We start from the raw sequence: 230686 nt of genomic DNA on the forward strand, positions 1-230686 counted from the left end.
GGTGGCGGAACGCGGCGCGGGCCCCGGCCAGTTCACCGCCGGTGATCTTCTTCGGCACCACCCCGACACCGGTCCAGGCCACCTGCACCCGGTCGTCCAGCTCGGCCGCGAGCGCGGTGCGGTAGTCGGTGGCCCCGTCCTGGTAGAACTCCGTCGGCAGCACCGACAGGGGGGCCGCGTCCGGGTGCCGTTCCTCCAGATGCCGGGCGAGGGCGCCCGCGACCCGGGCCTGCGCCCGGGCCGCCGCCTTCGGCCCGCTGCCGAAGGTCTCCGCGTCCAGGTCGCAGTGCCACTCGCTGTAGCTGACGTCCTGGAACTGGAGCTGGAAGACCCGGATGCCCAGCGCCCACATGGCGTCGATCTTCTTCGTCAGCGCCCGGACGTCCCTCTCCGAGGCCATGCACATCGCCTGACCGGGAGAGACCGCCCAGCCGAGCGTGACGTGCTCGGCGCGCGCCCGCTCGGCGAGCGCCCGGAAGTCGGCCCGCCGGTCGGCCGGGTACGGCTCGCGCCAGCGCGCCAGCCGGTAGGGGTCGTCACCCGCCGCGTAGAGAAAGCGGTTCTGCTTGGTCCGGCCCATGAAGGAGATCTGGGCGAGCCGCTCCTCGCGTGTCCACGGCTCTCCGTAGAACCCCTCGGCCATGCCGCGTACGGCGGTTCCCGGCCAGTCCCGTACCGTCACGCCGGCCACCGAGCCGTCGGCGATCAACTGGCGCAGGGTCTGGACGGCGTGGAAGAGGCCGTCCGCGCCGAGCCCGTCCAGCGCCACGGTGGCGCGTCCGGAGACCTGGCCCACCGCGAGCCGGTAGCCGCCCGACGGCAGATCGGCCCGGTCGGGAGCGCGCAGCGCCCGCAGTGCCTCGGCGGCACCGCCGCCCCCGACGCGCACCACGGGCCCGCCGCCCGGCAGGCTCTCGTGCAGGGTCCGGACGCCCGCCCCGCGCAGCAGGGTGCGCGCCTGTTCGACGGCGTACGGATCGGCGTCCGGCGCGGCGACGAGCGTGGCCTCGGAGCCCAGCGGCACGGCGGGCCCGGTGGTCTTCAGGCTCTGCGGCCGGGGCCAGACGGACGGGGTCCGCGCGCTGTCGGCGCGGTCGGCGGTGCCGACCGCAGGCCTGCCGGGATCGACGGGAGCGGCCGTCGCGGCCGGAGCGACGGAGACGGATCCGAGGAGTCCGCCGATCACGGCGGCGGCCACGGCCGTTGCCTGCCTTCTGCGCCCGATCCGCACGTCGCGCTCCCCTTCGTAACGACCGACTGCCGGCGATGGACCGCCGTGCCGATTCCCTCGGACCGCAGGCGGTGGGCCCCGGCGGGCTCCGAGCCCACCACCCGGGCGCGAGGGTGTCAATGCGCATGGCCGTTCTGCCGTATTTGCCGGGAATAGCGACGCCTTCGAGCCCTCTGGGGCTGGTGTGGCGGGCGGGAGTGGCTGAAAACGGCCCATACCTGCCGTTCGGGGGAACGGAGTGTGACCCGGAGCACGTTGAGCTCGTTGTTCGTAACGCCTGCATCACGTCCACGTCTGCCACGGCGAGGCCTGGGTAGGTCTGCTGTGTCCTGTTCTCCACGGCCAGGAGGCCACCATGCCCGCTGCCGCGCAGCTTCTGCTCTCCGCCCTCTCCAAACAGGTACCCACCCACTCCGAGTCCGCGCCGCTGACCAGCGAACTCCCCCTTGCCGACGTCGCCCACCTGATCAGCGGGCCGCCGCTCGCCGATGTCTCCCTCCTGCTCGGCGAATCCTCCTTCGCCGATTCCGCGCCGCTGACCAGCGAGCCGCCGCTCGCCGATGCCACCCCTCTCACGAGCGAGCCGCCGCTCGCCGCCGTCGCCCCTCTGACCAGCGAGCCGACCGCACCCGGCACCGCAGGGGGCATGGAGTTCCCAGGAGTCTGAATGGGCTTGTCCCGGCTCGCCGCACTGCACGGTGTCGCCACCTCCTACTCCCCGTCGCCGGATGTCACGGTGTCCGTCCCCGACGACACGGTCATCGCCGTGCTCGCCGCGCTGGGCGTCGACGCCGGCACTCCGGCGGACGTACGGAAGTGCCTCGTCGCCGCCGAGTCCCGCTCGCGCCTGCTGCCGCCGACCGTGGTGGTCTGGGTCGGCGAGCCCCTGCCGCCCGCCCTCGCCGAACTGCCCCCCGGCTCGACCGTCACGGTCGAGCCGGAGCCGGCCGTGACCCCGGGCCCCCTCTCGGGCCGCCCGCCCGCCCCGCTGAGCATGCGGACCCGGGCGACGGCTCCCGCCCCGCCGGTGCCGCTGGGGCCTCCGGGGGGCGTCGCCGGGGCCGCTGTCCCGCTCGGGCCGCCGCCGGGCGCGGCTGCCGCGCCGCTGATGCCCCCGGCGGATGTCGCCGGTGACGGCACCCCGCCGCCGGTCGCGCCCGGGGCCGCCGTCCCGCCCGCGCCGCCGCCGGGTGCGGCTGCCGCGCCGCTGACGCCTCCGGAGGGCGCCGCCGCGCCGCCCGGCGCCCCCGACGCCGCCGCCCCACCCGTCGCCACCGCCACCCCGCCGCCCGTCGGCCCCGGTGCCACCGTGCCGCCCGTGCCGCCTCCGGGGGGCGCGGACCCCGCCCCCTCCGTGACGCCTCCCGCGGGTACCGCCGGCGCCTTCGCGTCCGCCGTCGCCTCCGCGCCGCACCCGCAGCGCGCCGACGGGGAGCCCGGCGCTCCGGCCGCCGTCCCCGCCTGGTGGATCCCGCCGCCCCCCGGCGTCCACCGCGTCCACGTCCGTACGCCGGACCACCTCCGCGCCACGGCGACCCTCGTCGTCGCCCCGGCCCGCGTCCCGCAGCCGCCCGAGCGCTCCCACGGCTTCCTGGTCCAGCTCTACTCCCTGCTCTCCGCCCGGTCCTGGGGCATGGGCGACCTCGGTGACCTGGCCGACCTGGCCGCCTGGTCAGGGAGGACCCTCGGCTCCGGGTTCGTCCAGGTCAACCCGTTGCACGCGGCCGTCCCCGGGCACCCCACCGACCCGTCCCCCTACCGCCCCTCCTCGCGCCGCTTCCCCGACCCGGTGCACCTGCGCGTCGAGTCGATCCCCGAATACGGCCACGTCCGCGACCGGGCCGCCCTGGACGACCTCCGGCAGGACGCCGCCGCCCTCAGCGAGGCCGTGCTGAACAAGGGCGCGCTGATCGACCGGGACGCCGTCTGGGAGCTGAAGCGCCAAGCCCTGGAGCTGGTCGTCGAGGTGCCGCTCACCCCCGGCCGCCGCGCCGCCTACTGCGACTTCCTGGCCGAGCAGGGCCGGGCGCTGGAGGACCACGCCCTGTGGTGCGCGCTCGCCGAGGTGCACGGCCCCGACTGGCACACCTGGCCCGAGGCCCTGCGCGACCCCCGCTCCCCGGGAACCGCCCGTGCCCGGACCGAGCTGCTGGACCGGGTCGACTTCCATTGCCGCCTCGCCTGGCTGACCGCCACCCAGCTCGCCGACGCCCAGCGGGCCGCCGAGGACGCCGGGATGGGCGTCGGGATCGTCCACGACCTCGCCGTCGGCGTGCACCCGGCCGGCGCCGACACCTGGGCCCAGCAGGAGGCCTTCGCCCACGGCATGTCCGTCGGCGCGCCCCCCGACGCCTTCAACGCGCGCGGCCAGGACTGGGGCCTGCCGCCCTGGCGCCCCGACGTCCTCGCCGCCACCGGCTACGCCGCCTACCGGGGCCTGCTGCGCGGCCTGCTGGCCCACGCCGGAGCCCTGCGCATCGATCACGTCATGGGCCTGTTCCGGCTCTGGTGGGTGCCCGAGGGCAGCCCGCCCACCGACGGTACGTACGTCGCCCAGGACGCCGAGGCGATGCTCGCCGTCCTCGTCCTGGAGGCCCACCGGGCCGGCGCCGTCGTCGTCGGCGAGGACCTCGGCACCGTCGAGCCCGGGGTCCGCGAGGCGCTCGCCCGGCGCGGCGTGCTCGGCACCTCGGTGCTCTGGTTCGAACGCGACTGGGACGGCGACGGACGGCCGCTCGCCCCGGAGCGGTGGCGCCGGGACTGCCTGGCCACCGCCACCACCCATGACCTGCCCTCCACCGCCGCCCGGCTGACCGGCGACCATGTGACGCTGCGTCACCGCCTCGGTCTGCTCACCCGCTCCCTGGAGGAGGAGCTGACCGAGGACGCCACCGACACCGCCGAGTGGCTGGCCCTCCTCGCCCGGCTGCGGATGCTCCCCGAGGGCGACGGCGACGAGGAGGCCGCCGTCCGGGCCGTCCACCGCTTCCTGCTGCGCACCCCCGCCCGGATGACCGGCGTCTGGCTCCCCGACACCGTCGGCGACCGCCGCCCGCAGAATCTCCCCGGCACCTGGGACCAGTACCCCAACTGGCGCCTCCCGATCGCCGACGCCGAGGGGCATCCGGTCACCCTGGAGGAGATCACCGCCTCGCCCCGGCTGCACGCGCTGATGGACGTCCTGCGGCCCCGAAAGCCTCGTACGGCACCCCCGGGCGAGCGCCGTCCCCAGCCGTTCGCTACGTTGGCACCGTGGAAAAGATGAACGCTATGCGCGCCGGCGTCGTTGCGGCCGGGACGACGCTGATGATGCTGCTCATGTCGAGCCCGGCGCTCGCGCTCACGCCCGACGACGGTGACGACCCGGCTCCGCGCCTGAGCGCGGTCGAGACCATCGGTCTCTACGTCGTCGCGCCCATCGCCCTGTTCGTGGTGATCACGGGCCTGGTCATGGTCCTGGACAAGTCCAAGAAGCAGGTCTGACCCGCACACGTACGCCCTGCGCGAAGGATGCGCCGCCGATGGGAACCACCGCGCGGCGCATCCGTGCGTCCGGCCCCGGACGCCGACGCGTGCACGGCCCGGGGGCGGGAACACGGCCCGTGCCGGGCCGGTAGGTTGCGTCCATGACCGAGTGGGACGTCAAGAAGCTCCGCATCCTGCGCACCCTGCGCGACCGGGGCACGGTGACGGCGAGCGCCGAGGCGCTCCTGATGACCCCCTCCGCCGTCTCCCAGCAGCTCACCAACCTGGCCAAGCAGCTCGGCGTGGAGCTCCTGGAGGCCCAGGGCCGCCGCGTCCGTCTCACCGACGCCGCCCACCTCGTCCTGCGCCACGCGGAGGCGGTCTTCGCCCAGCTGGAGCGGGCCGAGGCCGAACTGACCGGCTATCTGCGCGGCGAGGCGGGCGAGGTCAGGGTGGCCGCGTTCTCCACCGCCGTGCCCGCCCTCGTCGTCCCCGCCGTCCGGCTGCTGCGCGCCGAGGACCGCCCGGGGCCCGACGTACGCGTACGGGAGGCCGAGGCAGCCCGGGCCTACGAGCTGCTCACCGCGGGCGAGGTGGACCTGGCCCTGTCGCTGGCCGCCCACGCGCCCACCGCCCGCGACCCCCGCTTCAGCCTCTTCCCGCTGCTCGCCGACCCGCTGGACGTGGCGCTCCCCGCCGACCATCCGCTGGCCGACGCACCCGCGCCGCGCCTCGCGGACCTCGCCGCCGACCGCTGGATCTTCGGCGGCTCGGGACCCTGGTCCGAGATCACCACCGCCGCCTGCGCGGCAGCGGGCTTCGTCCCCGAGCAGGCCCACAGCGCCGCCGGATGGACCGCGATCCTCGCCCTGGTCGAGGCGGGCATGGGCGTCGCGCTGGTCCCCCGGATGGCCGCCCGGGAGCGCCGGGAGGGCGTGGTGATGAGAGTGCTGGAGGCGGACCGGCCGCGCCGCCACGTGGTGGCGGCGGTCCGGCACGGGGCGGAGAGCGGACCGGCGGTGGACCGGGTCCTCGCGGCACTCACCCGCGTAGCCGCATCATTCAGCTGAACTGAAAGATATCTGCGAAAACTTTCGATGGACCTGATGGGTTCGGGGGCGCGAAGGTAGGAGCCATGACCTTCGACGCGAGCGAGACCACATTCCAGGACCCCGACACCGACCCCCACGCCAATGACGCCGCGCCCTACGGCGGCGGCGACCCCTACGCCGACTACCGCGAAGCGGGAGACCTCCCCTTCACCGAGCTGGTCGACCTCGCCGACCGCCGCCTCGGCGCGGGCGTGATCGCCGCCAACGACGAGTTCTTCGCCGAGCGCGAGAACCTCCTGATCCGTGAGCGCGCCGTCTTCGACCCCGAGCACTTCGGGCACAAGGGCAAGATCATGGACGGCTGGGAGACCCGCCGCCGCAGGGGCGCGGACGCCGCGACCCCCTTCCCGGCCCCCGAGGACCACGACTGGGCCATCGTCCGCCTCGGCGCGCCCGGCATCGTCCGCGGCCTGATCGTCGACACCGCCCACTTCCGCGGCAACTACCCGCAGCGCGTATCCGTGCAGGCCGCCTCCGTCGAGGGCGCCCCGGGCCCCGAGCAGCTGCTCGCCGACGACGTGAAGTGGGAGGAGATCCTCCCGCCCACCCCCGTACGCGGCCACGCGGCCAACGCCTTCGAGATCACCGGGGGCCGCCGCTACACCCACCTGCGCCTCTGCCAGCACCCCGACGGCGGCATCGCCCGCCTCCGCGTGCACGGCGAGGTCGTCCCGGACCCGGCCTGGCTCGCCGCGCTCGGCACCATCGACCTGATCTCGGTGCTCAACGGCGGTACCTACGAGGACGCCTCCGACCGCTTCTACTCCTCGCCCACCCAGATCATCCTGCCGGGCACCTCCCGCAAGATGGACGACGGCTGGGAGAACCGCCGCCGCCGGGTCCGCGACACCAACGACTGGGTCCGCTTCCGCCTTCCCGCCCAGGGCGCGGTCCGTGCGATCGAGATCGACACCGCCTACCTCAAGGGCAACTCCGCCGGCTGGATCGCCCTCCAGGGCCGCAACGGCGACACCGGCGAGTGGTTCGAGATCCTCCCGCGCACCCGCCTCCAGCCCGACACCCTGCACCGCTTCGTGCTGCGCGCCCAGGCCGTCGTCACCCACGTCCGCCTCGACGCCTTCCCCGACGGCGGCGTGGCCCGGATGCGTCTGCACGGCACGCTCACGGAGTCCGGCGCGGCCGAGCTGACCCGCCGTTACGAGGAGTCGGGCGCGTGACCCCGTAACCCCCGGGCCGGCGCGCCCCAGTTCCCGCCCGGCGGACGGTTGCGCTCCTGCGCCCGCCCGCCGGGCGGTTTCCACACCGGGCGGCGGCCCAGGCAGTGGTCGGGCAGCTGTTCCCGGACGTCGTCCGCGCCGGTGAACGGATGCGGCCCGAGGCCGTAGCCGTACGAGTAGAGGCCGTAGCAGCCCGCCGGACCCGCCCGGCAGTCCGGCCGGCCGCCACCGGGGCGGCGGGGCCCGTCAGCAGACCCGCGCACAGCGCCCGCGCGACCGGCACAGGGGCGGAGCCGGGCATCCGAACCCTCCCGTGGCCTGCGACCGAAGCTTCCTGCGACGACCCTTCGGACCGTGGGCCGCGGGAGCCCCCACCGCGCGCCGACGGCAGCCGAACGCGCGAGGGCCGAACGGGCGGCGCACACGGCACGGGCTGATCTGCGGACGTTCGCGCCCGAAACCGCACTCCCCGGGGGGACGATCAGATGGCAGAGGCCGTGCTGTGCGACGCACTGGATCCGGACGATCCGGACGCCGTGACGGTCGTCGTGATCGTCTCGGACGTCGCCGACCATCACGAGCGCGCCGTGGCCCGGCTCGGGTCGTACGGGTACGAGGGGGAGAACTGCCTCTACCTGGTGCGGACGGACGGCTGGGCCGAACGGCGGCTGGACGGTGAGCTGCTGACCGTGGACATCGTCGCCCACCCCGCCCTGCTCAGGGGGCTGGAGGTGGACCGGGAGCGGTTCACCGAACGCTCCTCGGGCGACCCGGCGGCGTTGCGGCTGCTGCGGGTGGCGGCGCGCGTCGACCCCGGGGCGTACGGCCGGGCCTCGGAGGCCACCCTCGTCCTCACCGTGCCCGCCGGGACCCCGGCCGAGCAGGCCGTGGAGCGGGTCCGGACCGGCGAGGACTGGCCGCTCGTCCTCACGCCGCGGCCGGAGTAGCGGGCCGCCCGGGTCAGGGCGTCGCCGTGGTGACGCCGCCCCGGGAGTCGTCGCCGGAGTCCGGGGCGAAGGGACGGATCCGGCCCCCGTCGAGGACCACGATCCGGTCCGCGGCGGCGAGCCCCGCCTGCTCGTGGGTGACCAGCAGCGTGGTGCGGCCGCGGGTGGCGTCGAGGACGTCGGCGAGCACGGCGGCGGCGGTCTCCGGGTCGAGCCCCTCGGTCGGCTCGTCCAGGACGAGCACCGGTGGGTCGGCGAGCAGGGCGCGGGCCAGGAGGAGACGTTGGCGCTGACCGCCCGACACGGTGGAGCCGTCCCCGCCGAGCAGGGTGTTCCAGCGGTCGGGCAGCGACTCGATCCAGTCCAGGAGCCGGGCCCTGCGGGCCGCTCCACGCAGCTCGGCGTCGGTGGCGCCGGGGCGGGCGAGGAGCAGGTTGGCGCGGATCGTGGTGTGGAAGACGTGCGCGTCCTGGGTCATGCCGGTGATCGCACGGCGTACGTCGGCGCCCGAGCGGTCGCGCAGTTCGCGTCCGCCGACGCGGATGCTCCCGGCCTCGTACGGCACGAACCGCATGAGCGCCGCGATCAGCGTCGACTTGCCGGACCCGCTGGCGCCGAGGAGCACGGTCCGGCGGCCGGGCGACAGTCGCAGGTTCACCCCGTCCAGCGCCGGCGGGCCCTCGGGGCGGTGGCGCACCCGCAGGCCGGTGATGTCCACGCCGAGCGGTTCGCCGGTGGCGAGCGGGACGGGCGCGGGCGGATCGGCGACCGGCGGCGGAGTGTCGAAGAGATCCGCCAGCCGGCGCGCGGAGGACCGCACGCCGACGAGAGAGCGGGCGGCGGCCGGCAGGGGCGTCAGGGCCTCGAAGGAGACCAGGGCGAGGACCGCGACGACGGTGAGGTGGACGGCCGGCAGCGTCCCCGCCGTGTGGGCGCCCAGCGCGACCCAGGTGACGCCGACCGCCGCCCCGCCCTGGAGCAGCAGCACCACGGCCGAGGCGAGCGAGGTGGTCAGGGCCCGCCGGCGCTCCAAAGCGGCGATCCGGGCGGAGGCGTCGCGGACCAGCCCGTGGGCGCGGCCCCGGGCACCGTACGCGGCGAGATCCGCCGCGCCCCGGGTCACGTCCACGGTGAGCGCCGCGAGTTCGGCGCGCGCAGCCTTCTCCGCGCGGCCGGCCCGGCCGGACACCACGAGCACCAGTGCGGGGACGAGGAACCCCGCCACCGCCAGGAGCAGCCCGAGCAGGATCCCCGCCTGCGGCAGGAGCACCGTGGCCGTCGCGGTGGCGGCCAGCGCGACCGCGGCGGCGGCCGCGACCGGGATCAGCACCCGCAGCAAGAGGTCCTGGGCGGCGTCGACGTCGTCGACGAGGCGGGTCAGCAGATCCCCGCTGCGAAAGGCCGGGGTGCCCGCGGGGGCGAGCGGCACGAGTGCCTCGTACACCCGGGTGCGGAAGCCCGCGACGGCCCGCAGCACACCGTCGTGGCCGAGGAGCCGGTCGGCGTAGCGCAGCGCCCCGCGTCCCAGGGCCAGGGCGCGCACGGCGACGATCGCGAGGCTCACGGAGGCGAGCGGCGGCTGTTCGGCGGCGCGGGTGATCAGCCAGGCGGCGGTGGCCATCAAGGTGGCGGCGGCGAGCTCGCTGCCGGCGGCGGCGAGGGCGGCCGGCAGCAGCCTGCGCCAGTACGGCAGGAGGTGGCGCAGCAGCCGGACGGTGGGGCGGGGGCCGTGCGCACGGGCGCGGGCGACGGTCCCGACGGGGGAGGTCATGGGGCCGGGGCTCCTTCTGCCGGGGCCGGCCGGGCCGGCGCGAGGCTGCCCGCCCGTACCGTCACGATCCGGTCGGCGTGGGGCAGCAGACCGGTGCGGTGGGCGACCACGATCGAGGTCCGGCCGCGCATCAGGCGGGCCGTGGCCCGGGCGACGGCGGCCTCGCTCGCGGAGTCCAGGTGGGCCGTCGGTTCGTCGAGGAGCAGCACGGGGGCGTCCTTGAGGAACGCGCGGGCCAGGGCGATCCGTTGGCGCTGGCCCGCCGAGAGCCCGGCGCCGTGCTCGCCCAGCGGCGTGTCGTACCCCAGCGGCAGTCCTTCCACGAAGAGGTCGGCCGACGCGGCGCGGGCCGCCCGTCGTACCTCGGCGTCGCTCGCGTCCGGGCGCCCGAGGCGGATGTTCTCCGCGACGGACGCCGCGAACAGGTGAGGTCGCTGAGGCACCCAGGCCACCTGGGCGTGCCAGCTGTCGGGGTCGAGGTCCGCGAGGTCGGCGCCGTCGACGGTCACCCGGCCCGAGTCGGGGCGCACGAAACCCAGGAACAGGGCCAGGAGCGTGGACTTTCCGGCGCCGCTGGGGCCCACGAGGGCCACGTGTTCGCCCGGGCGCACGGAGAGGGACAGGTCCCGGAGGGCGGGTTCGGCGCGGTCCGCGTAGTGGACCGTGACCCGGTCGAGGCGCAGCCGCGCCGCGCGGGCGCCGGGGGCCGGGACCCGCGCGGCGGAGCGCGGCGGACGCGCCCCACGCAGGTGCGCCGCGCGGGCGCCGGGGGCCGGGACTCGCGCGGCGGAGCGCGGCGGACGCGCCCCACGCAGCTGCGCCGCGCCGGCGCCGGGGGCCGCGACTCGCACGGCCGTGCGCGCCGGACGCGCTCCGTCCTCGTCGAGGATCGCGAACACCCGCCCGGCCACCGTGATGCCCTCGGCGCTGTCGTGGAAGGCCGCGCCCGCCGCCCGCAGCGGGAGGTACGCCTCGGGGGCGAGGAACAGGACGATCAGCGCCGTACGGAGGTCCGTTCCGCCGCCCAGCAGCCGCAGGCCGACCGGGACCGCCACCATGGCCACCGAGAGCGTCGCGACCGTCTCCAGCACGAGCGAGGAGAGGAACGCCACGCGCAGCGTGCGCATGGTGGCCCGCCGGTGGGCGTCCGCCATCTCGCCCACGACCCGGGCCTGATGCCGCTCGCGGCCGAACGCGCGCAGCGTCGGCAGCCCCGCCACCACGTCCAGGAAGTGGCCGCCCAGGGTGGCCAGCAACCGCCATTGCCGGGCGGTGCGCCGGGCGGTGTGCATGCCGACCAGCGCGCCGAACACGGGGATCAGCGGCAGCGTCACGATGATGATCAGCGCCGAGGACCAGTCGGTCCACAGCAGCCAGCCGACGACCGCCAGGGGCACCACCGCGACCGCCGCCTTCGTGGGCAGATAGCCGACGACATACGGGTCCAGGGCGTCGAGACCGCGTGTGAGCAGGGTGACCGTCTCGCCGTGGCGGCGGTCCGCGAGATCCTGCGGGCCGGTCTGCCGCAGCCGTTCGGTGATCCGGTCCCGCAGCGTGCGCTTGGCATCGGCCGCGGCGAGCTGGGCGAGCGCTCCGCGGGCCCAGGCCAGCAGTGCGCGCCCTGCCATGACCGCGCCGAGGGCGATCAGTGACGCACTCCGGAACGGACGCCCGGCGAAGCCGTCCGCGAGAACCGTCGCCAGCAGGACCGCCTGGGCCACGACGGCTCCGGCGCTCAGCAGCGACAGTGCCGTGGAGTACGTCATATGGCGCCGCAGTACGGGAAGTTCGCGCATCAGGCGACGTTCCAAGGGCTTCATCGGGTGTCCCTCTCCTCGCTCCCGCGGCTCAGAAGTAGCTGGGGTGACGGCGGCCCGTCCGCCCCCGGAAGGCCCACCAGCTCCACGTCTGATACGCGAGGATCACCGGGATGAGCACGACCCCGAACGCGATCAGGATCTTCAACGACGCGCTGTCCGCGCCAGCCTGCTGGAGGGTCATCCCGGGCCCGGACGAGCTGATCAGGACGTACGGGTAGTGGCCCGCCCCCACGAGGACCACGGGCAGCACGGTAGCGGCGCAGGTCGCGGCGAACGCCCGGCGGTGGCGCCCGTGGGAGAGATGCCACCAGGCAGCGGCGAGCGCCGCCGCGAACAGGGCGACGATGATCGCCGAGGTCGCACGGTTCCCCATCGAGGCGCCCGCGCCGAAGAGCGTCAGCAGCAGCGGAAGGGCGCCGGCGGCGCCGGCCGCCCGCAGCAGGGCCGTACCCAGCCGCCGCGCTTCGGAGGCGACCCCCGGCGCCGATCGCAGCGCGACGAAGGCGGCCCCGTGCGCCGCGAAGAGCAGCGCGGCGGTCACACCGCAGGCCAGTACGAACGGCGAGAACACGTCACCGAACCCGATGTGGAAGCTCCCGTCGGCCCGCCGGGGCACTCCGTGCAGCAGCAGGCCCACGACGAGCCCCCAGCACACGGCGGGCACCACGCCGCCGAACACGATCAGGGCGTTCCACCGCCGGCGCCCGCGGGCGCTCCGGGCCCGGCCGCCCAGCTGGACCGCGGCGTTGCCGACGACCAGGCCGACGAGGATCGCCACGATCAGTGGGTACAGGCCGGACAGCAGGCTGCCTTCCAGGTGCGGGAAGGCCCCGAACAGGACACCGGCGAAGGCGACCAGCCAGACCTCGTTGCCGAGGAAGAAGGGCGCTATGGCGTCGAGGGCGGCGTTTTCGCCGGCGCGCCCGGCCTCCTGACCGTCCTGGCCGTCCCGGCCGTCCCGGCCGCCGAGCAGGGGGTGCAGCATCTGTGCGCCGTAGTCGTAGCCGCCGAGCACGAAGTACCCGGCGAGAAGCAGGCCCAGCAGGACCAGCCAGACGGTCTCCAGACTCATCTCTCTCTACTTTCCCTTGGTCCGGATCAGAAGGCCGGACTCGTCTGTCTGTCCGGGGCGCCGCCCCCGGGCACGTCGTCGTCCAGCGGTTTGTCCAGCGGTTCGGTGGCGCCGAGCTGCGTGGCGTCCGGACCACGGAGGGCGAAGCGGGTGATCAGGGTCCAGTTCGTCACCGCCAGCGCGAGGAAGACGGCGACGAACACGACGCAGGAGACGATCAGTGAGGTCCGGCTCACCGAGGAGAGGGCGTCCTCGACCTTCAACTGGCCGTAGACGATCCAGGGCTGACGCCCGACCTCCCGCAGGACCCAGCCGCTCACGGAGGCGATGAACGGGAACGGGATCATCGCGGTCATCAGGTAGGCGAAGGGGCGCCAGCGGATCAGCCGGTCCTTCCACAGCAGGATGACGGCGATGATGGTGACCGTGGAGACGCTGTAGCCGATGATCGTCATGAGATCCATCGACAAGCGCAGCCACTCGTCCGGCGGTGTGTAGTCGCCGGGCCCGTACCGCTCGACGAGCCGCGCCTGGACCCGGTCGATGTCGCCGTTCTCCAGGATCGCCGCCTTCATGGGCTGGGACCGCTCGATCTGGGGCAGCTGCATCTCGCCCACGGTGGCGACGAACCAGCTGGTGGGCGTGGCCACCAGGAGCGCCAGGCGCAGGGAGCCCCGGAACAGCCCGGTCTCCTCGGTGCCCCGGGCGAGGTGGTACGCGCTGATGCCGAGGACGAACACGCTGCCCGTCATCAGCGCGGCGAGCGTGACATGGGCGAGCGCCATCAGGGCGCTGGAGTTGGTGAGCAGCGCTGGGAAGTCGGTGAGGTAGGCGGCGCCGTCGCGCACCTCGAAGCCGACGGGGTTCTGCATGAAGCCGTTGGCGATCAGGATCCAGTACGCGGAGGCGTACGCGGTCAGGGCGACCAACCAGATGAGTGTGACGTGCACACCTCTGCGCAGCCGGCCCCAGCCGAAGATCCACATACCGAGGAAGGTGGACTCGGCGAAGAAGGCGATGAGGGTTTCGAGGGCCAGCGGGACGCCGAAGACGTTGCCCGCGAACTTGCTGAGGCCGCTCCAGCTGAGCCCGAACTGGAACTCCATGACCAGGCCGGTGACGATGCCGACCGCGTAGTTGATGACGTAGAGCTGTCCCCAGAAGCGCGTCATGCGCTCCCGGACGGCTCGTTCGGCGGGATCACGGGTGAACGCGGCCCGGGTGTGCATGATCGCGACCAGCGGGACGACGCCCATGGTGAGGATCACGAACAGCCAGTGGATGCCGGTCGTGGCCGCGAACTGGAGGCGTGCCAGATCCGCAGCGCTCATGAGCGTCCTTCCTGGGGGATGGCGGGGGACCTGTGAGGTGCCCCTGCCGAAGACCGTAGGAAGAATTGCTTATGTACTCCAAGACCGATTTCGTCATGTGAACATAGCCGTGGAGCTATGAGTAGAGGTGGAGTGTGGATCTTCTGCAGTTGCGCTACTTCCAGGTCGTCGCCCGTTACGAGCACATGAGCCGCGCCGCGGAGGAGCTGCGCGTCGCCCAGCCCTCGCTCAGCCGCACCATCGCGCGCCTGGAGACCGAGCTGGGCTCCCCGCTCTTCGACCGTCACGGCCGCCGCATCCGGCTCAACCAGTACGGGGCGATGTTCCTCCGCCACGTCGACCGCGCCCTGAGCGAGCTCGCCGACGGCAGCAGGGCCGTTCGTGAGGCCCGCGACACGGGGCTCGGCCGGGTCGGCGTCGCCTCCGAGACCCTGCTGACGATCACTCCGCTGCTCGGCAGCTTCCGCGTCACGCACCCGCGCGCGGACGTCCGGCTGTTCCAGTCGGACGCGGACGGGATGAGCCGCCGGCTGCGCTCCGGCGAGGTCGACTTCTGCGTGGCCTCACAGCCGCTGGCCGGTACGAACCTCGCATCGGTCGAGCTGGCCCGCGAGGAGGTGCTGCTCGCCGTTCCCCCCGGCCACCGGCTCGACGGGCGGGAGAGTGTGACGATTCCCGAGATCGCCGACGAGCCCTTCGTCACCACGCGCGTGGGCAACTGGCAACGTGCGCTTCTCGACCGGCTGTTCGCAGCCGAACGGCTGACGCCACTGCTGTCCTGCGAGGGCGACGAGCCGGGCGCCAGCCAGGACATGATCAGCGCCGGCCTCGGCATCGGCCTCATCCCGGCGACGTCCCGCCAGGTCGGCACGCACGCCCCGGTCGCCTGGGTGCGCATGGACGCGCCCGACTGCCACCGGGTGCTCACCCTGGTGTGGAACCGCGGCGCCTACTTCTCCGAAGCCGCCCTGCGTCTGAAGGAGTTCATCACCAGCAGACCCTTCATGACGCATCACCTTCCCGACCCGCGCCGAGAGCACGGCGGCCCTTACCCGCGCCGAGAGCACGGCCGCGACACGCACTGACGGGCGCGCGTGCCCCGACGCGGCCGCACGGCAAAGGGGACGCCCCTCCGCCGCGACGGAGAGACGCCCCCAGGGCCGTACGTGCCGCTACGCGGTGGCCGCCGCCGCGTCCGCCGCCCGGGCCTTCAGAGCGCGCTCCACACCGGACCGCGACTCCGACATCAGCCGGCGCAGGGCCGCGCTCGGCTCGGCCGAGGCCAGCCAGGCGTCCGTGGCGTCCAGCGTCTCCTGGGAGACCTGGAGGGCCGGGTAGAGGCCCACGATGATCTGCTGGGCCATCTCGTGGCTGCGCGACTCCGAGATGTCCTTCACCGAGGCGAAGTACTTCTCCGTGTACGGGGCCAGCAGCTCGCGCTGGTCCGTCTGGACGAAGCCGCTGATGACCGCTTCCTGGAGCGAGTTGGGCAGCTCGCCGGAGTCCACGACCGAGGCCCACGCCTCAGCCTTGGCCTCCTCCGAGGGCTGGGCCGCCCGCGCGGAGGCCGCGTGGCGCTCGCCCGCCGCCGTCCTGTCACGCTCGTACTCGGCGGCGATCTCCTCCTCGTCCAGCAGCCCGGTGGCGGCCAGCCGCTGCACGAACGCCCACCGCAGCTCGGTGTCGACGGCCAGGCCCTCGATGGTCGCCGTGCCGTCCAGCAGCGACTGGAGCAGGTCCAGCTGCTGCGGGTTGCGGGCGGTGGCGGCGAAGGCGCGGGCCCAGGCCAGCTGGTGGTCGCTGCCCGGCTCCGCCGCGCGCAGGTGCGCCAGCGTCGCTTCGGTCCACTGGATCAGCGCGGCCTCACGCGCCTCCGGCGCCGCGTACAGGTCGAGTGCCAGCTTCACCTGGCGGTGCAGCGACTGCACGACGCCGATGTCCGACTCCTTGCCGATGCCCGAGAGCACCAGGGCGAGGTAGTCGCGGGTGGCCAGCTCGCCGTCGCGCGTCATGTCCCAGGCCGAGGCCCAGCTCAGGGCGCGCGGCAGCGACTCGGTGAAGTCGCCCAGGTGCTCGGTGACGACCCGCAGCGACTCGGCGTCGAGGCGGACCTTCGCGTACGAGAGGTCGTCGTCGTTGAGCAGGACGACCGCCGGGCGGGCCTTGCCCACCAGGGCGGGCACGTCGGTCCGCTCGCCGTCGACGTCCAGCTCGATCCGGTCGGTGCGCACCAGCTTGCCGGCCGCGTCGAGGTCGTAGGCGCCGATGGCGATGCGGTGCGGGCGCAGCGTCGGCTCGCCCTTCGCGCCGGCGGGCAGCGCGGGGGCCTCCTGGAGAACGGCGAACGAGGTGACGCGGCCTTCGGCGTCGGTCTCGATCTCCGGGCGCAGGATGTTGATGCCCGCCGTCTCCAGCCACGCCTTCGACCAGGTCCTCAGATCACGGCCGGAGGTCTTCTCCAGGGCGCCCAGCAGGTCGGAGAGGCGGGTGTTGCCGTAGGCGTGCGCCTTGAAGTACGCCTGGACGCCCTGGAAGAACGCGTCCTTGCCGACGTACGCCACGAGCTGCTTGAGCACGGACGCGCCCTTGGCGTACGTGATCCCGTCGAAGTTGACGAGGACGTCCTCCAGGTCCTGGATGTCCGCCATGATCGGGTGCGTGGAGGGCAGCTGGTCCTGCCGGTACGCCCAGGTCTTCATGGAGTTGGCGAACGTGGTCCAGGAGTGCGGCCACTTCGAGCCCGCCGCGTCAGCCTGGCAGGCGATCGAGGTGTAGGTGGCGAACGACTCGTTCAGCCAGAGGTCGTTCCACCACTCCATCGTCACGAGGTCGCCGAACCACATGTGGGCCAGCTCGTGCAGGATGGTCTCGGCCCGCACCTCGTAGGCCGCGTCCGTCACCTTGGAGCGGAAGACGTACTGGTCGCGGATGGTGACCGCGCCCGCGTTCTCCATCGCGCCCGCGTTGAACTCGGGGACGAAGAGCTGGTCGTACTTGGCGAACGGGTACGGGTAGTCGAACTTCTCCTGGAACCACTCGAAGCCCTGCCGGGTGACGGCGAAGATGTCCTCCGCGTCCAGGTACTCCGCGAGGGAGGGGCGGCAGTAGATGCCGAGCGGGACGGACTGGCCGTCCTTCTCGTAGCTGCTGTGCACCGCGTGGTACGGGCCCGCGATGAGGGCCGTGATGTACGTGGAGATGCGCGGCGTCGGCTCGAAGGTCCAGACGTCGCCCGCAGGCTCCGGCGTCGGGGAGTTCGAGATGACCGTCCAGCCGGACGGGGCCTTCACGGTGAACGCGAAGGTCGCCTTCAGGTCGGGCTGCTCGAACGAGGCGAAGACGCGGCGCGCGTCCGGGACCTCGAACTGCGTGTACAGATAGGCCTGCTCGTCGACCGGGTCGACGAACCGGTGCAGGCCCTCACCGGTGTTGGTGTACGAGCAGTCGGCGACGACCTTCAGCTCGTTGGCCCCCTCCCGCAGATGCGGCAGGGCGATCCGCGCGTCGCGGAACACGGCGGCCACGTCCAGGTCCTTGCCGTTGAGCACCACGTCGTGGACGGCCGGGGCGACCAGGTCGATGAAGGACTCCGCACCCGCCTCCGCGCAGTCGAAGCGCACGGTGGTCACGGACCGGTAGGCGCCGCCCTCCTGCGCTCCGGAGAGGTCGAGATCGATCTCGTACGCGTCCACGGTCAGCAGGCGCGCCCGCTCCTGTGCCTCTTCGCGGGTCAGATTCGTGCCAGGCACGCGGTCATCTCCTTCGATGGTGACGTTTCGGATCATCCTTCCATGTCCGGCCTTGCCCGACGATAGGTAGCACTCTTCTTCCTACTCCGGTAGCATAGGTAGTATGAAGATTAGCGTGAGTCTGCCGCAGGAGGATGTCGCCTTCGTCGACGAGTACGCGACGAAGACCGAAGCGGATTCCCGGTCCGCCGTCATACACGCCGCCATCGAGCTGTTGCGAGCCTCGAATCTCGAGGCCGACTATGCGGCGGCTTTCGCCGAATGGGATGAGAGCGAGGACGCCGCGTTCTGGGACAAGTTCTCGGGGGACGGGATCGTCGATGAGGCGCGGTGACATCTATCTGGTCGACTACGAACCGGTGCGGGGCAGCGCTGCCAACAAGGCGCGTCCCTCGATCATCGTCTCCAACGATGGTGCGAACGCCGCGGTGGACCGGGCGGGACGCGGCGTGGTCACCGTGGTGCCGCTGACGTCGAACACCTCACGCCTCTACCCCTTCCAGGTGCTTCTCCAGGCGGGCGACTCCGGCCTGGCGAAGGACTCCAAGGTGCAGTGCGAGCAGGTGCGAGCGATGGCTCAGGAGCGGTTCGTGCGGCAGATCGGCAGGGTCCCCCGCCAGCGCATGGCCGAGATCGACGCGGCCCTCCGCCGCCATCTCGCGCTCTGAGCCCGCGCAGGCCAAGGGGCGGCCACCTATCACCGGTGGCCGCCCCTTTCCCGTACGTGTGACGCCGCGGGTCAGCCCTTCAGCTCGGCCGCCACCAGCTCCGCGATCTGTACGGCGTTCAGCGCCGCGCCCTTGCGGAGGTTGTCGTTGGAGACGAACAGCGCGAGACCGTGCTCGACCGTCTCGTCGACCCGGACGCGGCCCACGAAGGAGGCGTCCTTGCCGGCCGCCTGGAGCGGGGTCGGGATCTCCGAGAGCTCGACGCCCTCGGCGTCCTTCAGCAGCTCCAGGGCGCGCTCGACGCCGATCGGACGGGCGAAGCGGGCGTTGATCTGGAGCGAGTGGCCGGAGAAGACCGGGACCCGGACGCAGGTGCCGGACACCTTCAGCTCCGGGATCTCCAGGATCTTGCGGGACTCGTTGCGGAGCTTCTGCTCCTCGTCCGTCTCGAACGAACCGTCGTCCACGATGGAGCCCGCCAGCGGCAGCACGTTGAAGGCGATGGGGCGCTTGTAGACGGCCGGCTCGGGGAAGTCCACGGCCTCGCCGTCGTGGGCCAGCTTCTCGGCCTCGGCGACGACCTTGGTCGCCTGGCCGTGCAGCTCGGCCACACCGGCGACGCCGGAGCCGGACACGGCCTGGTAGGTGGCGACGGTCAGCGCTTCGAGGCCGGCCTCGTCGTGCAGCGGGCGCAGCACGGGCATCGCGGCCATCGTCGTGCAGTTCGGGTTGGCGATGATCCCCTTCGGGCGGACCCGGGCCGCGTGCGGGTTGACCTCGGAGACGACGAGGGGGACCTCGGGGTCCTTGCGCCAGGCGGAGGAGTTGTCGATCACCACGGCGCCCTGGGCGGCGACCTTCTCGGCCAGCGCCTTCGAGGTCGCGCCGCCGGCGGAGAACAGCACGATGTCCAGGCCCGTGTAGTCGGCCGCGGAGGCGTCCTCGACGGTGACGCCGGAGCCCTTGAAGTCGATCGTGGAGCCCGCGGACCGGGCCGAGGCGAACAGCCGCAGCTCGTCGACCGGGAAGTCCCGCTCGGCCAGGATCCTGAGCATGACTGTGCCGACCTGACCGGTGGCGCCGACGATTCCGACCTTCACGAGGACTCCTCTGTTCTGCACGTCCGGCGGCTGCCCGCCCGTGCGGCTGTGCGGCCCGTTTGCCGCTCCATGATGCGTATGTCCTTGCCCGCCTTGTCCAATCCATTGTCCGACCTGCGGACTCTTCGCGCGAGGACCGCAGATTCTGCGACGTCCGTGCGTACGGGGGGAAACATCTGCGGCGGGCCGCCGGAGGTGTGACGAGGAACACGCGCAGCGGGGCGGGTGCTCGTGAGAGCGCCCGCCCCGCCGCCGTGCCGATGGGGTCGGTCAGGGTCCCGGGGGACCCGTTGCCGACTCCGTTACGGCGTGACCTTCTCGATCACGACGCTGCCGGTGCCCGCGGCGGTACCGCGCGAGTTGACCAGCCTGACCTCGCCGAAGAACTGACGGCCCTCGGGAGCCGCCCCGGCGACCACGACCTCGGCGCCGACCTGGGCCGACGCGCCGTTGGCCAGGTTCACCGCCTTGGTGGAGTCGACCTTGATCGTGCCGAGCGACGCCGAGTAGTACACGTCGCGGTAGTCGTACGTGGTCGACCCGGCCGGGACCGAGTAGCCGTCGATGAGGACGGTGTACGTCCCCGCGGCGGGCTTCACCAGGCTGACCGCCTCCTCGGAACCGGCGGTGGTCGCGCTGCCGACCTGCGTGGCGCCCCGGAAGACGTACAGGTCGAGGTCGGCGTTGGCGTCCGACGTGCCGCCGATGGCGATGTCGAGCTTCTCGACGCCCGCGCCGATGGTGACCGTGGTCTCACGGGTCTGGCCCGTCGAGATCGACGGCTTGGCCACCTTGGCCGAGCCCAGCGAACCGCCCTGGAGCTTGCCCTGGAGGTCGGCGGCGCCGTTGGTGACCGTCCAGTTCACCGCGGCGGGAGCGCCGATCTTCGCCTCGGCGATGGTCTGCACCGCCGGGTCGAAGGTCGCGCCGAGCAGCGAGACGTCCAGCTTGTACGGGTTGTCCAGCAGCGGCGACGTACGACGCGCCTCGACCTCGATCTCCCACACGCCGGGCTGCGGGTCCTTGTAGGAACGCGCGTCCGGGCGGCAGGTGTTGGCCGGGTTCTCGTAGTTCGGGTAGCAGTTGATCGTGGAGGTCGGGTCGACCGGCGTCCCGTACGGGTGCAGGGAGACGAACCGGGTCTGACTGCCCGAGCGCAGGGCGCTGAGGGCGACCTCGAGGGTCTTCGCGCCCTCCGGCACGTTGACGAAGTACGACGTGGTGCCGTTGCGCTGGACCGAGCCGGACGCCTTGTAGGCGTAACCGGGCTGCTGGAGCTCGTGGGCGACGACGACCGTGGTCATGATCTGGTGGTCCACGCCGGAGGTCTTCTTGTCGTCGACCCGCAGGATGGCGCTGTGGACGCCGGCGGACTTCGCCTTCGCCCTGACCTTGAGCTTGACCGGCGTGTCGAGCGGCAGCGAGACGTACTGGGGGCTGCTGAGCTCGAAGGTGCCGTCGTTGTTCTTCCAGGACAGCTTGTGCTGGACGCCTCGGTCCAGGCCCGTGGTACGGGTGACGACGACGTCGTAGACCTTGGTCTCGCCGGCCTTCAGACCGCCCTCGCGGTCGTAGAGGCCGGTGCCGAAGCCCGGGTCCTTGAGCGCGAAGTCGATCGCGGTGTCGACCGGGGCCTTCACCGAGAACTCGTGGGCGGGCTTGCCCTGCTTGGCGATCTGCTTCCACGCCTTGACGATGTTGATCAGACCGGAGCCCTGGACGTGCGCGGGCACGTCCTCGATGTGGCCCGCGGTGCTGGTCAGCGCCGAGCGCAGGTCGGCCGGGGGAAGCTCGATGTTCTTCTGCTTCGCGGCCGACAGCAGCAGCGCGGCGGCGCCCGCCGCCTGCGGGGAGGCCATCGAGGTGCCCTGGAGCATGGAGTAGCCGGCGGGCAGGTCGTAACCCGCCTCCTTGACCGGACCGCCCGGCGCCCAGGTCTGGGTGGTGTTGATGGAGGCGCCCGGCGCCGAGATGATCGGCGTGAAGCCGCCGTCCTCACGCGGACCGCGCGAGGAGAAGGGCAGCATGTCGTACTTCTTGGTGACGTTGGAGCCGTAGTTGGCCGCCCACGTCTCCTTGGAGATCGACGCGCCGACCGAGATCACGTGGTCGGCGAGCGAGGGGTCACCGATGGTGTTGAGCCCCGGGCCGCTGTTGCCGGCCGAGATGACCAGCTGGACGCCGTAGATGTCGACGAGCCGCTTGTACAGCTCGGCGCGCGCGTTGTTGCCGTCGTTCAGCGGCGGCAGGCCGCCGATCGACATGTTGACGATGTCGACGCCGCGGTTGACGACGAGGTCGATCATGCCCTCGGTCAGCGCGATGTTGGTGCAGCCGCCGGACCAGGTGCAGGCACGCGAAGAGACGATCTTGGCGCCGGGGGCGGCACCGTTCATCTCGCCGCCGAACAGCCCGTTGGCCGCGGTGATGCCCGCGACGTGCGTGCCGTGCGAGCCCTCGATGACGCCGATGTTGACGAAGTCGGCCTTCGCGCCCGAGGAGTCCAGGACGACGTTTTTACGGGTCTCGACGACGAACGGGATGCGCTCGACGACCTGGGTGCGCGGGTCGTCCTCACCGAAGTAGGAGACCTGGAACTTCTCCTTGTACGGCTTGAGGACCTTGTCGTCGGAGAAGTCCGCGTTGTCGTTCAGGTCGACCCGGGTGGTGCCGGTGACCGGGTCGTACAGCACGCCCCAGACGTCGGTGGTGTCACCGTCGCGGTTGAGGTCGCCCGCCATCTCGCCGCCGGTGGTGGCCGCCTCGGCGAACGTGGCGAACTTGTAGCTGCCCGCCGGCGCCGAGTAGGTCTTCCCGCCGGACGTGAACGTCGGGCCGGCCACCGACCCGGACATCTCCAGCCAGGTGCCGTCGCCGTCGCTCACCGGGTCGGTCGCGGTCACCCAGTCGACGATCTTGCGCTCGCCGGTGGTGGTCTTCTTCAGGGCCGGGTGACCGAGGTCGACGCCGGAGTCCAGGACGCCGATGGTGATCCCGCGGCCGTCGGCCGTCGGGTGCTTCTCGACGAAGTCGACCGCGCCCGTCTCGAACGACGGGTTGTACGGGTTCTTCGCCGGGGTCTTCTTGTCCGGCGCCGCGTAACTGCCCGTGGCCTTCGGCTGCTTCGCTCCGGCGGCCCGGTCGCCCTTGGGCGTCGGGTCGTCCAGCTTGATCTCCTGCTTGAGATCGATGCCGAGGACGGAGGAGAGCTTGGAGGCCGCCTTGATGGTGGACTCGGCGCGGCCGGTCGGGACCGTCGCCCGGACGTAGCCGAGCTTGTCGTAGGTCCGGCCGAGCACGGAGCCCTCGACGGCGTCCAGCTGCTTGCTGACCTGCTCGGTCGCCCCCGGGGTGGTGGCGACCATCATGGTGACGCTCTTCTCGCCCTTGGCCTCGGCCTTCGCCAGGACATCGGCGTCGGCCTTGCCGAGCTTGTCGCCCCGGTCGCTCGTGGCGGCCGGTTTGACGGGTGCCGGTGCCGGGTCCTCGGCGGCGAACGCCGGAGCGGCGCCGGAGGCGGCGAGTGCGGCCGCCAGTCCGGCAGCGGCCGCGATACGCGCCGCGCGTCTGGCCCCGGGTATGGAGCTGGGGGATTCCTTGGTCATCAGCATCCCTGTAATTGAAAGAGAGAGTCCGGAATTCGGTACCGGATGACCGCTCAGCCTGTCGTAAATGACAGGGGTTTGTGGAGAGTTGACGGAGGCGAGTCAGGGACATGGCATAGATCCGCCACGGGGCGCGATGTGCCACACGGGATGAATGAGGCCAAACGGTGCGTCCGTGACGCCTGGCGACGCGGGTGGCGGCGACTGTGGTCCGTACCAGGCCCGTCCGTGGCCGAGACAGGGTGCGTCGGTGGCCGAGGCGGGGTGGGTCGGTGGCCGACGGCGGACGGGCCGGTGGCCGAGGCGGGGCAGTTCGGTGGCCGACGGTGGACGGTCGGTGGCCGACGACGGATGGGTCGGTGGCAGGGAACAGCCGCGGGCCAGGGGTCCTCTCTCAGCGCGGCAGCACCATCACGTACGCCGCCGGCTCCCGGTCCGCCGCCGCCATCAGCGCCGTCCGCACCACCGTCGCCTGCTGGTCCGCCGCCTCGCGCAGCTTCCTCGGTGTGACGTGGACGACCGTGACCCCGAGCCGTTCCAGATGCTCCCGCTTCGCGGCGTAAGCGGACCACTGCGGGTCCGCCTCCGCCCGGCCCCACCGACCCGGCACGCCGTACCGGGGCGCCCGGGCGTCCAGCTCCACCGCCACGGCCTGGTCGGGCCAGTAGGCGTCGACCCCGCCGAGCCGGGGCCCGCCCGGCAGCCGCAGCTCCACGTTCCACAGCGGCTCCGGCAGCCCGTGCTCGCGCACCATCGCGTACAGCCGCGCCTCCGCCACCGCCCGCCCCTCGGCCAGCAGCGCATCGACCGCGCCCACCACGGCGGGCCGCCCCAGCAGCTTCGCCTCGCTCAATTCCCGTACCACGGAAGCCGGTTCGCAGTGTCCGTCGCGTACCGCCTCGGTCAGCAGCCGCCGGACGACCGCCGCGTCGGCCGTGCCCGCGACCGCGTCCGCCAGGGCCCGCTCCACCGGGGCGACGGGGACCTCGTCCACCCGCACCGGGTCCGGCATCGACGCGGTCCGCAGCACCTCCACGAACCGGGTGGACCGCAGCCGCCGGGTGCGCGGGACCAGCACGTCGATCCGGTGCAGCGCCTCCACGTCCCCGGCCGCCGCGAAGCCGTGCAGCGCGAGCGCGGCCACCCCGGTGAGCATCGACTCGCCGTACCCCGTGTCCGCGGGGCCCGCCGGAGCACGCCGCGCGGAGGCCGGCGGACGCCCCGCGTAGAGCAGCGCCCCGCGCAGCCGCTCCCGGCCGGTGGGCGGGCCCGGGTGCAACAGACAGACCCCCGGCAGCAGGTGCTGCCAGGGGCCACCGGGCAGGCACTGCGCGGACGTCTGCGCGGCGGACACACCCCGCGCCCTCAACTGGGCGGCGGACAGGACACGCTGCGTGACGTCCTCGGGGTGGAGGGGGAGGCCGGGGAGACGGGGGGAGAGCGGGGTGTTCTGGGTCATGTCCCGGGGTTTCCCGCCCGCGGAGGGTGCCCTAACCCCTGTTACACGCCCGTCGACAATCCCGGACAACGCCGTCCTAAAGCACGGACGTTCGACAACCGAAAAGGGCCGTCGCGCCGGGAATCGGGGGAGGGGTGTCTCGGTCGGGTGTACGAGCGCCGCTTTCACGCCGCCCGCACGCCCCGCCCGAGCGCCCCCTCATCCGTACCGACTCAGGCGGCGGCCCGGTCGCACTCCTGGCCGCGCAGCGCCCGCGCGAGATCGTCCCGGGCCTCCAGCACCAGCCGCCGCAGCGCCGGGGCGGCGTCCTCGTGCTCACCCAGCCAGGCGTCGGTCGCCGCGAGGGTCGCGGGGCTGTCCTGGAGGCCGGGGAACATCCCCCGCACCACGTGCATGCCGATCTGGATCGACCGCTCCGCCCAGATCCGCTCGATCACCTCGAAGTAGCGGTTCGCGTACGGGGCGAGCAGCTCCCGCTGGGAGGGCTGCCCGAAGCCGGTGATCGTCGCCTCGACCAGCGCGTTGGACAGCTTGTCCGACTCCACGACCGCCGCCCACGCCTGCGCCTTGACCGCCTCCGAGGGGCGCGAGGCCAGGCACCGTACGTGGTGGCGCTTGCCGGAGGCCGTGTCGTCGCGGGCCAGCTCGGCGTCGATCGCCGCCTCGTTCGCCACCCCGTGCGAGGCCAGCGGGGAGAGGAAGGACCAGCGCAGCTCCTGGTCGACGTCGAGACCGTCGATCCGCGCCGTGCCCTCCAGCAGCCCGCCCAGCAGCAGGAAGTCCTCCTCGGACGAGGCGACCGCCGCGAAGAACCGGGCCCAGGTCAGCTGGTGCTGGCTGCCCGGCTCGGCGGTCCGCAGCTCGCGCAGCGCGCCGTCGGCCAGCGCCCGGCCGCCCTCCTCGCGCCAGTCGGGGGCCGCGTAGTTGACCAGCGCGGACTGCGCCCAGGCGTGCAGCATCTGGAGGACGCCGATGTCGCTCTCCGGCCCGGCGAACGCCAGCACCAGCGCGACGAAGTCGCGGGCCGGCAGAATCGCGTCCCGGGTCAGGTTCCACAGGGCCGACCAGCACAGGGCACGGGCCAGCGGGTCCGTGATCTCGCCCAGGTGGTCGCGGAGCGTGGCCAGCGAACCCTCGTCGAAGCGAACCTTGCAGTACGTGAGGTCGTCGTCGTTGACCAGGATCAGGTCGGGCCGCTCGGAGCCGGCCAGGGCCTCCACCACGCTCCGCTCACCGGCCACGTCCACCTCGGCGCGCGCGTAACGCGTCAGCTCGCCCTGGGGCGTACGCCGGTACAGGCCGACCGCGACGCGGTGCGGGCGCAGCTCCGGGTGCGAGGCGGCGGCCTCCTGCACGACGGCCAGCTCGGCCAGCTTCCCCTCCGCGTCGTACGTCGGCACGGGCGTGAGCACGTTGACGCCCGCCGTCTGGAGCCAGGAGCGCGACCAGGCCGTCATGTCGCGGCCGGACGTCTCGGCCAGCACCGACAGCAGGTCGCCCAGGCGCGTGTTGCCGTAGGCGTGGCTCTTGAAGTAGCGCCGGGCGCCTTCGAGGAACGCGTCGCGCCCCACGTACGCCACCAGCTGCTTGAGCACGGAGGCGCCCTTGGCGTACGTGATCCCGTCGAAGTTCAGCTTGGCGTCCTCCAGGTCACGGATGTCCGCCGTGATGGGGTGCGTGGAGGGCAGCTGGTCGGCGCGGTAGGCCCATGCCTTGCGGTTGTTGGCGAAGGTGATCCAGCCGTTGGTGAAGCGGGTCGCCTCGACCATCGAGAAGGAGCCCATGAAGTCCGCGAAGGACTCCTTCAGCCACAGGTCGTCCCACCACTCCATGGTGACCAGGTCGCCGAACCACATGTGGGCCATCTCGTGCAGGATGACGTTGGCACGCCGCTCGTAGGCGGCCGAGGTGACCTTGCCGCGGTAGATGTACTCCTCGCGGAAGGTGACCATGCCCGGGTTCTCCATGGCCCCGAGGTTGTACTCGGGCACGAACGCCTGGTCGTACTTCCCGAAGGGGTACGGGTAGTCGAAGTGGTCGTGGAAGAAGTCGAGGCCCTGCTTGGTGATCAGGAAGACGTCGTCCGCGTCGAAGTGCTTCGCGAGCCCCTTGCGGCACATCGCGCCGAGCGGGATCTCCAGCGTGGTGCCGTCGTCGAACGTACGGCTGTAGTGATCGCTGACGTAGTGGTACGGGCCGGCGACGACGGCCGTGATGTACGTGGAGATCGGCTTCGTCTCGGCGAAGGTCCACACCCCGTCCTGCCGCGACTCCTCGGCCCCGTTGGACCAGACCCGCCAGCCGGCGGGGGCGGCCACCCGGAAGCGGTAGGGGGCCTTGAGGTCGGGCTGCTCGAAGTTGGCGAAGACCCGGCGGGCGTCGGCCGGCTCGTACTGCGTGTAGAGGTAGACCTCGCCGTCCTCCGGGTCGACGAAGCGGTGCATGCCTTCGCCGGTCCTGCTGTACGCGCAGCGGGCGTCGACCACGAGGACGTTCTCGCCCTCGACGAGCCCGTCCAGCGCCACCCGCGTCCCGTCGAACACGACGGCCGGGTCGAGGGCCGTCCCGTTCAGCGTCACCGCGTCCACACCCGGGGCCACCAGGTCGGCGAAGGTCGAGGCGCCCGCACGGGCGGAGCGGAACCGGATCGTGGTGAGCGACCGGAACGTCCGCGGACCGGACTCCCCGTCGCCCCCGTCGGCCCCCTCGGGCTCGCCGACGGCGGACCGCAGGTCGAGCTCGACCTCGTATCCGTCGACGGTCAGCAGCTCGGCCCTCTTCTGGGCCTCGTCGCGGGACAGGTTTTCACCGGGCACGGGCACTCCTTCGTGACGCGCGTCATGTGTCGTGTTCGAACCCATTGATCCTTGCACGCGCCTCCGCGGGGCGGCATTCAGGGAATGGCCGCCCGTCCGGAGGCGTTCTCGCCCGCAGGTGTCACACGCCCTTCTGAGGAGAGACATGTCCGAGAACACCCCGGCCAACGTCAAGACCCCGGTCGATTTCTGGTTCGATCCGCTCTGCCCCTGGGCGTGGATGACCTCGCGCTGGATGCTGGAAGTGGAGAAGGTCCGCGACGTGGAGGTCCGCTGGCACGTGATGAGCCTGGCCGTCCTGAACGAGGACAAGCTGGACGAACTGCCGGAGGAGTACCGCGACCTCCTGGAGAACAAGGCCTGGGGCCCGGTCCGGGTCGTCGCCGCGGCCCAGCAGCTCCACGGCGACGCGGTCGTCGGCCCCCTCTACACCGCACTCGGCACCCGCTTCCACAACAACGGCGAGGGCCCCACCCGCGAGGCGGTGGCCGCCGCGCTGAAGGACGCCGGCCTGCCCGCCGACCTCGCGGAGTACGCCGACTCCGACCGGTACGACACCGAGCTGCGCGCCTCCCACAAGGAGGGCATCGACAAGGTCGGCCAGGAGGTCGGCACCCCGGTCATCGCCGTTCCCGGTGCGGACGGCGAGCAGGTCGCCTTCTTCGGCCCGGTCGTCACCCCCGCCCCCAGGGGCGAGGAGGCGGCGAAGCTCTGGGACGGCACGCTGCTGGTCGCCTCCATCCCGGGCTTCTACGAGATCAAGCGGACCCGGACGCAGGGCCCGATCTTCGACTGACGTCGGCCGACTCGGTCGCCGCGCGAGTGCCCAACCGCGCAAGCGGGCATCCGCGCAAGTCCGTGGCCGCGCGTGTCCGCACGGGGGACGATGACCCCATGCGGATACGCGCGGGCGAGGCGGCCGAAGCCGCCGCACTGACCGAACTGGCCCTCCGGTCGAAGGGGCACTGGGGATACGACGCGGAGTTCCTGGCCGCCTGCCGCGAGGAGTTGACCGTCCGCCCCGCGGACGTGGCGGCCCGGCGGACGGCGGTCGCCGAGGAGGACGGCCGGATCCTGGGCTTCACCACCCTGGACGGGGAGCCGCCGAGGGGCGCGCTCGGCATGATGTTCGTCGAACCCGACACCATCGGCAGGGGGGTCGGGCGACGGCTGTTCGCCCACACCATGGACGAGGCCCGCCGCCTCGGCTTCACCCGCCTCACCATCGACGCCGACCCGAACGCGGAGCGCTTCTACCGGGCCATGGGCGCGGTCCGGATCGGCGTCACCCCGTCCGGCTCCATCCCTGGCCGCGAACTCCCGCTGCTGGAGATCGCGCCGGCCTGAGGGGCCGACAACGGGCCGGGCGGACTTCCGGCCCGTTGTCAGTGGTGCGCCGTACGGTGAGGGGCATGCGCATCTCACCGGAAATGATCACGATCGACTGTGCCGACCCCCAGGCCCTGGCCGCCTGGTGGGCCGAGGCGCTGGGCGTCGAGGAGCCGCCGCAGGACTACGACGCGTTCGTCGTCCTCGCGGCGACCCCGCTGGTCCTCGGCTTCCAGCGGGTGCCCGAGCCCAGGGCCGCCAAGAACCGGGTCCACGTCGACTTCTCCTCGCCCGACCGCCCGGCCGACGTGGAGCGCTTGGCGAAGCTGGGCGCGACCGTCGTCGGCGAGCAGTCGATGCAAGGGATGTCCTGGACCGTCCTCAGGGATCCGGAGGGCAATGAGTTCTGCCTCTCCGACGCCGGAAGCCACTGATCCGGAAGCCACTGATCCGGAAGCCACTGACCCGGAAGCCACTGACGGGAGCCACCGCTCTCGGCGGCTTCGCTACTTGAGGCCGAGGATCTGCTCCAGCGGGTCGATGATGAAGTAGACCAGGAAGAGCGCGGCGGTGCCCCACAGCAGCCAGTGGACTTCGCGCGCCCTGCCCAGGCACGCCTTGATGACCACGTAGGCGACGAAGCCGGCGCCGATGCCGTTGGTGATGGAGTAGGTGAACGGCATGACGACGATGGTGAGGAAGGCCGGGATGGCGACGTCGTAGCGGTCCCAGTCGATGTGCTTGACCTGGGTCATCATCAGGAACCCGACCACGACGAGCGCGGGCGCCGCCGCCTGGAGCGGCACGATCGTCAGGACGGGCGTGAGGAAGAGGGCGAGCGCGAACAGGCCGCCGGTCACCATGTTGGCGAAGCCGGTGCGGGCTCCTTCGCCGACACCCGCCGCGGATTCGATGTAGGTGGTGGCCGACGACGCGGACGCGGCGCCACCGGCGACGGCGGCCACACCGTCGATGAGCAGGACGCGGCCGAGGCCGGGCACCTGGCCCCGCTCGTCCAGGAGCCCGGCCTCCGCGGTGACACCGACGACCGTGCCCATCGTGTCGAAGAAGTCGGACAGGATGAGGGTGAAGACGAGCAGGACGACCGTCAACACGCTGACCTGGCCGAACGATCCGAACAGGTCGAACTGGCCCAGCAGCCCGAAGTCGGGTGCGGCGACCGGGTTGTCGGGGATCGAGGGCGAGGTGAGCCCCCAGGACTTGATGCCGGCGATCTCGTTGATGACGATGGCGACGACGGTCATCAGGACGATGCTGATGAGGATCGCGCCCTTGACCTTCCGGGCGACCAGCACGATCGTCAGGAGCACGCCGAGGCAGAAGACGAGCATCGGCCAGCCGGTGAGCGTGCCGGTGCCGAGCTGGACGGGCACGGTGGAGTTCGCGGCGTCGGGGATGCGGGTGACGAACCCGGCGTCCACGAAGCCGATGAAGGCGATGAACAGGCCGATGCCGACGCTGATGGCCTGTTTGAGGGGCTGCGGAATGGCGTGCATGATCGCCTCGCGCAGCCCGGTCATCACCAGAACGCAGATCAGCAGCCCTTCGAGCACGATGAGACCCATCGCGTCGTCCCAGCTCATCAGGGGAGCGATCTGGTAGGCGACGACGGCGTTGATGCCCAGCCCCGCCGCCAGGGCCAGCGGCAGATTGCCGCCCACACCCATGATCAGCGTCATCACCGCGGCGACCAGAGCGGTGGCGGTGACCAGCTGCACGTTGTCCAGCTGCTTGCCGAACTTGTCCTCGGCCCCGCCGAGGATGATCGGGTTGAGCACCAGGATGTATGCCATCGTGAAGAACGTGGCGAATCCGCCGCGTATCTCCTGGAGGTAGGTCGACCCGCGCTCGCTGATGCGGAAGAACCGGTCGACGGCGCGCCCCGATCCGTCTGGTTTCGCGTCGGGCGGCGGGCTGGTCGTACTGGGGTGCATGACGGAGTCTCCTGAGCCTGCGAATGATGGGGAAGGGGGGTTTCGCCGGTGCTGCCCGATGTGAGTGGCAGGCGCTGTGCGAACGCACATGCGGCACCTTGCGAGCGGATCATACGCGGCAGCCGTGGGACCGCAACTACCCGCGTAGAGCGTGCAGTTGGTCCCCTTTCGGCCCTGTGGCTTCCTACGGAATCAGTGGCGACCTTTGCCGCCAAACCGGCAGGCAGCCGACAGCGGGTATGGAATTGACGGTGACAGCTCCCCTACGCTCCGTATGTGCACCCACCACTCCCTTTCAACGCGCGGGCAGCGCGCGCCCTGCGCGAGAAACTCGGGATGGCACCCGGTCATGTCGCCTACGGCATGCGCGCGTCCTTCGGCACGTCACACGTCGGGCCCGAGCACGTGATCGCGTGGGAGCGCGGAACCCATGTGCCGGACGCGACGGAGTTCACCGCCCTGGCAGGCGCGTTGTGGTGCCGTCCCGGTGAACTCATGGGCCATCCGCGGACCTTGCTCGAACACCGCATAGCGCGCGGCGTCTCGGCCGAGGAGGTCGCGCGCGCCACCGGTCTCACCCTCGACGCGTATCTGTCCATGGAGGAGGCCGGTCTGTGGGCCGGCGACAAACGGCAGTCCGTCAAGCTCGGCGAGGTCCTCGCCCTTCCCCCGCGCGACTTCATCGCCATCACCCGGCTGGAGGAGGAGTTGGCCCGCCTCCTCACCGAGGCGGTCTCCACGCGCTGGCAGGCGCACATCCGCGACATCGCCAAGCTGGTCTCCATGGAGCGCCGCGACCTGAAGAGCCCCCTGTCCACCATGCACCAGGAGTACCAGGGCCTCTTGGCGGCGACCCTGAGCCGGGCCGGCGGCACCACGGCATCCGGCGAGGACGGGCGCCGCTACGTCGAGAACATCGTCGACCACTTCTGGACCCGGCTGCCGGCGTCCTCCCCGGACTGACCCGGCGGGGCTCGTACGACCCGCCGGGCCCCACCGCCGCTACCGCGCGCCCGACTCCGCCGCCTTCTTGAACACCTCGAAAACGGCCAGGTAGTTCGACCCGCCGTGGCCGTCCTCGATGGCCTGTGCCGCGATCTCCCGCATCAGCCGCGGCTGCCCCGCGTGCACGCCCTGCTCCTCGCAGGTCAGGGCGATGTGCTCCAGCGCGTTCAGGTTCATGTGCAGGGTGCCGAGGTCGCCCGGGTAGTGGCCCGCGTCCAGATCCGGCGCCTGCTCGACGAGGGTCGCGTCCACCACCGTGGGCAGGAACCAGTTCACCGCGAGATCGGCGAACTCCGCGGCCCGTACGCCCGCCGAGCCGACGAGCGCGGTGGCGTGCAGGAAGCCGTTCATCGTCGCGTACATCAGGCCGAGCAGCGCCGCGTTGTGGAGCACCGCGAGCCCGGGGTCGGAGCCGAGGTACCGGGGGCCGCCCAGGCTCGCCAGCGTGGCCCGGTGGGCGTCGAAGACCTCGCGCGCACCGCTGAAGAGAAAGACGGATGCGGGGTCCCCGACGAGGGGCGGCGGGACCATGACCGCCCCGTCCAGGTAGGTGACACCCCGTTCGGCCGCCCAGGCGGCCGCCCCGTGCGCCTCGTTCGGCGTACCGGAGTTGAGGTTGACCAGGGTCCGGCCCGCCGCCGCGTCGCCGGCGGGGTCGAGCACCTCGTACAGCGTCGCGTAGTCCTTGAGACAGACGACGGTGAGAGGGCCGGCGGCCACGGCGTCGGCCACGGACGCCGCAAGCCGCGCGCCCCGGGCGACGAGATCCTCGGCCTTCTCCGGGGTGCGGTTCCAGACGGTGGTGGGATGGCCGTTCTTCAGAAGGGCTCCGGCGAGGGCGAGCCCCATGGGGCCGAGGCCGACGACGGTGACGGGGTTGTCCTGCGGGCGCGTTGAAGGCTGATGTGTCATGCGCCTTAGGCTGCTGTCTCACACCGGTGTGAGAGTCAACCGAATGTGGTGGTCGTCATATGCGCATGGGGGAGTTCTCCCGACGGACGGGCGTCAGTCAGCGTTTGCTGCGCTACTACGAGGAGCAGGGCCTGCTGCGCCCGGCCCGCCGACCGAGCGGCTACCGCGAGTACGAGGAAGCGGACGTCGTGACCGTACGGGGCATCCGCATGCTGCTGGCCGCCGGTCTCAACACGGCTGTCATCGCCGAGCTGCTGCCCTGCATGGTCGATGAGGGCCGCATCCTGGAGCCCGCCTGCTCCAGCATGCTCCCCGACCTGCACCGCGAACGCGCCCGCATCGACGAGGCAGCCGCCGCCCTCCTGGCCGCCCGCGACCGGCTGGACGCGCTGATCGAGCTGACGGCCGAGTCGGGCGTGACCGACGAGGAGGCCTGCGTGGCGGTCGGGCGCGGGCAGAGCGGTGATCACCCGGCCGTCGGCGGTCCGAGGTAGGTGCCCCCGGAGACGTCGATGGTCTGGCCGGTTATCCAGCGCCCCCGCGGCCCCGCCAGGAACCCCACCACGTCGGCGACGTCCTCCGGCAGGCCCATGCGCCCGAGCGCGGTGATCGACTCCAGCGCGGCCACCGCTTCGGGAACGTCGGCGTAGGCGCCGATCATGTCGGTCAGCACCACGCCGGGCTCGACCGTGTTCACGGTGATCCCCCGTTGCCCCAGTTCGTTGGCGAGCGACGGTCCGAGGGCCGCCAGCGCCGCTTTGCTGACGGTGTAGGCGATCTGCTGGGGATTCGCGATCCGGGTGGCCGCCGAGCCGATGTTGACGATCCGCCCGCCGTCCCGCAGCAGCGGCAGCGCCCGCTGGACGACGAAGACCGGCGTGCTCACGTTGATCGCCAGTACCCGCACGAACTCCTCCTCGGTGAGCTGCCCGATCGACGTGGCCGAGTGAACGCCCGCGTTGTTGACCAGGATGTCCAGGCCGTCCACGCCGTGGACCTTGAACCCGGTGGTCAGCCCCTCGAACAGCCGGTCCACCGCCCCGCTCCCGCCGAACAGGGCCCGCACGGCGAAGGCCCTGCCACCGGCCTCGACGATCCGCCCCACGGTCTCGGCGGCTGCCGCTTCGTTGCCGCCGTAGTGGACCGCGACCAGAGCCCCCTCGGCGGCGAGCCGCAGGGCGACGGCACGCCCGATGCCCCGCGAGGCGCCCGTCACCAGCGCGGTCCTGCCGTCCAGCTCCCCCATGATCGCCCCTCCGCTCGCGAAGACCGGGCTCCTGGTCGGACCCGGGAACGGTTCAGCCTAGGGGGCGTCGGTGGAGCGTGGTGCTTCCAGGGGTTGCCGGAGCTTGACGCCGTAGCGGCAGAACGCGTCCCACGACGGGTCCCCCAGTGCCCGGCCCGGTGGGGAAGCGACTGCTTGCCCCGGTCAGGGCTCGAAGGCCGATGACCTGATGAGCCATCCGGCGAGGGTGACGCGCAGCCCGACGGCCGGGTCGACCACGGTGACCAGCGCGGGTAGCCCGGACCTCAGTACGCGTATGACGTCGTCCTGGCACTCGTCATCACAGGCCCATGCCCGGAGAAGGACCCGGCCGCCGGGCTTCAGTTCTACGGCCCCGGCCACTGGGCCGCGTTCATCGACGGCGTGAAGGCAGGCACCTTCGGCGGCTGACGGCTCAACCTGGAGACGGGGGCCGGGTCAGCGTGCTCGGACGTGCCGTGACGTCCGGTGCGGCGGCACGAGGGGCACCTCGCCGCACAGAGTCTGGCAGAATCTCCGCGTGATGCAGAAGGAACTCGACGAGCTCTCGCAGATAGTGGCCGAGTGCAGGGCCATGCCGTTTCCCCGGGGGTTCCGCGGCTTGGACGTCGAGGACCAGGACATGGTGATGCTCGACGCGGACACCGCCGGCTACGTCTCCCGCGTTCTCGTAGGCCCGCTCCCCGTACCGGCCCGAGAAGGCTTGATCAGGTTGGTGGGGGTGTTCGAGAAGGTTCTTCCGGCGATCAGCGACGAGTATGCGAGGAAGTACTACACGCGTGCACGCGACGCGGCCGCGCTGGCCGCCGAGATCGAAGCCATGCGCGACGAGTAGTCCCCTGACGGGAGACGTTCGCCGGGCCGACGGTCGTGGCGGTAGGAGGCCCGGTGACGTCCGGTCCGAGCGCCGCCCCGAACAACCCGGCGAACCTGCGCTCTCGGAGCACTGGGCGTTCGTGGTGCCGTGTCGTCGCGGGGCGCGAGCCCTCGCCGTCTTCCCCCGCGCGGCGGAGGCGGATCATCACGCGGTAGGACGTGCCGGGCCGTGCGGCGCGCGAGATTCGGGGCATGACGACGACGGATCCCGCCCCGCCGCAAGCCCGCGTGCCACCACCGGCCCGGCCGCCCCCGCGCTGGGCGGTCCGCGCCGCCCAGGTCGCGGCGTGGTCGACGGTCCCCTCCGGGGTGTGGCGCGTCGCGCTCGTGCTCGGGGTGCCGGTCGGGGTGATGAAGCGCGAGGAGTTCCTCGCCGGGTTCCCGGACAACTCCCCGCTGCTCGCCCTCGCTTACGTCCTGCTGCTCGGCACGGTCGCCGAGGCCGCCTCGTACCTCACGCTAGGTCTGGTGAGGCCCTGGGGGGAAGTGGTGCCGCGCTGGATTCCGCTGCTCGGCGGGTGCCCGGTCAACGCCGGGATCGCGGTTCTCGCCGCTTCGCTGGGAGCCCTCACGGTCACCTTTCTGTGGTGGGTCCTCTTCTTCGGCGGACTCCTGACCGCCGACAGCCCGGACCCCGGCATCTCGGCCGGCGAGGCCCTCTTCGTAGCCGCCTACGCGCCGCTCCTGCTGTGGGGTCCGCTCCTGGCGGCGGTGACCTGGTCATACCACCGCCGCTTCCGCCCTGTGCGGACCGCGGTGGAGCCCCGCCGGTAGTCCTGCACCTGTGTGGTCGACCCGGAACCGTTCAGGCCCGAGGCGTCCCCGGCGCCGCCGCCTCCAGTTCCGCCACCGTGCCCGACATCACCGTACGGATGTGGCGCGTCAGGTGGTCCGCCGGCCAGTCCCACCAGGCCACCGCCAGCAGGCGCGCGACGTCCGCCTCCGCGTACCGGGTGCGGATCAGGCGGGCCGGGTTGCCGCCGACGATGCCGTACTCCGGGACGTCCGAGACCACCACGGACCGCGAGCTGATGATCGCGCCGTGCCCGATGCGGACGCCCGGCATGATCACGGCCTCGTAGCCGATCCAGACGTCGTTGCCGATCACGGTGTCTCCCCGGTTGGGCAGGCCCGTCAACAGGTCGAAGTGGTCGGACCAGGAACCGCCGAGCGTCGGGAACGGGAACGTGGACGGCCCGTCCATACGGTGGTTGGAGCCGTTCATGATGAACCGCACCCCGGTGCCGAAGGCGCAGAACTTTCCGATCACCAGGCGCTCCGGCCCGTAGTGGTAGAGCACGTTGCGGGTCTCGAACTCCGTCGCGTGCTGGGGATCGTCGTAGTACGAGTAATCCCCGGCCTCGATCAGCGCTGAGGTGACCAGGGGCTTCAGCTGCACCACGCGTGGTTGGCCGGGCATCGGGTGCAGGACGGAGGGGTCGGCCGGGACGGGCGCGGAGGCAGAAGTCATGAGGTCGCTTCCGGGGAGGGGAGGGGAGGGGAGCGGGTGCGGGTGGGCGTGCGTCGATCATCGTGGCATCAGGGCCCGGCGGGGCGCGGGCATTTTCCCGCCCGGCCGAGGTGGGACGATGCGGTGGTGCTGGAACTGCTGGAAGCGATCGAGGCGGTGGACTGGGACCGGCTGCCGGGCCCCGCCGATCTGTACGAGCCCGCCCGCGCCGCCGCCGGCCTGTGCGCGCTCGCCACGGCGGCGGGCCTCGTCCGGGCGGCCGACGCCGGCTCGCTCCTGGCCGGCGGCGGACTCGTGCACGATCACTGCGGGGCGGTGTTCCCCGCCGCCGTCGCCGCTGCTCCCCTCCTCCTCGCCATCGCACGCCACGGGCACCCGGAGGCAGGGGCGACCGCGCTGGGGCTGCTCGACGACGCCCTGGCGTTCGCCACCCGCGACCGGTACACCCGGGTGGCGACCCCCTACGCCGAGGCCGTCCCGATCTGCTGCGCCCTCGCGGACCACCTCAGAGGCGGCGCACGCCTCCTCTCCGCCCGTGGGCGCGAAGGCAAGCGGCTGCTTGCCGACGCCGCCGAGCACTGGCGGTTCGATGCCCAGGAGATCATCGCCGAGGGGGACGGCATCGCGGTTTTCGGGGTTCTCGCGGGGCACTTCCCCGACGGGCCGCAGGCGGCGGCAATCCACCGGGCCGACCGTGTCACCGTGCGCGAACGGGTCGTCCTCGCCTACCCGCCGGAGGCGGCAGGCAGCACCGACGCGTGCCTGCGCGTCGACGGCATACGCCCCGACGAACTCGACCCGCCCGCCGTCCTGTTCCCGGCCCGGTGCGATCCCGGGCCCACGGGCGGATGACCGCCCTGAGCGGCCACCGCCCCCACCCTCGGTAGGCGGCTCAGCCCGCCCCCGCTCCGCACCCCACCCGGAACGGCTCCCCCTGCGACCAGTCCGCCGCCACTCCCCGCATCACCAGCGCGCTGTCCAGCACCGCGCTGCCCGGCGGGAAGCGGTCCGGGTCCTCGAAGAACGAGGAGCGTACGGAACGGGGCCGGCCCGCCGTCACCTTCCAGGCGTCCGTGGACAGTTCGAGGACGTCCAGGTGGCCCCCGCCGGTGCTGGGGGAGAGGCCCCGCCGGCCGAGGCGGAAGAACTCCGACGCCTCCGCCAGGTCCGTGAACAGCCCGCTGCCGCGCAGTTCGTCGGCGGGCTCCACGGTCGCGTCCACCTCCACCTCGCCGTCCCGGGTCGCGAAGGCCACCCGTACGGAGTCGGCGTCCTCCCGCATCGTGAAGTCCGCGCGGCCGTGCTCGCCCGGGTAGATCCGCCCGCCCGCGAAGGCGTTGAAGCGGGAGGCGGTGTCGCGGCGCGGGATGTAGACGCCGCGCTCGACGCCGTCCGGCCCGTCCCACTCCACGGAGATCCGGTGCGCCGCGTTCTCGCTGGTCAGCCCGGTCGCGGCGGGGGCCCAGGCGGGGCGGACGCCACCGATCCGCAGCAGGCAGATCCCGGCCACCGCCTGACCGCGCACCAGTTGGGGCCGCAGCGGCACGGGCAGCAGGGCCGCCGCGACGTGACGGTCGACCCGGTAGTTCACCAGGAGGCGGCGTTCGATGACACTGGAGAGCCGGGGCCGGATCATGAGGCGTCGCCTTCCGGCGCGGAGCGCCACTTGGTGTTGCGGAGCACGATCTGCTCGGGGCACACGGCGCTGAGGAAGCGCCCCACGCACAGGGCGAGCCGTTCCTCGGCGAGGGAGTAGAGGATGCGGTTGGCGTCGCGGCGCTCCGTGACGAGCCCGGCGCCCTTGAGCACGCCCAGGTGGCGCGAGACGGACGGGGCGCTGATCGGGAACCGGTTCGCGATCTCGCCGGCGGCCAGCTCGCCGCCCCGCAGATCCTCCAGGATCTGGCGGCGGGTGGGGTCGGCGAGCGCGCGGAAGGCGCTCGCCTCTTCGTCGGCCGGAATGGCGGGTGATTCCATGTGTGCATGTTTAGCACATGGGCTAACTAGCTAAATAGCTAAATAGCCGTCATGGGGGAGCCCCCGCGAGCCATGTCCTCGCGGGGGCTCCCCGTTCATCCGCCTGCCGTGGTGAAGGTTGAGAAGACGATCACGAGGCAGGACGTCCGTGGTGGTGCGGTGCGCCGGCCTCCGGTCAGGGGGCGAGCAGCAGCACGTCCGCACGCTCCTTGGCGGCCGCGTAGCGCTTGGCCACGTCCTGCCAGTTGACGACCCGCCACATCGCCTCGATGAAGTCCACCTTCTGGTTCTTGTACTGCAGGTAGAAGGCGTGCTCCCAGGCGTCGAAGACGAGGACCGGGACCGAGCCCTGGCCGACGTTGCCCTGGTGGTCGTAGACCTGCTCGACGATCAGCTTCCCGCTCACGGGCTCGTAAGCGAGCACGCCCCAGCCGGAACCCTGGGTGGTCGCCGCCGCCTTCGTCAGCTGGGACTTGAAGCCCGCGTAGGAGCCGAAGGACTCGGTGATCGCGTCGGCGAGGTCGCCCACGCCGTCCGCCGCGAGGGGCTCGCCGCCGCCGTCGCCGGTCATGTTGTGCCAGTAGATCGAGTGCAGGATGTGGCCGGAGAGGTGAAACGCGAGGTTCTTCTGAAGGCCGTTGATCGCGCCCCAGGCCTCCTTGTCGCGGGCCTCTTCCAGCTGCTCCAGGGTGTCGTTCGCGCCCTTGACGTACGCGGCGTGGTGCTTGTCGTGGTGCAGCTCGACGATCTGCGGGTTGATGACCGGTTCGAGCGCCGCGTAGTCGTACGGGAGTTCCGGGAGCGTGTACGTGGCCATGATGCGAGCCCTCCGACTGCTGGGAATGCCGTCCAGTTGTTATTGCAAGCTATATGCAAGAGCAGGCTAACAGCAGGAGTGCTCCGAAGTGATCAGCCCTTCGGCCTAGGACTCACGGCGCTGACCGCCCCATCCCGCCCTCTTCCTCCTGTTTGACCGCCAAAGGTGATTTGCTCCTTATTCCGTGCTGCGCCCACCGTCGCGCGTTTGGTCCCGTCGTTCCGGGGGACCCGGCCCAACAGCCGGGCGGCCCGGGGCCGGGACCACGGTCGCGCCGTCCGCTGCCCGCCCGCCCCGCTGATCAGGAGGACTTGATGGCACCCGCCGAAACGCCGAACGGCCCCAACGACGGTCGCGATCCGCGCCTTGCCCCGCCCCTCGCCGACGCGGCGGGCTGGGGGCCGCTCGACGTCCGCGCCGTCGACACCGTGCGGGTCCTGGCGGCCGACGCGGTGCAGAAGGCGGGCCACGGTCACCCCGGCACCGCGATGAGCCTGGCCCCGCTGGCGTACCTGCTGTTCCAGCAGGTGATGCGGCACGACCCGGCCGACGACCAGTGGCTCGGCCGGGACCGCTTCGTGCTGTCCTGCGGCCACTCCAGCCTCACCCTCTACATCCAGCTGTACCTGAGCGGCTACGGCATGGAGCTGACGGACCTGGAGGCGCTGCGCACCTGGGGTTCCGCCACGCCCGGCCACCCGGAGTACCGGCACACCCGGGGCGTCGAGATCACCACCGGACCGCTCGGGCAGGGGCTGGCCTCGGCCGTCGGCATGGCCATGGCGGCCCGCCGCGAGCGCGGCCTCCTCGACCCCGACGCCCCGGCCGGCACGAGCCCCTTCGACCACCACGTGTACGTCGTCGCCTCCGACGGCGACCTGATGGAGGGCGTGACCTCCGAGGCCAGTTCCCTGGCGGGACACCAGGAGCTCGGCAACCTGATCGTCTTCTACGACTCCAACCACATCTCCATCGAGGACGACACCGACATCTCCTTCAGCGAGGACGTCACCGCCCGCTACGCCGCGTACGGCTGGCAGGTCCAGACGGTCGACTTCACCCGGACCGGCGACTACGTCGAGGACGTCGACGCCCTGCTCGCCGCAGTCGAAGCCGCGAAGAGCGAGCGCGGCCGGCCCTCCCTGATCCTGCTGCGCACGATCATCGGCTGGCCCGCGCCCACCAAGCAGAACACCGGCAAGGCCCACGGCTCGGCGCTCGGTGACGACGAGGTCGCCGCCACCAAGAAGCTGCTCGGCTTCGACCCGGACGCCGACTTCGCCGTCGAGGACGACGTACGGGAACACGCCCGGGCGGTCGTCGAGCGCGGGGCCGATGCCCACCGCGCCTGGGAGCCCGGCTACCAGGAGTGGCGCTCCGCCCACCCCGAGCGCGCCGAACTCCTCGACCGGCTGCGGGAGCAGAAGTTCCCCGAGGGCTGGGCCGACAGCCTCCCCGTCTTCGAGGCCGACCCCAAGGGCATCGCCACCCGCAAGGCGTCCGGCGACGTGCTCACCGCGCTGGCACCCGTGCTGCCCGAGCTGTGGGGTGGCTCGGCCGACCTCGCGGGGAGCAACAACACCACCATGGAGGGCGAGCCGTCCTTCGTGCCGGAGTCCAAGCAGACCGGTGAGTTCCCCGGCAACCCCTACGGCCGCACGCTCCACTTCGGCATCCGCGAGCACGCCATGGGCGCGATCCTCAACGGCGTCGCGCTCCAGAGCCTCACCCGCCCCTACGGCGGTACGTTCCTGATCTTCAGCGACTACATGCGCCCGGCCGTCCGGCTCGCCGCCCTGATGAAGCTCCCGGTCACCTACGTCTGGACCCACGACTCCATCGGCCTGGGCGAGGACGGCCCCACCCACCAGCCCGTCGAGCAGCTCGCCGCCCTCCGCGCGATCCCCGGACTCGACGTCGTACGGCCCGCCGACGCGAACGAGACGGCCGTGTGCTGGCGCACCGTCCTGGAGCACCACGACCGGCCCGCCGGTCTCGCCCTGACCCGGCAGCCGCTGCCCGTCCTGGAGCGGGGGGACGACGCGTACGCCTCCGCCGAGGGGGCAGCCCGGGGCGGCTACGTACTCGCCGACAGCCGGGGCGGGACGCCCGACGTCATCCTCGTCGCGACAGGATCCGAGGTCCACATCGCCCTGGAAGCAAGGGAGTTGCTGGCCGCCGACGGGCACGACGCGCGCGTGGTCTCCCTGCCCTGCCGCGAGTGGTTCGCCGAGCAGTCGTACGCCTACCAGGACGCCGTCCTGCCGCCCGAGGTCCGGGCCCGGGTCAGCGTCGAGGCGGCCGTCGCCCAGGGCTGGCGGGACATCGTGGGCGACGCGGGCCGCATGGTGAGCCTGGAGCACTTCGGAGCGTCCGCCGCCTACGAGCGCCTGTACGAGGAGTTCGGCATCACGCCCCGCGCGGTCGCCGACGCCGCACGGGAGAGCATCCGCGCGGCGGCCGGACCCGTCCGGCCCGGCGGGGAGCGCCCCGGCGCGGCCCCGACCGAGGGCGGCACCGGAGACGTCGGCTAGGCGCCCTCACGCCCCCCGACCGAGGGCGGCACCGGAGACGTCGGCCAGACGCCCTCACGTACCCCACTACCACCACCCATCACCACCACCACCGCCGTTGATCATCCGCAAAGGAGCCCCATGTCCCCCGCACGCACCCCCCGCTACACCGTTCCCGGCCTCGGCGTCGACGAGGGCCGACAGGTCATCGACCTCCTGACGCTGCGCCTGCACGCGCTCAACGACCTCGCGCTCACGCTCAAGCACATCCACTGGAACGTCGTCGGGCCGCACTTCATCGCCGTCCACGAGATGCTCGACCCCCAGACCACCGCCGTACGCGACATGGCCGACGCCGCCGCCGAGCGCATCTCCGCCCTCGGCGGCGAGCCGAACGGCACCCCGGGCGCCCTGGTCAGGGAGCGCACGTGGGACGACTACAGCGTCGGGCGTGCCGACGCCATCGCCCACCTCGGCGCCCTGGACCTCGTCTACACGGGCGTGATCGAGAGCCATCGTGAGGCGGTCGAGAAGGTCGGCGAGATCGACCCCGTGACCGAGGATCTGCTCATCGAGCACCTGCGTGGCCTGGAGCAGTTCCAGTGGTTCGTCCGGGCCCACCTGGAGTCCGGCTCCGGCACCCTGTCGAACGCCGACGCCGACACCGAGGAGGAGGCGGCCGAGGCCGCGTCGCCGAAGCGGGCCGCCGCCAAGCGCACCCCCGCCAAGAAGACGGCGCTGCCCGCCCCGGCGAAGAAGACCGCCAAGAAGGCGGTCAAGAAGTCCACGGCGAGCAGGCGCACCACCCGCTGAGGAGACCCGCGGGCCCTGGACGGGAGCGTTCAGGGCCTGCGGCCGCGGAAGGTGCGGCGCAGGTCGCTCACCCACGCTTCGGGGTTCTCCCAGGGGATGAAGTGACCCCCGCGGTCATGGGCGTTGACGTTGACGTGGTTGAACCACTCCGCCTGCGGGCCGCTCTCGAACGCCCGGACGCGCTCGGCCGCGGTGTGGACGCCGGGCGGGTTCTCGTAGGTGACGAAGGTGAGGCCGACCGGGGCCCGCACGACCGGGGTGCGGTCGTGGGACGGGGCCCAGGGGTAGCGGTTGGCGTTGGCGTAGTAACGCATCGACGTGGCGATGGAGTTGTTGACCCAGTAGATCGTGGCGTGGGTCAGCAGGTCGTCCCTGCTGAAGACGGATGAGAGGTCTCCGCCGTTGTCGCTCCAGGCGTTCCAGCGCTCCAGCAGCCAGGCGAGCAGCCCGGCGGGGGAGTCGCTGAGCCCGTGGGCCAGGGTGGCGCCGTCGAGCATGTGCACGGCGAGGTGCGGCGCCCAGCGGCGGTCCTGCTCGACGATGCGGGCGCGGACGTCGGCGGGCTGGTCATCGGTGAGGGGCCGGTTCCGGGCGAAGTCCCAGGCTCGGGGGCCGGTGAAGAAGTCGAGCGGCAGCCCCGAGCCGATGTGGATGCCGTACAGCTCGTCGGCGTACTTGTGGCCGAGCTGGCTGGATACGATCCCGCCGATGTCGCAGCCACCGGCGGCGTACTTCTCGTATCCCAGCGTCTCGGTCATCAGGGTGTGCCAGAGGTCGGCCACCTTCCAGAAGTTGACGTCCGGAAAGCCGGTGAGCGGGCCGGGGAAACCGAAACCCGGCAGGGACGGCACGATGACGTCGAACGCGTCGGCCGGGTCACCGCCGTGGGCCGCCGGGTCGGCGAGGGGGCCGATCACCTTCGACCAGTGCCAGAACGTCCACGGCCAGCCGTGGGTGAGAATCAGCGGGACCGGGCGGGGGCCCCGGCCGGGCTCGCGCATGAAGTGCACGGGGACGCCGTCGACGCTCACCCGGTACTGCTCGTGGGCGTTGATGGCGGCCTCGGCGGCGCGCCAGTCGTAGCCGTCCCGCCAGTGGGCGACCAGCTCACGCAGATAGCCGTCCGGAACGCCGTAGGACCAGTCCTCGTTCCCCTCGTCCAGGGGCGGTCGGGTCCGTGCGAGACGGGCGCGCAGGTCGTCGAGGACCCGGTCGGCCACCTGGATCGGGGTGGGCTCCAGGGGGAAGGCGTGCGGGGCGGTCATGGCGTGGTCCCTTCCGGGAAGCGGGAAGCGCTGTCGCCGGAACGTTTCCACATCCGCCCCCCCGGCCCGGCCGGAGTCACGCCCGCAGGTCGTCCCTGGCCTGCGCCGCGAGGTCCGGGAAGTCCGTCACCACCGCGTCCACGCCCTGCCCGTAGTGGAAGGCGTACTCGGCGAACGCGTCACCGAAGGCGGTGGGCGCACTGCCCCGGCGGTACGCGGCAGGGAGGTACTGGTTCTCCGCGCGGAAGGTGTACGCGCCGACCTTCAGGCCCGCCGCGTGCGCGTCCGCCAGCAGGGTGCTCGGCGGCACGAGCGAGGACTTGTCCGGGCCGATCCACTCCGCGTACGAAGCGATCTCGCGGAGCCCGGCCGGGGTCATCATGTCCCGGTAGGCGACCCCGTGCCCGTACGGGCCGCCGCTCGTGCCCAGTGCCTGCCACAGCGGGAGGCCGAGGCGGGCCGCGGCGACCCGGCGCAGGCTCGCGGGCTCGAAGGACTGGACGACGCAGTCCCGGGCGGTCAGCCGGTTCCGGCGGATCACCCGGATCAGCTCCTCCTCCAGCGGCAGCCCGATGGAGCGGAAGTACGTCGGGTGCTTCGTCTCCGGGAACACCGCGATCCGCCGGCCCGACTCCCGGGACAGCCGCCGGGCCAGGTCGATCACCTCCTGGAAGGTCATCACCGAGCCCCGCCCGTCGAAGACCGTGTTGCGGTCGCGGACCAGCGGGAGCCGTTCCACCGTGCGCAGCGTCCGCAGCTCGCGCAGGTGGAAGTCCTCGGTGAACCAGCCGGTCACCGCCTTGCCGTCGACGGTCTTCGTGGTGCGGCGGTCCGCGAACTCGGGGCGGTCGGCGACGTCCGTCGTCCCGCCGATCTCGTTCTCGTGCCGCACGACCAGGACGTGGTCCTTCGTCGGCACGAGGTCCGGCTCGATCCAGTCGGCCCCGGCCCGTACGGCATGGGTGTACGCGTCGGCGGTGTGCTCGGGCCGCCAGCCCGCCGCCCCCCGATGCCCGATGACCAGGGGGCCCGACGGACGGTGGAGGCCCCGGCCGGCGGGGGCGGCGACGGCCGGGGCGGTGGCCGCGGCGGTGACGGCGGCGGTGGCCAGGAGGATCGAACGACGCCTGGGGGCAACGGACATGACGGCTCCTCGGGTGGGTGGAGCCACCACGGAAGCGAGGGCGGATGACGGCCCGGCGTACGGTACCCGGCCCCGCGATGTCCTGTTGGTCACGGGTGCACGCAGCGCCGGAACCACACACCGGAACGCCGGACGCCGAAACGCCGGGCTCCGCCCCGATCGTACGAGGAGGAGCCCGGCGTTCGTAGAGGTCGTGCGCGAGCGGCGGCCGAAAGGCCTGCGGGTGGCGGCACCGCGAGGCGTGCGGGAGACGGCCGCGAGGCGTGCGGAGCTACTTCTGCCGCGCCGGGACCTCGGCCGTGCCGTCGCCGCCGTCGCCGCTCGCACTGTCGCCGCCCCGCCGCCGCTGACGTACGAGGCCGATGCCGATCAGCACCACGGTCAGCGCCCCCGTGGCCAGCAGCTGGTCCCGGGTGTCCGGCTGGCGCAGCATCAGCAGGAAGATGCCCGCCATGGCCGCCAGGGCGACGATCGTGCCGACGGGGAAGAACCACATCCGCACGACCAGCTTCTCGGGCGCCTCCCGCTCGGTGCGACCGCGCAGGATCAGCTGGGAGGCGGCGATGAAGATCCACACCACCAGGATCACCGCGCCGATCATGTTCAGCAGCCACGGGAAGACGTCGTCCGGCCGCCAGTAGCTGAGCAGCACGCACGCGAAGCCGAAGACCGAGGAGAACAGCACGGCGTTGCGCGGCACCCCGGAGGAGATCTTCCCGAGGACGGCCGGGCCCTGGCCCCGGGCGACCAGCGACCGGGCCATGCGGGACGCGCCGTAGATGTTGGCGTTCATCGCGGAGAGCAGGGCGACGAGGATGACCACGTTCATGATCTGCGCGGCGGACCCGATGCCCAGGTGGTCGAGCATCGCGTAGAACGGGCCGACCTCGGCGACCTTCGGGTCGTCCCAGGGGACCAGCGTGACGATGACCGCCATCGAGCCGATGTAGAACACCGCGATGCGCCACATCGCCGTACGGACCGCCTTCGCGACGCCCTGCACCGGGTTCTCCGACTCCGCCGCCGCGATGGTGACGGTCTCCAGACCGCCGTACGCGAAGACGGAGGCGAGGAGCCCGATGATGAACCCGTCCATGCCCTTGGGGAGGAAGCCGCCGTCCCCCGCGAGGTTGGACAGGCCGGGCGCCTCCGTGTCGGGCAGCACGCCGAGGATCGCCAGCAGGCCGAGCACCAGGAACAGCGTGATCGCGATGACCTTGAGCGCGGCGAACCAGAACTCGAACTCGCCGAAGTTCTTCACGGCGGCCAGGTTCGTCCCGAGGAAGATCACCATGAACAGGGCCACCCACGCCCACTCCGGTGTCCCCGGCAGCCAGCCGCTGACGATCTGAGCGGCCCCGATGCCCTCCAGTCCCACGGCGACGCAGAGCAGGAACCAGAAGGACCAGCCCGCGGTGAACCCGGCCCAGGGGCCGATCGCCCGCTCGGCGTGCACGGAGAAGGAACCGGACGCGGGATTGGCGGCCGACATCTCGCCGAGCATGCGCATCACCATCATGACGAGCAGCCCGGAGATGGCGTACGCGACGATGATCGAGGGCCCCGCGGCGGCGATCCCGGCGCCCGAGCCGACGAACAGCCCGGCGCCGATCACCCCGCCGAGGGCGATCATCGAGAGGTGACGCTGTTTGAGTCCGTGGGTGAGCGCGGAGTTCGCCGAGGGGCCGGCGGGGGCCGCGGAGTCAGCGGTGGGGGGAGACGCGGAGGTCCGAGGCATGGACGGGCTCTGTTCGGTAGCTGAGACGGGGGACGAGCCCACAGTCTGAGCATCCCCACCGCTCACAGGGAACAGGTGTCCGCTATACGGTCACCGGACTCACACAAGGTGCACACCCGCTTACCGGTCGGTAGCGGTCGGCTTCCCGCGCTGCTCCCGTCGCTGCCGTCCCACCGCCACCAGCAGCACCAACGCGGTCGCCCCGGCCGACCACAACACCTGCGGGCGCGCCGCCTCGTCGGTCAGCATCAGCACCAGCACCCCGAACAGCCCGGCCAGCGTCACCCAGGTCAGATACGGGAAGCACCACATCCGCAGCGCGAGCGCCTCGGGAGCCTCCTGCTCCAGCCGGGCCCGCAGCCGCAGCTGGGAGGCGGCGATCAGCGCCCACACGAACAGCAGCACCGCGCCGACCGAGTTGAGCATGTAGAGGAACACCGTGTCCGGCCACAGCAGGTTGAGCAGTACGGAGACGAAGCCGAAGGCCACCGAGGCCAGCACCGCCCGGCGCGGCACACCGCCCGCCGATCCCCGCGAGCCCCCGCCCGCCCCGGGGGCGCCCGAGACCTTCAGCAGCCCGCGCGGGGCCTCCCCGCGCTCCGCCAGCGAGAAGATCATGCGGGAGGAGCCGTACAGATTGGCGTTGAGCGCCGAGAGCAGCGCCACGAACACCACGATGTTCATGATCTGCCCGGCCGACGGCACCCCGATCGCGTCCAGCACCTTCACATACGGGCTCAAGCCCGCCTGCTGCGCGGTCCACGGCAGCACGGTCACGATCACCAGCATCGAGCCGACGTAGAAGAAGAGGATGCGCACCACCGCACTGCGCACCGCACGCCCCACGGCGCGCGCCGGGTCGTCCGTCTCGGCGGCGGCGATGGTGACGACCTCAAGACCGCCGAAGGCGAAGACCACGGTCAGCACGCCGGAGACGACCCCGCCCCAGCCGTTGGGCAGGAAGCCGCCCTGGCCGGTCAGGTTGGTCATCCCGACCGGATCGGTGTCCGGGAGCCATCCGAGGACGGCCAGCAGCCCGAGCACCAGGAAGACCACGATCGCGCCGACCTTCAGGGAGGCGAACCAGAACTCGAACTCGCCGAAGTTCTTCACCGCCGTCAGGTTCGCCGCGGTGAACACCACCATGAACAGCAGCACCCACGCCCACGGTTCGACGCCCGGCACCCAGCCGTGGGCGATCTGCGCGGCCGCCGTCGCCTCCACGGCGAGGACCACCACCAGCAGGAACCAGTACAGCCAGCCGACACTGAACCCGGCCCACCGCCCGAGCGCCCGTTCCGCGTGCACGGAGAAGGAACCGGAGGCGGGCATCGCGGCGGACATCTCGCCCAGCATCCGCATCACCAGCATCGCGAGCGCCCCCGCGATCAGATACGAGACGACGATCGCGGGCCCCGCCACCGCGATCCCCGCGCCGGAGCCCACGAACAGCCCTGCCCCGATCACCCCACCGAGCCCCAGCATCGTCAGATGACGCTGCTTGAGCCCGTGCGACAGCGGCTCGGCCGGAACGGCGGTGGACGCGGGAGTGGAAGCCGGGGTGGGGGGAGGAGCCTCGTGCATGGGGGGAGGGGTCACTCTCGGATCAGCGAGCCGTGGCGGGTCGTGGCGGGGCAGGTCGTGGCGGGGGAGCGGCAGGTCGTGGGACGTCGTTCGGGGGCCGATCAGAGCGAGCTGATCGTTTATGGGGAAGCTACAGTCTCGCCGATCGCCGCCCGTCCCGCCAAAATGCGCCGAAGCGCCCCTCACCTCCGTGACGAGCGTCACGCGGGAGAGTGATTACGGCCCGGTCTTTGTGCGAATCCCACCAAGCCATCAACCGTCGCTTTGTGGGCGGCTGATGGTGATCGAGCGTTAACCCGTGGGCTAACGTCGGCGGGAGCCCGACCCCACCCTGCCCGGCGGGGGCCGTCCCGGCCCACCTGCCCTCACCCCCGGAGTCCCGATGAGCACTGCTGCCGCCCCCGTCCGCTCCGGAACGGTCCTCGCCGACCTGCTGCCCGCGGCCCGGCACCGCTACGCCGTGGACGCGGCCCTCGTCCTCGGCGGCGCCGCCCTGACCGGCATCGCGGCCCAGATCGCCGTCCCGGTCCCCGGCTCCCCGGTCCCCGTCACCGGCCAGACCTTCGCCGCGCTCCTCATCGGCACCGCGCTGGGCGCCCGCCGCGGCTTCCTCTCCCTCGCGCTGTACGCGCTCGTCGGCATGGCCGGCATGCCGTGGTTCGCCGAGGCCTCCTCGGGCTGGTCGATACCGTCCCTGGGCTACGTCTTCGGCATGCTCCTGGCCGCCACCGTCGTCGGCGCCCTCGCCCGGCGCGGTGGCGACCGTTCCGTGCTGCGCACCGCGGGCACGATGGTCCTCGGCTCCGCGATCATCTACGCCATCGGCGTGCCCTACCTCGCGCTGTCCACCGGGATGTCGCTGAGCGCCGCCGTCGCCGCCGGCCTGGTCCCCTTCCTGATCGGCGACGCCCTCAAGGCGGCGCTGGCCATGGGCCTCCTGCCGACCACCTGGAAGCTGCTCGGCCACCGCGGCTGACCCCTGCTCAGCCCTCGTAAGGCCCCCCGAAGAGGCCCGCCGGATCGAACTGGGAGACCAGGCCGGCGAGCCTCTTCGCCGTTTCCGGCTCATGGAGACCGGCGGTTTGGTCCCCGCCGCCGAAGGCGAAGTTCAGCGACCGCCCCTGAACGAGCGGCCCCAGCACCCCGGACACCTCCCCGTACAGCGAGCGCACCTGCGCCACGTCCGTCCCCTCGAGCGGCGACAGCAGCCGCAGCAGGAAGCCCGCGTCCCGGTGGGGCACCGCGTTCGTCGTCTCCGGCCGCCGGGCCAGCGCCCCGCCGAGATGGTTGAGCTGCACCACCGTCATCATCGGGGCCCCGGGCCCGGTCAGCTCCAGCACCCGGGCCGCCCGCCCCGCGTCCAGCTCCCGGAGCACCAGCCCCTCCCCGTAGTACGCGTGCGGGAACGGCGGGTCGCTGTGGATGGTGGGGCTCTCGGTGTACGGCATCTCCCGCAACGAGTCCGAGAGCACCGGACCGATGCCCCGCAGCGGGGCCACCAGCCGCTCGCCCTCGGCCGCGTCCCCCGTGAAGGCGACCCGCACCGAGACGACGTACCGCCCGCGCGACTCCTCCGGCAGCTGCGGCAGGTCCGGGAAGACGAGCGCGGCCAGCGACGACGTCAAAGCCTCCGGCACGGTCCGGGTCCACCGCACATAGCGGTCCACGACCTCGGCCGCCCGCTCCCCGGCGAACGCGATCACACCCCCGTACAGCCGCTCCACCGCCACCAGGCCGACCTCCAGGGCCGTCACCACCCCCAGCCGGTGCCCGCCGCCGCGCAGCCCCCAGAACAGCTCCGGCTCGCGCTCCGGCGTGACCCGGCGCAGGACCCCGTCGGCGGTCACCACCTCCAGCGCCCGCACATGGTCGGCGGCGTACCCGAACTCCCGGGCCAGGATGCCAAGACCGCCGCCCAGCGTGTACGAGACCGCGCCCACCGAGGGCGACGAGCCGTTCAGCGGGGCCAGCCCGTGCGGGACAGCCGCCGCGGTCACCGCGCCCCAGGTCGCGCCCGCACCGATCCGGGCGGTGCGGCGGACCGGGTCGACGGCGACGGAGTCCAGGGCGCGGGTGGAGACGAGGACGCCGCCCTCGACCGCCCCGGGCAGCCCGTGGCCGGTGGCGTGCGCGGCGACGCGGAGCCCGCGCGCGGCGGCGTACGCCACGGCCTCCCGTACGTCGTCGGGCGTGGCGGCCTCGACCAGCCGGTCGGGCCGGATCGGGAAGCCGGTCTGGAACGTGGCGGGCGGGGGTGCGGGTGCGGGTCCGGTGGACGGGGACGACATGGGGGAGGCTCTCCTTCGCTCGCGTTTCGGCGGTGCGAAAAAGAGCCTCCCCGGGAAACCTGACAACCTCTGTCAGGTATCGGTTGAACGGGTGCGGATCACCTGCGGATCACTTGGCGACGGCCTTGCGGCCGCGCACCTCCCGGAACAGCGAGATGCCCACCACCAGGGCCGCGACCAGCAACGACAGCACGACCTGCTCGCGGGCGGCGTCGTCGGTCAGCATGTAGACCAGGACGAAGGAGATCATCGCGATCGTCGCCCAGGTGAGGTACGGGAAGAGCCACATCCGTACGACCAGCTTGTCGGGGGTCTCGCGCAGGATGATCCCGCGCATCCGCAGCTGGGTGAAACAGATGACCAGCCACACGAAGAGCGCGACCGCGCCGGAGGAGTTCAGCAGGAACTGGAACACCGTGTCGGGCCACTGGTAGTTGAAGAACACCGCCACGAAGCCGAAGACGACCGAGGACAGGATCGCCGCCTGCGGCACACCGCGCTTGTTGACCTTGGCGAAGGCCTTCGGCGCGTCTCCCCGCTCGCCGAGCGAGAACGCCATCCGGGAGGCGGTGTAGAGGCCGGAGTTGAGGCAGGACAGCACGGCGGTCAGCACGATGAAGTCCATGACCTGCCCGGCGTGCGGGATCCCGATCACGTCGAGGGCGGCGACATAGCTGCCCTTCTCGACGATCGACGGGTCGTTCCACGGCAGCAGCGTCAGCACCACGAAGATCGAGCCGAGGTAGAAGACGGCGATACGCCAGATCACGCTGTTGGTGGCCTTGGAGACGGCCCGCTGCGGGTCCGACGACTCACCGGCGGCCAGTGTCACGATCTCACTGCCCATGAACGAGAAGACGACCATCAGCACACCGGTCAGGATCGCACCGGGGCCCTCGGGGAAGAACCCGCCGCTGTCCGTCAGATGCGCCAGACCCGATCCCGCGTTGTCCGCGCCGGGCAGGAAACCGAAGACCGCGAGGAAGCCGATGACCACGAACGCGCCGATCGCCACGACCTTGATCCCGGCGAACCAGAACTCGAACTCGCCGTAACTGCCCACCGACACCAGGTTGGTGGCGGTCAGCACGACCATCACGATCAGCGCCCAGGCCCACTGGGGGACCCCCGGGATCCAGCTCTCCAGGATCTTCGCGCCCGCCGTGGCCTCGACGGCGAGCACCACGACCCAGAAGAACCAGTAGAGCCAGCCGATGGAGAAACCGGCCCAACGGCCGAGCGCCTGGTCGGCGTAGGCGGAGAAGGAGCCGGAGCTCGGCCGGGCGGCGGCCATCTCGCCGAGCATCCGCATCACGAGGACGACCATCAGGCCGACCATCGCGTACGACAGCAGAATCGCCGGGCCCGCGGCCGCGATGCCCGCGCTGGAACCCACGAAGAGCCCGGCGCCGATCACACCGCCGATCGCGATCATCGAGAGGTGGCGGTTCTTCAGACCTGCCTGAAGCCCGCCCGACGAGTCCGGCCGGTCCGGCTCACCGGGCTCCTGGCCCGGCTTCGCCAGCGTCGTCTGCGACGTCATGGGGGGAATCCTTACGTTTGGTGCGTGAGGGTGCGCCCTGCTCCGCAGTGGGGTGGTGCGAAGACAAGGCCACGCATTCAAGCCCGGAAAGAGGCGGAAACGGAACCCCCTCTTCCGGATCGTTTGCCGGATCGTTGCCCGAGTGGTGTTGACCACAGAGAACTCGGCGGGAGGCCCCGACCCCCCTGACCGCTACCCCACGAAGTTCGTGCCACACTTCGCACCATGCGCGTGTACCTCGGATCCGACCATGCCGGCTACGAACTCAAGAATTACCTCGTCGAGTGGCTCGGCGCCCACGGCCACGAGGCCGTCGACTGCGGCCCCCACATCTACGACGCCCAGGACGACTACCCGCCGTTCTGCCTGCGCGCGGCCGAGAAGACGGCCGCCGACCCGGACAGCCTCGGCATCGTGATCGGCGGCTCCGGCAACGGCGAGCAGATCGCCGCCAACAAGGTCAAGGGCGTCCGCGCCGCACTGGCCTGGAGCGAGCAGACCGCCGCCCTCGGCCGCGAGCACAACGACGCCAACGTCGTCGCCATCGGTGGCCGGATGCACACGGTCGAGGAGTCCACGAAGTTCGTCGAGATCTTCCTCAACACGCCGTACTCGAACGAGGAGCGCCACACGCGCCGCATCGAGATGCTCGCGGCGTACGAGAACACCGGCGAACTCCCCGCGATCCCCGCCCACCACCCGCAGCAGGGCTGATCCACCCCCCTCTCTCCCCCGTGCCGCCGGGTCCCGGACCCGGCGGCACGGCCATGCCGCCGCCCGGCACCCCCCTACCGCCGCCCGCCCTTCCAGCAGGAGCCCCGCCGTGCCCGAGGGACACACCATCCGGCGCCTCGCCGACGACCACGCCGAACGGTTCGCGGGCGCGCCGGTCCGGGTGAGCAGCCCGCAGGGCAAGTTCGCCGACAGCGCGGCCCTGCTCGACGGGCGGACCCTCACCGCCACCGACGCCCACGGCAAGCACCTCTTCCTCGGCTTCGGCGACACCGGCTGGGTCCACATCCACCTCGGCCTCTTCGGCAAGCTCGGCTTCGGCGCCGCCCCGCCCCCGCCGCCCACCGACACGGTCCGCCTCCGGCTGGTCAACGCCGGCCACCACGCGGATCTGCGCGGCCCCACCACCTGCGCCCTGATCACCGAGCCCGAGAAGCGCGCGATACACGAGCGCCTGGGCCCGGACCCGTTGCGCGGCGACGAGGACGGCGAGCGCGCCTGGCAGCGGATCTCCCGCAGCCGGACCTCCGTCGCCGCCCTGCTGATGGACCAGAAGGTCATCGCGGGCGTCGGCAACGTGTACCGCGCCGAGGTCCTCTTCCGCCACGGCCTCGACCCGTACCGCACGGGCAGGGACCTCACCCGCGCCGAGTGGGACACGATCTGGGCGGACCTGGGGGAGTTGATGCGCGAAGGCGTGCGGAACAACCGGATCGACACCGTCCGCCCCGAACACCTCCCCGAGGCCATGGGCCGCCCGCCCCGCAAGGACGACCACGGCGGCGAGGTCTACGTCTACCGCCGCGCGAACCTCCCCTGCCACATCTGCCGTACGGAGATCCGCACCGCGGACCTGGTCTCCCGCAACCTCTTCTGGTGCCCCCGGTGCCAGCCCCCGGGACCCTCCGGCGACTGACGCCCCAGCCCCGCGAATCCGCGTCCTGTGCCGCGCGAAATCGGTTCGCGCCCCGTGGACGACCCCGTTTCGAGCGCATTGTCACCGGGGTCCCCCTGCACCGGAGGCGTCCGGGTCGATAAGGTCCCGGCAATGGCCCGTAGCGGAGGAGTAGACGACTTCGGGGCCCGGTGGCGCAGAAACCTGCACCGGGCCCGCACCGGCCTGCGCAAATCCGGGGTCGACTACTTCCGCGGCGACGGCTCCGACTGGATCGCCCTGGCCGGCCTGCTGCTGACGATCCCGGCCATCACCCTCGCCACCGTCGCGAGCCCGGTCTGGATCGACCCGGCCGCCCTCGCCCTGCCCATCGTGGCGGGCGGCCTCCTGCTGCGCCCCGCCAGCCTGCTGGGCCTCTACGCGACGGCCGCCGGCGCACTGATCGTCGAGGCGCTCACCCTCGGCCCGTACCTGGACGGCCCCGCCCGGGTCACTCCCGGCACGGTGCTCGTCGTCGCCGCCTGCGGCTTCTTCGGGCTGATCCTGGCCCAGTTCCGGGCCCGGGTCGGCGTGCCCTGGCGGCGCGGCGGCACGATGCTCTTCGACCTGCGCGAACGCATCCGGGTCCAGAGCGCCCTGCCCCGGCTGCCCCAGGGCTGGCACCGCGAGATGGCCCTGCGCCCGGCCGGCGGCCAGTCGTTCTCCGGGGACTTCGTCGTCGCGGCCCGCACCCACGGGGGCCGCACCCTGGAGGCCGTCCTCACCGACGTCTCCGGCAAGGGCATGGACGCGGGCTCCCGGGCCCTGCTGCTGTCCGGCGCCTTCGGCGGACTGCTCGGCTCGCTGCCCCCGCACGCCTTCCTGCCCGCCGCCAACGGCTACCTGCTACGCCAGGACTGGGACGAGGGCTTCGCCACCTCGATCCATCTGGTGCTGGACCTGGAATCGGGCGACTACGAGATCTTCTCCGCGGGTCATCCGCCCGCCCTCCAACTGCACGCGGGCACGGGCCAGTGGGAGGAGAAGTCCGGGGAGGGCCCCCTGCTCGGCGTCTACGACGGGGCCGAGTTCGACGCGGTGAAGGGATCGCTCGCGCCGGGCGACGTCCTGATGCTGTTCACCGACGGTCTGGTGGAGGCCTCCGACCGGGACATGTCCGAGGGCATCGACCGGCTGACGGGCGAGGCCGACCGCTATGTCTCCACCGGCTTCGAGGGTGCGGCCTGGCATCTGATCGAGGCCTGCGCCAAGGACGTCAACGACGACCGGGCCCTGCTCCTCCTCTCCCGCCGGGCCTGAGCGCCCTTCGGGCGGGAGACCGCCACCGGGCGCGGGACAGCGAACGCGGAGAGGCACCGACGCCGGACGCCGAGCGGCGGAGAGGCGCCCGACACCGGACGCCGAACGGCGGAGAGGCGCCCGTCGCCCGGAGACCGGGTAGCGGGGCGCCTCTCCGCCGTTCGCTGCCGCTCAGACCGAGACCGGTACCTGTTTCTGGTCCTGGTCGTCGTCCTTCCTGCGGCCGCCGGGCAGGACGCGGGCCAGCCAGTGGGAGCGTCCGGCGGCCAGCGGCGCGAGGACGGCGAGCAGGAGGACGTAGCCGGCGATGAACGGCGAGAGCCGCTCGTCCAGTCCGGCGGCCGCCGCCATCGTGGCCAGGATGAGCGCGAACTCACCGCGGGCGACCAGGGTGGTGGCGATGTTGGACGTGGCCTGCGCGCCGAAGGAGTACACCCGCGCCGCCGCCAGCCCGGCCGCGATGTTCATGGCGAGCGTCAGCACCACGGCGGCCAGCACCGGCCACAGCACGCTCGGGAGGTCGCCCGGGTCGATGGAGAGACCGAAGGCGAAGAAGAAGATCGCGCCGAACGCGTCGCGGAGCGGGTGGACGAGCTTCAGGATGCGGTCGGCGGACGAGGTGGAGCCGAGCATCAGGCCGACCATGAACGCACCGATCGCGTCGGCGACGCCGAACATCTCGGAGACACCGGCGACGAAGACGGCCACGCCCAGGAAGGAGATGACGAGCAGCTCGTCGTCCTTGGTGTTCATGAGCTTGCCGATGAGCTTCGTGCCGAACCGGGCCGCGAGGGCGAGCAGCAGCAGGAAGCCGAAGGCCTTGCCGCCGTCGAGCAGCGCGGCCGAGAGGCTGTCCGCACCGGACAGGATCGGCTGGAGCGCGGCGAGGTACAGGGCGAGGAAGATGTCCTCGACGACGATGATGCCGAGGATCGGCCGGGTCTCCGGATTTCCGATGCGCCCGAGGTCCACCAGGATCTTGGTGACGATCGCGGACGAGGAGATGCCGAGGACACCGGCGAGTACCAGCGCCTCCGCCGTGCCCCAGCCCAGCGCGAAGCCGAAGGCGAGACCGGCGCCGACGTTCAGCAGGAGGTACGTCCCGCCGGCGATGGCCATCTTCCGGCCGCCGGTCTTGAGGTCGTCCATGTGGAACTCGAGCCCCAGGTAGAAGAGCAGGAGGACGAGTCCCAGCGCGGAGAGCATCTCCAGGTCGTGCGGGTTCTTCAGGAGCGTGTAGCCGGGGGTGTGCGGGCCCAGGAGGATCCCGGCCAGGATGAACAAGGGAATCGTCGGCAGCCCGATGCGGCCGCCGAGGCGGGCGAGGACGGCAGCGGCCAGGAAGGCGCCGCCCATGGCGAGGAGGGTGTCTGCGTGTCCGATGAGCCTGATCCTTCGAGGTCGGTCAAGAGCTGGTCAAGGGGGCATTAAGAATCCATCAGTAATTAGTTTACCGAACGATTGATCCTGCAACTATGGGTCTGCCGGATTGTCATCATTTGTCATCCCGCTTCCGCTCTGGGGGCCGCCGGGTGGCGACATCAACAGCCCGGCGGGCGAGAAGAGTTCGGCCTCGGCCCCGGAACCGGCTCGGACACGGCCCCGGCCGTCCTGCCGCGCACGGCCGTAGGGTCGGCCCATGACCGGACATGATCTGAGCCTCGCCGACGTGGAGGCCATCGCCCGCAGGGCCCATGCCCGGCAGACCGACAAGGCGGGCCGTCCCTACACCGAGCACCTGGCGGCGGTGGCCGAAGGAGTGCGGGTGCGCGGCGGCGATGACGGGCAGATCGCGGCGGCCTGGCTGCACGACGCGATCGAGGACGCCGCGCTCCCGGCGGAGTGGCTGGCCGCCGCGGCCCTGCCGCAGGAGGTGAAGGACATGGTCCTGGCGGTGACCAAACGGCCGGGCGAGGAGCTGTCCTCGTACGCCGCGCGAATCCTGGCCACGCCGGGCGCGCTGCTCGTCAAGGAGGCGGACCTCGCCCACAACGCGGATCCCGAGCGCCTCGCGGTCCTGGACGCGGCGACCCGTACCCGACTGGCGGCGAAGTATGCGCAGGTACGCGAGCTGTTGGGGCTGGCCGGAGACGAATCACCCCCGGACCGAAAGAATCCGGCCAACCCGGAGACGCACTGATCCACCCGCGGCCGGGCCGGCGGGTGGATCGGGGAGAACGGCGAGCGGGCGGCGTCGGCCGTTCCGTGAGCGGCCGGTCCGCCAGAGGGCTCAGCGCCCCGCGGGGTCCTTCCGGAACGCCCACTTCAGCTCCGGCTCGGTGACCCACTTCAGGGCGCGCCCCACCCATGGGGTGCACATGAGCGTCACCGCCACCGCCGCGGTGAGCGAGACGACGATCAGCCCGACCGGGTCGGAGAGCCAGGTGTGGCGGTCGAACAGGCCCGCGTACTCGGCCCCCTTGACCAGGAAGCCGTGCAGCAGGTAGCCGCAGATCGTTCCGGCGCCGAGCGCCGTGAACCACCGGGCCCGGCCGGGCACCCAGGCCAGGAAACCGACCGTCAGCGCCAGGGCGCAGCCGAACATCGCGAGCGTCATCACCGCGCCGGACCACCACGGCGCGTCCATCTCCTGCGCGCTGTTGGCGCGGTAGAACCAGCCGAGCTCCATGCGCGGGGCGATCCAGTACGCGAAGAGCAGCGCACCGGCGAACAGCGGCAACGACAGCAGCCGCACCTCGCGCCGCCTGACCAGCTGGAAGTGCTCGGGCCTCATCAGCAGGCCGAGCACGAAGAACGGCAGGAGCTGCAGCACCCGCTGGAGGTCGAGGTCGTCGCCGATCTCGGGGGAGACGGAGGCGAGCACGGCGATGGCGAGCGCCACCGGCAGCGGATGGCGCAGCGTGCGCCAGATCGGCGTGGTCACCCGCCAGATGAAGAGGGCGATCAGGAACCAGGTCAGGAAGAACGGGTCGATCAGGCTGATCGCCATGTCGGGCGAATCGCCCGCGTACCGCTTGAAGAGTGAATAGGCCGTCTCGAACAGCACGTACGGCACCGCGACCGAGGTGATCAGCCGCTTCACCTTGGACGGCGTCATGTCGAACGAACGGGAGAAATAGCCGGAGATGAGGATGAAGGCCGGCATGTGAAACGTGTAAACGATCATGTACAGCGCCCGGGTGGCGCGGCTGCCGTCCATCACGGGTTCCCAGGCGTGCGCCACCGCGACGAGAACGATGGCCAGATACTTCACATTGTCGAAGTAGGGATCGCGCTTCCTCGCCGCCGCGGACGCCGGAGCGGCGGCGTCCTGAGCGCTGGGGCCGGGGGCGGGCCGGGGTGCGGTGGCGGTGAGCGTCTGCTCGCGTCTGGGCTCCGACTCCCGGGTCGCCGGGGGGAGCGGGGCCCTCTGAAATACGCTCGGAGCTTGGAACATCTAAGGCACCTTAGACCGGTCGATTGCCTCGCGTAAAACTGCGGGGAGATATCGCGTGTTCCCCTCTATTCGAATGCGAAACCGTCGAACACCGCCCGCTATGACATACTTGATCCCGCTTAAATGGTGCATATCGGCAGGATGTTGGGTGAAGTGAATTACGTCGCATTCACGCTGTCAATTGCCTGTGAATGAAGTGTGGGGATGCGGAAACGATCGACGTGGTGGATATTCGGCCGCCGGGATTCCATGGCCGGCGCACACGATGGCGCGAGGGCCCCGCGGCTCCAGCGCCCTGCCCCGGAAGGGTGCGGTGCGGGCGTCCTGCCGCGCCTGCCGCGGTGATGGCGCCGTCCCGTGAAGGATGGCGGGATCCCGTCAGTCCGTTCCGTCACCCGGCAACAACCACGGGGGAGTTGGTGGCACGATGGGGGCGACGGGGCGCGCGGTGGTGCACGCTTCCGGGCCGGCAAGGCGGACCGACCGAGGGTGTGATCAGACGTGGCTATTTCACTGTCTATGGTGCTGCTGTTCGCGGTCATCCTGGTGGTAATGATCCGTGGTGGCTCCATCAAGGCCGGTCCCGCGATCGTCGCCGTGCTCTTCGGCTTCTTCCTGGCGTCGACCGGCATGGCGCCGTCGATCAACAGGTTCATGAACTCGATAGCCGACACCATCAACCAGATCAGCTTCTGAGGCCGGGACCGGCTGCCGGGGCTCCGGAACGGGGTCCTGAAAACACCACGACGCACGAGGGCCGGGCCGGAGGATCATCCTCCGGCCCGGCCCTCGACTGCGTGGAGCGGGCGACGGGAATCGAACCCGCGTAGCTAGTTTGGAAGACTAGGGCTCTACCATTGAGCTACGCCCGCAAGCGTCGCACCGCAGGTCCGTGGACCGCGGCACGAAGAGCATCGTAGCGGGTCGGCGGCGGTGCCCGCACACCCGTTGCGCCGGCCACCGGTCCGGTCCCGGACCGGACCCCCTGACGCCGTTCCGTAAAGCGGCGGAACCACGGCTCCGGGGCATGTACCCTACGTGTCGCACCGACGGGGTGTGGCGCAGCTTGGTAGCGCGTCCGCTTTGGGAGCGGAAGGTCGTCGGTTCGAATCCGGCCACCCCGACCACCAGCAAGATCGCATTGTGGGAGTCATCCCCCTTGCCGTTACTATGCAAAATGCGTGCCCGTGTGTCTGATGTACCGGGCTCGGTCCGCGAAGCCGCCAATCGGCGGCCCAGCAGAACCCCAAGAAGTCAGCCACCAAGGAGACCGAACCGTGAAGAGCGCCGTGGAGACCCTGAACCCGACCCGGGTTCGGCTCAGCATTGAGGTGCCCTTCGAGGAGCTCAAGGACAGCCTCGACGCGGCGTACAAGAAGATCAACCAGCAGGTCACGGTGAAGGGCTTCCGCAAGGGCAAGATCCCCGCCCGGGTCATCGACCAGCGGTTCGGCCGCGGTGCGGTGCTGGAGGAGGCCGTCAACGACGCCCTCCCGAAGTTCTACACCGAGGCGGTCAACGAGGGTGAGCTGAACGTCCTCGGCCAGCCCGAGGTCGACATCACCGAGCTGAAGGACGGCGAGCTGCTGGCCTTCACCGCCGAGGTTGACGTACGCCCCGAGATCGAGATCCCGGACTACTCCGGCATCGAGGTCACCGTCGACGCCCTTGAGGTCACCGACGAAGAGGTCGAGAAGGCCGTGGAGCAGCTCCGTGAGCGCTTCGCAGCCACCAACCCGGTCGAGCGCGCCGCCGCCGACGGCGACGTCGTCACGATCGACCTGGAGGCCAAGGTCGACGGAGAGGTCCTGGAGGACGGCGTGGCCGACGGTGTCTCGTACACCATCGGTTCCGGCGAGCTCCTCGACGGCATCGACGCGGCCGTGACCGGCCTGGAGGCCGGTGGCGAGGCCACCTTCACCTCCGAGCTGAAGGGCGGCTCCGCCGAGGGCAAGGCCGCGGAGGTCACCGTCAAGGTCACCGCCGTCGCCGCCCGTGAGCTTCCCGAGCTGGACGACGACTTCGCCCAGATGGCCAGCGAGTTCGACACGCTGGAGGAGCTGAAGGCCGACAGCCGCAAGCGCCTGGAGACCACCAAGCAGTACGACCAGGCCACCCAGGCCCAGGAGCGTGTCCTGGAGGAGCTGCTGAAGCTCGCCGAGGTCCCGATCCCGGAGAAGCTGCTCGCGGACGAGGTCCAGACCCGCAAGCACAACCTGGAGCACCACCAGCTCGGTCAGATGGGTCTCGACCTCGAGAAGTACCTCGAAATCCAGGGCAAGACGCTGGAGGAGTTCGAGAACGAGACCTCCGAGCAGGCCATCAAGGGCATCAAGACCCAGTTCATCCTTGACGAGCTCGTCAACAAGGAGAAGCTGAACGTCAACCAGGAGGAGCTCACCGAGCACCTCATGCGGCGCGCTGCTTCCTCCGGCATGAGCCCCGACCAGTTCGCCCAGGCCGTCGTCGAGGGCGGCCAGGTGCCGATGCTCGTCGGCGAGGTCGCCCGCGGCAAGGCGCTCGCCGTCGTCGTCGAGGCCGCCAAGGTCGTCGACACCAACGGTGAGGTCGTCGACCTGGAGGACGAGGAGGAGGCCGCCGAGGCCACCGCCGAGACCACGGAGGCGCCCGCCGAGGCCGCCACCGAGGACAAGGCCGAGGAGAAGAACGAGGCCTGAGCCTCGTCCCGATCCCCAGGGCGGCCCTCGCGCCGCCCGGCACGACGGGCCCCGGACGCTCCACGCGTCCGGGGCCCGTCGCCGTATCGCGGCGCGGAGTGCCGTATCGCTGTGCGAGCCCCGGAACCCTTGTGCCCACTGCGGACCTTGCGCTCCCAGCGAACAGTTGCGGAAGCGGGATGGCGTTGTCCCACCTGCGCGTTAGGGTCCATGAAGAGGAAGGGTGGGGCAGTGACTTCACCCGCCCGGTACGAAGACGCTGAGACGGCCGGAGCCGTCAGAGACGAGCAGGTGGATACGTGACGAATCTGATGCCCTACGCCGCCGGAGAGCCGTCCCTCGGTGGAGGCCTCGGTGACCAGGTCTACAGCCGACTGCTCGGCGAGCGCATCATCTTCCTCGGTCAGCAGGTCGACGATGACATCGCCAACAAGATCACCGCACAGCTTCTCCTCCTTGCCGCGGAACCCGACAAGGACATCTACCTCTACATCAACAGCCCCGGTGGTTCGGTGACGGCCGGCATGGCGGTCTACGACACCATGCAGTACATCCCGAACGACGTGATCACCATCGGCATGGGCATGGCCGCCTCCATGGGCCAGTTCCTGCTCACCGGCGGCACCGCGGGCAAGCGCTTCGCGCTCCCGAACACCGACATCCTCATGCACCAGGGTTCGGCCGGCATCGGCGGAACGGCCTCGGACATCAAGATCCAGGCCCAGTACCTGCTCCGCACGAAGACGCGGATGGCGGAGATCACCGCCCGCCACTCCGGCCAGACCGTCGAGACGATCATCCGCGACGGCGACCGCGACCGCTGGTACACGGCGGAGGAGGCCAAGGACTACGGCCTCATCGACGAGATCATCACGGTCGCGTCGGGCATCCCGGGCGGCGGCGGCACCGGTGCCTGATCCGGTTCCCACCGGACCGGCCGCACCACCTCCCGTACGTCTCTCGCACGCCGAGACCTCCAGCCCACAGAACGCCACCAGGATGGTGAACACCCACATGAACAACTTCTCCGGCGCCTCCGCGAGCGGCCTCTACACCGGCCCGCAGGTGGACAACCGCTACGTCGTCCCGCGCTTCGTGGAGCGCACCTCGCAGGGCGTGCGCGAGTACGACCCGTACGCGAAGCTCTTCGAGGAGCGCGTGATCTTCCTGGGCGTCCAGATCGACGACGCCTCGGCCAACGACGTCATGGCGCAGCTGCTGTGCCTGGAGTCGATGGACCCCGACCGCGACATCTCGATCTACATCAACAGCCCCGGCGGCTCGTTCACCGCGCTCACCGCGATCTACGACACGATGCAGTTCGTGAAGCCGGACATCCAGACGGTCTGCATGGGCCAGGCGGCCTCCGCCGCCGCGGTCCTGCTCGCCGCCGGCACCCCGGGCAAGCGCATGGCGCTCCCGCACGCCCGGGTGCTCATCCACCAGCCGTCCTCGCAGACGGGCCGCGAGCAGCTCTCCGACCTGGAGATCGCGGCCAACGAGATCCTCCGGATGCGCAGCCAGCTGGAGCAGATGCTGGCCCGGCACTCGACGACCCCGCTGGAGAAGATCAGCGAGGACATCGAGCGCGACAAGATCCTCACGGCCGAGGACGCCCTGGCGTACGGTCTGGTGGACCAGATCGTTTCCACCCGCAAGACCACCGCGGGCGCATCGCTCTGACGTCGGTCTTTCCCCTTGGCACATTCCGTTTGCACGGCCACGGCCGTGTGAACCGTGCCAAGGGGGGCCCGAACGGGGGCCCAGGCAAGGTACCGTCGGACAGAGGCACCAGGAGTCGCTGAACCAGGCGTCTCCCAGGCGAAGGGGATTCACCTCGTGGCACGCATCGGTGATGGCGGCGACCTGCTCAAGTGCTCGTTCTGCGGAAAGAGCCAGAAGCAGGTGAAGAAGCTCATCGCGGGACCCGGTGTGTACATCTGCGACGAGTGCATCGATCTCTGCAACGAGATCATCGAGGAGGAGCTCGCGGAGACGAGCGAGGTGCGTTGGGAGGAGCTTCCCAAGCCTCGCGAGATCTACGAGTTCCTGGAGGGGTACGTCGTCGGGCAGGAGCCCGCGAAGAAGGCCCTCTCGGTCGCGGTGTACAACCACTACAAGCGGGTCCAGGCCGGGGAGAACGGCGGCGCCGCCCATCGCGAGGACGCGATCGAGCTGGCCAAGTCGAACATCCTCCTGCTGGGCCCCACGGGTTCCGGCAAGACGCTGCTCGCGCAGACGCTGGCCCGCATGCTCAACGTCCCGTTCGCCATCGCGGACGCGACGGCGCTGACGGAGGCCGGCTATGTCGGCGAGGACGTCGAGAACATCCTGCTCAAGCTGATCCAGGCGGCCGACTACGACGTCAAGAAGGCCGAGACCGGGATCATCTACATCGACGAGATCGACAAGGTCGCCCGCAAGAGCGAGAACCCGTCGATCACCCGCGATGTCTCCGGCGAGGGCGTGCAGCAGGCCCTGCTGAAGATCCTGGAGGGCACCACCGCCTCCGTACCGCCGCAGGGCGGACGAAAGCACCCGCACCAGGAGTTCATCCAGATCGACACGACGAACGTGCTGTTCATCGTGGGCGGCGCGTTCTCCGGCCTCGAGAAGATCATCGAGTCCCGGGCCGGCGCCAAGGGCATCGGCTTCGGCGCCACGATCCGCTCCAAGCTGGAGATCCAGGCGAGCGACCAGTTCCAGGAGGTCATGCCGGAGGACCTGGTGAAGTTCGGGATGATCCCCGAGTTCATCGGCCGTCTCCCCGTGCTGACCTCGGTCCACAACCTGGACCGCGAGGCCCTGCTCCAGATCCTCATCGAGCCGCGCAACGCCCTGGTCAAGCAGTACCAGCGCCTCTTCGAACTCGACGGTGTCGAGCTGGACTTCGAGCGCGAGGCACTGGAGGCCATCGCCGACCAGGCGATCCTGCGCCAGACCGGCGCGCGCGGTCTGCGCGCGATCATGGAGGAAGTCCTCCAGTCCGTGATGTACGAGGTCCCGTCCCGCAAGGACGTCGCCCGCGTCGTCATCACGCCCGACGTCGTCCGCAACAACGTCAACCCGACGCTGGTCCCGCGCGAGCCGCGCACGATCGGCAAGAACGACGGCGGCCGGCACGAGAAGTCGGCCTAGCCGCAGAGGACTTGGCAACGCCGAAGGGGCGCCCACCGGATGAACCGGCGGGCGCCCCTTCGGCGTTGAGCGATCAGATCAGGTCGGATCAGATCTTGGTGCGGGAGGTGTTGTAGAGCTTGGCGGCGAGGGCGGCCATCTCCTCCTGCGGCACCGACTTCTCCGTCAGCGCCGAGGCGACGTCGAGACCGGCGACGATGCCCACCGTGCTGTAGTCGGCCCAGATGCAGACCGGCATGGCGAACGCCTTCGGCCCCTTCGTGGAGGCGGAGCTGCCCTGGCTGGTGTCCACCTTGAGTTCCTGGCACTTCATCAGCGCACCGTCGAAGCCGTCCGGCTTGAACTCCTTGGGGCTGCCCACCCAGGAGGCCTTGTTGCCGTCGCTGGTAGTGCCGGTGCCGGCGTCCTTCGTCATGTTCTTCTCGGCCTTGGCGAACGCACCGTCGAGCGTCTTCGCCGGGTCCGAGATCTCGCCCCAGACGCCTTCGAAGATGAGCACCTTCTGCGCCAGCGGATTGTCCTTGCTGCCGCTCTGGTACTGGGCCCCCGCCTTGTTGGCGTCCTTGACGCCCATGGCCTCGGCCTCGGTCTTGTCCTGACCGGTGGCCGGGCCGGATGCCGCGGGCTTGGAGGGATTCTTCGTGTAATCCTCCACGGAGGCCGGGGGCGTCAGCTTGTACCCCTTGGTGGAGTCCGCCACGTCACCGCTGCCGCCACCCGAGGTCAGGAAGTACACCCCGCCCGCGATGACCGCCAGGGCCACCACGGCCACGCCCACGATCAGGCCGGTCTTCTTCTTCGGCTGCTGCGGCTGCTGCCCGTCGTACCCCGGCTGCCCGCCGTACGGAGGCGCCGGCGGCTGCTGGCCGTAGGGGCCGGGCTGCTGGGCCTGCGGATAGCCGTAACCCTGCTGCGGCTGCTGCGGCTGCGCGTACGGGTTCGGCTGCTGCGGGGGGACGCCCTGCGGGGCCTGCTGCGGGTAGCCGTAGCCGGGCTGGCCCTGCGGGGGGCCCTGGGGCGGCGGGGCTCCGTACGGGCCCGGCTGCTGTCCGTACGGTCCGGGCTGGCCCTGCGGCGGCTGCCCGCCGTACGGGCCCGGCTGGTTGTAGCTCATTGCGGTGTCCCCTCCAGAATTCCTCATGCGTTGCGAACATCCTGACCGAAGCAGCCCTGACATGGGGGATCGGGTCGGACACCGTTACTGAACTATCCCGTTTCAGTGCAGACCTGTGACGGCCCTAAACTGTCTCCCGTGACCGAGAACACTCAGCAGCCAAGCGCCAGCAACCCCGAACTGCCGACCCAGTACGCGCCGGCCGATGTAGAGGGGAAGTTGTACGAGCGCTGGGTGGAGCGCGGGTACTTCGAAGCCGACGAGCACAGCGACAAGCCGCCGTACAGCATCGTCATCCCGCCGCCGAACGTCACCGGGTCCCTCCACCTGGGCCACGCCTTCGAGCACACCCTGATCGACGCCCTCGTCCGCCGGAAGCGGATGCAGGGCTACGAGGCGCTGTACCAGCCGGGCATGGACCACGCCGGCATCGCCACCCAGAACGTCGTCGAGCGCGAGCTCGGCAAGGAGGGCAAGTCCCGCCACGACCTGGGCCGCGAGGCCTTCGTCGAGCGCGTCTGGCAGTGGAAGAACGAGTCCGGCGGCCAGATCTCCGGTCAGATGCGCCGTCTCGGCGAGGGCGTCGCCTGGTCCCGTGAGCGCTTCACCATGGACGAGGGCCTGTCCAAGGCCGTCCAGACCGTCTTCAAGCAGATGTACGACGACGGGCTCATCTACCGCGCCGAGCGCATCATCAACTGGTGCCCCCGCTGTCTCACCGCGATCTCCGACATCGAGGTCGAGTACCAGGAGGACGACGGCGAGCTCGTCTCCATGACGTACGGGGGCGGGGACGAGACCATCGTCGTCGCCACCACCCGCGCCGAGACGATGCTCGGTGACACCGCCGTCGCCGTCCACCCCGACGACGAGCGCTACAAGCACCTGGTCGGCAAGCAGATCAGCCTGCCGCTGACGGACCGCACCATCCCCGTCGTCGCCGACCACCACGTCGACCCGGAGTTCGGCACCGGCGCGGTCAAGGTGACCCCCGCCCACGACCCCAACGACTTCGAGATCGGCAAGCGCCACGACCTGCCGTTCCTCACGGTCCTGGACGAGCGCGCCGTCATCACCGTCCCCGGCCCCTTCCAGGGCCTGGACCGGCTGGAGGCCCGCTCCGCCATCGTCGCCGCCCTGCGCGCCGAGGGCCGGATCGTCGCCGAGAAGCGGCCCTACGTCCACTCCGTCGGGCACTGCTCGCGCTGCAAGACCACCATCGAGCCGCGCCTCTCCCTCCAGTGGTGGGTCAAGGTCGCCCCGCTCGCCAAGGCCGCCGGTGACGCGGTCCGCGACGGCAGCGTCAAGATCCACCCGCAGGAGATGGAGAAGCGCTACTTCGACTGGGTCGACAACCTCCACGACTGGACGATCTCGCGCCAGCTCTGGTGGGGCCACCGCATCCCCGTCTGGTACGGCCCGAACGGCGAGGTCGTCTGCGTCGGACCCGACGACGCGGCGCCCACGGGCGAGGGCTGGACCCAGGACAGCGATGTCCTGGACACCTGGTTCTCCTCCGGCCTGTGGCCGTTCTCCACCCTCGGCTGGCCCGAACGGACCGACAGCCTCGCGAAGTTCTATCCGAACTCCGTCCTGGTCACCGGCTACGACATCCTCTTCTTCTGGGTCGCCCGGATGATGATGTTCGGCCTGTACGTCAACGACGGCGTCCCGCCGTTCTCCACCATCGTCCTGCACGGCATGGTCCGCGACGAGCACGGCAAGAAGATGTCGAAGTCCTTCGGCAACGTCGTCAACCCGCTGGACTGGATGGACAAGTACGGCTCCGACGCCCTGCGCTTCACCCTCGCGCGCGGCGCCAACCCCGGCACCGACGTGCCCATCGGTGAGGAGTGGGTCCAGGGCTCGGCGAAGTTCTCCAACAAGATCTGGAACGCCACCCGCTTCGCCCTGATGAACGGCGCCACGATCGAGGGCGAGCTGCCCCCGGTCGAGGAGATGTCCGTCACCGACCGCTGGATCCTGTCCCGTCTGAACAAGACGGTCGCCGACGTCGACGCGTTCTACGACGACTTCCAGTTCGCCAAGATCAGTGAGTCGCTGCGCCACTTCGCGTGGGACGAGGTCTTCGACTGGTACGTCGAACTGTCCAAGACCACGTTCTTCGCGGGCGGCCGTCCGGCCGAGGTCTCGGGACGGGTCCTCGGCGAGGTCCTGGACGTGATGCTGCGGCTGCTGCACCCGATCGTCCCGTTCGTCACGGAGGCGCTGTGGACCGCGCTCACCGGGCGCGAGTCGATCGTCATCGCCGAGTGGCCGGGCGACTCCGGCTTCCGCGACGACGCGGCCGAGAAGGAGATCGAGCTGGTCCAGCAGGTCGTCACGGAGGTCCGCCGCTTCCGCAACGACCAGGGTCTCCAGCCGGGCCAGAAGGTCCCGGCCGAGCTGACCCTGACCGGCACGGAGCTCGCCCCGCACGAGGCGGCCATCCGCCAGCTGCTGCGGCTCCAGCCCGCCGGGGACGGCTTCCACGCCACGGCCTCCCTCCCGGTCGCCGGGGCCACCGTCGCCCTTGACCTGTCCGGCACCATCGACGTGCCGGCCGAGCGCAAGCGCCTCACGAAGGACCTGGAGGCCGCGCAGAAGGAGAAGGCCCAGGCCGAGGGCAAGCTCGGCAACGAGGCCTTCCTGGCCAAGGCCCCGGACAACGTGGTCGACAAGATCCGCGGCCGGCTCTCCAAGGCCGAGGCCGACATCGAGCGGATCGGCGCCCAGCTGGCGGCCCTCCCGCAGAGCTGATGTCCTGAAGCCGAAGCCCCCGCCCACCCCGACCGACCGGGGCGCGGGGGCTTCGCCGTACGCCCTCCGCGCCCCGCCCGTCCCCACTCCGCCGGGCGCTGCGCGCGATGTCGGCGCCCATCCGTAGACTGGGCGCGTGAGTGAGCCCCGCCCTTCAGACCGGCACGACGCGCCCGATCCCGACGACACCTTCGAGGAGATCGTCGACGAGGCGACCCAGCGCGACCCCGACCTGGCGGTGATCGAGGCCGGGAGCCGCACACTGCGCGCCCACTCGGGCCAGCCCCAGGGCGAAGCGGCCCCGGCCCGCCCGGCCGACCCCGAGACCGACAAGGCGCTGCGCGCGGTGGAGCAGGAGCTCGCCGGACGCTGGGGCGAGACCAAGCTGGAGCCGTCCGTCACGCGCATCGCCGCGCTGATGGACGTCCTCGGCGAGCCGCAGCGCGCCTACCCCTCCATCCACATCACCGGCACCAACGGCAAGACCAGCACGGCCCGCATGATCGAGGCCCTGCTCAACGCCTTCGAGCTGCGCACCGGCCGCTACACCTCCCCGCACGTCCAGTCGATCACCGAGCGGATCAGCCTCGACGGCTCCCCGATCACACCCGAGCGGTTCATCGAGACGTACGAGGACGTCAAGCCGTACGTCGAGATGGTCGACGCCCAGCAGCCCTACCGGCTCTCCTTCTTCGAGGTGCTCACCGGCATGGCGTACGCGGCCTTCGCCGACGCGCCCGTCGACGTGGCGGTCGTCGAGGTCGGCATGGGCGGCACCTGGGACGCGACGAACGTCATCGACTCCACGGTCGCCGTCGTCACCCCCATCTCGCTGGACCACACCGACCGGCTCGGCACCACGCCGGCCGAGATCGCCGGCGAGAAGTCCGGCGTCATCAAGCAGGGCGCCACGGTCATCCTGGCGCAGCAGCCGGTGGACGCCGCGCAGGTGATGCTCAAGAAGGCCGTCGAGGTCGACGCCACCGTGGCCCGTGAGGGCATGGAGTTCGGCGTCACCTCCCGCGAGATCGCGGTCGGCGGACAGCTTCTGACGCTGCGCGGGCTGGGCGGTGCGGCCACCGAGTACACCGACATCTTCCTTCCCCTCTACGGGGCCCACCAGGCGCACAACGCCGCGGTGGCGCTCGCCGCCGTCGAGGCGTTCTTCGGCATCGGCGCCGAGCAGGCCCGCACCCTCGACATCGACGCGATCCGCAAGGCGTTCGCCTCGGTGCTCTCGCCCGGCCGCCTGGAGGTCGTGCGCTCCAGCCCGACCGTCGTGCTGGACGCCGCGCACAACCCGGCGGGGGCCAAGGCGGCGGCTGACGGCGTCTCCGAGGCGTTCAGCTTCTCCCGGCTGATCGGCGTGGTCGGCACGAGCGGCGACAAGGACGCCCGCGGGCTCCTGGAGGCCTTCGAGCCGATCTTCGCGGAGGTCGTCGTCACGCAGAACTCCACCGCCCGCGCGATGGACGCGGACGAGCTGGCCGCGATCGCCGTCGAGGTCTTCGGCGACGACCGGGTCCAGGTCGAGCCGCGTCTCGACGACGCGCTGGAGGCGGCGATCACGCTGGCCGAGGAAGAAGACGAGTACGCGGGCGCCGGGGTGCTGGTGACCGGATCCGTGATCACGGTCGGCGAAGCCCGGCTGTTGCTGGGAAGGGGCTGAGAGAAGGATGCGGACGCTCTGCGCCTCGACGCTGATCGGTGAGTTCTTCGTGATCGGTTTCGCCGGTCTCGTCGCGATGAAGCTGGACGACGCCTCCATGGCCGTGGTCTGGACGGTGTGCGGCATCGGCATGCTCCTCTCCGTGCTGCTGTGCGGAATGATCACCCGGCCCGGCGGTGTCCAGCTGGGCTGGGCGCTCCAGGTCGCCCTGGTCCTGAGCGGGTTCGTGGTCCCGACGATGTTCATCCTGGGCCTGGCCTTCGGCGGTCTGTGGTGGGCCTCGATCCACTACGGGCGCAAGATCGACGAGGCCAAGGCCGACTGGGCCGCCCGACAGGAAGCCGAAGAGGCCACGGCCTGAGGCCACGGCCTGAGGCCTCGAAGCCCCGGGCCGGGCTTCCCTGCCCGGAGCTCCGGGTCTCCGGGCCTCCGGGTTCCCGGATCGTGCCGGCCCCGCCGACACGCGCGGCCGGCCCCTTCGGCCCTCGGAAATCCGGGGCCCGAAGGTGACCCTGGGTGAGCCCGGGCGCAGACCCGCCCCCGAGCCCCTGTAATCTCGCCCTCACCGCACCCGTATGCCTGGCCTTGCAAGGAGCCGTACATGACTCAGCGCACTCTCGTCCTGCTCAAGCCCGACGCGGTCCGCCGTGGCCTGATCGGCGAGATCGTCGGCCGCATCGAGCGCAAGGCGGACTGGCGGATCACCGCGCTGGAGCTGCGCACCCTGGACCACGAGACGCTGGAGCAGCACTACGGCGAGCACAAGGGCCGCCCGTTCTACGAGCCGCTCATGGAGTTCATGCAGTCGGGCCCCGTCGTCGCTCTGGTGGCCGAAGGTGAGCGGGTCATCGAGGGTGTCCGCACCCTGGCCGGCCCCACCGACCCGATCGCCGCCGCGCCCGGGTCCATCCGTGGTGACTTCGGCACGATCACCCGCGAGAACCTCATCCACGCCTCGGACTCCGAGGAGTCCGCGGAGCGGGAACTGAAGCTTTTCTTTCCGGGACTTTCCTGACCCCCGATCGGCCAAACAGCGCTGTACGCCTGGGGCGACCGAAGTAATTCGGTCGCCCCTCGGCTTAGGGTTTGGGATCGCGGGAACGCATCCCTTCGACGTAACGTCACCATGGGTAGAACGGGCACCCGTTCCGCTCACACTGGCGAAGGACCCTCGCGCTGTGTCCGTGCATACGGCACTACGATGGAAGCTTCCACGCCCGCAGCGCCAACCTCGCCTACCAGAACAAGCCATCTTCGCTACCTGGGAAGGCCCGACGCATCCTCATGGGGAACAAGGGGAACTCAATGTCGTTCATCGGCCGTGACATGGCTATCGACCTCGGGACTGCCAACACGCTGGTGTACGTCAGGGGGCGCGGCATCGTTCTGAACGAGCCGTCCGTCGTGGCCATCAACACCAACACCGGCGGAATCCTGGCGGTCGGCTCCGAGGCCAAGAAGATGATCGGGCGCACGCCGGGCAACATCGTTGCCGTGCGGCCCCTGAAGGACGGCGTGATCGCCGACTTCGAGATCACCGAGCGGATGCTCCGCTACTTCATCCTCAAGATTCACAAGCGTCGCTACCTGGCCCGCCCCCGCGTCGTCGTCTGTGTGCCCTCCGGTATCACCGGGGTCGAGCGCCGCGCCGTCATCGAGGCGTCCACGCAGGCCGGCGCGCGCCAGGTGCACATCATCGAGGAGCCCATGGCCGCGGCCATCGGTTCCGGCCTGCCGGTCCACGAGGCCACCGGGAACATGGTCGTCGACATCGGCGGCGGCACCACCGAGGTCGCCGTGATCTCGCTCGGCGGCATCGTCACCGCCCAGTCGATCCGCACCGCCGGCGACGAGCTGGACAACGCGATCATCCAGCACATCAAGAAGGAGTACTCACTCCTCCTCGGTGAGAGGTCCGCGGAACAGATCAAGATCACCATCGGTTCGGCGTTCGACCTGGAGAAGGACGAGCACACCGAGATCCGCGGTCGCGACCTGGTGTCCGGGCTGCCCAAGACGGTCGTCATCTCGGCCGCCGAGGTCCGCAAGGCCATCGAGGAACCGGTGAACGCGATCGTCGACGCCGTGAAGACGACGCTCGACAAGTGCCCGCCCGAGCTGTCCGGCGACATCATGGACCGCGGCATCGTCCTCACCGGCGGCGGCGCGCTGCTGCGCGGTCTGGACGAGCGGCTGCGCCACGAGACGGGCATGCCGATCCACATCGCCGAGGACCCGCTGGACTCGGTGGCGCTCGGCTCCGGCAAGTGCGTCGAGGAGTTCGAGGCGCTCCAGCAGGTGCTGGACGCCCAGCCCCGCCGCTAGAGCGTCTTCGGGTGGTGGCCCCCTCGGGGGACACCACCGATCCGGCGAACGGACGCTGACGCTCCGCCCGCCGGATCGTTGATATAGATCGTTGCTGTACCTGTTCCGACGCGGAGACACATCGACGCGGCGGACGCACGCACAGCGACGTACACACAGGCACGAACATTCCGACGAGGAAGGCACGGCCGCCGCACGTGAGGGACACACGAGAGAGCCGGCTGCTCCTGGTGCTGCTGATCGCCATCGCATTCGCCCTGATCACGGTGGATATCCGAGGCGGCGAGGAGTCACCGGTCGACGGTGCGAGGCAGGCCGCGGCCACCGTCTTCGGGCCGGTCGAGAACGGCGTGGCGGCAGCGGTCGACCCGGTGGGCAACGCCATAGGCGCGGTACGGGACTCCGGCAACCGGCACGACCGCATCTCCACCCTGGAGCAGGAGAACGCCGCGCTGAAGGCCAGGCTCGGCAGCGACGACCGCACCGACAGCCGGGTCCGCCAGCTCGACGCCATGCTGAAGAACGCGGGCGCCGGACAGTACGGCATCAAGGGCGCCGAGGTCATCGCCATAGGAGCGGCCCAGGGCTTCTCCTGGACGGTCACCATCGACGCCGGCGCCGACGACGGCATCCGCCGCGACATGACCGTCCTCAACGGGGAGGGGCTGGTCGGCCGGGTCACCACCGTCGGCCCCGACACCGCGACGGTCCTGCTCGCCAACGACCCCGACTTCACCGTCGGCACCCGGATGGAGAAGACCGACGAGCTCGGCTTCGCCACCGGCCAGGGCTCCCGCCCGCTGTCGGTGCAGTTCCTCAACGGCAAGGCCAAGGTGAAGGCCGGCGACCGCCTGGTCACCTTCGGCTCCAGCAAGGACAAGCCCTTCGTGCCCGGCGTCCCGGTCGGCGAGGTCGTCCGCGTCGACCCCTCCGGCGGCGCGCTGACCCGGACCGTCTACGTGAAGCCGTACGTCGGGTTCACCAAGCTCGACATCGTCGGCGTCGTCGTCCAAGCGCCCCGCGAGGACCCGCGCGACATGGTCCTGCCCAAGCAGCCCGTCAAGAAGAAGCCGAAGCCGACCCCCACGGTCACCGTCACCGTCCAGCCCAACGGAGACCTGGTGGACGGCTCGGGCAAGGTCGTCGGCAACATCAACGAGCAGCCGGGCGGCGACGCCGCCGGTGACGCGGCAGGCGACCAGCAGGGCAACGCCCAACCCGACAACGCGGCCAACGACCAGGAGTAGAGCTGATCCCCATGCGCATCAACCGGACTCTGCTCTCGATCGTCCTGGTCGTCGTCGCCCTCGTCGTCCAGGTCTCCGTCCTCGCCCGCCTCCAGCTCCCCGGGGCCGTGCCCGACCTGCTCCTCCTCACCGTCCTCGGCCTCGCCTTCGTGTACGGGCCGGTCAGCGGCTCCCTCATCGGCTTCGGCGCGGGCCTCCTCGCGGACCTGGCCCCGCCCGCCGACCACGCCGCCGGACGCTACGCCCTGGTCCTCTGCGTCATCGGCTACCTCGCGGGCCTGGCCCGGCCGGAGAACGGCCAACTGAAGTCGGCCTTCGCCCCGATGGCCGTCGTCGTCGTCGCCGCGATCGGCTCGACCCTGCTGTACGCGGGCGTCGGCGCCCTCGTCGGCGACACCGCCGCCCGCCATGTGGGCCTGGGCGGGCTGCTGTTCACGGCCGCGATCTACGACCTGCTGCTGGCGCCCTTCGTGGTGCCGCTGATCATGGCGCTGGCCAGACGCACCGAGAACGATCCGCTCGCCGAGGCCTCGTCCGGCGGCAACGACGTCGCCGCCGGCTGGCTCGCCTCGGGCACCGGTCTGCGGATCGGCAACCAGCGCGGCGGGCTGCGCGTCAAGGCCGCCCGCAACCGCGCCGCCCGCGCGGGCAGGATCAAGGGGGTCAAGCGCCTGTGAGGCCGTGTTTCCCGGGGGACGACCCCCGTACCCCCAGCAGGACCACCATCGGGGGCACCGCGTGAGCAACATTCCCGAGACCGGGCGGACCCAGCGGGTCCAGATCCGGCTCATCGTCATCCAGGTCCTCGTCTTCTCGCTGCTGCTCACCCTCGGCGGGCGCCTGTGGTACCTCCAGATCCGCAACGGCGACGAGTACACCGCCGAAGCCGCGGGCAACGGTGTGCAGCAGGTCGTCCAGCCCGCCGTGCGCGGCTCGATCCTCGACGCCCGCGGGGTGCCGCTCGCCGACAACGAGACCCGCCTCGTCGTCTCCGCGAGCCGCACCGAGCTGCTCAAGATGAAGGACGACGGCGTCGGGGTCCTCACCCGCCTCGCCGACGTCCTGGACATGAAGGCGAGCGAGGTCCGGGACAAGGTCCGCCTCTGCGACTCCAAGACCCCCCAGCCCTGCTGGAACGGATCGCCGTACCAGCCGATCCCGGTCACCGACGAGGCCACCACCCAGCAGGCCCTCCAGATCCGCGAGCGTGCCGAGGACTTCCCCGGCATCACCGCCGAACCCACCGCCGTACGCCGCTACGCCGCACCCGGCAAGGCAAGGACCGCGCAGGTCCTCGGCTACCTCTCGCCCGTCACCGACGAGGAGATCCAGAAGGCGCAGGACGGCCCGTCGCCCTACCTCCGCTCCGACCAGGTCGGCCGCTCCGGCCTGGAGCGCACGTACGACAAGGAGCTGCGCGGCAAGGCGGGCGTCACCCGCTACGAGGTCGACAACCTCGGCCGCGTCATGGGCGAGGCGGAGAACGACCCGGCGGTCTCCGGCTCCACCCTCGTCACCAGCCTCGACGCCCGCGTCCAGGCGGTAGCCGAATACGAGCTGGCCCAGGCGATGAAGACCGCCCGCCGGGAGACCGACAAGATCACCGGGCGCAAGTACGAGGCCGACTCCGGCGCCGTCGTCGTCATGGAGTCGAAGACCGGCCGCGTCGTGTCGATGGCCTCCCAGCCCGACTACGACCCCAACGACTGGGTCGGCGGCATCTCCGGCAAGCAGTACGCCAAGCTCACCAGCAAGAAGTCCAACTACCCGCTGCTCAACCGGGGCATCCAGGGCCAGGCCCCCGCCGGCTCGATCTTCAAGGTGGTCTCCGCCAGCGCCGCCGTGCGCGCCGGCCACGACTTCGACGACCTCTACCAGTGCAGCAGCTCCTACAGCCTGGGCAACCAGACCTTCGCCAACTTCGAGTCCCAGGGCCACGGCCCCATCACCCTCGGCGACGCGCTCAAGTACTCCTGCAACACCGTCTTCTACCGCCTCGGCCACGAGGAGTGGGCGCGTGACGGCGGCATAAAGCCGAAGAAGGACGCCAAGGACTGGTTCTACCGCACCGCCCGCGACTTCGGCCTCGGCTCCGAGACCGGCATCGACCTGCCCAACGAGGTCAAGGGCCGCATCCCGGACCGCCAGTGGAAGCAGGACTTCTGGGCGGCCAACAAGGACGCCTGGTGCAAGGAGGGCAAGAAGGGCGGCACCTACGTCCAGCAGATCGCGTACGAGAGCTGCCTCGAAGGCAACCAGCTCAAGGCCTACGACAGCATCAACTACTCGATCGGCCAGGGTGACGTGCTCGTCACGCCCATCCAGATGGCCACCGCCTACGCCGCCATCAGCAACGGCGGCACCCTCCACGAGCCCACCGTCGGCAAGGCCGTGATCAGCCCCGACGGCAAGACCGTCCAGGAGATCGCGCCCAGGGCCGGCGGCAAGCTGCCGGTCAGCGCCCAGACCATCAGGGACCTCGACAAGGGGCTGCGCTCGGTGGTCGAGCCCGGCGGCACCGCCGCCTGGCGGTTCGGCGGCTGGCCGCAGGACAAGATCCCGATGCGCGCCAAGACCGGCACCGCCCAGGTGTACGGCAAGCAGACCACCGGCTGGTTCGCGACCTACACCGACGACTACACGATCGTCATGACGATCTCCCAGGGCGGCACCGGCTCCGGCTCCGCCGGGCCCGCCGTCCGCAACATCTACAACGCGCTCTACGGCCTCGACGCCGAGGGCAACCAGGACAAGAAGAAGGCCCTGCTGCCGAAGCCCCAGAAGGCGCTGCCGAAGATCCAGCCCGACGGCTCGATCTACGCCCCCAAGGTCAAGCCCTACGACCCCACTCCGGCCGAGCCCGGCGAGCAGCCGGGCGGACAGGAACCCCAGTTGCCCCTGCCGCCCGGAGGCCAGCCCGGACTCACCGGATCGCCGGCGTCGAACGGGAGGCAGCCCTGATGGCAGGTGGATTCTCCGTCTCCCGCTACGGCCCCGACCAGGGCTCCTGGGCCAAGCTGACCGCCCGCGACTCCCTCGTACGGCGGCTGGACTGGCCGCTGCTCGGGGCGGCGCTCGCGCTCTCGTTCCTCGGCGCGCTGCTCGTGTGGTCCGCGACCCGCAACCGCGACCACCTCACCCAGGGCGACCCGTACTTCTTCCTCCTGAGGCACGCCCTCAACACCGGCATCGGCCTCGCCCTGATGATCGGCACGATCTGGCTCGGCCACCGCACGCTGCGCGGGGCCGTCCCGGTCCTCTACGGCATCTCGGTGCTGCTGGTCCTGGCGGTCCTCACCCCGCTCGGCACCACGGTCAACGGCGCCCACGCGTGGATCAAGCTCCCCGCCGGCTTCTCGATCCAGCCCTCCGAGTTCACGAAGATCACCATCATCCTCGTGATGGCGATGCTGCTGGCGGCCCGTGTCGACGCGGGCGACCAGGTCCACCCCGACCACCGGACCGTCGCCAAGGCGCTGGGTCTCGCCGCCATCCCCATGGCCATCGTCATGCTGATGCCGGACCTCGGTTCGGTGATGGTCATGGCCGTCATCGTCCTCGGCATCCTGCTGGCCTCCGGCGCCTCCAACCGCTGGGTCTTCGGCCTCCTCGGCGCGGGCGTGGGCGGGGCCGTCGCCATCTGGCAGCTCGGTCTGCTCGACGACTACCAGATCGCCCGGTTCGCCGCCTTCGCCAACCCCGCGCTCGACCCGGCGGGCGTCGGCTACAACACCAACCAGGCCCGCATCGCGATCGGCTCCGGCGGACTCACCGGCACCGGCCTCTTCGAGGGCACCCAGACCACCGGCCAGTTCGTGCCCGAGCAGCAGACCGACTTCGTCTTCACCGTCGCCGGTGAGGAGCTGGGCTTCCTCGGCGCGGGGCTGATCATCGTGCTCCTGGGCGTCGTCCTGTGGCGCGCCTGCCGGATCGCCCGCGAGACCACCGAGCTGTACGGCACGGTCGTCGCCGCCGGGATCATCGCCTGGTTCGCCTTCCAGTCCTTCGAGAACATCGGCATGACGCTCGGCATCATGCCGGTCGCCGGGCTGCCGCTGCCCTTCGTCTCCTACGGAGGATCCTCGATGTTCGCCGTCTGGGTGGCCATCGGTCTGTTGCAGTCGATCAGGGTGCAACGGCCGATGTCCGCCTGAACCCGGCGCACACCGGGTAGGTGTCCGTACATGGCGGACACCAAGCGCGAGATCGAGCGGAAATACGAAGCCACCGACGACACCCGGCTGCCCGACCTGACCAGGGCGGCCGGGGTCGACCGGACGGTCCAACGGGGCCTGACCGAGCTCGACGCCGTCTACTACGACACCGCCGACCTCCGCCTGGCCGCCGACTCCCTCACCCTGCGCCGCAGAACCGGCGGGACGGACGAGGGCTGGCACGCGAAGTTCCCCGTCGCCGTCGGCGTCCGGGACGAGATCCACGAACCGCTCTCCGACGCGGTGCCGCCCCCGCTGGCGGACCTGCTCCGCTCCCGGGTCCGCCACGCGGAGATCGCCCCCGTCGTCCGGCTGCTCTCCTCCCGGGACGTCCACCACCTGCTGGCCGCCGACGGGACCCTCCTCGCCGAGGTCAGCGTCGACAAGGTGCTCGCGGAGCGCCTCGCGGGGGAGGGGAGCGGCGCCACGGCCGCCTGGACCGAGATCGAGGTGGAGCTGGCCGACGACGGTGATCCCGCGATCCTGGACGCCGTCGAGAAGCGGCTGCGCAAGGCCGGGGTGCGCCCCGCGGAGTCCCCCTCCAAGCTCGCCCGGGCGCTGGCGGAGACGACGGTGAACCGCGAGGACAGCGGACAGGAGAAGGAAACGCCGCACACCGCGGGCGACCACGTCCTCGCCTACGTACGGCAGCAGATCTCCGCGATCGTCCGCCTCGACCCCGCCGTCCGCCGCGATCTGCCCGACTCCGTGCACAAGATGCGCGTCGCCACCCGCAGGCTGCGCAGCACCTTCAAGACCCACCGGGCCCTCCTCGACCGCGAGGTCACCGACCCCCTCGGCGCGGAGCTCAAGTGGCTCGCCGCCGAACTGGGCCTCGACCGCGACCAGGAGGTCCTGGACGAACGCCTCGGCACCCGCATCGAGGACCTGCCCGTCATCCTGACCCTCGGCCCGGTCCGCGGCCGCCTCCGCGCCTGGTCGGCCGCCCGCCGCACCGGAGCGCGCCGCAGGATCGTCGACGTACTGGACGGGAAGCGGTATCTGGACCTTCTGGATGCCCTCGACGCGCTGAGCACCCACCCGCCCCTGCGCCCCGCTGCCGGCCGCGCGCCCGGCAAGGCCCTGCCCAAGGCGGTGCTCAAGGACTACAAGAAGCTCGCGCGCCGTATGAGCCACGCCCTGGAGCAACCGCCGGGCCCCGAGCGGGACACCGCGATGCACGAGGCCCGCAAGGCCGCCAAGCGCGCCCGGTACGCCGGCGAGGCGGCCCGCCCCGCGCTCGGCAAGCCCGCCAAGCGCTTCGCCAAACGCGTGAAGGCCGTGCAGAGCGTCCTCGGCGACCACCAGGACAGCGTCGTCGCCCGCGAGGCCCTGCGCGCGCTCGCGATCCAGGCGCACGCGGCGGGGGAGACCGCGTTCACCTGGGGGCTCCTGTACGGACAGGAGGAGGCCGCCGCCGAGGCCCGGGAGCGCGAACTGCCCGAGGTCTGGGCCCGCGCGTCGGCCCCCGGACTGCGCGCGGATCCGAGGAGGTGAGGACCGGGGTACGCTGGATGGTCACCCCTGCCGGCTCACGAAGGTTCGCGAGATGTCTGCCGCATCGGTCTTCCCACAGCTCGAAGCTCTGCTCCCGCATGTGCAGAAGCCCATCCAGTACGTCGGCGGTGAGCTGAACTCCACCGTCAAGGAGTGGGACAGCTGCGACGTCCGCTGGACCCTCATGTACCCCGACGCCTACGAGGTCGGGCTTCCCAACCAGGGCGTCATGATCCTCTACGAGGTGCTCAACGAGCGCGAGGGCGTCCTCGCCGAGCGCACGTACAGCGTCTGGCCGGACCTCGAAGCGCTGATGCGCGAGCACGAGGTGCCGCAGTTCACGGTGGACAGCCACCGCCCCGTCGGCGCGTTCGACGTCTTCGGGCTGAGCTTCTCCACCGAGCTGGGCTACACCAACATGCTCACCGCCCTGGACCTCGCGGGCATCCCGCTGGAGTCCAAGGACCGCACCGTCGACCACCCGATCGTCCTCGCGGGCGGCCACGCCGCGTTCAACCCCGAGCCGATCGCGGACTTCATCGACTGCGCGGTCGTCGGCGACGGCGAGCAGGCCGTCCTGGAGATCACCGAGATCATCCGCGCCTGGAAGGCCGAGGGCCGCCCCGGAGGCCGCGACGAGGTGCTCTTCCGGCTGTCGAAGACCGGCGGCGTCTACGTCCCGCGCTTCTACGACGTCGAGTACCTCCCCGACGGCCGCATCGGCCGCGTCGTCCCCAACCGGTCCGGCGTGCCGTGGCGGGTCTCCAAGCACACGGTGATGGACCTCGACGAGTGGCCCTACCCCAAGCAGCCGCTCGTCCCGCTCGCGGAGACCGTGCACGAGCGGATGTCCGTGGAGATCTTCCGCGGCTGCACCCGCGGCTGCCGTTTCTGCCAGGCCGGCATGATCACGCGCCCCGTGCGGGAGCGAAGCATCACCGGCATCGGCGAGATGGTCGAGAAGGGTCTCAAGGCGACCGGTTTCGAGGAGGTCGGCCTGCTCTCGCTCTCCTCCGCCGACCACAGCGAGATCGGCGACATCGCCAAGGGTCTCGCCGACCGTTACACCGAGGACAAGGTCGGCCTCTCGCTGCCCTCGACCCGCGTCGACGCGTTCAACGTCGACCTGGCCAACGAGCTGACCCGCAACGGCCGCCGCTCCGGCCTCACCTTCGCCCCCGAGGGCGGCTCCGAGCGCATGCGCAAGGTCATCAACAAGATGGTCTCGGAGGAGGACCTGATCCGTACGGTCGCCACCGCGTACGGCAACGGCTGGCGCCAGGTGAAGCTGTACTTCATGTGCGGCCTGCCCACCGAGACCGACGAGGACGTCCTCCAGATCGGCGACATGGCGGTCAACGTCATCGCCAAGGGCCGCGAGGTCTCCGGCCAGAACGACATCCGCGCCACGGTCTCCATCGGCGGCTTCGTCCCCAAGCCGCACACCCCCTTCCAGTGGGCCCCGCAGCTCAGCGCCGAGGACACCGACGCCCGGCTGAAGAAGCTCCGCGACAAGATCCGCGGCGACAAGAAGTACGGCCGCTCCATCGGCTTCCGCTACCACGACGGCAAGCCCGGCATCGTCGAGGGCCTCCTCTCGCGCGGCGACCGCCGCGTCGGCTCCGTCATCCGCGCGGTCTACGAGTCCGGCGGCCGCTTCGACGGCTGGCGCGAGCACTTCAGCTACGACCTCTGGATGAACTGCGCCGAGAAGACGCTGCCCGAGTTCGGGGTCGACGTCGACTGGTACACCACCCGCGAGCGCACCTACGAGGAGGTCCTGCCCTGGGACCACCTCGACTCCGGTCTGGACAAGGACTGGCTCTGGGAGGACTGGCAGGACGCGCTCGACGAGACCGAGGTCGAGGACTGCCGCTGGACCCCCTGCTTCGACTGCGGCGTTTGCCCGCAGCTCGACCTGGACATCCAGATCGGCCCGACCGGCAAGAAGCTCCTGCCGCTCAGCGTCGTCAACAAGTAGCTCGTTCCCGAACGAACCGCAGGCCCGGCCCGGCAACCCCGGACCGGGCCTGCGGCGTCCTTGACGGCATGGACTACGGCAAGCACCAGGCCCCTCAGGCGGCTCCTCAGGGGTACGAGCCGGGCGAAGGCGTCCTGACCACGCTGATCAGGATCCCGGTGCGGATCGTGGTCGTCGTGCTCGTCCTGCCCGTCCGCATGCTCCGGGACGCGCTCACCGCCCTCTGGCACGCCGCCGACCGCGCCCTGCTGCGCCCGCTCGGCCGGGCCGTGGCATGGCTCCTCGACACCCTCGTACTGGCCCCGCTGACCTGGCTGTACACCTGGGTCCTCACACCGCTCGGCAAGGCCGCCTCCTGGCTGGCCGTCGTGCTCCTCCTGTGGCCCTGGATCGGCCTGTGGCGGTACGTGATCGTCCCCGTCGCCCGCTACGGGATCGCCGCGCCGGCGGCATGGCTGTACCGGGCCGTCCTCACCCCGCTGGGCCACGGGCTGCGCTGGATCGGCACCGCCTTAGACGCCATCTCATTTGGTGAGTCTGCGGTAGCAGATGAGGGTGCAGGCGATGCTGGTGAAGGCTAGGAAGTGGTCGGCTTTGCGTTCGTAGCGTCGGTGGAGGCGGCGGCAGCCGGCGAGCCAGGCCATGGTGCGCTCCACGGTCCAGCGATGGCGGCCCAGCCGTTGCGAGGACTCGACTCCCTTGCGGGCGATGCGGTGGGTGATGCCGCGTTCGCGTAACCATTGCCGCAGGTGGGCGTAGTCGTAGCCCTTGTCGGCGTGGAGTTTGGCGGGCTTGCGCCGTCGCCGGCCGCGGCGCGAGCGGATTGGCGGGATGCCCTTCACGAGGGGGATCAGGGCCTGGCTGTCGTGCAGGTTGGCGCCGGAGATGCCGACGGATATGGGCAGACCCGACCTTTCCGTGATCAGGTGGATTTTCGAGCCGTACTTGCCCCGGTCGACAGGATTCGGACCTGTCAGGTCCCCCTTTTCAGGGCTCGCATGTTCACCGAGTCGATCGCGCACCGCGACCAGTCCAGCTCGCCGCGGGCACCCAGTTCGTCGAGGACCAGGCGGTGGAGCTTGGCCCACACCCTGGCCTTCGACCACTCCGAGAACCGCCGGTGGGCGGTCGCGCCGGACGGGCCGAACGACGCCGAAGGCAGCTGCTGCCAGGTACAACCCGATGTCGCCACGAAGACGATCGCCGCCAGCACTTCCCGGTCGCCGTGCCGGCGCCGGCCACCGCCCTGCGGCCGCGACGGCGCCTCCGGCACCACCCGCTGGAACAACTCCCACAACTCGTCCGGCACCAACCGCTCAACGATCCCCACCATGACTCACAGAATACCGAGTCGCCCAAATGAGATGGCTTCTTACTGGCCCCGGCGACACGCGGCCTCGGAACCGGCCTGGCCTGGCTCTTCGCCACCCTGCTCGTCCTGCCGGTCGCGGCTCTGTGGCGGTACGTGATCGTCCCCGTCGCCCACTACGGCCTGATCGTCCCGGTGGTGTGGCTGTACGAGACCGTCCTCACCCCGGTCGGCCACGGCGCCGCCTGGGTGCTGGGCCAGGTGTGGCGGGGGATCGCGGCCACCGGGCGCGGGCTGGGCACCGCCCTCGCCTGGCTGGTCATGACGCTGCTCGTCGCCCCCGTCTCCTGGACGTACCGCCACGTCCTCGCCCCGGTCGGCCGGGAGATCGCCGCCGCGTTCGAGGTCGCCTGGCGGATCGCCGGGTACGTCTCCCGGGCCGTCGGCCGGGCCCTCGCGTGGCTGGTCATGACGGTGCTCGTCGCGCCCGTCTCCTGGGCGTACCGCACCCTGTTCACCCCCGTCGGCCACTTCCTGCGCGACTCCGTGTGGGCCCCGGCCCGCCGCGCCGCCGCCGAGGCGCGCCGGGCCGCCCGCGCGGCCCTCACGTCCGCCCGGGAAACCGTGCGCCAGGCGCGCCGCGACGCCTGGCGGGCGCTGGTCGGCACCACGGACGGCGCACGGTCCCGGGAACCGGTGGGGATCCCTGCGCGTACTCTGGGTAGTACAACGACTGTCCCCAGCGCGGCGCAGGCGTCCGAGACCCCTCTGCCCGGCGAGAAACTCGTCGAGCGGGGGTGAGCCGGAGCGGCACCCGGGGGTCACCCGAATCTCGTGGGCGGTGCGCCACCGCGCCCGCTCCGCACCGAGGAGAAGAACCACTGGGCAAGCGACAGCCCGAAGGCCCGCCGCCCGCACCGGCAGTGCAGCGCGTCCGCCTGCGCTACACCAAGCGCGGCCGCCTCCGGTTCACCAGCCACCGAGACTTCCAGCGGGCCTTCGAGCGGGCACTGCGCCGCTCCGAGGTGCCGATGGCGTACTCGGCGGGCTTCACCCCCCACCCCAAGGTCTCCTACGCCAATGCCGCACCCACCGGCACGGGCAGTGAGGCGGAGTTCCTGGAGATCGCCCTCACCGAGGCGCGGGACCCCGAGGTCCTGCGCGGACTGCTCGACGCGTCGATGCCGGACGGCCTCGACATCATCGACGCGGTGGAGGCCCGCACTTCGGGCCTGGCCGAGCGGCTCACCGCGTCCGTCTGGGAGATGCGCCTGGACGGCGTCGATCCCGAGGACGTCCGCACCGCCGTGGCCGCGTTCAACGACGCCGAGGCGGTGGAGGTCCAGCGCAAGGCGAAGAACGGCATCAGGACGTTCGACGCCCGCGGAGCCGTCGCCGACCTCCGGGTCGTCGACGCTCCGGCCGATAGGCCGGTCGAGCGGCCCTGTGCGATACTGCGCCTGGTTGTTCGGCACGTGACACCTGCCGTGCGACCCGACGACGTCCTGTCCGGTCTCCGAGCTGTGGCCGACTTGGTGCCGCCCGTCCCCGCTGCGGTGACGAGGCTGGCGCAGGGGCTCTTCGACGAGGAGTCCGGCACGGTGACCGACCCTCTCGCGCCCGACCGCGAGGCCGCCCCGACCGCGCATCCCGCGGTCGCCGGGGCAGCCGTCGCGACGGCGCCGGAAGGCGCGGGTTCCGCGTAAGGCGGTCGTTGTAGCGCAGCCCTCCGACTCGGGAGCCACCTGGGTCGGGCCGCGCACTGACCCATAAGACTTTCGCCAGGCCGTAGGCACACCGCATACGGAACCGGCGAGCCAGACATCAGTTCCCGTGCGGCGCCCGCGCCCCGGACGGCGGTATCGCACCACTGCGGACCGTGCCGGACCGGAATCAGACGCGGCGCCCGGGAGCACGACGGGAGAACCGCCCGCATGCCTCAGCCGAACGAACCCGGCACGACCGGGAACAACGAAGAGAACACCCCCGGGGACAAGCTGCCGCCGCGCCGCAGGCGCCGCGCCGCTTCCCGCCCGGCGGGCCCGCCCGGCGCGGCCGTGGCCCCCGCCGAGGACGTCACGCCGGCCATACCGGCCGACGGGTCCGCCGCCCCGGCCGCGGACGACACGCCCGGGGAAACGGTCGCCGAGACCGCCCCGCCCGCCCGTGCGCGCCGCCGCGCCGTGCGTAAGGCCACCGCGCCCGCCGGAGCCCCGGAGCCGGTGGAGAGTACCGAGCCCGCCCCGGTCGCCGAGGCCACCGCACCGGCCGTCGCCGAGGAGGAGCCCGCCGCACCCGCGCCGCGCGCCCGCCGCCGCGCGGTCCGCAAGGCGACCGCCCCGGCCGGTGCGCCGGAGGCCGCCGAGACCGTGACCCCGGTCGTCGAGACCCCGGCAGAGCCCGCCGAGGAGGCCGAGCCCGAGGAAGAGGCCGAGGCCGTCGTCGAGGTCGTCGAGGAGCCCCCGGCGCCCCGCCGCCGTCGCGCCTCCCGCAAGGCCACCGCCCCCGCGGGCGCCCCGGCAGCGGCCGAGACCGCCGTCGTGGTCGAGCCGCCCGTCGCCGCCGAGCCCGCCGCCGTGGTCGAACCCGCCGCTGCCGTCGTCGAGCCGGAGCCCGCCGAGGCCCCTCGCGGCCGTGCCCGCCGCCGCGCTTCGGCCCCCGCCGGTACGCCGGGCGCCACCGCGCCCGTCGCGGAGACGGCGACCGAGCCGGCGCCCCCCGCCGCCGAGGCCCCCGCCGCCGAGGCCCCCGCCGCCGAGGCCCCCGCGGCCGAGGCCGTCGAGGAGACGCCGGCCCCGCGCACCCGCCGCCGCGCGTCCCGCAAGGCGTCCGCGCCCGCCGGTACGCCGCAGCCGGCCGCCGAGCCCGTCGAGACCCCCGCGGAGCCCGTGGAGGCCGGCGAGAGCCTGCCCGCCGCCGTCGCCGAGGAGCTCGCCGCCGAGGTGGAGGAGGTCGAGGACGCCGCACCGCGCGGACGCCAGCGCCGCCGGGCCACCGCCGCCGCCGGTCGCCCCGAGTTCACCACCAAGCCCGAGGAGCCGGCGCGCAAGGGCCGGCGCGCGACGCGCCCCGCCGTCGCCGTCTTCCAGGCCCCGGTATTCGCCGAGCCGATGTTCCAGACCCCCGAGACCGCGGCCGCCGCCGCTGCCGCGGCCGGTTCCCCCTCGGCGCCCGACGAGGCCGACGAGGTCGAGGAGCAGCGGACCGCCGAGGTCCAGCAGAGCGCCCCGCCCGCCGAGGCCGCGCCGCAGGGCGGCTCGCGCCGCCGTCGTCGCCGCCGTGGCGAGGCCGACGTGACCGAGCAGGCCGCCGAGCCCGCCGCCCCCGTGGAGGCGCCCGCCGAGCAGCCCGCGGACGAGGCCCCCGAGGCCGAGGCGGACGAGCACGAGGGCGAGGACACCGACGAGTACGGCGACCGCCCCTCGCGCCGTCGCCGTCGTGGCGGCCGTCGCCGCCGTCGTGGCGAGGCCAGCGACACGGACGACGAGCAGCAGCAGCCCGCCGATGAGGCCGCTCCCGCGCCGTCCCGCGCCGAGGAGACCCGCTCCGAGGACGAGCAGGACCGGGGCCGGGGCCAGGTCGCGGACGCCGCCGACGAGCAGGACGAGGACGACGACGACTCCTCGGCCTCCGGGTCGAGCAGCAGCCGCCGTCGCCGCCGTCGCCGTCGCCGCAGCGGTGACGCCGCCGCCGAGGCCGACCACGGCACCCCCGACGACCCGGAGCGTACGGTCGTCAAGGTCCGCGAGCCCCGCAAGAAGGAGGAGCGCGAGCCGGGCACCGGTTTCGACGAGGTCCAGTCCATCAAGGGCTCGACCCGTATGGAGGCCAAGAAGCAGCGCCGCCGCGAGGGCCGCGAGCAGGGCCGCCGCCGGGTCCCGATCATCACCGAGGCGGAGTTCCTGGCCCGCCGCGAGGCCGTCGAGCGCGTGATGGTCGTCCGCCAGAGCGGCGAGCGCACCCAGATCGGCGTCCTCGAGGACAACGTGCTCGTCGAGCACTACGTCAACAAGGAGCAGGCCACCAGCTACGTCGGCAACGTCTACCTGGGCAAGGTCCAGAACGTGCTGCCGTCCATGGAGGCCGCCTTCGTCGACATCGGCAAGGGCCGCAACGCCGTCCTGTACGCCGGTGAGGTCAACTTCGAGGCGCTCGGCATGGCCCACGGGCCGCGCCGCATCGAGACCGCGCTCAAGTCCGGCCAGTCGGTCCTGGTCCAGGTGACCAAGGACCCGATCGGCCACAAGGGCGCGCGTCTGACCAGCCAGGTCTCGCTGCCCGGCCGCTACCTCGTCTACGTGCCCGAGGGCTCGATGACCGGGATCAGCCGCAAGCTGCCCGACACCGAGCGCTCCCGCCTCAAGACCATCCTCAAGAAGATCGTCCCCGAGGACGCGGGTGTCATCGTGCGCACCGCCGCCGAGGGCGCGAGCGAGGACGAGCTGCGCCGTGACGTCGAGCGGCTCCAGGGGCAGTGGGAGGACATCCAGCGGAAGGCGAAGGGCACCAGCGGCTCCAACGCGCCGACGCTGCTCTACGGCGAGCCGGACATGACCGTCCGGGTCGTCCGCGACATCTTCAACGAGGACTTCTCCAAGGTCATCGTCAGCGGCGACGAGGCGTGGGAGACCATCCACGGTTACGTCTCGCACGTCGCGCCCGACCTCACCGAGCGGCTCTCCCGCTGGACCTCCGAGGTCGACGTCTTCGCCACGTACCGCATCGACGAGCAGCTGATGAAGGCGCTGGACCGCAAGGTCTACCTGCCCAGCGGCGGTTCGCTGGTGATCGACAAGACCGAGGCGATGATCGTCGTCGACGTCAACACCGGCAAGTTCACCGGCCAGGGCGGGAACCTGGAGGAGACCGTCACCAGGAACAACCTGGAGGCGGCCGAGGAGATCGTGCGTCAGCTGCGGCTGCGCGACCTCGGCGGCATCGTCGTCGTCGACTTCATCGACATGGTGCTGGAGTCCAACCGGGACCTGGTGCTGCGGCGGCTCCTGGAGTGCCTGGGCCGCGACCGCACCAAGCACCAGGTCGCCGAGGTCACCTCGCTGGGCCTGGTCCAGATGACCCGCAAGCGGGTGGGCCAGGGTCTGCTGGAGTCCTTCTCCGAGACCTGCGTCCACTGCAACGGGCGGGGCGTCATCGTCCACATGGAGCAGCCGACGACCGTCGGCGGCGGTGGTGGCGGCAAGAAGTCCAAGAAGCGCGGCCGCGGCGGCGCGGGCCAGGACCACGAGCACGGCCCGGACCACGAGCACGGTCACGACGAGCACGCGGCCGAGCCCGCCGAGACCGAGGCCGAGCTGGCCGCGGAGGTCGCCGCCCCGGTGTCCCTGGCGGACCTGGAACCGGCCGCAGACGAGGAGTTCTACAGCAGCCCCGCCGAGGCCGAGGCCGCCGCCACGCGCGGCCGTGGCCGCCGTCGGGCCTCCCGCAAGGCGTCGGCCCCGGCCGGCGCCCCCAGGGCCGAGGCACCTGCCCCGGCCGTCGAGGCTCCCGTCGTCGAGGCCCGGCCCGAGCCGGTTCTCGACACGCCCGCCGAGACCCCGGTCGTCGAGGCCGCCGCTGTGGAGGCCCCGGAGGCCCCCGAGGCTCCGGTCGAGGCCGCGCCCCAGGGGCGCCCGCGCCGTCGGGCCACCCGTAAGGCGACCGCCCCGGCGGGTTCGCCGAAGCAGGCCGAGGCGGCGGAGCCGGTCCGGCCGGCCGAGCCCACCACGGACCCGGTCGCGGTCGAGGACCCGGTCGTCGAGGCGCCCGCCGTCGAGACGCCGGCCCCCGAGGCTCCGGAGGCTCCGGCGGAGAAGGCCCCCGAGGCCGAGACCCCCGTGGCCGCCCCGCCGCGCGCCCGGCGCCGGGTGACCCGCAAGGTCACCGCACCGGCGGGCTCGCCCACCGGGTCGGACGACGCGGAGGTCGTCGTGGTCGCTTCGGCGCCCGAGGCGCAGGCCCCGGAATCCGAGGACCCGGGCACCCAGGGAGCCGCGGAATCCGGAACGGCGGACTCCGAATCCGAGTCCGCGGAACCGGCGCCGGCGAAGAAGACGGCCCGCAAGGCCGCGGCCAAGAAGGCGCCGGCGAAGAAGGCGGCCGCCAAGAAGACCGTCGCGAAGAAGACCGCCGCCAAGAAGACCACGGCCAAGACGGCCGCGAAGAAGACGACGAAGAAGACCGTCGCCGCTGGGCAGTCGTCGCCGTCCGTAACGGCTTCCGCGCATTCCGTGGAGGGCGAGTCGTCGGCCGACTGACGAATTCGTAACCGGTTGTTCATCTAAAGGTGTCCCGCCCCGAGCACATCGGGGCGGGACACCTGCTTTGTTTCAGAACTGATGCAGGAGCTGGTTAACGGGCCCGAAATGGGCCGAGAAATCCCTGATAATGTGACGGCGGTTGCCACGCGTGTGAGCGTTCTTGACGGAAACTACGGTTGGTGACAAGGCCCGGCGAACATACCGACCGGGCCGGATTCCTCGGCAGGGCGTCGGCATCGCGCCGGTGGGGTTACGCGCGACCTCGGTAAGACGTCCCGCACCTCGGAGCTCTGCCTGGTAACGAGCTCTTGCGGTGTTCAAGGAGGACGTTCATGACGAGCATCAACGAGCAGCCGATTCCTGCTGCCCGCCCGGTCATCGGGGAAGACGAGATCGAGGCCGCGGTACGCGTGCTGCGCAGCGGTCGCGTCGTGCAGGGCCCGGAGGTCGCGGCCTTCGAGGAGGGCTTCTCCCGCCTGGTCGACGACCGGCACTGCGTCGCCGTCAACTCGGGGACCTCGGCCCTCCACCTGCTGCTGCTGGCCCTGGGCATCGGCCCCGGCGACGAGGTGATCGTCCCCTCCTTCTCCTTCGCCGCCTCCGCGAACGCGGTCCGCCTCGTCGGAGCCGACGTGGTGTTCGCCGACATCGAGCCGGGCAGCTTCGGCCTCGACCCGGCTGCGGTCGAAGCCGCGATCACGCCGCGCACCGCCGCGATCATGCCGGTGCACCTCTACGGCCACCCCGCCGCGATGGACAAGCTCATGCCCATCGCCGACCAGCACAAGCTCGCCGTCGTCGAGGACGCCTGCCAGGCCCACGCCGCGGCGCTGAACGGCACCCCCGTCGGCGCGTTCGGCGCGGGCGGCACCTTCAGCTTCTACCCGACCAAGAACATGCACTCCCTCGAGGGCGGCATGGTCACCACGGCCGACGCCGAACTGGCCCGCACCCTGCGCCTCCTGCGCAACCAGGGCATGGAGCAGCGGTACGCCAACGAGATCGTCGGCGCCAACATGCGGATGACCGACGTGTCCGCCGCCGTCGGCCGCGTACAGCTCGGCAAGGTGGAGGCATGGACCGAGCAGCGCCGCGCCAACGCCGCGTACCTCGACGCCCACATCACCTCCCCGGCCGTCACCACGCCGCCGGTGGCCGAGGGCGCCCGGCACGTCTACCACCAGTACACCCTGCGGATCAGCGGTGACCGGGACGCCGCGATGGCCAAGCTCACCGAGGCGGGCATCGGCAACGCGGTCTACTACCCGACGCCGATCCACCGGCTCAAGCCCTACTGGGAGCCGGACCAGAAGGCCGGCCGCACCTGGGACCTGCCCGAGACCGAGCGGGCCGCCGCCGAAGTCGTCTCGCTGCCCGTCCACCCCTCGCTCACCGAGGGCGACCTGGAGCGGATCGCCGCCGCGGTGAACTCCCTGGGGGAGAACCTGTGATCACCGTACTGAAGGCCGGACTCATCGGCCTCGGCTCCATGGGCCGTCACCACGCCCGTGTCCTCGCGAGCCTGGAGGGCGTCGATCTGGTCGGCGTCGTCGACCCGATGGGCGACAAGAACGGCTGGGCCCAGGGCGCCCCGTCCTCTCCACCGTCGAGGAGCTCATCGCCCTCGGCATCGACTACGCCGTCGTGGCCTGCCCGACCGCGCTGCACGAGGAGGTCGGCCTCCAGCTCGCCGACGCCGGGGTCAGCGCCCTGATCGAGAAGCCGCTCGCCGACACCGTCGAGGGGGCGCGCCGCCTCGTCGACGCGTTCGAGTCGCGCGGCCTGGTGGCCGGCGTCGGCCACATCGAGCGGTGCAACCCGGCGCTCCTCTCGCTCCGCGCCCGCCTGGAGGCCGGCGAGCTGGGTGACGTCTACCAGGTGGTCACGCGCCGCCAGGGCCCGTTCCCGCACCGGATCGCGGATGTCGGCGTGGTCAAGGACCTGGCCACCCACGACATCGACCTGACGGGCTGGGTCACCGGCCGGACGTACACATCGATCGCCGCCCACACCGTCTCCAAGTCCGGCCGCCCGCACGAGGACATGGTCTCCGCCGTGGGCCAGCTGTCCGACGGCACGATGGTCAACCACCTGGTCAACTGGCTGAGCCCGCTCAAGGAACGCTTCACCTCGGTCACCGGCGAGCGCGGCTGCTTCATCGCCGACACCCTCACCGCCGACCTCACCTTCCACTCCAATGCCGCGGTCACCACCGAGTGGGAGGCGCTGCGCGCCTTCCGCGGGGTCTCCGAGGGCGACATGGTCCGCTACGCCATCCCCAAGCGCGAGCCGCTGCTCGTCGAGCACGAGCTGTTCCGCGACGCCGTACAGGGCAAGCCGGCCGACATCTGCACCCTGCGGCAGGGGCTCCGGACCGTCGAGGTGGCGACTTCGCTGCTCGACTCGGCCAACAGCGGCCGGACAGTTGTATTCGAGACAGGAGAGCACGCTCGTCATGACGATTGACAGCTTGGCCGCAGGGCCGGAGCGCCGTACCCGTGGAAAGATCGTCATGCTCGTCGACAACGGCGTCAACGGCGATTCCCGGGTGCAGAAAGAAGCTCGCTCAGCTGCGGAAGCCGGCTGGGACGTGGTGCTCCTGGGCAAGTCGCCCACCAAGAAAACCAAGCGCTGGTGGCTGGGCGAGGCCCAGGTTCGCCTGCTCCACGTGCCGACGCCCATGCACCGTCGCCGTCACGAGTACCGTCGGCCCGGGCTGCGCTCACCTCTCGCCTATCCGCCCGGTCCGCTCGCCGAGTACCGTAAGCAGCGGATGAAGGCCTGGCGCGCCGAACTGAACGTCCGGGGTGTAGAAGCCAGGCGCAGCGGTTCGAGGCTGGGCGCTGCGCGTCTGCTGCCTCCGCGCCTGATGGCGAAGGCGCTGAGCAAGTGGGTGCATCTCCGGGCCGGCCGCACCGAGGTACTCGCCCAGCGACGCAAGAGCATGGACTCGATGCTGGATCGTTTCACCACGGCCTTCTGGGTTCGTACCATGGGCGACCGGGCGTGGCGTCGGCTCGATCCGGCCCTGTGGGACTTCGAGCTCGCGTACGGAAGAGTCATCGACCGGCTCGAACCGGACCTGATCCACGCGAACGATTTCCGTATGCTCGGCGTGGCCGCGCGGGCGAAGCTGCGCGCCGAAGCAAAGGGCAGGTCCGTCAAGCTCCTTTGGGACGTGCACGAGTTCCTGCCCGGCATCAAGCCGTGGAACCCGCACCCGCGCTGGCACATCGCGCAGTGCGGACACGAGCGCGAGTACGCGAAGTATGCCGACGCCGTCACTACGGTCTCCTCCACGCTGGCGGACATGCTGGTCGAGCGTCACGGTCTGAAGACTCTGCCCGCGGTGGTGCTCAACGCCCCGGACGCCGAGATCTCCCCGGAGCAGGCCGCGGAGCCGGTGCCGGACCTGCGTGAACTGTGCGGAATCGGGCCCGAGGTCCCGCTGGCCGTCTACAGTGGCGCGGCCGCCCCGCAGCGGGGCCTCGACATCATGGTCGAGGCGCTGCCCCAGCTCCCTGACACCCACGTCGCGTTCGTGGTCCTGCGCACCAACTCGGCGTACATGCAGGAACTCACCGAGCGCGCCGGCGAACTGGGCGTATCGGACCGGCTGCACATCCTGCCCTACGTGCCGCACTACCAGGTTGTGCCCTTCCTGTCCGCGGCGGACGTGGGCGTCATCCCCATCCATCACTGGCCCAACCACGAGATCGCGCTGATCACCAAATTCTTCGAGTACTCGCACGCCCGACTGCCGTTCGTGGTGAGTGACGTGCGGACGATGGGCGAGATGGTGGCACGGACCCGCCAAGGCGAGGTGTTCACCGCCGAAGACGTCTCCGACTACGTCAGGGCGGTCAAGTCGGTGCTCGCCGATCCCGCCAAGTACCGTGCGGTCTACGAGAACCAGAGGTTGCTGGAGGACTGGACCTGGGAGGCCCAGGCCGAGGTGCTCGACGGCGTGTATTCCCGGCTCGTCGGGGGGGCCCGTGCAAAGGCGGGTCGGTCGGACAACCAGGTGATGGCATGACACGTAGCCCCGACGTCAGCGTCGTCGTCGCGGTCTACAACACGATGCCCTACCTGACGGATTGCCTGAACTCCCTGATCCGGCAGAGCATCGGGCTTGACCGGCTGGAGATCGTGGCGGTCGACGACGGGTCGACCGACGACAGCGCTGCCGAGCTCGACCGGTTCGCCGAGCGTTATCCCGGCGTCGTCAAGGTGATCCACCAGGAGAACTCCGGGGGCCCGGCAGCGCCGAGCAACCGGGCGATGGAGATCGCGTCCGGTCGCTTCGTGTACTTCATCGGCTCGGACGACTACCTGGGCGACGAAGCCCTGGAGAGAATGGTCTCCTATGCCGACGAGCACGATTCTGACGTCGTGGTCGGCAAGATGGTGGGCACCAACGGCCGTTACGTCCACCAGAAGCTCTACGAGGAGACTTCTCCGGACATCAGCCTGTACGCGTCGAGCCTGCCGTTCACACTGGCCAACACCAAGCTCTTCCGTAGGGAGTTGGTGGAGAAGCACCAGCTGCGCTTCCCGGAGGACATGCCGGTCGGGAGTGACCAGCCGTTCACGATCGAGGCGTGCGTCCGGGCCCGCAAGATCTCGGTCCTCGGCGACTACACGTACTACTACGCGGTCAAACGCGGTGACGCCGGCAACATCACCTACCGGGCCGACCACCTGGCCCGGCTCCGGTGCGCCACCAGGATCATGGAGCACACAGCCGCACTCATCGAGGCCGGACCGAAGCGCGACGCCGTCTTCAAGCGGCACTTCGAGTGGGAGCTGTCCAAGCTGCTGCTCGACGACTTCCCCGCCCTCCCCGTCGAGACCCGGCGGCAGATCTGTGAAGGGCTGGCCGTCCTCCTGGAGGCTTACTTCACCGACGGTCTGCGCGACGCGACCGGAGTGAAGAGACGGGTGCGTTTCGGCCTGGCGCAGCGCGGTGCTGTCGATGAGCTCACCCGCGCGATCGCGGACGAGGCGGAGCACGGGCCCCCGCCCTTCATCCTGGAGGGCGACCGCGCCTTCGCGCCCTACCCGGGCTTCCGGGATGCCGGGGTAGGACTCGACGACCGGTGGTACGAGGTGCGGGAGACGGTGGCGGGCCGCCTCGCCGCCAGTACGCGACTGGAGAAGGCCGACTGGGAGCAGCACGGCACGGAGCTGTCCTGCGTCGTGAGGCTGCGCGTCGGCATCACCGGCGACACGTCCTCGGCCGTCATCGCCCTCGCCCAGGGCGCCATGCCGCAGAGCGCGGACAAGGCCGGCGCGCGCAAGCTCCCGAAGGACGCCCCGACCCCGCAGCGCAGCGGCACGCTCACCGCCGACGCGGCTGAGGACGGCGGCACTCTGCTGACCGCCCGTATCCCGCTCGCACCCGGGCGGGCCAAGAAGGGCGTGCGCCTCTACGTGGAGGTGGCGGGCTCCCCGTACGAGATCCCGGTCCGCACCGAGGGTCGGCCGATGCCGCTGGCGCGGCGCTGGGGGAGCACCGACCCCCACCGCGTGGCGGCGAACACCAACACCAAGGGCCGGCTCGTGATCACGACGGCTCCCCTGCGGGAACCGAAGTCCGGCGTGGGCGCACGGCTGCGCCGCACGCTGTCCAGGTCGAAGAGGAAGTAACCCGATGAACATCTGTGTAGTCGCGCTCGGCAAGATCGGGCTTCCGCTCGCCGTGCAGTTCGCCGCCAAGGGCCACAAGGTCATCGGCGCGGACGTCAACGAGAGGGTCGTCGAACTCGTCAACGCGGCCACCGAGCCGTTCCCCGGCGAGCACGACCTCGACCGCCTGCTCAAGGAGACCGTCGGTGCCGGCCTGCTCTCCGCCACCACGGACACCACGGCAGCGGTCGCCGCGTCCGACGCCGTCGTGGTCGTCGTCCCGCTCTTCGTGGACGCCGAGGGAACCCCCGACTTCGGCTGGATGGACTCCGCCACCAAGGCCATCGCCGCGGGCCTGAAGCCCGGCACCCTGGTCAGCTACGAGACCACGCTGCCGGTCGGCACCACCCGTACCCGCTGGGCGCCGATGCTGGCCGAGGGCTCGGGCCTGACCCCCGGCGAGGACTTCCACCTGGTCTTCTCCCCGGAGCGGGTGCTCACCGGCCGGGTCTTCGCCGACCTGCGCCGCTACCCCAAGCTCGTCGGCGGCGTCGACGAGGCGTCCGCCGAGCGCGGCGTCGCCTTCTACGAGGCCGTCCTCGACTTCGACGAGCGCGAGGACCTGCCCCGCCCCAACGGCGTCTGGGACCTCGGCACGGCGGAGGCCTCCGAGCTGGCGAAGCTCGCCGAGACCACCTACCGCGACGTCAACATCGGTCTGGCCAACCAGTTCGCCCGGTTCGCCGGCCAGAACGGCATCGACGTCAAGAAGGTCATCGAGGCCTGCAACAGCCAGCCCTACAGCCACATCCACCAGCCCGGCATCGCCGTCGGCGGCCACTGCATCCCGATCTACCCGCGGATGTACCTGTGGAACGACCCGGAGGCGACCGTCGTGCGCTCGGCCCGCGAGGCCAACGCCGCGATGCCCGCGTACGCCGTCGACCTGCTGGCCGCCGCCTACGGCGACCTGGACGGCGTCGGGGTCCTGGTGCTGGGCGCGGCCTACCGCGGCGGTGTCAAGGAGACGGCGTTCTCCGGTGTCTTCGGCGTCGTGGAGGCACTCAAGGCGCGCGGCGCGGTGCCGTTCGTCTCGGACCCGATGTACACCCCCGAGGAGCTGACCGCCCTCGGCCTCGTCCCGCACGACGGCCACCAGGCCGTCACCGCCGCGATCCTCCAGGCCGACCACGCCGAGTACCGCGAGCTGTCCGCCGCCGATCTGCCGGACGTCCGCGTCCTGGTCGACGGCCGCCGCACGACGGACCCGACGAAGTGGGCCGGCGTGCGCCGCGTGGTCATCGGCGGCTGACACCGCCGCACAGCACCGAGCCCCCGCCGTCGTCCGGTCGGGGGCTCGGTGCCGTTGTGAGTCGAGTGTCAGCGATCCGTTCGGCCGGGCGCCGGCGGACTCTCCTGAGTGCCGCGGCCCGCCCGGTCCCGCTCCTCCCGCGCAAGCCTGGCCCGCAGCCACCGCTGGGACGGCCGCTCGACCAGGTGCAGGCCGCCAGGACCATCGCCGCGACGGTGAGCAGCAGGGTCGGCCAGGCACCCAGCGTTCCGTACACCGTGCGGTACATCGCGATGCCGCTGACGAACAGCGCGGTGTTCAGCGGCTACGCGGAGATCCCGAGGATCGGCACCTGGTTACCCGACTGCTGCACCAGCACGCATCGTCATGTTCGTCAGCGACTCACTGATGCTTCGGCCGGGTGCGCGACCCGTCGGGCATGGCCCGTCAGACCGCGAAGGCTGCGGTCCGGCCGGAACCGGTCACCCGGCCTGGCACCTTCCCTGCGGCCCGGTGGGCTCAGGCTGGGCGCTCCCCGAGGACCCCGTCCTTCTCCTCGTACAGCGCCTCACTCTGTGGGCACTGCCACACCCCCGGCTCACCCTCGCGCTCCACCAGGCGTACCCCACTGCGGCCCACCCAGCCGATCTGCCGGGCAGGTACGCCGACGACCAGAGCGAAGTCCGGAACGTCCTTGGTCACCACGGCGCCCGCCGCGACCATGGCCCACCGGCCGATCCGCATCGGCGCGACACAGACCGAGCGGGCGCCGAGCGACGCGCCCTCGGCGACCTTCACGCCGACCGCCTCCCAGTCGCCGCCGCGCTTCTGCTTGCCGTCCGGGTCGACCGAGCGCGGGTTGTGGTCGTTGGTGAGGACCACAGCCGGGCCGACGAATACGCCGTCGCCGAGCTCGGCGGGCTCGTAGACGAGGGCGTAGTTCTGCAGCTTGACGTTGTTGCCGATGCGGACGCCGGTACCGACGTAGGCACCCCGCCCGACGACGCAGCCCTCGCCGAGCTTCGCTCCCTCGCGGATCTGCGCCAGCTCCCAGACGCTGGAGCCGGCCCCGATCTCGGCGGTCTCGTCGACCTGGGCGGTGGGCTGGACCCTGTAGTTCACGTACGGCTACCTTCCAGAAGGCGGTTTCGCCGGAAAGCATACGGTCTCCGGAGCGGACGCCTCGCGGCCCGGTATGGGGCCACGGCCGCCGGGAGCCGATGCCGGCCACCCCATCCGGCCCGTGTGCTGGGTGGAATGGCCCGGATCGTTGTGGTGGTGGTCTCAGATGAGGTGTTTGAAGGTGTTCCAGCCGTGGCCGATCTCGGTGCCGGCGCCGAGGCTGTTGCTCTTGCTTGTGTAGAGGTAGAGGCCGCCGGTGTTGCGGTGGGTGGCGACGATGTCTGCGCGTCCGTCGCTGTTGATGTCGGTCAGCGTGAGGTGGCTCATCAGGTGGAAGCTGGAGCCGATTTCGATGCCGTTGCCGATGTTGCCGCCGGAGGTGCCGGGGTAGAGGAGCAGGGTTCCGGTGTCTTCGCGGGTGGCGATGAGGTCGGCGCGGTTGTCGCCGTTGAAGTCGCCGGCTGCCAGGTTGGTCATCTGGGACCAGCCGCTGCCGATCTGCTTGGTGTGTGCCACGCCGTTGCCGTTGCCGGTGTAGAGGTTGAGCGTGGCGTCGGACTTGTTGACGGCCACGATGTCGGCCTTGCCGTCGCCGGTGAAGTCGCCGGCGGCGAGCTGCTCGATCCCGGTCCAGCCGTGGCCGATCTCGTCGGTGGACTTGAATCCGCCGTCGCCGTCGCCGATGTAGAGGAAGAGTTCGCCGGTGGTTCGCTTCGTCGCGACGAGGTCGCCGTCTCCGTCGCCGTTGAAGTCTGCGGCGGCCACCTTGTCCATGCCGGTCCAGCCGCCGCCGACCTCGCGGGTGAAGTTCACTCCGGAGGTGCCGTCGCCGGAGTACAGCCGGAGGGTGCCGGTGGAGTCGACGCCCAGCAGATCGTCCTTCAGGTCACCGGTGTAATCGTGATCACGGTGCACTTCGATGGGCGGGTAAGGATCGGCTTTGTCGCCGGCCAGGCCGGCCACTGCCCCGCAGTGTGGCCAAGCGCCGGCGCCTTGTCCGGCCAAGACCTTTTCGGCTATCAGGATTTGCTGCTTCTTGGACGCCAGGTGGGCGTTGGACGCGTACACGCGGCCGCCGTATCCGGCCCAGGTGCTCGCTGAGAACTGCAGGCCCCCGTAGTAGCCGTTTCCCGTGTTTATGGACCAGTTCCCTCCACTCTCGCACTGCGCGACTTTGTCCCAGGTGGCTATGGATGCTGCTGTGGCGTGCTGGGCCATCAGCAGGGGAACAGCGAGGGCGGCGGCGATCACGGCTGCGAATGCCGGGCGGTGGCGGCGGGCGAGAGCGGAGCGAGGCAAGACGCACTTCCGTTTCGAGTGATGGGGTGTCGTTGAGACGCGAAAGGAGGAGCCCGCCCTCACGTGCGCAGGCCCCTCCGGGCTGTGTCCGGCCGATGGCCTCAGATGAGGTGTTTGAAGGTGTTCCAGCCGTGGCCGATCTCGGTGCCGGCGCCGAGGCTGTTGCTCTTGCTTGTGTAGAGGTAGAGGCCGCCGGTGTTGCGGTGGGTGGCGACGATGTCTGCGCGTCCGTCGCTGTTGATGTCGGTCAGCGTGAGGTGGCTCATCAGGTGGAAGCTGGAGCCGATTTCGATGCCGTTGCCGATGTTGCCGCCGGAGGTGCCGGGGTAGAGGAGCAGGGTTCCGGTGTCTTCGCGGGTGGCGATGAGGTCGGCGCGGTTGTCGCCGTTGAAGTCGCCGGCTGCCAGGTTGGTCATCTGGGACCAGCCGCTGCCGATCTGCTTGGTGTGTGCCACGCCGTTGCCGTTGCCGGTGTAGAGGTTGAGCGTGGCGTCGGACTTGTTGACGGCCACGATGTCGGCCTTGCCGTCGCCGGTGAAGTCGCCGGCGGCGAGCTGCTCGATCCCGGTCCAGCCGTGGCCGATCTCGTCGGTGGACTTGAATCCGCCGTCGCCGTCGCCGATGTAGAGGAAGAGTTCGCCGGTGGTTCGCTTCGTCGCGACGAGGTCGCCGTCCCCGTCGCTGTTGAAGTCTGCGGCGGCGACCTTGTCCATGCCGGTCCAGCCGCCGCCGACCTCGCGGGTGAAGTTCACTCCGGAGGTGCCGTCGCCGGAGTACAGCCGGAGGGTGCCGGTGGAGTCGACGCCCAGCAGATCGTCCTTCAGGTCACCGGTGTAATCGTGATCACGTGTGGCGGTGACGTCCTCGACGATGTTCTTGTAGCGGTACGGCAGGTAGGAACCGGAGTTGTTGAAGTAGGAGTACGGGATCGTGCGCCGCACGGCGTGCGGCGGGGTCTGCTCGATACCGACGTACGAGGTTTGCGAGGAGTTGGCCCAGCGCTCGAACAGGACGACGTGGGAGCCACTCGTGGGGTTGGAGGGGTTGTGGAAGAGGAGCATGTCGCCCTTCTTCAGATCACTCTTGGAAATGCGGGTGGCGTAGGTATCGAGGTTGCCGGTCCAGGCGTTGGTGCCGAGGTTCCAGGCCATGGAGATCAGGCCCGAGCAGTCGGTGCGATAACCGCCCCGGTAGTCGTTCATGCTGTACGGCACTTTCGCGTCGACCCAGGTCTTCGCACGGGCTATGACCGCGCTACGAGTGATCGGAGCCGCCGCGGCCGAGGGGGACGACGAGAAGCCGCTGAGAGGGGAATCAGCCTTCAGCGGCCCCACCTTGCCCTGAGGTCTCTCGACGTCCTGGGTGGCGGTGCTCGCGGTGGCGGCGGCTGCGGGGGCGGCCGTCGCCACGGGGGGAAGGGCGAGGGCGCCGAGAACGGTGGCGCTGGCAAGGGCCACGGTGAGGACAGCGCTGCGCGCAGAGATTGTCGCGGGCATGACTATTGCTCCTTGTTGGATGCTCAAGTGGTGGAGCCGGGAGTGACCGCCTGCAGGAATGCGAACGTCCCGTGCGGAGGCGTCGAAGCGTGGAGAGCCGAGGGGAGGGGGCGGGTCTGACCCGGCGCCTGCCCGGCGGGGTGCGGTAGCCAGTGGGCTCAGCCGTTGAGCGCGTGGGTGGCTACTGCCAGCCGAAGTCGTTGCTGGGGAGGTCGGCCGCGGCGACGCTCTGCCGACCGGGGTTCTGGTTTCCGGAGGTGATGATTCCGGCAGCCACTCCAAGGCAGTGGAGCAGTGATCCCGCGGCAAGGACGGTGATCGCGGCGGCCCTGGCGGTACGGATGGTTCTCATGGCGGCTGACCCTTCGGCGGAGACGGGCTCGGTGGATGGTTCAGGCCCTGTGTCCCGCGGTGACGTGGGGCCGGTCTGTCGTGTTCACCGGTCGCTGTCCCTTCCGGCGAGAACTACTCTCCCGGCAGGTCGGAGGGGTGGGAAGAGGTCTCCGACGGCCCCAAAGGGCCATGTCCCAATGGGGCCAGCAAGGGTGCCTCCGCCCTGCGCAGCTCCCAACCGGCCAGCTCCCCATGGGTGTCCAGCAGTCGATGGCACAACTCCGCAGCCAGGGCCTCGGCCGCGAGCAGGGACTCCGCCACCGCGAAGATCCCGATGATCGGGTCCGGTTCGGCATTCGGATGAGCGGTGACGTGTTCTATCCGTTCACCGGGCCGCGTGAGGGCGAGGGCGCGCCGACCTGCGTCGGAAGGCAGGCGGCCACCGGGCGGCGCTTTCAGCTGGGCGTGAATGAGATACATGCCACTGAGGTTGCAACCAGCCCGCGAAGCAGGCTGCTCTGACTGCTGGCCCATTGGGGACATGGACGAAATAGGCCAACCCTCTTCCTGCTCCCCATCGGGACGGATCTACGTGCGATTATCGTGAAGATCGCTTCACGGGAAGGTCGCTTTATGGGGGAGTACGTGCTGACTTTGCTGGGCATGGAGAGACGGGTGGAAGCCGTATATCGCGCCTTGCTGTCGCACCCGGACGACGGGGTCACCGATCTCTGCGAGCGCTTGGAAATGACCGAGGAGGAAGTGCGCCGCGGCCTCGACCGTCTGAGTGAACTGGCCCTCGTGCGGCCTTCGTACGAGGAGCGCGGCAGGCTTCGGGCGGTCAGCCCAGACGTCGGTATGGAGATCCTGCTCACCCGTCAGCAAGCCGAGCTCGCCGCTCAGCAGCACCGTATCGAGGCCTCCCGGGCAGCCGCCGCGCAACTGATCGCCGAATACGCCGATCTGCGCCCGTCGGTCGTCGAACCCGGCGTGGAGCATGTGGTCGGCCTGGACCGCATCCGGGAGCGGCTTGACCTGCTGCAGCGGGAGGTGAAGGACGAGGTCATGATCCTGGCCCCGGACAGGGAGCAGTCGCCGGACAACCTGGAAGCCGCCAAGCCGCTCGACCAGTCCCTGCTGGAACGGGGAGTCCGTATGCGTACCGTCTATCTCGACAGCGTCCGCAACAGTCCGCACACCGTGGCCTATGCCGAATGGCTGAGTGGTCTGGGTCGGCAAGCCCGTACCGCCCCCACCCTGCCCATTCGCCTGATCATCACGGACCGCAGCACTGCGGTGATCCCGGTCAACAGCGATGACACCGCCGCCGGCGCGGTGATACTCACCGGCCAGGGCACGCTGACGGCCCTGTGCGCCCTTTTCGAATCCCTCTGGGAGACGGCCAAGCCGTTTGGTGAGACCGAGAGGAAAGGCGAGAGCGGATTGACCGACACGGAGGCGACGGCCCTCAGGCTGCTGGCCGACGGTTTCACGGACGAGGCCATCGCCAAACGTCTGGGCGTCTCGCACCGGACCGCCCGCCGCGTGGCGACGGGACTCATGGAGCGTCTCGGCGCGCGCAGCCGGTTCGAGGCGGGAGTGGGCGCGGTACGCCGGGGCTGGCTGGACTAAGGGCTGTCCAAACACTTTGGGGACGCGGCTGGCGGGTGGTTCGCCTGCGAGCGCGGTGTGTCCGCGGTGGTGATCGCAGGAATTCGGCCGAGTGGGCCCTGCGGCCCGTGCGGAACCGTCGACCAGCAGCCGCCTGCCGTGAACGGTCAGCCGGGCATGACGGTGGGGCATGAAGACCTCCGTGTGGTGAAGAGTTCGACACCTCCACCACGCCGGAGGCCGTCGCCGGCCACGCGCGGTCGGCGTTGAAAACGTTCGTGATCAATACCCCTGGAGCCCACGATCTTGCGTGGCGAGCGTCGCCGGTCGAGAGCGGGCTGGGGCGCCCACGAGGGTGCCCGTGCCGGAAGCTCTCGTGGACCGCCCAGGAGGGCGGTTTGACCCCCACACCCCCGCCCCGTAACCTTGACCCTCGGTGTGTTTACTTGACGCACCTACCCCTGAGCACATCCCTCCCGGTAACGGTCGGTGTTCGCGCCGTCCGCCAGGAGAGGCCGCTCATCCTTCCGGATCGTCCCGGGCTCCGGCCCGTGCGAGCGGCTGGCATCAGGGGATCCGTTCCGAGCGAGAGAGAGATCCGCGTGTACGCCATCGTGCGCAGCGGTGGTCGCCAGCACAAGGTAGCTGTCGGCGACATCGTTGAGGTTGACAAGATTTCCACTGCCAAGGTTGGCGACACGGTCGAGCTCTCGACCCTGCTCGTTGTCGACGGTGACGCGGTCACCAGCGACCCGTGGGTGCTGGACGGCATCAAGGTGACGGCCGAGATCGTGGACCACCACAAGGGCGCGAAGATCGACATCCTTCGCTACAAGAACAAGACCGGCTATCGCCGTCGCCAGGGTCACCGTCAGCAGTACACGGCGATCAAGGTCACCGGTATCCCCGCGGCTGCGAAGTAAGGGACTGAGAACACATGGCACACAAGAAGGGCGCATCTTCCACTCGGAACGGGCGCGATTCCAATGCTCAGCGGCTCGGCGTGAAGCGCTTCGGCGGTCAGGCCGTCAACGCCGGTGAGATCCTGGTCCGCCAGCGCGGCACCCACTTCCACCCGGGCACGGGCGTCGGCCGTGGCGGCGACGACACGCTGTTCGCGCTGGCCGCCGGTGCGGTGGAGTTCGGTACGCACCGTGGCCGCAAGGTCGTGAACATCGTTCCGCTCGCCGTCTGATCCTTCTCAGCGCGCGCAGAACGACACACAGCACCTTCCGAGGGCGGATCTCAGCTTTCCCGGCGAACGGGGAAGCGGGTCCGCCCTCGGCGTGTTACGACAGAGACAATCCCGCTTTTTTCCGCTGTACCTGGAGGCACCAACCATGACCACCTTCGTGGACCGCGTCGAGCTGCATGCCGCCGCGGGTAACGGAGGCCACGGCTGCGCCTCCGTCCACCGTGAGAAGTTCAAGCCGCTGGGAGGCCCCGACGGGGGCAACGGCGGACGCGGCGGCGATGTGATCCTCGTCGTCGAGCAGTCCGTGACCACGCTGCTCGACTACCACCACAGCCCCCACCGCAAGGCCACCAACGGTCAGCCCGGCGCCGGCGACAACCGCTCCGGCAAGGACGGCCAGGACATGGTCCTGCCCGTCCCCGACGGCACCGTGGTCCTCGACAAGGCCGGGAACGTGCTCGCCGACCTCGTCGGCCAGGGCACCACCTTCGTGGCCGGTCAGGGCGGCCGCGGCGGCCTCGGCAACGCGGCGCTGGCCTCGGCACGCCGCAAGGCCCCGGGCTTCGCGCTGCTCGGCGAGCCGGGGGAGAGCCGGGACATCGTCCTGGAGCTCAAGACCGTCGCCGACGTGGCCCTCGTGGGCTACCCGAGCGCGGGCAAGTCCTCGCTGATCTCGGTGCTCTCCGCGGCCAAGCCGAAGATCGCGGACTACCCGTTCACCACTCTCGTGCCGAACCTCGGCGTCGTCACCGCCGGCTCGACCGTCTACACCATCGCGGACGTCCCCGGGCTCATCCCCGGCGCCAGCCAGGGCAAGGGCCTCGGCCTGGAGTTCCTGCGGCACGTCGAGCGCTGCTCGGTGCTCGTGCACGTCCTGGACACCGCGACGCTGGAGTCCGACCGCGACCCCGTCTCCGACCTCGACATGATCGAGGAGGAGCTGCGGCTCTACGGCGGCCTGGAGAACCGGCCCCGCATCGTCGCCCTCAACAAGGTCGACATCCCGGACGGCCAGGACCTCGCCGACATGATCCGCCCCGACCTGGAGGCCCGCGGCTACCGCGTCTTCGAGGTCTCCGCGATCGCGCACAAGGGACTCAAGGAGCTCTCCTTCGCGCTCGCCGGGATCATCGCCGAGGCGCGCGCCACCAAGCCGAAGGAGGAGACGACCCGCATCGTCATCCGTCCCAAGGCCGTCGACGACGCTGGCTTCACCGTCGCCCTGGACGACGAGGGCATCTACCGTGTGCGCGGCGAGAAGCCCGAGCGCTGGGTGCGCCAGACCGACTTCAACAACGACGAGGCCGTCGGTTACCTCGCCGACCGCCTCAACCGCCTCGGCGTCGAGGCCGCCCTGATGAAGGCGGGCGCCCGCGCCGGCGACGGCGTCGCGATCGGCCCCGAGGAGAACGCGGTCGTCTTCGACTGGGAGCCGACCGTGACCGCCGGCGCCGAGATGCTCGGCCGCCGCGGCGAGGACCACCGCCTGGAGGAGCCGCGCCCCGCCGCGCAGCGTCGCCGGGACCGCGACTCCGAGCGTGACGACGCGGAGAAGGAATACGACGAGTTCGACCCCTTCTAAAGAGTGTCCGACCGGGAGCTGCCCCTGGTCACGGCCGACGGCCCGTCTCCTCGGAGGCGGGCCGTCCGGTAGCCTCGGGGCCGGGCGCCGGTGGTTTTCGCCGGTCACGCCGGGTGCACGCGCCACGGATGTGCGGATTGAGCAACACATCTGTGGGGTCGGTCACCCCGTGCGACCGCCCCGAAGCGCCCAACCTCCCTGGCCAGAGGGTGAACTGCGGGTATCCGCAGGACGATCGGCGGACGACGTCCACCTTGCGAGACGGTCACGGAGAGTGCGACCATCACACTGTTCCCCCGTCATAGCAAGGTAGGTCGTCTGTGTCTGTGCCGCATGAAGCCAAGCCCCGGACCACAGCGGTCGTGCTCGCCGGTGGGACCGGCCAGCGCGTGGGCCTGTCGATCCCCAAGCAGCTGCTGAAGATCGCCGGCAAGGCCGTCATCGAGCACACGCTGACCATCTTCGAGAATGCCGAGGGCATCGACGACGTCATCGTGCTGATGGCGCCCGGTTTCGTGCCCGACGTCGAGAAGATCGTCGCGAAGGCCGGACTGACCAAGGTCACCCGGATCATCGAGGGCGGCAACACCCGCAACGAGACCACCGAGCGTGCCATCGCGGCCCTCGGCGAGGGTCTCGCCGAGGGCGAGGACCGCAACGTCCTCTTCCATGACGCGGTACGCCCCCTGCTGTCACAGCGAGTGATCACGGACTGCGTCGACGCGCTGGACCGTTACCAGGCCGTCGACGTCGCCATCCCGTCCGCGGACACGATCATCGTCACCCGCACGCACGGTGAGGACGGCGAGTTCATCACCGAGGTGCCCGACCGCTCCCGGCTGCGCCGCGGCCAGACGCCGCAGGCCTTCAAGCTCTCCACGATCCGCAGGGCGTACGAGGTCGCGGCGGGCGACCCCAACTTCCAGGCCACCGACGACTGTTCGGTGGTCCTCAAGTACCTCCCCGACGTGCCGATCTACGTGGTCGCGGGCGACGAGTACAACATGAAGGTGACCCAGCCGGTCGACGTCTTCATCACCGACAAGCTCTTCCAGCTGGCCTCCACCGCCGCCCCCCGCCAGGCCGACGAGGCCGCCTACCGCGAGCTCCTCACCGGCAAGACCTTGGTCGTCTTCGGCGGTTCGTACGGCATCGGCGCCGACATCGCCTCCCTCGCGGAGGGCTACGGCGCGAAGGTCTACGCGCTGGGCCGCTCCACCACCGGTACGCACGTGGAGAACCCGGAGCACGTGGACGACGCGCTCTCCAAGGCGTACGCCGAGACCGGGCGGGTCGACTACGTCATCAACACCGCGGGCGTGCTGCGGATCGGCAAGCTGGCCGAGACGGACAACACGACGATCCAGGAAGCCCTGAACGTCAACTACCTGGCGCCCGTCCAGATCGCCCGCGCCTCGTACAAGTACCTGGCCGAGACCCAGGGCCAGTTGCTGCTCTACACCTCCAGCAGCTACACCCGGGGCCGCGCCGAGTACAGCCTCTACTCCTCCACCAAGGCCGCCATGGTCAACCTCACCCAGGCGCTCGCGGACGAGTGGGCGGGCGAGGGCATCCGGGTCAACTGCGTGAACCCGGAGCGCACCGCGACCCCGATGCGCACCAAGGCGTTCGGCCAGGAGCCCGAGGGCTCGCTGCTCTCCTCGGAGGCGGTGGCCCGCACCTCGCTGGACGTTCTGCTCTCCGCCCTGACCGGCCACGTCATCGACGTACGGCAGCAGGACCCGACGGCGGGAGCCGCCGAGTCCTCCGGTTTCGAGCAGGCCCTGGCCTCCGTGCTGGACCGTCAAGCAGATGTGTAATAATTCTTGACAAATGTGCTTTTCCGGGCCTCTGTTGTCGCTTTGCGCGACGGCAGAGGCCCGAATGCGTGAAGCCGCACCTTCACATTTCCGCCAATACGTGAATCAACCGGCACCCCCTGGAGCAGGTTCTTCGTGATCTCGACAGCCATTCGCCTGGCCCGTGTGGGCAGCAGGTCGGAACTGGCGGCAGCGTTGTTGATGGGGCTGGGATATCCCTGCGTCATGCTTGCCGCGCTCATTCCCCACATCTGGTTCTTCGCGGCGGCCACCGCTGTCACGTATGCCACCGACTGGTACCTGCACCAGAAGGGGAGCTATCTGGTCAACCGCCTGGGCAAGGTGCGCGCCGGGCTGTCGATCCGCTTCCTGCTGCGGCAGCTCATGGTCATCCTGCTGCTGGCCCGGCTGGATCTCGCCGAGTCGCCGCTGTTCTACTCGGCGGTGGCCTGTTTCCTGCTCTTCTACGGGCTCCAGGCGCCGCACGGCGCCCTGACGACCCTGATCCGGCTCCGCCGCACCATGCCGGTCGTCACCCGCAACGTGGACCTGCACGCGGTCCGCATCCCCGACGCCCCGCCCGGCGTGCTGCTGCGGCGCTCCGCCGAGAAGATGCTGCACCTCGACATCCCGGCCGTGGCGGGCATCCTGATCGCCGCCGGTACCGGTGAGGACGTCATCGGCTACGCGGGCATCGGCCTGACGCTGCTGCTGGCCCTGGTCTACCTCGCGCTGCTGTTCCCGTACATGCGCCGCGGCCGGCTGGCGCCTCCGGCCCCCGCCGTGCTCAAGGCCGTCGACGGCTGGCTGCGCGACTACCAGCCGAGCGTGGTGCTCTACTTCTCCGGCTCCAACGAGTCCGCCTACCAGGGCAACATGTGGCTGGAGACCATGGCCCGGGTCGAGGGCCGGCCGCTGATCATCATGCGGGAGCGTGGCCTCGTCCCGCAGCTGGCCGAGACCTCCGTCCCGGTTCTCTGCATCCCTGCGGGCACCCACCTGATGAACCTGGACCTCTCGACCGTCCGGGTCTGCCTGTATCCCGCCAACGTCGGCAAGAACATCCACATCCTGCGGGTCCCGACGATGAAGCACGTCTTCATCGGGCACGGGGACAGCGACAAGCTCGCCAGCGTCAACCCGTACTCCAAGGTCTACGACGAGGTCTGGACCGCGGGCCGGGCGGGCCGCGACCGCTACGCGCTGGCCGACGTCGGCGTTCTCGACCAGGACATCGTCGAGGTCGGCCGCCCGCAGCTGGAGCCCATCAGGAGCTGGACGGGCGCCGTCAAGAACCCCATCCCGACCGTGCTGTACGCGCCCACCTGGGAGGGCTGGGACGACAACCCGGGCAACACTTCCCTGCTGCTGGCGGGCGAGAACATCGTGCGTCGGCTGCTGAACGCCGCCGACCCGGTCCGGATCATCTACAAGCCGCACCCCTTCACCGGTATCCGCAGCGGCAAGGCCAAGGCCGTCGACTTCCGGATCCGGGCGATGCTGGAGAAGGCCGCCGCCGAGCGCGCCGCCGAGCCCCGTTGGGCGAAGGAGGCGTCGTCGGCCGCCGCCGGGCAGAGCGCCGCCAAGGCCGAGCTGGCCCGGATCGAGGCGCGGCTCGCGCAGCTCTCGGCCCCGGGCCACTCGGGCGGCGACGAAGCGGAGGAGTCGCGGATCTCACTCGCCGACCCCGCCCGCGAGGCGGAGACCGCCCGGCTGCGGGCCGAGTGGAACGACGCCTACTGGCGCTCCTTCGGCTGGTGGGAGCACCGTACGGTGACCGGCGCACAGCCCAAGCTGTACGACTGCTTCAACGAGTCCGACGCCATGGTTTCGGACATTTCCAGTGTGGTCTCCGACTTCATCGCGAGCGGCAAGCCGTACGCGGTCACCGACTCCGCCGCGCTCGGGGCCGAAGAGTTCAAGCGGCAGAACACCGCGGTGCGCGCCGCGGTCATCCTGTCCAACGGCGCCGAGGAGCTCGACGCGCTGCTGGCCGCGGTGGCCGACCCGACGGCGGACACGCTGGCGGACGCCCGCCGCGAGCTGAAGACCTACCTCCTGGGGCCGGACGAGCCGACCTCCATGGAGCAGTTCAACGCCGCCGTCTCGGCGCTGGCAGCCAAGGCCGAGGCCCGTAACCTGGGCGTCGCCCAGCGCCTCGGCGACCAGGCCGTGGCGGTGCTGGACGAGGAGTCCGTCACCAGCGGCGTCGGGGCCGGGGATCCGCAGGCGGTGGCCGAGGCCGACGCCACGGCGGACCCGGACGCACCGGAGGCCGAGGCGCCCGAGGCTCGGACGGCCCTCGCCGAGGGGTCCTCGTCCGTGCGCTGAACGCCGTACGGCCGAGCACCGCACAGCTGATCGAACTGGCTGAAAAGTAAGGAACCCCGATCGCGGCCCGTACGTCTCTCCTTGAGGGAGGGGTGTACGGGTCGTCCGGTATGCGGATGCGCAAAAGGTGCAGAGTCGGGCGAACTGCCTTCCTTCGTGATCAAATCGACAGGTGCACATGGCCGACATGCCCAGGAAGAACGACGAGCCCGATGTCAGTGTGATCATCGGAGCTTATGACGCGATGCCCTACCTGGTCCGGTGCCTGGAGTCCGTCGAGGCGCAGACCATCGGCGCGGACCGCATGGAGATCGTCGCGATCGACGACGGCTCCACCGACGGCACCGGCGCCTGCCTGGAGGAGTTCGCCGCCAGGACCGCGATTCCCATGAGAGTCGTCCGGCAGGCGAATTCCGGGGGACCCAGCGGCCCGCGCAATCGGGGCCTCTCCCTCGCCCGCGGCCGGTACGTCTTCTTTCTCGACGCGGACGACTATTTCGGCGAGGAAGCCCTGGAGCGCATGGTCGCCATGGGAGACCGGGCGGGCACGGACGTGGTGCTCGGGAAGATCGTCGGCGTCAATCGCGGTGCCGCGAAATCGATGTGGAAAGAGACCGTCGAGCGGGCCGACCTGTATTCCTCCAACGTCAAATTCACGTTGAGCGCGCAGAAGCTGTTCCGGCGCGACCTCCTCGTACGCCTCGGAATGACCTTCGACGAGAAGCTGAAGACGGGTGAGGACGCCCTGTTCACGATGGAGGCGTACATCCGCGGCAACGGGATCTCCGTGGTCGCCGACTACACCTGCTACTACCTGGTGGGCCGCGAGGACCGCAACCAGATGACCAAGAAGGGCAGCTACAAACGCCGCTTCGACTCGGCCCGCGCGCTCATGGGGCTCATCGCCCAGTACGTGCCCCCCGGCCCCCGGCGCGACGTCCTCATGGTGCGGCCCTTCGTCATCACGCTGCTGCCCCAGTTCGGCCCCGGGCTGCTGAAGCAGAAGCCCGAGGTCCGCGAGCGGAAGATGGCGCTCGCCGCTCCGCTGATGAAGGCGTACTGGACCCCGGAGCTCGGCCGCAACCTCAAGGTGAACGAACGGCTGCGGCTGATGTGCCTCGCCGAGGGCCGGCTCGACCTGCTCCTGGACGTCGCCGCCTTCCTGCGCGCCGAGGAGGAGCCCGAGATCGTCCGCCGGGGGAACCCTCCCCGTCTCCACCTCGCCTACCCGCACTTCGGGGAGAGCTCCGTCCTCCCCGACCGGGCCTACGAGGTCACCATCACGGAATGGGTCGGCGGACGGCGGATCGAGGCGCTGCGGGACAAGCCCCGCCTCTCCTTCCCCCGGCGCGTGGTCCGCAAGGCCCGCCGGGTGCTGCTCAGCGCCGTGCGCACCCCCCGCGCCCGCCGCATCTGACCGGGCGCGGCCGGGGGAGTACAGCCCCCCTCTCCCGCCCCGGTGACGACCGGGGCGGTTCGTCCTGTGAGAGGTGTCACGTCATACTGTGGGGCAACCATGAGACCGTTGGAGCCGTCTCATTAACGCCCCGTCTTCCTGGGGTTCATCATCTGCACGTCCCCCCGGAAAGGCCCTCCACCCGTGGCGTCCCTCGAAGCGATCCCCGACGAGCTCAGCCGGCTCATGAAGTACTTCCCGGAGACTCCGGTCGAGGAGCGCCCCGAATTCCACCGAGCGGCCAAGGACTTCCTGGCCCGTGCGGCCCCGAAGGTCGTACGACAGTTCTCCCCGATGGCCCGGGTCAAGTGGCACCTGGCGGCCAGCGGCCGCGGTGACGAGCTGGTGGACCTGCTGCACTACGAGCGCGAGAACCCGGGAGCCTTCTCCGTCCGCGGCCTGCGGCGCGCCCGCATCGAGCTGCCCGGCGTCGAGAGCTCCTCGCTCCCCTCCTCGGTGCGCAACTTCAACCGCAGCGAACTTCCCGTACGCGGCAAGCTCCTCGATCTCGGCTGGGAGGACGGCAAGCTCCTCGTCAAGGGCTACGCCTACATCCCCAACGTCCCCTCGGCCACCGGCAAGCGCTCACTGCGCGTCGCCGTGCTCCGCCGCCAGGGCAGCCGCTCCACCCTCCCGCTGCGGATGCGCACCACCCTGGAACCCCGCGCCACCGCCGAGGCCAAGGGCGCCCTGCACACCTACGACTGGTCCGGCTTCGAGCTCGGCATCGACCCGTCCCGACTGCGCGTACGCGGCCAGTGGCAGCCCGGCACCTGGCGCCTGGGCATCGGCATCCCGCGCCCCGGCGGCATGTCCGTGGGCAGCATCACCAAGAACAACGCGGGCGCATCCGGCCACAGCTACACCCGGGTCCTGGACGACGGCGTCCGCCTCGTCGTCGGCTTCGACCGCAACCGGCTCAAACTCTCCGTGGACGTCGTCCCCGCCGAGATCATCGCCCAGGAAGCCGACGGCGAGACCCTCACCGTCACCCTGCGCTCCCGCGTCACCACCCCCGCGGGCAAGTACCCCACCGCCCTGCGCATCGACCACGAGCCGAGCGGTTTCGCCACCGACCTCCCGCTCCAGCAGGGCGAGACCGGCGCCGACGGCTGGCTCCGCCACACCGCCCGCCTCGACTTCGCGGACCTCCCCGTCGACGACGTACACCCCGGCAAGTCCGTCAAGTACCGCGCCCAGATCGTCTTCGCCGACGGCACCACCCGCCGCGCCACCAACGGCGCGCAGTCCGTCACCGGAGTCCACCCGCTGCCCGAGGGACGCGAGTTCGCGATCCTCACCGACGGCGCCGGGAACTTCACCCCCCAGGTCCGCACGGTCCAGCCCCTCGTCGACAGCGTCGAGTGGAGCACGGACGGCGAGCTGGTCCTCTCCGGCGTCTACACCGGCCCCGCCGAGCAGATGAAGATGGTCCTGCGCCACACCGGCCGCAACGAGGACCGCCCGCTGCCCGTCGAGTTCGCCGACGGCCGCTTCACCGCCCGCCTGCGTCCGGACACCATGCCCACCTACGAGGGCACCGTGTCGCTGCGCGCCGGCCGCTGGATGCCGCGCCTGCGCCTGCGCACCGAGTGGGACCACACCCGCGACCTCCCCGTCACGATCCGCCCCGACCTCGTGAACACGCTGCCGCTGACCCACCGCGGCGAGCACCGCACGTACACCGTCGAGCGGCTCGACTTCGACCGGATCTTCGTGGAGTCCGGGCCGGTCCTCGACCCGGAGCTGCGCGGCGCCTACCGCCAGCGGCTGATGCGCGACGTCTACACCCCCGAGCAGCGCGAACTGCCGCTGCGCGAGGCCGTGCTCTACAACAGCTTCGGCGGCAAGCAGTTCTCCGACTCGCCCCGCGCGGTCTACGAGGAGCTCAAGCGCCGCGGCACCGAGGTCGAGCACATCGCCATGGTCCACGACCAGCAGGTCGTCCTGCCGGCCGGCGTCCGCGGCGTCGAGTGGGGCAGCAAGGAGTGGTACGAGGCACTGGCCCGCAGCCGGTATGTCGTCACCAACGGCGGCATCCGCGAGTGGTTCGTCCGCCGTGAGGGCCAGGTCGTCGTCCAGACCTGGCACGGCACCCCGCTCAAGCGCATCGGCGCCGACCTGCTCGGCACCCCGAAGGCGAACCTGGCCTACATCGCGAGCCTCCCGCAGCGCTCGCGCCAGTACAGCCTGTTCATCACGCCGAACGCCTTCACCACCCCGATCATGACCAACTCCTTCCGCCTCCAGTGCGAGGTCCTGGAAGCGGGCTACCCGCGCAACGACGTCTTCCACGCCCCCGACCGCGTCAAGCGCGCCGCGGCGGTACGGGAGAAGCTCGGCATCCCCGCGGGCAAGAAGGTCGTCCTGTACGCGCCCACCTGGCGCGACGACCAGCGCTACGGCGGACGCCGCTTCAAGCTGGACAACCAGATCGACGTCGAGGCCGCCAAGCGCGAGCTCGGCGACGACCACGTGCTGCTCTACCGCAAGCACCACAAGGTCCTCGACTCCATCCCCGGCGCCGGACAGGGCTTCGTCTACGACGTCACGTACTACCCGGACATCGCCGACCTCTACCTGATCGCCGACGTGCTGATCACGGACTACTCCTCGGTGCTGTTCGACTTCGCGCACTCCGGGCGGCCGATGCTCTTCTTCACGTACGACCTGGAGCACTACCGCGACACCCTGCGCGGCTTCTACTTCGACTTCACCTCCCGAGCTCCCGGGCCGCTGATCAAGACCTCCGAGGACCTCGTCTCCGCGATCCGCAACATCGACGAGGTGAGCGAGGAGTACAAGGAGAAGTACGCCCAGTTCCGGGTCGACTTCTGCGAGCCCTCCGACGGCCGCGCCGCCGCCCGGGTCGTGGACCGGATGCTCGCCGTCAAGGACGAGCAGCAGAGCTGAGCCCACCGAGGCCGCCCCCGCCGCCCGCCCGCACCCCGTTCACCCGCCGTCCTTCGGCGTCCACCGAGCGGAACGGGCAGGCGGCGGGGGCGGCCGCTCGCGTACTGTGCTGTGCCGGGGCGGCACAGCGGGCCCCGCGTCGGACACCGGGGCGATCCAGAGCGAGGAAGCACGTGGCAGAGCAGAGGCCGTCGGGCCGCGAGCCGGCAGTGACCGGCGCCCGCAGGGTCGTCGTCAAGGTCGGCTCCTCCTCGCTCACCACCGCGTCCGGCGGCCTCGACGCCGACCGGGTCGACGCCCTCGTCGACGTCCTGGCCAAGGTCAGGGACGGCGGCGAACGCGAGGTCGTCCTCGTCTCCAGCGGAGCCATCGCCGCCGGACTCGCCCCGCTCGGCCTCGTCCGCAGGCCCAAGGACCTGGCCCGCCAGCAGGCCGCCGCCAGCGTCGGCCAAGGCCTCCTCGTGGCCCGCTACACCGCCTCGTTCGCGCGCTACGGCGTCCGCGTCGGCCAGGTGCTCCTCACCGCCGACGACACCAGCCGCCGAGGCCACTACCGCAACGCCTACAGCACCCTGGACAAGCTCCTGGAGATGGGCGCCGTCCCCGTCGTCAACGAGAACGACACCGTCGCCACCGACGAGATCCGCTTCGGCGACAACGACCGGCTCGCCGCCCTCGTCGCCCACCTCGTCCACGCCGACCTGCTCGTCCTGCTCTCCGACGTGGACGGCCTCCACGACGGACCGCCCGGCACTCCCGGCGCCTCCCGGATCGCCGAGGTCACCGGCCCCGACGACCTGACCGGCGTCACCATCGGCAGCGCCGGGAACGCGGGCGTCGGAACCGGCGGCATGGTCACCAAGGTCGAGGCCGCCCGCATCGCGACCGCCGCCGGCATTCCCGTCGTCCTCACCTCCGCCAGCCGCGTCGCCGACGCGCTCGCGGGCCGCGACACCGGCACGTACTTCCACCCCACCGGACGCCGCTCCGCCGACCGGCTCCTGTGGCTGGCCCACGCCTCCACCCCCCAGGGCGCGCTCACCCTCGACGACGGCGCCGTACGGGCCGTGGTGGAGCGGCGCACCTCCCTGCTGCCCGCCGGAATCTCCGCCGTCGAGGGCGAGTTCAGCGCCGGCGACCCGGTCGAGCTGCGCGACCCGCACGGCACCCCGGTCGCCCGCGGACTCGTCAACTTCGACGCGAAGGAGATCCCCCAGCTGCTCGGCCGCTCCACCCGGGACCTCGCCCGCGAACTGGGGCCCGCCTACGAGCGCGAGGTCGTACACAGGGACGATCTGGTCCTCCTCGCGCCGCGCCTCACCCCCTGAAACGGCTGAAAGTCCCGCCATCCAGCGGGGACCTTCCCCAAAACCACCCCATGCCCGCCTGTGGACTGGTCCACTTTGTAGTGGGGGAACAGGGGTACCGCACAGCAACACATCACAGGAGGCCGCCGGTGAGACGAGCGCGCCCGGGCGCGCCGCCCGAGGCACGGCCAACCGCGCCCTGACGAGTGTCGGAGCGGGGGCGGATTTCGACCGGAATCCAGCCCCGGCGGACACCGTCGAACGGGAGCCGGTCACGACGGCGAAGGAGGAGTCCCCGCAGTCCAAGCTCTGGCACATCACGCTCAGCGTGTCGGGCGCCGAGACTCCGCTGGGGGAGGTCAGACGCGGCCTGGAACAGCTCGCGCACGACCACCCCTTTCTGCTGACCAGCCGCTACGCGAGCGACCACGCGGAGATCCGCTACTGGGAAGAGGCCCGCGATCTGCACGACGCGGCCGCGGTCGCGCTGCGGCTGTGGGGCGAGCACCGCTCCAGCGCCCAGCTCCCGCCCTGGGAGATCGTCGGCCTGGAAGTCATCGACCGCGAGACCTACCACCTGCGGATCGCCGAGGGCTACGGTCCGCCGCCCGCGGCCCCCGTGGGCGTGCACCCCTACTGACCGCGATCCGGCGACGTCCGCACCTCGGGTCGGGCGTCTCGCATCACGGGATACGTGACGGATGCCCGCAGAGTGCGCATTACTCTGCGGGCATGACCACGCTCTCGCCCTACGACAACCTCTCCCCGGTCGCGCAGACCGCCTACCGGGCCCGCGCCGCCGCCGCCGACATCGCGCCACTTCCGCGCGCGGCCAAGGACGACGCGCTGCTGGCCATCGCCGACGCCCTCGAAGTGCGCACGAGCGAGATCGTCGAGGCCAACGCGAAGGACGTCGAGCGCGCCCGCGGGGCCGGGACGAGCGAAGGCATCATCGACCGCCTCACCCTCACCCCGGAACGGATCCGCGCCATCGCCGCCGACGTACGGGACGTCGCGGCCCTCCCCGACCCGGTCGGTGAGGTGGTGCGCGGCTCGACCCTGCCCAACGGCATCGACCTCCGGCAGGTGCGGGTCCCGCTCGGCGTGGTCGGCATCATCTACGAGGCCCGGCCCAACGTCACCGTCGACGCGGCCGCCCTCTGCCTGAAGTCCGGCAACGCGGTCCTGCTGCGCGGCTCCTCCTCGGCCTACGCCTCCAACACCGCCCTCGTCCGGGTCCTGCGCGACGCGGTCGGCGGCTCCGGCCTGCCGGCCGACGCGGTGCAGCTCGTCCCGGGCGAGAGCCGTGACTCCGTGACGGAACTGATGCGGGCCCGCGGTCTCGTCGACGTCCTCATCCCGCGCGGCGGCGCCTCGCTGATCCGCACGGTCGTCGAGGAGTCCACCGTGCCCGTCATCGAGACGGGCACCGGCAACTGCCACGTCTACGTCGACGCGCAGACGGACCTGGCCATGGCGGTCGACATCCTGATCAACTCCAAGGCCCAGCGCCCCAGCGTCTGCAACGCGGCCGAGACCCTCCTCGTCCACAAGGACGTGGCGGACGCCTTCCTGCCGCTCGCCCTGGACGCGCTGGCCGAGGCCGGGGTCACCGTCCACGGCGACGAGCACGTCCTCGCCCGCGCCGAGGGATCCAAGGCCACGGTGGTGCCGGCGACGACGGAGGACTGGGAGACCGAATACCTCTCCTACGACATCGCGGCGGCGGTCGTCGACTCCCTGGACGCCGCGGTCGCCCACATCCGGCTCTGGTCCTCCGGCCACACCGAGGCGATCGTCACCACCTCGCAGGCCGCCGCCCGCCGGTTCACCCAGTTGGTCGATTCGACGACGGTCGCGGTAAACGCCTCCACCCGCTTCACGGACGGCGGGCAGTTCGGCTTCGGCGCCGAGATCGGCATCTCCACGCAGAAGCTGCACGCCCGCGGTCCGATGGGCCTGCCCGAGCTGACCTCGACGAAGTACATCGTCACGGGGGACGGGCACACCCGCTAGGCCCTGTCGTCGAACTCCCGTCGTCGCCCCAGGGCGGACGGGAGTTCGACGAGGGCCTTCAGGCCCCTCCGGTCGGCCCCTTCCGTCCTTGGGCGCAAGGGGCCGACCGCGTGTTCCCCGTGCCGATCCGGGGGAGTTCACGGGGTCCCTGCCCAAAAGGTCCCGGCCCAGCTACCCTGAAACCGTGCCGGACGACGTGGGGGGCAAGCCGTTTCCTGACGGCTGGGAGCCCGACGACGACCGCGGGGGCGCGGACGAGGACTTCGCCTCCGTGGTGTTCGACGAGGACTTCGTCCGGTCGGCGCCCGTCCATGAGCCCACCGCCGTGGAGCGCCTGCTCGCCGCCGCCGAGGCCCGTGCCGAGGCCGACGCCGCCCGCGCCCGTCGGAGCCGCCGCGCGGACGACGACGCGTACGACCGCAACGGCGGCCCCCGGGGCTATCACGACCCCCAGGACCTCGACTACGACCCCGACCACGGCATCGGGGACGACGTCTGCGCCCCGGGGCCCTACGGCCGCCACGGCGGCTCCCTGCGCCCCTACCGCAACTCCGCCCGCTGGCACCGCCCGGTCGCCTGGCTGCTCGCCCTGGTGATGGGCGTCGGCATGGTCTCCCTCGCCTTGACCGCGGCCTACCGGGGCGGCTCGAACAACCGACAGGACCAGGTGCCGCCGCCCGTCACCAGCGGCGTGGACAAGCCCGGGGCCGCCCCGTCGGCCTCCGCGGACTACTCCCGCCCCACGGTCTCCGCCGAGCCCCGGCTGCCCTGAACCCGCCCCCTCCGTCACCCGATCGCCGACGGCCGCCCCAGGCGCTTCCGCACTTCCCGGCCGTCTCCGCGTTTACGCGGGCCGCTATCGACCTACCCTCAAGATGTGACCCCTCGTTCCCAGGGGGGCTTCTCGCTGCGGAGGCCACTCGGCCGAAAGCAGACCGTTGCGCACCGAACCGACCGGTGTGGAGATGGGGAGAGAAGTCATGACAGGCCGCTCAGAACCACCGGACGGTGCGCCCGAGAATCCCGCGGGCGGCGAGGACGAGTACCGCTCGCTCGTCTTCGACGAATCGTTCGTCCGGGCTGCGCGGATGCAGGAGTACTCGGCGCAGGAACGTATGGGCGAGCACGCCCGCGCCGTCCGGGCGCTGCCCGACACGCAGGTCGTCCGCATCGACGGCGGCTCCCGGGCCGCCGTAGCCCTGGTCGTCCTCATCGCCCTGGCCTTCGCGGTGGCCGTCTACGTGGGATTCCGGAGCCCGTACCCCCAGCCGGCCTCCCGGCGGGCTGAACCCCTGCGGACCACCGTCGTCCCCCTGGCCCCCCGGGGGGCCGTACCGGGTGGATCACCCGAGTGGCTGTACGGGGCCGAGCCGGTCTCCGGATTCCGCACGGGCGCCGACGGCATCAACTTCCCCACCGTGCAGCGCACGCAGAACTTCTCCGACAGCCAGATCACCGCCGCCCTCGCCACGGTCAAGGACTACCTGGTGGAGTCGTCCCTGAACCCCGACGTCCTCACCGGCTCCGTACGCCGGCCCGTCGAGCACCTCCTCGACCCGGACCAGCGCGCCCAGTTCGAACAGAGCCTGAGCAGCCCGGCGGACGCCGGGAGCCACGCCGCCACCGGCTGGCTGGTGCGCTTCGACCCGGAGCAGGTGGAGCTCGCGGACCCGCGGATCCGGGTCGAGGGGACCCTCGGCTACGAGGAGGAGGCCCCTGGCGTCCTCGGTGTCGTCTCGGACCACACGTTCACCTACGCCCTGCGCCCGGCGGACGGGCCCCACCGGGACGACGACGCCTCCCTGTTCACCGTGCGGCGCGAGCTGCGCTTCCGCTTCGACCGGGAGGACCTGCGACTGCACCGCCTGGAGGTGCTCACCGCCCATGTCCAGGCCGGGCCGCAGTCCTGCTCGGCCGACGCGACCGGGATGCTCCGCCCGCTCCTCGCCGGGGAACGGGCGGACGCCCGCGGGCCCGCCGCCACCGACCCGTACGCCACGGGCCGGCCCACGGCGGCGCTGTGCGGGACCCTGGAGGCCGTCAGCTCCCCGACGGCCCCGACGACGGGTCAGCTCCCCGACGGCCCCGACGACGTCCCCGGGCTCCCCTCCTCAGGGGCCTCGGGCGGCTGACCGGCCGTCCCGTCCCCGTCCGTAGCGGAACCGCCGGACGGGCCCTGTGCCCCGCCCTTCGCGCTTCCGGTACCGGTGAACCGGTCACGCAGCTTGCCGCCCAGGTCTCCCGCCCCGCCGGCGATGTCGCCCACGAGCTTCATCAGCGGGTCCTTGCTGGTGCGCACCGTGTCCGCGTAGTGCGAGGCGGACTCCCGGAACGAGTCGGTCACCGAGGTGTCCTTGTCCTCGTCGCGCCGCGGGTAGTGGCCGTCCATGATCCGCTGGAAGTCGCGGGTCTCCGACCACTTCTTCAGCTCGGCGGCCCGCACGGTGGTGAACGGGTGCGTGCGGGGCAGCACATTGAGGATCTTGAGGACGGAGTCCCGGAGGTCGCCGCCCTTCTCGTACTCGTCGGCCTGGGCGAGGAAGGCGTCCACGTTCATCTCGTGGAGGTGATTGCCGCCCGCGATCTTCATCAGACCGCGCATGGAGGCCGTTATGTCCTGGCCGACCAGCAGCCCGGCCCGGTCCGCGGACAGCTCCGACTTGCGGAACCACTCGCGCAGCGCAGTCACTATCGCCATGATCGCCACATTGCCCAGCGGGATCCAGGCGACCTTCACGGCCAGGTTGGTCAGGAAGAGCAGTATCGTCCGGTACACCGAGTGACCGGAGAGCGCGTGGCCCACCTCGTGGCCCACCACCGCCCGCATCTCCTCCTCGTCGAGCAGCTCGACCAGGCCGGTGGTGACCACGATGATCGGCTCGTCCAGCCCGATGCACATGGCGTTGGGCTGCGGGTCCTGCTTCACGTACATCGGCGGGACCTTCTCCAGGTCCAGGATGTAACACGCGTCCCGCAGCATGTCGTTGAGGTGGGCGAACTGCGCGTCGCTCACCCGGACGGAGTCGGAGAGGAAGAGCAGCCGCAGGCTGCGCTCCGGGAGCAGCCCGCTGAGCGCCTTGAACACGGTGTCGAAGCCGGTCAGCTTGCGCAGGGCCACCAGGGCCGAGCGGTCGGCGGGGTGCTCGTAGGCCCGGGAGGAGATCCCGGGGAATCGCCGGCGCTGCCTGCTCGGCACGTTCTCGTGACTGTTGTCGGTCATGGATGGCCCCCTGTTCGTACGAGACGTCGCTCGTCCCCCGGACAAAACCCAGCGTATGCGCTGGCGCTACGGTGTGCGGGGGGCTGTGGATAACTTTGAGGAGCGCCCGAAATGTCGCACACCGCCGTACTGCTCGCCGCCGCGTCCGAGGAGCAGGGACCGGGTGACACGCTCCGGATCGTGTTGCTCGTCTCGATCCTCGGAGCGGTGCTGCTCGCGTGGTTCCTGCTGCGCGGATACCGCAACGACGACAACAACGACTGAGTCGCCGTGAGCGTGCCCGGGGGGCCCGCATACGATGTGACCGACGTCTTCCTTCCGATTCACGATCGATAGGTCCTGCCGAAGATGAGCCTCACGAGCACCGCACACCAGCTGGTCACTCTCGCCTCCGAAGGCGGCGAGGGCGGCAACCACGAAAGCCTCAACCCCTACTTCGTCGGCGCCGGGGCGTTCCTCGCGCTGATGTTCCTGCTGTGGGTCACCACCCGCTTCAACCGCGACCGCTGAGTCAGAGGCGTACAGCTGTGCCAGTAGGCTCTGCACGCATGGGAGAGCAGGAAGTGCCTACCGGCCCCGGCAAACGCCGCATCGGCGTGATGGGCGGGACATTCGACCCGATCCACCATGGACACCTGGTGGCGGCCAGTGAAGTGGCCGCCCAGTTCCATCTCGACGAGGTCGTCTTCGTCCCGACCGGGCAGCCGTGGCAGAAGAGCCACAAGAGGGTCTCCCCGGCCGAGGACCGCTATCTGATGACGGTCATCGCCACCGCGTCCAATCCGCAGTTCTCCGTCAGCCGGAGTGACATCGACCGTGGCGGACCGACGTACACCATCGATACGCTGCGTGATCTGCGCGAGGTCCACGGCGACGCGGACCTCTTCTTCATCACCGGCGCCGACGCGTTGTCCCAGATCCTCACCTGGCGCGACGCGGAGGAGCTGTTCTCGCTCTCCCACTTCATCGGTGTGACCCGCCCGGGTCACGTGCTCACGGACGACGGGCTGCCCGAGGGCGGTGTCTCCCTCGTGGAGGTGCCCGCGCTCGCGATCTCGTCCACGGACTGCCGTGAGAGGGTCGCGCAGGGGGAGCCGGTCTGGTACCTGGTGCCGGACGGCGTGGTCCGCTACATCGACAAGCGCCAGCTGTACCGCGGCGAATGAGCCACGGAGAGGGGCACCGGTGAACGACCCGCAGAACCCGTACGACCCGTACTACCAAGAGCCGCAGATCATCGGCTACGACGCGTACGGGCAGCCGGTCTACCAGCAGCAGGGGCAGCAGCCGTACGACCAGCAGGGCCAGTACGACCAGCAGGACCAGCAGGGTCAGGGTTACGACCCCTACGCCGCACAGCCGGGTCAGGGACACCTGGCCCAGGACGCCGGCTACGGCTACGACGCGTACGGCAACCCCCAGCAGCAGCCCCAGGGTTACGACCCCTACGCCGCCCCGCATCCGGTACAGGCGCCTCAGCCGCCCCGGACGCAGCAGGGCCAGGGCACGGACCAGGTGTACGGCTACGGCTCCTACACCGACTACGGGTACGCCACCGAGCAGCAGTCCGCCGCGGTCGACACGGGCCAGCACTGGAGTGTCCCGCAGCAGGGCGCGGCCCCCTCGCCGGTACAGGCCCCGCAGCAGCCTCCCGCGCAGCAGTCACAGCATCCGCAGCAGTCACAGCAGTCACAGCAGTCACAGGGGTCGGCGGAAGGCGCAGCGGAGCCGGACGCGGAGCCCGCACTTCCGGGGCAGCGCAAGCCCGCCCCCGACTACCGCACCGAGCAGTTCTCGTTCATCGAGGAGCCCGACGAGGACTCCGAAGACGTCATCGACTGGCTGAAGTTCACCGAGAGCCGCAGCGAGCGGCGCGAGGAGGCCCGGCGCAAGGGCCGCAACCGGATGGTCGCCCTGATCGTCGTCGCCGTTCTCGTCGTCGTCGGCGGGGCCGGCTATCTCTGGTCCGCCGACATGATCCCGGGCCTGTCCGGGTCGGACGAGAAGAAGGCCGTGGCCGCGGGCGCCCAGCAGCGCGACATGATGGTGGTGCACCTGCACGACACGAAGAGGGGCGGCACCTCGACGGCGCTGCTCGTCGACAACGCCACCACGAAGCAGGGCACCACCGTCCTGCTGCCGAACTCCCTCGCCGTCGCCTCCGACGACGGAACCACCACCACGCTCGGCAAGTCCGTCGAGGACGACGGCAGGACCGGCACCCGGGAGGCGATCGACACCCTCCTGGGCACCCGGATCACCGGCACCTGGCGGCTGGACACCCCGTACCTGGAGAACCTCGTCGAGCTGGTCGGCAACATCGAGGTCGACACCGACACCGATGTGCCGGGCGCGAAGAAGGGCGAATCGCCCCTGGTGAACGAGGGCGAGGGCCAGACGCTCAGCGGCGCGATGGCCGTCGCGTACGCCACCTACCGTGCGCCGGGGGAGCCCGAGGCCAAGCAGCTGACGCGGTTCGGCGAGGTCATGCGGGCCACGCTGCGCAAGATCTCCGAGGATCCCAAGGCCGCGACCGTCACCATCGAGACGCTGCTCCAGGTGCTGGACCCGTCGCTGCCCGAGAAGGACCTCGGGGCCTCGCTCGCCAAGCTGGCCTCGCGTGCCAAGGTCGGCGACTACAAGACGGCCCTGCTGCCGGTCCAGGAGGACGGCACGCTCACCGAGGCGGACACCCGCGACGTCGTCAAGGACATCCTCGGCGGCACGGTGAAGGCCCCCGAGGCGGGAGCTCCGCTCCGGGTCGCCGTCCGCAACGCCACCGGGAACGAGAAGGCCGCGGAAGCCGCCCGGGTCCAGCTGGTCAACGGCGGTTACGCCTTCGTGGACAGCGGCAAGGCAGGGGCCGAGACGTCGTCCGTCGTGCTCTACCGGTCCGCCGAGGACAAGGAGAAGGCCGTCGAGGTGGCCAAGACCCTGGGCCTCTCCGCGGGTGACGTGAAGAAGGGCGAGCCGGCCGCCAACGCCGACGTGTCCGCGGTCCTCGGACAGGACTACGAGGCCCCGTAGCCCGCACGGGACCACCGGTCGGCGCTCCGGCGCCGACCGGTGCCCGGCGTCCGAACCCGGCCGAGGAACACGGTTCGGTCCGGCCGAGGAACGCAGTGAGGCCCGGCCCGGGAAACTCCGTGAGGCCCGGCCGGGAAACGCGGTGGAACCCGGCCCGGAAACCCGGCGAGGATCGGCCTGGAAACGCAGTAAGGCTCTGTCGGCGGTCCGTGAGACCCTAGAGGTTGCATCCGACCGCCGACGAAAGCCTGCATGTGACCGCCACGGACCGCTCCATCGAGCTCATCACCGCCGCCGCTCAGGCGGCCGCCGACCGGCTCGCGCACGACATCATCGCCTACGACGTCAGCGATGTGCTGTCGATCACCGACGCCTTCCTGCTGGCCTCGGCCCCCAACGACCGCCAGGTCAAGTCGATCGTCGACGAGATCGAGGAGCAGCTCCAGAAGGAGCTCGGCGTCAAGCCGGTGCGCCGCGAGGGCGACCGCGACGCCCGCTGGATCCTCCTCGACTACGTCGACATCGTCATCCACGTCCAGCACAGCGAGGAGCGCGTCTTCTACGCGCTGGAGCGCCTGTGGAAGGACTGCCCGGAGATCGCCCTCCCCGAGGACGCGGTCAAGACCCGTGGCAAGGCCGAGGAGCACGCACAGCTCAACGGCGGCACGGAAGGCGATCAGAGCTGAACGGCAGCAGCAGCGGCACGGGCCGCAGGATCGTTCTCTGGCGGCACGGCCAGACGGCGTGGAACCTGGAGCGCCGTTTCCAGGGCTCCACGGACATCGAGCTCACCGAGGCCGGCGTCGGGCAGGCCCGCCGCGCCGCCCGGCTGCTCGCCTCGCTGAAGCCGGACGCCATCGTCGCCTCCGACCTGCGACGGGCGGCGGCCACGGCTGCCGAGCTCTCCGCCGTCAGCGGCCTCTCCGTCGCCCATGACGCCGCACTCCGTGAGACGTACGCCGGTGCCTGGCAGGGGCTGACCCACCAGGAGATCGTCGAGCGCTTCGGTGATCAGTACGCGGCGTGGAAGCGCGGGGAGCCCGTGCGCCGCGGCGGCGGCGAGCTGGAGACCGAGGTCGCCGACCGGGCGGCCCCGGTCGTTCTGGAGCACGCCGAGAAGCTTCCGGAGAACGGCACGCTCGTCGTGGTCAGCCACGGCGGCACGATCAGGACGACGATCGGCCGGCTGCTGGGCCTGGAGGCGCACCACTGGGAAGGGCTCGGCGGGCTGTCCAACTGCTGCTGGTCCGTCCTCGGCGAGGGTGCGCGCGGCTGGCGTCTGCTGGAACACAACGCCGGCACGCTTCCGGAGCCGGTCCTCGGCGACGACGACTAGAGGCCGTCGGGAGGCAGTTGAGAGGCCGTTCGCGGGCCGTCCTCGGGCGGCCCGGGCCGGATTTCACTTTCCGGCCGGTCGCAGGCTAAAGTTCTTCTTGTTCGCAGCGCGGAAACGCAGGGAAACAACAGCGAACAGCGGGGCTATAGCTCAGTTGGTAGAGCGCCTGCATGGCATGCAGGAGGTCAGGAGTTCAATTCTCCTTAGCTCCACAATCAGGATCCCGTCCCCACCAGGGGGCGGGATCTTCTGTATAGGGAGCACCGAGCGGGCTGACCCCCTTGCGGGGTCATGGCAGAATCGGAACGCCGGAGGGGGCGACGTACCGATCGGGAGGGAGCGCGATGCCTGCGAGTCGCGAACACGTCCCCGACCAGCCTCTTGTCGCCACCCCGTACTCCGACCCCGTACCGCTCGAAGATCGATCCCGCCTCGGCTGCCCGTCCTGCGGTTCGTCCCATGTGGCCCAGGTTCTGGGTGACAACGGAGGGGTCTCCTACGTGTGCACGGCCTGCGGCCACAGCTGGAGCTGACTGATGGGTGCACACAGGCGTAAGTGCGACTGGTGCGGCAGTGGTACGCCCATCGTCAGGGACATGGACCCGGTCAACGCGGAGTACCAGTACTGGTGCGAGGAATGCGCGCGGGCGCTGATCATAAAAGGCGACCCCATCGAGACCTACCGGGAGCTGGAGGGGGAGCCGATCTACGGGCGGCTCCTGGAGGAGCACTGCACCCTCAAGCGCTTCTACTCCTTCGCGACCGCCTGACCTGCGGCCGGCGATCCACCGTTCGGGATGATTCGGGCGTATCGGTGCGGACCGGAAACGATTTGGTGAAGCACCGGGGGGACCGTGTAATGTTCTCGATGTCGCCAAGGGAAACCGGGCGGCACGCGGCAAGGGGCTATAGCTCAGTTGGTAGAGCGCCTGCATGGCATGCAGGAGGTCAGGAGTTCAATTCTCCTTAGCTCCACAAGATCGACAGTGAGGAAGCGGGCCACCCGGATCGGGTGGCCCGCTTCTTTCGTCCGGTTCTCTTGTCCGCATCAGGTATGCCCGGGTCGGCTTCGGCCGGGAAGGTCGCCCCCTGCGCCGCGCCCCCACCGAGGCGCCGTAATTCAGCTACGGAGAGCAACGGCTGGTCGCGGGATTCCGGTTCGCGCGTGCGGTGTCCGCCCCCTGGTTACCGTCCGCTCCCTTCCGGGCCCGTGCGGTACCCTGACGCCATGCGTGCCGTACGCCTTCTGCTTAGCGAGCCGCGCTGAACAGTCCCGACCGGTGAGAACGCCTGGTCGGAGTCAGCGCGGCGTCCCCTCCTGTGCGAGGGGTTTTTTCGTTTCCCGGCAGATGACGATCGATGGAGCTTTGAGGATCATGACCGAGACGAATTCCGCAGCCGAGACGGCCGCGCCGCACCGCTACACGGCGGCGATGGCCGCCGACATCGAGGCACGCTGGCAGGACTTCTGGGACTCCGAGGGGACGTACGAGGCGCCGAACCCCACCGGTGACCTGGCGGGCGACCCGGAGCTGGCCGCCAAGCCGAAGAAGTTCATCATGGACATGTTCCCGTACCCCTCGGGTGCGGGGCTGCACGTCGGACACCCGCTGGGCTACATCGCCACCGATGTCTACGCCCGCCACCAGCGGATGACCGGCCACAACGTGCTGCACACCCTGGGTTTCGACGCCTTCGGCCTGCCCGCCGAGCAGTACGCCGTCCAGACGGGCACCCACCCCCGGGTCTCCACCGAGGCCAACATGGAGAACATGAAGGCCCAGCTGCGCCGGCTGGGTCTGGGCCACGACAATCGCCGCTCCTTCGCGACGATCGAGGCCGAGTACTACAAGTGGACGCAGTGGATCTTCCTGCAGATCTTCAACTCCTGGTACGACACCGAGGCCGGCCGGGCCCGCCCGATCGCCGAGCTGGTCGAGCAGTTCGAGAGCGGCGCGCGGGCGACCCCCGACGGCCGTGAGTGGAGCGCGCTGAGCGCCACCGAGCGCGCCGACCTGCTGAGCGAGTACCGCCTGGCGTACGCCTCCGACGCCCCGGTGAACTGGTCGCCCGGGCTGGGCACCGTCCTGGCCAACGAGGAGGTCACCGCCGACGGCCGGTCCGAGCGCGGCAACTTCCCCGTCTTCAAGGCCAAGCTGCGCCAGTGGAACATGCGCATCACCTCCTACGCCGACCGGCTGCTGAACGACCTGGACGGGTTGGACTGGCCCGAGGCCATCAAGCTGCAGCAGCGCAACTGGATCGGCCGCTCCAAGGGCGCCCGGGTCGAGTTCCCGGTGGACACCGCCGGCGGCATCACCGTCTTCACCACCCGCCAGGACACCCTGTTCGGCGCGACGTACATGGTGCTGGCGCCCGAGCACGACATGGTCGAGCGGATCATCCCGGCCGCCTGGCCCGAGGGCACCCACCCGGTGTGGACCGGCGGGCACGCGAGCCCGGCCGAGGCCGTCACCGCGTACCGCAAGCAGGCCGCCGCCAAGTCCGACGTCGAGCGGCAGGCCGAGGCCAAGGACAAGACCGGTGTCTTCACCGGCGCGTACGCGACCAACCCGGTCAGCGGCGAGAAGGTTCCCGTCTTCATCGCCGACTACGTCCTGATGGGCTACGGCACCGGCGCGATCATGGCCGTACCGGCGCACGACGCGCGCGACTTCGCCTTCGCGCGCGCCTTCGAGCTGCCGATGCGCTGCGTCGTGCAGCCCTCCGACGACCGTGGAACCGACCCCTCCACGTGGGACGACGCCTTCGGCTCGTACGACGCGAAGCTGGTCAACTCCGCCAACGAGGAGATCTCGCTGGACGGCCTGGGCGTCGTCGAGGCCAAGGCGAGGATCACCGACTGGCTGAAGGAGCACGGCGTCGGCGAGGGCACCGTCAACTTCCGGCTGCGCGACTGGCTGTTCAGCCGGCAGCGCTACTGGGGCGAGCCGTTCCCGATCGTGTACGACGAGGACGGCATCGCCCACCCGCTGCCCGAGTCGATGCTGCCGCTGGAGCTGCCCGAGGTCGAGGACTACTCGCCGCGCACCTTCGACCCGGAGGACGCGACCGCCCAGCCCGAGACCCCGCTGTCGCGCAACGCCGACTGGGTCAACGTCACGCTGGACCTGGGCGACGGCGCCGGTCCCCGGCAGTACCGCCGCGAGACCAACACCATGCCCAACTGGGCCGGTTCCTGCTGGTACGAGCTGCGCTACCTGGACCCGAACAACGATCGGCAGCTGGTCGACCCGGCGATCGAGCAGTACTGGATGGGCCCGCGCGAGGGCCGGCCCACCGGCGGTGTCGACCTGTACGTCGGCGGCGCAGAGCACGCCGTGCTGCACCTGCTGTACGCGCGCTTCTGGTCCAAGGTGCTGCACGACCTGGGCCACATCTCCTCCGCCGAGCCGTTCCACAAGCTGTACAACCAGGGCATGATCCAGGCCTTCGTCTACCGCGACAGCCGGGGCATCGCCGTCCCCGCCGCAGAGGTGGAGGAGCGCGACGGCGCGTTCTACTACGAGGGCGAAAAAGTCAGCCGCGTCCTGGGCAAGATGGGCAAGTCCCTGAAGAACGCGGTCACGCCGGACGAGATCTGCGGTGAGTACGGTGCGGACACCCTGCGCCTGTACGAGATGGCGATGGGCCCCCTGGACGTGTCGCGCCCCTGGGACACCCGGGCCGTGGTCGGCCAGTACCGGCTGCTGCAGCGGCTGTGGCGCAACGTGGTCGACGAGGAGACCGGTGAGATCACCGTCGTCGACACGGAGCCCGGCGAGGAAACGCTGCGCGCCCTGCACAAGGCCATCGACGGGGTCGGCCAGGACATGGCGGGGATGCGGTTCAACACCGCCATCGCCAAGGTCACCGAGCTGAACAACCACCTGACGAAGGCCGGCGGCCCGCTGTCGCGCTCCGTCGCCGAGCGGCTGGTCCTGCTGATCGCCCCGCTGGCCCCGCACATCGCGGAGGAGCTGTGGCGGCGGCTGGGCCACACCGGATCGGTCGTGCACCAGGACTTCCCGGTGGCGGACCCGGCGTACGTCGTGGACGAGACCGTCACCTGCGTCGTCCAGATCAAGGGCAAGGTCCGGGCTCGCCTGGAGATCTCGCCCGCCATCACGGACGAGGAGCTGGAGGCGCTGGCCCTGGCCGACGAGGCGGTCGTCGCGGCGCTGGGCGGGGCCGGGATCCGCAAGGTGATCGTGCGTGCGCCGAAGCTGGTGAACATCGTCCCCGCGTGACGGCTGCTGCGTGACGGCTGCTGTGTGCCGACGATCGCGTGACGACGGCCGGGCGGTGACGGCCGGGCGGTGACGGCCGGGTGATGGCAGCCGCGTGACGGTCCCTGTGCGTGGTGGGGGCCATCCCCTACGGGCAGGTTGGGGGTTCCGAAGGAACCCTCGGCCTGCCCGTTCCGTTTACGGTGGAGGGGCGACCGGTATCGGCGGCCGCATCGAGATATCGAGGGGCATTCATGGAAGCCGCGATCACGATCCTGGCGTTGCTCTTGGTCGCGTTCGTCGCGCTGGGTGTCTACGCGACAGTGAAGGCCGTCGGCGCGGCCAAGCGAGGCGTGGACCGCACGATCACGCAGGCCCGGCGTACCGTGGAGGACACCACGCTCCGGGCCAAGAGCTTCGGGCAGACGGGTGTCGCCGGCGAGCTGGCGCAGCTCCGGCTCGCGTTGCGCACCTCGATGCGCGCCACGCAGGACGCTCTGCACGCCGGCGCCGCCGAGGACGCGTCCCTGGCCGAGTCGGTGGCACTGTTCCGGAGGCTGAGCGAGCACGGCCTCGAACTGGACGACGAGCTGAAGCGGCTGGAGCGCGAGCCGGACCGGGCGACCGTCGCGGGCCTGCTGCCCAAGCTGAGGGAACGCACGCAGCGGATCACGCACTCGGCGGAGTCGCTGCGCTGGGCGGCGCGGGACCGGGCGCGGCAGTTCGCCGACGACGACCTGGACGCGCTGAACGCGCAGATCGACATCGAGGCCGGCGCGCTGCGGCACTGGACCGTCGAAGAGCCGCCGCGGGCATCCGGCGCGGGGGCATCCGCCTCGACACCGGGCCAGGGCCCCGGGACGGACTGGCCCGAGCCGGCCGCCTCGACGGACCCCTCGGCCGGGAACAGCAGCACGGCCGACCAGGCCTGGTCCGGACCGGCCCGCGAGGAGAGCCCGCAGGCGATCACCGCCCCGGACCCGCGGCTGCGTACGACCTACCCCTGGCAGAAGTCCACCCGTCCGGAAACGACGAACTGACGCACACGCGACGGCTCGGGCGTATCCACGACCCGGCCGGATACGTTCCCAAGCGGCCATGAATGATCAGAGGGCCGGGGCCGGGCTGCCGCACTCCCGCCACGCCAGGTAACCTCCGGCTCATGTCCCGCCATGTCGCTATCGTCACCGATTCCACGGCCTACCTGCCGCGCCCGACGATGGAACGGCACGGCATCACCGCAGTGCCGCTGACCGTCGTCCTGGGCGACCGGGCGCTGGAGGAGGGCACGGAGATCTCGGCCCGCTCGCTCGCCCTGGCTCTGCAGAAACGCCACTCCGTGACCACGTCCCGCCCCAGCCCCGAGGTCTTCGCCGCGGCCTACCGGGCGGCGGCCGAGGGCGGCGCGGACGCGGTGGTGTCGCTGCACCTGTCGTCGGAGTTCTCGGGCACGTACGACGCCGCGCTGCTCGCGGCGGCGGACGCCCCCGTTCCGGTACGTGTGGTGGACACCGGCATGGTCGCCATGGCCCTGGGATTCTGCGCTCTGGCGGCTGCGGAGACCGCCGAGGCGGGCGGCAGCCTGGACGAGGCGGTATCGGCCGCGGAGAAGCGGGCCGCAGGCACCTCGGCGTATTTCTATGTCGACACGCTCGACTATCTGCGCCGGGGCGGACGCATCGGTACGGCGCAGGCCCTGCTGGGATCCGCGCTGGCGGTGAAACCGCTCCTGGAGCTCGACGCGGGCCGGATCGAGATGCTGGAGAAGGTGCGGACGGCGTCCAAGGCCATTGCCCGTCTGGAGGAGATCGTCGCCGAGCGGGCGGGTGCGGCCCCGGTGGACATCGCCGTCCACCACCTCGCCGCCCCGGAGCGCGCGGAGCGCCTGGCCGAGCGGCTGCGCGAGCGCGTTCCCGGCCTGGTCGACCTCCACGTCAGCGAGGTCGGTGCGGTGATCGGGGCGCACACGGGGCCGGGGCTGCTCGGCGCGGTGATCTCGCTGCGGTGATCTTCTGCGGTGATCTCACCGCGCTGATCTCACCGCGCTGCTTTCTCTGCGCTGATGTCCTCGCGCTGATCTCCCTGATTTTTTCCTCGCGGCGAGCGGGATTTCACCCCGTGGAGTGGTCGAGTTATCCACAACCGCCGGTCTTTCCACAGGAATCGGTGCTGCTCGGCGGGTTCGGTCGGATGTGCCTAACGTCGTGAGGCATGGCCCTTCGATCTTCTCGAGCGTCGGCTCCCGATGCTTCTTCCGCCTCTGCCCTGTCATCCGATGCATCGTCCACATTCCCGTCTCCGCACTCGACTTCGCCGCCCGACCCGTTGCCGACGAGGACGCCCGCACGGGTGCGACGCGGTTCCGGCACGCGCCCGAGTGGCCGGGCGGGCGTGGGCCCCGGCGCGCGTTCCGATGCACGCCATGGTGGGCGGCTGTCCGCGCGGGGGCGTTCCGCCCGTGCCGCGGCGGCGGCGCGTCGTCGGGCCGACGCGCTGATGGCCGGTGTCCCCGGGCCAGGGCGCGGTACAGCGCCCGTATCGGTACGTGAGGCGGAGCCTGCGCCCGTCTTGGTACGTGAGCCGGAGCCGGAGCCCGTGCCCGTGCCCGTGGCGGAAGCCCCGGGGGCGGTGTCCGGGGGTATGTCTGGGGTGGGCCGTCTCGTGTCGGCCGTTCGGGAGCGGCTGCCGTTGTGGGTGCGGCTCCGGTGCGGGATGGCACCGCGCACGCCGGTGGTGCTCGGCCTGGTGCTGCTCGCCGCCGTGGGGGTCGCGGCGTTCCACTTCTGGTCCGTACGCCCCCAGGCCGTGCGCCCGCCGGAACCCGTCGCCGGCGCAGCGGCGGCGCCCGCGTTGCCCCCGGACCCGTTACGGTCCGAGGGCCCCGGACAGGTCCCCCGTCCGACCGCAGGGGCACCACCGGACGTGGATGCGGTCGGGAGCGGGCAGATCGTCGTCGATGTGAGCGGCAAGGTGCGTCGGCCGGGGGTCCGCCGGCTTCCGGCGGGCTCGCGGGTGGCGGACGCGCTCGACGCGGCGGGGGGTGTACGCGCGGGCACGGATGTGACGGGGATCAATCGGGCGCGGGTTCTGCTGGACGGTGAGCAGGTCGTAGTGGGTCTGCCGCTGCCGCCCGGACCGCCGGCCCCCGGGCCGGGCGGCAGCGGGCCCGCCGGGGCCGACGGGGTGGGCGGCGCGCCGGGCGGGCCCGGACCCTCGGCACCGCTGAGCCTGAGCACGGCGACCGCGGAGCAGTTGGAAACGTTGCCAGGGGTCGGGCCGGTGCTGGCCCAGCACATGATCGACTACCGCACGGAGAACAACGGATTCCGGTCCGTCGACGAGCTCAGGCAGGTCAACGGGATCGGCGACCGCCGCTTCGCCGAACTCCAGCCGCTCGTACGGCCATGAGCAGCCGTGAGGCCCGGCCCTACGTCCGGGGAGCGGGCGAGGCCGCGGGCAGTTCGGCGTGTGCGCCGAGTGTTCCGGGTACGCCGAGTGTTCCGGGAACGCCGGGTGCTCCGGGAACGCCGGGTGCTCCCGGTACGCCGGGTGCTCCCGGTACGCCGGGTGTTCCGGGTACGCCGCCTGTTCCGGGTATGTCGGGTGTTCCGGGTACGCCGGGTGAATCGGGTGCGTCGGGCGGGGCCGGGGCGCGAGGGGGCGGGCCCGTGGACCTGCGGCTCGTTCCGCCCGCCCTGGCGGTCTGGGCGGCTGCGGCGTCGACGCTGGGGCTGCCGGGGCGGTGGGTGGCCGTCGTGGCCGCAGCCTGCCTGATTCCGGCGGTCGTTCTGCTGGTGGTGGCCTCGCGCACCTCGCGGGAGGGGCGGCCCGCCGGACGGTCCCGGGCCGTCGCCGCCGGGGGAGCCGTCCTGCTGTGCGCGGCGGCGGGCGCGGCCGTGGCCGGACTCCACGGGGCCGATGTCCGGCGCGGTCCCGTCCCCGGGCTGGCGGAGGAGTACGCGCGGATCGACGCCGACGTACGGGTGACCTCGGATCCCCGGACGACCCGCCCGGCGGTCCGGGGCAACCACAGCGCCCCGGCCCTTCTCCTGATCGACGCCGAGGTCATGGAGGCGCGGACGCCGGACGGCTCGGGCACCCGGGTCCGGACACCGGTGCTGCTCATGGTCGACGCGGGCGACCACCGGGCGGACTGGCAGAAACTGCTGCCGTCCACCCGGCTCCGGCTCGGCGGCAGGCTCTCGCCCCCCGCCCATGAGGGCGAACGCCTGGCGGCGGTCGTCCGGGTGGACGACGAGGGGGCGCCTCGGATCATCGATCCGCCGACGCGGATCCAGCGCATGGCCGGGGACCTGCGCGCCGGATTGCGGGAGGCGACGGACGATCTGGACGCGGACGCCCGTGCGCTGTTGCCGGGGCTGGTGGTCGGTGACACATCCCGGGTCCCGCCCGAACTCCACGACGCCTTCAAAGCGACTGATCTGACGCACCTCTTGAGCGTGTCCGGGGCCAACCTCTCGATCCTGCTCTTCCTCCTCGTCGGGCCGCCGGGCTCGGCGCTGAGCGCGGAACGGCGCGGCCTGGCACCGATGTTGGGCCTCTCCCTGCGCGGGACCGCGTTGATCGGCGGCGGGCTGACCCTCGCGTTCATCGTCGTGTGCCGTCCGGAACCGAGCGTGCTCCGCGCGGCAGCCTGCGGTCTCATCACACTCCTCGCGATCGGAACAGGCCGTCGGAGGTCCCTGATCCCCGCGCTGGCGGGAGCTGTCGTCCTCCTGGTGCTCTACGATCCCTGGCTCGCCCGGAGTTACGGCTTCCTGCTGTCGGTGCTCGCCACCGGTGCGCTGCTGACCCTCGCGCCACGGTGGAGCGCCGCCCTGCGGGCGCGGCGGGTGGCGGGGAGGCTCGCCGAGGTGCTGGCCGCGGCGGCGGCCGCGCAAGCCGTGTGCGCACCCGTGGTGGTGGTCCTGGCCTCACGGGTCAGCCTGGTGGCGGTCCCGTGCAACCTGCTGGCGGAGTTCGCGGTGGCGCCGGCGACGGTGCTCGGGTTCGCGGCCCTGGCCGTCGCCCCGGCCTCCCCGCCGGTGGCCGAACTGCTGGCCGGGGTCGCCGGCTGGCCGGTCGCGTGGATCGCCACGGTCGCCCGCACGGGGGCGGGACTCCCCGGAGCGGAGGCCCAGTGGCTCGGAGGGTGGTCCGGCGCGGCGCTGCTGGCCGGCCTCACGGTGCTGGCCGTGTTCCTGGCGCCGAGGCTGGCCCGGCGCCCGTGGATCTGCGCGGCCACCGGGCTGCTCCTCGTGCTGGCGGTGCTGAGGCCGGTTCCGCTGACCCGCGTCATGACCGGATGGCCGCCACCCGACTGGGCGTTCGCGCTCTGCGACGTGGGGCAGGGCGACGCGATGGTCCTCATGGCGGGGGAGGACACGGGGGTGGTCGTCGACGCCGGACCCGACCCTCGTGCGGTCGACCGGTGTCTGCGCGACCTCGCGGTGACCCGTGTCCCCCTCGTGGTCCTCACCCACTTCCACGCCGACCATGTGCGCGGGCTGCCTGGCGTGCTCCGGGGCAGGGCGGTGGGCGCGATCCAGACGACGAGCCTCGAAGAGCCGCCGGAGCAGGCCGCGTTCGTACGGCGGACAGCGGCCGCGGCGCGGGTCCCGACGATGCGGGCCGTGGCCGGTGAGCACCGCCGGGCGGGCCCGGTCGACTGGCGGGTCCTCTGGCCGCGCCAAGAGCCCGGGGGAGCGGGGGCGCTGGTCGGGGAGCCGAACGACTCCAGCGTCACGCTGCGCGTACGGGCGGCGGGCGGGCTGACGCTGCTGCTCCTCGGGGACCTCGAACCCCCGGCCCAACGGGAGTTGCTGCGGGGCCGGGAGGCCGCGGGTCCCGTGGACGTCCTCAAGGTGGCCCACCACGGCTCGGCGTTCCAGGACACCGGGCTGCTCCACAGCGTACGGCCGAGGCTGGCGCTCATCTCCTGCGGCGCGGACAACCCGTACGGACACCCCTCGGCCCATACGGTGGGCGCCCTCAGGGCGGCCGGGGCCCGGGTCCTGCGCACCGACACCGACGGCCCGATCGCGGTGTCGGGCACGGGTAAGGCGCTGCGTGCGGTGGGCCGGTCATGACATCGCGCGGGTCAGACCAGCCATGCTCCGGCGAGCATCAGGTCGCGGTCGGCCAGTTCGTTCACCTCGCGCCAGGCGCGCACGGTGTGGGGGGTGATGTGCAGAAAGACCCAGACGGGGGTGCGCGGGTCCCATCGGAGCTTCGCGGCGAAGGCTTCCCTCGCCGCAGGGGGAAGGTCGGCCCCCTCCAGGATCCTCGCCCCGCCCTCGATCAGCACCACGTCGCGCGTGGGGCCGAGGGTGATGCGGATCGGGCCCTCGGGAGTCACGTTGACGGCGGTGGGATTGGTCCGCCGGGTGGCCATGACCAGGGTGCCGGTGTCGTCGTCCCAGAGGAACGACAGCGGGACCAGAGTGGGAACGCCGTCCGCGGAGGCTGTCGCCACCCACGCGTCCTCGTCCTGTCGCAGACGGTCCAGGGTGTCCTGCTTGCGCTGCTCCCGGCTGCGTGCGGGATCGTGTGCGGTCATGCCCGTCAGGCTAGACCGCGATCACCGTGGCCCGCCTCGGGCAACGGGCCTCGGTCAGGAGTCCTAGGCCCTGTCGTGGGCCCTGTCGTGGGACCGGTGGTCCGTGGGGCGGGAGCGGGCGCAGACTGGGGCGATGACCTCGCACACACCCACGACGTCCGGCGCCTCCGTCCCGGGACCCGACCAGGGCGACGACGGCGTCACCCCCGCTGCCGTCGACGCCTATCTCACCCGGATCGGCGCGGACCGTCCGGCGCGGGCCGACATCGAAGCGCTGCGCGACCTGCAGCACCGGCATCTGCTCGCCGTGCCCTTCGAGAACCTCTCGGTCCATCTCGGCGAGGACATCGTGCTGGAGGAACGGGCGCTCATGGCCAAGGTGACCGGCGGTCGCGGGGGATTCTGCTACGAACTGAACGGCGCGTTCGGGGCGTTGCTGCGTGCCCTCGGCTTCCGGGTGACCCTCCTCCAGGCCCGGGTCTTCGGCGACGGCGGCCGCCTGGGCATTCCGTACGACCACATGGCGCTGCGGGTGGAGACCGAGGACGGTACGGGGCCCTGGCTGGCGGATGTCGGGTTCGGAGACAACGCGCTGTGGCCGCTGGCGCTCGACGACCGGGCGGAGCAGGAGGATCCCCGGGGCGTGTTCCGGCTCCGTCAGGCGCCGCAGGGGGATCTGGATCTGCTGCGCGGAGGCTCACGGCAGTTCCGGCTCGACCTGAGGCCGCGGACGCTGCCGGAGTTCCGGGGAGGGGCCTGGTACCACCGAACCTCGCCGGACTCGCACTTCACCCGGTCCCTGGTGTGCTCCCGGTACACGGAGACCGGGAGGGTGACGCTGAGCGGGCGGAACCTGGTCACCACGGTCGGCGGGGATCAGCACCGTACGGAACTGGCCACGGACGAGGAGGTGCTCGCCGCCTACCGGGACCACTTCGGGGTGCGGCTCTCCCGGGTCCCCCAGCTCCGGGAGACGGTCGCGGCGCCGGGGCCTGCCACCGGCCGGTGACACGCGAAACGCCACGGGCGGATGCCACGGACGGACGGCACGGACGGACGGCATGGACGGGTGCCGAGGGCGAACGCGGCGGGCGACTGACGCACACCGGCGGAACTTGTCATTCGGGCCTTCGGCGACACCTGTGTGCCGCTCGACGCAGCTCATCGCACTTCGCCATACGTCCGTACACCTCATTACACCTTGTGGCAGCTCCGTACAAGACCCTCCGAGGTCCTCCGTTTGCCTCGAACGCCGCAATAGTGATCGAATACGTATTCGTCGGCGGGCCGCTGATCCGACAAAGATGTCCACAGGTCAGGGGCCCGAAGCGTGCAGCGCCCCTGGGGGTACGTAGAGATGTTCGGCCGTTGGCTGGGAAACAGAGGCCGGGCGGGTGGGCGCGGTGGGTCTTTCGCCGGATTCCAGGTGCCCCGTACCGCGGGCGTGCTCAACTGCCGGGTGCTGGACCCGGTCAACGAACCGGTTCGGCAGGCCGAGTTCGTCGTGACCGACAGCGCGGGCCGCAAGGTGATCGGCGGGGAGACGGACCCCTTCGGCAGTGTTCTCACCACGGTCCCGGCGGGCGACTACCGGCTGGCGATCACGGCCGAGGGCTTCACCCCGTTCCACGGAGCGGTGACGGTGACCGAGGGCGCGCACGCCACGCTGGGCGATGTGACCCTCCAGGTGGCGCAGCCGCCGCAGCTGCCCGACCCCGGCGACTGGGACATCGAGCCGAACCACTCGCAGATCGGTTTCACCGCCCGGCACATCGGGCTGGCGCGCATCCACGGCAGGTTCAACACCTTCGCCGGGGCGGTCCGGATCGCCGACCGCATGGAGGACTCCGCCATGCACGTGATCATCGACGCGGCCTCGATCGACACCAATGTGCAGATGCGCGACGACCACCTGCGCTCCGGCGACTTCCTCGACGTCGGCCGCTACCCGACGCTGGAGTTCTACAGCGAGCGCTTCGTCCACCGGGGCGGCAGCCGGTGGGGTGTCACCGGGGCGCTGACCCTGCACGGCGTCAGCCGTACCGTGACGCTGGACACCCAGTACCTCGGGATCGGCAACGGCCCGGAGGGCGAGACGCGCGCCGCATGCCGGGCCACCACCGAACTGCACCGTGAGGACTTCACCCTCACCTGGCAGACCATGCTGGCACGCGGGATCGCCGTGGTGGGGCCGAGCATCGTGATCGACCTGGACATCCAGATCGTGCCCAAGGGCTGAGCGCGCCGGACCGTCGCCGAGGGCCGATCCGGCCGGGCGTCACGGCTTTTCCAGCCAGCCTTCGTACTCCTCCGCGAACGCGTCGAGCGCGGCCGGGTCCAGGCGTCCGGCCGCGTCCTCCACGACCACCAGCCACTGGGCGTCCTCGGCGTCGTCCTCGCCGGCCAGCGCGTCCCGTACGAGCTGAGGCTCCTCGGCGACCCCGAAGCGGTCCGCCAGCTCTCCGGCCACCTCCTCCGCGGCGTCGCGGTCGGGCAGCACCAGTACATGTCTCACATCGCTCACCCGGCCATTCTCCGGTACGGGCGTTCGCGCCCCGCGCACCGGCCTCGCGCCCGGCCCCGCGCACCGACAGCCGGGGCCCGCGCACCGACAGCCCGGGCCGTCCGGGCTGTCAGTAGGGCGTGGGATGCTGGAGCGCGATGGCCACCAGGAAGAACTCCACCGACGATCCGCTCGCGCCCCTCACCCTCGCCGTGGGCCAGGAGGACCTCCTCCTGGACCGTGCGGTGCAGCAGGTGGTGGCGGCCGCCCGCGCTGCCGACGCCGACACGGACGTACGTGATCTGGCGTCCGACCAGTTGCAGCCCGGCACGCTCGCCGAGCTCACCAGCCCCTCGCTCTTCGCCGAGCGCAAGGTCGTGATCGTGCGCAACGCGCAGGACCTCTCGGCCGACACGATCAAGGACGTCAAGGCGTATCTCGGCGCGCCGGTCGAGGAGATCACGCTCGTCCTCCTGCACGCGGGCGGCGCCAAGGGCAAGGGGCTGCTGGACGCGGCGCGCAAGGCCGGGGCGCGGGAGGTCGCCTGCCCGAAGACCACCAAGCCCGCCGAGCGGCTCTCCTTCGTACGGTCGGAGTTCCGGGCGCACGGGCGGTCCGCTACGCCGGAGGCCTGCCAGGCGCTGGTCGACTCCATCGGCAGCGATCTGCGGGAGCTGGCGAGTGCGGTGTCCCAGCTGATCGCGGACGTCGAGGGCACGATCGACGAGGCGGTCGTCGGGCGCTATTACACCGGGCGGGCGGAAGCCTCGTCGTTCACCGTCGCCGACCGGGCGGTGGAGGGGCGCGCGGCGGAGGCGCTGGAGGCACTGCGGTGGTCGCTGTCGACCGGGGTCCCGCCTGTCCTGATCACCAGTGCGTTGGCGCAGGGGGTACGGGCGATCGGGAAGCTGTCCTCGGCCCGGGGCGGCCGGCCGGCCGATCTGGCCCGGGAGCTGGGTATGCCGCCGTGGAAGATCGACCGGGTGCGGCAACAGATGCGGGGGTGGACGCCGGACGGGGTCGCTTCGGCCCTGCGGGCCGTGGCTGCGGCTGACGCGGGGGTGAAGGGCGGGGGGGACGATCCCGAGTACGCCCTGGAGAAGGCCGTCGTCGCCGTTGCGCGGGCCGCGCGGGCTGGGCGGTAGGCCTCTCGGGGTGGGGTGTGGGCGGTTCGCCGCGGGTTCGCTGCGGCGTGCGGGGCCTTGTGAGTACCGGTTCTGTCCTCAAGCGCCGGACGGGCTGGGTGTGCCGCGGCTTCGTGCTGGGAGGGTGCGGGCTCTCGTGTGAGCGCCGGTTCTGTCCTCAAGCGCCGGACGGGCTGGGTGTGCCTCGGCTTCGTGCTGGGAGGGTGCGGGCTCTTGTGTGAGTACCGGTTCTGTCCTCAAGCGCCGGACGGGCTGGGTGTGCCTCGGCTTCGTGCTGGGAGGGTGCGGGCTCTTGTGTGAGTACCGGTTCCGTCCTCAAACGCCGGACGGGCTGGTTGTGCCCCGGCGCGCTGGATGTGCCCCGGGCCGGCGCTGGATGTCGTCCCACGTGCGGAAGCCCCGGCCACCGATCTGGGGAGATCGCGGGCCGGGGCTTCCGGGTCACACTCTGGGTGCGCCGCACCCGCGTGGCGAACGCAGGTTCGGTGTGCGGCGCGGGGTGCCGGTCAGGGGCGGGAGAGAGGGCCCGTCTGGTCCGTTCCGGCGGTCACATCAGTGAGCTTCGGGAAGAAGCTCAGGCCTGCAGGGCGGCAACCTTGGACGCCAGCGCCGACTTCTTGTTGGCGGCGGCGTTCTTGTGGATGACACCCTTCGAGACAGCCTTGTCGAGCTGACGGGAAGCGTCGCGGACGGCCGTGGTGGCCTTCTCGACGTCACCGGCAACGGCGGCCTCGCGGGCCTTGCGGATCGCGGTCTTGAGCGACGACTTGACGGCCTTGTTGCGCAGGCGCGCCTTCTCGTTGGTCTTGTTCCGCTTGATCTGGGACTTGATGTTCGCCACGAATAGAGCCTTTTCAGGTTCGTTGGATCTTCCAGGTGAGCCGCGCCGCTCGTGAGAGCCACGAGGCACAGCTGTCCACGGTAGCAGTCACCCTCCGACCGGCCCAAACCGGTCGCTGTCCCGCAGCCGTGGGACGATGGAGCCTACGTATCGATCCGACCGACCCGACATCGACCCGAGACACGGCGTTCGGCGTCTCAAGAATCAGGACCCTGCGTGCCCGCGACTCCTTCCAACGTGCCCGAGCCGAGCCGTACCGACCCGGCGCTGATCCGCAATTTCTGCATCATCGCGCACATCGACCACGGCAAGTCGACCCTCGCCGACCGGATGCTTCAGCTGACCGGAGTGGTCGACCAGCGGCAGATGCGTGCTCAGTACCTCGACCGGATGGACATCGAGCGCGAGCGCGGCATTACCATCAAGTCCCAGGCGGTCCGGCTGCCCTGGGCCCCCAACACGGGTGAGGACCTGGGCACCACCCATGTCCTCAACATGATCGACACCCCGGGCCACGTGGACTTCACCTACGAGGTCTCCCGTTCGCTCGCGGCCTGCGAGGGCACGGTCCTGCTGGTCGACGCCGCGCAGGGCATCGAGGCCCAGACGCTGGCCAACCTCTATCTCGCGATGGAGAACGACCTCACCATCGTCCCCGTGCTCAACAAGATCGACCTCCCCGCCGCGCAGCCGGAGAAGTTCTCCGAGGAGCTGGCCAACCTCATCGGCTGCCAGCCCGAGGACGTGCTCAAGGTCTCCGCGAAGACCGGCGTCGGCGTGGACGCGCTGCTCGACCGGGTCGTGCGCGACGTGCCGGCCCCGGTCGGCGTCGCGGACGCCCCCGCCCGCGCGATGATCTTCGACTCGGTCTACGACGCGTACCGCGGTGTCGTCACCTATGTCCGTGTCATCGACGGGCAGCTCAACAAGCGCGAGCGCATCCGCATGATGTCGACCGGCGCCACCCACGAGCTGCTGGAGATCGGGGTGTCGTCCCCCGAGATGACCCCGGCCGACGGCATCGGCGTGGGCGAGGTCGGCTACATCATCACCGGGGTGAAGGACGTCCGGCAGTCCAAGGTCGGTGACACGATCACCTCACTGCACAACGGGGCGACCGAGGCGCTGGGCGGCTACAAGGAGCCCAAGCCGATGGTGTTCTCGGGGCTGTATCCGCTGGACGGCTCGGACTACCCGGACCTGCGCGAGGCGCTGGACAAGCTCCAGCTCAACGACGCCGCCCTGGTCTACGAGCCGGAGACCTCCGCCGCGCTCGGCTTCGGCTTCCGCGTCGGCTTCCTCGGCCTGCTCCACCTGGACGTGGTCCGGGAGCGGCTGGAGCGCGAGTTCGGCCTCGACCTGATCGCCACCGCCCCCAACGTGGTCTACCGCGTCGAGATGGAGGACGGCACCGAGCACGTCGTCACCAACCCGAGCGAGTTCCCCGAGGGCAAGATCGACAAGGTGCACGAGCCGGTCGTCCGCGCCACGGTGCTGGCCCCGAGCGAGTTCATCGGCGCGATCATGGAGCTGTGCCAGAACCGGCGCGGCACCCTGCTCGGCATGGACTACCTCTCCGAGGACCGGGTCGAGATCCGCTACACCCTGCCGCTCGCGGAGATCGTCTTCGACTTCTTCGACCAGCTGAAGTCCAAGACCCGGGGTTACGCCTCCCTCGACTACGAGCCCACCGGCGAGCAGTCGGCCCAGCTCGTCAAGGTCGACATCCTGCTGCACGGCGACAAGGTGGACGCGTTCTCCGCGGTCACCCACAAGGACAAGGCGTACGCGTACGGCGTACGGCTCGTCGCCAAGCTGCAGAAGCTCATCCCCCGGCAGAACTTCGAGGTGCCGATCCAGGCGGCCATCGGCGCCCGGGTCATCGCCCGGGAGACCGTCCGCGCCATCCGCAAGGACGTCCTCGCCAAGTGCTACGGCGGTGACATCTCCCGTAAGCGGAAGCTGCTGGAGAAGCAGAAGGAGGGCAAGAAGCGGATGAAGATGGTCGGCAACGTGGAGGTTCCGCAGGACGCCTTCATCTCCGTCCTGTCGACCGACGAGTCCGCGGGTGAGAGCAAGGGCAAGAAGTAGTCCGCTCTCCCAGGGCCCTCATGCCGCAGCAGTACCGGCGTGGGGGCCCTTTCGTTATGAAAGCTGCGGTCCGTTGCCTCTTACGTGGCGGACACGCGCGCTCTACTCTGATCACGACTCGATGGTTACTGGTCAGTTAAACAAGCCCGACCAAGCAGGTTGCGCAGAAGCACGGGAGCAGTAGGCAGTAGGCGGTGGGCAGTGGGCAGTGGGACCACGGCAGCCGTCGCCGTATCAAAGAAGCCGGTCGTAGCAATGCCGCAGGCCCGGAGGACGTCGTGAGCGACACACAGACCTTGATCGATAACCGGCCGCCCTCCGTGGCGGCCCTCTTCATCGACCGCGTGGCGGCGACCCCGGACGGGGAGGCGTACCGCTATCCGGTGCCGTCGGCCTCGGGCTCGGGTCCCGACGACTGGAAGTCGCTGAGCTGGGGCCAGGCCTCGGAGCGGGTCTACGCGATCGCCGCCGGGCTGATCGCCCTCGGCGTGCGGCCGGAGGAGCGGGTCGCCCTGTCCTCGGCCACCCGGGTGGACTGGATTCTCATCGACCTCGGGGTGATGTGCGCGGGCGCCGCGACGACCACCATCTACCCGTCCACGAACGCCGAGGAGTCCGCCTTCATCCTGGCCGACTCCGAGAGCCGGATCCTCATCGCGGAGAACGCCGAGCAGCTGGCCAAGGCGCGGGAGAGCCGCGCGGACCTGCCGAACCTCGCTCATGTCGTGGTCATCGACCCGGCCGGCGTCGAGCCCGCCGATGACGACCCCGAGGGCTGGATCATCACCCTCGCCGAGCTGGAGGCCCAGGGCGAGGAGCTCCTCGTCAAGACCCCGGACGCGGTCACCGAGCGGGTCGCCGCGATCACCCCCGACCAGCTCGCCACGCTCATCTACACCTCGGGCACCACGGGCCGCCCCAAGGGCGTACGGCTGCCGCACGACAACTGGTCGTACATGGCCAAGGCCACCGTCTCGACCGGGCTGATCACCGCCGACGACGTGCAGTACCTCTGGCTGCCGCTGGCCCACGTCTTCGGCAAGGTCCTCACCTCCGGCCAGATCGAGGTCGGCCACGTCACGGCCGTCGACGGCCGAATCGACAAGATCATCGAGAACCTGCCGGTCGTCCAGCCGACCTACATGGCCGCCGTGCCCCGGATCTTCGAGAAGGTCTACAACGGGGTCGCCTCCAAGGCCCGCGCGGGCGGCGGAGCCAAGTACAAGATTTTCCAGTGGGCCGCCGGAGTCGCCCGCGAATACGCCAAGGTCTCCCAGGACAACTTCCGCCGCACCGGCAAGGCGTCCGTCCCCTTCGTGCTCGGCGCCAAGCACAAGGTCGCCGACGTCCTCGTCTTCTCCAAGATCCGTGCGGCCTTCGGCGGACGGCTGCGCGCCTGCGTCTCCGGTTCCGCCGCCCTCGCCCCGGACATCGGCTACTTCTTCGCGGGCGCCGGCGTCCACGTCCTGGAGGGCTACGGCCTCACCGAGACCAGCGCCGCCTCCTTCGTCAACCCGGGCGAGGCCTACCGCACCGGCACCGTCGGCAAGCCGCTCCCCGGCACCGAGGTGCGCATCGCCGACGACGGCGAGATCCTGCTGCGCGGCCCCGGTGTCATGGAGGGCTACCACAACCTGCCCGACAAGACCGCGGAGGTCCTGGAGTCGGACGGCTGGATCCACACCGGGGACATCGGCGAGCTGTCGGTCGACGGCTACCTGCGCATCACCGACCGCAAGAAGGACCTGATCAAGACGTCCGGCGGCAAGTACGTCGCCCCGGCGGAGGTCGAGGGCCAGTTCAAGGCGGTCTGCCCGTTCGTCTCCAACATCCTGGTGCACGGCGCGGACCGTAACTTCTGCACCGCGCTCATCGCGCTCGACGGCCCCACCCTCCTGGGCTGGGCCGCCGAGAACGGCCTGGAGGGCAAGTCGTACGCGGAGGTCGTCGCCGCCCCGCAGACCGTCGAGCTGATCGACGGGTACGTCAAGCGCCTCAACGAGGGCCTCCAGCGCTGGCAGACCATCAAGAAGTTCCGCCTCCTGCCGCGCGACCTGGACGTCGAGCACGGCGAGCTGACCCCCAGCCTCAAGCTGAAGCGGCCGGTCGTCGAGCGGGAGTACCGGGGGCTCATCGACGAGATGTACGCGGGCTCGCGCGAGGCCTGAGCGACAGGGCCCGGGCGCGGGCCCCTCATGGCGGCCGTCCGGACACCTGAGGTGTCCGGACGGCCCGTTCCGGACGGCCCGTTCCGGACGGCCCGTTCCGGCCGGGAGTGGCGCATCGCGGAAGTCACGGCGCGCGTCGCGCCGGTCGCACGCTGCCGTGGTCGAGGTCAGCCGCGCCTGCTTCACTCACGCCGACCTCGCGGGGTCCGCGCAGGTCCGCCGCGTTCAGCCGCGCCGACCTCGCGGGTCCGCGCCCGCTTCAGCCGCGCCGACCTCGCAGGTCCGCGCCCGCTTCAGCCGCGCCGACCTCGCAGGACCCTGGCGAGCACCACCACCAGCAGCCCGGCGCAGGGGATCACCAGCAGGCCGGTGCGCAGGCTGGTCGCGTCGGCGACGTAGCCGACGACCGGCGGGGACAGCAGGAAGCCCAGGCGCATGAGCCAGGAGACGATCGTCAGACCCGATCCGGGTTTGAGGCCGGGCAGGGCGTCGGCTTCGTGCATCGCCGCGGGCACCAGCGTCGCCACCCCGAATCCGGCCAGGGCGAAGCCCAGGATGGTTCCGGGCAGGGTCGGCACCGCCAGGGCGAGTCCCATGCCGACCGCGGTGATCAGGCCGCCGGCCCGGGCCACGGCACGCTGACCGAAGCGGTCGACGAGGCGGTCCCCGATGATGCGCCCGATGAACTGGGCGCCCACCAGGGCAATGAAGCCCCAGGCGGCGAGCGCCGAGGAGGTGTGCAGGGAGTCCTGCAGGTAGAGGGCGGCCCAGGAGTTTCCCGCGTCCTCGACGAGCGCGCCGGCCGTGGCGATCAGGACGAGCGCCGCCAGCACGTACCCGACGCGCGAGGAGCCGGCCGCCCCCTGGGCGCTCGGCCGTTCCGGACCGGTCTCCTCCGGCTCGTTGTCCGGGCCGGGCAGGCAGAAGCGCCGTGCGGTCACGGCGGCGAGAACGAGGACGATCGCCGAGATCGTGAGGTGCACGCCGAGCGACAGGCCCAGCGACATCGCTCCGGCGGCCATCAGCCCTCCGCTGACGGCGCCGATGGACCAGATCGCGTGGAACGAGTTCAGGATGGAGCGCCCGTAGAGCCGCTGCACGCGTAGACCGTGCGCGTTCTGCGCGACATCCGTCAGTGCGTCCATGGCTCCGGCCAGGAACAACGCGCCCGCGAACAGCGCGGGCGACGGGGCGAGGCCGGCGGCCAGGATCCCCATCGCCGTCAGCAGGGTGCCGACGACCGCGACCTGCGCCGAGCCCGCGCGTCGGATGAGCACCCCAGCCGCGAGGCCGGCCGCGATGGCGCCCGCCGGGAACGCGGCGACCGCCAGTCCATAGGCGCCGTTGCCGATCGCCAGATCATCCTTGATCTGCGGATACCTCGGCAGCAGGTTGGCGAACACGGCCCCGTTGGTGAAGAACAGGACGGCTACGGCGGTCCGCGCGTTCCGCCCGGCGCGGAGAGGACGTGCCTCGATGTCGACGGTCATGCGGAGGACCCTAACCCCGGAGCGTACGAACGTACACTCTTCGGGGCGATAAATCCCGACCGAGTGGTAAGTATTTCACCCGGCCGACGGCGGCCACCGCCCCGCGTCCGCCGGGTGTGCGTTCGGTTAGGCTGGCCTTCCTTGGTGGGCCCGGGTGGTGACGGAGAACGCGGGCTTCGGGCCCGCGCGCGAGGTGGGGGCAGTGTGGAGAGGATCGCGCTCGCGGCCGGGGCCCTGTACGTCATCGTCCTGCTCCGCGCCGGAGGGACGTTCGCCGTCGGGTGGCTCGCGGGAGCCGGCGCCCGGCGCGGCAGGTTCGCGGGGCTGACCTCTTCGGCGAAGTTCCGGCGCGCCGAGCGCGCCATCCAGCGGTGGGGCGCGCCGGTGGTCGCCGTCTCCTTCCTGACGGTCGGGTTCCAGACCGCCGTCAACTTCCTCGCGGGCAGCATGCGCATGCCGTTGCCGCGCTACCTCCCCGCGCTGTTCGTGGGCGGAGCGGCCTGGGCGCTGATCTACGCGACCGCGGGGCTCGGCGTGCTGGAGGTGCTGGGGAGGCTCTTCGCCGAGCGGACGGTCCTCGGGGTGTCCGCCGTGGCGGCGCTCCTCCTCGCGGTGTGCGGGGTGGTGGTGTACCGCAGAAGGAGGGCGGCCCCGTCCTCCGGCGACACCGCTGCCGACGCACCGTGAATCCGGTCGGCGAAGGGGTTCCATGACCTCGATCGACCTCGATCCGGCGCCCACCTGCGACCTCACCGCCCGGCTCACAGCCCTCGCGGTGACGCGTTTCCCGAAGCGTTGCGTTCGAATCCGCTCGATTTTCTGTCCACTTTGGTAACTCGGTGCTTATGGATGCGGCCGGTCTGTCACTCTGTCGGTGTCGTCGGACCGTAGGAGCCGCACCGTGGCGCCCATCCCCTCGCAGCGGGACACCGTGCAGCGTCCCGGCACCACCCGTGCCGGGCTCGCGCACGGCCCGCGCCTGGCCAGCCGCACCAGCCTGCCCGGCATCCCGCTCGCCCCGTCCGCCGCCCGCCGGTTCGTGCGGGCCGCGCTCGCGGAGTGGACCGGGATCGGGGTGCCCGCGGCCGTGGGCTTCAGCGACCGGCTGGCCGACGACGCCGTGACCGTCACCAACGAGCTGGTCACCAACGCCGTGGTGCACGCCGGGACCACCGTCGACCTGGTGCTCAGGCTGGAGGAGGAGGGCGGCGACGAGCCGTCCGCCGCCCTCGTCCTGGAGGTCACCGACCACCACCCGGCCCGCCCGGTGAGCGGCGACGAGCCCGGCGCGGGACCCGGACCGGCCGGGGTGAGCCCCGGGGAGCTGCCTGATCCCGCGGAGTACGGCCGTGGCCTCCAGCTCGTCGCCACCCTCGCCGACTCCTGGGGCATCACCTACCGCACCGGCCTCAAGACCGTCTGGGCCCGCCTCCCCGTCGACGACTGGAGCGCCCCGCCCGCCCCGCCCGACGGGGAGGCCCTCAGGCGCGGCCTGCGCGCCGCCGAGATCCTCGCGCCCGTCGCCAGGCGCACCGAGCGCGACGACGCCGTCTGGGACAGCCGGGGCGCCCCGGCCTTCCTCGCCGAGGCCTCCGACCTGCTCGCCGGGCAGCTCGACGAGGACCTGGTGGCGGCCATAGCCGGCCAGCTCCTGGTGCCCCGGCTGGCGGACTGGTGCGCGATCTGGCTGGAGGCCGAGGGCGGGGGACCGGCCGCCGAACCCCGGCTCGCCCGCGTCTGGCACAGCGACGAGACCGGCACCGAGCCCCTGCGCGCCGTCCTGGAGCGGGAGCCCTTCCGCCTCCCGGCAGGCGTCGGCTCCGGTCCTGTCCCCGTCCCCGTGCCCTGGCCCGCCCACCCCGTCGAGAAGGCCCGGGTGGAGGCCGCGGAGGGCCGGGTGGAGGCCGCGGGGGACGGGGAGGGCCGGGAGGGCCGCGAGGACCGGCAGGCCGCTCCCGCGCCGCCCCCGCACCCCGGCGGCCGCGACGGGGCCGCGCTCGCCTTCCGCATCACCGCCGGCGGCCGGGCGCTCGGCACCGTCCTCGTCGGCCGCGAGGGCGTCGCCCAGGTGCCGGAGGCCGTCGGCTCGCTGATCGAGGACTTCGTCCGCCGCCTCGGCCTCGCCGTAGGCGCGGCTCGCGCCTACACCCGCCAGGCCACCATCAGCCGGATCCTCCAGCGCGGCCTGCTCCCCAGCAAGGTCGCCGAGATCCCCGGCGTCACCAGCGCCCTCGTCTACGAACCGAGCGACGACTGGGTGGTCGGCGGTGACTTCTACGACATCTTCGCCTGCCCGGGCGACCGCTGGTGCTTCGTCCTCGGCGACGTCCAGGGCAGCGGCCCCGAGGCCGCCGTCGTCACCGGCCTCGCCCGCCCCTGGCTGCGGCTGCTCTCCCGGGAGGGCTTCGGCGTCGGGGAGGTCCTGGACCGGCTGAACCGGCTGCTCCTCGACGACGCCATGGAGGCAGCCGAGGCCGCCGCCCTGATGGTCGCCGCCGCCGGGGGCCAGCAGCTCCACGACGGCACCCAGTCACGGTTCCTCTCCCTGCTGTACGGGGAGGTCGTGCCGCTCCCCGACGGCGGGGTCCGCTGCACGGTGGCCAGCGCCGGGCACCCGCTGCCGCTGCTGCTGCGCCCCGACGGCTCCGTACGGCCGGCCGCCGAGCCCCAGGTGCTGCTCGGGGTCGTCGAGGACGTGGCGTACGAGAGCCAGGGCTTCGACCTCGCGCCCGGGGACACCCTGCTCTGCGTCACGGACGGGGTGACCGAGCGCCGGTCGGGCCCGCTGATGTTCGACGACGGGGACGGGCTGGCCCGGGTGCTGGCCGGGTGCGCCGGGCTGCCCGCCGAGGCGACGGCCGAGCGCATCCGGCGGGCCGTCCACGAGTTCGCCGAGCAGCCCCCGGACGACGACGTGGCCCTGTTGGTCCTGCACGCGGACTGACCCGCACGCGGACTGACCTGCCCGCGGGCTGGAAGGGCCCGCACACGGACTGACCGGGCCGACGCGCGGGAGCCACCCGGTCCGGGGAGCCACCCGGTCCGAGAAGCCACCCGGTCCGGGGAGCTCCCGCGGCGAGCGACAATGGTCGGTATGCCTTCCGTACTGCCCGATGGTGAGCCCGTGCCCGACGACGGGGCGCTGCCCCGCCACGCCCTGGAAGGCGCAGCCGACCGCCCACTCGGCTTCTACCTGCACGTCCCCTACTGCGCCACCCGCTGCGGCTACTGCGACTTCAACACCTACACCGCCACCGAGCTGCGCGGCTCCGGCGGGGCCCTGGCCTCCCGCGACAACTACGCCGCCCACCTGATCGAGGAGGTCCGCCAGGCCCGCAAGGTCCTCGGCGACGACCCCCGCCCCGTGCGCACGGTCTTCGTCGGCGGCGGCACGCCCACCCTGCTGCCCGCCGCCGACCTCGTGCGCATGCTGGCGGCGATCAGGGAGGAGTTCGGGCTCGCGGACGACGCGGAGATCACCACCGAGGCCAATCCGGAGTCCGTCGACCCGGCCTACCTCGCCGCGCTCCGCGAGGGCGGCTTCAACCGGGTCTCCTTCGGCATGCAGAGCGCCAAGCAGCACGTCCTGAAGATCCTGGACCGCACGCACACGCCCGGCCGCCCCGAGGCCTGTGTCGCCGAGGCCCGGGCGGCCGGGTTCGACCACGTCAACCTCGACCTGATCTACGGCACCCCCGGCGAGTCCGACGACGACTGGCGGGCCACCCTGGCCGCCGCGATCGGCGCGGGCCCCGACCACGTCTCCGCGTACGCCCTGATCGTCGAGGAGGGCACCCAGCTCGCCCGCCGCATCCGGCGCGGCGAGATCCCGATGACCGACGACGACGCGCACGCCGACCGCTACCTCATCGCGGACGAGGCCTTCGCCGCCGCCGGCTTCGACTGGTACGAGGTCTCCAACTGGGCCACCACCGAGGCGGGCCGTTGCCTGCACAACGAGCTGTACTGGCGCGGCGCCGACTGGTGGGGCGCGGGCCCCGGCGCCCACAGCCACGTCGGCGGGGTCCGCTGGTGGAACGTGAAGCACCCCGGCGCGTACGCCCAGGCGCTCTCCGAGGGCCGCTCACCCGGCGCGGGCCGCGAGATCCTCGGCCAGGAGGACCGCCGGGTCGAGCGCATCCTGCTGGAGCTCCGGCTGCGCGAGGGCTGCCCGCTCTCCCTCCTGAAACCCGACGGCCTCGCCGCCTCCCGCCGCGCCCTGACCGACGGGCTGCTCGCCCCGGAGCCGTACGGGAAGGGCCGCGCGGTCCTCACCCTGCGCGGGCGGCTCCTGGCCGACGCCGTCGTCCGCGACCTCGTCGACTGACCCGGCCGGGGCCCCTCACGGTCGGCAGTCCTTCGCCGTCAGCGGGGGCGCGACCCCGGCCGGCTTACCGCAGACCAGGGTCCGCTCGGCGCTCGGCCCGGGCCGGACCACCTTGACGATGTTGAGGCCGTGCACGTTGTCGGAGACCGAGGACCTCGCCCGGCTGAACGAGACCGTCCCCGTCGGCATGTTGTTGAGGTCCACCGTGTGCAGCGTCGCCCAGGTCTCCGCCGCACTTCGACGCTGGTCGCCGCGGGCCGCCGCGTCGTACAGGGCGGCCGTCGCGCTGTAGGAGATGACGGTCTGCCCGCTGGCGAACAGGCCGTCCTCGTACGCCGGACGCCCCGACGCCAGCGCGATGATCTCCCCCTCGGGGTGCAGCGCCCGCAGCGTGCGGTACGCGTCCCCGTAGAAACCGAGGTTCTTTCCCCGGTCCAGTGGGGCGAGCGAGCTGTGGTAGAGCGTGACGTTGGCCGCGATCGAGGTGCTGTCGTCGAACGTCCCCTTCGTCAGATCGTCCCCCGTGAACACCGTCATCCGCCGGTCGGAGCAGCCGGTGGTCTCCGACAGGCCCCGCATCAGCGTCGGTACGTCCTCGACCCGCCCCGCGAAGTACAGCGCGTCGGGGACCCGTTCGGCCCGGCAGATGGTCGTCAGCGGGGCGTTCAGGCTCGCCCCGCCCGGCAGGTCGTACGGCACGTCCTTGCCCAGATCGAAGCCCGCGTCGTGCAGCATCTGCCGGCCCGCGTCCCGCTGCTCGGCGGTGTAACGGTCCAGGTCCCCGTTGCGGTCCTCGCGCGACAGTACGAGCGCGTGCGGGCGGTCGAGGTCCTTCGCGATCTGGCGGGCGACCAGCCCCAGCGCGTGCGTCTGCTCCTCGTCCGTCGCCGCGAGGCCGAAGTAGTTGGGGAAGTCCCGGGGCAGGTCGCTGCTGGAGTTCGTCGTGTTCACCACCGGCAGCCCGGCCTCGCGCAGCAGCTTCGTCGCGTTGTCGCTCTCGTCGGTGTTGCGGCCGAGACCGACCACGCCGACCACCGTCGGATCCCGCCGGGCCGCCTCGATGATCTTCCGCACGGCGGTGAGCTGCCGCAGCATGTCCTCGCCGCCGTTCGCGGTCAGCACCCGCAGCTTCACCGACCGGCGCACGGTCTTGTTCACCGCCCGCTGCTGGAGATAGACGCCGGTCAGCTCCTCCAGGCCCTTGCGGGTCTCCTCCCGGTCCTTGCCCGTGGCGGTGAGCGGACCGGCGTACACGACCGTCACGTACGTGTCGCCCGGTTCGATGTCATCGTTCTCGTCCCGGATCGCCTGCTCGATCCGCTCGAAGGTGATGCCCTTCCCGGCCCCGTTCAGCTCCAGGCCGTTGCCCCGCGCGAAGAACACCTCGGGGGCGGTCGCCACCCCCACGCACTCCCGGTCGTCGCCCTTCCCGGCCCAGATCGCGTCCGTGTTGCGGTCGGTCAGCGGCCCGTGGCAGTACGTGTCGCGCCAGTGCCCGGCCCACAGGAACGCCCCCAGCAGACTTCCCACGACGAGCACGGCGACGCTCGCCCGCGACATCACCCACCACGCCCAGGTCCGCCGCACCCGGTGGGTGACGAGCTGCGCGTGCGCGTGCTCGTGGGTCAGCTTCTCGGTGGACAGCGGCAGCAGCAGCACCCACGCCAGGGTCGCCGCCGCCCCCGGCGACTGGCCCAGACTCAGATCGTCGACCCAGCGCTCGTAGCGGGCCCGCGCCCCGGACGAACCGGACGGCGCACCGGACCCCGGCCGCTCCGGGGGCAGCGGCGGCGTGTGCCGCATGATCTCGGGGGCCTGGAGCGAGGCGAGCAACAGCAGCGGATCCACCTCGCTGCGCCGCGACCGCACGCTGTTGATCGCGTTGATCAGCAGAATGCCGCCGTTGTCCTGGGTCGCCCGGGGCAGGAACACCACCGGCGGGACCGTGCGCTTGCTGCGCCGCCAGTCCAGGGAGTGCGGGCGGTAGTTGTGCCGCAGATCCTCCAGCAGCGCCTGCACCCGCAGCTCAAGATGGAACTGGCGCGCGTACTCGTCGCCCGCCCCCGCGTCCGCCACCCGCTCCGCGACCGCCGCCGCCCGCGCCCGGATCACCCGCCACGAACCGCTCGGCGACAGCCACGACCAGCCGTCGGAGGGATAGCCGGTGCTGGAGGCGGCCAGGGACGAGGTGGTGGCGAACCACCGGCTGGCCCGGCGCAGCCACAGCAGCGGCGGCGCGGCCCGGCTCGCCAGGCCCACCACGGCGAGCCCGATCAGCGCGAGGCCCGCCACCAGGGCCGTCAGCAGCCAGTCGATCTCCCCGAGCAACACGCTGAGCAGGGCGATGAAGAGCGCGCCGACGAACGTCTCGGGCCGCACCGACTGCCGCAGCGAGGCCCACCGGGTGCCCCCGCGCGGCCGGCCGGACCGCCAGCGCAGCCGGCTCAGCTGCTCCAGGATCCGCTCCTCGCGCACCTCGGAGGTGTTCCCGTCGGACTGCTCGACCACCGTCGCGGTGGCCTGCTCGATCGCCCCGAGGAGCCGGGAGCGGGGAAAGGCGAACGTCTTGTACTGGGTGTTCTCGCGGGTCTCCCACGGCTTCTCGGAGAGGGTGCGCACCATGGCGAGCGCCGCCTCGTACGGGGTCGCCCCCTCGCCGTCCAGCAGCCGCACCGGCACCCGGCGCAGCTCGTTGGCCCGGTGCACCTGATGCACGAGCTGCTCCACCCGCGCGTCGATCTCCGGCCCGGCCCCAGCGTCCGCCGCCTGGACCACCACGAGCGGCATCACCGGCCGGTTGACCCGGTAGCGGTCGATCAGCTGCTGTATCAGGTGGAAGACGGCCGAGGCCGCCTCGTTGTCCGCACTGTCCCGCCAGACCTCGCGCGCCATCGGTACCCGCCCTTCCCCCGTGAGCCCTCCGGCCCGTGAACCGCCCGCCCGTTCCCCCACCTCAATAACCGATGGTGCTTGTGGGACGCAGGCATGCATAGGGATCGGTACGCAATCCTCTGCGACAGTCCTGCAACAGGCCGGAATCAGGCCCCGGACATCAGTCCGGAAGGGTGACGAAGTCGATCAATTCCTCTACCCGGCCCAGCAGTTGGGGTTCAAGGTCCTTGTAGCTGCGGACCTTGGACAGGATGTGCTGCCAGGCCGCCCCGGTGTTCTCGGGCCACCCCAGCGCCCGGCACACGCCCGTCTTCCAGTCCTGCCCCCTCGGCACCACCGGCCACGCGTCGATCCCCACCGAGGACGGCTTCACCGCCTCCCACACGTCGATGTACGGGTGCCCCACCACCAGCACATGGTCCCCGGTCACCCGCTCGGCGATCCGGGACTCCTTGGAGCCGGGCACCAGATGGTCCACCAGCACCCCCAGCCGGGCGTCCGGCCCCGGCGCGAACTCCCCGACGATCGCCGGCAGGTCGTCCACCCCCTCCAGGTACTCCACGACCACGCCCTCGATGCGCAGGTCGTCACCCCACACCCGCTCCACCAGCTCCGCGTCGTGCCGGCCCTCCACATAGATCCGCCCGGCCCGCGCCACCCGGGCCCGCGCCCCGGGCACCGCCACCGAACCGGAGGCCGTACGGGTGGGACGCACCGGGCCGCCGGGGCCCGGGCGCACCAGCGTGACGGCCTTGCCCTCCAGCAGGAAGCCGCGCGGCTCCATCGGGAACACCCGGTGCTTGCCGAAGCGGTCCTCCAGGGTCACCGTCGGCCCCTGGGCCGTCTTCTCGCAGCGGATCACCGCCCCGCAGAAGCCGGTGGAGACCTCCTCCACAACCAGATCGGGCTCGGCGGGCACCTCGGGCACGGGGGCGGACCGCTTCCACGGCGGGGTCAGGTCCGGCTGGTAGCTGCGCATGGCACGACGATATTCGCCGTACCCGCGTCAGGGCTCATCCCACGTCGAGTCCAGCGTCGAGGTTCACGTCGGGCTCCCCGTCGAGGTCCACCCCGAAGCGCGCCGCCAGCGACGCCCGCTGCGCCCGCACGAACGCCGCGTCCACCACCGCCCCGTGCCCCGGCACGTACAGCGCGCCCTCGCCGCCCAGCGCCAGCAGCCTCCCCAGCGCGGCCGGCCAGCGCGAGGTGATCGCGTCCCGGCCCGCCTGCGGCTCGCCCGACTCCTCGACCAGATCACCGCAGAACACCACCGGAGGCTCGTCGCCCGTGCCCGGCACCAGCGCCGCGAGGTCATGGCCGCTGTGGCCGGGGCCCACGTTCGCCAGCAGCACCTGACGGCCGCCGCCCAGGTCCAGCGTCCAGTCGCCGCACACCTCGTGGTGCGGGACCACCGGCGTGTCCGCCGACCGGGCCGCCTCGCCCTCCGGCACCCCGTGGCGCACCGCCGAGGCGCACAGGCTCTCCGCCCCGCCGCGCAGCAGCGCCGCCACGCCCACCGCCCCGTAGACCTGGGCCCCGGCGAACGCGGCGGTGCCCAGCACATGATCGAAGTGCGGGTGGCTCAGTGCGATATGCGTCACCCTCCGCCCGAGCAGCGCCTCGGCCTGCCGCCGCAGCTCGACCCCTTCGCGCAGCGTGGCGCCGGTGTCGTACAGCAACGCGCCGTTGTCCCCGGCGACCAGCGCGGCGGTGGCGTCCCAGCCGGGGAGGCGCCGCCTGCCGATACCGTTGCCCAACCGCTCCCAGCCGAAGTCTTCCCAAGCGACGTCCATACCAGGACGCTATCGGCAACGACCTGCGCGGTCTCGTGGAGGCGTGGCCGGTCGCCCTTGCCCCCGCCCCACCCCACCCCCGTACACTGACTGCGGGGATTGCTGGCACTCGAACGCACCGAGTGCCAGACAGACACCGAGAGACACAGCTGGAGGTGTGCGCGATGCTCAGCGAACGCAGACTCGAAGTGCTGCGCGCCATCGTCCAGGACTACGTCGGCACCGAGGAGCCCGTCGGCTCCAAGGCGCTGACCGAGCGGCACCGGCTGGGGGTCTCCCCGGCCACCGTCCGCAACGACATGGCGGTGCTGGAGGACGAGGGCTTCATCGCCCAGCCGCACACGAGCGCGGGACGCATCCCGACCGACAAGGGGTACCGCCTCTTCGTCGACAGGCTCGCGGGCGTCAAGCCGCTGTCCTCGCCCGAGCGCCGGGCCATCCAGAACTTCCTGGACGGCGCGGTCGACCTCGACGACGTGGTCGGCCGGACGGTGCGGCTGCTCGCGCAGCTGACCCGGCAGGTCGCCGTCGTGCAGTACCCCTCGCTGACCCGCTCGACGGTGCGGCACGTGGAACTGCTGGCGCTCGCCCCCGCCCGGCTGATGCTCGTCCTGATCACGGACACGGGCCGGGTCGAACAGCGTATGATCGACTGCCCTGCGCCCTTCGGCGAGGCATCGCTCGCGGATCTGCGGGCCCGGCTCAACAGCCGGGTCGTCGGACGCCGCTTCGCGGATGTCCCGCAGCTGGTGCAGGAGCTGCCGGAATCCTTCGACAGCGAGGACCGAGGGACGGTTTCCACGGTCCTTTCCACCCTCCTCGAAACTTTGGTCGAGGAGACGGAGGAGCGGCTGATGATCGGCGGCACCTCCAACCTCACCCGCTTCGGACACGACTTCCCGGTGATGATCCGGCCGGTGCTGGAAGCACTGGAGGAACAGGTCGTCCTGCTGAAGCTGCTCGGTGAGGCCACGGACTCCGGCATGACCGTACGGATCGGGCACGAGAACGCCCACGAGGGGCTCAACTCCACGTCCGTCGTCGCGGTCGGCTACGGTTCGGGCGACGAGGCAGTCGCCAAACTCGGCGTGGTCGGACCGACCCGCATGGACTACCCCGGAACGATGGGAGCGGTACGCGCAGTGGCACGTTACGTCGGACAGATCCTGGCGGAGTCGTAAGTGGCCACGGACTACTACGCCGTACTCGGCGTGCGCCGCGACGCATCTCAGGACGAGATCAAGAAGGCATTCCGTCGGCTCGCTCGCGAGCTGCACCCGGATGTCAACCCGGACCCGAAGACCCAGGAGCGGTTCAAGGAGATCAACGCCGCTTACGAGGTGCTCTCGGACCCGCAGAAGAAGCAGGTCTACGACCTCGGCGGCGACCCCCTCTCCGCCAGTGGCGGCGGTGGTGGCGCGGGCGGTTTCGGAGCCGGCGGCTTCGGCAACTTCTCCGACATCATGGACGCGTTCTTCGGCAACGCCGCACAGCGCGGGCCCCGTTCGCGGACCCGGCGGGGCCAGGACGCCATGATCCGGCTGGAGATCGACCTCAACGAGGCGGCCTTCGGCACCACCAAGGACATCCAGGTCGACACGGCCGTCGTCTGCAACACCTGCAGCGGCGAGGGCGCGGCCCCCGGCACGTCCGCCCAGACCTGTGACATGTGTCGCGGCCGCGGCGAGGTCTCGCAGGTCACCCGGTCCTTCCTGGGCCAGGTCATGACCTCGCGGCCCTGCCCGCAGTGCCAGGGTTTCGGCACGGTCGTGCCCACCCCGTGCCCGGAGTGCGCCGGCGACGGCCGCATCCGCTCGCGGCGCACCCTGACCGTGAAGATTCCCGCGGGCGTCGACAACGGCACCCGTATCCAGCTGGCCGGCGAGGGCGAGGTCGGCCCCGGCGGCGGCCCGCCCGGCGATCTGTACGTGGAGATCCACGAGCTGCCGCACGCCGTGTTCCAGCGGCGCGGCGACGATCTGCACTGCACGGTCACCGTCCCCATGACGGCCGCGGCCCTCGGCACCAAGTGTCCGCTGGAGACCCTGGACGGCCTGGAGGACATCGACATCAGGCCGGGCACCCAGTCCGGCCAGTCCGTTCCCCTGCACGGGCGCGGCATCACGCACCTGCGGGGCGGCGGCCGGGGCGACCTGATCGTGCACGTCGAGGTGATGACCCCGTCCAAGCTCGACGCGGAACAGGAGCGGCTGCTGCGGGAGCTGTCCAAGCTGCGCGGCGAGGAGCGGCCCCTCGGCCAGTTTCAGCCAGGTCAGCAAGGGCTCTTCTCCCGGCTGAAGGACGCGTTCAACGGCCGCTGAGCCGCTTTTCGCCTTTCACCGCACCGCCCGCCGGTCCCGAACCGGCGGGCGGTGCGGCGTACGGCGGCAGAACCGGTCACGCCGCCGCTGGCTGATTCGGCCCCGTTGCACAGGACATGGCACGATGCGGTCATGTCCTCCGAGTTGACCGATCTCTGCCGGTATCCGATCGTGCAGGCCCCCATGGCGGGCGGCGCGTCCGGACCCCAGCTCGCCGGGGCCGTCGCCGAAGCCGGCGGGCTCGGATTCCTGGCCGCCGGGTACAAAACGGCGGACGGCATGTACAACGAGATCAAACAGCTGCGCCGGCTCACCGGCGGGCCGTTCGGCGTCAACCTCTTCATGCCGCAGCCCGCGCTCGCCGACCCCAGCGCCGTCGAGGTCTACCGCCACCAGCTCGCCGGTGAGGCCACCTGGTACGAGACCCCGCTCGGCGACCCGGACAGCAGCGGCGACGACGGCTACGAGGCGAAGGTCGCGATCCTGCTGGAGGACCCCGTCCCGGTGGTCTCCTTCACCTTCGGCTGCCCCACCCGCGACACCCTGGACGCCTTCGCCAGGGCCGGGACGCACACCATCGTCACGGTCACCTCCGCCGAGGAGGCCCAGAGCGCCCAGTGGGCGGGCGCCGACACCGTCTGCGTCCAGGGCGTCGAGGCGGGCGGCCACCAGTCCACCCACCGCGACGACCCGCAGCTCGACCAGACCGGCACCGGGCTGCTCTCCCTCATCACCCAGGTCCGCGAGACCGTGCAGATCCCGATCGTCGCCACCGGCGGCCTGATGCGCGGCGCGCAGATCGCCGCCGTCCTCGCGGCGGGCGCGGACGCCGCCCAGCTCGGCACCGCCTTCCTGGTCTGTCCCGAGTCCGGGGCGCACCCGCTGCACAAGCAGGCCCTGACCAACCCGCTGTTCGTCCGCACCGAGCTGACCCGCGCCTTCTCCGGGCGGCCCGCCCGCGGCCTGGTCAACCGCTTCGTCCGCGAACACGGCCCCTACGCCCCCGCCGCCTACCCCCAGGTCCACTACGTCACCAGCGGGCTGCGCCTGGCCGCCGCCAAGGCCGGGGACGCCCAGGGCATGGCCCTGTGGGCCGGACAGGGCCACCGGATGGCCCGGGAACTGCCCGCCGGCGAGCTCATCGAGCTGCTCGCCGCCGAACTGGAGGCCGCCCGGTCGGCCCTGAGCATGAGGAGCCCCCGGTGACCGCACCGGTCTTCGTCGTCGAACGGATGCCCACCGGGCCGGAGTTCGTCCTGGAGGGACCCGAGGGGCGGCACGCCGTCTCCGTGAAGCGGCTCCACCCCGGCGAGGACGTCGTCCTCACCGACGGCCTCGGCCACTGGGCGGAGGGCGTCGTGCGGGCCGCCGAGGGCAAGGACCGGCTCACGGTCACCGGCCTCGACACCCTCCACGAGGAGCCCGCGCCCAGCCCGCGCATCACCGTCGTCCAGGCGCTCCCCAAGGGCGACCGGGGCGAGCTGGCGGTCGAGACGATGACCGAGACCGGTGTCGACGCGATCGTGCCCTGGCAGGCGGCCCGCTGCATCACCCAGTGGAGGGGCGACCGGGGAGCCAAGGCCCTGACGAAGTGGCGCGGCACGGCACGGGAAGCGGGCAAGCAGTCCCGCCGGGTGCGCTTCCCCGAGGTGACCGAGGCCATGACGACCAAGCAGGTCGCCGCCCTCCTCGCCGCCGCCGACTTCGCCGGGGTCCTCCACGAGGACCGCGACCACGACAGCACCCCCCTCGCCACCGCCGAACTCCCCGCCGAGGGCAGACTCGTGCTCGTCGTCGGACCGGAGGGCGGCGTCTCCCCGCAGGAGCTGACCCTCTTCGCCGAGGCGGGCGCCCGCCCCTACCGGCTCGGCCGCAGCGTCCTGCGCACCTCCACCGCCGGGACGGCCGCGACCGCGCTGCTGCTGGGGCGTACGGGGCGTTGGGGCTGAACACGGTCCGGAGGGCCGGGGATAGCATGCCCCTGTACTGATCACCTGATCACCTGTACCGACTCACCAGCGAACGAGGAGGCCCGGAGCCATGGCGGGAGAGCCGCAGTCCGACTGCCTGTTCTGCAAGATCGTCTCGGGAGACATCCCGGCGACCATCGTCCGCGAGAGCGAGACCACCGTCGCCTTCCGCGACATCAACCCGCAGGCCCCGACCCACGTCCTGGTCATCCCGAAGGCCCACTACCCGGACGCCGCCTCCCTCGCCGCCGCCGAACCGCTCATCGCCGCGGACGTCCTGCGCGAGGCCGGAGAGGTCGCCGCCGAGGAGAAGGTCGACGGCAGCGGCTACCGGATCATCCTCAACACGGGCTCCGGCGCCGGCCAGACCGTCTTCCACGCCCACGCGCACGTCCTGGGCGGCCGCGGCCTCCAGTGGCCCCCCGGATAACGGAGCTGCCCGACCATGTCCGTACGCGAGCTGGTGGTGCTCGGCACCGCCAGCCAGGTCCCGACCCGGCACCGTAACCACAACGGCTATCTGCTGCGCTGGGACGGCGAGGGCATCCTCTTCGACCCCGGCGAGGGCACCCAGCGGCAGATGCTGCGGGCCGGGGTCGCCGCGCACGACATCGACCGGATCTGCGTCACCCACTTCCACGGCGACCACTCCCTCGGGCTCGCCGGGGTGATCCAGCGGATCAACCTCGACCAGGTGCCGCACCCGGTGACCGCGCACTACCCGGCGAGCGGGCAGCACTTCTTCGACCGGCTGCGGTACGCCACCGCCTACCGCGAGACCGTCGAGCTGAACCAGGCCCCGGTCGCCGGGACCGGCGGGGTCCTCGCCACCACCCCCGCGTACACCCTGGACAGCGCGAAGCTCTCGCACCCCGTCGAGTCGTACGGCTACCGCCTCACCGAGCCCGAGACCCGGCGCATGCTGCCCGCCCTGCTGAAGGAACACGCCATCGCCGGACCGGACGTGGGCCGCCTCCAGCGCGACGGCGTCCTCGGCGGCGTCACGCTGGAGCAGGTCTCCGAGGAGCGGCGCGGGCAGCGGTTCGCGTTCGTCATGGACACCCGGCTCTGCGACGGGGTGTACGCGCTCGCCGACGGCTGCGACCTGCTCGTCATCGAGTCGACCTTCCTCGACGAGGACGAGAGGCTGGCCGTCGACCACGGGCACCTGACCGCCGGGCAGGCCGCCCGGGTGGCGAAGGAGTCGGGCGTCCGCCACCTCGTGCTCACCCACTTCTCCCAGCGCTACGGCGACCCGGAGCTCTTCGAGACCCAGGCCCGCGCCGCCGGGTTCGACGGCGAACTCACCATCGCCCAGGACCTGATCCGGGTCCCGGTCCCCTCCCGCCACCACCCCTGACTCGCCACCGCCCTCGATCCGCCCCCACCTCCTGTCCACCCCCGCCCCTGACCCGACCCCACCCCTGTTTGCGAGACACCGTGCACCTCCCCAAGGCAGAACTCCACCTCCACATCGAAGGCACCCTCGAACCCGAGCTGGCCTTCGCCCTCGCGGAGCGCAACGGCGTGGCCCTGCCCTACGCCACCGCCGACGAACTGCGCGCCGCCTACCGGTTTGAGGACCTCCAGTCCTTCCTCGACCTGTACTACGCGCTGATGGCCGTCCTGCGCACCGAGGACGACTTCGCCGAACTCGTCGACGCCTACCTCGCCCGCGCTGCCGCCCAGGGCGTGCGGCACGCCGAGATCTTCTTCGACCCGCAGGCCCACACCGCCCGGGGCGTCCCGATCGGCACCGTCATCGAGGGGATCGGCCGGGCACTGGAGCGCAGCGAGGAGACCCACGGGGTCTCCACCCAGCTGATCATGTGCTTCCTGCGCGACCTGTCCGCCGAATCGGCCCTCGGCACCCTGGACGCGGCGAAGCCGTACCTGCACCGGATCAGCGCGATCGGCCTGGACTCCGCCGAGGTCGGCCACCCGCCCGCCAAGTTCCGCGAGGTCTACGAGGCGGCCACCGCCCTCGGCCTGCGCAAGGTGGCCCACGCGGGCGAGGAGGGCCCGCCGGAGTACATCAGGCAGGCCCTGGACGTCCTGGGCGTCGAGCGCGTCGACCACGGACTGCGCTGCCTGGAGGACCCGGAGCTGGTGGAGCGGCTGGTCGCCGACCGGGTGCCGCTCACGCTCTGCCCGCTGTCCAACGTGCGGCTGCGCACGGTCGACAAGCTCGCGGACCACCCCCTGCCGGCGATGCTGGCCGCCGGACTCCACTGCACGGTGAACTCCGACGACCCCGCCTACTTCGGCGGGTACGCCGGAGACAACTTCGACGCCGTCCGCGACGCGCTCGCCCTGGAGCCGGAGCAGCTGCGCACCCTGGCCCGCAACTCCTTCGAGGCGGCCTTCCTCGACCACGACGAGGAGCGCAGGGCCCGCTATCTGTCCGAGGTCGAGGCCTACGCGTTCGACTGACCGGAACCGCCGTCCGGACCGGCCGTCCGGATCGCGCTGCGCACCAGCCTGCGCCGCAGGGCCGGGACCCGCAGCTCCGTGACGGCCTGCTCCGGTGAGCCGAGCTTCGGCACCGCGCCGGGCAGGCTTCCCGTGGTGGCGGCGAGCAGGGCCGCCGGGGCGCCACCGCGACGACGCACCGAGCCGGGCACCAGCGGACGGCCGCCGGTGTGCAGCGCCACGGCGGTCACCGGGGCGGCGACCAGCAGGGTGGCCGCCCCCAGGATCAGCCCCATCGTGGGATAGCCGGCCTCCGCGGAGAGCACGCTGCCCAACAGCGGACCGCAGGCCACCCCCACGGAGGAGGCGGAGCCCGCCAGCACCGCCCACCGGCCTCGCACGTCCAGGGAGGCGGCAAGACCGATGAGGTAGGAGAGGACCACCGGGTAGAAGGCGTTCCACACGATCTCCCCGGTCGCGAACGATCCGAGATCCCGGGCCGAAGAACTGAGCACGATGCTCGCCGCGATGACCAGGGTCCCCAGTCCGATCGGCACCGCCCGGCCGAGCCGCGCGCCGAGGATCCCCGCGCCCGTCACACCGAGCAGCCCCGCGCCGAGCGCCGCGGCGAACACCGCGCCGACGGTGACCTCGGACAGCCCCACCTGGACCGCGCCGATGCGGCTGCTCACACCCCAGAGCGCGTTCTGCGCCATCGACCAGACGAGCATGCCGCCCGCCAGGACGAGCCCGGAGCGGCGGTGCGGGAGCCGGCCGGCGACCGGGGAGGCCGACTCCTCCGCCGCCGTCGCCCCGCCGAGCCGGGCGGTCGCGGGCCAGACGAGCAGGGCGACCAGGGCGATCGCGGCGAACGGAAGCCGGTGGCCGCCGCCCAGGTGGGGGATGGTCAGGTAGAGGACGCCCGCGGTGGCGGACACGGTGAGCAGTCCCAGCGAGGACGTCCGGTGCGGGTCGCGCCGGGCGGCGATCCCGGCCGCGGCGACCGCCGTCGCCGTGCCGGAGCCGAAGCCGCCGACGACCACGCCGAGCACCACCAGCGGCACGGACGCGGCGAGCGCGGCGCCCCCGTAACCGACGGCGGCCAGCACCAGGCCGAGGCGGGCGGGGGTGCGTGCCCCGTACCGCTCGACCCGGCCCGCCAGGGAGAAGCCGGCGCCGGCCGAGCTGAGCAGCAGGGCGCTGCCGACCAGGCCGGCCTGGGCGGGGCTCAGCCCCAGTTGGGCGCTGAGCCGGCCGACGATGGTGGGGAGCAGGTAGGAGGCGAGGTAACCGGCGGTGAACACGGCCACCAGGGGCCACGCGGCACCAGGGCGCGAGGACATGGGCGTTCCTGAAGACATGCCTGAGGCAGGCAGGGGGGAGGGGGGAGGGGTGGAGCGGGGCACGGCGGAGCGAGCGGCGCCCGCGAAGGCAGGCGACGGCACGCGGGTACGACAGGGTTTTACAGCGGAATGCTGAGATATGCGGCTCTCGTCGGAGAAGGTCCCCGAAGGTGCTCGCGGGGCAATTTGTATCAAGCGCTTCCGGCTCCCCGGAAGCCGCCCCGCTGTGATCTGGGCCACTTATGTGTTTATGCGGGTGAAACTCGGGTATTAGCGCATGTTTATGCAGGTCAGGCGTGCTGCGAACACATGGGCGTGGACACTGCGTTCGCCCGGGCGCATCGGGCAGACTGGCCGCACCGCACACGGTCCGGATCCGGCCGAGATCCGCCGCACGACACCGGGAGCGCACGGTGAGCACAGACACTCCGGGCATCGACCCGCTGCGGGCGCTGCGCGCCCCCCGGGACCCCGCCTGCGACGTCTTCCTGACGGGCCCGGTCTTCCTCGACATCATCTTCACCGGCCTGGACAGCGCCCCCGTGCGCGGCACCGAGTCCTGGGCGCGGGGGATGGGCTCCAGCCCCGGCGGCGTCGCCAACATGGCCACCGCCCTCGCCCGCCTCGGCCTGCACACCTCCCTCGCCGCCGCTTTCGGCGACGACCACTACGGGGAGTACTGCTGGGACGCCCTCGAACAGGGCGAGGGCATCGACCTGTCGATGTCGCACACCGTCCCCGGCTGGCACTCCCCGGTCACCGTCTCCATGGCGTACGAGGGTGAGCGCACGATGGTCTCGCACGGCCACGAGGCACCCGCTCCGACCGGAACGCCCGCCGGAGCCTCCGCGCCCACGGGAACAGGCACCCCCACCGGAGCCCCCGCCCCCGCCGGAATCTCCGCGCCCACGGGAACAGACGCCCCCACCGGAGCCCCCGCCCCCGCCGGAGCCTCCGCGCCCACGGGAACAGGCGCCCCCGCCGGAGCCCCCGCCCCCGCCGGAGCCTCCGCCCCCGCCGGAACCTCCGTGTCCACCGCACCAGGTGCCCCCGCCGGAACACCCGTCCCCGCCCCGGCCTTCCCGCACTGCCCGCCGCGTGCCCGTGCCGCCGTCGCCTCGCTCGCTCCGGGCCGGTGCGAGCCCTGGGTGGCCACCGCCGCCCGCAACGGCGCGCTGATCTTCGCCGACGTCGGCTGGGACGAGACCGGCCGCTGGGACCTGGACGCCCTGCCCGACCTGGCGCACTGCGAGGCGTTCCTGCCCAACGCCGAGGAGGCGATGCGCTACACCCGCACCGACTGCCCGCGCGCCGCCGCCCACGCTCTCGCCGAACGGGTGCCGCTCGCCGTGGTCACCCTAGGAGCCGAGGGCGCGTACGCGGTGGACGGCCGCACCGGCGTCGCCGCGGCCGTGCCCGCCATCGAGGTGGAGGCGCTCGACCCCACCGGCGCCGGGGACGTCTTCGTCGCCGGCTTCGTGACCGGCACCCTCGCAGACTGGCCGCTCGCCGACCGGCTCGCCTTCGCCGGGCTCACCGCCGCCCTCTCGGTCCAGGAGTTCGGCGGCTCGCTCTCCGCCCCCGGCTGGACCGAGGTCGCCGCCTGGTGGCAGCTGATCCGCACCTGCGCGAGCCAGGACCCCGCAGCCCTGGAGCGCTACGCCTTCCTGGACGACCTCGTGCCCGCCACGGCCCGCGCCTGGCCGCTGCGGCGCGCGGTGCCCACGATCGGCTTCCGCCAGTGACCGGCTTCCGCAAGTGACCGGCCTCCGGCCACTGACCGGTCTCGGGCGCGAGTCGCACACATGGGCGGTAAAAGCGCTCCGCGTTGTCACCGCCAGGTCGTAGGCTTGGTGGTCCAGAGGTTGTCGAGCAGCGAGAACCCTGCAACGGGAGGTATGCGCAGGCCCGAGGGCCGGCCCATGACTCAGACACCCACACAGCCGCAGGCGCGTGCCCAGATCAGGATCCCGGCCGCACACCCCATGGTGATGCTCCTGGGATCGGGTGACTCGCTGTTGCGCGTGATCGAAGAGGCTTTCCCGGCGGCCGACATCCACGTCCGGGGCAACGAGATCAGTGCCACGGGCGAGGCCGCCGACGTCGCTCTCATCCAACGCCTGTTCGACGAGATGATGCTCGTGCTCCGTACCGGAGCGCCGATGACGGAGGACGCTGTGGAACGGTCGATCGCCATGCTCAGGGCGGCCGGCGGGGGAGAGTCCGGGGGCGAGACGCCCGCCGAGGTGCTCACGCAGAACATCCTCTCCAACCGCGGCCGGACCATCCGCCCCAAGACGCTCAACCAGAAGCGGTACGTCGACGCGATCGACGAGCACACGATCGTGTTCGGCATCGGCCCCGCCGGTACGGGCAAGACCTACCTCGCCATGGCCAAGGCCGTCCAGGCACTCCAGTCGAAGCAGGTCAGCCGGATCATCCTGACCCGGCCCGCGGTCGAGGCGGGGGAGCGGCTCGGCTTCCTGCCGGGCACCCTGTTCGACAAGATCGACCCGTATCTGCGCCCGCTCTACGACGCCCTGCACGACATGCTCGACCCCGACTCGATCCCGCGGCTGATGGCGGCGGGCACGATCGAGGTCGCGCCGCTGGCGTACATGCGTGGCCGCACCCTGAATGACGCGTTCATCATCCTCGACGAGGCGCAGAACACCAGCGCCGAGCAGATGAAGATGTTCCTCACCCGCCTCGGCTTCGACTCCAAGATCGTCATCACCGGTGACGTCACCCAGGTCGACCTGCCGAGCGGCACCAAGAGCGGGCTGCGGCAGGTCCAGGACATCCTGGAGGGCCTGGACGACGTGCACTTCTCGCGGCTCACCTCCCAGGATGTCGTCCGGCACAAGCTCGTCGGCCGTATCGTCGACGCGTACGAGAAGTACGACAGCCGAAACGGTCAGCAGGACGGTCAGGCGGAAGGCCGCGAAGACGGCCGACGCGACCGCCGTAAAGGGAAGTAGTCGCAGCGCACCATGTCGATCGACGTCAACAACGAGTCCGGAACCGAGGTCGACGAGCAGGCGATCCTCGACATCGCCCGCTACGCACTGGCCCGGATGCGGATCCACCCGCTGTCCGAGCTCTCGGTGATCGTGGTGGACACCGACGCCATGGAGCAGCTGCACATCCAGTGGATGGACCTCCCCGGTCCGACCGATGTCATGTCCTTCCCGATGGACGAGCTGCGTCCGCCGGCCAAGGACGACGAGGAGCCCCCGCAGGGGCTCCTCGGTGACATCGTGCTCTGCCCGGAGGTCGCGAAGAAGCAGGGCGAAGAGGCTCCGACGCAGCACTCCATGGACGAGGAGCTCCAGCTCCTGACCGTCCACGGAGTGCTGCACCTGCTGGGGTACGACCACGAGGAGCCGGACGAGAAGGCCGAGATGTTCGGTCTCCAGGCCGCCATCGTGGACGGCTGGCGCGGGGAGCACGGGCTCACCGGCGCGTCCCCCGCCCCCACCGTCTCGTGAGCGCGCCCCTGATCGTCGGGGCCGTGCTGCTGGTCGTCGTCGGCTGGCTGGCCGCCTGCGCCGAGGCCGGTATCGCCCGCACCTCCAGCTTCCGGGCGGACGAGGCTGTCCGGTCCGGCCGGCGCGGCAGCGCGAAGCTGGCGCAGATCGCGGCCGACCCGACCCGCTATCTCAACGTCGCCCTGCTGGTGCGGGTCGCCTGCGAGATGTCCGCCGGGGTCCTCGTCACCTACGCCTGCCTCCAGGAGCTGCCCGAGACCTGGGAGGCGCTGGCCGTCGCGATGGGCGTGATGGTGCTCGTCAGCTACGTCGCCATCGGCGTCTCCCCGCGCACCATCGGCCGCCAGCACCCGCTGAACACGGCCACGGCATCCGCGTACGTCCTGGTGCCGCTGGCCAGGATCATGGGGCCGATCCCGCAGCTGCTGATCCTCGTCGGCAACGCGCTGACCCCCGGCAAGGGGTTCCGCAAGGGGCCGTTCGCCAGCGAGGCCGAGCTGCGCGCCATGGTCGACCTCGCCGAGGCGGAGTCGCTCATCGAGGACGACGAGCGCCGCATGGTGCACTCGGTCTTCGAGCTGGGCGACACCCTGGTCCGCGAGGTCATGGTGCCGCGCACCGACCTCGTCTCCATCGAGCGCTACAAGACGATCCGGCAGGCCCTCACCCTCGCCCTGCGCTCCGGCTTCTCCCGGATCCCGGTCACCGGCGAGAACGAGGACGACGTCGTCGGCATCGTCTACCTCAAGGACCTGGTGCGCAAGACGCACATCAACCGCGAGTCCGAGGCCGACCCGGTCTCCACCGCGATGCGCCCCGCCGCCTTCGTCCCCGACACCAAGAACGCCGGGGACCTGCTGCGCGAGATGCAGCAGGACCGCAGCCACGTCGCGGTCGTCATCGACGAGTACGGCGGCACCGCGGGCATCGTCACCATCGAGGACATCCTGGAGGAGATCGTCGGCGAGATCACCGACGAGTACGACCGGGAGCTGCCGCCCGTCCAGGAGCTGGGGGACGGCTGCTACCGGGTCACCGCCCGGCTCGACATCGGGGACCTCGGCGATCTCTTCGACCTCGACGAGTACGACGACGAGGACGTGGAGACCGTCGGCGGCCTGCTCGCCAAGGCGCTCGGCCGGGTCCCGATCGCCGGCGCGTCCGCCGCCGTCGAGCTGCCCGACGGCCGCAGGCTCCGGCTCACGGCGGAATCCCCCGCGGGCCGCCGGAACAAGATCGTCACGGTGCTCGTGGAGCCGGAGCACCAGGAGACCGAGGAGAAGGAAGAGGAATGACACCGGAGCGGCTGCGGGCCTTCTGCCTGGAGTTCAACGCGAGCGTGGAGGAGTTCCCGTTCGGCCCGGAGACCTCCGTCTTCAAGGTGCTCGGCAAGATGTTCGCCCTCACCGCCCTGGACGGACAGCCGCTCACCGTCAACCTCAAGTGCGATCCCGACGAGGCGATCCGGCTGCGCGAGACGCACCCCGCGATCGTGCCCGGCTGGCACATGAACAAGCGCCACTGGAACACGGTCACCGTCTCCGGCGTCCCGGACCGGCTGCTGCGCGAGCTGGTCGAGGACTCCTACGACCTGGTGGTCGCCAAACTCCCGAAGGCGGAGCGGCTGCGGCTGGACCGCCCGTAGGGAACGCGTGGACGCGTACGGTGCCGGGGCGACCGGTCCGGGACAGCCGGACGCTCCGGGCAACCGGGGCGACCTGTGCGGGCCCCCGCCCGCTTCGTATGCTCGTGCCATGACCGACACCACGGAGCTCGACGCCGAGGACCGCAAGATCGTCACCCTGGCGCGCAGCGCCCGTGCCCGCAACGGGGTGCCCGAGGGCGCGGCCGTTCGCGACGAGACGGGACGTACGTATGTCGCGGGCACGGTGGCGCTGGACTCGCTGAAGCTCAGCGCCCTGCAGACCGCCGTCGCCATGGCGGTGGCCAGCGGCGCCACGTCGCTGGAGGCGGCCGCGGTCGTCTCCGCCGCCGAGACGCCCTCGGACGACGACCGGGCCGCGGTGCGGGACCTCGGCGGACCGGAGACCCCGGTGCTGCTCGCGGGTCCGGACGGCACGCTGCGGGTCCGCCTCACGGCGGGCTGATCGGAGCCGTCGGCGCCCGGATCCACCTGCGGGTGAACGGGCCCACCGTTCCCGCGCTCCGTGGCTCCTCGCCGGGGTGCTCGCCGTGCTCGTCGCCGCCGGAGGGACCCTGCGGGCACGGGCCCGCCGACGCCGTACCCGTACGGACTGAGACGGCCGTGACCGGTCTCGCGCGGCCCTCTGTGCTCCGCCGCCGCCGGGATCGGGGAGAATGGTCGCCATGAGCGCTCGACCGAACCAAGAATCCGCTGCCGCGCAAGCGGAGACCACCTCCCCCCACCGGGCAGGCTTCGCCTGCTTCGTGGGCCGCCCCAACGCCGGCAAGTCCACCCTCACGAACGCTCTCGTCGGTCAGAAGGTGGCGATCACCTCCAATCGCCCCCAGACCACGCGGCACACGGTGCGCGGCATCGTGCACCGTGACGACGCGCAGCTGATCCTGGTCGACACCCCCGGCCTCCACAAGCCGCGCACCCTCCTGGGCGAGCGGCTCAACGACGTCGTGCGGACCACCTGGGCCGAGGTCGACGTCATCGGCTTCTGCCTGCCCGCCGACCAGAAGCTCGGCCCCGGCGACAAGTACATCGTCAAGGAGCTCGCGGGGATCAAGAAGACCCCCAAGATCGCCATCATCACCAAGACCGACCTGGTCGAGTCGAAGGCGCTGGCCGAGCAGCTCCTCGCGATCTCCGCGCTCGCCGACGAGCTGGGCTTCGAGTGGGCCGAGATCATTCCCGTCTCGGCGGTGAAGGACCAGCAGGTCGGCCTGCTCGCCGACCTCATCGCCCCGCTGCTGCCCGTGAGCCCGCCGCTCTACCCGGAGGGCGACCTCACCGACGAGCCGGAGATGGTCATGGTCGCGGAGCTGATCCGCGAGGCGGCGCTGGAGGGCGTACGCGACGAGCTGCCGCACTCCATCGCGGTCGTCGTCGAGGAGATGCTGCCGCGCACGGACCGTCCGGCGGACAAGCCGCTGCTGGACATCCACGCCAACGTCTACATCGAGCGCCCCAGCCAGAAGGGCATCATCATCGGCCCGAAGGGCCAGCGGCTGAAGGACGTCGGCACCAAGTCCCGCAAGCACATCGAGGCACTGCTCGGCACGCCGGTCTTCCTGGACCTGCACGTGAAGGTCGCCAAGGACTGGCAGCGCGATCCCAAGCAGCTGCGGAAGCTGGGGTTCTAGGCCCTGATCCGCCCGACATGTCCTGGGCGGGTCCGACAGAAGGTGCCGATCTCACGCGCCCTCCTTGAGGACGCGTGAGATCAGCGTGCGCTGCGCCCCGGTCAGATCGGGGTCAGCGCAGTACACGGTGCGGTCCCCGACGGTGATCTCGTACCGGAAGCCGTCCGGTACTCCCGTCGTCGGGGTGTCCCGCGCGGAGTCGAGCGCCTCCTCGGCGAGCGCGTGCCACTCCGCGGCGTCCGCCCGGCCCTCGGTGTCGACCTCACTGCGGCGGGCGATGCCGGCGAAGCCGCCGGTCCTGCTGACCTGAATACGCATGGGGTCCTGTCTATCGGGGGCCGCGCGGGTGCTCAACCCCGCCTCCTCGGCGGGCCGGATCACGCCCGGGTCGGAACGCCCACCTCCGACCAGGCCTTCAGGACCGCCTCCCGCTCGTCCGCCGCGCCGAAGCGGTCGCCCGCCGCCGCGACCGTCAGCCGGGCGAACTCCGCGAAGTCCGCGTTCGCCGTCAGCTCGCCGCCGGTCAGCACGTCGAACCAGATCTGTCCCGCACGCTCCCAGGAGTTGCCGCCCAGCGCGGTGGCCAGGAGGTGGAACGCCCGGTTGGGAATGCCGGAGTTGAGGTGGACCCCGCCGTTGTCCTCCTCCGTCTCGATGTAGTCCGCCATGGAGCCCGGCTGCGGGTCCTTGCCGAGGACGTCGTCGTCGTACGCCGTGCCCGGGGCCTTCATCGAGCGCAGCGCGTCCCCGCTGACCCGGGGCGCCAGCAGGCCGGCCCCGATCAGCCAGTCGGCCTGCTCCGCGCTCTGGCCCAGCGAGTACTGCTTCACCAGCGAGCCGAAGACGTCGGACACCGACTCGTTGAGCGCGCCCGACTGGCCCTCGTAGCGCAGGTTGGCGGTGTGCTGTGTCAGGCCGTGGGCCAGCTCGTGGGCGATCACGTCGACCGCGACGGTGAAGTCGAGGAAGATCTCCCCGTCGCCGTCCCCGAAGACCATCTGCTCGCCGTCGAAGAACGCGTTGTTGTACTCCTCGCCGTAGTGCACGGAGCCGATCAGCGGCATCCCCTTGCCGTCGATCGAGCTGCGCCCGTACGCCGAGAGCAGCAGCTCGAAGGTGGCGCCGAGGCCGGCGTACGCGCGGTTGACGCTGGCGTCCGAGGTGGGCTTGTCGCCCTCGTCGCGGACCAGGCGGCCGGGCAGGGTGGTGCCGTTCCGGCAGTCGTACAGGGTGCGGTGGGGTTTGGTGGGGACCGCGCCCGCGCCGGGGGTGCTCGGGACGGCGGCGAGGGCCGTCGTGCGGCGGCGGTCGCGGCGGAGGCCGTCGGCCGCCAGGGTGCGACGGGCCGGCTCCGCGAGCCGGGCGTCGGCGGACCGGGACAGGTGATCGAGGACGTGGGGCGGAACGATGGTGCAGAAGACGGGGTGGAGATCGCCGTCGGTTCGAAGGTGCATAAAACGACTGTGGCACTCCGTCACGGCTCTGTCACTGGTTGCGACGATGATTGACGAAATGGAGTGATGAGTCACTGTTTACCCGTCATCGATGCCCGGTCCCGCATACTGATACGCGCCGACAGCACGGGCCGCACTCGGTTACGCTCGTCGCATCATGCGTTTCGGGCTGCTTCTCCTTAGCTGCCGCGGCGAGGGCCTGTAGTCGTAGGCCGACCCCCTCCCCGCGGAGTCTGGTGCTGCAGCGACACAGTCGGCCGACCCCCGCTGGACCGAGGAGCCCTACGCCATGACCACCGTGAATCCTGCCGGTAACACCGTGAATCCCGCCCGCGATTCCGTCGGCCGCCCCACCCCGATCACCAACGCGACGCAGCTCCAGAAGCCGTCCGGGATGCCGGTCCACAAGTACCGCGGCTACGAGGCCGTGGACATCGCCGACCGCACCTGGCCCGACAACCGGATCACCGTCGCGCCCCGCTGGCTCTCCACCGATCTGCGCGACGGCAACCAGGCCCTGATCGACCCGATGTCCCCGGCGCGCAAGCGCGAGATGTTCGACCTGCTGGTCGCGATGGGCTACAAGGAGATCGAGGTCGGCTTCCCGTCCTCCGGCGAGACCGACTTCAACTTCGTACGCTCCATCATCGAAGAGGGCGCGATTCCCGAGGACGTGACGATCTCCGTCCTGACGCAGGCCCGCGAGGAGCTGATCGAGCGCACCGTGGAGTCGCTGGTCGGCGCCCGCCGGGCCACCGTCCACCTGTACAACGCCACCGCCCCCACCTTCCGCCGCGTCGTCTTCCGCGGCTCGCGCGACGAGGTCAAGCAGATCGCGGTGGACGGCACCCGGCTGGTCATGGAGTACGCCGAGAAGATCCTGGGCCCGGAGACGATCTTCGGCTACCAGTACAGCCCGGAGATCTTCACCGACACCGAGCTGGACTTCGCCCTGGAGGTCTGCGAGGCCGTCTGCGACGTCTGGCAGCCGGAGGAGGGCCGCGAGATCATCCTCAACCTGCCCGCCACCGTGGAGCGTTCGACGCCCTCGACCCACGCGGACCGCTTCGAGTGGATGTCCCGCAACCTGACCCGCCGCGAGTTCGTCTGCCTGTCGGTCCACCCGCACAACGACCGGGGCACCGCCGTCGCCGCCGCCGAGCTGGCCATCATGGCCGGCGCCGACCGCATCGAGGGCTGCCTGTTCGGCCAGGGCGAGCGCACGGGCAACGTCGACCTGGTCACCCTGGGCATGAACCTCTTCTCCCAGGGCGTCGACCCGCAGATCGACTTCTCGCAGATCGACGAGATCCGCCGCACCAGCGAGTACTGCAACCAGATGGAGATCCACCCGCGCCACCCCTACGCGGGCGATCTGGTCTACACGGCCTTCTCCGGCTCCCACCAGGACGCCATCAAGAAGGGCTTCGACGCCATGGAGCGGGACGCCGCCGCCCAGGAGAGGACCGTCGACGACATCGAGTGGGCCGTGCCGTACCTGCCGATCGACCCGAAGGACGTCGGCCGCTCCTACGAGGCCGTCATCCGGGTCAACTCGCAGTCCGGCAAGGGCGGTATCGCCTACGTCCTGAAGAACGACCACAAGCTGGACCTGCCGCGCCGGATGCAGATCGAGTTCTCCCGGATCATTCAGGCCAAGACCGACGCCGAGGGCGGCGAGGTCACCCCGGGCCAGATCTGGACCACCTTCCAGGACGAGTACCTGCCGAACGCGGAGAACGCCTGGGGGCGCGTCCAGCTCCGCTCCGGTCAGACCACCACCGACACCGACGGCCGGGACACCCTGACCGTCGAGGCCACCGTCGACGGCGCGGACACCGTGCTGAGCGGTACGGGCAACGGCCCGATCTCCGCGTTCTTCGAAGCGCTGCAGGCCATCGGCATCGACGCCCGGCTGCTGGACTACACCGAGCACACGATGAGCGAGGGCGCCAGCGCCCAGGCCGCCTCGTACATCGAGTGCGCGATCGACGGCAAGGTCCTGTGGGGCATCGGCATCGACGCCAACACCACCCGCGCCTCGCTCAAGGCGGTCGTCTCGGCGGTCAACCGCGCGGCCCGCTGACCCGACCGGCCCCTTCGCTCACCGCACGTCGTACGGACGTCCGGTTCGACCCCGTACGACGGCATTGACGGACCCCGACCGCCCGCACCGGGTGGTCGGGGTTCGGCCATATCCGGGGGTTGTGACGTCCCAGAGGCTGACGCCGCCTCGCGTGTGTGGCTAACATCACGTCCAACACACGGCAATGTTGCCGGAGCGTTACGGAGGTGTGCGACGTGCGGTCAGCCAAAGGACAACGCGCTCTGAGGCCGGTCCTCTGCGGCGTTCGCACCATCTGGGACGCCGTCGGCGACGGCGCCTTCTTCTGCCCCGGCTGCGGGGGAGACCGCAACTACCGCCGGCTCACCGGCCGCCGCCGCCTCACCGTCCTCGGCGTCCCGCTGGTCGGCAGGGGCGAGACCGAGCCCGTGGTCGAGTGCGCCGCCTGCCTCGCCCACTACGCCCCCGAGGCGCTGGACCACCCCACCACGACCCGGTTCTCGGCGATGCTCCGCGAGGCCGTCCACACCGTCACCCTGGCCGTCCTCGCCGCCGGGGGCACCACCTCCCGCACGGTCCTGGAGGCCGCCGTCGCCACCGTGCGCGACGCCGGGCTCGACGACTGCACCCAGGAGCAGTTGTTCACCGTCGTCGAGGTGCTGGCCGCCGACACCGGGCAGGGCTCCGGTTCCGACCCGGCCGCCGAGGCCTGCGGTCCGACCCTCGCCATCGAGCTGCACGAGGTGCTGGCCCCGCTCGCCCCGCACCTGGCCACCGCCGGCCGCGAGTCCGTCCTCCTCCAGGGCGCCAGGATCGCGCTGGCCGACGGGCCCTACCGCACCGCCGAGCGCCAGGTCCTGACCACGGTCGGCAGCGCCCTCCAGCTCCCCGCCGACGACACCGCCCGTCTGCTGGCGGCGGCCGCCCGTACGCCCTCGTAGAGCCCTCCCGGCCCCCCTCTGCCGCCGGCCCGCCACGGCCCGACCCCGGGTGGGCGACAATGGGCCCATGAGCTTGTTCCGGGACGACGGCGTCGTGCTGCGTACGCAGAAACTGGGCGAGGCCGACCGGATCATCACGATCCTGACCCGCGGCCACGGCCGGGTGCGGGCCGTCGCCCGCGGGGTGCGCCGCACCAAATCCAAGTTCGGCGCCCGCCTGGAGCCCTTCTCCCACGTCGACGTGCAGTTCTTCGCGCGCGGCAGCGAGCTGGTCGGGCGCGGGCTGCCGCTCTGCACCCAGAGCGAGACGATCGCCCCCTACGGCGGCGGGATCGTCGCCGACTACGCCCGGTACACGGCGGGCACCGCGATGCTGGAGACCGCCGAGCGGTTCACCGACCACGAGGGCGAACCGGCCGTCCAGCAGTACCTGCTGCTCGTCGGCGGCCTGCGCACCCTCGCCCGGGGCGAGCACGCCCCCCACCTGATCCTGGACGCGTTCCTGCTGCGCTCGCTCGCGGTCAACGGATACGCGCCCAGCTTCGAGGACTGCGCCAAGTGCGGAATGCCGGGTCCGAACCGGTTCTTCTCCGTCGCGGCGGGGGGCGTCATCTGTGGTGACTGCCGGGTCCCCGGCAGCGTCGTACCCTCGGCACAGGCCCTGGCCCTGCTGAGCGCGCTGCTCAGCGGCGACTGGGCGACGGCGGACGCGTGCGAGGCACGTCATGTCAGGGAGGGGAGCGGGCTGGTGTCCGCCTATCTGCACTGGCATCTGGAGCGCGGACTGCGCTCGCTGCGGTACGTGGAGAAGTGACGCGGTGCGTCGAGAAGTGAAGCGGTACGTGGAGAAGTGACGCGGTGCGTCGGGCAGACGACGCGGTGCGTGGAGAAGTGACACAGGGAGACTGAGAAGCTCATGGCAGTACGCGGGATCCTCGGCGGCCGTAACCGGCGCACGTACAAGACCCCCGAGCCGCACCCCACGGGCGCGACGCCTCCGAAGATCCCCGGCGAGCTGGTGCCCCAGCACGTCGCCGTCGTGATGGACGGCAACGGCCGCTGGGCGAAGGAGCGGGGTCTCCCGCGCACCGAGGGCCACAAGGTCGGTGAGGGCGTCGTCATGGACGTTCTCAAGGGCTGTATCGAGATGGGCGTGAAGAACCTCTCGCTCTACGCCTTCTCCACGGAGAACTGGAAGCGTTCGCCGGACGAGGTGAAGTTCCTGATGAACTTCAACCGCGACGTGATCCGCCGCCGCCGCGACGAGATGGACGAGCTCGGCATCCGCATCCGCTGGGTGGGCCGCATGCCCAAGCTGTGGAAGTCCGTCGTCCAGGAACTCCAGGTCGCCCAGGAGCAGACCAAGGACAACGACAAGATGACGTTGTACTTCTGCGTCAACTACGGCGGCCGTGCCGAGATCGCGGACGCCGCGCAGCGCATCGCCCAGGACGTGGCGGCCGGGAAGCTCGACCCGTCCAAGGTCAACGAGAAGACGTTCGCGAAGTACACGTACTACCCCGACATGCCGGACGTGGACCTCTTCGTGCGCCCCAGCGGGGAGCAGCGCACCTCGAACTACCTGATCTGGCAGAGCGCGTACGCCGAGATGGTCTTCCAGGACGTTCTCTGGCCGGATTTCGACCGTCGCGACCTGTGGCGGGCCTGCCTGGAGTACGCCCAGCGCGACCGCCGCTTCGGCGGGGCGGAGGCAGTGGAGGCGGCGAAGGCGGCGAAGGCCGCCGAAGCCGCCAAGCAGTGAGACGGGAGCGACGCGGGGAGTGACGCGAAAGCGACGCGAAAAGTGACGTGAAAGAGGCGGGCCCCGGACGTGTACAACGTCCGGGGCCCGCCTCTTCTCGTTCGTTTCGCTCGTTACGCCTTGCTCGCGGCGCACTCCGCGCACGTGCCGAACACCTCGACGGTGTGCGCGACGTTCACATAGCCGTGCTGGGCGGCGATCATCTCGGCCCACTGCTCGACGGCCGGCCCCTCGACCTCCACCGCCTTGCCGCAGAGCCGGCAGACCAGGTGGTGGTGATGGTCGCCGGTCGAGCACCGCCGGTAGACGGACTCGCCCTCGGCGGTGCGCAGGACGTCGACCTCACCCGCGTCGGCGAGGGACTGCAAGGTCCGGTAGACCGTCGTCAGGCCCACGGAGTCGCCGCGGTGCTTGAGGACGTCGTGCAGCTCCTGGGCGCTGCGGAACTCGTCGACCTCGTCGAGCGCCGCCGCCACCGCCGCCCGCTGCCGGGTGGACCGGCCGCGTACCGGCGCTGCGTTCGTGCCACTGATCGGCGCCGTGGCCACAGCTGCCTCCTCGTGTCGCCCGTACATGTGTCGGGCCATTGTGCCAGCCCGGCCGGGCGCCGCCGGCGAACACGTACGGTGCGACTCGGTCACACGCACCGCTGTCACACCCGTACGTCGTCCAGGTCCCGGCGGGCCCCCGGTACCTCAAGGGTGCACTCGGCGCCCTTCGCCTCGCTCGCCCGCGCCCGGCGTCTCGCGAGCGGTGCGGCGAGCGCGGTCAGCGCCACGAACACCGCGATGGCCAGCAGCACGATCGTCGCGCCGGGCGGAACGTCCTGGTAGTACGAGGTCACGGTGCCCGTGAGGGTCACGGCCGTGCCGATCACCACGGCCAGCACGAAGGTGACCTTGAAGGACTTGGTGATCTGCTGCGCCGCCGCCACGGGCACCACCATCAGCGCGCTGACCAGCAGCAGGCCGACGACCCGCATCGCGACGGTCACGGTCACGGCGGCGGTCACCGCGATCAGCAGGTTCAGCACCCGCACCGGCAGCCCGGACACCCGGGCGAACTCCTCGTCCTGGCTGACGGCGAACAACTGCCGCCGCAGCCCCACCGTGACCAGCACCACGAAGGCGGCCAGCACACAGATCGCGATGACGTCCGACTCGGAGACGGTGGCCAGCGAGCCGAAGAGGTACGAGGTCAGGTTGGCGTTGGAGCCCGTGTCGGACAGGTTGATCAGCATGACGCCGCCCGCCATGCCGCCGTAGAACAGCATGGCCAGGGCCAGGTCGCCGCGCGTGTGTCCGTACCAGCGGATCAGCTCCATCACGACCGCGCCGGCCACGGCGACGGCGGTGGCCATCCAGACCGGGCTGGTGGAGAGCAGGAAGCCGAGGCCGACGCCGGTCATCGCGATGTGCCCGATGCCGTCGCCCATCAGGGCCTGCCTGCGCTGCACCAGGTAGATGCCGATGGCGGGCGCGGTGATGCCGACCAGGACGGCCGCGAGGAGCGCCCGCTGCATGAAGGGAGGGTTCAGGAATTCGAGGAGCATCAGGTCAGCAGTCCCGTCCGGACGGGCTCGGCGGCCGCGTGGGGGTGTACGTGGTCGTGGCCGGGCAGCGCGTGCTGACCGAGCGCCTCGGGCGGCGGCCCGTCGTGGGTCACGCAGCCGTCGCGCAGGACGACGGCCCGGTCGATCAGCGGCTCCAGCGGCCCCAGCTCGTGCAGTACGAGCAGCACGGAGGTGCCCAGCGCCACCTGCTCGCGCAGGGTCGAGGCGAGGATCTCCTGGCTGGCCAGGTCGACCCCGGCCATCGGCTCGTCCATGATCAGCAGCTCCGGCTCGGCGGCCAGGGCGCGGGCGATCAGGACCCGCTGGTGCTGGCCCCCGGACAGCGCGCTCACGGAGTCCCTGGCGCGGTCGGCGAGGCCCACCAGTGCGATGGCCCGGTCCACGGCCGCCCGGTCGGCCTTCCCGGGCCACCGCAGCCCCGTACGGGACAGCCGGCCGGAGGCGACGACCTCGCGGATCGTGGCGGGCACGCCGCCCGCGGCCGTGGTGCGCTGCGGGACGTAGCCGATCCGGCCCCACCGTCGGAAGCGGCGCAGCTCGGTGCCGAACAGCTCGACGGTGCCCCCGGTCAGCGGGACCTGCCCGATGACGGACCGTACGGCGGTGGACTTGCCGGAACCGTTGGCGCCCAGCAGCGCGACGACCTCGCCGCGGCGCACGGTCAGGTCCACCCCGCGCAGCACGGGGCGTGCGCCGAGGGTGGCCGTGGCGCCGCGCAGGGCGATGACGGGCTGCGCGTGGCCGGTGGCCACGGGCTCGCGGGTGGTGCTCTCACGCTCCGGCATGAGCGCCTCCGATCCGATGGCTGTACGGGTGGTGCGGGTCACTTCGCGCCGAGTGCCTTCTGCAGCGCGGCGAGGTTGGACTCCATGACCTCGATGTAGTCAGCGCCCTGGGACTGGTCCGTGATTCCCTCCAGCGGGTCCAGGACGCCGGTCCCGAGGCCGGTGTCCTTCGCGAGGGTCTTGGCGGTCCTGTCGCTGGCGAGCGTCTCGAAGAAGACCGTGGTGGCCTTCTCCTTCTCCGCGATGGTGTGGATCTCCTGGATGCGGGCGGGGCTCGGCTCGGCCTCGGGGTCGATGCCCGCGATGCCCTGCTGGGTGAGCCCGTAGCGCTCGGCGAGGTAGCCGAAGGCGGAGTGGGTGGTGATGAACGTCTTGGTGGAGGTGTTCTTCAGCCCGGTCTCGTACGCCGTGTTCAGCTCGCCCAGCTCGGCGACGAGGGCGGCCGTGTTCTTCTTGTAGTCGGCGGCGTGGTCGGGGTCGGCCTTCTCCAGCGACTTGCCGACGCCCTTGGCGACCTCGGCGTACTTCACCGGGTCCAGCCAGACGTGCGGGTCGGCGCCGCCCTCCTCGCCGTGGTTGTGGCCGTCGCCCTCGGAGTGCTCCTCGGGGGCCTCTTCCTCGTGGCCGTGCTCGTCCGCGTGCTCGTCGGCATGCTTCTCTTCGCCTTCGTGACCGTGGTCGTGGCCGCTGACCTCGGAGCCGTGGTTCTCCAGGGTGGTGAGGGTCGCGGCGTCGACGGTGTTCTTCACACCGGACTGCAGAATCGCGTCGTCCACGGCCGGCTGGATGCCCTTGAGGTACAGCACGTAGTCGGACTCGCTGATGGAGCCGATCTGGCGGGGGGTGAGCTCCAGGTCGTGCGGCTCGACGCCCGGCTTGGTGAGGCTGGTGACCGCGACGTGCTCGCCGCCGATCTTCTCGGCCAGGAACTGCATCGGGTAGAACGACGCCGTCACCTTGAGCTTGTCGCCGTTGCCCCCGTCCGCTGCGTCGGAGGTGGAGCAGGCCGAGAGGGCGGTCAGGCCGAGGGCGACTGCTCCGGCGACGGCGGTGGTGGGTATGAGGCGGCGTACGTTCATGACAGTCATTTTCAACTAAAGTGGAAACGATTGTCAACAAGGCTGATGAGATGCCCGGAAGGTCACATAGGGGCGCCGAGAAGATCGCCGAGAAGATCCTTCGCGTCCCACCGATTTGATCCCAGGGGTGCGCCCGCCGGTAATCTGAAGCATTCGCCGTTCGTCACCGTCGTAATGAAGAGAGCACCGTGGCCGCCGACAAGATCGACACCATCGTCAGCCTGAGCAAGCGCCGTGGCTTCGTCTACCCCTGCAGTGAGATCTACGGTGGCCAGCGAGCCGCCTGGGACTACGGGCCGCTGGGCGTCGAGATGAAGGAGAACCTGAAGCGTCAGTGGTGGCGCTACATGGTCACCGCGCGCGAGGACGTGGTCGGTCTCGACTCGTCGGTCATCCTGGCGCCGGACGTCTGGGTCGCCTCGGGCCACGTCGCCACCTTCTCGGACCCGCTCACCGAGTGCACCTCCTGTCACAAGCGCTACCGCGCCGACCACCTGGAAGAGGCGTACGAGGAGAAGCACGGCAAGCCGCCGGTCAACGGCCTCGCCGACCTCAACTGCCCCAACTGCGGCAACAAGGGCACCTTCACCGAGCCCAAGCAGTTCTCGGGCCTCCTCTCCACCCACCTCGGCCCGACCCAGGACTCCGGCTCGGTCGCCTACCTGCGCCCCGAGACCGCCCAGGGCATCTTCACCAACTTCGGCCAGGTGCAGCAGACCTCGCGCAAGAAGCCGCCGTTCGGCATCGCGCAGATGGGCAAGTCCTTCCGGAACGAGATCACTCCGGGCAACTTCATCTTCCGGACCCGCGAGTTCGAGCAGATGGAGATGGAGTTCTTCGTCAAGCCGGGCGAGGACGAGGAGTGGCAGCAGTACTGGATGGACCAGCGCTGGAACTGGTACACGGACCTCGGCATGCGCGAGGAGAACATGCGCTGGTTCGAGCACCCGAAGGAGAAGCTCTCCCACTACTCCAAGCGCACCGCCGACATCGAGTACCGCTTCCGCTTCGGCGGCAGCGAGTGGGGCGAGCTGGAGGGTGTGGCCAACCGCACCGACTACGACCTCAAGGCGCACTCCGAGGCGTCCGGCACCGACCTCCAGTACTACGACCAGGAGGCCAACGAGCGCTGGACGCCGTACGTCATCGAGCCCGCGGCCGGTGTCGGCCGCGCGATGCTGGCGTTCCTCCTGGACGCCTACGTCGAGGACGAGGCCCCCAACGCCAAGGGCGTCATGGAGAAGCGCACCGTGATGCGCCTCGACCACCGCCTGGCCCCGGTCAAGGCCGCGGTGCTGCCGCTCTCCCGCAACCCGCAGCTCTCGCCGAAGGCCAAGGGCCTGGCCGCCGACCTGCGCAAGAACTGGAACATCGAGTTCGACGACGCCGGCGCCATCGGCCGCCGCTACCGCCGCCAGGACGAGATCGGCACCCCGTTCTGCGTCACCGTCGACTTCGACACCCTCGACGACAACGCGGTGACCGTGCGCGAGCGCGACACCATGAAGCAGGAGCGCGTCTCCCTGGACCAGATCCAGGCGTACCTCGGCTCGCGTCTGCTTGGCTGCTGACACCTGCACACGTGCGTGAGGCCCCCGGTTCCGGGTACGGGACCGGGGGCTTCGTCGTACGGTCCACCGGAGCCCCCGCCGCCGTTCCGGGAGGTACGCGATGCCGTCCAGCACCACCAGCAAGGTCAGCAGATGGGACCAGCACGGCCGTGAACACGTCGTGCGGGTGCGGAAGTCGAGCGTGACGCGCCAGCTGACATGTTCCACCTGCGCGTGGCAGCGTCCGGCGCAGTTCCTGCCCTGGCTGAAGGCCGAGGAGCACCTGGCCGAGGCCCATCAGGCGACGGTCGACCCGACGGCCTGAGACCCGGGCCTCTCGTTCGGGTCCGGCCGGGTCGGGTCAGGGGGCGGCCCCGGGCGGCCGGAAAACCTGGTGCGGGGCGTTCGCGGGGCGCGGTACGGTTTCCGTATGTCTTCGTTCTTCCAGATCTACGAGTGAGCGCGCGACGGGTCGCAGCACCCGTCGCCCACCGGATCGATCTCGATCGTCCGATTACTCCGACCTCACCTTCACGAATGGGAGAACGCCGTGGCCAAGAGCCGCAACAACCTCCTCGGCGTCGGCGGACAGCGCAAGAAGCTGTCCCGCGCCGAACAGCAGGGCGCGGGTTCCGCGCGAGGCGCCGACCGCAAGACCGCCGAGGACAAGAAGCAGGAGCTGGTGCGCAAGATGCGCGAGCGCGCCGAGGCGCAGGCGGCCGCCACCGCAGCCGAGCCCGGCGAGCAGGGCGCGTCGCCCGCCCAGAGCTGACGGCCGAGCGCTACCTGAGCGCCGGCTGAGCACGTCCCGTACGACCGTGGGCCCGGATCATCCGTGATCCGGGCCCACGCGCGTACCCGAAGAGCGTGCGAAGCGGGAGGGAGAACCCCGCGAAGCCGCTGATCCGCTGATCTGCGTGAACCCCACCGTGGCGATCTATTGAGTAGAGCGTTCGTTTTAGAACGTGCTACCTTCTCGCTGCGCACTAAATAGAGCGCTCGTTCTAGCGAGGGGTGGAGATCTCATCATGAGCAGCACCAAGCAGTCGGTCACCGTCATCGGCCTCGGCCCCATGGGGCAGGCCATGGTCGCCGCCTTTCTCGACCGCGGATACGACGTCACCGTCTGGAACCGCACCGCGTCGCGCGCGGACGCCCTGGTCGCCCGTGGGGCGGTGCTCGCGCCGAACGTGAAGGAGGCCCTCGCCTCCAACGAGCTGGTGATCCTCAGCCTCACGGACTACGACGCCATGTACGCCACGCTGGAGCCCGCCTCGGCCGCACTGGCCGGACGGACCCTGGTGAACCTCAGCTCGGACACACCGGAGAAGGCCCGGACCGCGGCCCGTTGGGCATCCGAGCGGGGCGCTGTCCAGCTGACCGGCGGCGTGACCGTGCCGCCCTCCGGGATCGGGAAGGCCGAGTCCTCGACGTTCTACAGCGGCCCGCGTCAGGTCTTCGATCAGCACAGGCCCGCGCTCGAAGTCATCACGGGGCGGACCGATCACCGGGGAGAGGATCCCGGCCTTGCCGCGCTCATGTACCAGATCGGCATGGTCATGTTCTGGACGTCCATGCTGAGCTACTGGCAGGCCATCGCCCTCGCCAACGCCAACGGCCTGACTTCGGCGGACATCCTGCCGCACGCCGTGGAGACCGCGAACTCGCTGCCGGGGTTCTTCTCCTTCTACTCCGAACGCATCGACGCCGGCCGGCACATGGGCGATGTGGACCGCCTGGCCATGGGGATGGCCAGCGTCGAACACGTCCTGCACACCAACGCCGACGCGGGCGTCGACACCGCCCTTCCGACCGCGGTCGCCGACCTCTTCCGGCGCGGCATGGACGCCGGCCACGCCGCGGACAGCTTCTCCACCCTCGTGCAGCTGATGACGAAGACCGAGGCGGCGTAACCGCCCCGGCCCGACAAGCGCCCACGGCCCCGTCGCAGGGTCACGCCGGCCCCGGACAGCAGCTCCGACACCGTTCCCTTGTGCGCCCTCGCGGCGGGCGGACGCCCTTCCTGGCATCGACGTCCTCAAGACCGGGGGAACAGATGAGGGTGCCGTTTCGCCAGGTCCCTCGCGATGGCCTCGTCGGTGGGGTCGGAGACCTCCCAGCCGTGGCCTGCCGGGTGGCCGACGAACAGCCCGCACGCCTCGTCCACGTCCTGGGGGCGCAGGGCGGGACACCAGAGGAGCGGAGCCAGGCGCGCACGCTCCGCGTTCCACCGGACCCAGACGGCGCTTCCTGGCCGTCCGCCCTCGTCCCACAGCATTGCCGCGTGGTCGTCGTCGTGGTCCTCACCCAGCTCGCAGAGCACGTGTCCGGCTTCCGGGCGGTGCCCGGGGACCGACAGGGCGACCACGTGCTCCGGGGGCGGCAGTAACGCGACGGCGGTGCACTGGTTCATGGGTACGGGTCACCTTCGGGTGAGTCGCCTGGTACGAGCCGCTCCGCGATCAGGTCGCCGAGCGGATCGTCCACGTCCCAGGAGTGGGGCGCGGTGTGGTGGTCGAAGAAGGAGCACTGCCGCACGACGACCGTGTCGAGCCGGCGGAGGCGGGCGGGGCACCAGGGCGAGCGGTCGGTCCGGTGGACGCGCTCGGGCCCGTCGCCGGTCCAGAAGAACCACTGGGCCGGTGAGTCGGGCGTCCTGCCCGGCCGGAGGAAGGCGGCGTGTTCGGTGTGCGGGTCGTCGTGCTCGCCGAGTTCGCACAGGACGTACGGCTCCGGAACGCCCGGCTCGTCCACCCCGGGGGTGAGGAGCCGCAGTACGGCTTCGGGAGGGAGAAGGGTGACGGCGGTGCACTGGAGCACGGCGTTCTACTCCGTTTCGGGAGGCGGGACTACCGGTCGGCCGGGCGGCCACGCCACCCGGCGAGCGTCAGGCTCAGCCCGACGGCGGGGTCGAGCACGGTGAACAGCGCGGGGAACCCGGCCTCCAGGGCCCGTATGGCGTGGTCCTGATGCGCACTGCCGGTGGCCCAGCGACGCAACTCCTCGGGTGCGTCGGAGCCGTGGAAGCGGACCGGGCTCACGTCGCCGGTCGGCAGTGCCACGGGTTCGGCCACGACGGGCAGCCCGTGGCCGTTGGCCAGGCGGAGCGCCTGCCGCCGGAGCCAGACGAGTGCGAGCCGCCGGTTCCGTACGACGCCCCTGCCGAGCGAGGCGAACCGCTGCCCGTCGGACAGGGTGACCTCGACCGTGTAAACCGCCGCGCGCGTCACGCGGGCCGCCCGGGTCCGCCGTGCCGGACCCGTGACCCAAGGGGACGCGGGCTCACAGGACCTCGCCCCGGCTACGGGCGTTCAGGCGCGCGGTACGGGCGCGGAGCTGCTCCATCAGGACTGCGGGCCGCACATGGCGGGGCTCGACCTCCCACTCCGCGCCGCCCCCTACCGGCCGCAGCGACCAGTAGGGGCCGGCGACCCCTCGGAACTCCCCCACGCGGTCGGCGCGGCTGGTGTCGACCAGGAGGGTTCCGAGGGCGGGGGTGGGGGTGTTGGAGGGCGTGGGCGTATTCGGGCGTACGTTCTCGCCGTACATCGATCGCTCCTCTCCGTAGCCGTTCGGCTACCGGGGCGATTCAGCGTGTCCTAGGGTCGGAACGTCTTCAACTTGCGCGCTTTGCTCCGAGAGTTAGGGCTTCGACATGGTGAATCGCAAGCAGCTCGACCCCGATGACCCGGATGTTTCCTTCGGCTTGCAGTTGAGGCAGGCCAGAGACGCGCGGGGCTGGACACAGGACGAGCTGTCCGGACGCATGGGGTGCTCAGGGACGCATATTTCTGCCGTGGAAACTGGTCGTCGCTCTCCAACTCCCCGCTTCGCGAGGAGCGCTGACAGGGCGCTCGGGACCGGGGACAAGCTCAGCCGCATGGTCCAGGCGATGAAGGACCTGACCCTGCTGGAGGGCTTCCCGGAGTACGTGGGCTACGAGGGCAGGGCGGTGGAGATCAGGCTGTACGAAGTCGGAATCATCCCGGGGCTGTTGCAGACGCCGGAGTACGCGCGGGTCCTGGCCGACAGCGCTGTACGGCGGGGAGCGATCACACCGGAGCAGGCTGACGAGCGCGTGTCGTTCCTGGCGGAGAGGCAGACGGCGTTGGTGCGGTCGAAGCCGCCCATGCTCTTCGTGACCATGGACGAAAGCTGTATTCGTCGTCCAGTGGGCGGCTCCGACATCATGAACGCTCAGCTGGACCGGCTGATGGAGTTCGCCGAACTGCCCAACACGCTGCTTCAGGTGGCCCCGTACGAGATCGGTGAACAGCGGACGTTCGACCTGCCGGTCAACATTCTGACGCTGCCGGACCGGTCGGTGATCTGCTATGCCGAGTCGCAGACTCAGGGGCACCTTGACCGGGAAAGCTCGTTCGTCCTGCCCATACTGACGGCCTACCATCAACTCCAGGGCGCGTCGCTGTCGCAGACGGCGTCTGTGGCCAAGATCAGCCAGTTGCGAAAGGGCACCCTGTGACGACCGAAACCCCCCGATGGTTCAAGTCCTCGTACAGCAACAACGGCGGCAACTGCATCGAGGTCGCCGCCAACCTCACCGCCTCGCGCGGCATCGTCCCGGTCCGTGACTCCAAGGTCGTGGACGGTCCCGTGATCGCCGTCCCCGGCACCGCGTTCGCGGCGTTCGTCGCGGGCGTGCGGGGCGGGACGTTCGACACCGTCTGACAACGAACCGAGCCACCGGATGCCCCATCGTGCCGCGCACGGTGGGGCATCCTGCTGCTCGGAGAGAGGCGCCCTGGGATGGCCACCACCGACTTCAGCGGGCGCGAGCCCGAACGCCGACCATTTCCGGGAGGAGATCCCGGACTGCCTTCGCGCAGGAGGGGCGTGTCGTGGAGGTCAAAGAGATGGTGCTCGATGCCGCCGCCTACGTCCTGGCGTACGCCTTCGACGCGTGCCCGCCACTGAGACGGGCGGGCGGTCCGGCGGGGACGGAAAGGCCGGGAGGATTGCCCGAAGACTGCCCCGCCGGAGCTGGCGGGGGCGGCGGCGGGCATGTTCCATGGGCGGTGCCGCTTCGTGGAAGGGACCACTCCGTTGACCCAGTATGAACGTCCCGCCGGCCGGGCCGCCGCCAGGCGCGCCCCGGCTCCCCGGGCGCCCGTTCCCTCCCGCCAGGCCGGCATCCTCGGCCTTCAGCGCTCGGTGGGGAACGCCGCCGTGCTGCGCATGCTCCAACGGAGCGGACACCCGTACGCCCAGCCCTCCACGCAGCGCCAGGTGCAGGGGGAGGAGCAGCACCTGCACGGTGCCGGGTGCGGGCACCAGCAGGACGTACAGCGGTCCGTCGCGGCTCCTGGGGGGCCGCAGATCCAGCGAATCGTCTATGACTCCGTGGACAACGGCGCGACCGAGGAACTGTTCCTGGAGACCGAGGAGCAGGCTCGCGCGCACTACGAGGGGCGGGGCGTTCCCCAGGAGGTGGTGGACCGCCTGGCGGCGCTGGCCGCGGACGAGGACCAGTTCCTGACGCAGGACGAGGCGATGACGATGTCGCGGAACGCCGTCACCGGAGCGATCAATGTCATCGCCCCGCAGGAGGCCGACTTCCTGGTCGGTCTCGCGGAGGCCCGCGTGGGTGGTGTGTCGGCCTACGACCCGGACATGACGGGTGTGGCACAGGGGATCCTCGACAGTAAATCGCTGGGGAAGGGGCTTGCCGCCGGGTCGGTGGTGGCGAACAGGGATTCCATCACCGAGTTCGGCCACCACCGGTCGCACACCGATATCTTCGTGCCGCACCCGGGCCCCTGGGTCCACCTGGCACCGCCCAACGACCTCGCCACCTGTCTGGAGCACGTGTTGGGGCCGTCGAGCCATGCCTCCGTGCTGACCGACAACGAGCCCACCCAGGGGTTCGGACAGACGCTCATCAAGAACATCGACGCGATCAACAAGGCCCACGCCAGCGATTCGGACTACATCCCCCTGACCTACACCGTGACCGACGAGAACGTGGAGGAGGGCCAGCCGGTCGACCTGGGGATCCGGTCCAGCGTCCCGTACAAGACCGCCCACCGGCCTGAGTACCGGGTGATCCGGGTCTCCCGTGCCTGAGGGGCGGTACGGGAGACGGGCAGGAACACACCGGGGTTCAGGAACAGCTCGCGGGTAACAGCCTCCACAGCCGCCCGCCACGGGGAGCTGATGTGGAGGCCCGCCTGCGTCAGGCGTCCGGCGAGGGCAAGCCGCTCCTCAAGCGGTGTCGGTCGTGGGCCGGCTCCTTGCGTCAGCCCAGGGCCGTTAGCGGCTCCAGGGCCCCGAAACGGTCCTCGCGCCGTGCCGGCCTCAGGGTGATGCGGGTGACCTGGCCTCCCGCCGTGTCGATCTCGATCGTGGCGAAGGGGCGGCCGCCGGGCGCGATGACGTACATCGGTCGGCCGTTGACGGTTAGTCGGCAGGCCGCCCGGATGCGGTCGCGGAACCGCGCGGTCTCGGCGGCGATGTCGACGGCGCCGGTCACGGTGGTGGGCCCGCCGTGCGGCAGGAGCGCCGCCTCGGCGTCACGGACGCTGTCGGGCGCGAGCAGGCGGAGCATCCCGCGCGTGTCCCCGGTCCGGGCCGCCGCCATGAAGGCGTCCACGATCCGCTGATCCGCTCGGCCGGTCTCCGCCGCGTCCTGCCGTGCCGGGGCGAGGCGTCGGCGTGCTCGGCTGGCGTGCTGCTTGGCGCTGGGTACGGTCGTGCCCAGCACCTCCGCGATCCGGTCGAACGGGGTGGCGAACAGGTCGTGCAGGACGTACGCGACCCGTTGGGGTGGGGTCAACCGGTCCAGCAGGACCATCAGCGCCCGGGAGACGTCCTCGGCACGGAGGACCGCCTCGTTCGCGGCCAGGTCCGCCGCCGGGACGGCGTCCGTGAGCAGTGGCGCTTCGTCGCGTCGGCGGCGGGCGCGCAGCTCGTCCAGGCAGACCCGGGCGGTGACGGTCGTGAGCCAGGCGGCCGGGTTCTCGACCGGCGGTGACGAGCGGGCGGTGGCGGCCCGCACCCATGCGGTCTGGACGGCGTCCTGGGCGTCCTGGGCCGAGCCCAGCATGCGGTGGGCGACGGACAGGAGACGCGGGCGTGCGGTCTCGAACTCTTCGACCGTGATCGGCATGGGTGTCACCTTCCGGGGCTGACGGACGTCAGGACGGGTGGTTGGGAAACCAGTCCTGTCCGCCTCCCGAGAGATGAGAACGCCATGAGCCTACAACTGGTGATCACATGACTTCCGTACTGTTCATCGCCACGGTGGGATGCGTCGTCGCGAACGTGCTGGTCGCGGTCGCGGACTTCGCGCGGGCGCCCTTCGTCCTGGCGAACTCGGCGGAGGTGCGGCTCCCGGCGACCGCTGTGCCGTTTCTGGCGACGCTCAAGCTCGCGGGCGCCGTCGGCCTCCTCATCGGCCTGTTCGGGGTCCCCCGGCTGGGCCTGGCGGCGGCGATCGGCCTGACCGTGTTCTTCGTTGGGGCGGTGCTGGTCCACGTCCGGACGCACGTCTTCCACAACATCGCCTTCCCGGGGGTCTACCTGCTGCTCGCCGTCGCCAGTACCGGCTTCTTCGCAGGCGGCGGGCGGTGATCGCCGCCGGTGCGGACCTTCACACCGGCGACGGCCGAGAACTCGCCGTGGTCCACGCCAGGCCGACCGGACCGGGGCCCGTGCGACAGTCGCGCGGGCTCCACGCCGGTTTCGAGCCGCGCCCCGGGGGCAACCGGCCGCCATGGACACCCACGCGCACACCGAAGAAGTGGCCCCGACCCAGGGGGACGAGCACCACGTCCTCCTCAGCGCCGACACCAACGGCGACGGCAAGCCAGATGTATGGATGACGGACACCACCGGTGACGGGAGAGCGGACCTCTACCAGTTCGACACCACCGGCGACGGCGCGATCGATGTGACGGTGGTCGAGGGAGCGGACGAGCCCGGCACGGACCGGCTCGTCGTCGAGGGCGACGGCGGTCACCCCCAGCAGGTCTGAAGCCATGACCCCCCATCGCGGCGGACTGATGGGGGCATGACCGCTTCTGCCGGAGAAGCACACGACGGTACGGGCCGCTGGAGCGTGGCGGGACCCGTCCTAGCAGTCCTGTCGGCGGCGGCGGGAGGCTTCCTGTCGGCGGCGGTCCTTGGTGAGGGCGAGAGGGATGTTCCGCAGGGGCTGTTCCTCGCCGCCGCCTTCGCCCTACTGGGCGCGGGTGCGTTCGCCGTGACCTGGTGGTGGAACCAGCGCCGGGCGGCGAAGTTGGGGATGAGCGCGGGCCGCTACCTGCGGGTGGGCCGCCTGATCCGGCGCGGCGAGGCGCCGGACGACCCCACCGAGCGCGCGGCCGCGGTGGACATCGCCGCACGTATGCGGCGTGCGCTGGGTTCCTCCTCACGCCGGTGGGTGTGGTGGCTCGTGGGAGCGGGCGCGCTGCTGTGGTTCGTGGGCGGGGTGTTCCTCGTCGTCGACGGCAGCTATGGACGTGCCTCCTACACCCTCGTCATGGCGGGCCTGCTCCTCGTCAACCCGCCGGCCATGCGCGGTCGTCGTCGGCGGATGGAGGCCGCGGAGCGGGCTCTGGGCACCCGGTCCCCGTCGGCCACGCCGCCGTCCGTGTGACGCGGTACCGGTGTCGGGCAGAAGTGCACGGCCGACGCGGTGGTCGGAGTGGAGCCCTGAATCAGCCGTGGCGGCCTATAGCCTGACGGATCCAGCCCGCGTAGGCGGGTGCGCCGGTGTAGAGCCCCGGCCCGTCGCTGCACCGCGCGCCCGGCGCACCGGGGCCGGAGGTGACGCCGATGAGCTCCCAGCGTCCCTTTCGGTCCCGCTGGAGCTGGGGGCCGCCCGAGTCGCCGTTGCATGCCATGGCCTCGGGTATCCGGCTGACGGTGCACAGGCGGGTGCTGTCCGCGTAACCCGGTGCACAGTCGGTCACCGCGGCCCGGCGGGTGTCGAGTTCCTGGAGCCGGTCGGGGAAGACCCACGGGGCGTCGGGTGCGTCGTCGGTCCTGCCGAAGCCGAGGATCCGGGTCGGGGTGCCGGGCCGCCCCGGACGGTCGGCGATGCGGACGGGCTTCTCCGCGACCGGGCGGTTCAGACGGATCAGGGCGATGTCGTCGCGGTTCGGGCCGGTTCCCTCGCCGCTCCGATAGCCCGGGTGGGACACCGTCTTCGCGACGGACCGGACCGTGCCTCCGGAGTCCTTCCACTCGCTGCCGACCCTGACCGTGCCGTCCAGGGTGACAAGCCTCGGGTCCACGCAGTGGGCAGCCGTGAGCACCCATCGGGAGTCGATCAACGATCCCCCGCAGACCCCCTTGAACGTCGGGTCGTCCGCGCCCGTCACGGGGATCGACACCATGGACGGGTAACGCTGGGTGGAATCCTCGCCGTTGACGATAGCTCCGGCGCTGCCGGTCATCGTGGCGGCGCACGCCGCTCCGGCCAGGAGGACCGCGGCGGCGCGCGCCACCGTACGGCGTGAGGACTTCAAGCGGAACACTGGTTCTCCGATCGACTGAGCATGTTCGACATGCTCAGCCTCCGCGATCAAGAGCGGCTGATCCATCCGGTCAGCGGGCCTGTCCGAGCTCGGGCCCGCTGGACCGGGCGGGGTAGGGAGATCCCCCGGACGAGGTGGGTCATCGACGTCCGGTGTGCCGCCCGGACTGCCGGAGCCGCCCGTCCGCACGAGACTGCTGGGCGAAGCCCTTTACGGCATGTGCCGGTTCAGGTGTCGGCGTGCAGCGTCTTCTCCGTGGACGTGCGGCGTCTTCTCCGTGGAGCCGAAGGCGTCGAAGAGGTCCAGGGCCGCCTGCCGGTCGTTTCCCCTTGTGGTCGCACTGGAGCAGCCTCCTCGAACATGGCGGCGGGCCCTGCTGTGCTGCCGCGTGACCGGGACGGCCCGTCTATCCTGCGGGCATGATCCAACCGATCGAACTCGTCATATTCGACTGCGACGGCGTGCTGGTCGACAGCGAGCGCATCGCGGTGCGCGTGGACGCACTCGTCCTGGCCGAGCTGGGATGGGAACTCACCGAAGCCGAGATCATCGACCGGTTCATGGGCCGTTCCAGCCGGTCGATGAGGCGGCAGATGGAGGAGCACCTCGGGCGCAGCCTGCCGGCCGACTGGGAGGAAGAGTTCAAGCCCCTCTACCACGATGCGCTCGCCGCTGAACTCACCCCCGTCCAGGGCGTCGTCGACGCCCTCGACGCGCTCACGCACCTCCCCACCTGCGTGGCGTCCAGCGGGAGCCACGACAAGATGCGCTTCACCCTGGGGATCACCGACCTCTACCCGCGCTTCGAAGGCCGCATCTTCAGCGCCACCGAGGTCGAGCGCGGCAAACCGGCCCCGGACCTGTTCCTCCACGCCGCGCGACAGATGGGGGTCGCGCCCGAGGCCTGTGCCGTGGTCGAGGACAGCCAGTACGGTCTCCAAGCAGCCCGGGCCGCAGGCATGCGCGCATTCGCCTACGACGGGGGAATGACTCCCGTGGACCGCCTCGAAGGGCCCGGCACCGTCGTCTTCGACGACATGCGCAGGCTGCCCGGCCTCCTCGCGGATCAGTGACCACCGCCTGAGGCGATTCCCGGCCGTCCGGGTGAGAGACCCTAGGGGGCGACCGCCCGCTTCCGCTCCGCCCGCCGGGCCTCCTCGCTCCTCTCTCCGTTCTCCGTCAGGAATCGCCGTGTCCCACCCCTCCGCCGCCCCTCGGGCGAGCAGTACAGATCCGCGCGCCGGCGCGTACCGCTTCAGCTCCGTCATCAGCCGCATCGCCGAGGAGATGGGCGCACTCGCCGACCACGGCACCCCCGCCGACTACATCCCGATGCTCGCCGGCGCCGATCCCCGGCGCTTCGGCATGGCCGTCGCGGAGCCGGACGGAACCGTCTACGGCGTCGGCGACTGGCAGCAGCCGTTCTCGACGCAGTCCATCTCCAAGGTGTTCGCCCTGGCCCTGGCGCTCTCCCTGGACGGCGAGCAGATATGGCAGGGAGTCGGCCGGGAGCCCTCGGGCAACCCGTTCAACTCCCTGGTGCAGCTGGAGTACGAGAACGGCGTGCCCCGCAACCCGTTCATCAACGCCGGGGCCCTGGTGGTGACCGACCGGCTCCAGGCGCTGACCGGGGACGCCGCCGGCCAGGTGCGGGAGCTGCTGCGTTCGGAGAGCGGCAACGCCGCCATCGACTTCGTACCGGAGGTCGCCGCCTCCGAGGCGGCCTTCGGTGATCGCAACGCCGCGCTGGCCCACTTCATGGCCTCGTACGGCAACATCACGCTCCCGGTCCCCGAACTGCTCGCCGCCTACTTCCGCCAGTGCTCGATCGAGGCGTCCTGCGCGGACCTGGCCCTCTCCGCGGGGTTTCTGGCCCGGCACGGGATTCGGGCCGACGGGTCCGCGCTGCTCACCCGCAGCCAGGCGAAGCAGGTCAACGCGGTCATGCTCACCTGCGGGACGTACGACGCGGCCGGGGAGTTCGCCTACCGGGTGGGGCTGCCGGGCAAGAGCGGCGTCGGCGGGGGGATCATCGCCATCGTGCCCGGGGTGTGCACCCTGTGCGTATGGAGCCCGGGGCTCGACCGGCGCGGCAATTCGGTGGCGGGTGTGTCCGCTCTCGCCCGCTTCACCACGCTGACCGGGCTCTCGGTCTTCTGACGCAAGCGTCCGGCTACCGGTCCGGGCCTGGTCCAGAACTGGCCGGTGTCCCCTAACTGCCTTCCTGGCGTCACGACTTCAGGGCGATGAGGCGGTATAGCGGGTCAGGGCGGGGCGCGTCCTGGTCCGGCAGTGCGGCGAGCCGTCGGCACACGTCGGCCACCTGGTCCCGGGGCGCGTGGGCGCACCAGGAGATGCGGCCCGCCTCGATCACCTCGCGCCACCCGCGAGGGCTGCGGCCCTGCCCCGTGCCGGGGAACCGCGTCCGCCCGACCGCCCCCAGGTCCTGTTCCGCCGCCCAACCGAGCAACCGGGCGGAGTGGTCGGGCACTTGGGGGGCGTACTGGCGGCGCAGGCCCGCCGTGACCTCGGCGATGTCGCTGTCCTCGGTGAAGTACGCGTCGTTCTTGTCGACGGTGGTGATCAGCACCCCGCCGGGCCGCAACACCCGGGCCGCCTCGGTCAGCACGGGCACGGGGTCCGGCAGCAGATGCAGCAGCCAGATGATCACGACGGCGTCCACCGTGTCCGACGCGAAGGGCAGCCGTGTGCCGTCGCCCCGCACGATTCCTCCCGGCACCCGCCGCGCGGCGAGGCCCAGCATCCCGGGCGAACGGTCGACGCCCACCACCGTCCGCTCCGGACGTCGCAGCCGTTCCGTCACGATGCCCGTACCGCACGCGATGTCCAGGGCGGTGCAGGGCCCTTGCGGCAGGAGCCGTTCCACCGCGTCCGCAGCCGCCCGGGCCCTCGGTTCACCACCCCGGGACGCGTCGTAGTGCCGGGCCTCGTCGTCGTAGTCGAGCACGTCCGTCCCCTGTCACCGCGCCGGTGGCCGCCCCTGTTCCCGGCGTACCCTACGGGCCGTGACGCGCCTCCCGCTCAGATGATCACCACCCGGCTGCCCCGCGTACGCCCGGCCCGGCTGTCGATGTGCGCGGCCGCCGCTTCGGTGCGCGGGTAGGGCTTCTCCACCGGGATGTGTCGCGTTCGAACTCAGGCGTCCGACCGGCGGATCCCGCCGCGAGGGCCGTGCCAGTCAAGACACAGGGCGGTGGCGTCGTCCTTCGGCGGACGGTCGCCATAGGCATCGGCCACCGCGGCGACCAGGGTGCGGACGACCTCGCGCGGATGCTCGGCCGCGGTCCGCAGCAGGAGGCCGGGCAGGTCGACCGTCTCCGCTTCGCGTTCTTGCATTCCGTCGGTGAACAGGACGAGACGGTCGCCGGGGCGCAGGTCGACCTCCTGCACCTCGTAAGAGCCCTGAGGGGTGAATCCGAACGGCATGTTGACGACCAGGCCCAGTTCCTCGACCGTGCCCTCGCGCAAGCGGAGCGGTCCGGGGTGGCCGGCGTTGACCATCTGAGCGCCGCTTCCGTCCAGGGCGATGCGGAGCAACTGGCCCGTGGCATAGGCGTGGCGCCCGTGGTCGAGGAGGGCCTGATGCATGTGGCCGGCCTGTTCGGCGAGGTCGGCTCCGGCACGGCGGGCGCCGCGGGAGGCGTTCACGACCAGGGTGGCGGTGAGGGAGGCGTCGACGTCATGGCCCATCGCGTCGGTGACGGACAGGTGCAGGGTGTCGTGGTCGAGGCAGTAGTCGTAGGTGTCCCCGGCGATGTCGGAGGCCGGGACGAGGGCTCCGGCGAGAGCGAACTCGGACGCCTCGCAGGAAGGGGCCGACGGGAGGAGCTGCCGCTGGATCTCCGCCGCCAGGCTGACCGCCGTGGTGCGGTTTCCCCAGTGGTAGAGGTCGGTGAACCGGCGGTCGGTGACGATGATGTACGCCAGTGCGTGCGCGGCCTCCTCGACCTGCTCCAGCACGCTCTCGGTCACGACGTCGAGGTACAGCTCCAGCACACCGATGGTGTCACCGCGGTTGGTGACCGGCGCGAGCACGCGCTGCCCCGGCCCGCCCTCCTCCGCCAGCACCGTCTTCTGGGCGCGCAGGACCTTGTCGTAGATGCCGCTGCCGGCCAGGGGCACCCTCTCGGCCCGTCTCTCGGTCCGGTGCTCCTGGGAGACGCCGACCGTGTCGTTGACCCGCAGCAGACGGCTGCCGACCGCGTCGACGAAGAGGAACGACACGTACCGCGCACCGAACCGCGTGCGCAGATCGCGCGCCACGACATCGATCGAGTCCACCGGGGCCGCGCTCTCCGCCGCCGCCAGCACTTCGGCCAGTCCCATCCGGTCACACGTCATCACAGCCTCCCAAAGTTGAGAGTGCTTATGCCCGCTGACGCCTCTCTCATGGCCCCGGTCGAGGAAACCTGCCGTGGCGGCGAGAGATTCCGACCGCGGCTCCGGTCGGAAGTACACCCGGAACGAGCCCGGTCCACCCGTGGTGTTCAGCTTCGCGAGCAGGGCTGGGTGCACCACTCCGCCGGTGAGGATATGGGCTGTTTTGCACCATTGAGTTGTTAGCTTTCCCTGGTTGGCCGATGACCGCATCGACAGGGGAAACGTCATGACGCACGCCGAAGCTCAGGCCGCCGAGCGCCCGGCGGTGAAGCTGACGCTCCTCACGCTCACCGCGATGGTCGTCGGCTCGATGGTGGGCGCCGGGGTGTTCTCGCTGCCCCGGCGCTTCGCGCAGGAGACCGGCGTCGCGGGAGCGCTGATCGCCTGGGCCGTCGCCGGGACCGGCATGCTGATGCTCGCCTTCGTCTTCCAGACGCTCGCCGTCCGCCGGCCCGACCTGGACGCCGGGGTCTACGCGTACGCGAAAGCGGGCTTCGGCGAGTACCTCGGCTTCTTCTCCGCCTTCGGCTACTGGGCCAGCGCCTGCGTCGGCAACGTCACCTACTGGGTGCTCATCATGTCGACGGTCGGCGCAGTGGCGCCGGCCCTGGGCGACGGCGACACCGTGACAGCGGTGGTGGTCTCCTCGGTCGGCCTGTGGGGGTTCTTCCTGCTGATCCGCCGGGGCGTCAAGGAAGCCGCGGCGATCAACCGGATCGTCACCGTGGCCAAGATCGTGCCCATCCTCTTCTTCGTGATCCTGGCGCTGTTCTACTTCGACGCCTCGGTCTTCGCGGACAACTTCGGCGGCGCCGACTACGCGGGCTCCCTCTTCAACCAGGTCCGCGGCACGATGCTCGCGACGGTCTTCGTCTTCCTCGGCGTCGAGGGGGCCAGCGTCTACTCGCGCCACGCCAAGCGCCGCGAGGACGTCGGGCGGGCCACCGTCCTCGGATTCCTCAGCGTCTTCGCCGTCTTCGCCTCCGTCACGATCGTCAGCTACGGACTGCTGCCGATGGCCGAGATCGCGCAGCTGCGGCAGCCCTCGATGGCCGAGGTGCTGGAGTCGGCGGTCGGCACCTGGGGCAAGGTCTTCGTCAGCGTGGGCCTCATCGTCTCCGTGCTCGGCGCCTACCTCGCCTGGACGCTGATGGCCGCCGAAGTCCTGTTCGTCGCCGCGAAGGACAAGGACATGCCCCGCTTCCTGGGGCGGTCGACCGGGGCGGACGTGCCCGAGGCCGCGCTGCTCATGACCACGTGCCTGAGCCAGGTCGTCCTGGTCGTGACGCTGTTCTCCGACGACGCCTTCAACTTCGCCCTCGACCTGACCAGCGCGCTCAGCCTGATCCCCTTCCTCCTGGCCGCCGCCTTCGCGGTACGGATCGCCTGGCGGCCCGGCCGGTCCGACGTGGAGGGGCGCAGTACCCGCCGCGAGCTGGTGATTGCCGTGCTGGCCACGCTCTACACCGCGTTCCTGCTGTACGCGGCGGGGCTGAAGTTCGTCCTCGTCTCCTTCATCCTCTACGCCCCGGCCACCTTCCTCTTCGTCAAGTCCCGCAGGGAGCAGGGGCGCAGGCCCTTCTCCTCGGGCGAGGCCGTCATCTGCGCCGTCTCGGTCGCCGGCGCCGTCGTGGGGGTCGTGGCGCTGGCCGCGGGCTGGATCGAGCTCTGAGCGACCTCCGCCCGTCCTCGCTCCGAGCGCTCGGCCTGTCCTCGCTCCGAGCCCTCACCCGTCCTCCACGCCGTCGCCGCGCGACCCCGAACGCCCCCCGCCACCACCGAGTGAAAGGCCCACCGTGAACAGCACCACCCCCGCATCCGCCCTCGGCGTCCACTCCGAGGTGGGACGACTGCGCAAGGTCCTGGTCTGCGCCCCCGGACTGGCCCACCGGCGGCTGACCCCGACCAACTCCGGCGACCTGCTCTTCGACGACGTGATGTGGGTGGAGAACGCCCAGCGCGACCACGCCGACTTCATCGCCCAGCTCACCGGGCGCGGCGTGGAGGTCGTCGAACTGCACGAGCTGCTCGCCGCCACGGTGGCTCTGCCCGAGGCCCGGGCCTGGCTCCTGGACCGGAAGATCACCGCCAACGAGGTGGGCCTCGGCCTGATCGACGACACCCGTGCCTTCCTGGAGACCCTGACCCCGCGGCAGCTCGCGGAGTACCTGATCGGCGGGCTCGCCACCGCCGACCTCCCCGACGCGTTCCGCTCGGGGTACGTGGCGCTCGCCCGCGAGGGGGCCGGGGCGCGGGAGTACCTGATGCCGCCCCTGCCCAACACCCTGTACACCCGGGACACCACCTGCTGGCTCTACGGCGGAGTGACGCTGAACCCGCTCTACTGGTCCGCCCGGCGCGACGAGACCCTGCTGATGAAGGCGATCTACACCTTCCACCCCGACTTCCGTGGCTCCACGGTCTGGTGGGGCGACCCCGAGAAGGAGTGGGGCCAGGCCACGTTCGAGGGCGGGGACATCATGCCCGTCGGCAACGGCGTCGTCCTCATGGGCATGAGCGAACGGACCTCACGCCAGGCCATCACGCAGGTCGCGTCCGCCCTGTTCGAGCAGGGGGCGGCCGAGCACGTGATCGTCGCCGGGATGCCCAAGCTGCGCTCGGCGATGCACCTCGACACGGTGTTCACCTTCGCGGACCGGGACATCGTCACGCTGTACCCGCGCATCATGGACGGCGTCCACGCCTTCTCGCTGCGGCCGTCCGACCGGGCGCCCGGGATCGAGATCACCGACGAGGGCAGCACCCCGTTCACCGAGGTCGTGGCCCGCGCCCTGGGCCTTCCCCAGCTGAGGGTGATCGAGACGGGCGGCGACGTCTACGCCTCGGAGCGCCAGCAGTGGGACAGCGGCAACAACGCGGTGGCGCTGGAGCCCGGCGTGGTCTTCACCTACGACCGCAACACCCAGACCAACGCGCTGCTGCGCCGGGCCGGGGTGGAGGTCATCACCATCGTCGGGGCGGAGCTGGGCCGGGGCCGGGGCGGCGGGCACTGCATGACCTGCCCGCTGATCCGCGACGCGGTGGCGTTCTGACCGGGGGACTGCCGCACGCCGTGGGCAAAGAGCCGTGTACGCAAGGGACTTCGGGGCACTCGCACAACAGGCCGGTCCGCTTCGAGACCGGATTCCGGCGGACCGTCCCGAAGGAGCGACAGATGGCTACGCAGTACGGCAACCAGCCGACCGGGCAGGGGCATCACGGTGCACCGCGGGCAGGCGCCGAAGGCAACGTCTTCAGCATCATCGCGATCGTCCTGGGCGTGATCGGGCTGATCTTCCTGCCGATCGTCTTCGCCCTGGGCGGACTGATCATGGCCATCATCGCCAAGGCCGTCCGGCACGAGCGGCTCGCCACGGTCGCCATCGTGGTCAGCGCCGTCGGACTGGTCGGCGGAATGGTCGTCGGCGCCATCTTCGCCAGTATGTGACGAGCCGGAGCGATGCCGACGAGCCCGAGGCGGGCCCCGCCTCGGGCTCCTGGTGTGCCCGGCGCCCGACGGACTCACCCCGCCCGGGCGGCCAGCTCTTCGGCGTACGCGACAATGGAGCCATGACCACGCTCGCCCCCGCCCTCCCGCAGCTCCGCATCGGCCCGCACACCGTGCGGCCGCCGGTCGTGCTGGCCCCGATGGCCGGCATCACCAACGCCCCGTTCCGGACGCTGTGCCGGGAGTTCTCCGGCGGCAAGGGGCTGTTCGTCAGCGAGATGATCACCACGCGGGCGCTGGTCGAGCGCAACGAGAAGACGATGCAGCTCATCCACTTCGACGCGACCGAGACCCCGCGCTCGATCCAGCTGTACGGAGTGGACCCGGTCACCGTCGGCAAGGCGGTCCGGATGATCGTCGACGAGGATCTGGCCGACCACATCGACCTGAACTTCGGCTGCCCGGTCCCCAAGGTCACCCGCAAGGGCGGCGGCTCCGCGCTCCCGTACAAGCGGCCCCTGCTGCGGGCCATCCTCAAGGAAGCCGTGTCGGGCGCCGGGGACCTCCCCGTCACCATCAAGATGCGCAAGGGCATCGACGACGACCACCTCACCTTCCTCGACGCCGGCCGCATCGCCGTCGAGGAGGGCGTCACCGCCGTCGCCCTGCACGGGCGGACCACCGCCCAGCACTACGGCGGCACCGCCGACTGGGACGCCATCGCCCGGCTCAAGGAGCACGTCCCGGAGATCCCCGTCCTCGGCAACGGGGACATCTGGTGCGCGGACGACGCCCTGCGGATGATGCGGGAGACCGGCTGCGACGGCGTCGTCGTCGGACGTGGGTGCCTGGGACGGCCCTGGCTCTTCGCCGACCTGGTGAACGCCATGGAAGGGCGTCCGGAACGGCACGCGCCCGCCCTGCGCGAGGTCGCGGACGCCATGGTGCGTCACGCGACGCTGCTGGGGGAGTGGATCGGCGACGAGACCCGCGGCGTGATCGACTTCCGTAAGCACGTGGCCTGGTATCTCAAGGGCTTCGCGGTCGGATCCGAGATGCGCAGGAAGCTGGCGGTCACCTCCTCGCTGGAGGAGCTGAGTGGCCAGCTGCACGAGCTGGACCTCGACCAGCCCTGGCCGGACGGCGCCGACGGGCCGCGCGGACGCACGTCGGGCAACAACCGGGTGGTCCTGCCGGACGGCTGGCTGAAGGACCCGTACGACTGCGCGGGCATCAGCGCCGACGCGGAGCTGGACACCTCCGGCGGCTGATCCCGTACGGAGAGACGGCGGCCTCCCTCGTTCCGTACGGGGGAGGCCTTTCGCGCTCCGTGAGCGGCGGGGCTCTCGCGCTTGGCCTTGCCGCCACCCCGCCACGCTGCCATGCCGCTACGCCGCCATGCCGCCGTGTGCCGTCCCGTACCGCATGCCGTGGGCTTGGGCCGCTCCGTACCGGTGCGGCCCCCCGCCGCCGACGGTTCCCGCGCGGGGGCGGACCTTCGCCCGTAGCCTGGAAGAGGTCGGCCCAGGGGTCCCCAGCGGCGGCCCAGGGCGTCCGGATCCTGAAATCCGGGGTCCGCGACGGGCGTGATTCGCGCCACCCTTGATCGGGGTTGCGCTCAGATGAGCGATTTCGACATGGCTGCACTTCTGGAAGACGTGGCACTCAGTGCCACCCTCGTGGATTCGAGAAGTGAAATCATCTGGCGAGGCGTCCGCTCGAACGAGCGGTTATGGTCAAGTTTCGGCCATGTCGCATTCAGGAGGTGAAGGCGGAGCGTCAGACGCTTCGGCCGGGCGAGCCTTTCGATCTGCGGGCGGACGGGTGGTTGCGGCCGCATGACGACCAAGTGGACGTACCCATCCACCTTCGATCTGGGTATGTTCCTCGCCGTCAGGGCAGCCACCGCGTCCTCGAGGAGTCGAGACCCGTGTCGGAAAACAAAGATCCCCAGAAGTTCGTCTACGACTTCACCGAGGGCAACAAGGATCTGAAGGATCTTCTGGGCGGCAAGGGTGCGAACCTCGCCGAGATGACCAACCTCGGGTTGCCCGTCCCTCCGGGCTTCACGATCACCACCGAGGCCTGCAAGGTCTACCTGGACAGCGGGGACGCGCCGACCGCGCTGCGCGACGAGGTGAGTGCGCACCTGGAGGCGCTGGAAGAGCGCATGGGCAAGCGGCTCGGCCAGGCCGACGACCCGCTGCTGGTCTCCGTCCGCTCCGGCGCCAAGTTCTCCATGCCGGGCATGATGGACACGGTCCTGAACATCGGCCTCTCCGACGACTCGGTGGTCGGCCTCGCCACCCAGTCCGGCGACGAGCGCTTCGCCTGGGACTCCTACCGTCGGCTCATCCAGATGTTCGGCAAGACCGTCCTCGGGGTCGACGGCGACCTCTTCGAGGAGGCGCTGGAGGCGGCGAAGGACGCGAAGAAGGTCACGGTCGACACCGACCTCGCCGCGGCCGACCTCAAGAAGCTCGTCAAGCAGTTCAAGAAGATCGTCGAGTCCGAGGCCGGACGCGCGTTCCCGCAGAACGCCCGCGAGCAGATGGACCTGGCCATAAACGCGGTCTTCGACTCGTGGAACACCGACCGGGCCAAGCTCTACCGCCGCCAGGAGCGCATCCCCGGCGACCTCGGCACGGCCGTCAACGTCTGCTCGATGGTCTTCGGCAACCTGGGTCCCGACTCCGGCACCGGCGTCGCCTTCACCCGCGACCCGGCCAGCGGCCACCAGGGCGTCTACGGCGACTACCTCCAGAACGCGCAGGGCGAGGACGTCGTCGCCGGTATCCGCAACACGGTGCCGCTCGCCGACCTGGAGTCGATCGACAAGAAGTCGTACGACCAGCTCATGCAGATCATGGAGACCCTGGAGAACCACTACAAGGATCTCTGCGACATCGAGTTCACCATCGAGCGCGGCCAGCTCTGGATGCTCCAGACCCGGGTCGGCAAGCGCACCGCCGGCGCCGCCTTCCGCATCGCCACCCAGCTCGTGGACCAGGGCCTGATCGACGAGGCCGAGGCCCTCCAGCGCGTCAACGGCGCCCAGCTCGCCCAGCTGATGTTCCCGCGCTTCGACGACGAGGCGAAGACCGAGTTGCTCGGCCGGGGCATCGCCGCGTCCCCGGGCGCCGCCGTCGGCAAGGCCGTCTTCGACTCGTACACCGCGATCAAGTGGTCCCGCTCCGGCGAGAAGGTCATCCTGATCCGCCGCGAGACCAACCCCGACGACCTCGAAGGCATGATCGCCGCCGAGGGCATCCTGACCTCGCGCGGCGGCAAGACCTCGCACGCGGCGGTCGTGGCACGCGGCATGGGCAAGACCTGTGTCTGCGGCGCCGAGGACCTGGAGGTCGACACCAAGCGACGCCGGATGACGGTGGGCGGCCGGGTGATCGAGGAGGGCGACCTCGTCTCGATCGACGGCTCCACCGGCAAGGTCTACCTGGGCGAGGTACCCGTCGTACCGTCCCCGGTCGTCGAGTACTTCGAGGGCCGGATGCACGCCGGGGCCGACGACGCCGACGAACTGGTCGCCGCCGTGCACCGGATCATGGCGTACGCGGACCGGGTGCGCCGACTGCGCGTGCGGGCCAACGCCGACAACGCCGAGGACGCGCTGCGGGCCCGCCGCTTCGGCGCCCAGGGCATCGGCCTGTGCCGCACCGAGCACATGTTCCTCGGCGAGCGCCGCGAGATGGTCGAGAAGCTGATCCTCGCGGACACCGACGACGAGCGCGAGAGTGCGCTGGCGGCTCTTCTCCCGCTCCAGAAGGCCGACTTCATCGAGCTGTTCGAGTCGATGGACGGACTGCCCGTCACCGTCCGGCTGCTGGACCCGCCGCTGCACGAGTTCCTTCCCGACATCACCGAGCTGTCGGTCCGCGTCGCGCTCGCCGAGTCCCGCAAGGACGCCAACGAGAACGACCTGCGCCTGCTCCAGGCGGTGCACAAGCTGCACGAGCAGAACCCGATGCTGGGGCTGCGCGGGGTGCGCCTGGGCCTGGTCATCCCCGGTCTGTTCGCGATGCAGGTGCGGGCCATCGCCGAGGCCGCCGCCCAGCGCAAGAACGCCAAGGGCGACCCGCGCCCCGAGATCATGATTCCGCTCGTCGGCACGGTCCAGGAGCTGGAGATCGTCCGCGAGGAGGCCGACCGGGTCATCGCCGAGGTCCAGGCGGCCACCGGCACCGACCTCAAGCTGACCATCGGCACCATGATCGAGCTGCCGCGCGCCGCGCTGACGGCGGGCCAGATCGCCGAGGCCGCGCAGTTCTTCTCCTTCGGGACGAACGACCTGACCCAGACGGTGTGGGGCTTCTCCCGCGACGACGTGGAGGCCTCGTTCTTCACCGCGTACCTGGAGAAGGGCATCTTCGGGGTCTCCCCGTTCGAGACGATCGACAAGGACGGCGTCGGCGCGCTGGTCCGCAGCGCCGTCGAGGCCGGCCGGGCCACCCGCCCGGACCTCAAGCTCGGCGTCTGCGGCGAGCACGGCGGCGACCCCGAGTCCGTGCACTTCTTCCACGAGGTGGGCCTGGACTACGTGTCCTGCTCACCGTTCCGGATCCCGGTCGCCCGTCTTGAGGCCGGCCGGGCCGCAGCCGAGTCCCGGGGCAGCGACAGCCGCTGATCCGAACTCACCGGGTCGGGGCCGCAGGGACGGCCCGGACCCACCGGTCGGGGCTGCACGAACAGCCTCCGACCTCATGGGCAGGGCTGCACGAACAGCCCTGCCCACCGACCAAGGCCTCGAAGGCCCACCGAGGAGCGGCGGCACCCTGTGCGGGGGTGCCGCCGCTTCGCCGTACGCCGACCGGAGGTGACCGGCTGACCCGGCGGCACGGAAGGGACCGGCCGACCGGAAGCGGCCAGTGGCACGGAGGTGACCGGCCGCCCGGAAGTGGCCAGCGGCTCGGAAGTGGCGTGTGCGGAAATGACCGGCGATACGGGGAAGTCGTCAGAAGCGCGCATCGAATGCTCACCAGGAATGTGGCGCAGAGCACATTGCGTCGTTCAATGCGCAAAGAAAATGCCGGGTGACGGGTCCGCGGGACCGGGGTGCGGTCCATGGATCCCCACCCATGGACCGCACCCGGCTTACCCCCGTCGGGTACGGAGCCGCACCGTCGCCCACCGCCGCCGAACACACAAAGCCCCCCACGGCCTTCACGTGCTCATCCGGCGGGCACCGGATGCGTACCCGACGCCGTACAGCTTTTCGGGTGGAGCGGAACGGGGCGAGACCTTTCACTTCTGGCCGAAACCCCGTGGTGACCTCCTGTGACGGTCCGCATACCCTTCGGTGGGGGGAATTGCGGATGCAACAGGTGGGGGAGTAGTGCTGCGGATCCATGTGTCCAGGCTGGACCTTTCGCGGGTGCGGATGGCCACGAGGCCGGACGCGCTGTGGGAAACCATTCTCAGTTTTCACCGGATCAGGGACCGGCGTGCTTCGACGGTGTTCGGAAAATGGCGTTCGGAATCCCGCGCGCGGTTGAATGGTGAAGCACAGCTGCTGGCGGCGGTCGTCCCGCCCCGCGGCTATTTCCCGGATTTCCTGACGCCCTCCCAGGAGGGCGCCGAGCCTTTCGGGCTCGACGTCGGAATGGAGGCGCTGCGCGACACTCCCGCCGACCGCGTCCACGCCGAGCTGGAGCTGCTGGCCGCCGGGCGGATACGGCAGCGGGCCGGCCTGTCCGCCGGCCCGCGTCACCAGGACTCCGGGGCGGGGAGAGCGAGCGCGGCGCTGCCCGCCGCGCTCATGGAGGGCCGTGCCGAGCCGCTCGCCCGGCTCATCGGGGCGCTCCGCAGTTACCACCACGCGGCCGTGGAGCCCTACTGGCCGCACATCCGGGCCACCGTCGAGGCGGACCGGGCCGTGCGCGGCCGGGCCCTGCTGGACGGCGGGGCGGACGGGCTCCTGGCCGCGCTGCCGCCGATGATCCGGTGGCGTTCGCCCGTGCTGGAGGCGGACTACCCGTTCGACCGCGATCTGCACCTGGACGGGCGTGGGCTGCTGCTCCAGCCGTCCTTCTTCTGCCGGGGCACCCCCGTGGTCTACCGCGACCCGTCGCTCCCGCCGGTGCTCGTCTACCCGGTGGCCAACCCCGGAGCCCCGGTCTTCGCCGAGCCGGGACCCTGGCTCGGCCGGCTCGTCGGACACACCCGCTCGGCCGTCCTCTCCTCCATCGGCAACGGCTGCACCACCAGCGAACTCGCCCGCCGGGCCGGAGTGTCGCTGGCCTCCGCGAGCCAGCACGCCTCCGTGCTGCGCGAGGCGGGCCTGGTCCTGACGCTGCGCCACGGCAGCTCGGTCCTGCACACGCTGACCCCGCTCGGCGGCTCCCTGCTGCGCGGCGGCGCCCCGCTGGCCCTGCCCTAGGGCCTGTCTTCAAAGGGTCATATCCACATCAGGAGTGACGCGATGGTGAGTGCCGCTTCGTAGGATTCTCGGGTTTTGTCGTAGCGGGTGGCGATGGCCCGGTACTGCTTCAACGCGTTGAAGCAGCGTTCGACGACGTTGCGCTGCTTGTAGCGCTCCTTGTCGAAAGCAGGCGGCCTGCCGCCGTTGCTGCCACGACGGCGGCGGTTCGCCTGCTGGTCCGAGCGTTCCGGGATCGTGTGCGGGATACGGCGTCTCCGCAGGTAGTTGCGTATGCGTCGGCTGCTGTATCCCTTGTCGCCCAGGAGATGGTCGGGCCGGTTGCGCGGTCGGCCCGGGCCCGGACGGCGAACCCTGATCTGCGCGAGAACCTGCTCGAACTGCGTGCAGTCGTTGATGTTGCCGCCCGTGACGACAAAGCCGAGCGGACGGCCGCGGCCGTCGCAGGCGAGGTGAATCTTGGTCGTCAGTCCGCCACGGGATCGTCCGAGGGCGTGAGTGCGTGCCGCTTCTGCAGGGCTTGCCCCTTTTTACGGGCGCCGGCCGCGTGCTGATGAGCGCGGGTGATCGTGGAGTCCACCGACACCAGCCAGTCAACATCCCCAGCCGCTTCCTTTTGAGCCTGAACGGCTTCAAGCATCCGCGTGAACGTGCCATCGAGCGCCCACCTGCGGAAACGTGTGTACAACGTCCGCCAGGACCCGTATCTCTCCGGCACATCACGCCAGGCCGAACCGGTCCGAAGCTTCCACACGATCCCGTTCAGAACCACCCGATCGTCCCGCCGGGGCCGCCCCGCGCCCGTACGCGGAAGCAGCCCCGACAGAACGTCCCACTCTTCATCCGAGAGCTCATGTCGCCGCACCATGCGTAACATGATGCCCCATCAACAAGCTTTGAAGACAGGCCCTAGGCCCTGTCGTCAAACTCCCGTCTGCCCCGCGGCGCCATGCACGCACTCTCGCCGCACCGGGCCCACGCCCGAGTACGTCCAGTACGAGGACGTGAGCCCGGCACGCCGAGAGCACGCACCTGACCCCGCAGGGCCGCCCTCCGGGCGACGACGGGAGTTTGACGACAGGGCCTAGGAGGACGCACGGGGCCAGGAGGCGTCGCGGGCCCGAGGGGCCGCTGTCCGGGGGGCGTTGTCAGTGGGCCGTGCAAATCTTCTGTCGTACGCCGATGAGTTCCGCGCGGCCCCGCCGTCTTAACCATCGAAAGCGCCGGACGGACCCCGCGGGCGCCACAGAACAGAAAAAGAGGGAACGATCATGGCTCAGATGATTTTCGTGAACCTGCCGGTGAAGGACCTGGAGACCACCAAGGGCTTCTTCGAGAAGCTCGGCTACGGCTTCAATCCGGCGTTCAGCGACGACAAGACGGCCTGTCTGGTCATCAGCGACACCATCTTCGCCATGCTGATGACGGAACCGCGCTTCAAGGACTTCACCAAGAAGGACGTCGCCGACGCCTCGAAGACCACCGAGGTCATCCTGGCCCTGAGCTGCGACAGCCGCGAAGAGGTCGACCGGCTGGCGGACGCCGCCCTGGCCTCCGGCGGCTCCCCGGCGGGCGAGACGCAGGACCTCGGCTTCATGTACGGCCGCTCCTTCCAGGACCCCGACCACCACATCTGGGAGGTCATCTGGATGGACCCGGCCGCCGCCGCCGGGGACCAGGGCTGAGCCCCAGGACGTGCGCCGGGCCGGGGGACGGGCGCCGGCGCACGTGGGGAGTCCGCGTCAGCTGCGGAAGGGCCCCTTCACCTCGTACGTGATGCCCCCGGAGGAGCTACCGCTCGTCCCGCGCTGCGAGGAGAAGTAGAGCCGCCCGCCGTCCGGCGAGAACGCGGGCCCGGTGATCTCCGAACCGGACTGGCCGGTGATCCGCAGGAACGGGGCCACCGTGTCGTCCGGCGTGATCAGGCAGATCTCCATGTTCCCGCCGTCCTCCGCGATAAAGAGGTCCCCGGACCCGGACCGCGTGACGTTGTCCACGCCGCTCAGCGGGGCCGAGCCGCCCGTCACCAGCGAGTCGTCGTAGGCGAGCGAGATCGACGAGGTGTTCGCGTCGTACGCCCACACCCGGTTGTCGCCCTTGGTGGTGAACCAGCAGGTGCCCGCCGCGTAGAAGCAGCCCTCACCGCCGTTGAACACCTTCGCCCCGGACACCTGGTGCCGCGTCTGGGTGGAGGAGCCGGCCGGATCCGGCACGTTCGCCCAGGTCACCGGTCCGGAGGTCGCCGTGCCCGCGACCAGCACCTGGAGGGTGCCGCTCGACAGGTTCCCCCAGGTCGTGGGCCGGAAGCGGTAGAAGCGACCGTCGCTCTCGTCCTCGGTGAGATAGACGTACCCGTGGTCCGGGTCGGCGGCGGCGGCCTCGTGCTTGAAGCGGCCCATCGCCGGACGCCGCACCGCCGCGTTCACGCCCCAGGGATCGGTCTCGTACACATACCCGCGGGTGACCTCCTCGCAGGACAGCCAGGTCTTCCACGGGGTGGCGCCGCCCGCGCAGTTGTTGTTCGTGTCGGCCAGGATCCGGTACGCGGACGTCACCGTCCCCGAGGAGTCGAACCTCACCGCGCTCGCCCCGCCCCCGCTGCTCGGGGACACCTCGGCGTTGGAGACGTAGATCCACCCCGAGCCGTCGGCGTACGTCGCCCCGCCGTCGGGCGCGCTGTGCCAGCGGTAGGAGGTGCCGGGCACGGTCTGCCCGGAGCGGGCGACGATACGGCTGGTGAAGCCGCTGGGCAGTTGGATGCCGTTGCCGTTGGCCGCCTGGAGCGCGCCGTACGGGCCGGGGGCGGGCTGGGCCGGGTCGGCGAAGGCGGCGCCCCGCCACAGCGTGCCGCCGAAGGCGGCCGCCGAGCTGCCGATCACCGCGGTGCGCAAGAAGGTCCGACGTTCCACGATCACTCCACGCATGAGTGTGGGCCCGCCGCTCCGGACGGACCGGCGGGTCGCGCGTCAGGACTGTAGGAGAAGTGAGTTGACGGAACGTCAAGCGCAAGTGAACGGGCGGCGGAGGAGTGGCACAGGCCGCGTCCCGCGACCTGGCCGCCCCCGAGGCCGGTCGGTCAGTCCGCCCGTACGGGGAAGACCGGCACCGCCGCCCCCTCGTCGTCCAGACACACGCCCGTCGCCAGGTCGAAGCGCTGCTTCAGCAGCGGCGAGGCCACGAACGGCCGCCCGCCCACCGAGCCGATGAGGCCGCGCGAGAGGACGTACGCCCCGGAGAACGGGTCCCGGTTGCCGATCGCGTACACCCGGCCGGCCCGGTCCACGAAGACGGCCGCCTGGTCCCCGTCCGGCAGCAGCACCGCCACCCCCCGCCCGGGGATCAGCAGGGCCCGGTCGCAGACCGTCAGCCAGTCCTTCCCGTGGGCGAGCCGGACGCATCCGGTGTCCTGCGCTGTCGTGATCGTCGCGGTGGTCATCAGGAGGCGGTCCCTTCGAGGGTGCGGACGGCGAGCACGGGTCCCGCGAGCAGCTCCAGATCCGGCTTGACCTGGTCCCGCTCCGGAACGAACCTCACCGAGGGGTCGGGGGCGTCGGGGGCGTTGACGAAGGTGACGAAGCGCCGCAGCCGGTCCGGGTCGTTGATGGTCTCGGCCCACTCGTCGCGGTAGCCGGCGACATGGTCGGCCATCATCCGCTCCAACTCCCCGCAGAGCCCCAGCGAGTCGTGGACGACCACGTCCCGGACGTGCTCCAGGCCGCCGTCGATCCGCTCCAGCCAGGCCGAGGTGCGCTCCAGGCGGTCGGCGGTACGGATGTAGAACATGAGGAACCGGTCGATCAGCCGCACCAGTTCGGCGTCGGAGAGGTCCTGGGCCAGCAGGTCGGCGTGGCGCGGGGTGGCCCCGCCGTTGCCGCCGACGTACAGATTCCAGCCCTGGGCGGTGGCGATGATCCCGAAGTCCTTGGCCCGGGCCTCCGCACACTCACGGGCACACCCGGAGACCCCCGACTTCAGCTTGTGCGGGGCGCGCAGGCCCCGGTAGCGCAGCTCCAGGTCGATCGCCATCCGCACGGAGTCCTGCACGCCGTAGCGGCACCAGGTCTGTCCCACACAGGACTTCACCGTGCGCAGCGACTTGCCGTACGCGTGCCCGGACTCGAAGCCCGCGTCCACAAGACGCGTCCAGATCAGCGGCAGCTGGTCGACCCGGGCGCCGAGGAGGTCGATGCGCTGGGCTCCGGTGATCTTCGTGTAGAGGCCGAAGTCGCGGGCCACCTCGCCGATGACGACGAGCTTCTCCGGGGTGATCTCACCGCCGGGGATGCGCGGCACGATCGAATACGAACCGTTGCGCTGGAGGTTGGCCAGAAAGTGGTCGTTGGTGTCCTGGAGCGCCGCCTGCTCGCCGTCCAGCACATAGCCGCTCGCGCCCACGGTCGGCGCGAGCGAGGCGATGACCGAGCCGACCGTCGGCTTGCAGACCTCGCAGCCGTCCCCGCCGCGCGCCTCCTCGCGGCCGTGCGAGTCGAGCAGGGAGGCGAAGGAGGTGACCTCCAGGGTGCGGACGATCTCGTACAGCTCGCTGCGGCTGTACGGGAAGCAGCCGCACAGCCCCGCGTCCGCCGGCGGCGGCATCAGCTGCCCGATCACCTTGAGACAACTGCCGCATCCCGTACCGGCCTTGGTGCACTTCTTCACCTCGGGCAGCGTGGTGTGCTCGCAGATCGCGCCCTTGGTCACGTTGTGGCAGGAGCAGATCACCGCCCCGTCCGGCAGCGCGGAGGGACCGAGCGCCACCGGGCCGCCCGCCCCGGCCGGCAGCACCAGCTGCTCGGGGGCGACCGGCAGCACCGTGCCCGTCATCGGCCGCAGCGTGCCGTACTGGTCCGCGTCCCCGACCAGCACCCCGCCCAGCAGCGTCCCGTCCCGCCCGATCACCAGCTTCTTGTAGACCCCCGCCCGGGCGTCGGAGTACACGACGTCGAGCGCACCGTCGGCCGCCCCGTGCGCGTCCCCGAACGAGGCCACGTCCACGCCGAGCAGCTTCAGCTTCGTCGACAGGTCCGCCCCCGTGAACGCGGACCGGCCGCCCGCGATCACCTCGGCCGCCGCCTGCGCCATCTCGTAGCCCGGCGCCACCAGCCCGTACACCCGGCCGTCGGCGGCCAGCGCGCACTCGCCGATCGCGAACACCGCCGGGTCCGACGTCCGGCACTCCTCGTCCACGACGATCCCGCCGCGTTCCCCGACGGCCAGACCGCACTCCCGGGCCAGCTGGTCCCGGGGCCGCACCCCCGCCGAGAAGACCACCAGATCGACGTCGAGCGAGGAGCCGTCGGAGAGGGCCATCCCGGTCACCGCACCGTCCGCGCCCGCCAGCACCTCCTGCGTACCCACCCCCGTGTGCACGGCGAGGCCCATGTCCTCGATCGTGCGCAGCAGCGCCGCGCCCCCGCCCTCGTCCACCTGGACCGGCATCAGCCGCGGCGCGAACTCCACCACATGGGTGGACAGCCCGAGCCCCTTCAGCGCCCCGGCCGCCTCCAGGCCGAGCAGCCCGCCGCCGACCACCGCACCGGTGGCCGCGCCCTTCGCGTACGCCTCGATCGCGAGCAGGTCCTCGATGGTCCGGTACACGAAGCAGCCCCGGGCGTCCTTCCCCGGCACCGGCGGCACGAAGGGGTACGAGCCCGTCGCCAGCACCAGCGTGTCGTACGGGAACACCGCCCCGGACCGCGCGGTCACCGTCCGCCGCGCCCGGTCGACGCCGGTCGCCGGGTCGCCGACGTACAGCTCGATGCCGTGCCGGTCCATGAAGTCCGCCTCCACCAGGGAGAGGTCCTCGGGGCTCCGCCCGTCGAAGTACGAGGTGAGCCGCACGCGGTCGTAGGCGGGCCGGGGCTCCTCGCAGAGCACGACGACCCGGGTGGCGCCGGCCGCCGGGGTCAGCCCGCGGTCGGCGAGGGCCTCCAGGAACCGCTGGCCGACCATGCCGTGCCCGACGACCACGATCGTCGGAACGGCGGTGTGCGCCAAAGCGTTCGGGGTGGCCTCCAGGGCGGCGGCGGTGGTGGCGCTCGGGTCGAAGGTGGGCTCCGGCATCTCAGTGGCCTCCGTCGGTTGTCCTCATGCCCCGAGCGTGGGCGGGCGGTGTTACCCGGCCGCATCCCGCCTGTTTCCCGGGCGGAACCTTGCGCTCAGCGACGGCGCCGGGGCTCTGTGAGGGGCCGGGGGCCTTCCGTTCGGATCAGGCCGGATCCGAAGGCAGACCCTCGGGGAGGAGCCCCGGCGACAGGCGTCTAATGTCGGGTCGTGCCTGACATAACCCTGACCACCCTGGTGCTCCTCTGCCTCGCCGCGGCCGCCGCGGGGTGGATCGACGCGGTGGTGGGCGGCGGCGGACTGCTGCTCCTGCCCGCGCTGCTGCTCGGTCTGCCGAACGTCCCGGCCGCCCATGTGCTCGGCACCAACAAGGCCGTCGCGATCGTGGGCACCTCGGGCGCCGCGGTGACCTTCCTGCGCCGAGCCCCGGTGCGGGTGGGGCTGGCGGTGCGGGTCGGGCTGATGGCGCTCGCCGGGTCGATGACCGGGGCGTTCTTCGCCGCCGGGATCAGCAGCGAGGTGCTCCGCCCGGTGATCATGGTCGTGCTGCTGGGGGTCGCGGCCTTCGTGCTGCTGCGCCCCTCCTTCGGCACCGCCGCGGCGGGCGACGGCACGGACCGGCCGGTCGCCCGGGCCCGGATCGTCACGGCGATCGTGCTCGTCGGCGGCGGTATCGGCTTCTACGACGGACTGTTCGGGCCGGGCACCGGCACCTTCCTGGTGCTGGCCCTGAGCGCCGTGCTCCACCTGGACCTGGTGACCGCGTCGGCCACCGCGAAGATCGTGAACGTGTGCACCAACGCGGGGGCGCTGGCGATGTTCGCGTACCAGGGCACCGTGCTGTGGCAGCTCGCGGCCGTGATGGCGCTCTTCAACCTGGCGGGCGGGATGATCGGGGCCCGGATGGCGCTGAGCCGGGGCAGCGGGTTCGTCCGGGCGGTGCTGCTGACCGTGGTGTTCTCGCTGGTCGCCAAGTTGGGCTTCGACCAGTGGAACGCGTGACGGCCCCAGGCCGTCGTCTCAGCGCACCCCGGTGAGGTGCGCGTACGCCACCACGTTGCCCTGATAGCCGGTCTCCTTCGAGAAGCCGCCGCCGCAGGTGATCAGCCGGAGCGAGGCGTGCGGGGAGTCGCCGTAGACGCGCTGGTCGGGGAAGTCGTCGTTGTCGTAGACCTCGATGGCGTCGATCGAGAACACGGCCGTGCGCCCGTCCTCGCGGACCACCTCGACCGAGGTCCCCTTGGTCAGGGCCCCCAGGGCGTAGAAGACGGACGGGCCGTCCGCGTTGTCCACGTGCCCCGCGACGATCGCCGTGCCCCGCGCGCCGGGCGGGACGCCGCCCTCGTACCAGCCCGCGAGGTTGCGGTCCTCGTCCGGCGGTACGTCGAGGCTGCCGTCGGCGGCCAGCCCCAGCCGCGTCATCGGCGCGTCCACCTCGATGCTCGGGATGCGGATGCGGGCCGGCTCGGAGGGGGCCATCGGTTCGGCGACCGGGGAGCCGGGCTGGAGCTGGGGCCCGGCGGCGAAGGCCTGGGCGCTGGAGGGCTGCGGCGGGATGAGCTGGCCGCCGGGGCCGTTCTGGACGAGCCAGATGCCGCACAGCACGGCGATGCCCACCAGCCAGCCCCTGGCCTTCTGCGCGCTCGGTGACACGGCGTCGTCCTCGGTCGGTGGTCCGGGGCGGACGGGGCGCGCTCGGGGACGCGCCCCGCCCGGTCAGGGGGGAAGCGGCGGTTCAGCTTCCTTCGGTGCCCTCCGTGCGGTGGCGCAGCAGCCACAGTCCGCCGACGGCGGCCAGACCGATCACGCCCACGCCGAGAGCGACCTGCGTGGAGTTCGGTTCGACACTGCCGCCGACCCCGGTCCGCACATGGCCGGACGGGCGGTCGTGGATGGGCTTCTCGTGCTTGCCGCCGCCGATCACCTCCAGATCACCGACCGCGTCCTTGCCGTTGTCGCAGGAGACGACGATCTCGTAGGTGCCGGGCCGGGTGTCGTGCGGCACGGTGAACTCGCCGACCACGACCTCCTTGTGGGTGCCGGGGCGCACCTCGAAGTCCCCGGCGTCCAGGGAGTTCGCGTCGCCGATGCCCGACCCCTTCTTGCCGCAGGCGGTGGTGTTCACGGTGACGGTGGCACCGGGTGCCGCGGTCGACGGGGTGATCTCCAGACGGCCGAAGTCGCCCGCGTACGCGGACGGAGCGGCGGCGGTGAGACCGAACGCGATGACGGTGAACGCGGCACCGACGGTGCCGGTCACGAGGCGGGCAGGACTGCGCATGGGGATCCTCCGGGCAGAACGGCGCGAGCGGGTGTGTCCTGCCCCCGAGCCAACGGGGGCAGGGCCTGCCACGCCTCCTGACGCGGGGTCAGCTTTCACCCGTACGGACCGGCGCGGCACCCTTGCCGGAATGGATCACCGCAGGTCGTGGCGGTGCGGCTGGGCCGTTCGGTCCGTGCTGCCGGTCCGGGTGCCGATCGGGTGAGACGGACAAGGGGGATGTGACGCAGGTCACATGTATGTCCGTGCGGGCCCCGGGCACACGCATGACACCCCCCCACGGGACGGATTCCCCGCCCCCCACGGCATCCGCCCCCTCCGGTCCACCCCCCCCTTGGACCGGAGGGGGCGGTGTCGGATCCACCTCCGGGCGCTCCCGCCCCCGGTTCCCGGTCTCTGGCCGCTCCTGGCCCCGGGGGTTCACGGTTCCTGGCCGCCTCTGCCTCGGGGACCGGCCCCTGGCCACCCGTGCCCCGAGGTCCGTCCGTCCCCTCCGGGCCCCTCGGGCTCCGCCCGTTGCCTCCCGGCCCCTCGGGCTCCGCCCGTTCCCTCCCGGCTCCTCAGGTCCCGTCCGTGGCGCTCCAGGCGATCTGCGGCGGGCGCACCCGGGCGCACAGCGGCTGCCCCTTGGCGTCGGTCAGGCCGAGCCGCCCGGTGAGGTGCCCGGAGCGCGCGGCGGCTTCGAGGACGTCCGGGTCGATGTCGTCGAACATCAGCTTGGCGCGCCGGAACATGGTGAAGACCCCGGCGTCGTCCACCGTGCCCCACGACAGATAGACGAACCGCCCGCCCAGCCGGTTCTGGACGTACGGCCCCGACACCTCGACCCCGTCCGCCGTGGCGGTGGCCGTGCATTCGAGCACCCACGAGGCGGAGGGGGCGTCCCCGGGGTGCGGGTCGAGCAGTTCGCCCGGCCGGTCCTTGCGCTGGACGCCGACGTGGATGTTCGCGTACCCGGGAAAGTCGCTGTCCGGTCCGCAGTCGCGGCCGGGGAGGGCCGATGCCTCGATATGGATCTGCATGCCCCCATGGTCCGCCACGGCCGGAGCGGGCGCCCCCGCCCTCTCGTGCGGGGTGTCTCACACGGCGTCCTCCGGGGCGCCGTCGTACACCGCGCCCAACTCCCTCATCAGCTCCTCGTCGACCGTGAACGCGGTGTCGTCGATCCGCCGCACCGGTGCGATGCCCTGCGAGTTGCAGACGAAGGCGGCCTGATAGCGGCCCACCCCCTCCGGGCCCTCCAGCGTCACCGGGCGGCGTGCCGACGGCCGTCCGGCCCGCCCCAGTCCCCGCTCCAGCAGAGTCATCGTGATGCCGGCGAGCGCCGGCGCGTCGGGCCATACCACCGAACTCCCGTCCCAGAAGCCGATGTTGGTGATCGCCCCCTCGGTCACCGCCCCGCCCGGCGCGGTCAGCAGCGCCTCGTCGAACCCCGCCCGCCCCGCCAGGATCCCGTAGTACGTCTGCCCGAACTCGCCCGGCCGCTTGATGTGCGGGGCCGTGCGCGCGTACGGCACCGACATGAGGCTCCGCGCCCCGGCCGGCCCGGCGGCGGGCTCCCGGACGGTCACCATCAGGGTCGTGCGCGTCGCGCCGGGCGGCAGATAGCCGTTCACCCGCACCGAGGCGTCCCGCAGCCCCGCCCCGTCCAGGGCGTGCCGGATCAGCTCCCGTACCCGGTCGCCGTCCACCGGCAGGCCGAACAGTTCCCGGTTCGCGGCGTCCAGCCGGGCGAGATGCAGGCCGAGGCCCCGCACCCGGCGCTCCCGCACCTGCATGGCGGTGAAGTGGCCGTAGCCGTACAGGGTGGGGATCCGCAGGTCCTCCTCGGTGGCCGGACGGCCGTCGAACTCGATGTACGGGAGAGGCGTGTTCGGCCGGTGCGTCGTCATGCCGCCACCGTAAGCGGGCCGTCCGGGGCCGGACAGGCCAGGAGGTTCCGGATGGGCGCGCTTGACCTCAACCATGGTTGAGGGAGAAAGCTCGACGCCATGGACACCACAGCCGTATTCACGTCATCCACGTCATCCACCGAGCCCGCCCCCCTCAAGGTGGCCGTCATTCTCGGCAGCAACCGCGACGGCCGCTTCGGACCCGTCGTCGCCGACTGGTTCCTGGCCCGCGCGGCGAGCCACGCCGGCATCGAGACCGACCTGGTCGACGTCGCCGAGGCCGGCCTCCCCACCGCGATCACCTTCAGCCCCGGGCCGGAGGAGGCGGAGCGGCTCGGCGCGGTCTCCGCCCGGCTCGCCGCGGCCGACGCCTTCGTCGTCCTCACCCCCGAGTACAACCACTCGTTCCCCGCACCGCTGAAAACGCTCATCGACTGGCACAACGCCGAGTGGCAGGCCAAACCCGTCGCCTTCGTCAGTTACGGCGGTATCTCCGGCGGGCTGCGGGCCGTCGAACAGCTCCGGCAGGTCTTCGCCGAACTGCACACCGTCACCGTCCGCGACACCGTGTCCTTCCACAACGCCGGCGCCCTCTTCGACGACGAGGGACGCCATCGGGACCCGGGGCCCGCCGACGCGGCGGCCAAGACCCTGCTGGACCAGCTGGTGTGGTGGGGCACCGCCCTGCGCGACGCCCGGAACCTCCGTCCGTACGGCGCCTGACCCGCCGTGGGCCGACAATCGCAGGGAAGGCCCACGGGCTGAGGAGCCCGCCGCTACTGCGAGGAGACCGACGATGACAGCGCCGCCGGCATGGCTGACCGTACTGACCACGACCGACAGCGAGGACAAGGCCCACGCCCTGGCCCGGTCGGCGGTGGAGGCCAGGCTGGCGGCCTGCGCGCAGATCTCCGCCCCGGTCACCTCCGTCTACCGGTGGCAGAACGCCATCGAGGCGACCGAGGAGTGGCAGGTGCTCTTCAAGACGACGGCGGAACGCTACGACGAACTGGAGGAACACCTCCAGCGGGAGCACGACTACGAGACGCCGGAGATCATCGCCGTGCCGGTGATCCGGGGCAGTGCCCGCTACCTCGGCTGGGTGACGGCGGAGACGGCGCCCCCGGCCGCTCTGTGACGGCGGCCATGACCACGACCGGCCCCGTCGCCGCCGAGCTGCCCTTCTTCGTGTACGGGACGCTGCTGCCGGGCGAACCCAACCACGACCTGTTCCTCCGGGGCCGCACGGCGGGGGAGCGGCCGGCCGTGCTGCCCCGGGCCCTCCTCTACGAAGGCCCCGGCTACCCGTACGCGATCGAGGGCCACGGCCGCGTCCACGGCACCCTGCTCGCCGCCGCGCCCGGGGCGTACGGGGAACTGCTGGGGCTGCTGGACCACCTGGAGGAGTTCCTCGGCCCCGGCCACCCGCGCAACCTGTACGAACGCGTCGTCCGCGAGGTCGAGCTGCCGGCGCGGGGGGCGTTGGAAGCCGGGGAAGCCGGGGAAGCCGGGGAGTCCGGGGAAGCCGGGGAGTCCGGGGAAGCCCGGGAGTCCGTGCGAGCCTGGGTCTACCTCGCCGCGACCGCCGTCACCCGCTCGCTGCGGACCGGCGGCGTCCTCATCCCCGAGGGGCGGTGGACCCGTTCGAGCCCGTCCGGCGATTGAGGACGGAACCCTGGTGGTGGGGGTGCTGGTGTGCCGGGTTCGTCCCGGGCGACGGCTCCGCGCTTCGGGGGCCCCGGTCAGCGCGCCCCCGCCGCCAGCGCTTCCGTCACGCCCCGCTCCTCCGGCCCCAGGAAACGCGGGTCGGGCCGGAGCAGGGCGTCCAGCGCTGCCTTGCCCGAGGCCGCCAGCTCCCGGGCGCCGCCGTAGTACCAGGTGGCGTCCCGTGGCTCGTCGACCCCGACGCCGTACGCGTCGATCCCGGCGGACCGGCACAGGGCGACCGCCCGGTGGATGTGGAAGCCCTGGCTCACCAGCACCGCCCGGTCGACCCCGAAGATCTTCTTGGCCCGGACGCAGGAGTCCCAGGAGTCGAACCCGGCGTAGTCGCTCACGATCCGCTCGTCCGGCACCCCGCGCCCGGTGAGATAGGTGCGCATCGCGTCCGGCTCGTCGTACTCCACGCGGCTGTTGTCCCCGGTGACCAGAACGACCTTCACCTTCCCGGTGCGGTACAGCTCGGCCGCCGCGTCCAGCCGGTGCGCGAGGTACGGGGTCGGGCGGCCCTTCCACAGCCCGGCGCCGAACACCACGGCGACCTCCCGCGCCGGAGCCTCGGCCGCCGTGCCCACCCGGTCGCCGGCCTCCAGCCGCATCCAGGTCGCGGGCGCCAGGGCCAGCACACAGGCGGCCACCAGCCCCTGTACCAGCCGCCGTTGCACCCGCCGGGTGCGGGGCACCCGCAGCGCGAACCGCTCCGGCACCCGCAGTACGAACCGCTCCGGCACCCGCGGTACGAACCGCTCCGGCACCCGCGGTACGAACCGCTCCGGCACCCGCAGCGCGAACCGCTCCGGCACCCGCAGGGCGAGCGGCCGTGCCGACTGCCGCCGGGCGGACCGCACGGACAGCCGGAGCCCCTGCTGCCACCGCCCGCGCACCGACCGTCTCTTCCTCGCCGCCCCGCTCCCGCCGTTCTTTCCGCGCACCAGAACCCCCCTGTCGTCCCTCTGCCCGATCGCGTCCTTCCGAGCCTTCCGAGCCTTCCGAGCCGTCCGAGCCGTCCGCGCCACCTGTCCCCACCTCACCTGACGACCGGGAGGCCCCAAAGGTTCGCCGGCCGCCCAGGTCTGTGGCGTCCGACACCGGCGGGGAGCGGGCCGCACCGGCGTACGCACACCGCCCCCGCCCCCACCGTGAGGCGGCGGAAAACGGCTGTGACCCTCGCGCAACGACCCGGCAACCTCCGCCCGGCACCATCGGTCCATGACGGAGCAGCCCCCCGAACAGCCCCACCGGTCGCCCCCGCTGACCGACGGCACCGCGCACCTCCCCGCCCGCGTCACCGACCGGCTCGGCGCCCAGCTCGGCCCCGCCCCCCGGAACGGAACCCGCGGCCCCATGCACCGCACCCGGCAGCCCGACCGCCCCGCGGAGGAGCGGCGCGAAGCCCCTGCCCCGTCCCTGGTCGCCGTGGCACACGGCAGCCGCGACCCGGAGGCCCTGCGCACCGTGCTGGCCCTCCTGGACCGGGTGCGCGACCTGCGCCCCGGCCTCGACGTCCGGCTCGGCCACATCGAGCTGAACCGGCCGCTGCTCCCGGACACCCTGGACGGCCTGCGCGGCGCCGACGCCGTCCTCGTACCGCTGCTCCTGGGACGCGGCCACCACGTCAAGCACGACCTGCCCGCCAGTACGGCCGCCGCCCCGGCCGTACGCACCCGGATCGCCGCGCCGCTGGGCCCCCACCCCCTGCTCGTCGAGGCGCTGTACGGGCGGCTCGTCGAGGCCGGCTGGGACCCCGCCGACCAGGGTGGCCGCCACGCCGCCGTGGTCCTCGCCGCCGCCGGATCCCGCGACCCCGACTCCGCCCGGGACACCCGGCACACCGCCCGCATGCTCGGCGAACGGCTCGGCGTGCCCGTCGTCCCCGCGTACGCCTCCGCCGCCACGCCCACCGTCCCGGCCGCCCTGCGCGCCCTGGCCGCCCGGGGCCGCCACCGGACCTTCGTCGCCTCGTACTTCACCGCTCCCGGCCGCTTCGCGAGCGCCTGCGCCGACGCCGTACCGCACCGGGCGGCAGCCCCGCTCGGCGCCCACCCGGCGATGGCCCGCCTCGTCCTGCACCGCTACGACCGGGCACGGGCCGCCTCGGACGGCGCCCCGACCCCGGCCGACGCGGTGAGCCTGCTCGCTTCCGCCTGACATCCGGGCCCGCTCACGCCACGTTGTCCGTCCCGGTCGCTACTGTCGGAACCATGGACGGCACACAGGGCGCACACGGAGCAGACCGGACCCACGGCGCACAGAGCGCACCGAGCGGACGGGGGGCGAGCAGCCCCTACGGGCCCGCCGACACCGAGCGCTTCGACACCGAGGAGGACAAGCGCCCCGGCCGCACCGCCTTCCAGCGCGACCGCGCCCGGGTCCTGCACTCCGCCGCCCTGCGCCGGCTCGCCGGGAAGACCCAGGTCGTGACGCCCGGCACCCGCTCCCTCGTCTGGGACGCCAGCCCCCGCACCCGGCTCACCCACTCCCTGGAGTGCGCCCAGGTCGGCCGCGAGCTGGGCGCGGTCCTCGGCTGCGACCCCGACCTGGTCGAGACGGCGTGCCTCGCCCACGACCTGGGCCACCCGCCGTTCGGCCACAACGGCGAACAGGCGCTCGACGACTTCGCCTCCGACTGCGGCGGCTTCGAGGGCAACGCCCAGTCGCTGCGCCTGCTGACCCGCCTGGAACCCAAGCGCTTCGTCCGCGACCCGCGCACCGGAGACCTGGTCAGCGTCGGCCTCAACCTCACCCGGGCCGCCCTGGACGCCGCCACCAAGTACCCCTGGCCGCGCGGCGCGCACCCCACCGACCCCCAATCCGCCAAGTTCGGGGTGTACGCCGACGACGTCCCGGTCTTCGCGTGGGCCCGCGAGGGCGCCCCCGAGGACCGCACCTGCTTCGAGGCCCAGGTCATGGACTGGTCCGACGACGTGGCGTACAGCGTCCACGACTTCGAGGACGGGCTGCACGCCGGGCACATCGACCCCAACTGCCTCTACGCCGAGCCGGAGCGCGAGGAGATCTGGGCGGTCGCCATCGGCCGCTACGTCCCCGCCGGCACCGACCCGCAGGAGCTGTCCGAGGCCCTGGACCGGCTGATCGACCAGGACTGGTGGCCGCACGGCTACGACGGCTCCGCCGTGGCCCAGGCCCGCCTGAAGGACGCCACCAGCCAGCTCATCGGCCGCTTCTGCACGGAGGCCGAGACCGCCACCCGCGCGGTGTACGGCCCCGGCCGCCTCGGCCGGTACGGCGCCGAGCTGGTCGTCCCGCGCGCGGTGCGCCACGAGTGCGCGGTGCTCAAGGCGGTCGCCGACCGTTACGTCATGCAGCGCGCCGAGCAGGAGGCCATCCGCGCCGACCAGCGCGTCGTGATCGCCGAGCTGGCCGCAGCCCTCACCGCCCGCGCCCCCGAAGGCCTGGAACCGCACTTCCGCGCCCTGTTCGACCAGGCGCCCGACGACCGCGCCCGCAAGCGGGTCCTCGTCGACCAGATCGCCGCCCTCACCGACGCCTCCGCACGATCCCTGCACGCCGCGCTCACCGCCCGCCGCGGGTGACCGGCAGACTGGAAGGGACCGGACATCTGACCACTGGGTGTGACCTGTCCGGGACACACCCTCTTTCGCCATCACGCTGCGTGCGGGACGCTCGCAGCTGGGGGCGCCGCGCAGCACAGCACTGAGGAGGCATCAAGTGGTCGACGCACACCAGACGTTCGTCATCGTCGGAGCAGGACTCGCAGGGGCGAAGGCGGCCGAAACGCTGCGCGCCGAAGGGTTCACCGGCCGGGTGATCCTCATCGGCGACGAGCGCGACCACCCCTACGAACGACCGCCGCTCTCCAAGGGCTACCTGGACGGCAAGGCCGAACGCGACAGCGTCTTCACCCACGAACGCGCCTGGTACGCGGGCGCCGACATCGAACTGCACCTCGGCCAGCCGGTCACCGTGCTCGACCGGTACGCGAAGACCGTGCAGCTCGGCGACAACACCGTCATCCACTACGACAAGCTGCTCCTGGCCACCGGCTCCGAACCGCGCCGCCTGGACGTCCCCGGCACCGACCTGGCCGGCGTCCACCACCTGCGCCGCCTCGCCCACGCCGACCGGCTGCGCAACGTGCTCGCCGCCCTCGGCCGCGACAACGGCCACCTGGTCATCGCCGGAGCCGGCTGGATCGGCCTGGAGGTCGCCGCCGCCGCCCGCGGCTACGGGGCCGAGGTCACCGTCGTCGAGGCCGAGCCCACCCCGCTGCACCAGGTCATCGGCCCCGAGCTGGGCCAGATCTTCACCGAGCTGCACCGCGCGCACGGCGTCCGCTTCCACTTCGGGGCCCGCCTCACCGAGATCACCGGCCAGGACGGCATGGTGCTCGCCGCCCGCACCGACGACGGCGAGGAGCACCCCGCCCACGACGTGCTCGCCGCGATCGGCGCCGCCCCGCGCTCCGCCCTCGCCGAGGCCGCGGGCCTTGAAATGGCCGACCGCGCCCACGGCGGCGGCATCGCCGTGGACGCCTCCCTGCGCACCTCCGACCCGCACATCTACGCCGCCGGGGACGTCGCCGCCGCCGCCCACCCGCTGCTCGGCGCCCGGCTGCGCGTCGAGCACTGGGCGAACGCCCTGAACGGCGGACCGGCCGCCGCCCGCGCCATGCTCGGCCAGGACGTGAGTTACGACCGCGTCCCGTACTTCTTCTCCGACCAGTACGACCTCGGCCTCGAATACTCCGGCTGGGCCCCGCCCGGCTCCTACGACGAGGTGATCATCCGGGGCGACGCCGGGAAGCGGGAGTTCATCGCGTTCTGGCTGAAGGACCACCGCGTCCTCGCCGGGATGAACGTCAACGTGTGGGATGTCACCGAAACGATCCAGGAGCTGATCCGGGCCCGCCGGCAGCACGACCCGGAAGCCCTCGCCGACCCGTCGGTCCCGCTGGAGTCCCTGCTCTGAGGCCTCCCGACGGGGTGCGGGCGGCAGCGCCCGCTCCCCGTCGAGGCTCCTGCCGCGCGTCCGACTGTCGGCGTCCACCCGTAGACTTCACCCGTGGCTGGCAGGATCAACGACGACGACGTGAAGGCGGTACGGGACGCGGTCCCGATCGACTCCGTCGTGTCCGAATACCTCCAGCTGCGCAACGCGGGCGGCGGAAACCTCAAGGGTCTCTGCCCCTTCCACGACGAGAAGTCCCCCTCCTTCCAGGTCAGCCCCGGCAAGGGCCTGTTCCACTGCTTCGGCTGCCAGGAGGGCGGCGACACGATCGCCTTCGTGATGAAGATCGACCACCTCTCCTTCTCGGAGACGGTCGAGCGCCTCGCCGCCAAGGCGGGCATCACCCTGCGCTACGAGGAGGGCGGCTACAACCCCTCCCACCAGCGCGGCGAACGCATCCGGCTGGTCGAGGCACACCAGGCCGCCGCCGAGTTCTACGTGCGTGCGCTGGAGAGCCCCGAGGCCGAGATCGGCCGCAAGTTCCTCGCCGAGCGCGGCTTCGACCAGGACGCCGCCGCCCACTTCCGCGTCGGCTACAGCCCGGCGGGCTGGGACCACCTCACCCGCTATCTGCGCGGCAAGGGCTTCAGCGACAAGGAACTGATCACCTCCGGCCTCTCCCAGGACGGCCGCCGCGGCCCCATCGACCGCTTCCGCGGCCGGCTGATGTGGCCCATCAGCGACACCGCCGGGGAGATCGTCGGCTTCGGCGCCCGCAAGCTGCGCGACGACGACAACGGCCCGAAGTACCTCAACACCCCCGAGACCCCGATCTACAAGAAGTCCCAGGTGCTGTACGGCATCGACCTGGCGAAGAAGGACATCGCCAAGGCCAGCCGCGCGGTCGTCGTCGAGGGCTACACCGACGTCATGGCCTGCCACCTCGCCGGGGTCACCACCGCCATCGCCACCTGCGGCACCGCCTTCGGCAACGACCACATCAAGATCCTGCGCCGCCTCCTCATGGACAACGGCAGCGCCCGCGTCATCTTCACCTTCGACGGCGACTCGGCAGGACAGAAAGCCGCCCTGCGCGCCTTCGAGGACGACCAGAAGTTCGCCGCCGAGACGTACATCGCCATCGCCCCGGACGGCATGGACCCCTGCGACCTGCGGCTCGCGGGGGGCGACGACTCCGTACGCGACCTGGTCGAGCCGCGCACCCCGCTCTTCGAGTTCGCCCTGCGCCAGATCGTCGGCCGGTACGACCTGGAGACCCCGGCCGGCCGCGCCGCCGCCCTCGACGAGGCCGCCGCCGTCGTCGCCAAGATCAAGACGAGCAGCGTGCAGCGCGAGGTCGCCGTCCAGCTCGCCGGCCTCGTCGGCATCCTGGACCAGGAGTTCGTCGTCCACCGCGTCGCCCAGCTCGCCCACTGGGCCCGGAACAAGGGCGGCGACCAAGGGGAGCGCGGCGGCCGGCGCGGCGGCCCCCAGGGAACGCGCGGCGGAGCCCCGCGGCAGCCCGCCCCCGCCCCCGGCTTCTCCGGGCCCGCGCTCAACCTCCGCAGCCCGGCACACCGCACCGAACGCGAACTGCTCAAGCTCGCCCTCCAGAAGCCCGCCCTGGTCTCCCCGGCCTTCGACGCCTACGGCGTGGACGAGTTCACCGCCCCGCCCTACGCCGCCGTGCGCCAGTGCATCGAGCAGGCGGGCGGCGCCGAGCAGGGCCTCGCCGACAACCGCGAGTATCTGGTCGCCGTCATGGACGCCGCCCCCGACAACACCGTCCGCAGCCTCGTCACCGAGCTCGCCGTCGAGGTCTTCATCGGCAAGACCATCGACGAGACGTACGCCGGCATGCAGCTCGTCCAGGTCCGGCTGCGCGCCGTGGACCGCCGCATCGACGACGTCCAGGGCAGCCTCGCCCGCCTCGGCAGCCACGTGGCGCCCCAGGACCTGGCCGCCGCGCAGAACGAGGTCTGGGTGCTCCAGCAGTACGCCCAGTCCCTGCGCGCCCACGGCGCCGCCGCCCTCTGAGGGGTCCGTCGGAGCCGACTCGCGGCCGACGCGGGTAACCGTCCGGTGACGGATCGGAACCAGAAAGTCCCCGCACGCCCCTCGTGACAGCCGTGTGTCGTACCCCACACTGGGGAATGTCTGAGTCATCGGAGCACACCGGCCCGCAGGAGAGCACCTCGGGGCCGGACAGACCTCCACCCCCCGTCATCCGGCAGCGATCACCTGGAGGTCGCCCCCGTGCAGACCCGGACCGTGACGACCACGACCGAGACCATGGCGGCCATCCCGGCGCAGAACAGGTCCCTGCACCACCCGGAGACCACAGCCGGACCGCCCGGATACGCACCCGAGGCAGTCATGGTGGAAGCGACGCACCTCCCCGACCCCCCGGAGCCGCGGAACCGGGCGGACTCCGGCGGCCCCACCTCCGACCTGTTCCGGCAGTATCTGCGCGAGATCGGCCGCATCCCGCTGCTCACCGCCGCCGAGGAGGTCGAACTCGCCCGCCGCGTCGAGGCCGGGCTGTTCGCCGAGGAACGCCTCGCGGGCACCCCGGACCTCGACTCCCGCCTCGCCGGGGACCTGGACCGGCTGGTCGTGATGGGCCGCACGGCCAAACGCCGCCTCATCGAGGCCAACCTCCGCCTCGTCGTCTCCGTCGCCAAGCGCTATGTCGGCCGCGGGCTGACCATGCTCGACCTGGTCCAGGAGGGGAACCTCGGGCTGATCCGGGCCGTGGAGAAGTTCGACTACGCCCGGGGCTACAAGTTCTCCACGTACGCCACCTGGTGGATCCGTCAGGCCATGTCCCGCGCGCTGGCCGACCAGGCCCGCACCATCCGCGTCCCGGTCCACGTCGTGGAACTGATCAACCGCGTGGTGCGGGTCCAGCGCCGGATGCTCCAGGAACACGGCGTCGAGCCCGGGGCCGAGGACGTCGCCCGCGAGCTCGACCTGACGCCCGAGCGGGTCACCGAAGTCCTCCGCCTGGCCCAGGAGCCCGTCTCCCTGCACGCCCCCGTCGGCGAGGAGGACGACGTCTCCTTCGGCGACCTCATCGAGGACGGCGACGCCGCCTCACCCGTCGAGTCCGCCGCCTTCCTCCTGCTGCGCGAACACCTGGAGGCGGTTCTCTCCACCCTCGGCGAACGCGAACGCAAGGTCGTCCAGCTGCGGTACGGCCTGGAGGACGGGCGGCCCCGCACCCTGGAGGAGATCGGCCGGATCTTCGGCGTGACGCGCGAACGCATCCGCCAGATCGAGTCCAAGACCCTCAAGCGGCTGCGGGACCACGCCTTCGCCGACCAACTCCGCGGCTACCTCGACTGATCCACCGGGCCGACGCCTCAGTCCACCTCGGCCAGCGCCTGGGCGAACTGGGCCGCGTACAGCCGTGCGTACGCACCCTTGGCCGCCAACAGCCCTTCGTGCGTGCCCTGTTCGACGATCGACCCGTTCTCCATCACCAGGATCACGTCCGCGTCCCGGATCGTGGAGAGCCGGTGCGCGATCACGAACGACGTACGCCCGTGGGCCAGGCGCGCCATCGCCTTCTGGATCAGCACCTCGGTCCGGGTGTCCACCGAGCTGGTCGCCTCGTCGAGGACCAGGATCACCGGGTCGGACAGGAACGCCCGCGCGATGGTGATCAGCTGCTTCTCGCCCGCGCTGACCCCGGAGCCGTCGTCGTCGATCACCGAGTCGTACCCGTCGGGCAGCGTCCGGACGAACCGGTCCGCGTGCGCCGCCCGGGCCGCCTCCTCGATCTCCTCCCGGGTGACCTCGCGCGAAGCGCCGTACGCGATGTTCTCCGCGATCGTCCCGCCGAACAGCCAGGTGTCCTGGAGCACCATGCCGATGGAGGACCGCAGTTCGTCCCGGGACATCTTCGCCACGTCGACCCCGTCGAGCGCGATCCGCCCGCCGGTCACCTCGTAGAACCGCATCAGCAGGTTGACCAGCGTCGTCTTGCCGGCCCCGGTCGGACCGACGATCGCGACCGTCTGCCCCGGCTCCACACTCAGCGACAGATCCTCGATCAGCGGCTTCTCCGGGTCGTAGCGGAAGGCCACCTTCTCCAGCGAGACCCGGCCCTCGAGACGCTCCGGGCGCTCGCCGTGCTCCGGATCCGCGTCCTGCTCCTCGGCGTCCAGCAGCTCGAAGACCCGCTCCGCCGAAGCGATGCCGGACTGCACCAGGTTGGCCATCGACGCGACCTGCGTCAGCGGCATCGAGAACTGCCGCGAGTACTGGATGAACGCCTGTACGTCACCGATCGACAGCGTGCCCGAGGCGACCCGGAGCCCGCCGACCACCGCGACCAGCACATAGTTGATGTTCGAGATGAAGAACATCAGCGGCTGCATGAGCCCGCTGGCGAACTGGGCCTTGAACCCCGCCTCGTACAGCGCGTCGTTCTGCTCGGCGAAGTCCCGCGCGGACTCCTCCTGCCGGCCGAAGACCTTCACCAGGGTGTGCCCGGTGTACATCTCCTCGATGTGGGCGTTGAGCGTCCCCGTCACCCGCCACTGCTGCACGAACTGCGGCTGCGACCGCTTGCCGACCTGGGTCGCCACGACCACCGACAACGGGACCGTCACCAGCGCGACCAGGGCCAGCAGCGGCGAGATCCAGAACATCATGACCAGCACGCCGACGATCGTCAGCAGGGAGTTGATGAGCTGCCCCATCGTCTGCTGGAGCGTCTGCGAGATGTTGTCGATGTCGTTCGTCGCCCGGCTCAGCACCTCACCGCGCTTGGCCCGGTCGAAGTACGACAGCGGCAGCCGCGCCAGCTTCGTCTGGAGGTCCTCGCGCAGCTGGAACACGATCCGGTTGATCACCCGGATCGACAGCCGCGTGGAGACCAGCATCAGCAGCCCGGCCCCGACATAGATCACCAGGGCCACCAGCAGGACGTTCCCCACCGCCCCGAAGTCGATGCCCTCGCCCGGGGTGAAGTCCACCCCCGAGAGCATGTCGGCCATGGAGCCGCTGCCCTTCTCCCGCAGCCCCTCGATCGCCTGAGCCTTCGTCGTGCCCTCGGGCATTCCGCGCCCGACCACACCGGCGAAGATCAGGTCGGTCGCCTTCCCGAGGATCTTCGGACCGGCCACCGACAGCGCGACGCTCACCGTCACGGCGGCCAGCATCAGCCACAGCGAGGACTTCTCCCGGCCGAACCGCCTCAGCAGCCGCTTGCTCGACCCCTTGAAGTCCATCGACCGGTCGGTGGGAGCACCCCCGGCCATCATCCGTCCGCCCGGACCGGCCATTACGCGGCCTCCGCTTCCGTCAGCTGGGAGAGCACGATCTCCCGGTATGTTTCGTTGCCGTCCATCAGCTCGTGATGGGTGCCGGTCCCCACGACCCGGCCCTCGTCCAGCACCAGGATCCGGTCCGCGTCACGGATGGTGGACACCCGCTGCGCCACGATCACCACGGTCGCCCCGGCCGTCTCCCGGCCCAGCGCCGCCCGCAGCGCGGCGTCGGTCGCGTAGTCCAGCGCGGAGAACGAGTCGTCGAACAGATAGATCTCCGGGCGCTGCACCAGCGTCCGGGCGATGGCGAGCCGCTGCCGCTGACCGCCGGACACGTTGGTGCCGCCCTGCGCGATCGGCGCGTCGAGTCCGTGCTCCAGCGCCTCGACGAACTCCTTGGCCTGCGCCACCTCCAGCGCGTGCCACAGCTCCTCGTCGGTGGCGTCCGGATTCCCGTACCGCAGGTTCGTCGCGACCGTCCCCGAGAAGAGGTACGGCTTCTGCGGCACCAGGGACACCGTCCTCGCCAGCAGCACCGGATCGAGCGTCCGCACGTCCTCGCCGTCGACCAGCACCTCGCCGTCCGTCACATCGAACAGCCGGGGTACGAGCCCGAGCAGCGTGGACTTCCCGCTGCCCGTCGACCCGATGACCGCGGTCGTCTCCCCGGGCCGGGCCACCAGCTCCACGGCCCGCAGCACCGGCTCCTCCGCGCCCGGATAGCGGAACTCGGCGCCCCGCACCTCCAGATGCCCGTGCCGCCGCAGCTCGGTCACCGGAGCGACGGGCGGCACCACACTCGACTCGGTCCCGAGGACCTCCTCGACGCGCTCGGCGCACACCTCGGCGCGCGGCACCATCATGAACATGAACGTGGCCATCATCACGGCCATCACGATCTGCATCAGATAGGCGAGGAACGCCGTCAGCGCGCCGATCTGCATCCCGCCGCTGTCGATGCGGTGCGCGCCGAACCACACCACCGCGACCGACGACAGGTTGACCACCGTCATCACGGTCGGGAACATCAGCGCCATCAGCCGCCCGGTCGCCACCGACACATCGGTCAGCTCGGTGTTGGCGCCCCGGAACCGCTTCTCCTCGTACCCGTCGCGGACGAAGGCGCGGATGACCCGGTTGCCGGTGATCTGCTCGCGCAGCACCCGGTTCACCCCGTCCAGCCGCTCCTGCATGGTGCGGAACAGCGGCCGCATCCTCTTCACGATCAGACCGACCGAGACGCCGAGCACCGGCACGACCGCCAGCAGCACCGCGGAGAGCGGCACGTCCTGCCCGAGCGCCATGATGATGCCGCCGACGCACATGATCGGGGCCGAGACCATCAGGGTGAACGCCATCAGCACCAGCATCTGGATCTGCTGGACGTCGTTGGTGGTCCGGGTGATCAGCGAGGGCGCCCCGAAGCGCCCGAGCTCACGCGCCGAGAAGGACTGCACCCGGTCGAAGACGGCGGCCCGCACATCGCGCCCGAGGGCGGAGGCGGTCCGCGCCCCGTAGTACACGGCCCCCACGTTGCAGAGCACCTGAACGACGCTGACGGCGATCATCAGACCGCCGAACTCCAGGATGTAGCCGGTGTCGCCCGTGACGACACCGTTGTCGATGATGTCGGCGTTCAGACTGGGCAGATACAGCGTGGCGCAGGTCTGGAGCAGCTGGAGGAACACCAGCAGCACGATGGGTTTCTTGTACGGGCCCAGATGGGCCCGCAGGAGTTTTATGAGCACGCGGGTCTCTCGGAATCGGCGGATTGCAGAGGCCGCCCCAGTTTCGCGTACGCCGTACTCCGAGGCGAACCCTTTTCGCCAAGCCCAGGTCAAACCTGGAGCGCGCGGAGGGACGCTCCGCGCACGGAACCACGGACGCACTCCGGGCGCGCGCCGGACGGGCCTGCCCCGGTTTTGCACCGGGTGCGAGGCGTACGGGTCCGGGCCCGCCTACGCCGGGTGTGGGCACGTACGGGTCCCGGCCGGCCTTCGCCGGGTGTGGGCGCGTACCGAACGGGCCCGCCCCGGTCGCGTACCGGGTGCGAGGCGTACGGGTCCGGGCCGCCTACGCCGGGTGCGCGCCGCCGAAGGCCCCGGGGTGGATCTGGTCCCGGGTCGCCGCGTACTGCTGACGCACCGCGCCGCCGACCGCCAGCTCGTCACCGGGCTCCAGCACCTGGGCCGCCGCACCCTGCCAGGCCGGGGGAGTGCGCGGATCGAGGGAGCCCTGCGAGACGCCGAGCGCCCACGCCGCCTGCCGGGCCGCACCGATCGCCGCGTACTGGGCGGGCTGCGGCACCACGACCTGGGTGCCGAACACCGCCGGAGCCAGGGCCTGCACGGCGGGCAGCTCGGCGGCGGCGCCGAGCAGGAAGACCCGCCGCACCTCCACCCCCCGCCCTCGCAGTACGTCGAGGGCGTCGGCCAGCGAGCACAGCATCCCCTCGAACGCGGCCCGCGCCAGATGCTCCGGCTTCATCGACTCGCGCCGCAGCCCGCTCAGCGTGCCCGCGGTGTGCGGCAGCTGCGGGGTGCGCTCACCCTCCAGGTACGGTAGCAGCACCAGCCCGGAGGCCCCCGGCGTCGACTTCAGCGCCAGCGCGGACAGTTCCTCCAGCCCCTCCACGTCCAGCATCTCGGCGGTCCCGCGCAGCGCACGCACGGCATTGGAGAGGTGCACCACCGGCAGGTGCATCCCGGTGGCGTCGGCGAACGAGCTGATCATCCCGTTCGGGTCGGCGAGCGCTTCGTGGTGCACCGCCATCACGGACCCGGAGGCCCCCAGCGACACCACCGCGTCGCCCACCGCGACCCCGAGCCCGAAGGCCGCGGCCATGGTCTCGCCGGTGCCCGCGGAGATCAGCAGCCCTTCCGGGGTCATCCCGGCGGAGTCGGCGGGGCCGAGCACCTCGGGCAGCCCGGCGGAGTGGCCGAGGGCCAGCTCGACCAGATCGGGCCGGTAGGCGCCGGACCCGGCCGACCAGTAGCCGGTGCCCGAGGCCGCGCCCCGGTCCGTGGTCCGCCGGGCGGGCCGGCCCAGCAGCTGCCACACGAGCCAGTCGTGCGGCTGGAGCACGGCGGCCACCCGCTGGGCGTTCTCCGGCTCGGTCCGCGCCAGCCAGCGCAGCTTCGCTACCGGCTGCGCGGCCCCCGGCACGGCCCCGACGGCTTCCGCCCAGGCCCCCCGCCCGCCCAGCGCGTCGACGAGATCGGCCGCGGCGACCTGCGTACGCCGGTCGTTGCCGAGCAGGGCGGGGCGCACGAGGTTGCCCTGCTGGTCCAGCGGGACGAGCCCGTGCTGCTGCGCGGAGACCCCGATGGCCTGCACGCCTTCGAGCAGCCCGCCGGAGGCCGCCTCGCCGAGCGAGAGCAGCCAGGCCTGCGGATCGACCTCGGTGGCCTTGGCCTCGACCGGATGGGCGGCGTACCCCTCCCGGAGCACGGCGCCCGAGTCCGTGTCACAGACGACGATGTGAGTGAAGGCGGAAGAACTGTCCAACCCCGCGACTATGCCCATGGGGAGATTCTGCCGCACCCCGCGACTTTCCCGTAACCGCCGCCGACCCGACGAGGCCCAGGACCCTAGGTATTGGTGGTCCCCCAGTCGTCCTCGAGGCCGTTCTGGCTGCTGCGGTCCCGCAGCGACCGGACCCGCTGGGCGACGGATGCGGGCACCTTGTCCCCGACCTTGTCGCTGACCGAGTGATACGCCTTGCCCGCGAAGTCCCGTCCGCTGTGCGCGGCGCTCTCGGCGGCGTTGCGCACGGCGGGGTTCTCCGTGAACCGCCTGGCCGACTTCCTCAACTGCTCGTAACGCTCGCGCCCGGCTCGCGTGCCGAGCACGTAACCGAGGGCCACTCCGGCGATGAACGTGAGCCGGTACCGCATGGCTGCCACCCTTCCTACGCTTCGTGCGACGTGTGCAGCCCGCCTACCCACGACCACCCGAGATCACCCCGGACGATACCGATTGGCGGAGCACCCCCCTGCTTGCGCTAATGTATGTGTCGCAGCGAACGCGCGCCGCCCGGCAGCCGCCAGGCAGGTAAGATTTCGCAGCGACGCAGCAATCCCCTGTAGCTCAATTGGCAGAGCAGCCGGCTGTTAACCGGCAGGTTACTGGTTCGAGTCCAGTCGGGGGAGCGCGATCCCCTGTAGCTCAATTGGCAGAGCATTCGGCTGTTAACCGGAGGGTTACTGGTTCGAGTCCAGTCGGGGGAGCGGAACGGAAGAGGACCCTTCGGGGTCCTCTTTCGCGTGCCCGGCCGATGCCTTCCCGGGGCCCCCGAGGGGCCCCTGGAGTGACTCTTTCGGGTCTCCTTGACCTCCCCTGCAACCGGGCAGCACGCAGCGCCGTCCCAAAATCAGGTGAAGTCGGCCATCCGAAGCGAGAGATCGTATGACCGGCTATGCTGCGGCAGACGGTGCGCACACTTGTACGCGCCACGCCGTGACGGGGCGGTAGCTCAGCCGGTTAGAGCAGCGGACTCATAATCCGTCGGCCGTGGGTTCGAGTCCCACCCGCCCCACCAGGATCCCCAGGCAGAATCGTTTCTGACCTGGGGAAACGCGCATTTTGCGGCGGATTGCCGTGCGGTACTGACTCGCTGTCGCAGCGTGTCGGCGCACCTTGGATGCGTCTGACCTGGCCTTTTGTGGCGGTTGCCGGGGAGGGCCTCGTGGCGCGGTCCCACCGCTGTGCGGTCCCACCGCTGTAATGGGAGGGGTCATTCTTCGCCTGTCGCCTGTCGCGGGAAGCTGCATGCCTGACTCTTGTGCGGGAGCAGATGGGCGGATCGGTTTGCAGGTCAGCGGGGTTGGGGGGTGTAGTGAGCTTCGATGACGCCGTTGTCGAAGGCGCGCGCGTCGAAGAGGTTCATGGGGATCTGTTCGCCGTCGGCGAGGGTGCGGCCGGTGCCGGCGATGACGGGGGCGATCTGCAGGTAGAGGTCATCCAGGAGGCCGCTGCTCATGAGCCACTGGACGTCGTCGAGCGCGTGTCCGGCCACCCGGCCCGCACCCTGATGAGCGGCAGCACGACCGCCGACGAAGCAGTCGCTGACGCCAGCGTGCTCCTGGAAGGCGACCCTGCCCTTCTCCACCGGTTCACCGAGATGTTCCGCTTCTGATCACCGAATCACGTGCCCGGTTCTTGCTGTCCTGGGACAGTCCGGCATCCCCCCTCCACCAGAGGCCGAAGCCATGCTGCAACAACACCCCGGGGCGACAGCCGCGAGCCCCTGGCGACGGCCAGTCGGCGAGCGCCGCACAGCCGCAGGGGAGTGATCACCCGACAAAGGCGGTGCGGAAGATGTCGGGTGATCGGGGTCGAGGCCGCCGCACGATGGGGGCATGGATGACACGACGTTGGTATCCCGTTT

196 protein-coding genes, 7 tRNA genes and 7 pseudogenes (2 of these 210 only partly in view) are annotated in these 230686 nt (G+C 71.3%); 136 read left to right on the forward strand and 74 right to left on the reverse strand.

The window, feature by feature from the left end; genetic code table 11:
- A pseudogene (locus tag AC3CH1_RS24905) lies at window positions 1-1231 on the reverse strand (beta-N-acetylglucosaminidase domain-containing protein); it reaches 1767 nt to the left of the window's first position.
- Window positions 1232-1586: 355 nt separating this feature from the next.
- On the opposite strand from AC3CH1_RS24905, the gene AC3CH1_RS24910 reads away from it, so the two are divergent.
- From AC3CH1_RS24910 to alc, 5 genes are all read left to right on the forward strand, one after another.
- Complete coding sequence (locus tag AC3CH1_RS24910; RefSeq protein WP_488464964.1) at window positions 1587-1898, forward strand: hypothetical protein; 312 nt, start codon at window positions 1587-1589, stop codon at window positions 1896-1898.
- A complete protein-coding gene (gene malQ, locus AC3CH1_RS24915; RefSeq protein WP_488464965.1) occupies window positions 1899-4496 on the forward strand; it encodes a 4-alpha-glucanotransferase in 2598 nt (865 codons plus the stop codon).
- Window positions 4497-4501: 5 nt separating this feature from the next.
- On the forward strand, window positions 4502-4714 hold the full coding sequence (locus AC3CH1_RS24920; protein WP_018959242.1) for a hypothetical protein: 213 nt from the start codon (window positions 4502-4504) through the stop codon (window positions 4712-4714).
- A gap of 143 nt (window positions 4715-4857) precedes the next feature.
- Window positions 4858-5766 (forward strand): LysR family transcriptional regulator, encoded by a 909-nt coding sequence (locus AC3CH1_RS24925; RefSeq protein WP_488464966.1) that lies wholly within the window; start codon window positions 4858-4860, stop codon window positions 5764-5766.
- Window positions 5767-5831: 65 nt separating this feature from the next.
- Window positions 5832-6986, forward strand: a complete 1155-nt coding sequence (gene alc, locus AC3CH1_RS24930; RefSeq protein ID WP_488464967.1) for an allantoicase — start codon at window positions 5832-5834, stop codon at window positions 6984-6986.
- Between the two features lie 104 nt (window positions 6987-7090).
- Here the strand turns inward: alc and AC3CH1_RS24935 are convergent.
- A pseudogene (locus tag AC3CH1_RS24935) lies at window positions 7091-7287 on the reverse strand (hypothetical protein); the annotation flags it as partial.
- A 184-nt stretch (window positions 7288-7471) separates the two neighbouring features.
- Here AC3CH1_RS24935 and AC3CH1_RS24940 point away from each other — a divergent pair.
- Window positions 7472-7933 (forward strand): hypothetical protein, encoded by a 462-nt coding sequence (locus AC3CH1_RS24940; protein WP_488464968.1) that lies wholly within the window; start codon window positions 7472-7474, stop codon window positions 7931-7933.
- 13 nt (window positions 7934-7946) lie between these two features.
- Here AC3CH1_RS24940 and cydC read toward each other — a convergent pair whose 3' ends face one another.
- From cydC to AC3CH1_RS24960, 4 genes are read right to left on the reverse strand one after another with little or no spacing between them, the layout of a single operon-like run.
- Complete coding sequence (cydC, locus tag AC3CH1_RS24945; protein ID WP_488464969.1) at window positions 7947-9704, reverse strand: thiol reductant ABC exporter subunit CydC; 1758 nt, start codon at window positions 9702-9704, stop codon at window positions 7947-7949.
- A complete protein-coding gene (gene cydD, locus AC3CH1_RS24950; protein WP_488464970.1) occupies window positions 9701-11524 on the reverse strand; it encodes a thiol reductant ABC exporter subunit CydD in 1824 nt (607 codons plus the stop codon). The genes cydC and cydD overlap by 4 nt, the downstream gene beginning before the upstream one ends.
- A 28-nt stretch (window positions 11525-11552) precedes the next feature.
- Window positions 11553-12596: a cytochrome d ubiquinol oxidase subunit II gene (locus AC3CH1_RS24955; RefSeq protein ID WP_488464971.1), complete on the reverse strand. Its 1044-nt coding sequence runs from the start codon at window positions 12594-12596 to the stop codon at window positions 11553-11555.
- Between the two features lie 26 nt (window positions 12597-12622).
- Window positions 12623-13927 carry a cytochrome ubiquinol oxidase subunit I gene (locus AC3CH1_RS24960; RefSeq protein WP_488464972.1) on the reverse strand — a complete coding sequence of 435 codons (1305 nt, stop codon included), beginning with the start codon at window positions 13925-13927 and terminating at the stop codon, window positions 12623-12625.
- A 134-nt stretch (window positions 13928-14061) separates the two neighbouring features.
- Here AC3CH1_RS24960 and AC3CH1_RS24965 point away from each other — a divergent pair, with 134 nt between their 5' ends.
- Window positions 14062-15012: a LysR family transcriptional regulator gene (locus AC3CH1_RS24965; protein ID WP_488464973.1), complete on the forward strand. Its 951-nt coding sequence runs from the start codon at window positions 14062-14064 to the stop codon at window positions 15010-15012.
- 87 nt (window positions 15013-15099) lie between these two features.
- Here AC3CH1_RS24965 and pepN (AC3CH1_RS24970) read toward each other — a convergent pair whose 3' ends face one another.
- Entirely contained in the window at window positions 15100-17676 is a 2577-nt protein-coding gene (pepN, locus tag AC3CH1_RS24970) for an aminopeptidase N (protein WP_488464974.1), read from the reverse strand.
- Between the two features lie 103 nt (window positions 17677-17779).
- On the opposite strand from pepN (AC3CH1_RS24970), the gene AC3CH1_RS24975 reads away from it, so the two are divergent.
- Together AC3CH1_RS24975 and AC3CH1_RS24980 are read left to right on the forward strand one after the other, a co-directional pair.
- Window positions 17780-18010: a ribbon-helix-helix domain-containing protein gene (locus AC3CH1_RS24975; protein ID WP_488464975.1), complete on the forward strand. Its 231-nt coding sequence runs from the start codon at window positions 17780-17782 to the stop codon at window positions 18008-18010.
- Window positions 17997-18344 carry a type II toxin-antitoxin system PemK/MazF family toxin gene (locus tag AC3CH1_RS24980; protein WP_488464976.1) on the forward strand — a complete coding sequence of 116 codons (348 nt, stop codon included), beginning with the start codon at window positions 17997-17999 and terminating at the stop codon, window positions 18342-18344. Before AC3CH1_RS24975 ends, AC3CH1_RS24980 begins: the two co-directional genes overlap by 14 nt.
- A 71-nt stretch (window positions 18345-18415) precedes the next feature.
- Here the strand turns inward: AC3CH1_RS24980 and AC3CH1_RS24985 are convergent, their stop codons facing one another.
- The 4 genes from AC3CH1_RS24985 to pepN (AC3CH1_RS25000) form a co-directional block, all read right to left on the reverse strand.
- On the reverse strand, window positions 18416-19444 hold the full coding sequence (locus tag AC3CH1_RS24985) for an aspartate-semialdehyde dehydrogenase (RefSeq protein WP_488464977.1): 1029 nt from the start codon (window positions 19442-19444) through the stop codon (window positions 18416-18418).
- 302 nt (window positions 19445-19746) lie between these two features.
- Complete coding sequence (locus AC3CH1_RS24990; protein WP_488464978.1) at window positions 19747-23055, reverse strand: S8 family serine peptidase; 3309 nt, start codon at window positions 23053-23055, stop codon at window positions 19747-19749.
- 388 nt (window positions 23056-23443) lie between these two features.
- Window positions 23444-24508: a hypothetical protein gene (locus AC3CH1_RS24995; protein WP_488464979.1), complete on the reverse strand. Its 1065-nt coding sequence runs from the start codon at window positions 24506-24508 to the stop codon at window positions 23444-23446.
- A gap of 212 nt (window positions 24509-24720) precedes the next feature.
- A complete protein-coding gene (gene pepN / locus AC3CH1_RS25000; RefSeq protein WP_488464980.1) occupies window positions 24721-27324 on the reverse strand; it encodes an aminopeptidase N in 2604 nt (867 codons plus the stop codon).
- Window positions 27325-27469: 145 nt separating this feature from the next.
- Here pepN (AC3CH1_RS25000) and AC3CH1_RS25005 point away from each other — a divergent pair, with 145 nt between their 5' ends.
- From AC3CH1_RS25005 to AC3CH1_RS25015, 3 genes are all read left to right on the forward strand, one after another.
- Window positions 27470-28120 carry a mycothiol-dependent nitroreductase Rv2466c family protein gene (locus AC3CH1_RS25005; protein ID WP_488464981.1) on the forward strand — a complete coding sequence of 217 codons (651 nt, stop codon included), beginning with the start codon at window positions 27470-27472 and terminating at the stop codon, window positions 28118-28120.
- A gap of 98 nt (window positions 28121-28218) precedes the next feature.
- The gene (locus AC3CH1_RS25010; RefSeq protein ID WP_018959226.1) at window positions 28219-28671 is read left to right on the forward strand and encodes a GNAT family N-acetyltransferase; all 453 of its coding nucleotides are present in this window, start codon (window positions 28219-28221) and stop codon (window positions 28669-28671) included.
- Between the two features lie 65 nt (window positions 28672-28736).
- Entirely contained in the window at window positions 28737-29087 is a 351-nt protein-coding gene (locus AC3CH1_RS25015) for a VOC family protein (RefSeq protein ID WP_488464982.1), read from the forward strand.
- Between the two features lie 72 nt (window positions 29088-29159).
- Here the strand turns inward: AC3CH1_RS25015 and AC3CH1_RS25020 are convergent, their stop codons facing one another.
- Window positions 29160-30608, reverse strand: a complete 1449-nt coding sequence (locus AC3CH1_RS25020; protein WP_488464983.1) for an NCS2 family permease — start codon at window positions 30606-30608, stop codon at window positions 29160-29162.
- A gap of 336 nt (window positions 30609-30944) precedes the next feature.
- On the opposite strand from AC3CH1_RS25020, the gene AC3CH1_RS25025 reads away from it, so the two are divergent.
- Window positions 30945-31571, forward strand: a complete 627-nt coding sequence (locus AC3CH1_RS25025) for a helix-turn-helix domain-containing protein (RefSeq protein WP_488464984.1) — start codon at window positions 30945-30947, stop codon at window positions 31569-31571.
- Window positions 31572-31610: 39 nt separating this feature from the next.
- Here AC3CH1_RS25025 and AC3CH1_RS25030 read toward each other — a convergent pair whose 3' ends face one another.
- Entirely contained in the window at window positions 31611-32525 is a 915-nt protein-coding gene (locus tag AC3CH1_RS25030) for an NAD(P)-dependent oxidoreductase (protein ID WP_488464985.1), read from the reverse strand.
- Between the two features lie 59 nt (window positions 32526-32584).
- Here AC3CH1_RS25030 and AC3CH1_RS25035 point away from each other — a divergent pair, with 59 nt between their 5' ends.
- Window positions 32585-33019, forward strand: a complete 435-nt coding sequence (locus AC3CH1_RS25035) for a MerR family transcriptional regulator (protein ID WP_488464986.1) — start codon at window positions 32585-32587, stop codon at window positions 33017-33019.
- Here the strand turns inward: AC3CH1_RS25035 and AC3CH1_RS25040 are convergent.
- Window positions 32992-33771, reverse strand: a complete 780-nt coding sequence (locus AC3CH1_RS25040) for an SDR family NAD(P)-dependent oxidoreductase (protein WP_488464987.1) — start codon at window positions 33769-33771, stop codon at window positions 32992-32994. The genes AC3CH1_RS25035 and AC3CH1_RS25040 overlap by 28 nt on opposite strands.
- Before the next feature lie 541 nt (window positions 33772-34312).
- Here AC3CH1_RS25040 and AC3CH1_RS25045 point away from each other — a divergent pair.
- Both AC3CH1_RS25045 and AC3CH1_RS25050 read left to right on the forward strand, forming a co-directional pair.
- On the forward strand, window positions 34313-34624 hold the full coding sequence (locus AC3CH1_RS25045) for a hypothetical protein (RefSeq protein WP_488466732.1): 312 nt from the start codon (window positions 34313-34315) through the stop codon (window positions 34622-34624).
- Window positions 34625-34857: 233 nt separating this feature from the next.
- Window positions 34858-35439, forward strand: a complete 582-nt coding sequence (locus AC3CH1_RS25050) for a hypothetical protein (RefSeq protein ID WP_488464988.1) — start codon at window positions 34858-34860, stop codon at window positions 35437-35439.
- 31 nt (window positions 35440-35470) lie between these two features.
- On the opposite strand, the gene AC3CH1_RS25055 is transcribed toward AC3CH1_RS25050, so the two are convergent.
- Entirely contained in the window at window positions 35471-36136 is a 666-nt protein-coding gene (locus tag AC3CH1_RS25055) for a CatB-related O-acetyltransferase (protein ID WP_488464989.1), read from the reverse strand.
- Between the two features lie 126 nt (window positions 36137-36262).
- On the opposite strand from AC3CH1_RS25055, the gene AC3CH1_RS25060 reads away from it, so the two are divergent.
- A complete protein-coding gene (locus tag AC3CH1_RS25060) occupies window positions 36263-36988 on the forward strand; it encodes a hypothetical protein (protein ID WP_488464990.1) in 726 nt (241 codons plus the stop codon).
- Window positions 36989-37028: 40 nt separating this feature from the next.
- Here the strand turns inward: AC3CH1_RS25060 and AC3CH1_RS25065 are convergent, their stop codons facing one another.
- From AC3CH1_RS25065 to AC3CH1_RS25075, 3 genes are all read right to left on the reverse strand, one after another.
- Window positions 37029-37772, reverse strand: coding sequence for a DUF2071 domain-containing protein (locus AC3CH1_RS25065; protein ID WP_488464991.1), 744 nt, complete (start codon window positions 37770-37772; stop codon window positions 37029-37031).
- Complete coding sequence (locus AC3CH1_RS25070; protein ID WP_488464992.1) at window positions 37769-38113, reverse strand: metalloregulator ArsR/SmtB family transcription factor; 345 nt, start codon at window positions 38111-38113, stop codon at window positions 37769-37771. The genes AC3CH1_RS25065 and AC3CH1_RS25070 overlap by 4 nt, the downstream gene beginning before the upstream one ends.
- A gap of 175 nt (window positions 38114-38288) precedes the next feature.
- Complete coding sequence (locus AC3CH1_RS25075; protein ID WP_389194714.1) at window positions 38289-38930, reverse strand: superoxide dismutase; 642 nt, start codon at window positions 38928-38930, stop codon at window positions 38289-38291.
- Window positions 38931-39244: 314 nt separating this feature from the next.
- Between AC3CH1_RS25075 and tkt the strand changes: the two genes are divergently transcribed.
- Together tkt and AC3CH1_RS25085 are read left to right on the forward strand one after the other, a co-directional pair.
- The gene (tkt, locus tag AC3CH1_RS25080) at window positions 39245-41464 is read left to right on the forward strand and encodes a transketolase (RefSeq protein WP_488464993.1); all 2220 of its coding nucleotides are present in this window, start codon (window positions 39245-39247) and stop codon (window positions 41462-41464) included.
- Window positions 41465-41584: 120 nt separating this feature from the next.
- Window positions 41585-42256 (forward strand): Dps family protein, encoded by a 672-nt coding sequence (locus AC3CH1_RS25085; RefSeq protein ID WP_488464994.1) that lies wholly within the window; start codon window positions 41585-41587, stop codon window positions 42254-42256.
- 29 nt (window positions 42257-42285) lie between these two features.
- Here AC3CH1_RS25085 and AC3CH1_RS25090 read toward each other — a convergent pair whose 3' ends face one another.
- From AC3CH1_RS25090 to AC3CH1_RS25105, 4 genes are all read right to left on the reverse strand, one after another.
- Complete coding sequence (locus tag AC3CH1_RS25090) at window positions 42286-43521, reverse strand: epoxide hydrolase family protein (protein ID WP_488464995.1); 1236 nt, start codon at window positions 43519-43521, stop codon at window positions 42286-42288.
- A 76-nt stretch (window positions 43522-43597) separates the two neighbouring features.
- Entirely contained in the window at window positions 43598-44665 is a 1068-nt protein-coding gene (locus AC3CH1_RS25095) for a glycerophosphodiester phosphodiesterase family protein (RefSeq protein WP_488464996.1), read from the reverse strand.
- 271 nt (window positions 44666-44936) lie between these two features.
- A complete protein-coding gene (locus AC3CH1_RS25100) occupies window positions 44937-46403 on the reverse strand; it encodes an amino acid permease (RefSeq protein ID WP_488464997.1) in 1467 nt (488 codons plus the stop codon).
- Window positions 46404-46523: 120 nt separating this feature from the next.
- Window positions 46524-47987, reverse strand: coding sequence for an amino acid permease (locus AC3CH1_RS25105; protein ID WP_488464998.1), 1464 nt, complete (start codon window positions 47985-47987; stop codon window positions 46524-46526).
- Between the two features lie 382 nt (window positions 47988-48369).
- On the opposite strand from AC3CH1_RS25105, the gene AC3CH1_RS25110 reads away from it, so the two are divergent.
- Window positions 48370-48963 (forward strand): biotin transporter BioY, encoded by a 594-nt coding sequence (locus tag AC3CH1_RS25110; protein WP_488464999.1) that lies wholly within the window; start codon window positions 48370-48372, stop codon window positions 48961-48963.
- Between the two features lie 7 nt (window positions 48964-48970).
- Here the strand turns inward: AC3CH1_RS25110 and AC3CH1_RS25115 are convergent, their stop codons facing one another.
- Together AC3CH1_RS25115 and AC3CH1_RS25120 are read right to left on the reverse strand one after the other, a co-directional pair.
- The gene (locus tag AC3CH1_RS25115; RefSeq protein WP_488465000.1) at window positions 48971-50275 is read right to left on the reverse strand and encodes an FAD-binding oxidoreductase; all 1305 of its coding nucleotides are present in this window, start codon (window positions 50273-50275) and stop codon (window positions 48971-48973) included.
- A 109-nt stretch (window positions 50276-50384) separates the two neighbouring features.
- Window positions 50385-51818, reverse strand: coding sequence for an amino acid permease (locus tag AC3CH1_RS25120; RefSeq protein WP_488465001.1), 1434 nt, complete (start codon window positions 51816-51818; stop codon window positions 50385-50387).
- 225 nt (window positions 51819-52043) lie between these two features.
- Here AC3CH1_RS25120 and AC3CH1_RS25125 point away from each other — a divergent pair, with 225 nt between their 5' ends.
- The 3 genes from AC3CH1_RS25125 (at window position 52044) to AC3CH1_RS25135 (ending at window position 54744) form a co-directional block, all read left to right on the forward strand.
- Window positions 52044-52532, forward strand: coding sequence for a ribose-5-phosphate isomerase (locus tag AC3CH1_RS25125; RefSeq protein ID WP_488465002.1), 489 nt, complete (start codon window positions 52044-52046; stop codon window positions 52530-52532).
- Window positions 52533-52641: 109 nt separating this feature from the next.
- Window positions 52642-53466: an Fpg/Nei family DNA glycosylase gene (locus AC3CH1_RS25130; RefSeq protein ID WP_488465003.1), complete on the forward strand. Its 825-nt coding sequence runs from the start codon at window positions 52642-52644 to the stop codon at window positions 53464-53466.
- Between the two features lie 132 nt (window positions 53467-53598).
- Complete coding sequence (locus AC3CH1_RS25135; protein WP_488465004.1) at window positions 53599-54744, forward strand: PP2C family protein-serine/threonine phosphatase; 1146 nt, start codon at window positions 53599-53601, stop codon at window positions 54742-54744.
- Between the two features lie 171 nt (window positions 54745-54915).
- On the opposite strand, the gene AC3CH1_RS25140 is transcribed toward AC3CH1_RS25135, so the two are convergent.
- The gene (locus AC3CH1_RS25140; protein ID WP_488465005.1) at window positions 54916-56100 is read right to left on the reverse strand and encodes a cation:proton antiporter; all 1185 of its coding nucleotides are present in this window, start codon (window positions 56098-56100) and stop codon (window positions 54916-54918) included.
- Between the two features lie 283 nt (window positions 56101-56383).
- On the opposite strand from AC3CH1_RS25140, the gene AC3CH1_RS25145 reads away from it, so the two are divergent.
- Window positions 56384-56884 carry an HD domain-containing protein gene (locus tag AC3CH1_RS25145; protein ID WP_488465006.1) on the forward strand — a complete coding sequence of 167 codons (501 nt, stop codon included), beginning with the start codon at window positions 56384-56386 and terminating at the stop codon, window positions 56882-56884.
- A 90-nt stretch (window positions 56885-56974) separates the two neighbouring features.
- On the opposite strand, the gene AC3CH1_RS25150 is transcribed toward AC3CH1_RS25145, so the two are convergent.
- Window positions 56975-58141 (reverse strand): acyltransferase family protein, encoded by a 1167-nt coding sequence (locus tag AC3CH1_RS25150; protein ID WP_488465007.1) that lies wholly within the window; start codon window positions 58139-58141, stop codon window positions 56975-56977.
- Between the two features lie 501 nt (window positions 58142-58642).
- On the opposite strand from AC3CH1_RS25150, the gene AC3CH1_RS25155 reads away from it, so the two are divergent.
- The gene (locus AC3CH1_RS25155) at window positions 58643-58837 is read left to right on the forward strand and encodes a hypothetical protein (RefSeq protein ID WP_026290750.1); all 195 of its coding nucleotides are present in this window, start codon (window positions 58643-58645) and stop codon (window positions 58835-58837) included.
- A 102-nt stretch (window positions 58838-58939) separates the two neighbouring features.
- On the opposite strand, the gene AC3CH1_RS25160 is transcribed toward AC3CH1_RS25155, so the two are convergent.
- A tRNA-Gly gene (locus AC3CH1_RS25160) sits at window positions 58940-59013 on the reverse strand.
- 178 nt (window positions 59014-59191) lie between these two features.
- Here AC3CH1_RS25160 and AC3CH1_RS25165 point away from each other — a divergent pair.
- From AC3CH1_RS25165 to clpX, 5 genes are all read left to right on the forward strand, one after another.
- Window positions 59192-59268 (forward strand) — tRNA-Pro (locus tag AC3CH1_RS25165).
- Between the two features lie 150 nt (window positions 59269-59418).
- On the forward strand, window positions 59419-60819 hold the full coding sequence (tig, locus tag AC3CH1_RS25170; RefSeq protein ID WP_488465008.1) for a trigger factor: 1401 nt from the start codon (window positions 59419-59421) through the stop codon (window positions 60817-60819).
- A 311-nt stretch (window positions 60820-61130) separates the two neighbouring features.
- Window positions 61131-61736, forward strand: a complete 606-nt coding sequence (locus tag AC3CH1_RS25175; RefSeq protein WP_361868721.1) for an ATP-dependent Clp protease proteolytic subunit — start codon at window positions 61131-61133, stop codon at window positions 61734-61736.
- Between the two features lie 82 nt (window positions 61737-61818).
- A complete protein-coding gene (locus AC3CH1_RS25180) occupies window positions 61819-62502 on the forward strand; it encodes an ATP-dependent Clp protease proteolytic subunit (RefSeq protein ID WP_361868380.1) in 684 nt (227 codons plus the stop codon).
- 156 nt (window positions 62503-62658) lie between these two features.
- Window positions 62659-63957 (forward strand): ATP-dependent Clp protease ATP-binding subunit ClpX, encoded by a 1299-nt coding sequence (gene clpX / locus AC3CH1_RS25185; protein WP_403911584.1) that lies wholly within the window; start codon window positions 62659-62661, stop codon window positions 63955-63957.
- A gap of 88 nt (window positions 63958-64045) precedes the next feature.
- Here clpX and AC3CH1_RS25190 read toward each other — a convergent pair whose 3' ends face one another.
- Window positions 64046-65071 (reverse strand): hypothetical protein, encoded by a 1026-nt coding sequence (locus tag AC3CH1_RS25190; protein WP_488465009.1) that lies wholly within the window; start codon window positions 65069-65071, stop codon window positions 64046-64048.
- 138 nt (window positions 65072-65209) lie between these two features.
- Here AC3CH1_RS25190 and AC3CH1_RS25195 point away from each other — a divergent pair, with 138 nt between their 5' ends.
- The 12 genes and pseudogenes from AC3CH1_RS25195 to AC3CH1_RS25250 form a co-directional block, all read left to right on the forward strand.
- Window positions 65210-67831, forward strand: coding sequence for a valine--tRNA ligase (locus AC3CH1_RS25195; protein ID WP_488465010.1), 2622 nt, complete (start codon window positions 65210-65212; stop codon window positions 67829-67831).
- A 136-nt stretch (window positions 67832-67967) separates the two neighbouring features.
- Window positions 67968-69500, forward strand: a complete 1533-nt coding sequence (gene folC / locus AC3CH1_RS25200) for a bifunctional tetrahydrofolate synthase/dihydrofolate synthase (protein ID WP_488465011.1) — start codon at window positions 67968-67970, stop codon at window positions 69498-69500.
- Window positions 69501-69507: 7 nt separating this feature from the next.
- Window positions 69508-69861 carry a DUF4233 domain-containing protein gene (locus AC3CH1_RS25205; protein ID WP_215105653.1) on the forward strand — a complete coding sequence of 118 codons (354 nt, stop codon included), beginning with the start codon at window positions 69508-69510 and terminating at the stop codon, window positions 69859-69861.
- Window positions 69862-70101: 240 nt separating this feature from the next.
- Window positions 70102-70515, forward strand: coding sequence for a nucleoside-diphosphate kinase (gene ndk, locus AC3CH1_RS25210; RefSeq protein WP_228922622.1), 414 nt, complete (start codon window positions 70102-70104; stop codon window positions 70513-70515).
- 290 nt (window positions 70516-70805) lie between these two features.
- Window positions 70806-71825 carry a rod shape-determining protein gene (locus AC3CH1_RS25215; RefSeq protein ID WP_018959187.1) on the forward strand — a complete coding sequence of 340 codons (1020 nt, stop codon included), beginning with the start codon at window positions 70806-70808 and terminating at the stop codon, window positions 71823-71825.
- Between the two features lie 197 nt (window positions 71826-72022).
- Window positions 72023-73072, forward strand: coding sequence for a rod shape-determining protein MreC (gene mreC, locus AC3CH1_RS25220; protein ID WP_488465012.1), 1050 nt, complete (start codon window positions 72023-72025; stop codon window positions 73070-73072).
- Between the two features lie 11 nt (window positions 73073-73083).
- The gene (gene mreD, locus AC3CH1_RS25225) at window positions 73084-73749 is read left to right on the forward strand and encodes a rod shape-determining protein MreD (protein WP_488465013.1); all 666 of its coding nucleotides are present in this window, start codon (window positions 73084-73086) and stop codon (window positions 73747-73749) included.
- A gap of 61 nt (window positions 73750-73810) precedes the next feature.
- Window positions 73811-76033, forward strand: coding sequence for a penicillin-binding protein 2 (mrdA, locus tag AC3CH1_RS25230; protein ID WP_488465014.1), 2223 nt, complete (start codon window positions 73811-73813; stop codon window positions 76031-76033).
- A complete protein-coding gene (gene rodA / locus AC3CH1_RS25235; protein ID WP_018959183.1) occupies window positions 76033-77226 on the forward strand; it encodes a rod shape-determining protein RodA in 1194 nt (397 codons plus the stop codon). Before mrdA ends, rodA begins: the two co-directional genes overlap by 1 nt.
- A gap of 30 nt (window positions 77227-77256) precedes the next feature.
- Window positions 77257-78783, forward strand: a complete 1527-nt coding sequence (locus AC3CH1_RS25240; protein WP_488465015.1) for a CYTH and CHAD domain-containing protein — start codon at window positions 77257-77259, stop codon at window positions 78781-78783.
- Between the two features lie 52 nt (window positions 78784-78835).
- Complete coding sequence (locus AC3CH1_RS25245) at window positions 78836-80764, forward strand: TIGR03960 family B12-binding radical SAM protein (RefSeq protein ID WP_488465016.1); 1929 nt, start codon at window positions 78836-78838, stop codon at window positions 80762-80764.
- A gap of 68 nt (window positions 80765-80832) precedes the next feature.
- Window positions 80833-81279, forward strand: a pseudogene (locus AC3CH1_RS25250) (hypothetical protein); the annotation flags it as partial.
- 9 nt (window positions 81280-81288) lie between these two features.
- Here the strand turns inward: AC3CH1_RS25250 and AC3CH1_RS25255 are convergent.
- A protein-coding gene (locus tag AC3CH1_RS25255) for an IS5 family transposase (RefSeq protein WP_488460925.1) occupies window positions 81289-82097 on the reverse strand; the annotation gives its coding sequence in 2 pieces (ribosomal slippage) (window positions 81289-81749 and window positions 81749-82097; 810 coding nt in all).
- Between the two features lie 39 nt (window positions 82098-82136).
- On the opposite strand from AC3CH1_RS25255, the pseudogene AC3CH1_RS25260 reads away from it, so the two are divergent.
- The 8 genes and pseudogenes from AC3CH1_RS25260 to AC3CH1_RS25295 all read left to right on the forward strand — a co-directional run.
- Window positions 82137-82874, forward strand: a pseudogene (locus tag AC3CH1_RS25260) (hypothetical protein); the annotation flags it as partial.
- A 122-nt stretch (window positions 82875-82996) separates the two neighbouring features.
- Window positions 82997-83779 (forward strand): TIGR03936 family radical SAM-associated protein, encoded by a 783-nt coding sequence (locus AC3CH1_RS25265; RefSeq protein ID WP_488465017.1) that lies wholly within the window; start codon window positions 82997-82999, stop codon window positions 83777-83779.
- Window positions 83780-84007: 228 nt separating this feature from the next.
- Window positions 84008-88327: an Rne/Rng family ribonuclease gene (locus AC3CH1_RS25270; RefSeq protein ID WP_488465018.1), complete on the forward strand. Its 4320-nt coding sequence runs from the start codon at window positions 84008-84010 to the stop codon at window positions 88325-88327.
- Between the two features lie 335 nt (window positions 88328-88662).
- On the forward strand, window positions 88663-89781 hold the full coding sequence (locus AC3CH1_RS25275; protein ID WP_488465019.1) for a DegT/DnrJ/EryC1/StrS family aminotransferase: 1119 nt from the start codon (window positions 88663-88665) through the stop codon (window positions 89779-89781).
- Window positions 89778-90796, forward strand: a pseudogene (locus tag AC3CH1_RS25280) (Gfo/Idh/MocA family protein). Before AC3CH1_RS25275 ends, AC3CH1_RS25280 begins: the two are co-directional and overlap by 4 nt.
- Window positions 90786-92366, forward strand: coding sequence for a glycosyltransferase family 4 protein (locus AC3CH1_RS25285; RefSeq protein WP_488465020.1), 1581 nt, complete (start codon window positions 90786-90788; stop codon window positions 92364-92366). The pseudogene AC3CH1_RS25280 and the gene AC3CH1_RS25285 overlap by 11 nt, the downstream one beginning before the upstream one ends.
- Window positions 92363-93979 carry a glycosyltransferase family 2 protein gene (locus tag AC3CH1_RS25290; protein WP_488465021.1) on the forward strand — a complete coding sequence of 539 codons (1617 nt, stop codon included), beginning with the start codon at window positions 92363-92365 and terminating at the stop codon, window positions 93977-93979. Before AC3CH1_RS25285 ends, AC3CH1_RS25290 begins: the two co-directional genes overlap by 4 nt.
- A 4-nt stretch (window positions 93980-93983) precedes the next feature.
- A complete protein-coding gene (locus AC3CH1_RS25295) occupies window positions 93984-95270 on the forward strand; it encodes a nucleotide sugar dehydrogenase (RefSeq protein ID WP_488465022.1) in 1287 nt (428 codons plus the stop codon).
- Window positions 95271-95768: 498 nt separating this feature from the next.
- On the opposite strand, the gene AC3CH1_RS25300 is transcribed toward AC3CH1_RS25295, so the two are convergent.
- From AC3CH1_RS25300 to AC3CH1_RS25320, 5 genes are all read right to left on the reverse strand, one after another.
- Window positions 95769-96371, reverse strand: a complete 603-nt coding sequence (locus tag AC3CH1_RS25300) for an acyltransferase (protein WP_488465023.1) — start codon at window positions 96369-96371, stop codon at window positions 95769-95771.
- 162 nt (window positions 96372-96533) lie between these two features.
- Complete coding sequence (locus tag AC3CH1_RS25305) at window positions 96534-97670, reverse strand: transglycosylase family protein (RefSeq protein WP_488465024.1); 1137 nt, start codon at window positions 97668-97670, stop codon at window positions 96534-96536.
- 101 nt (window positions 97671-97771) lie between these two features.
- Entirely contained in the window at window positions 97772-99166 is a 1395-nt protein-coding gene (locus AC3CH1_RS25310; RefSeq protein WP_488465025.1) for a C40 family peptidase, read from the reverse strand.
- A 181-nt stretch (window positions 99167-99347) separates the two neighbouring features.
- Window positions 99348-99518, reverse strand: coding sequence for a hypothetical protein (locus AC3CH1_RS25315; protein WP_488465026.1), 171 nt, complete (start codon window positions 99516-99518; stop codon window positions 99348-99350).
- Between the two features lie 113 nt (window positions 99519-99631).
- On the reverse strand, window positions 99632-99979 hold the full coding sequence (locus AC3CH1_RS25320; RefSeq protein WP_488465027.1) for a hypothetical protein: 348 nt from the start codon (window positions 99977-99979) through the stop codon (window positions 99632-99634).
- A gap of 165 nt (window positions 99980-100144) precedes the next feature.
- Between AC3CH1_RS25320 and AC3CH1_RS25325 the strand changes: the two genes are divergently transcribed.
- From AC3CH1_RS25325 to AC3CH1_RS25345, 5 genes are all read left to right on the forward strand, one after another.
- On the forward strand, window positions 100145-101131 hold the full coding sequence (locus tag AC3CH1_RS25325) for a LuxR C-terminal-related transcriptional regulator (protein WP_488466733.1): 987 nt from the start codon (window positions 100145-100147) through the stop codon (window positions 101129-101131).
- A gap of 581 nt (window positions 101132-101712) precedes the next feature.
- On the forward strand, window positions 101713-102033 hold the full coding sequence (gene rplU / locus AC3CH1_RS25330; RefSeq protein WP_003969204.1) for a 50S ribosomal protein L21: 321 nt from the start codon (window positions 101713-101715) through the stop codon (window positions 102031-102033).
- A gap of 14 nt (window positions 102034-102047) precedes the next feature.
- Window positions 102048-102305, forward strand: coding sequence for a 50S ribosomal protein L27 (rpmA, locus tag AC3CH1_RS25335; RefSeq protein WP_026291105.1), 258 nt, complete (start codon window positions 102048-102050; stop codon window positions 102303-102305).
- A 145-nt stretch (window positions 102306-102450) separates the two neighbouring features.
- A complete protein-coding gene (gene obgE / locus AC3CH1_RS25340; RefSeq protein WP_488465028.1) occupies window positions 102451-103887 on the forward strand; it encodes a GTPase ObgE in 1437 nt (478 codons plus the stop codon).
- Between the two features lie 320 nt (window positions 103888-104207).
- Window positions 104208-105707, forward strand: coding sequence for an SDR family NAD(P)-dependent oxidoreductase (locus AC3CH1_RS25345; protein WP_488465029.1), 1500 nt, complete (start codon window positions 104208-104210; stop codon window positions 105705-105707).
- Here the strand turns inward: AC3CH1_RS25345 and AC3CH1_RS25350 are convergent.
- Window positions 105692-105934 (reverse strand): hypothetical protein, encoded by a 243-nt coding sequence (locus tag AC3CH1_RS25350; RefSeq protein ID WP_488465030.1) that lies wholly within the window; start codon window positions 105932-105934, stop codon window positions 105692-105694. The genes AC3CH1_RS25345 and AC3CH1_RS25350 overlap by 16 nt on opposite strands.
- On the opposite strand from AC3CH1_RS25350, the gene AC3CH1_RS25355 reads away from it, so the two are divergent.
- The 8 genes from AC3CH1_RS25355 (at window position 105933) to AC3CH1_RS25390 (ending at window position 117862) form a co-directional block, all read left to right on the forward strand.
- Window positions 105933-108038, forward strand: a complete 2106-nt coding sequence (locus AC3CH1_RS25355; RefSeq protein WP_488465031.1) for a hypothetical protein — start codon at window positions 105933-105935, stop codon at window positions 108036-108038. The genes AC3CH1_RS25350 and AC3CH1_RS25355 overlap by 2 nt on opposite strands.
- Before the next feature lie 178 nt (window positions 108039-108216).
- Entirely contained in the window at window positions 108217-109455 is a 1239-nt protein-coding gene (locus AC3CH1_RS25360) for a glycosyltransferase family 2 protein (protein ID WP_488465032.1), read from the forward strand.
- Window positions 109456-109638: 183 nt separating this feature from the next.
- Window positions 109639-112407 (forward strand): CDP-glycerol glycerophosphotransferase family protein, encoded by a 2769-nt coding sequence (locus tag AC3CH1_RS25365; protein ID WP_488465033.1) that lies wholly within the window; start codon window positions 109639-109641, stop codon window positions 112405-112407.
- Window positions 112408-112580: 173 nt separating this feature from the next.
- The gene (gene proB, locus AC3CH1_RS25370; RefSeq protein WP_488465034.1) at window positions 112581-113735 is read left to right on the forward strand and encodes a glutamate 5-kinase; all 1155 of its coding nucleotides are present in this window, start codon (window positions 112581-112583) and stop codon (window positions 113733-113735) included.
- A gap of 19 nt (window positions 113736-113754) precedes the next feature.
- Window positions 113755-114354, forward strand: a complete 600-nt coding sequence (locus AC3CH1_RS25375) for a hypothetical protein (protein WP_488466734.1) — start codon at window positions 113755-113757, stop codon at window positions 114352-114354.
- A gap of 92 nt (window positions 114355-114446) precedes the next feature.
- A complete protein-coding gene (locus AC3CH1_RS25380) occupies window positions 114447-115730 on the forward strand; it encodes a glutamate-5-semialdehyde dehydrogenase (protein WP_488465035.1) in 1284 nt (427 codons plus the stop codon).
- Window positions 115731-115914: 184 nt separating this feature from the next.
- A complete protein-coding gene (locus AC3CH1_RS25385; RefSeq protein ID WP_488465036.1) occupies window positions 115915-116502 on the forward strand; it encodes an SCO2584 family spore wall biosynthesis protein in 588 nt (195 codons plus the stop codon).
- Window positions 116503-116710: 208 nt separating this feature from the next.
- Window positions 116711-117862 (forward strand): SCO2583 family membrane protein, encoded by a 1152-nt coding sequence (locus tag AC3CH1_RS25390; RefSeq protein ID WP_488465037.1) that lies wholly within the window; start codon window positions 116711-116713, stop codon window positions 117860-117862.
- On the opposite strand, the gene AC3CH1_RS25395 is transcribed toward AC3CH1_RS25390, so the two are convergent.
- Window positions 117799-118950: a M48 family metallopeptidase gene (locus tag AC3CH1_RS25395; protein ID WP_488465038.1), complete on the reverse strand. Its 1152-nt coding sequence runs from the start codon at window positions 118948-118950 to the stop codon at window positions 117799-117801. The two genes, AC3CH1_RS25390 and AC3CH1_RS25395, sit on opposite strands and share 64 nt — an antisense overlap.
- Window positions 118951-119061: 111 nt before the next feature.
- Here AC3CH1_RS25395 and AC3CH1_RS25400 point away from each other — a divergent pair, with 111 nt between their 5' ends.
- The 15 genes from AC3CH1_RS25400 (at window position 119062) to AC3CH1_RS25470 (ending at window position 133631) form a co-directional block, all read left to right on the forward strand.
- Entirely contained in the window at window positions 119062-119214 is a 153-nt protein-coding gene (locus AC3CH1_RS25400; protein WP_018961243.1) for a hypothetical protein, read from the forward strand.
- An 84-nt stretch (window positions 119215-119298) separates the two neighbouring features.
- A complete protein-coding gene (locus AC3CH1_RS25405) occupies window positions 119299-119460 on the forward strand; it encodes a hypothetical protein (protein WP_018961242.1) in 162 nt (53 codons plus the stop codon).
- Between the two features lie 38 nt (window positions 119461-119498).
- Entirely contained in the window at window positions 119499-120116 is a 618-nt protein-coding gene (gene nadD, locus AC3CH1_RS25410) for a nicotinate-nucleotide adenylyltransferase (RefSeq protein ID WP_469219778.1), read from the forward strand.
- Between the two features lie 19 nt (window positions 120117-120135).
- Window positions 120136-121977, forward strand: coding sequence for a LytR C-terminal domain-containing protein (locus AC3CH1_RS25415; RefSeq protein WP_488465039.1), 1842 nt, complete (start codon window positions 120136-120138; stop codon window positions 121975-121977).
- 254 nt (window positions 121978-122231) lie between these two features.
- Window positions 122232-122663, forward strand: a complete 432-nt coding sequence (rsfS, locus tag AC3CH1_RS25420; RefSeq protein WP_488465040.1) for a ribosome silencing factor — start codon at window positions 122232-122234, stop codon at window positions 122661-122663.
- Window positions 122660-123313 carry a histidine phosphatase family protein gene (locus AC3CH1_RS25425; protein WP_215109788.1) on the forward strand — a complete coding sequence of 218 codons (654 nt, stop codon included), beginning with the start codon at window positions 122660-122662 and terminating at the stop codon, window positions 123311-123313. The genes rsfS and AC3CH1_RS25425 overlap by 4 nt, the downstream gene beginning before the upstream one ends.
- 139 nt (window positions 123314-123452) lie before the next feature.
- A tRNA-Ala gene (locus AC3CH1_RS25430) sits at window positions 123453-123525 on the forward strand.
- A gap of 132 nt (window positions 123526-123657) precedes the next feature.
- Entirely contained in the window at window positions 123658-123846 is a 189-nt protein-coding gene (locus tag AC3CH1_RS25435; protein WP_488465041.1) for a hypothetical protein, read from the forward strand.
- 3 nt (window positions 123847-123849) lie between these two features.
- Window positions 123850-124083 carry a hypothetical protein gene (locus AC3CH1_RS25440; protein ID WP_003969224.1) on the forward strand — a complete coding sequence of 78 codons (234 nt, stop codon included), beginning with the start codon at window positions 123850-123852 and terminating at the stop codon, window positions 124081-124083.
- A gap of 132 nt (window positions 124084-124215) precedes the next feature.
- Window positions 124216-124288, forward strand: a tRNA-Ala gene (locus AC3CH1_RS25445).
- Window positions 124289-124689: 401 nt separating this feature from the next.
- Window positions 124690-127563: a leucine--tRNA ligase gene (gene leuS / locus AC3CH1_RS25450; protein ID WP_488465042.1), complete on the forward strand. Its 2874-nt coding sequence runs from the start codon at window positions 124690-124692 to the stop codon at window positions 127561-127563.
- 233 nt (window positions 127564-127796) lie between these two features.
- Window positions 127797-128582, forward strand: coding sequence for a hypothetical protein (locus AC3CH1_RS25455; protein WP_488465043.1), 786 nt, complete (start codon window positions 127797-127799; stop codon window positions 128580-128582).
- A gap of 122 nt (window positions 128583-128704) precedes the next feature.
- A complete protein-coding gene (locus AC3CH1_RS25460; RefSeq protein ID WP_488465044.1) occupies window positions 128705-129550 on the forward strand; it encodes a DegV family protein in 846 nt (281 codons plus the stop codon).
- A gap of 704 nt (window positions 129551-130254) precedes the next feature.
- A complete protein-coding gene (locus AC3CH1_RS25465) occupies window positions 130255-130950 on the forward strand; it encodes a ComEA family DNA-binding protein (protein ID WP_488465045.1) in 696 nt (231 codons plus the stop codon).
- A gap of 188 nt (window positions 130951-131138) precedes the next feature.
- Entirely contained in the window at window positions 131139-133631 is a 2493-nt protein-coding gene (locus AC3CH1_RS25470) for a ComEC/Rec2 family competence protein (protein WP_488465046.1), read from the forward strand.
- 11 nt (window positions 133632-133642) lie between these two features.
- Here the strand turns inward: AC3CH1_RS25470 and AC3CH1_RS25475 are convergent, their stop codons facing one another.
- Window positions 133643-134101: a pyridoxamine 5'-phosphate oxidase family protein gene (locus AC3CH1_RS25475; protein ID WP_488465047.1), complete on the reverse strand. Its 459-nt coding sequence runs from the start codon at window positions 134099-134101 to the stop codon at window positions 133643-133645.
- Window positions 134102-134234: 133 nt separating this feature from the next.
- On the opposite strand from AC3CH1_RS25475, the gene AC3CH1_RS25480 reads away from it, so the two are divergent.
- Together AC3CH1_RS25480 and AC3CH1_RS25485 are read left to right on the forward strand one after the other, a co-directional pair.
- Window positions 134235-135110, forward strand: coding sequence for an arylamine N-acetyltransferase family protein (locus AC3CH1_RS25480; protein ID WP_488465048.1), 876 nt, complete (start codon window positions 134235-134237; stop codon window positions 135108-135110).
- A gap of 348 nt (window positions 135111-135458) precedes the next feature.
- Entirely contained in the window at window positions 135459-136340 is an 882-nt protein-coding gene (locus AC3CH1_RS25485; protein ID WP_488466735.1) for a YceI family protein, read from the forward strand.
- A 39-nt stretch (window positions 136341-136379) separates the two neighbouring features.
- On the opposite strand, the gene AC3CH1_RS25490 is transcribed toward AC3CH1_RS25485, so the two are convergent.
- Window positions 136380-136625: a hypothetical protein gene (locus AC3CH1_RS25490; RefSeq protein ID WP_032791316.1), complete on the reverse strand. Its 246-nt coding sequence runs from the start codon at window positions 136623-136625 to the stop codon at window positions 136380-136382.
- 137 nt (window positions 136626-136762) lie between these two features.
- Between AC3CH1_RS25490 and holA the strand changes: the two genes are divergently transcribed.
- Window positions 136763-137749, forward strand: a complete 987-nt coding sequence (gene holA, locus AC3CH1_RS25495; protein ID WP_488465049.1) for a DNA polymerase III subunit delta — start codon at window positions 136763-136765, stop codon at window positions 137747-137749.
- Window positions 137750-138323: 574 nt separating this feature from the next.
- Here holA and rpsT read toward each other — a convergent pair.
- Window positions 138324-138590, reverse strand: a complete 267-nt coding sequence (gene rpsT, locus AC3CH1_RS25500) for a 30S ribosomal protein S20 (protein WP_018961227.1) — start codon at window positions 138588-138590, stop codon at window positions 138324-138326.
- A 216-nt stretch (window positions 138591-138806) separates the two neighbouring features.
- Here rpsT and lepA point away from each other — a divergent pair, with 216 nt between their 5' ends.
- Window positions 138807-140681, forward strand: a complete 1875-nt coding sequence (lepA, locus tag AC3CH1_RS25505; protein ID WP_488465050.1) for a translation elongation factor 4 — start codon at window positions 138807-138809, stop codon at window positions 140679-140681.
- Between the two features lie 278 nt (window positions 140682-140959).
- Window positions 140960-142849, forward strand: coding sequence for an AMP-dependent synthetase/ligase (locus tag AC3CH1_RS25510; protein ID WP_488465051.1), 1890 nt, complete (start codon window positions 140960-140962; stop codon window positions 142847-142849).
- A gap of 293 nt (window positions 142850-143142) precedes the next feature.
- On the opposite strand, the gene AC3CH1_RS25515 is transcribed toward AC3CH1_RS25510, so the two are convergent.
- Window positions 143143-144339: an MFS transporter gene (locus AC3CH1_RS25515; protein ID WP_488465052.1), complete on the reverse strand. Its 1197-nt coding sequence runs from the start codon at window positions 144337-144339 to the stop codon at window positions 143143-143145.
- Window positions 144340-144543: 204 nt separating this feature from the next.
- On the opposite strand from AC3CH1_RS25515, the gene AC3CH1_RS25520 reads away from it, so the two are divergent.
- From AC3CH1_RS25520 to hemW, 3 genes are all read left to right on the forward strand, one after another.
- Complete coding sequence (locus AC3CH1_RS25520) at window positions 144544-145026, forward strand: DedA family protein (protein WP_488465053.1); 483 nt, start codon at window positions 144544-144546, stop codon at window positions 145024-145026.
- 214 nt (window positions 145027-145240) lie between these two features.
- Window positions 145241-147283: a SpoIIE family protein phosphatase gene (locus AC3CH1_RS25525; protein WP_488465054.1), complete on the forward strand. Its 2043-nt coding sequence runs from the start codon at window positions 145241-145243 to the stop codon at window positions 147281-147283.
- A 141-nt stretch (window positions 147284-147424) separates the two neighbouring features.
- Window positions 147425-148666: a radical SAM family heme chaperone HemW gene (gene hemW / locus AC3CH1_RS25530; RefSeq protein ID WP_488465055.1), complete on the forward strand. Its 1242-nt coding sequence runs from the start codon at window positions 147425-147427 to the stop codon at window positions 148664-148666.
- Window positions 148667-148681: 15 nt separating this feature from the next.
- Here the strand turns inward: hemW and AC3CH1_RS25535 are convergent, their stop codons facing one another.
- The 3 genes from AC3CH1_RS25535 to AC3CH1_RS25545 form a co-directional block, all read right to left on the reverse strand.
- Window positions 148682-151558 (reverse strand): ABC transporter substrate-binding protein, encoded by a 2877-nt coding sequence (locus AC3CH1_RS25535; protein ID WP_488465056.1) that lies wholly within the window; start codon window positions 151556-151558, stop codon window positions 148682-148684.
- Between the two features lie 160 nt (window positions 151559-151718).
- Window positions 151719-152537 (reverse strand): DUF3097 domain-containing protein, encoded by an 819-nt coding sequence (locus AC3CH1_RS25540; RefSeq protein ID WP_488465057.1) that lies wholly within the window; start codon window positions 152535-152537, stop codon window positions 151719-151721.
- A gap of 34 nt (window positions 152538-152571) precedes the next feature.
- Window positions 152572-153351: an MBL fold metallo-hydrolase gene (locus AC3CH1_RS25545; protein ID WP_488465058.1), complete on the reverse strand. Its 780-nt coding sequence runs from the start codon at window positions 153349-153351 to the stop codon at window positions 152572-152574.
- A gap of 164 nt (window positions 153352-153515) precedes the next feature.
- Here AC3CH1_RS25545 and hrcA point away from each other — a divergent pair, with 164 nt between their 5' ends.
- The 7 genes from hrcA to AC3CH1_RS25580 all read left to right on the forward strand — a co-directional run bounded on the left by hrcA (window position 153516) and on the right by AC3CH1_RS25580 (window position 160075).
- Window positions 153516-154532 (forward strand): heat-inducible transcriptional repressor HrcA, encoded by a 1017-nt coding sequence (hrcA, locus tag AC3CH1_RS25550; RefSeq protein ID WP_361868511.1) that lies wholly within the window; start codon window positions 153516-153518, stop codon window positions 154530-154532.
- Window positions 154533-155672, forward strand: a complete 1140-nt coding sequence (gene dnaJ, locus AC3CH1_RS25555; RefSeq protein ID WP_069754761.1) for a molecular chaperone DnaJ — start codon at window positions 154533-154535, stop codon at window positions 155670-155672.
- A gap of 132 nt (window positions 155673-155804) precedes the next feature.
- Window positions 155805-156878 (forward strand): nitronate monooxygenase, encoded by a 1074-nt coding sequence (locus tag AC3CH1_RS25560; protein ID WP_488465059.1) that lies wholly within the window; start codon window positions 155805-155807, stop codon window positions 156876-156878.
- Window positions 156875-157621 carry a 16S rRNA (uracil(1498)-N(3))-methyltransferase gene (locus AC3CH1_RS25565; RefSeq protein ID WP_488465060.1) on the forward strand — a complete coding sequence of 249 codons (747 nt, stop codon included), beginning with the start codon at window positions 156875-156877 and terminating at the stop codon, window positions 157619-157621. Before AC3CH1_RS25560 ends, AC3CH1_RS25565 begins: the two co-directional genes overlap by 4 nt.
- 91 nt (window positions 157622-157712) lie before the next feature.
- A complete protein-coding gene (locus tag AC3CH1_RS25570) occupies window positions 157713-158072 on the forward strand; it encodes a histidine triad nucleotide-binding protein (protein WP_265601699.1) in 360 nt (119 codons plus the stop codon).
- A gap of 15 nt (window positions 158073-158087) precedes the next feature.
- On the forward strand, window positions 158088-159002 hold the full coding sequence (locus AC3CH1_RS25575) for a ribonuclease Z (RefSeq protein WP_488465061.1): 915 nt from the start codon (window positions 158088-158090) through the stop codon (window positions 159000-159002).
- 80 nt (window positions 159003-159082) lie between these two features.
- Window positions 159083-160075: an adenosine deaminase gene (locus AC3CH1_RS25580; RefSeq protein ID WP_488465062.1), complete on the forward strand. Its 993-nt coding sequence runs from the start codon at window positions 159083-159085 to the stop codon at window positions 160073-160075.
- Here the strand turns inward: AC3CH1_RS25580 and AC3CH1_RS25585 are convergent.
- Entirely contained in the window at window positions 160060-161397 is a 1338-nt protein-coding gene (locus tag AC3CH1_RS25585) for an MFS transporter (protein ID WP_488465063.1), read from the reverse strand. The genes AC3CH1_RS25580 and AC3CH1_RS25585 overlap by 16 nt on opposite strands.
- A gap of 413 nt (window positions 161398-161810) precedes the next feature.
- Between AC3CH1_RS25585 and AC3CH1_RS25590 the strand changes: the two genes are divergently transcribed.
- From AC3CH1_RS25590 to era, 7 genes are all read left to right on the forward strand, one after another.
- On the forward strand, window positions 161811-163142 hold the full coding sequence (locus AC3CH1_RS25590) for a carbohydrate kinase family protein (RefSeq protein ID WP_488465064.1): 1332 nt from the start codon (window positions 161811-161813) through the stop codon (window positions 163140-163142).
- A 177-nt stretch (window positions 163143-163319) separates the two neighbouring features.
- Entirely contained in the window at window positions 163320-164378 is a 1059-nt protein-coding gene (locus AC3CH1_RS25595) for a PhoH family protein (protein ID WP_488465065.1), read from the forward strand.
- Between the two features lie 12 nt (window positions 164379-164390).
- The gene (gene ybeY / locus AC3CH1_RS25600; RefSeq protein WP_003969265.1) at window positions 164391-164888 is read left to right on the forward strand and encodes an rRNA maturation RNase YbeY; all 498 of its coding nucleotides are present in this window, start codon (window positions 164391-164393) and stop codon (window positions 164886-164888) included.
- Entirely contained in the window at window positions 164885-166183 is a 1299-nt protein-coding gene (locus tag AC3CH1_RS25605) for a hemolysin family protein (protein ID WP_488465066.1), read from the forward strand. Before ybeY ends, AC3CH1_RS25605 begins: the two co-directional genes overlap by 4 nt.
- Window positions 166180-166533: an MmcQ/YjbR family DNA-binding protein gene (locus AC3CH1_RS25610; RefSeq protein WP_488465067.1), complete on the forward strand. Its 354-nt coding sequence runs from the start codon at window positions 166180-166182 to the stop codon at window positions 166531-166533. Before AC3CH1_RS25605 ends, AC3CH1_RS25610 begins: the two co-directional genes overlap by 4 nt.
- Before the next feature lie 109 nt (window positions 166534-166642).
- The gene (locus AC3CH1_RS25615) at window positions 166643-166996 is read left to right on the forward strand and encodes a cytidine deaminase (protein ID WP_488465068.1); all 354 of its coding nucleotides are present in this window, start codon (window positions 166643-166645) and stop codon (window positions 166994-166996) included.
- Window positions 166997-167207: 211 nt separating this feature from the next.
- On the forward strand, window positions 167208-168182 hold the full coding sequence (gene era / locus AC3CH1_RS25620; protein ID WP_488465069.1) for a GTPase Era: 975 nt from the start codon (window positions 167208-167210) through the stop codon (window positions 168180-168182).
- 51 nt (window positions 168183-168233) lie between these two features.
- Here the strand turns inward: era and AC3CH1_RS25625 are convergent, their stop codons facing one another.
- Together AC3CH1_RS25625 and AC3CH1_RS25630 are read right to left on the reverse strand one after the other, a co-directional pair.
- Window positions 168234-168500 (reverse strand): protealysin inhibitor emfourin, encoded by a 267-nt coding sequence (locus AC3CH1_RS25625; protein ID WP_488465070.1) that lies wholly within the window; start codon window positions 168498-168500, stop codon window positions 168234-168236.
- 59 nt (window positions 168501-168559) lie between these two features.
- On the reverse strand, window positions 168560-169636 hold the full coding sequence (locus AC3CH1_RS25630; RefSeq protein WP_488465071.1) for a M4 family metallopeptidase: 1077 nt from the start codon (window positions 169634-169636) through the stop codon (window positions 168560-168562).
- 289 nt (window positions 169637-169925) lie between these two features.
- Between AC3CH1_RS25630 and leuA the strand changes: the two genes are divergently transcribed.
- From leuA to AC3CH1_RS25650, 4 genes are all read left to right on the forward strand, one after another.
- A complete protein-coding gene (gene leuA, locus AC3CH1_RS25635) occupies window positions 169926-171722 on the forward strand; it encodes a 2-isopropylmalate synthase (protein WP_488465072.1) in 1797 nt (598 codons plus the stop codon).
- A 215-nt stretch (window positions 171723-171937) separates the two neighbouring features.
- Window positions 171938-172642: a TerB family tellurite resistance protein gene (locus tag AC3CH1_RS25640; RefSeq protein WP_018961198.1), complete on the forward strand. Its 705-nt coding sequence runs from the start codon at window positions 171938-171940 to the stop codon at window positions 172640-172642.
- A 67-nt stretch (window positions 172643-172709) separates the two neighbouring features.
- Window positions 172710-173456 carry a DNA repair protein RecO gene (recO, locus tag AC3CH1_RS25645; protein WP_265601715.1) on the forward strand — a complete coding sequence of 249 codons (747 nt, stop codon included), beginning with the start codon at window positions 172710-172712 and terminating at the stop codon, window positions 173454-173456.
- 102 nt (window positions 173457-173558) lie between these two features.
- On the forward strand, window positions 173559-174404 hold the full coding sequence (locus AC3CH1_RS25650; protein WP_488465073.1) for an isoprenyl transferase: 846 nt from the start codon (window positions 173559-173561) through the stop codon (window positions 174402-174404).
- A 113-nt stretch (window positions 174405-174517) separates the two neighbouring features.
- Here AC3CH1_RS25650 and AC3CH1_RS25655 read toward each other — a convergent pair whose 3' ends face one another.
- The 4 genes from AC3CH1_RS25655 to AC3CH1_RS25670 form a co-directional block, all read right to left on the reverse strand.
- Window positions 174518-174952 carry a Fur family transcriptional regulator gene (locus AC3CH1_RS25655; RefSeq protein WP_003969280.1) on the reverse strand — a complete coding sequence of 145 codons (435 nt, stop codon included), beginning with the start codon at window positions 174950-174952 and terminating at the stop codon, window positions 174518-174520.
- Between the two features lie 104 nt (window positions 174953-175056).
- Entirely contained in the window at window positions 175057-175956 is a 900-nt protein-coding gene (locus AC3CH1_RS25660; RefSeq protein ID WP_488465074.1) for a metal ABC transporter permease, read from the reverse strand.
- The gene (locus AC3CH1_RS25665; protein ID WP_488466736.1) at window positions 175956-176762 is read right to left on the reverse strand and encodes a metal ABC transporter ATP-binding protein; all 807 of its coding nucleotides are present in this window, start codon (window positions 176760-176762) and stop codon (window positions 175956-175958) included. The genes AC3CH1_RS25660 and AC3CH1_RS25665 overlap by 1 nt, the downstream gene beginning before the upstream one ends.
- Window positions 176763-176800: 38 nt before the next feature.
- Window positions 176801-177841, reverse strand: a complete 1041-nt coding sequence (locus tag AC3CH1_RS25670) for a metal ABC transporter solute-binding protein, Zn/Mn family (protein WP_488465075.1) — start codon at window positions 177839-177841, stop codon at window positions 176801-176803.
- A 188-nt stretch (window positions 177842-178029) separates the two neighbouring features.
- Between AC3CH1_RS25670 and AC3CH1_RS25675 the strand changes: the two genes are divergently transcribed.
- The 4 genes from AC3CH1_RS25675 to AC3CH1_RS25690 all read left to right on the forward strand — a co-directional run bounded on the left by AC3CH1_RS25675 (window position 178030) and on the right by AC3CH1_RS25690 (window position 181304).
- Window positions 178030-179412 carry a glycine--tRNA ligase gene (locus tag AC3CH1_RS25675; RefSeq protein ID WP_018961192.1) on the forward strand — a complete coding sequence of 461 codons (1383 nt, stop codon included), beginning with the start codon at window positions 178030-178032 and terminating at the stop codon, window positions 179410-179412.
- Window positions 179413-179512: 100 nt separating this feature from the next.
- Window positions 179513-179716 (forward strand): hypothetical protein, encoded by a 204-nt coding sequence (locus AC3CH1_RS25680; protein ID WP_371623340.1) that lies wholly within the window; start codon window positions 179513-179515, stop codon window positions 179714-179716.
- A gap of 225 nt (window positions 179717-179941) precedes the next feature.
- Window positions 179942-180163 carry a DUF6243 family protein gene (locus tag AC3CH1_RS25685; RefSeq protein WP_488465076.1) on the forward strand — a complete coding sequence of 74 codons (222 nt, stop codon included), beginning with the start codon at window positions 179942-179944 and terminating at the stop codon, window positions 180161-180163.
- Between the two features lie 256 nt (window positions 180164-180419).
- Entirely contained in the window at window positions 180420-181304 is an 885-nt protein-coding gene (locus AC3CH1_RS25690) for an NAD(P)-dependent oxidoreductase (protein ID WP_488465077.1), read from the forward strand.
- Between the two features lie 125 nt (window positions 181305-181429).
- Here the strand turns inward: AC3CH1_RS25690 and AC3CH1_RS25695 are convergent, their stop codons facing one another.
- From AC3CH1_RS25695 to AC3CH1_RS25710, 4 genes are read right to left on the reverse strand one after another with little or no spacing between them, the layout of a single operon-like run.
- Complete coding sequence (locus tag AC3CH1_RS25695; protein WP_488465078.1) at window positions 181430-181804, reverse strand: hypothetical protein; 375 nt, start codon at window positions 181802-181804, stop codon at window positions 181430-181432.
- Complete coding sequence (locus tag AC3CH1_RS25700) at window positions 181801-182211, reverse strand: hypothetical protein (RefSeq protein ID WP_488465079.1); 411 nt, start codon at window positions 182209-182211, stop codon at window positions 181801-181803. The genes AC3CH1_RS25695 and AC3CH1_RS25700 overlap by 4 nt, the downstream gene beginning before the upstream one ends.
- A 29-nt stretch (window positions 182212-182240) precedes the next feature.
- The gene (locus AC3CH1_RS25705) at window positions 182241-182621 is read right to left on the reverse strand and encodes a hypothetical protein (protein ID WP_488465080.1); all 381 of its coding nucleotides are present in this window, start codon (window positions 182619-182621) and stop codon (window positions 182241-182243) included.
- Window positions 182622-182673: 52 nt separating this feature from the next.
- Window positions 182674-182940: a hypothetical protein gene (locus tag AC3CH1_RS25710; RefSeq protein ID WP_488465081.1), complete on the reverse strand. Its 267-nt coding sequence runs from the start codon at window positions 182938-182940 to the stop codon at window positions 182674-182676.
- A 106-nt stretch (window positions 182941-183046) separates the two neighbouring features.
- On the opposite strand from AC3CH1_RS25710, the gene AC3CH1_RS25715 reads away from it, so the two are divergent.
- The 3 genes from AC3CH1_RS25715 to AC3CH1_RS25725 all read left to right on the forward strand — a co-directional run bounded on the left by AC3CH1_RS25715 (window position 183047) and on the right by AC3CH1_RS25725 (window position 185475).
- Window positions 183047-183874 carry a helix-turn-helix domain-containing protein gene (locus AC3CH1_RS25715; RefSeq protein WP_488465082.1) on the forward strand — a complete coding sequence of 276 codons (828 nt, stop codon included), beginning with the start codon at window positions 183047-183049 and terminating at the stop codon, window positions 183872-183874.
- Window positions 183871-184080: a DUF397 domain-containing protein gene (locus AC3CH1_RS25720; RefSeq protein WP_488465083.1), complete on the forward strand. Its 210-nt coding sequence runs from the start codon at window positions 183871-183873 to the stop codon at window positions 184078-184080. The genes AC3CH1_RS25715 and AC3CH1_RS25720 overlap by 4 nt, the downstream gene beginning before the upstream one ends.
- Before the next feature lie 375 nt (window positions 184081-184455).
- Window positions 184456-185475, forward strand: coding sequence for a hypothetical protein (locus tag AC3CH1_RS25725; protein ID WP_488465084.1), 1020 nt, complete (start codon window positions 184456-184458; stop codon window positions 185473-185475).
- Between the two features lie 172 nt (window positions 185476-185647).
- Here AC3CH1_RS25725 and AC3CH1_RS25730 read toward each other — a convergent pair whose 3' ends face one another.
- A complete protein-coding gene (locus AC3CH1_RS25730) occupies window positions 185648-186517 on the reverse strand; it encodes a sigma-70 family RNA polymerase sigma factor (RefSeq protein ID WP_488465085.1) in 870 nt (289 codons plus the stop codon).
- Between the two features lie 107 nt (window positions 186518-186624).
- Between AC3CH1_RS25730 and AC3CH1_RS25735 the strand changes: the two genes are divergently transcribed.
- From AC3CH1_RS25735 to AC3CH1_RS25745, 3 genes are all read left to right on the forward strand, one after another.
- Window positions 186625-186981 carry a DoxX family protein gene (locus AC3CH1_RS25735; RefSeq protein ID WP_488465086.1) on the forward strand — a complete coding sequence of 119 codons (357 nt, stop codon included), beginning with the start codon at window positions 186625-186627 and terminating at the stop codon, window positions 186979-186981.
- Window positions 186982-187123: 142 nt separating this feature from the next.
- A complete protein-coding gene (locus AC3CH1_RS25740; protein ID WP_488465087.1) occupies window positions 187124-187384 on the forward strand; it encodes a hypothetical protein in 261 nt (86 codons plus the stop codon).
- A gap of 36 nt (window positions 187385-187420) precedes the next feature.
- A complete protein-coding gene (locus tag AC3CH1_RS25745) occupies window positions 187421-188008 on the forward strand; it encodes a hypothetical protein (protein ID WP_488465088.1) in 588 nt (195 codons plus the stop codon).
- Window positions 188009-188069: 61 nt separating this feature from the next.
- Here AC3CH1_RS25745 and AC3CH1_RS25750 read toward each other — a convergent pair whose 3' ends face one another.
- Window positions 188070-188957 (reverse strand): S1 family peptidase, encoded by an 888-nt coding sequence (locus AC3CH1_RS25750; protein ID WP_488465089.1) that lies wholly within the window; start codon window positions 188955-188957, stop codon window positions 188070-188072.
- 144 nt (window positions 188958-189101) lie between these two features.
- Window positions 189102-189218, reverse strand: a pseudogene (locus tag AC3CH1_RS25755) (alpha/beta hydrolase); the annotation flags it as partial.
- A gap of 92 nt (window positions 189219-189310) precedes the next feature.
- Between AC3CH1_RS25755 and AC3CH1_RS25760 the strand changes: the two are divergent.
- Window positions 189311-189964, forward strand: coding sequence for an HAD family hydrolase (locus AC3CH1_RS25760; protein ID WP_488465090.1), 654 nt, complete (start codon window positions 189311-189313; stop codon window positions 189962-189964).
- A gap of 118 nt (window positions 189965-190082) precedes the next feature.
- Window positions 190083-191051, forward strand: coding sequence for a glutaminase (locus AC3CH1_RS25765; protein WP_488465091.1), 969 nt, complete (start codon window positions 190083-190085; stop codon window positions 191049-191051).
- Between the two features lie 70 nt (window positions 191052-191121).
- Here AC3CH1_RS25765 and AC3CH1_RS25770 read toward each other — a convergent pair whose 3' ends face one another.
- From AC3CH1_RS25770 to AC3CH1_RS25780, 3 genes and pseudogenes are all read right to left on the reverse strand, one after another.
- Complete coding sequence (locus AC3CH1_RS25770; protein ID WP_488465092.1) at window positions 191122-191859, reverse strand: class I SAM-dependent methyltransferase; 738 nt, start codon at window positions 191857-191859, stop codon at window positions 191122-191124.
- Between the two features lie 74 nt (window positions 191860-191933).
- Window positions 191934-192035, reverse strand: a pseudogene (locus tag AC3CH1_RS25775) (NADP-dependent oxidoreductase); the annotation flags it as partial.
- Between the two features lie 12 nt (window positions 192036-192047).
- The gene (locus tag AC3CH1_RS25780) at window positions 192048-193253 is read right to left on the reverse strand and encodes a PP2C family protein-serine/threonine phosphatase (protein WP_488465093.1); all 1206 of its coding nucleotides are present in this window, start codon (window positions 193251-193253) and stop codon (window positions 192048-192050) included.
- A 265-nt stretch (window positions 193254-193518) separates the two neighbouring features.
- Here AC3CH1_RS25780 and AC3CH1_RS25785 point away from each other — a divergent pair, with 265 nt between their 5' ends.
- From AC3CH1_RS25785 to AC3CH1_RS25810, 6 genes are all read left to right on the forward strand, one after another.
- Window positions 193519-194964 (forward strand): basic amino acid/polyamine antiporter, encoded by a 1446-nt coding sequence (locus AC3CH1_RS25785; RefSeq protein ID WP_488465094.1) that lies wholly within the window; start codon window positions 193519-193521, stop codon window positions 194962-194964.
- 124 nt (window positions 194965-195088) lie between these two features.
- Window positions 195089-196345 (forward strand): arginine deiminase, encoded by a 1257-nt coding sequence (locus tag AC3CH1_RS25790; RefSeq protein WP_488465095.1) that lies wholly within the window; start codon window positions 195089-195091, stop codon window positions 196343-196345.
- Between the two features lie 122 nt (window positions 196346-196467).
- Window positions 196468-196740 carry a hypothetical protein gene (locus AC3CH1_RS25795; RefSeq protein ID WP_488465096.1) on the forward strand — a complete coding sequence of 91 codons (273 nt, stop codon included), beginning with the start codon at window positions 196468-196470 and terminating at the stop codon, window positions 196738-196740.
- Between the two features lie 122 nt (window positions 196741-196862).
- The gene (gene dusB / locus AC3CH1_RS25800) at window positions 196863-198011 is read left to right on the forward strand and encodes a tRNA dihydrouridine synthase DusB (RefSeq protein ID WP_488465097.1); all 1149 of its coding nucleotides are present in this window, start codon (window positions 196863-196865) and stop codon (window positions 198009-198011) included.
- 659 nt (window positions 198012-198670) lie between these two features.
- Window positions 198671-201382 (forward strand): pyruvate, phosphate dikinase, encoded by a 2712-nt coding sequence (ppdK, locus tag AC3CH1_RS25805; protein ID WP_488465098.1) that lies wholly within the window; start codon window positions 198671-198673, stop codon window positions 201380-201382.
- Window positions 201383-202090: 708 nt separating this feature from the next.
- On the forward strand, window positions 202091-203134 hold the full coding sequence (locus tag AC3CH1_RS25810; protein WP_488465099.1) for an ArsR/SmtB family transcription factor: 1044 nt from the start codon (window positions 202091-202093) through the stop codon (window positions 203132-203134).
- Between the two features lie 17 nt (window positions 203135-203151).
- On the opposite strand, the gene AC3CH1_RS25815 is transcribed toward AC3CH1_RS25810, so the two are convergent.
- Window positions 203152-204002, reverse strand: a protein-coding gene (locus AC3CH1_RS25815) for an IS5 family transposase (protein ID WP_488465100.1) whose coding sequence is annotated in 2 segments (ribosomal slippage) — window positions 203152-203663 and window positions 203663-204002 — 852 coding nt in all. Because the reading frame shifts where the segments join, the coding sequence is not laid out codon by codon here.
- A 403-nt stretch (window positions 204003-204405) separates the two neighbouring features.
- On the opposite strand from AC3CH1_RS25815, the gene AC3CH1_RS25820 reads away from it, so the two are divergent.
- Window positions 204406-204819, forward strand: coding sequence for a VOC family protein (locus AC3CH1_RS25820; RefSeq protein ID WP_361868644.1), 414 nt, complete (start codon window positions 204406-204408; stop codon window positions 204817-204819).
- 57 nt (window positions 204820-204876) lie between these two features.
- Here AC3CH1_RS25820 and AC3CH1_RS25825 read toward each other — a convergent pair whose 3' ends face one another.
- The 3 genes from AC3CH1_RS25825 to nirB form a co-directional block, all read right to left on the reverse strand.
- Window positions 204877-206043 carry an alkaline phosphatase PhoX gene (locus AC3CH1_RS25825; protein ID WP_488465101.1) on the reverse strand — a complete coding sequence of 389 codons (1167 nt, stop codon included), beginning with the start codon at window positions 206041-206043 and terminating at the stop codon, window positions 204877-204879.
- Window positions 206044-206210: 167 nt separating this feature from the next.
- Complete coding sequence (nirD, locus tag AC3CH1_RS25830; RefSeq protein WP_488465102.1) at window positions 206211-206570, reverse strand: nitrite reductase small subunit NirD; 360 nt, start codon at window positions 206568-206570, stop codon at window positions 206211-206213.
- Window positions 206570-209197 (reverse strand): nitrite reductase large subunit NirB, encoded by a 2628-nt coding sequence (gene nirB / locus AC3CH1_RS25835; protein ID WP_488465103.1) that lies wholly within the window; start codon window positions 209195-209197, stop codon window positions 206570-206572. The genes nirD and nirB overlap by 1 nt, the downstream gene beginning before the upstream one ends.
- A gap of 210 nt (window positions 209198-209407) precedes the next feature.
- Between nirB and AC3CH1_RS25840 the strand changes: the two genes are divergently transcribed.
- Window positions 209408-210199 (forward strand): TSUP family transporter, encoded by a 792-nt coding sequence (locus AC3CH1_RS25840; protein WP_488465104.1) that lies wholly within the window; start codon window positions 209408-209410, stop codon window positions 210197-210199.
- 18 nt (window positions 210200-210217) lie between these two features.
- Here the strand turns inward: AC3CH1_RS25840 and AC3CH1_RS25845 are convergent, their stop codons facing one another.
- From AC3CH1_RS25845 to AC3CH1_RS25860, 4 genes are all read right to left on the reverse strand, one after another.
- Window positions 210218-210850 carry a class F sortase gene (locus AC3CH1_RS25845; RefSeq protein WP_488465105.1) on the reverse strand — a complete coding sequence of 211 codons (633 nt, stop codon included), beginning with the start codon at window positions 210848-210850 and terminating at the stop codon, window positions 210218-210220.
- A gap of 82 nt (window positions 210851-210932) precedes the next feature.
- Window positions 210933-211478 (reverse strand): GVDTG sorting domain-containing protein, encoded by a 546-nt coding sequence (locus AC3CH1_RS25850; RefSeq protein WP_488465106.1) that lies wholly within the window; start codon window positions 211476-211478, stop codon window positions 210933-210935.
- Between the two features lie 560 nt (window positions 211479-212038).
- The gene (locus AC3CH1_RS25855) at window positions 212039-212500 is read right to left on the reverse strand and encodes a DUF5990 family protein (RefSeq protein ID WP_488465107.1); all 462 of its coding nucleotides are present in this window, start codon (window positions 212498-212500) and stop codon (window positions 212039-212041) included.
- Between the two features lie 57 nt (window positions 212501-212557).
- Window positions 212558-213370 (reverse strand): aminotransferase class IV family protein, encoded by an 813-nt coding sequence (locus AC3CH1_RS25860; RefSeq protein ID WP_488465108.1) that lies wholly within the window; start codon window positions 213368-213370, stop codon window positions 212558-212560.
- A 99-nt stretch (window positions 213371-213469) separates the two neighbouring features.
- Between AC3CH1_RS25860 and AC3CH1_RS25865 the strand changes: the two genes are divergently transcribed.
- The 3 genes from AC3CH1_RS25865 to AC3CH1_RS25875 all read left to right on the forward strand — a co-directional run bounded on the left by AC3CH1_RS25865 (window position 213470) and on the right by AC3CH1_RS25875 (window position 215035).
- Entirely contained in the window at window positions 213470-214093 is a 624-nt protein-coding gene (locus AC3CH1_RS25865; RefSeq protein WP_488465109.1) for an NADPH-dependent FMN reductase, read from the forward strand.
- Between the two features lie 73 nt (window positions 214094-214166).
- A complete protein-coding gene (cutA, locus tag AC3CH1_RS25870; protein ID WP_488465110.1) occupies window positions 214167-214508 on the forward strand; it encodes a divalent-cation tolerance protein CutA in 342 nt (113 codons plus the stop codon).
- Window positions 214505-215035 (forward strand): gamma-glutamylcyclotransferase family protein, encoded by a 531-nt coding sequence (locus AC3CH1_RS25875; RefSeq protein WP_488465111.1) that lies wholly within the window; start codon window positions 214505-214507, stop codon window positions 215033-215035. The genes cutA and AC3CH1_RS25875 overlap by 4 nt, the downstream gene beginning before the upstream one ends.
- Before the next feature lie 77 nt (window positions 215036-215112).
- Here the strand turns inward: AC3CH1_RS25875 and AC3CH1_RS25880 are convergent, their stop codons facing one another.
- Entirely contained in the window at window positions 215113-216021 is a 909-nt protein-coding gene (locus AC3CH1_RS25880) for a SanA/YdcF family protein (RefSeq protein ID WP_488465112.1), read from the reverse strand.
- Between the two features lie 277 nt (window positions 216022-216298).
- Here AC3CH1_RS25880 and AC3CH1_RS25885 point away from each other — a divergent pair, with 277 nt between their 5' ends.
- From AC3CH1_RS25885 to AC3CH1_RS25905, 5 genes are all read left to right on the forward strand, one after another.
- Window positions 216299-217237, forward strand: a complete 939-nt coding sequence (locus AC3CH1_RS25885) for a sirohydrochlorin chelatase (RefSeq protein WP_488465113.1) — start codon at window positions 216299-216301, stop codon at window positions 217235-217237.
- A gap of 53 nt (window positions 217238-217290) precedes the next feature.
- Entirely contained in the window at window positions 217291-218643 is a 1353-nt protein-coding gene (locus AC3CH1_RS25890; protein ID WP_488465114.1) for a deoxyguanosinetriphosphate triphosphohydrolase, read from the forward strand.
- 136 nt (window positions 218644-218779) lie between these two features.
- Entirely contained in the window at window positions 218780-220039 is a 1260-nt protein-coding gene (locus tag AC3CH1_RS25895) for an NAD(P)/FAD-dependent oxidoreductase (protein WP_488465115.1), read from the forward strand.
- Window positions 220040-220132: 93 nt separating this feature from the next.
- Window positions 220133-222055, forward strand: coding sequence for a DNA primase (dnaG, locus tag AC3CH1_RS25900; protein WP_488465116.1), 1923 nt, complete (start codon window positions 220133-220135; stop codon window positions 222053-222055).
- Between the two features lie 219 nt (window positions 222056-222274).
- Complete coding sequence (locus AC3CH1_RS25905) at window positions 222275-223366, forward strand: RNA polymerase sigma factor (RefSeq protein ID WP_488465117.1); 1092 nt, start codon at window positions 222275-222277, stop codon at window positions 223364-223366.
- 17 nt (window positions 223367-223383) lie between these two features.
- Here AC3CH1_RS25905 and AC3CH1_RS25910 read toward each other — a convergent pair whose 3' ends face one another.
- The 4 genes from AC3CH1_RS25910 to AC3CH1_RS25925 form a co-directional block, all read right to left on the reverse strand.
- Window positions 223384-225312, reverse strand: coding sequence for an ABC transporter ATP-binding protein (locus tag AC3CH1_RS25910; protein ID WP_488465118.1), 1929 nt, complete (start codon window positions 225310-225312; stop codon window positions 223384-223386).
- Window positions 225312-227045, reverse strand: coding sequence for an ABC transporter ATP-binding protein (locus tag AC3CH1_RS25915; protein ID WP_488465119.1), 1734 nt, complete (start codon window positions 227043-227045; stop codon window positions 225312-225314). The genes AC3CH1_RS25910 and AC3CH1_RS25915 overlap by 1 nt, the downstream gene beginning before the upstream one ends.
- Before the next feature lie 325 nt (window positions 227046-227370).
- A complete protein-coding gene (locus AC3CH1_RS25920) occupies window positions 227371-228822 on the reverse strand; it encodes an FGGY family carbohydrate kinase (protein ID WP_488465120.1) in 1452 nt (483 codons plus the stop codon).
- 65 nt (window positions 228823-228887) lie between these two features.
- Window positions 228888-229193, reverse strand: a complete 306-nt coding sequence (locus AC3CH1_RS25925; RefSeq protein WP_488465121.1) for a YtxH domain-containing protein — start codon at window positions 229191-229193, stop codon at window positions 228888-228890.
- Window positions 229194-229375: 182 nt separating this feature from the next.
- Between AC3CH1_RS25925 and AC3CH1_RS25930 the strand changes: the two genes are divergently transcribed.
- The 3 genes from AC3CH1_RS25930 (at window position 229376) to AC3CH1_RS25940 (ending at window position 229837) form a co-directional block, all read left to right on the forward strand.
- Window positions 229376-229448: transfer RNA gene (locus tag AC3CH1_RS25930), tRNA-Asn, on the forward strand.
- Between the two features lie 5 nt (window positions 229449-229453).
- Window positions 229454-229526: transfer RNA gene (locus tag AC3CH1_RS25935), tRNA-Asn, on the forward strand.
- Between the two features lie 234 nt (window positions 229527-229760).
- Window positions 229761-229837 (forward strand) — tRNA-Ile (locus AC3CH1_RS25940).
- 276 nt (window positions 229838-230113) lie between these two features.
- Here the strand turns inward: AC3CH1_RS25940 and AC3CH1_RS25945 are convergent.
- Window positions 230114-230407 carry a hypothetical protein gene (locus AC3CH1_RS25945; protein WP_488465122.1) on the reverse strand — a complete coding sequence of 98 codons (294 nt, stop codon included), beginning with the start codon at window positions 230405-230407 and terminating at the stop codon, window positions 230114-230116.
- 250 nt (window positions 230408-230657) lie between these two features.
- Between AC3CH1_RS25945 and AC3CH1_RS25950 the strand changes: the two genes are divergently transcribed.
- Window positions 230658-230686, forward strand: partial view of a phytanoyl-CoA dioxygenase family protein gene (locus AC3CH1_RS25950; RefSeq protein ID WP_488465123.1) — the 5' portion only. 784 nt of this gene lie beyond the right edge of the window; the window shows 29 of its 813 coding nt (coding positions 1-29); its start codon is at window positions 230658-230660; the stop codon falls past the right edge of the window.

The sequence above is a fragment of the Streptomyces sp. MGP-P1 genome (assembly GCF_057766565.1).

Bases quoted from the DNA above. Each gene is read 5' to 3' on its own strand.
- AC3CH1_RS24910 (WP_488464964.1), top strand. From the start codon at position 1,587: ATGCCCGCTGCCGCGCAGCTTCTGCTCTCCGCCCTCTCCAAACAGGTA.
- malQ (WP_488464965.1), top strand. From the start codon at position 1,899: ATGGGCTTGTCCCGGCTCGCCGCACTGCACGGTGTCGCCACCTCCTAC.
- AC3CH1_RS24920 (WP_018959242.1), top strand. From the start codon at position 4,502: ATGCGCGCCGGCGTCGTTGCGGCCGGGACGACGCTGATGATGCTGCTC.
- AC3CH1_RS24925 (WP_488464966.1), top strand. From the start codon at position 4,858: ATGACCGAGTGGGACGTCAAGAAGCTCCGCATCCTGCGCACCCTGCGC.
- alc (WP_488464967.1), top strand. From the start codon at position 5,832: ATGACCTTCGACGCGAGCGAGACCACATTCCAGGACCCCGACACCGAC.
- AC3CH1_RS24940 (WP_488464968.1), top strand. From the start codon at position 7,472: ATGGCAGAGGCCGTGCTGTGCGACGCACTGGATCCGGACGATCCGGAC.
- cydC (WP_488464969.1), bottom strand. From the start codon at position 9,704: ATGACCTCCCCCGTCGGGACCGTCGCCCGCGCCCGTGCGCACGGCCCC.
- cydD (WP_488464970.1), bottom strand. From the start codon at position 11,524: ATGAAGCCCTTGGAACGTCGCCTGATGCGCGAACTTCCCGTACTGCGG.
- AC3CH1_RS24955 (WP_488464971.1), bottom strand. From the start codon at position 12,596: ATGAGTCTGGAGACCGTCTGGCTGGTCCTGCTGGGCCTGCTTCTCGCC.
- AC3CH1_RS24960 (WP_488464972.1), bottom strand. From the start codon at position 13,927: ATGAGCGCTGCGGATCTGGCACGCCTCCAGTTCGCGGCCACGACCGGC.
- AC3CH1_RS24975 (WP_488464975.1), top strand. From the start codon at position 17,780: ATGAAGATTAGCGTGAGTCTGCCGCAGGAGGATGTCGCCTTCGTCGAC.
- AC3CH1_RS24980 (WP_488464976.1), top strand. From the start codon at position 17,997: ATGAGGCGCGGTGACATCTATCTGGTCGACTACGAACCGGTGCGGGGC.
- AC3CH1_RS24990 (WP_488464978.1), bottom strand. From the start codon at position 23,055: ATGCTGATGACCAAGGAATCCCCCAGCTCCATACCCGGGGCCAGACGC.
- AC3CH1_RS24995 (WP_488464979.1), bottom strand. From the start codon at position 24,508: ATGACCCAGAACACCCCGCTCTCCCCCCGTCTCCCCGGCCTCCCCCTC.
- AC3CH1_RS25005 (WP_488464981.1), top strand. From the start codon at position 27,470: ATGTCCGAGAACACCCCGGCCAACGTCAAGACCCCGGTCGATTTCTGG.
- AC3CH1_RS25010 (WP_018959226.1), top strand. From the start codon at position 28,219: ATGCGGATACGCGCGGGCGAGGCGGCCGAAGCCGCCGCACTGACCGAA.
- AC3CH1_RS25015 (WP_488464982.1), top strand. From the start codon at position 28,737: ATGCGCATCTCACCGGAAATGATCACGATCGACTGTGCCGACCCCCAG.
- AC3CH1_RS25020 (WP_488464983.1), bottom strand. From the start codon at position 30,608: ATGCACCCCAGTACGACCAGCCCGCCGCCCGACGCGAAACCAGACGGA.
- AC3CH1_RS25025 (WP_488464984.1), top strand. From the start codon at position 30,945: ATGGCACCCGGTCATGTCGCCTACGGCATGCGCGCGTCCTTCGGCACG.
- AC3CH1_RS25030 (WP_488464985.1), bottom strand. From the start codon at position 32,525: ATGACACATCAGCCTTCAACGCGCCCGCAGGACAACCCCGTCACCGTC.
- AC3CH1_RS25035 (WP_488464986.1), top strand. From the start codon at position 32,585: ATGCGCATGGGGGAGTTCTCCCGACGGACGGGCGTCAGTCAGCGTTTG.
- AC3CH1_RS25040 (WP_488464987.1), bottom strand. From the start codon at position 33,771: ATGGGGGAGCTGGACGGCAGGACCGCGCTGGTGACGGGCGCCTCGCGG.
- AC3CH1_RS25045 (WP_488466732.1), top strand. From the start codon at position 34,313: ATGCAGAAGGAACTCGACGAGCTCTCGCAGATAGTGGCCGAGTGCAGG.
- AC3CH1_RS25050 (WP_488464988.1), top strand. From the start codon at position 34,858: ATGACGACGACGGATCCCGCCCCGCCGCAAGCCCGCGTGCCACCACCG.
- AC3CH1_RS25055 (WP_488464989.1), bottom strand. From the start codon at position 36,136: ATGACTTCTGCCTCCGCGCCCGTCCCGGCCGACCCCTCCGTCCTGCAC.
- AC3CH1_RS25065 (WP_488464991.1), bottom strand. From the start codon at position 37,772: ATGATCCGGCCCCGGCTCTCCAGTGTCATCGAACGCCGCCTCCTGGTG.
- AC3CH1_RS25070 (WP_488464992.1), bottom strand. From the start codon at position 38,113: ATGGAATCACCCGCCATTCCGGCCGACGAAGAGGCGAGCGCCTTCCGC.
- AC3CH1_RS25075 (WP_389194714.1), bottom strand. From the start codon at position 38,930: ATGGCCACGTACACGCTCCCGGAACTCCCGTACGACTACGCGGCGCTC.
- tkt (WP_488464993.1), top strand. From the start codon at position 39,245: ATGGCACCCGCCGAAACGCCGAACGGCCCCAACGACGGTCGCGATCCG.
- AC3CH1_RS25085 (WP_488464994.1), top strand. From the start codon at position 41,585: ATGTCCCCCGCACGCACCCCCCGCTACACCGTTCCCGGCCTCGGCGTC.
- AC3CH1_RS25090 (WP_488464995.1), bottom strand. From the start codon at position 43,521: ATGACCGCCCCGCACGCCTTCCCCCTGGAGCCCACCCCGATCCAGGTG.
- AC3CH1_RS25095 (WP_488464996.1), bottom strand. From the start codon at position 44,665: ATGTCCGTTGCCCCCAGGCGTCGTTCGATCCTCCTGGCCACCGCCGCC.
- AC3CH1_RS25100 (WP_488464997.1), bottom strand. From the start codon at position 46,403: ATGCCTCGGACCTCCGCGTCTCCCCCCACCGCTGACTCCGCGGCCCCC.
- AC3CH1_RS25105 (WP_488464998.1), bottom strand. From the start codon at position 47,987: ATGCACGAGGCTCCTCCCCCCACCCCGGCTTCCACTCCCGCGTCCACC.
- AC3CH1_RS25110 (WP_488464999.1), top strand. From the start codon at position 48,370: ATGAGCACTGCTGCCGCCCCCGTCCGCTCCGGAACGGTCCTCGCCGAC.
- AC3CH1_RS25115 (WP_488465000.1), bottom strand. From the start codon at position 50,275: ATGTCGTCCCCGTCCACCGGACCCGCACCCGCACCCCCGCCCGCCACG.
- AC3CH1_RS25120 (WP_488465001.1), bottom strand. From the start codon at position 51,818: ATGACGTCGCAGACGACGCTGGCGAAGCCGGGCCAGGAGCCCGGTGAG.
- AC3CH1_RS25125 (WP_488465002.1), top strand. From the start codon at position 52,044: ATGCGCGTGTACCTCGGATCCGACCATGCCGGCTACGAACTCAAGAAT.
- AC3CH1_RS25135 (WP_488465004.1), top strand. From the start codon at position 53,599: ATGGCCCGTAGCGGAGGAGTAGACGACTTCGGGGCCCGGTGGCGCAGA.
- AC3CH1_RS25140 (WP_488465005.1), bottom strand. From the start codon at position 56,100: ATGGGCGGCGCCTTCCTGGCCGCTGCCGTCCTCGCCCGCCTCGGCGGC.
- AC3CH1_RS25145 (WP_488465006.1), top strand. From the start codon at position 56,384: ATGACCGGACATGATCTGAGCCTCGCCGACGTGGAGGCCATCGCCCGC.
- AC3CH1_RS25150 (WP_488465007.1), bottom strand. From the start codon at position 58,141: ATGTTCCAAGCTCCGAGCGTATTTCAGAGGGCCCCGCTCCCCCCGGCG.
- AC3CH1_RS25175 (WP_361868721.1), top strand. From the start codon at position 61,131: ATGCCCTACGCCGCCGGAGAGCCGTCCCTCGGTGGAGGCCTCGGTGAC.
- AC3CH1_RS25180 (WP_361868380.1), top strand. From the start codon at position 61,819: ATGGTGAACACCCACATGAACAACTTCTCCGGCGCCTCCGCGAGCGGC.
- AC3CH1_RS25190 (WP_488465009.1), bottom strand. From the start codon at position 65,071: ATGAGCTACAACCAGCCGGGCCCGTACGGCGGGCAGCCGCCGCAGGGC.
- AC3CH1_RS25205 (WP_215105653.1), top strand. From the start codon at position 69,508: ATGCGGACGCTCTGCGCCTCGACGCTGATCGGTGAGTTCTTCGTGATC.
- ndk (WP_228922622.1), top strand. From the start codon at position 70,102: ATGACTCAGCGCACTCTCGTCCTGCTCAAGCCCGACGCGGTCCGCCGT.
- AC3CH1_RS25215 (WP_018959187.1), top strand. From the start codon at position 70,806: ATGTCGTTCATCGGCCGTGACATGGCTATCGACCTCGGGACTGCCAAC.
- mreD (WP_488465013.1), top strand. From the start codon at position 73,084: ATGCGCATCAACCGGACTCTGCTCTCGATCGTCCTGGTCGTCGTCGCC.
- rodA (WP_018959183.1), top strand. From the start codon at position 76,033: ATGGCAGGTGGATTCTCCGTCTCCCGCTACGGCCCCGACCAGGGCTCC.
- AC3CH1_RS25240 (WP_488465015.1), top strand. From the start codon at position 77,257: ATGGCGGACACCAAGCGCGAGATCGAGCGGAAATACGAAGCCACCGAC.
- AC3CH1_RS25245 (WP_488465016.1), top strand. From the start codon at position 78,836: ATGTCTGCCGCATCGGTCTTCCCACAGCTCGAAGCTCTGCTCCCGCAT.
- AC3CH1_RS25270 (WP_488465018.1), top strand. From the start codon at position 84,008: ATGCCTCAGCCGAACGAACCCGGCACGACCGGGAACAACGAAGAGAAC.
- AC3CH1_RS25275 (WP_488465019.1), top strand. From the start codon at position 88,663: ATGACGAGCATCAACGAGCAGCCGATTCCTGCTGCCCGCCCGGTCATC.
- AC3CH1_RS25285 (WP_488465020.1), top strand. From the start codon at position 90,786: ATGACGATTGACAGCTTGGCCGCAGGGCCGGAGCGCCGTACCCGTGGA.
- AC3CH1_RS25290 (WP_488465021.1), top strand. From the start codon at position 92,363: ATGACACGTAGCCCCGACGTCAGCGTCGTCGTCGCGGTCTACAACACG.
- AC3CH1_RS25295 (WP_488465022.1), top strand. From the start codon at position 93,984: ATGAACATCTGTGTAGTCGCGCTCGGCAAGATCGGGCTTCCGCTCGCC.
- AC3CH1_RS25310 (WP_488465025.1), bottom strand. From the start codon at position 99,166: ATGCCCGCGACAATCTCTGCGCGCAGCGCTGTCCTCACCGTGGCCCTT.
- AC3CH1_RS25315 (WP_488465026.1), bottom strand. From the start codon at position 99,518: ATGAGAACCATCCGTACCGCCAGGGCCGCCGCGATCACCGTCCTTGCC.
- AC3CH1_RS25320 (WP_488465027.1), bottom strand. From the start codon at position 99,979: ATGTATCTCATTCACGCCCAGCTGAAAGCGCCGCCCGGTGGCCGCCTG.
- rpmA (WP_026291105.1), top strand. From the start codon at position 102,048: ATGGCACACAAGAAGGGCGCATCTTCCACTCGGAACGGGCGCGATTCC.
- obgE (WP_488465028.1), top strand. From the start codon at position 102,451: ATGACCACCTTCGTGGACCGCGTCGAGCTGCATGCCGCCGCGGGTAAC.
- AC3CH1_RS25355 (WP_488465031.1), top strand. From the start codon at position 105,933: ATGCTTGCCGCGCTCATTCCCCACATCTGGTTCTTCGCGGCGGCCACC.
- AC3CH1_RS25350 (WP_488465030.1), bottom strand. From the start codon at position 105,934: ATGACGCAGGGATATCCCAGCCCCATCAACAACGCTGCCGCCAGTTCC.
- AC3CH1_RS25360 (WP_488465032.1), top strand. From the start codon at position 108,217: ATGGCCGACATGCCCAGGAAGAACGACGAGCCCGATGTCAGTGTGATC.
- AC3CH1_RS25380 (WP_488465035.1), top strand. From the start codon at position 114,447: ATGACCACGCTCTCGCCCTACGACAACCTCTCCCCGGTCGCGCAGACC.
- AC3CH1_RS25390 (WP_488465037.1), top strand. From the start codon at position 116,711: ATGACAGGCCGCTCAGAACCACCGGACGGTGCGCCCGAGAATCCCGCG.
- AC3CH1_RS25395 (WP_488465038.1), bottom strand. From the start codon at position 118,950: ATGACCGACAACAGTCACGAGAACGTGCCGAGCAGGCAGCGCCGGCGA.
- AC3CH1_RS25400 (WP_018961243.1), top strand. From the start codon at position 119,062: ATGTCGCACACCGCCGTACTGCTCGCCGCCGCGTCCGAGGAGCAGGGA.
- AC3CH1_RS25405 (WP_018961242.1), top strand. From the start codon at position 119,299: ATGAGCCTCACGAGCACCGCACACCAGCTGGTCACTCTCGCCTCCGAA.
- nadD (WP_469219778.1), top strand. From the start codon at position 119,499: ATGGGAGAGCAGGAAGTGCCTACCGGCCCCGGCAAACGCCGCATCGGC.
- AC3CH1_RS25435 (WP_488465041.1), top strand. From the start codon at position 123,658: ATGCCTGCGAGTCGCGAACACGTCCCCGACCAGCCTCTTGTCGCCACC.
- AC3CH1_RS25440 (WP_003969224.1), top strand. From the start codon at position 123,850: ATGGGTGCACACAGGCGTAAGTGCGACTGGTGCGGCAGTGGTACGCCC.
- leuS (WP_488465042.1), top strand. From the start codon at position 124,690: ATGACCGAGACGAATTCCGCAGCCGAGACGGCCGCGCCGCACCGCTAC.
- AC3CH1_RS25455 (WP_488465043.1), top strand. From the start codon at position 127,797: ATGGAAGCCGCGATCACGATCCTGGCGTTGCTCTTGGTCGCGTTCGTC.
- AC3CH1_RS25460 (WP_488465044.1), top strand. From the start codon at position 128,705: ATGTCCCGCCATGTCGCTATCGTCACCGATTCCACGGCCTACCTGCCG.
- AC3CH1_RS25465 (WP_488465045.1), top strand. From the start codon at position 130,255: ATGGCACCGCGCACGCCGGTGGTGCTCGGCCTGGTGCTGCTCGCCGCC.
- AC3CH1_RS25470 (WP_488465046.1), top strand. From the start codon at position 131,139: ATGTCGGGTGTTCCGGGTACGCCGGGTGAATCGGGTGCGTCGGGCGGG.
- AC3CH1_RS25475 (WP_488465047.1), bottom strand. From the start codon at position 134,101: ATGACCGCACACGATCCCGCACGCAGCCGGGAGCAGCGCAAGCAGGAC.
- AC3CH1_RS25480 (WP_488465048.1), top strand. From the start codon at position 134,235: ATGACCTCGCACACACCCACGACGTCCGGCGCCTCCGTCCCGGGACCC.
- AC3CH1_RS25485 (WP_488466735.1), top strand. From the start codon at position 135,459: ATGTTCGGCCGTTGGCTGGGAAACAGAGGCCGGGCGGGTGGGCGCGGT.
- holA (WP_488465049.1), top strand. From the start codon at position 136,763: ATGGCCACCAGGAAGAACTCCACCGACGATCCGCTCGCGCCCCTCACC.
- AC3CH1_RS25515 (WP_488465052.1), bottom strand. From the start codon at position 144,339: ATGACCGTCGACATCGAGGCACGTCCTCTCCGCGCCGGGCGGAACGCG.
- hemW (WP_488465055.1), top strand. From the start codon at position 147,425: ATGGTCGGTATGCCTTCCGTACTGCCCGATGGTGAGCCCGTGCCCGAC.
- AC3CH1_RS25535 (WP_488465056.1), bottom strand. From the start codon at position 151,558: ATGGCGCGCGAGGTCTGGCGGGACAGTGCGGACAACGAGGCGGCCTCG.
- AC3CH1_RS25540 (WP_488465057.1), bottom strand. From the start codon at position 152,537: ATGCGCAGCTACCAGCCGGACCTGACCCCGCCGTGGAAGCGGTCCGCC.
- AC3CH1_RS25545 (WP_488465058.1), bottom strand. From the start codon at position 153,351: ATGGACGTCGCTTGGGAAGACTTCGGCTGGGAGCGGTTGGGCAACGGT.
- hrcA (WP_361868511.1), top strand. From the start codon at position 153,516: ATGCTCAGCGAACGCAGACTCGAAGTGCTGCGCGCCATCGTCCAGGAC.
- AC3CH1_RS25560 (WP_488465059.1), top strand. From the start codon at position 155,805: ATGTCCTCCGAGTTGACCGATCTCTGCCGGTATCCGATCGTGCAGGCC.
- AC3CH1_RS25570 (WP_265601699.1), top strand. From the start codon at position 157,713: ATGGCGGGAGAGCCGCAGTCCGACTGCCTGTTCTGCAAGATCGTCTCG.
- AC3CH1_RS25575 (WP_488465061.1), top strand. From the start codon at position 158,088: ATGTCCGTACGCGAGCTGGTGGTGCTCGGCACCGCCAGCCAGGTCCCG.
- AC3CH1_RS25585 (WP_488465063.1), bottom strand. From the start codon at position 161,397: ATGTCCTCGCGCCCTGGTGCCGCGTGGCCCCTGGTGGCCGTGTTCACC.
- AC3CH1_RS25595 (WP_488465065.1), top strand. From the start codon at position 163,320: ATGACTCAGACACCCACACAGCCGCAGGCGCGTGCCCAGATCAGGATC.
- ybeY (WP_003969265.1), top strand. From the start codon at position 164,391: ATGTCGATCGACGTCAACAACGAGTCCGGAACCGAGGTCGACGAGCAG.
- AC3CH1_RS25610 (WP_488465067.1), top strand. From the start codon at position 166,180: ATGACACCGGAGCGGCTGCGGGCCTTCTGCCTGGAGTTCAACGCGAGC.
- AC3CH1_RS25615 (WP_488465068.1), top strand. From the start codon at position 166,643: ATGACCGACACCACGGAGCTCGACGCCGAGGACCGCAAGATCGTCACC.
- era (WP_488465069.1), top strand. From the start codon at position 167,208: ATGGTCGCCATGAGCGCTCGACCGAACCAAGAATCCGCTGCCGCGCAA.
- AC3CH1_RS25625 (WP_488465070.1), bottom strand. From the start codon at position 168,500: ATGCGTATTCAGGTCAGCAGGACCGGCGGCTTCGCCGGCATCGCCCGC.
- AC3CH1_RS25630 (WP_488465071.1), bottom strand. From the start codon at position 169,636: ATGCACCTTCGAACCGACGGCGATCTCCACCCCGTCTTCTGCACCATC.
- leuA (WP_488465072.1), top strand. From the start codon at position 169,926: ATGACCACCGTGAATCCTGCCGGTAACACCGTGAATCCCGCCCGCGAT.
- recO (WP_265601715.1), top strand. From the start codon at position 172,710: ATGAGCTTGTTCCGGGACGACGGCGTCGTGCTGCGTACGCAGAAACTG.
- AC3CH1_RS25650 (WP_488465073.1), top strand. From the start codon at position 173,559: ATGGCAGTACGCGGGATCCTCGGCGGCCGTAACCGGCGCACGTACAAG.
- AC3CH1_RS25660 (WP_488465074.1), bottom strand. From the start codon at position 175,956: ATGCTCCTCGAATTCCTGAACCCTCCCTTCATGCAGCGGGCGCTCCTC.
- AC3CH1_RS25665 (WP_488466736.1), bottom strand. From the start codon at position 176,762: ATGCCGGAGCGTGAGAGCACCACCCGCGAGCCCGTGGCCACCGGCCAC.
- AC3CH1_RS25670 (WP_488465075.1), bottom strand. From the start codon at position 177,841: ATGAACGTACGCCGCCTCATACCCACCACCGCCGTCGCCGGAGCAGTC.
- AC3CH1_RS25680 (WP_371623340.1), top strand. From the start codon at position 179,513: ATGCCGTCCAGCACCACCAGCAAGGTCAGCAGATGGGACCAGCACGGC.
- AC3CH1_RS25690 (WP_488465077.1), top strand. From the start codon at position 180,420: ATGAGCAGCACCAAGCAGTCGGTCACCGTCATCGGCCTCGGCCCCATG.
- AC3CH1_RS25695 (WP_488465078.1), bottom strand. From the start codon at position 181,804: ATGAACCAGTGCACCGCCGTCGCGTTACTGCCGCCCCCGGAGCACGTG.
- AC3CH1_RS25710 (WP_488465081.1), bottom strand. From the start codon at position 182,940: ATGTACGGCGAGAACGTACGCCCGAATACGCCCACGCCCTCCAACACC.
- AC3CH1_RS25715 (WP_488465082.1), top strand. From the start codon at position 183,047: ATGGTGAATCGCAAGCAGCTCGACCCCGATGACCCGGATGTTTCCTTC.
- AC3CH1_RS25730 (WP_488465085.1), bottom strand. From the start codon at position 186,517: ATGCCGATCACGGTCGAAGAGTTCGAGACCGCACGCCCGCGTCTCCTG.
- AC3CH1_RS25735 (WP_488465086.1), top strand. From the start codon at position 186,625: ATGACTTCCGTACTGTTCATCGCCACGGTGGGATGCGTCGTCGCGAAC.
- AC3CH1_RS25740 (WP_488465087.1), top strand. From the start codon at position 187,124: ATGGACACCCACGCGCACACCGAAGAAGTGGCCCCGACCCAGGGGGAC.
- AC3CH1_RS25745 (WP_488465088.1), top strand. From the start codon at position 187,421: ATGACCGCTTCTGCCGGAGAAGCACACGACGGTACGGGCCGCTGGAGC.
- AC3CH1_RS25750 (WP_488465089.1), bottom strand. From the start codon at position 188,957: ATGGATCAGCCGCTCTTGATCGCGGAGGCTGAGCATGTCGAACATGCT.
- AC3CH1_RS25760 (WP_488465090.1), top strand. From the start codon at position 189,311: ATGATCCAACCGATCGAACTCGTCATATTCGACTGCGACGGCGTGCTG.
- AC3CH1_RS25780 (WP_488465093.1), bottom strand. From the start codon at position 193,253: ATGACGTGTGACCGGATGGGACTGGCCGAAGTGCTGGCGGCGGCGGAG.
- AC3CH1_RS25785 (WP_488465094.1), top strand. From the start codon at position 193,519: ATGACGCACGCCGAAGCTCAGGCCGCCGAGCGCCCGGCGGTGAAGCTG.
- AC3CH1_RS25795 (WP_488465096.1), top strand. From the start codon at position 196,468: ATGGCTACGCAGTACGGCAACCAGCCGACCGGGCAGGGGCATCACGGT.
- dusB (WP_488465097.1), top strand. From the start codon at position 196,863: ATGACCACGCTCGCCCCCGCCCTCCCGCAGCTCCGCATCGGCCCGCAC.
- AC3CH1_RS25820 (WP_361868644.1), top strand. From the start codon at position 204,406: ATGGCTCAGATGATTTTCGTGAACCTGCCGGTGAAGGACCTGGAGACC.
- nirD (WP_488465102.1), bottom strand. From the start codon at position 206,570: ATGACCACCGCGACGATCACGACAGCGCAGGACACCGGATGCGTCCGG.
- nirB (WP_488465103.1), bottom strand. From the start codon at position 209,197: ATGCCGGAGCCCACCTTCGACCCGAGCGCCACCACCGCCGCCGCCCTG.
- AC3CH1_RS25850 (WP_488465106.1), bottom strand. From the start codon at position 211,478: ATGCGCAGTCCTGCCCGCCTCGTGACCGGCACCGTCGGTGCCGCGTTC.
- AC3CH1_RS25855 (WP_488465107.1), bottom strand. From the start codon at position 212,500: ATGCAGATCCATATCGAGGCATCGGCCCTCCCCGGCCGCGACTGCGGA.
- AC3CH1_RS25860 (WP_488465108.1), bottom strand. From the start codon at position 213,370: ATGACGACGCACCGGCCGAACACGCCTCTCCCGTACATCGAGTTCGAC.
- AC3CH1_RS25865 (WP_488465109.1), top strand. From the start codon at position 213,470: ATGGACACCACAGCCGTATTCACGTCATCCACGTCATCCACCGAGCCC.
- cutA (WP_488465110.1), top strand. From the start codon at position 214,167: ATGACAGCGCCGCCGGCATGGCTGACCGTACTGACCACGACCGACAGC.
- AC3CH1_RS25885 (WP_488465113.1), top strand. From the start codon at position 216,299: ATGACGGAGCAGCCCCCCGAACAGCCCCACCGGTCGCCCCCGCTGACC.
- AC3CH1_RS25890 (WP_488465114.1), top strand. From the start codon at position 217,291: ATGGACGGCACACAGGGCGCACACGGAGCAGACCGGACCCACGGCGCA.
- AC3CH1_RS25910 (WP_488465118.1), bottom strand. From the start codon at position 225,312: ATGGCCGGTCCGGGCGGACGGATGATGGCCGGGGGTGCTCCCACCGAC.
- AC3CH1_RS25920 (WP_488465120.1), bottom strand. From the start codon at position 228,822: ATGGGCATAGTCGCGGGGTTGGACAGTTCTTCCGCCTTCACTCACATC.
- AC3CH1_RS25925 (WP_488465121.1), bottom strand. From the start codon at position 229,193: ATGCGGTACCGGCTCACGTTCATCGCCGGAGTGGCCCTCGGTTACGTG.